Origin of the sequence: Halobacillus sp. A5 (assembly GCF_024189315.1) — a bacterium.
Classification (GTDB): Bacteria; Bacillota; Bacilli; order Bacillales; family Halobacillaceae; genus Halobacillus_A.
This window is the reverse complement of record NZ_JAIZEO010000002.1, coordinates 57,018-284,680: the sequence shown is the minus strand read 5'-3', so window position 1 is coordinate 284,680 and position 227,663 is coordinate 57,018. Positions and strand designations below refer to the sequence as shown.

Annotated in this window: 263 protein-coding genes, 2 tRNA genes, 2 pseudogenes and 2 riboswitches (2 of these 269 cut by a window edge); of the genes and pseudogenes, 61 read left to right on the top strand and 206 right to left on the bottom strand. The window is 42.6% G+C overall.

Annotation, left to right across the window (positions count from 1 at the left end):
• Both LF822_RS09590 and LF822_RS09585 read right to left on the bottom strand, forming a co-directional pair.
• Positions 1–487, bottom strand: the 5' portion of a protein-coding gene (locus LF822_RS09590; protein ID WP_253923812.1) for an aldo/keto reductase. It extends 356 nt beyond the left edge of the window; 487 of the gene's 843 nt are visible here — the first part of the coding sequence; its start codon is at positions 485–487; its stop codon lies off the left edge, out of view.
• A 19-nt stretch (positions 488–506) separates the two neighbouring features.
• The gene (locus LF822_RS09585) at positions 507–1,721 is read right to left on the bottom strand and encodes an MFS transporter (RefSeq protein WP_253923811.1); all 1,215 of its coding nucleotides are present in this window, start codon (positions 1,719–1,721) and stop codon (positions 507–509) included.
• A gap of 154 nt (positions 1,722–1,875) precedes the next feature.
• On the opposite strand from LF822_RS09585, the gene LF822_RS09580 reads away from it, so the two are divergent.
• The gene (locus LF822_RS09580; RefSeq protein WP_253923810.1) at positions 1,876–2,238 is read left to right on the top strand and encodes a winged helix-turn-helix transcriptional regulator; all 363 of its coding nucleotides are present in this window, start codon (positions 1,876–1,878) and stop codon (positions 2,236–2,238) included.
• 122 nt (positions 2,239–2,360) lie between these two features.
• Here the strand turns inward: LF822_RS09580 and LF822_RS09575 are convergent, their stop codons facing one another.
• The 6 genes from LF822_RS09575 to thrS form a co-directional block, all read right to left on the bottom strand.
• Positions 2,361–3,068: a LutC/YkgG family protein gene (locus LF822_RS09575; protein WP_253923809.1), complete on the bottom strand. Its 708-nt coding sequence runs from the start codon at positions 3,066–3,068 to the stop codon at positions 2,361–2,363.
• Positions 3,065–4,492 carry a LutB/LldF family L-lactate oxidation iron-sulfur protein gene (locus LF822_RS09570; RefSeq protein ID WP_253923808.1) on the bottom strand — a complete coding sequence of 476 codons (1,428 nt, stop codon included), beginning with the start codon at positions 4,490–4,492 and terminating at the stop codon, positions 3,065–3,067. The genes LF822_RS09575 and LF822_RS09570 overlap by 4 nt, the downstream gene beginning before the upstream one ends.
• Before the next feature lie 15 nt (positions 4,493–4,507).
• Positions 4,508–5,224 carry a (Fe-S)-binding protein gene (locus tag LF822_RS09565; RefSeq protein WP_253923807.1) on the bottom strand — a complete coding sequence of 239 codons (717 nt, stop codon included), beginning with the start codon at positions 5,222–5,224 and terminating at the stop codon, positions 4,508–4,510.
• A gap of 24 nt (positions 5,225–5,248) precedes the next feature.
• Entirely contained in the window at positions 5,249–5,956 is a 708-nt protein-coding gene (locus LF822_RS09560) for a FadR/GntR family transcriptional regulator (protein ID WP_371925870.1), read from the bottom strand.
• Positions 5,957–6,059: 103 nt separating this feature from the next.
• Positions 6,060–7,646 (bottom strand): L-lactate permease, encoded by a 1,587-nt coding sequence (locus LF822_RS09555; protein WP_253923806.1) that lies wholly within the window; start codon positions 7,644–7,646, stop codon positions 6,060–6,062.
• Between the two features lie 234 nt (positions 7,647–7,880).
• Positions 7,881–9,803 (bottom strand): threonine--tRNA ligase, encoded by a 1,923-nt coding sequence (gene thrS / locus LF822_RS09550; RefSeq protein WP_253923805.1) that lies wholly within the window; start codon positions 9,801–9,803, stop codon positions 7,881–7,883.
• Positions 9,804–10,476: 673 nt separating this feature from the next.
• On the opposite strand from thrS, the gene LF822_RS09545 reads away from it, so the two are divergent.
• Positions 10,477–10,668: a hypothetical protein gene (locus LF822_RS09545; protein WP_253923804.1), complete on the top strand. Its 192-nt coding sequence runs from the start codon at positions 10,477–10,479 to the stop codon at positions 10,666–10,668.
• Here LF822_RS09545 and LF822_RS09540 read toward each other — a convergent pair.
• The 5 genes from LF822_RS09540 to LF822_RS09520 all read right to left on the bottom strand — a co-directional run bounded on the left by LF822_RS09540 (position 10,658) and on the right by LF822_RS09520 (position 14,583).
• Positions 10,658–12,583, bottom strand: coding sequence for an endonuclease MutS2 (locus LF822_RS09540; RefSeq protein WP_253923803.1), 1,926 nt, complete (start codon positions 12,581–12,583; stop codon positions 10,658–10,660). The two genes, LF822_RS09545 and LF822_RS09540, sit on opposite strands and share 11 nt — an antisense overlap.
• A 362-nt stretch (positions 12,584–12,945) precedes the next feature.
• Positions 12,946–13,158: a hypothetical protein gene (locus LF822_RS09535; protein WP_253923802.1), complete on the bottom strand. Its 213-nt coding sequence runs from the start codon at positions 13,156–13,158 to the stop codon at positions 12,946–12,948.
• The gene (locus LF822_RS09530) at positions 13,155–13,850 is read right to left on the bottom strand and encodes an LPXTG cell wall anchor domain-containing protein (RefSeq protein ID WP_253923801.1); all 696 of its coding nucleotides are present in this window, start codon (positions 13,848–13,850) and stop codon (positions 13,155–13,157) included. The genes LF822_RS09535 and LF822_RS09530 overlap by 4 nt, the downstream gene beginning before the upstream one ends.
• A 21-nt stretch (positions 13,851–13,871) precedes the next feature.
• On the bottom strand, positions 13,872–14,294 hold the full coding sequence (locus tag LF822_RS09525) for a hypothetical protein (protein ID WP_253923800.1): 423 nt from the start codon (positions 14,292–14,294) through the stop codon (positions 13,872–13,874).
• Positions 14,295–14,364: 70 nt separating this feature from the next.
• Positions 14,365–14,583, bottom strand: a complete 219-nt coding sequence (locus LF822_RS09520) for a hypothetical protein (RefSeq protein ID WP_253923799.1) — start codon at positions 14,581–14,583, stop codon at positions 14,365–14,367.
• A 294-nt stretch (positions 14,584–14,877) separates the two neighbouring features.
• Here LF822_RS09520 and LF822_RS09515 point away from each other — a divergent pair, with 294 nt between their 5' ends.
• The 4 genes from LF822_RS09515 (at position 14,878) to LF822_RS09500 (ending at position 15,923) form a co-directional block, all read left to right on the top strand.
• A complete protein-coding gene (locus LF822_RS09515) occupies positions 14,878–15,171 on the top strand; it encodes a hypothetical protein (protein WP_253923798.1) in 294 nt (97 codons plus the stop codon).
• A gap of 91 nt (positions 15,172–15,262) precedes the next feature.
• A complete protein-coding gene (locus LF822_RS09510) occupies positions 15,263–15,427 on the top strand; it encodes a hypothetical protein (protein ID WP_253923797.1) in 165 nt (54 codons plus the stop codon).
• Positions 15,428–15,463: 36 nt separating this feature from the next.
• Complete coding sequence (locus LF822_RS09505) at positions 15,464–15,634, top strand: hypothetical protein (RefSeq protein ID WP_253923796.1); 171 nt, start codon at positions 15,464–15,466, stop codon at positions 15,632–15,634.
• 13 nt (positions 15,635–15,647) lie between these two features.
• Positions 15,648–15,923: a hypothetical protein gene (locus LF822_RS09500; RefSeq protein ID WP_253923795.1), complete on the top strand. Its 276-nt coding sequence runs from the start codon at positions 15,648–15,650 to the stop codon at positions 15,921–15,923.
• Between the two features lie 41 nt (positions 15,924–15,964).
• Here the strand turns inward: LF822_RS09500 and LF822_RS09495 are convergent, their stop codons facing one another.
• Together LF822_RS09495 and LF822_RS09490 are read right to left on the bottom strand one after the other, a co-directional pair.
• The gene (locus LF822_RS09495) at positions 15,965–18,349 is read right to left on the bottom strand and encodes an immune inhibitor A domain-containing protein (protein WP_371925869.1); all 2,385 of its coding nucleotides are present in this window, start codon (positions 18,347–18,349) and stop codon (positions 15,965–15,967) included.
• Between the two features lie 210 nt (positions 18,350–18,559).
• Positions 18,560–19,498 (bottom strand): LCP family glycopolymer transferase, encoded by a 939-nt coding sequence (locus tag LF822_RS09490; protein ID WP_253923794.1) that lies wholly within the window; start codon positions 19,496–19,498, stop codon positions 18,560–18,562.
• A gap of 254 nt (positions 19,499–19,752) precedes the next feature.
• Here LF822_RS09490 and LF822_RS09485 point away from each other — a divergent pair, with 254 nt between their 5' ends.
• Positions 19,753–20,400 (top strand): YdeI/OmpD-associated family protein, encoded by a 648-nt coding sequence (locus LF822_RS09485; RefSeq protein WP_253923793.1) that lies wholly within the window; start codon positions 19,753–19,755, stop codon positions 20,398–20,400.
• A 4-nt stretch (positions 20,401–20,404) separates the two neighbouring features.
• Here the strand turns inward: LF822_RS09485 and LF822_RS09480 are convergent, their stop codons facing one another.
• The 4 genes from LF822_RS09480 to LF822_RS09465 are packed head-to-tail and all read right to left on the bottom strand — an operon-like array spanning position 20,405 to position 21,796.
• Positions 20,405–20,602, bottom strand: a complete 198-nt coding sequence (locus LF822_RS09480; protein WP_253923792.1) for a hypothetical protein — start codon at positions 20,600–20,602, stop codon at positions 20,405–20,407.
• A gap of 30 nt (positions 20,603–20,632) precedes the next feature.
• Positions 20,633–20,998: a hypothetical protein gene (locus tag LF822_RS09475; RefSeq protein ID WP_253923791.1), complete on the bottom strand. Its 366-nt coding sequence runs from the start codon at positions 20,996–20,998 to the stop codon at positions 20,633–20,635.
• The gene (locus tag LF822_RS09470) at positions 20,995–21,597 is read right to left on the bottom strand and encodes a class I SAM-dependent methyltransferase (protein WP_253923790.1); all 603 of its coding nucleotides are present in this window, start codon (positions 21,595–21,597) and stop codon (positions 20,995–20,997) included. Before LF822_RS09470 ends, LF822_RS09475 begins: the two co-directional genes overlap by 4 nt.
• Before the next feature lie 22 nt (positions 21,598–21,619).
• Entirely contained in the window at positions 21,620–21,796 is a 177-nt protein-coding gene (locus LF822_RS09465) for a hypothetical protein (protein WP_253923789.1), read from the bottom strand.
• Between the two features lie 92 nt (positions 21,797–21,888).
• On the opposite strand from LF822_RS09465, the gene LF822_RS09460 reads away from it, so the two are divergent.
• Positions 21,889–22,218, top strand: a complete 330-nt coding sequence (locus LF822_RS09460) for an ArsR/SmtB family transcription factor (protein WP_253923788.1) — start codon at positions 21,889–21,891, stop codon at positions 22,216–22,218.
• A gap of 57 nt (positions 22,219–22,275) precedes the next feature.
• Positions 22,276–22,908, top strand: a complete 633-nt coding sequence (locus LF822_RS09455) for a LysE family translocator (RefSeq protein ID WP_253923787.1) — start codon at positions 22,276–22,278, stop codon at positions 22,906–22,908.
• 285 nt (positions 22,909–23,193) lie between these two features.
• On the opposite strand, the gene LF822_RS09450 is transcribed toward LF822_RS09455, so the two are convergent.
• The 3 genes from LF822_RS09450 to LF822_RS09440 form a co-directional block, all read right to left on the bottom strand.
• Entirely contained in the window at positions 23,194–24,093 is a 900-nt protein-coding gene (locus tag LF822_RS09450) for a DMT family transporter (protein ID WP_253923786.1), read from the bottom strand.
• 108 nt (positions 24,094–24,201) lie between these two features.
• Complete coding sequence (locus LF822_RS09445) at positions 24,202–24,744, bottom strand: GNAT family N-acetyltransferase (RefSeq protein ID WP_253923785.1); 543 nt, start codon at positions 24,742–24,744, stop codon at positions 24,202–24,204.
• Between the two features lie 12 nt (positions 24,745–24,756).
• Positions 24,757–25,470, bottom strand: coding sequence for a sulfite exporter TauE/SafE family protein (locus tag LF822_RS09440; RefSeq protein WP_253923784.1), 714 nt, complete (start codon positions 25,468–25,470; stop codon positions 24,757–24,759).
• A gap of 191 nt (positions 25,471–25,661) precedes the next feature.
• Here LF822_RS09440 and LF822_RS09435 point away from each other — a divergent pair, with 191 nt between their 5' ends.
• The gene (locus LF822_RS09435; RefSeq protein WP_371925867.1) at positions 25,662–26,585 is read left to right on the top strand and encodes a BMQ_0737 family morphogenetic spore coat protein; all 924 of its coding nucleotides are present in this window, start codon (positions 25,662–25,664) and stop codon (positions 26,583–26,585) included.
• Between the two features lie 42 nt (positions 26,586–26,627).
• Here LF822_RS09435 and LF822_RS09430 read toward each other — a convergent pair whose 3' ends face one another.
• The 8 genes from LF822_RS09430 to LF822_RS09395 form a co-directional block, all read right to left on the bottom strand.
• The gene (locus tag LF822_RS09430; protein WP_253923782.1) at positions 26,628–27,332 is read right to left on the bottom strand and encodes a BclA C-terminal domain-containing protein; all 705 of its coding nucleotides are present in this window, start codon (positions 27,330–27,332) and stop codon (positions 26,628–26,630) included.
• Between the two features lie 198 nt (positions 27,333–27,530).
• Positions 27,531–27,917, bottom strand: coding sequence for an S-Ena type endospore appendage (locus LF822_RS09425; protein ID WP_253923781.1), 387 nt, complete (start codon positions 27,915–27,917; stop codon positions 27,531–27,533).
• Between the two features lie 182 nt (positions 27,918–28,099).
• Positions 28,100–28,555: a BclA C-terminal domain-containing protein gene (locus LF822_RS09420; RefSeq protein WP_253923780.1), complete on the bottom strand. Its 456-nt coding sequence runs from the start codon at positions 28,553–28,555 to the stop codon at positions 28,100–28,102.
• A gap of 25 nt (positions 28,556–28,580) precedes the next feature.
• Positions 28,581–28,925 (bottom strand): DUF3992 domain-containing protein, encoded by a 345-nt coding sequence (locus tag LF822_RS09415; RefSeq protein ID WP_253923779.1) that lies wholly within the window; start codon positions 28,923–28,925, stop codon positions 28,581–28,583.
• A gap of 462 nt (positions 28,926–29,387) precedes the next feature.
• The gene (locus LF822_RS09410; protein WP_253923778.1) at positions 29,388–30,161 is read right to left on the bottom strand and encodes an ABC transporter substrate-binding protein; all 774 of its coding nucleotides are present in this window, start codon (positions 30,159–30,161) and stop codon (positions 29,388–29,390) included.
• A gap of 262 nt (positions 30,162–30,423) precedes the next feature.
• Entirely contained in the window at positions 30,424–30,894 is a 471-nt protein-coding gene (locus tag LF822_RS09405; protein ID WP_253923777.1) for a thioesterase family protein, read from the bottom strand.
• A 13-nt stretch (positions 30,895–30,907) separates the two neighbouring features.
• Positions 30,908–31,852: a 3-hydroxyacyl-CoA dehydrogenase NAD-binding domain-containing protein gene (locus tag LF822_RS09400; RefSeq protein ID WP_253923776.1), complete on the bottom strand. Its 945-nt coding sequence runs from the start codon at positions 31,850–31,852 to the stop codon at positions 30,908–30,910.
• A gap of 2 nt (positions 31,853–31,854) precedes the next feature.
• Positions 31,855–32,745: a beta-keto acid cleavage family enzyme gene (locus LF822_RS09395; RefSeq protein ID WP_253923775.1), complete on the bottom strand. Its 891-nt coding sequence runs from the start codon at positions 32,743–32,745 to the stop codon at positions 31,855–31,857.
• Between the two features lie 340 nt (positions 32,746–33,085).
• Here LF822_RS09395 and LF822_RS09390 point away from each other — a divergent pair, with 340 nt between their 5' ends.
• A complete protein-coding gene (locus LF822_RS09390) occupies positions 33,086–34,633 on the top strand; it encodes a BCCT family transporter (protein WP_253923774.1) in 1,548 nt (515 codons plus the stop codon).
• Positions 34,634–34,654: 21 nt separating this feature from the next.
• Positions 34,655–35,056, top strand: a complete 402-nt coding sequence (locus LF822_RS09385) for a carboxymuconolactone decarboxylase family protein (RefSeq protein WP_253923773.1) — start codon at positions 34,655–34,657, stop codon at positions 35,054–35,056.
• 346 nt (positions 35,057–35,402) lie between these two features.
• On the opposite strand, the gene LF822_RS09380 is transcribed toward LF822_RS09385, so the two are convergent.
• From LF822_RS09380 to LF822_RS09300, 18 genes are all read right to left on the bottom strand, one after another.
• Positions 35,403–35,948, bottom strand: a complete 546-nt coding sequence (locus tag LF822_RS09380; RefSeq protein ID WP_253923772.1) for a TetR/AcrR family transcriptional regulator — start codon at positions 35,946–35,948, stop codon at positions 35,403–35,405.
• Between the two features lie 94 nt (positions 35,949–36,042).
• The gene (locus LF822_RS09375) at positions 36,043–36,255 is read right to left on the bottom strand and encodes a hypothetical protein (protein ID WP_253923771.1); all 213 of its coding nucleotides are present in this window, start codon (positions 36,253–36,255) and stop codon (positions 36,043–36,045) included.
• A gap of 160 nt (positions 36,256–36,415) precedes the next feature.
• The gene (gene clpP / locus LF822_RS09370) at positions 36,416–37,000 is read right to left on the bottom strand and encodes an ATP-dependent Clp endopeptidase proteolytic subunit ClpP (RefSeq protein ID WP_253923770.1); all 585 of its coding nucleotides are present in this window, start codon (positions 36,998–37,000) and stop codon (positions 36,416–36,418) included.
• A 24-nt stretch (positions 37,001–37,024) separates the two neighbouring features.
• A complete protein-coding gene (locus LF822_RS09365) occupies positions 37,025–37,663 on the bottom strand; it encodes a sigma factor-like helix-turn-helix DNA-binding protein (RefSeq protein ID WP_253923769.1) in 639 nt (212 codons plus the stop codon).
• Positions 37,664–37,813: 150 nt separating this feature from the next.
• Positions 37,814–38,083 (bottom strand): DinB family protein, encoded by a 270-nt coding sequence (locus LF822_RS09360; protein WP_253923768.1) that lies wholly within the window; start codon positions 38,081–38,083, stop codon positions 37,814–37,816.
• Positions 38,071–38,658 carry a hypothetical protein gene (locus LF822_RS09355; protein ID WP_253923767.1) on the bottom strand — a complete coding sequence of 196 codons (588 nt, stop codon included), beginning with the start codon at positions 38,656–38,658 and terminating at the stop codon, positions 38,071–38,073. Before LF822_RS09355 ends, LF822_RS09360 begins: the two co-directional genes overlap by 13 nt.
• Before the next feature lie 12 nt (positions 38,659–38,670).
• Complete coding sequence (locus tag LF822_RS09350; protein WP_253923766.1) at positions 38,671–40,104, bottom strand: sodium:solute symporter family protein; 1,434 nt, start codon at positions 40,102–40,104, stop codon at positions 38,671–38,673.
• Complete coding sequence (locus LF822_RS09345) at positions 40,101–40,331, bottom strand: hypothetical protein (RefSeq protein WP_253924248.1); 231 nt, start codon at positions 40,329–40,331, stop codon at positions 40,101–40,103. Before LF822_RS09345 ends, LF822_RS09350 begins: the two co-directional genes overlap by 4 nt.
• Before the next feature lie 15 nt (positions 40,332–40,346).
• Positions 40,347–41,291 (bottom strand): ornithine cyclodeaminase family protein, encoded by a 945-nt coding sequence (locus tag LF822_RS09340; protein WP_253923765.1) that lies wholly within the window; start codon positions 41,289–41,291, stop codon positions 40,347–40,349.
• 99 nt (positions 41,292–41,390) lie between these two features.
• Positions 41,391–42,359, bottom strand: coding sequence for a glycerophosphodiester phosphodiesterase family protein (locus LF822_RS09335; RefSeq protein WP_253923764.1), 969 nt, complete (start codon positions 42,357–42,359; stop codon positions 41,391–41,393).
• A gap of 89 nt (positions 42,360–42,448) precedes the next feature.
• The gene (locus tag LF822_RS22795; RefSeq protein ID WP_256521810.1) at positions 42,449–42,580 is read right to left on the bottom strand and encodes a hypothetical protein; all 132 of its coding nucleotides are present in this window, start codon (positions 42,578–42,580) and stop codon (positions 42,449–42,451) included.
• A 31-nt stretch (positions 42,581–42,611) separates the two neighbouring features.
• Entirely contained in the window at positions 42,612–43,808 is a 1,197-nt protein-coding gene (locus tag LF822_RS09330; protein WP_253923763.1) for a hypothetical protein, read from the bottom strand.
• On the bottom strand, positions 43,805–44,272 hold the full coding sequence (locus LF822_RS09325) for an RNA polymerase sigma factor (RefSeq protein ID WP_253923762.1): 468 nt from the start codon (positions 44,270–44,272) through the stop codon (positions 43,805–43,807). The genes LF822_RS09330 and LF822_RS09325 overlap by 4 nt, the downstream gene beginning before the upstream one ends.
• A gap of 138 nt (positions 44,273–44,410) precedes the next feature.
• Positions 44,411–44,719, bottom strand: coding sequence for a hypothetical protein (locus tag LF822_RS09320; protein ID WP_253923761.1), 309 nt, complete (start codon positions 44,717–44,719; stop codon positions 44,411–44,413).
• Positions 44,720–44,922: 203 nt separating this feature from the next.
• Positions 44,923–45,381 (bottom strand): immunoglobulin-like domain-containing protein, encoded by a 459-nt coding sequence (locus LF822_RS09315; RefSeq protein WP_253923760.1) that lies wholly within the window; start codon positions 45,379–45,381, stop codon positions 44,923–44,925.
• Between the two features lie 117 nt (positions 45,382–45,498).
• Entirely contained in the window at positions 45,499–45,693 is a 195-nt protein-coding gene (locus LF822_RS09310; protein WP_253923759.1) for a PspC domain-containing protein, read from the bottom strand.
• A gap of 22 nt (positions 45,694–45,715) precedes the next feature.
• Positions 45,716–46,159 carry an RDD family protein gene (locus LF822_RS09305; protein ID WP_253923758.1) on the bottom strand — a complete coding sequence of 148 codons (444 nt, stop codon included), beginning with the start codon at positions 46,157–46,159 and terminating at the stop codon, positions 45,716–45,718.
• Between the two features lie 112 nt (positions 46,160–46,271).
• Positions 46,272–46,982, bottom strand: a complete 711-nt coding sequence (locus LF822_RS09300) for a GntR family transcriptional regulator (RefSeq protein ID WP_253923757.1) — start codon at positions 46,980–46,982, stop codon at positions 46,272–46,274.
• 172 nt (positions 46,983–47,154) lie between these two features.
• Between LF822_RS09300 and LF822_RS09295 the strand changes: the two genes are divergently transcribed.
• Both LF822_RS09295 and bglA read left to right on the top strand, forming a co-directional pair.
• Positions 47,155–49,068, top strand: coding sequence for a beta-glucoside-specific PTS transporter subunit IIABC (locus LF822_RS09295; protein WP_253923756.1), 1,914 nt, complete (start codon positions 47,155–47,157; stop codon positions 49,066–49,068).
• Positions 49,069–49,081: 13 nt separating this feature from the next.
• Positions 49,082–50,554: a 6-phospho-beta-glucosidase BglA gene (gene bglA, locus LF822_RS09290; RefSeq protein WP_253923755.1), complete on the top strand. Its 1,473-nt coding sequence runs from the start codon at positions 49,082–49,084 to the stop codon at positions 50,552–50,554.
• A gap of 44 nt (positions 50,555–50,598) precedes the next feature.
• On the opposite strand, the gene LF822_RS09285 is transcribed toward bglA, so the two are convergent.
• A complete protein-coding gene (locus LF822_RS09285; RefSeq protein WP_253923754.1) occupies positions 50,599–51,405 on the bottom strand; it encodes a cupin domain-containing protein in 807 nt (268 codons plus the stop codon).
• 129 nt (positions 51,406–51,534) lie between these two features.
• On the opposite strand from LF822_RS09285, the gene LF822_RS09280 reads away from it, so the two are divergent.
• A complete protein-coding gene (locus LF822_RS09280) occupies positions 51,535–52,104 on the top strand; it encodes a DNA-3-methyladenine glycosylase I (protein ID WP_253923753.1) in 570 nt (189 codons plus the stop codon).
• A gap of 262 nt (positions 52,105–52,366) precedes the next feature.
• Here LF822_RS09280 and LF822_RS09275 read toward each other — a convergent pair whose 3' ends face one another.
• Positions 52,367–54,076 (bottom strand): ABC transporter ATP-binding protein, encoded by a 1,710-nt coding sequence (locus LF822_RS09275; protein WP_253923752.1) that lies wholly within the window; start codon positions 54,074–54,076, stop codon positions 52,367–52,369.
• Positions 54,077–54,262: 186 nt separating this feature from the next.
• On the opposite strand from LF822_RS09275, the gene LF822_RS09270 reads away from it, so the two are divergent.
• Positions 54,263–55,534 (top strand): L-lactate MFS transporter, encoded by a 1,272-nt coding sequence (locus tag LF822_RS09270; protein WP_253923751.1) that lies wholly within the window; start codon positions 54,263–54,265, stop codon positions 55,532–55,534.
• Positions 55,535–55,682: 148 nt separating this feature from the next.
• Here the strand turns inward: LF822_RS09270 and LF822_RS09265 are convergent, their stop codons facing one another.
• Positions 55,683–56,096 carry an acyl-CoA thioesterase gene (locus LF822_RS09265; protein WP_253923750.1) on the bottom strand — a complete coding sequence of 138 codons (414 nt, stop codon included), beginning with the start codon at positions 56,094–56,096 and terminating at the stop codon, positions 55,683–55,685.
• A gap of 12 nt (positions 56,097–56,108) precedes the next feature.
• Positions 56,109–57,284, bottom strand: coding sequence for an iron-containing alcohol dehydrogenase (locus LF822_RS09260; protein ID WP_253923749.1), 1,176 nt, complete (start codon positions 57,282–57,284; stop codon positions 56,109–56,111).
• Positions 57,285–57,466: 182 nt separating this feature from the next.
• Between LF822_RS09260 and LF822_RS09255 the strand changes: the two genes are divergently transcribed.
• The 4 genes from LF822_RS09255 (at position 57,467) to LF822_RS09240 (ending at position 61,957) form a co-directional block, all read left to right on the top strand.
• Positions 57,467–58,156, top strand: a complete 690-nt coding sequence (locus LF822_RS09255; protein ID WP_253924247.1) for a response regulator transcription factor — start codon at positions 57,467–57,469, stop codon at positions 58,154–58,156.
• On the top strand, positions 58,153–59,160 hold the full coding sequence (locus tag LF822_RS09250; protein ID WP_253923748.1) for a sensor histidine kinase: 1,008 nt from the start codon (positions 58,153–58,155) through the stop codon (positions 59,158–59,160). The genes LF822_RS09255 and LF822_RS09250 overlap by 4 nt, the downstream gene beginning before the upstream one ends.
• A 102-nt stretch (positions 59,161–59,262) precedes the next feature.
• Positions 59,263–60,024 carry an ABC transporter ATP-binding protein gene (locus LF822_RS09245; protein ID WP_253923747.1) on the top strand — a complete coding sequence of 254 codons (762 nt, stop codon included), beginning with the start codon at positions 59,263–59,265 and terminating at the stop codon, positions 60,022–60,024.
• Entirely contained in the window at positions 60,014–61,957 is a 1,944-nt protein-coding gene (locus LF822_RS09240; RefSeq protein WP_253923746.1) for an FtsX-like permease family protein, read from the top strand. The genes LF822_RS09245 and LF822_RS09240 overlap by 11 nt, the downstream gene beginning before the upstream one ends.
• A gap of 39 nt (positions 61,958–61,996) precedes the next feature.
• Here LF822_RS09240 and LF822_RS09235 read toward each other — a convergent pair whose 3' ends face one another.
• The 15 genes from LF822_RS09235 to LF822_RS09165 form a co-directional block, all read right to left on the bottom strand.
• A complete protein-coding gene (locus LF822_RS09235; RefSeq protein ID WP_253923745.1) occupies positions 61,997–62,308 on the bottom strand; it encodes a hypothetical protein in 312 nt (103 codons plus the stop codon).
• A gap of 45 nt (positions 62,309–62,353) precedes the next feature.
• Positions 62,354–62,971 carry an NUDIX hydrolase gene (locus LF822_RS09230; RefSeq protein WP_253923744.1) on the bottom strand — a complete coding sequence of 206 codons (618 nt, stop codon included), beginning with the start codon at positions 62,969–62,971 and terminating at the stop codon, positions 62,354–62,356.
• 290 nt (positions 62,972–63,261) lie between these two features.
• Positions 63,262–63,990: a GDSL-type esterase/lipase family protein gene (locus LF822_RS09225; protein WP_253923743.1), complete on the bottom strand. Its 729-nt coding sequence runs from the start codon at positions 63,988–63,990 to the stop codon at positions 63,262–63,264.
• A gap of 94 nt (positions 63,991–64,084) precedes the next feature.
• Positions 64,085–64,687 (bottom strand): histidine phosphatase family protein, encoded by a 603-nt coding sequence (locus tag LF822_RS09220; RefSeq protein WP_253923742.1) that lies wholly within the window; start codon positions 64,685–64,687, stop codon positions 64,085–64,087.
• A 126-nt stretch (positions 64,688–64,813) separates the two neighbouring features.
• Complete coding sequence (locus LF822_RS09215) at positions 64,814–65,524, bottom strand: MerR family transcriptional regulator (protein ID WP_253923741.1); 711 nt, start codon at positions 65,522–65,524, stop codon at positions 64,814–64,816.
• 168 nt (positions 65,525–65,692) lie between these two features.
• Positions 65,693–65,893 (bottom strand): hypothetical protein, encoded by a 201-nt coding sequence (locus tag LF822_RS09210; protein WP_253923740.1) that lies wholly within the window; start codon positions 65,891–65,893, stop codon positions 65,693–65,695.
• Positions 65,894–66,017: 124 nt separating this feature from the next.
• Positions 66,018–66,200 (bottom strand): hypothetical protein, encoded by a 183-nt coding sequence (locus LF822_RS09205; protein ID WP_253923739.1) that lies wholly within the window; start codon positions 66,198–66,200, stop codon positions 66,018–66,020.
• Positions 66,201–66,213: 13 nt separating this feature from the next.
• Positions 66,214–66,393, bottom strand: a complete 180-nt coding sequence (locus tag LF822_RS09200) for a hypothetical protein (protein ID WP_253923738.1) — start codon at positions 66,391–66,393, stop codon at positions 66,214–66,216.
• Between the two features lie 26 nt (positions 66,394–66,419).
• The gene (locus LF822_RS09195) at positions 66,420–66,656 is read right to left on the bottom strand and encodes a hypothetical protein (protein WP_253923737.1); all 237 of its coding nucleotides are present in this window, start codon (positions 66,654–66,656) and stop codon (positions 66,420–66,422) included.
• A 12-nt stretch (positions 66,657–66,668) separates the two neighbouring features.
• Positions 66,669–66,893 carry a hypothetical protein gene (locus LF822_RS09190; protein WP_253923736.1) on the bottom strand — a complete coding sequence of 75 codons (225 nt, stop codon included), beginning with the start codon at positions 66,891–66,893 and terminating at the stop codon, positions 66,669–66,671.
• A gap of 13 nt (positions 66,894–66,906) precedes the next feature.
• A complete protein-coding gene (locus LF822_RS09185) occupies positions 66,907–67,152 on the bottom strand; it encodes a hypothetical protein (protein ID WP_253923735.1) in 246 nt (81 codons plus the stop codon).
• 56 nt (positions 67,153–67,208) lie between these two features.
• Entirely contained in the window at positions 67,209–67,910 is a 702-nt protein-coding gene (locus LF822_RS09180; protein WP_253923734.1) for a metal-dependent hydrolase, read from the bottom strand.
• A 289-nt stretch (positions 67,911–68,199) separates the two neighbouring features.
• Positions 68,200–68,403 (bottom strand): hypothetical protein, encoded by a 204-nt coding sequence (locus tag LF822_RS09175; RefSeq protein WP_253923733.1) that lies wholly within the window; start codon positions 68,401–68,403, stop codon positions 68,200–68,202.
• Complete coding sequence (locus LF822_RS09170; RefSeq protein WP_253923732.1) at positions 68,393–68,548, bottom strand: hypothetical protein; 156 nt, start codon at positions 68,546–68,548, stop codon at positions 68,393–68,395. The genes LF822_RS09175 and LF822_RS09170 overlap by 11 nt, the downstream gene beginning before the upstream one ends.
• A 128-nt stretch (positions 68,549–68,676) precedes the next feature.
• Complete coding sequence (locus LF822_RS09165) at positions 68,677–70,101, bottom strand: SLC13 family permease (protein WP_253923731.1); 1,425 nt, start codon at positions 70,099–70,101, stop codon at positions 68,677–68,679.
• Between the two features lie 398 nt (positions 70,102–70,499).
• On the opposite strand from LF822_RS09165, the gene LF822_RS09160 reads away from it, so the two are divergent.
• A complete protein-coding gene (locus LF822_RS09160; RefSeq protein ID WP_253923730.1) occupies positions 70,500–70,901 on the top strand; it encodes a hypothetical protein in 402 nt (133 codons plus the stop codon).
• An 854-nt stretch (positions 70,902–71,755) separates the two neighbouring features.
• Here LF822_RS09160 and LF822_RS09155 read toward each other — a convergent pair.
• The 3 genes from LF822_RS09155 to LF822_RS09145 form a co-directional block, all read right to left on the bottom strand.
• Entirely contained in the window at positions 71,756–71,995 is a 240-nt protein-coding gene (locus LF822_RS09155) for a DUF6429 family protein (RefSeq protein WP_253923729.1), read from the bottom strand.
• 159 nt (positions 71,996–72,154) lie between these two features.
• Positions 72,155–72,691, bottom strand: coding sequence for a DinB family protein (locus tag LF822_RS09150; protein ID WP_371925866.1), 537 nt, complete (start codon positions 72,689–72,691; stop codon positions 72,155–72,157).
• A gap of 116 nt (positions 72,692–72,807) precedes the next feature.
• Positions 72,808–73,527 carry an alpha/beta fold hydrolase gene (locus LF822_RS09145; RefSeq protein ID WP_253923728.1) on the bottom strand — a complete coding sequence of 240 codons (720 nt, stop codon included), beginning with the start codon at positions 73,525–73,527 and terminating at the stop codon, positions 72,808–72,810.
• 703 nt (positions 73,528–74,230) lie between these two features.
• On the opposite strand from LF822_RS09145, the gene LF822_RS09140 reads away from it, so the two are divergent.
• The gene (locus tag LF822_RS09140; protein ID WP_253923727.1) at positions 74,231–74,629 is read left to right on the top strand and encodes a hypothetical protein; all 399 of its coding nucleotides are present in this window, start codon (positions 74,231–74,233) and stop codon (positions 74,627–74,629) included.
• 176 nt (positions 74,630–74,805) lie between these two features.
• Here the strand turns inward: LF822_RS09140 and LF822_RS09135 are convergent, their stop codons facing one another.
• The 7 genes from LF822_RS09135 to LF822_RS09105 all read right to left on the bottom strand — a co-directional run bounded on the left by LF822_RS09135 (position 74,806) and on the right by LF822_RS09105 (position 81,385).
• Positions 74,806–76,050 carry an MFS transporter gene (locus LF822_RS09135; RefSeq protein ID WP_253923726.1) on the bottom strand — a complete coding sequence of 415 codons (1,245 nt, stop codon included), beginning with the start codon at positions 76,048–76,050 and terminating at the stop codon, positions 74,806–74,808.
• Between the two features lie 71 nt (positions 76,051–76,121).
• On the bottom strand, positions 76,122–76,730 hold the full coding sequence (locus LF822_RS09130) for a winged helix-turn-helix domain-containing protein (protein ID WP_253923725.1): 609 nt from the start codon (positions 76,728–76,730) through the stop codon (positions 76,122–76,124).
• Positions 76,731–76,905: 175 nt separating this feature from the next.
• Positions 76,906–77,151: a hypothetical protein gene (locus LF822_RS09125; protein WP_253923724.1), complete on the bottom strand. Its 246-nt coding sequence runs from the start codon at positions 77,149–77,151 to the stop codon at positions 76,906–76,908.
• A gap of 140 nt (positions 77,152–77,291) precedes the next feature.
• On the bottom strand, positions 77,292–79,079 hold the full coding sequence (gene thiC, locus LF822_RS09120) for a phosphomethylpyrimidine synthase ThiC (RefSeq protein WP_371925865.1): 1,788 nt from the start codon (positions 79,077–79,079) through the stop codon (positions 77,292–77,294).
• Between the two features lie 140 nt (positions 79,080–79,219).
• Positions 79,220–79,334: riboswitch (TPP riboswitch) on the bottom strand.
• 88 nt (positions 79,335–79,422) lie between these two features.
• Positions 79,423–79,863 (bottom strand): GNAT family N-acetyltransferase, encoded by a 441-nt coding sequence (locus tag LF822_RS09115; RefSeq protein WP_253923722.1) that lies wholly within the window; start codon positions 79,861–79,863, stop codon positions 79,423–79,425.
• 119 nt (positions 79,864–79,982) lie between these two features.
• The gene (locus tag LF822_RS09110) at positions 79,983–80,501 is read right to left on the bottom strand and encodes a DinB family protein (RefSeq protein WP_253923721.1); all 519 of its coding nucleotides are present in this window, start codon (positions 80,499–80,501) and stop codon (positions 79,983–79,985) included.
• Between the two features lie 353 nt (positions 80,502–80,854).
• Positions 80,855–81,385, bottom strand: a complete 531-nt coding sequence (locus LF822_RS09105; protein WP_253923720.1) for a putative immunity protein — start codon at positions 81,383–81,385, stop codon at positions 80,855–80,857.
• A gap of 492 nt (positions 81,386–81,877) precedes the next feature.
• On the opposite strand from LF822_RS09105, the gene LF822_RS09100 reads away from it, so the two are divergent.
• Entirely contained in the window at positions 81,878–82,105 is a 228-nt protein-coding gene (locus LF822_RS09100; RefSeq protein ID WP_253923719.1) for a hypothetical protein, read from the top strand.
• A 45-nt stretch (positions 82,106–82,150) separates the two neighbouring features.
• Here LF822_RS09100 and LF822_RS09095 read toward each other — a convergent pair whose 3' ends face one another.
• The 12 genes from LF822_RS09095 to fosM form a co-directional block, all read right to left on the bottom strand.
• Complete coding sequence (locus tag LF822_RS09095; protein WP_253923718.1) at positions 82,151–82,414, bottom strand: hypothetical protein; 264 nt, start codon at positions 82,412–82,414, stop codon at positions 82,151–82,153.
• Between the two features lie 35 nt (positions 82,415–82,449).
• Positions 82,450–82,701, bottom strand: a complete 252-nt coding sequence (locus LF822_RS09090) for a hypothetical protein (RefSeq protein WP_253923717.1) — start codon at positions 82,699–82,701, stop codon at positions 82,450–82,452.
• A gap of 46 nt (positions 82,702–82,747) precedes the next feature.
• Positions 82,748–83,020, bottom strand: a complete 273-nt coding sequence (locus tag LF822_RS09085; RefSeq protein WP_253923716.1) for a hypothetical protein — start codon at positions 83,018–83,020, stop codon at positions 82,748–82,750.
• Positions 83,021–83,643: 623 nt separating this feature from the next.
• A complete protein-coding gene (locus tag LF822_RS09080) occupies positions 83,644–84,099 on the bottom strand; it encodes a hypothetical protein (protein ID WP_253923715.1) in 456 nt (151 codons plus the stop codon).
• A 48-nt stretch (positions 84,100–84,147) separates the two neighbouring features.
• Positions 84,148–84,768, bottom strand: coding sequence for a hypothetical protein (locus tag LF822_RS09075; RefSeq protein ID WP_253923714.1), 621 nt, complete (start codon positions 84,766–84,768; stop codon positions 84,148–84,150).
• 448 nt (positions 84,769–85,216) lie between these two features.
• Positions 85,217–85,372, bottom strand: a complete 156-nt coding sequence (locus LF822_RS09065) for a hypothetical protein (RefSeq protein WP_253923713.1) — start codon at positions 85,370–85,372, stop codon at positions 85,217–85,219.
• Between the two features lie 378 nt (positions 85,373–85,750).
• Positions 85,751–86,095, bottom strand: coding sequence for an SHOCT domain-containing protein (locus LF822_RS09060; protein WP_253923712.1), 345 nt, complete (start codon positions 86,093–86,095; stop codon positions 85,751–85,753).
• Between the two features lie 178 nt (positions 86,096–86,273).
• On the bottom strand, positions 86,274–86,609 hold the full coding sequence (locus tag LF822_RS09055) for a hypothetical protein (protein ID WP_253923711.1): 336 nt from the start codon (positions 86,607–86,609) through the stop codon (positions 86,274–86,276).
• 37 nt (positions 86,610–86,646) lie between these two features.
• Positions 86,647–86,859 (bottom strand): PF20097 family protein, encoded by a 213-nt coding sequence (locus tag LF822_RS09050; protein WP_253923710.1) that lies wholly within the window; start codon positions 86,857–86,859, stop codon positions 86,647–86,649.
• A gap of 62 nt (positions 86,860–86,921) precedes the next feature.
• Positions 86,922–87,128 carry a hypothetical protein gene (locus LF822_RS09045; RefSeq protein ID WP_253923709.1) on the bottom strand — a complete coding sequence of 69 codons (207 nt, stop codon included), beginning with the start codon at positions 87,126–87,128 and terminating at the stop codon, positions 86,922–86,924.
• A gap of 46 nt (positions 87,129–87,174) precedes the next feature.
• The gene (locus LF822_RS09040) at positions 87,175–87,480 is read right to left on the bottom strand and encodes a hypothetical protein (RefSeq protein WP_253923708.1); all 306 of its coding nucleotides are present in this window, start codon (positions 87,478–87,480) and stop codon (positions 87,175–87,177) included.
• 33 nt (positions 87,481–87,513) lie between these two features.
• Entirely contained in the window at positions 87,514–87,936 is a 423-nt protein-coding gene (gene fosM / locus LF822_RS09035; RefSeq protein WP_253923707.1) for a FosM family fosfomycin resistance protein, read from the bottom strand.
• 203 nt (positions 87,937–88,139) lie between these two features.
• On the opposite strand from fosM, the gene LF822_RS09030 reads away from it, so the two are divergent.
• Positions 88,140–88,574, top strand: a complete 435-nt coding sequence (locus LF822_RS09030; RefSeq protein ID WP_253923706.1) for a hypothetical protein — start codon at positions 88,140–88,142, stop codon at positions 88,572–88,574.
• Positions 88,575–88,653: 79 nt separating this feature from the next.
• Here LF822_RS09030 and LF822_RS09025 read toward each other — a convergent pair whose 3' ends face one another.
• Positions 88,654–88,998 carry a VOC family protein gene (locus LF822_RS09025; protein ID WP_253923705.1) on the bottom strand — a complete coding sequence of 115 codons (345 nt, stop codon included), beginning with the start codon at positions 88,996–88,998 and terminating at the stop codon, positions 88,654–88,656.
• Between the two features lie 51 nt (positions 88,999–89,049).
• Positions 89,050–90,663 carry a putative polysaccharide biosynthesis protein gene (locus LF822_RS09020; protein WP_253923704.1) on the bottom strand — a complete coding sequence of 538 codons (1,614 nt, stop codon included), beginning with the start codon at positions 90,661–90,663 and terminating at the stop codon, positions 89,050–89,052.
• 227 nt (positions 90,664–90,890) lie between these two features.
• On the opposite strand from LF822_RS09020, the gene LF822_RS09015 reads away from it, so the two are divergent.
• The 3 genes from LF822_RS09015 to ymzB are packed head-to-tail and all read left to right on the top strand — an operon-like array spanning position 90,891 to position 92,319.
• A complete protein-coding gene (locus tag LF822_RS09015; protein ID WP_253923703.1) occupies positions 90,891–91,451 on the top strand; it encodes a bifunctional transcriptional activator/DNA repair enzyme AdaA in 561 nt (186 codons plus the stop codon).
• Positions 91,432–91,938: a methylated-DNA--[protein]-cysteine S-methyltransferase gene (locus tag LF822_RS09005; protein ID WP_305881978.1), complete on the top strand. Its 507-nt coding sequence runs from the start codon at positions 91,432–91,434 to the stop codon at positions 91,936–91,938. Before LF822_RS09015 ends, LF822_RS09005 begins: the two co-directional genes overlap by 20 nt.
• 27 nt (positions 91,939–91,965) lie before the next feature.
• Complete coding sequence (gene ymzB / locus LF822_RS09000; protein WP_253923702.1) at positions 91,966–92,319, top strand: protein YmzB; 354 nt, start codon at positions 91,966–91,968, stop codon at positions 92,317–92,319.
• A gap of 29 nt (positions 92,320–92,348) precedes the next feature.
• Here the strand turns inward: ymzB and LF822_RS08995 are convergent, their stop codons facing one another.
• From LF822_RS08995 to LF822_RS08965, 7 genes are all read right to left on the bottom strand, one after another.
• Positions 92,349–92,732, bottom strand: coding sequence for a metalloprotease family protein (locus LF822_RS08995; protein WP_253923701.1), 384 nt, complete (start codon positions 92,730–92,732; stop codon positions 92,349–92,351).
• Positions 92,733–92,734: 2 nt separating this feature from the next.
• Positions 92,735–94,360 carry a hypothetical protein gene (locus LF822_RS08990; RefSeq protein ID WP_253923700.1) on the bottom strand — a complete coding sequence of 542 codons (1,626 nt, stop codon included), beginning with the start codon at positions 94,358–94,360 and terminating at the stop codon, positions 92,735–92,737.
• The gene (locus LF822_RS08985) at positions 94,311–95,042 is read right to left on the bottom strand and encodes an ATP-binding cassette domain-containing protein (RefSeq protein ID WP_253923699.1); all 732 of its coding nucleotides are present in this window, start codon (positions 95,040–95,042) and stop codon (positions 94,311–94,313) included. The genes LF822_RS08990 and LF822_RS08985 overlap by 50 nt, the downstream gene beginning before the upstream one ends.
• A 61-nt stretch (positions 95,043–95,103) precedes the next feature.
• Complete coding sequence (locus tag LF822_RS08980; RefSeq protein WP_253923698.1) at positions 95,104–95,355, bottom strand: hypothetical protein; 252 nt, start codon at positions 95,353–95,355, stop codon at positions 95,104–95,106.
• Between the two features lie 792 nt (positions 95,356–96,147).
• Positions 96,148–96,654, bottom strand: coding sequence for a nucleoside deaminase (locus LF822_RS08975; protein WP_253924245.1), 507 nt, complete (start codon positions 96,652–96,654; stop codon positions 96,148–96,150).
• A gap of 160 nt (positions 96,655–96,814) precedes the next feature.
• A complete protein-coding gene (locus LF822_RS08970; protein ID WP_253923697.1) occupies positions 96,815–97,339 on the bottom strand; it encodes a bifunctional transcriptional activator/DNA repair enzyme AdaA in 525 nt (174 codons plus the stop codon).
• Positions 97,323–98,609, bottom strand: a complete 1,287-nt coding sequence (locus tag LF822_RS08965) for an APC family permease (protein WP_253923696.1) — start codon at positions 98,607–98,609, stop codon at positions 97,323–97,325. The genes LF822_RS08970 and LF822_RS08965 overlap by 17 nt, the downstream gene beginning before the upstream one ends.
• Positions 98,610–99,612: 1,003 nt before the next feature.
• On the opposite strand from LF822_RS08965, the gene LF822_RS08960 reads away from it, so the two are divergent.
• The gene (locus tag LF822_RS08960) at positions 99,613–100,308 is read left to right on the top strand and encodes a DUF4386 domain-containing protein (protein WP_371925896.1); all 696 of its coding nucleotides are present in this window, start codon (positions 99,613–99,615) and stop codon (positions 100,306–100,308) included.
• A 157-nt stretch (positions 100,309–100,465) separates the two neighbouring features.
• On the opposite strand, the gene LF822_RS08955 is transcribed toward LF822_RS08960, so the two are convergent.
• The gene (locus tag LF822_RS08955) at positions 100,466–100,624 is read right to left on the bottom strand and encodes an anti-repressor SinI family protein (protein ID WP_253923694.1); all 159 of its coding nucleotides are present in this window, start codon (positions 100,622–100,624) and stop codon (positions 100,466–100,468) included.
• Between the two features lie 232 nt (positions 100,625–100,856).
• Here LF822_RS08955 and LF822_RS08950 point away from each other — a divergent pair, with 232 nt between their 5' ends.
• Together LF822_RS08950 and LF822_RS08945 are read left to right on the top strand one after the other, a co-directional pair.
• A complete protein-coding gene (locus LF822_RS08950; protein ID WP_253923693.1) occupies positions 100,857–101,231 on the top strand; it encodes a hypothetical protein in 375 nt (124 codons plus the stop codon).
• A gap of 61 nt (positions 101,232–101,292) precedes the next feature.
• A complete protein-coding gene (locus LF822_RS08945; protein WP_256521801.1) occupies positions 101,293–101,628 on the top strand; it encodes a recombinase family protein in 336 nt (111 codons plus the stop codon).
• Between the two features lie 72 nt (positions 101,629–101,700).
• Here the strand turns inward: LF822_RS08945 and LF822_RS08940 are convergent, their stop codons facing one another.
• The 13 genes from LF822_RS08940 to LF822_RS08880 form a co-directional block, all read right to left on the bottom strand.
• Positions 101,701–101,871, bottom strand: coding sequence for a hypothetical protein (locus LF822_RS08940; protein ID WP_253923691.1), 171 nt, complete (start codon positions 101,869–101,871; stop codon positions 101,701–101,703).
• A gap of 123 nt (positions 101,872–101,994) precedes the next feature.
• Positions 101,995–102,813, bottom strand: a complete 819-nt coding sequence (locus LF822_RS08935; RefSeq protein ID WP_253923690.1) for a DUF368 domain-containing protein — start codon at positions 102,811–102,813, stop codon at positions 101,995–101,997.
• Between the two features lie 116 nt (positions 102,814–102,929).
• Complete coding sequence (locus LF822_RS08930; RefSeq protein ID WP_253923689.1) at positions 102,930–103,214, bottom strand: hypothetical protein; 285 nt, start codon at positions 103,212–103,214, stop codon at positions 102,930–102,932.
• Positions 103,215–103,629: 415 nt separating this feature from the next.
• Positions 103,630–104,256, bottom strand: coding sequence for a LysE family translocator (locus LF822_RS08925; protein ID WP_253923688.1), 627 nt, complete (start codon positions 104,254–104,256; stop codon positions 103,630–103,632).
• Between the two features lie 59 nt (positions 104,257–104,315).
• Positions 104,316–105,134 (bottom strand): MerR family transcriptional regulator, encoded by an 819-nt coding sequence (locus tag LF822_RS08920; RefSeq protein WP_253923687.1) that lies wholly within the window; start codon positions 105,132–105,134, stop codon positions 104,316–104,318.
• 179 nt (positions 105,135–105,313) lie between these two features.
• Positions 105,314–105,688 carry an HAD family hydrolase gene (locus tag LF822_RS08915; protein WP_371925895.1) on the bottom strand — a complete coding sequence of 125 codons (375 nt, stop codon included), beginning with the start codon at positions 105,686–105,688 and terminating at the stop codon, positions 105,314–105,316.
• A gap of 13 nt (positions 105,689–105,701) precedes the next feature.
• The gene (locus LF822_RS08910) at positions 105,702–106,058 is read right to left on the bottom strand and encodes a DUF3221 domain-containing protein (RefSeq protein WP_253923685.1); all 357 of its coding nucleotides are present in this window, start codon (positions 106,056–106,058) and stop codon (positions 105,702–105,704) included.
• 203 nt (positions 106,059–106,261) lie between these two features.
• Positions 106,262–106,720, bottom strand: coding sequence for a GNAT family N-acetyltransferase (locus LF822_RS08905; protein ID WP_253923684.1), 459 nt, complete (start codon positions 106,718–106,720; stop codon positions 106,262–106,264).
• Between the two features lie 80 nt (positions 106,721–106,800).
• The gene (locus LF822_RS08900; RefSeq protein ID WP_253923683.1) at positions 106,801–107,340 is read right to left on the bottom strand and encodes a GNAT family N-acetyltransferase; all 540 of its coding nucleotides are present in this window, start codon (positions 107,338–107,340) and stop codon (positions 106,801–106,803) included.
• 102 nt (positions 107,341–107,442) lie between these two features.
• Complete coding sequence (locus tag LF822_RS08895; RefSeq protein WP_253923682.1) at positions 107,443–107,631, bottom strand: hypothetical protein; 189 nt, start codon at positions 107,629–107,631, stop codon at positions 107,443–107,445.
• 136 nt (positions 107,632–107,767) lie between these two features.
• Positions 107,768–108,055 carry a DUF3986 family protein gene (locus LF822_RS08890; protein ID WP_253923681.1) on the bottom strand — a complete coding sequence of 96 codons (288 nt, stop codon included), beginning with the start codon at positions 108,053–108,055 and terminating at the stop codon, positions 107,768–107,770.
• 144 nt (positions 108,056–108,199) lie between these two features.
• Positions 108,200–108,505: a hypothetical protein gene (locus LF822_RS08885; protein ID WP_253923680.1), complete on the bottom strand. Its 306-nt coding sequence runs from the start codon at positions 108,503–108,505 to the stop codon at positions 108,200–108,202.
• Positions 108,506–108,766: 261 nt separating this feature from the next.
• The gene (locus LF822_RS08880; protein WP_253923679.1) at positions 108,767–108,997 is read right to left on the bottom strand and encodes a hypothetical protein; all 231 of its coding nucleotides are present in this window, start codon (positions 108,995–108,997) and stop codon (positions 108,767–108,769) included.
• Positions 108,998–110,015: 1,018 nt separating this feature from the next.
• On the opposite strand from LF822_RS08880, the gene LF822_RS08875 reads away from it, so the two are divergent.
• The 3 genes from LF822_RS08875 (at position 110,016) to LF822_RS08865 (ending at position 113,692) form a co-directional block, all read left to right on the top strand.
• The gene (locus LF822_RS08875; protein ID WP_253923678.1) at positions 110,016–111,074 is read left to right on the top strand and encodes a CdaR family transcriptional regulator; all 1,059 of its coding nucleotides are present in this window, start codon (positions 110,016–110,018) and stop codon (positions 111,072–111,074) included.
• Between the two features lie 126 nt (positions 111,075–111,200).
• Complete coding sequence (locus LF822_RS08870) at positions 111,201–112,319, top strand: glycerate kinase (protein ID WP_253923677.1); 1,119 nt, start codon at positions 111,201–111,203, stop codon at positions 112,317–112,319.
• 14 nt (positions 112,320–112,333) lie between these two features.
• Positions 112,334–113,692: a GntP family permease gene (locus LF822_RS08865; RefSeq protein ID WP_253923676.1), complete on the top strand. Its 1,359-nt coding sequence runs from the start codon at positions 112,334–112,336 to the stop codon at positions 113,690–113,692.
• A gap of 40 nt (positions 113,693–113,732) precedes the next feature.
• On the opposite strand, the gene LF822_RS08860 is transcribed toward LF822_RS08865, so the two are convergent.
• Positions 113,733–114,125 carry a DUF6438 domain-containing protein gene (locus LF822_RS08860; protein WP_253923675.1) on the bottom strand — a complete coding sequence of 131 codons (393 nt, stop codon included), beginning with the start codon at positions 114,123–114,125 and terminating at the stop codon, positions 113,733–113,735.
• 78 nt (positions 114,126–114,203) lie between these two features.
• Between LF822_RS08860 and LF822_RS08855 the strand changes: the two genes are divergently transcribed.
• Together LF822_RS08855 and LF822_RS08850 are read left to right on the top strand one after the other, a co-directional pair.
• Positions 114,204–115,292 (top strand): PDDEXK family nuclease, encoded by a 1,089-nt coding sequence (locus tag LF822_RS08855; protein ID WP_253923674.1) that lies wholly within the window; start codon positions 114,204–114,206, stop codon positions 115,290–115,292.
• A 40-nt stretch (positions 115,293–115,332) separates the two neighbouring features.
• Positions 115,333–115,438: riboswitch (SAM riboswitch) on the top strand.
• 95 nt (positions 115,439–115,533) lie between these two features.
• Positions 115,534–115,734, top strand: a complete 201-nt coding sequence (locus LF822_RS08850) for a hypothetical protein (RefSeq protein WP_253923673.1) — start codon at positions 115,534–115,536, stop codon at positions 115,732–115,734.
• 226 nt (positions 115,735–115,960) lie between these two features.
• Here LF822_RS08850 and dnaB (LF822_RS08845) read toward each other — a convergent pair whose 3' ends face one another.
• The 3 genes from dnaB (LF822_RS08845) to LF822_RS08835 are packed head-to-tail and all read right to left on the bottom strand — an operon-like array spanning position 115,961 to position 118,277.
• Entirely contained in the window at positions 115,961–117,304 is a 1,344-nt protein-coding gene (dnaB, locus tag LF822_RS08845; RefSeq protein WP_253923672.1) for a replicative DNA helicase, read from the bottom strand.
• Complete coding sequence (locus tag LF822_RS08840) at positions 117,214–117,540, bottom strand: hypothetical protein (RefSeq protein ID WP_253923671.1); 327 nt, start codon at positions 117,538–117,540, stop codon at positions 117,214–117,216. Before LF822_RS08840 ends, dnaB (LF822_RS08845) begins: the two co-directional genes overlap by 91 nt.
• Complete coding sequence (locus tag LF822_RS08835) at positions 117,537–118,277, bottom strand: DnaD domain-containing protein (protein ID WP_253923670.1); 741 nt, start codon at positions 118,275–118,277, stop codon at positions 117,537–117,539. The genes LF822_RS08840 and LF822_RS08835 overlap by 4 nt, the downstream gene beginning before the upstream one ends.
• Before the next feature lie 292 nt (positions 118,278–118,569).
• Between LF822_RS08835 and LF822_RS08830 the strand changes: the two genes are divergently transcribed.
• Positions 118,570–119,256 carry a DUF421 domain-containing protein gene (locus LF822_RS08830; RefSeq protein WP_253923669.1) on the top strand — a complete coding sequence of 229 codons (687 nt, stop codon included), beginning with the start codon at positions 118,570–118,572 and terminating at the stop codon, positions 119,254–119,256.
• A gap of 52 nt (positions 119,257–119,308) precedes the next feature.
• On the opposite strand, the gene LF822_RS08825 is transcribed toward LF822_RS08830, so the two are convergent.
• The gene (locus LF822_RS08825; protein ID WP_253923668.1) at positions 119,309–120,814 is read right to left on the bottom strand and encodes a malate:quinone oxidoreductase; all 1,506 of its coding nucleotides are present in this window, start codon (positions 120,812–120,814) and stop codon (positions 119,309–119,311) included.
• 1,390 nt (positions 120,815–122,204) lie between these two features.
• Here LF822_RS08825 and LF822_RS08820 point away from each other — a divergent pair.
• Entirely contained in the window at positions 122,205–122,417 is a 213-nt protein-coding gene (locus LF822_RS08820; protein WP_253923667.1) for a hypothetical protein, read from the top strand.
• A gap of 597 nt (positions 122,418–123,014) precedes the next feature.
• Here the strand turns inward: LF822_RS08820 and LF822_RS08815 are convergent.
• The 5 genes from LF822_RS08815 to LF822_RS08795 are packed head-to-tail and all read right to left on the bottom strand — an operon-like array spanning position 123,015 to position 126,932.
• Positions 123,015–123,737: an ATP-binding cassette domain-containing protein gene (locus LF822_RS08815; protein ID WP_253923666.1), complete on the bottom strand. Its 723-nt coding sequence runs from the start codon at positions 123,735–123,737 to the stop codon at positions 123,015–123,017.
• Positions 123,737–124,273: a hypothetical protein gene (locus LF822_RS08810; protein WP_253923665.1), complete on the bottom strand. Its 537-nt coding sequence runs from the start codon at positions 124,271–124,273 to the stop codon at positions 123,737–123,739. The genes LF822_RS08815 and LF822_RS08810 overlap by 1 nt, the downstream gene beginning before the upstream one ends.
• Positions 124,274–124,293: 20 nt before the next feature.
• Positions 124,294–124,830, bottom strand: a complete 537-nt coding sequence (locus LF822_RS08805; RefSeq protein ID WP_253923664.1) for a stage II sporulation protein M — start codon at positions 124,828–124,830, stop codon at positions 124,294–124,296.
• On the bottom strand, positions 124,814–126,559 hold the full coding sequence (locus LF822_RS08800) for a hypothetical protein (protein WP_253923663.1): 1,746 nt from the start codon (positions 126,557–126,559) through the stop codon (positions 124,814–124,816). The genes LF822_RS08805 and LF822_RS08800 overlap by 17 nt, the downstream gene beginning before the upstream one ends.
• A gap of 55 nt (positions 126,560–126,614) precedes the next feature.
• Positions 126,615–126,932, bottom strand: coding sequence for an uberolysin/carnocyclin family circular bacteriocin (locus LF822_RS08795; protein ID WP_253923662.1), 318 nt, complete (start codon positions 126,930–126,932; stop codon positions 126,615–126,617).
• Positions 126,933–127,285: 353 nt separating this feature from the next.
• Between LF822_RS08795 and LF822_RS08790 the strand changes: the two genes are divergently transcribed.
• Positions 127,286–128,227, top strand: a complete 942-nt coding sequence (locus LF822_RS08790; protein ID WP_253923661.1) for an ABC transporter ATP-binding protein — start codon at positions 127,286–127,288, stop codon at positions 128,225–128,227.
• Positions 128,205–129,140, top strand: coding sequence for an ABC transporter permease (locus tag LF822_RS08785; RefSeq protein WP_253923660.1), 936 nt, complete (start codon positions 128,205–128,207; stop codon positions 129,138–129,140). Before LF822_RS08790 ends, LF822_RS08785 begins: the two co-directional genes overlap by 23 nt.
• A 1,006-nt stretch (positions 129,141–130,146) precedes the next feature.
• Here the strand turns inward: LF822_RS08785 and LF822_RS08780 are convergent.
• The 3 genes from LF822_RS08780 to LF822_RS08770 all read right to left on the bottom strand — a co-directional run bounded on the left by LF822_RS08780 (position 130,147) and on the right by LF822_RS08770 (position 132,966).
• The gene (locus LF822_RS08780; protein ID WP_253923659.1) at positions 130,147–130,848 is read right to left on the bottom strand and encodes an ABC transporter permease; all 702 of its coding nucleotides are present in this window, start codon (positions 130,846–130,848) and stop codon (positions 130,147–130,149) included.
• The gene (locus LF822_RS08775; protein ID WP_253923658.1) at positions 130,848–131,696 is read right to left on the bottom strand and encodes an ABC transporter ATP-binding protein; all 849 of its coding nucleotides are present in this window, start codon (positions 131,694–131,696) and stop codon (positions 130,848–130,850) included. Before LF822_RS08775 ends, LF822_RS08780 begins: the two co-directional genes overlap by 1 nt.
• A gap of 208 nt (positions 131,697–131,904) precedes the next feature.
• Entirely contained in the window at positions 131,905–132,966 is a 1,062-nt protein-coding gene (locus LF822_RS08770) for a LytTR family transcriptional regulator DNA-binding domain-containing protein (protein ID WP_253923657.1), read from the bottom strand.
• Between the two features lie 373 nt (positions 132,967–133,339).
• Here LF822_RS08770 and LF822_RS23060 point away from each other — a divergent pair.
• The 5 genes and pseudogenes from LF822_RS23060 to LF822_RS23055 form a co-directional block, all read left to right on the top strand.
• Positions 133,340–133,657 (top strand): annotated as a pseudogene (locus LF822_RS23060) (glycoside hydrolase family 3 N-terminal domain-containing protein); the annotation flags it as partial.
• Between the two features lie 248 nt (positions 133,658–133,905).
• Positions 133,906–134,070, top strand: coding sequence for a hypothetical protein (locus LF822_RS08760; RefSeq protein WP_253923656.1), 165 nt, complete (start codon positions 133,906–133,908; stop codon positions 134,068–134,070).
• A 16-nt stretch (positions 134,071–134,086) separates the two neighbouring features.
• On the top strand, positions 134,087–134,404 hold the full coding sequence (locus tag LF822_RS08755) for a glycoside hydrolase family 3 protein (protein WP_371925894.1): 318 nt from the start codon (positions 134,087–134,089) through the stop codon (positions 134,402–134,404).
• A 236-nt stretch (positions 134,405–134,640) separates the two neighbouring features.
• Positions 134,641–135,846 carry a PDDEXK-like family protein gene (locus LF822_RS08750; protein ID WP_253923654.1) on the top strand — a complete coding sequence of 402 codons (1,206 nt, stop codon included), beginning with the start codon at positions 134,641–134,643 and terminating at the stop codon, positions 135,844–135,846.
• A gap of 84 nt (positions 135,847–135,930) precedes the next feature.
• A pseudogene (locus LF822_RS23055) lies at positions 135,931–136,351 on the top strand (phosphorothioated DNA-binding restriction endonuclease family protein).
• A 672-nt stretch (positions 136,352–137,023) separates the two neighbouring features.
• On the opposite strand, the gene LF822_RS08740 reads toward LF822_RS23055, so the two are convergent.
• Both LF822_RS08740 and LF822_RS23050 read right to left on the bottom strand, forming a co-directional pair.
• Positions 137,024–137,320 carry a hypothetical protein gene (locus LF822_RS08740; protein ID WP_253923652.1) on the bottom strand — a complete coding sequence of 99 codons (297 nt, stop codon included), beginning with the start codon at positions 137,318–137,320 and terminating at the stop codon, positions 137,024–137,026.
• Between the two features lie 30 nt (positions 137,321–137,350).
• Positions 137,351–138,175, bottom strand: a complete 825-nt coding sequence (locus tag LF822_RS23050) for an HNH endonuclease (protein WP_253923651.1) — start codon at positions 138,173–138,175, stop codon at positions 137,351–137,353.
• Positions 138,176–138,411: 236 nt separating this feature from the next.
• On the opposite strand from LF822_RS23050, the gene LF822_RS08730 reads away from it, so the two are divergent.
• Positions 138,412–139,635: a hypothetical protein gene (locus LF822_RS08730; RefSeq protein ID WP_253923650.1), complete on the top strand. Its 1,224-nt coding sequence runs from the start codon at positions 138,412–138,414 to the stop codon at positions 139,633–139,635.
• Positions 139,636–139,790: 155 nt separating this feature from the next.
• On the opposite strand, the gene LF822_RS08725 is transcribed toward LF822_RS08730, so the two are convergent.
• The 8 genes from LF822_RS08725 to LF822_RS08690 form a co-directional block, all read right to left on the bottom strand.
• On the bottom strand, positions 139,791–140,966 hold the full coding sequence (locus tag LF822_RS08725) for a DNA cytosine methyltransferase (protein WP_253923649.1): 1,176 nt from the start codon (positions 140,964–140,966) through the stop codon (positions 139,791–139,793).
• 106 nt (positions 140,967–141,072) lie between these two features.
• On the bottom strand, positions 141,073–142,725 hold the full coding sequence (locus LF822_RS08720) for a PDDEXK family nuclease (RefSeq protein WP_253923648.1): 1,653 nt from the start codon (positions 142,723–142,725) through the stop codon (positions 141,073–141,075).
• 57 nt (positions 142,726–142,782) lie between these two features.
• Positions 142,783–143,706, bottom strand: coding sequence for a PD-(D/E)XK motif protein (locus LF822_RS08715; RefSeq protein ID WP_253923647.1), 924 nt, complete (start codon positions 143,704–143,706; stop codon positions 142,783–142,785).
• On the bottom strand, positions 143,703–145,115 hold the full coding sequence (locus tag LF822_RS08710) for a DNA cytosine methyltransferase (RefSeq protein ID WP_253923646.1): 1,413 nt from the start codon (positions 145,113–145,115) through the stop codon (positions 143,703–143,705). Before LF822_RS08710 ends, LF822_RS08715 begins: the two co-directional genes overlap by 4 nt.
• On the bottom strand, positions 145,063–145,758 hold the full coding sequence (locus tag LF822_RS08705) for a DUF6339 family protein (RefSeq protein WP_253923645.1): 696 nt from the start codon (positions 145,756–145,758) through the stop codon (positions 145,063–145,065). The genes LF822_RS08710 and LF822_RS08705 overlap by 53 nt, the downstream gene beginning before the upstream one ends.
• A gap of 10 nt (positions 145,759–145,768) precedes the next feature.
• A complete protein-coding gene (locus LF822_RS08700) occupies positions 145,769–146,710 on the bottom strand; it encodes a hypothetical protein (RefSeq protein ID WP_253923644.1) in 942 nt (313 codons plus the stop codon).
• Complete coding sequence (locus LF822_RS08695; protein WP_253923643.1) at positions 146,711–148,726, bottom strand: hypothetical protein; 2,016 nt, start codon at positions 148,724–148,726, stop codon at positions 146,711–146,713.
• Between the two features lie 16 nt (positions 148,727–148,742).
• Entirely contained in the window at positions 148,743–151,541 is a 2,799-nt protein-coding gene (locus tag LF822_RS08690; RefSeq protein WP_253923642.1) for a Z1 domain-containing protein, read from the bottom strand.
• A 281-nt stretch (positions 151,542–151,822) separates the two neighbouring features.
• Here LF822_RS08690 and LF822_RS08685 point away from each other — a divergent pair, with 281 nt between their 5' ends.
• Entirely contained in the window at positions 151,823–152,239 is a 417-nt protein-coding gene (locus LF822_RS08685) for a very short patch repair endonuclease (protein ID WP_253923641.1), read from the top strand.
• Here LF822_RS08685 and LF822_RS08680 read toward each other — a convergent pair.
• The 3 genes from LF822_RS08680 to LF822_RS08670 are packed head-to-tail and all read right to left on the bottom strand — an operon-like array spanning position 152,231 to position 155,520.
• Positions 152,231–153,328 carry a DNA cytosine methyltransferase gene (locus tag LF822_RS08680; protein ID WP_253923640.1) on the bottom strand — a complete coding sequence of 366 codons (1,098 nt, stop codon included), beginning with the start codon at positions 153,326–153,328 and terminating at the stop codon, positions 152,231–152,233. The two genes, LF822_RS08685 and LF822_RS08680, sit on opposite strands and share 9 nt — an antisense overlap.
• A 48-nt stretch (positions 153,329–153,376) precedes the next feature.
• A complete protein-coding gene (locus LF822_RS08675; RefSeq protein ID WP_253923639.1) occupies positions 153,377–154,321 on the bottom strand; it encodes a toprim domain-containing protein in 945 nt (314 codons plus the stop codon).
• Between the two features lie 59 nt (positions 154,322–154,380).
• On the bottom strand, positions 154,381–155,520 hold the full coding sequence (locus LF822_RS08670; RefSeq protein WP_253923638.1) for an ImmA/IrrE family metallo-endopeptidase: 1,140 nt from the start codon (positions 155,518–155,520) through the stop codon (positions 154,381–154,383).
• 373 nt (positions 155,521–155,893) lie between these two features.
• Here LF822_RS08670 and LF822_RS08665 point away from each other — a divergent pair, with 373 nt between their 5' ends.
• Positions 155,894–157,966 carry a DUF262 and DUF1524 domain-containing protein gene (locus LF822_RS08665; RefSeq protein ID WP_253923637.1) on the top strand — a complete coding sequence of 691 codons (2,073 nt, stop codon included), beginning with the start codon at positions 155,894–155,896 and terminating at the stop codon, positions 157,964–157,966.
• A gap of 84 nt (positions 157,967–158,050) precedes the next feature.
• On the opposite strand, the gene LF822_RS08660 is transcribed toward LF822_RS08665, so the two are convergent.
• Positions 158,051–158,554 carry a PDDEXK-like family protein gene (locus LF822_RS08660; RefSeq protein ID WP_253923636.1) on the bottom strand — a complete coding sequence of 168 codons (504 nt, stop codon included), beginning with the start codon at positions 158,552–158,554 and terminating at the stop codon, positions 158,051–158,053.
• Positions 158,555–158,657: 103 nt separating this feature from the next.
• Positions 158,658–159,137, bottom strand: a complete 480-nt coding sequence (rlmH, locus tag LF822_RS08655; protein WP_253923635.1) for a 23S rRNA (pseudouridine(1915)-N(3))-methyltransferase RlmH — start codon at positions 159,135–159,137, stop codon at positions 158,658–158,660.
• A 198-nt stretch (positions 159,138–159,335) separates the two neighbouring features.
• On the opposite strand from rlmH, the gene LF822_RS08650 reads away from it, so the two are divergent.
• The 3 genes from LF822_RS08650 to LF822_RS08640 all read left to right on the top strand — a co-directional run bounded on the left by LF822_RS08650 (position 159,336) and on the right by LF822_RS08640 (position 161,694).
• Complete coding sequence (locus LF822_RS08650) at positions 159,336–160,460, top strand: hypothetical protein (protein WP_253923634.1); 1,125 nt, start codon at positions 159,336–159,338, stop codon at positions 160,458–160,460.
• A gap of 217 nt (positions 160,461–160,677) precedes the next feature.
• Positions 160,678–161,088, top strand: coding sequence for a hypothetical protein (locus tag LF822_RS08645; RefSeq protein WP_253923633.1), 411 nt, complete (start codon positions 160,678–160,680; stop codon positions 161,086–161,088).
• 213 nt (positions 161,089–161,301) lie between these two features.
• On the top strand, positions 161,302–161,694 hold the full coding sequence (locus LF822_RS08640; protein WP_253923632.1) for a hypothetical protein: 393 nt from the start codon (positions 161,302–161,304) through the stop codon (positions 161,692–161,694).
• A gap of 144 nt (positions 161,695–161,838) precedes the next feature.
• Here the strand turns inward: LF822_RS08640 and asnB are convergent, their stop codons facing one another.
• From asnB to LF822_RS08560, 16 genes are all read right to left on the bottom strand, one after another.
• Positions 161,839–163,752 (bottom strand): asparagine synthase (glutamine-hydrolyzing), encoded by a 1,914-nt coding sequence (asnB, locus tag LF822_RS08635; RefSeq protein WP_253923631.1) that lies wholly within the window; start codon positions 163,750–163,752, stop codon positions 161,839–161,841.
• Between the two features lie 77 nt (positions 163,753–163,829).
• Complete coding sequence (locus LF822_RS08630) at positions 163,830–164,564, bottom strand: hypothetical protein (RefSeq protein ID WP_253923630.1); 735 nt, start codon at positions 164,562–164,564, stop codon at positions 163,830–163,832.
• Positions 164,557–165,093 carry an RNA polymerase sigma factor gene (locus LF822_RS08625; protein ID WP_253923629.1) on the bottom strand — a complete coding sequence of 179 codons (537 nt, stop codon included), beginning with the start codon at positions 165,091–165,093 and terminating at the stop codon, positions 164,557–164,559. Before LF822_RS08625 ends, LF822_RS08630 begins: the two co-directional genes overlap by 8 nt.
• 260 nt (positions 165,094–165,353) lie before the next feature.
• Entirely contained in the window at positions 165,354–165,800 is a 447-nt protein-coding gene (locus tag LF822_RS08620) for a hypothetical protein (RefSeq protein WP_253923628.1), read from the bottom strand.
• 141 nt (positions 165,801–165,941) lie between these two features.
• The gene (gene ltaE / locus LF822_RS08615) at positions 165,942–166,970 is read right to left on the bottom strand and encodes a low-specificity L-threonine aldolase (protein ID WP_253923627.1); all 1,029 of its coding nucleotides are present in this window, start codon (positions 166,968–166,970) and stop codon (positions 165,942–165,944) included.
• A gap of 903 nt (positions 166,971–167,873) precedes the next feature.
• Complete coding sequence (locus LF822_RS08610) at positions 167,874–169,091, bottom strand: S1C family serine protease (protein ID WP_371925861.1); 1,218 nt, start codon at positions 169,089–169,091, stop codon at positions 167,874–167,876.
• Positions 169,092–169,164: 73 nt separating this feature from the next.
• Positions 169,165–169,959 carry an MBL fold metallo-hydrolase gene (locus LF822_RS08605; RefSeq protein ID WP_253923626.1) on the bottom strand — a complete coding sequence of 265 codons (795 nt, stop codon included), beginning with the start codon at positions 169,957–169,959 and terminating at the stop codon, positions 169,165–169,167.
• Positions 169,960–169,980: 21 nt separating this feature from the next.
• The gene (locus tag LF822_RS08600; RefSeq protein ID WP_253923625.1) at positions 169,981–170,871 is read right to left on the bottom strand and encodes a two-component system regulatory protein YycI; all 891 of its coding nucleotides are present in this window, start codon (positions 170,869–170,871) and stop codon (positions 169,981–169,983) included.
• On the bottom strand, positions 170,852–172,195 hold the full coding sequence (locus tag LF822_RS08595; protein ID WP_253923624.1) for a YycH family regulatory protein: 1,344 nt from the start codon (positions 172,193–172,195) through the stop codon (positions 170,852–170,854). Before LF822_RS08595 ends, LF822_RS08600 begins: the two co-directional genes overlap by 20 nt.
• Entirely contained in the window at positions 172,192–174,027 is a 1,836-nt protein-coding gene (gene walK, locus LF822_RS08590) for a cell wall metabolism sensor histidine kinase WalK (protein WP_253923623.1), read from the bottom strand. Before walK ends, LF822_RS08595 begins: the two co-directional genes overlap by 4 nt.
• 9 nt (positions 174,028–174,036) lie before the next feature.
• The gene (yycF, locus tag LF822_RS08585) at positions 174,037–174,741 is read right to left on the bottom strand and encodes a response regulator YycF (protein WP_253923622.1); all 705 of its coding nucleotides are present in this window, start codon (positions 174,739–174,741) and stop codon (positions 174,037–174,039) included.
• Positions 174,742–174,855: 114 nt separating this feature from the next.
• Positions 174,856–176,250: a peptidoglycan DD-metalloendopeptidase family protein gene (locus tag LF822_RS23045; RefSeq protein ID WP_253923621.1), complete on the bottom strand. Its 1,395-nt coding sequence runs from the start codon at positions 176,248–176,250 to the stop codon at positions 174,856–174,858.
• 312 nt (positions 176,251–176,562) lie between these two features.
• Positions 176,563–176,635: transfer RNA gene (locus LF822_RS08575), tRNA-Phe, on the bottom strand.
• 49 nt (positions 176,636–176,684) lie between these two features.
• Positions 176,685–176,761: transfer RNA gene (locus LF822_RS08570), tRNA-Asp, on the bottom strand.
• Between the two features lie 78 nt (positions 176,762–176,839).
• Positions 176,840–177,379: an LOG family protein gene (locus tag LF822_RS08565; RefSeq protein WP_253923620.1), complete on the bottom strand. Its 540-nt coding sequence runs from the start codon at positions 177,377–177,379 to the stop codon at positions 176,840–176,842.
• A 69-nt stretch (positions 177,380–177,448) separates the two neighbouring features.
• Positions 177,449–178,738, bottom strand: a complete 1,290-nt coding sequence (locus LF822_RS08560) for an adenylosuccinate synthase (RefSeq protein WP_253923619.1) — start codon at positions 178,736–178,738, stop codon at positions 177,449–177,451.
• Between the two features lie 233 nt (positions 178,739–178,971).
• Between LF822_RS08560 and LF822_RS08555 the strand changes: the two genes are divergently transcribed.
• Both LF822_RS08555 and LF822_RS08550 read left to right on the top strand, forming a co-directional pair.
• A complete protein-coding gene (locus LF822_RS08555; protein ID WP_253923618.1) occupies positions 178,972–179,739 on the top strand; it encodes a DeoR/GlpR family DNA-binding transcription regulator in 768 nt (255 codons plus the stop codon).
• Between the two features lies 1 nt (position 179,740).
• Positions 179,741–180,607 carry a Cof-type HAD-IIB family hydrolase gene (locus LF822_RS08550; RefSeq protein WP_253923617.1) on the top strand — a complete coding sequence of 289 codons (867 nt, stop codon included), beginning with the start codon at positions 179,741–179,743 and terminating at the stop codon, positions 180,605–180,607.
• Positions 180,608–180,867: 260 nt separating this feature from the next.
• On the opposite strand, the gene dnaB (LF822_RS08545) is transcribed toward LF822_RS08550, so the two are convergent.
• The 4 genes from dnaB (LF822_RS08545) to LF822_RS08530 are packed head-to-tail and all read right to left on the bottom strand — an operon-like array spanning position 180,868 to position 185,666.
• Positions 180,868–182,229 carry a replicative DNA helicase gene (dnaB, locus tag LF822_RS08545; RefSeq protein ID WP_253923616.1) on the bottom strand — a complete coding sequence of 454 codons (1,362 nt, stop codon included), beginning with the start codon at positions 182,227–182,229 and terminating at the stop codon, positions 180,868–180,870.
• A 40-nt stretch (positions 182,230–182,269) separates the two neighbouring features.
• On the bottom strand, positions 182,270–182,716 hold the full coding sequence (rplI, locus tag LF822_RS08540; RefSeq protein WP_253923615.1) for a 50S ribosomal protein L9: 447 nt from the start codon (positions 182,714–182,716) through the stop codon (positions 182,270–182,272).
• Complete coding sequence (locus tag LF822_RS08535; protein ID WP_253923614.1) at positions 182,713–184,686, bottom strand: DHH family phosphoesterase; 1,974 nt, start codon at positions 184,684–184,686, stop codon at positions 182,713–182,715. The genes rplI and LF822_RS08535 overlap by 4 nt, the downstream gene beginning before the upstream one ends.
• 35 nt (positions 184,687–184,721) lie before the next feature.
• Positions 184,722–185,666, bottom strand: coding sequence for a YybS family protein (locus tag LF822_RS08530; protein WP_253923613.1), 945 nt, complete (start codon positions 185,664–185,666; stop codon positions 184,722–184,724).
• A gap of 153 nt (positions 185,667–185,819) precedes the next feature.
• Here LF822_RS08530 and LF822_RS08525 point away from each other — a divergent pair, with 153 nt between their 5' ends.
• Complete coding sequence (locus LF822_RS08525; protein WP_253923612.1) at positions 185,820–186,635, top strand: histidinol-phosphatase; 816 nt, start codon at positions 185,820–185,822, stop codon at positions 186,633–186,635.
• A gap of 123 nt (positions 186,636–186,758) precedes the next feature.
• Here LF822_RS08525 and serA read toward each other — a convergent pair whose 3' ends face one another.
• Both serA and LF822_RS08515 read right to left on the bottom strand, forming a co-directional pair.
• A complete protein-coding gene (gene serA / locus LF822_RS08520) occupies positions 186,759–188,342 on the bottom strand; it encodes a phosphoglycerate dehydrogenase (protein ID WP_253923611.1) in 1,584 nt (527 codons plus the stop codon).
• Positions 188,343–189,506 (bottom strand): pyridoxal-phosphate-dependent aminotransferase family protein, encoded by a 1,164-nt coding sequence (locus LF822_RS08515; protein WP_253923610.1) that lies wholly within the window; start codon positions 189,504–189,506, stop codon positions 188,343–188,345. It lies immediately after the preceding gene.
• A gap of 260 nt (positions 189,507–189,766) precedes the next feature.
• On the opposite strand from LF822_RS08515, the gene LF822_RS08510 reads away from it, so the two are divergent.
• On the top strand, positions 189,767–191,419 hold the full coding sequence (locus tag LF822_RS08510) for a peptide ABC transporter substrate-binding protein (protein WP_253924243.1): 1,653 nt from the start codon (positions 189,767–189,769) through the stop codon (positions 191,417–191,419).
• Positions 191,420–191,464: 45 nt separating this feature from the next.
• On the opposite strand, the gene hmpA is transcribed toward LF822_RS08510, so the two are convergent.
• A complete protein-coding gene (gene hmpA / locus LF822_RS08505) occupies positions 191,465–192,679 on the bottom strand; it encodes an NO-inducible flavohemoprotein (protein WP_253923609.1) in 1,215 nt (404 codons plus the stop codon).
• Between the two features lie 196 nt (positions 192,680–192,875).
• Between hmpA and LF822_RS08500 the strand changes: the two genes are divergently transcribed.
• Positions 192,876–193,313, top strand: coding sequence for an Rrf2 family transcriptional regulator (locus LF822_RS08500; RefSeq protein WP_253923608.1), 438 nt, complete (start codon positions 192,876–192,878; stop codon positions 193,311–193,313).
• Positions 193,314–193,363: 50 nt separating this feature from the next.
• Here the strand turns inward: LF822_RS08500 and rpsR are convergent, their stop codons facing one another.
• The 7 genes from rpsR to LF822_RS08465 all read right to left on the bottom strand — a co-directional run bounded on the left by rpsR (position 193,364) and on the right by LF822_RS08465 (position 197,986).
• On the bottom strand, positions 193,364–193,591 hold the full coding sequence (rpsR, locus tag LF822_RS08495; protein ID WP_101841900.1) for a 30S ribosomal protein S18: 228 nt from the start codon (positions 193,589–193,591) through the stop codon (positions 193,364–193,366).
• Between the two features lie 24 nt (positions 193,592–193,615).
• Positions 193,616–194,101: a single-stranded DNA-binding protein gene (ssb, locus tag LF822_RS08490; RefSeq protein ID WP_253923607.1), complete on the bottom strand. Its 486-nt coding sequence runs from the start codon at positions 194,099–194,101 to the stop codon at positions 193,616–193,618.
• A gap of 12 nt (positions 194,102–194,113) precedes the next feature.
• On the bottom strand, positions 194,114–194,404 hold the full coding sequence (gene rpsF / locus LF822_RS08485; RefSeq protein ID WP_253923606.1) for a 30S ribosomal protein S6: 291 nt from the start codon (positions 194,402–194,404) through the stop codon (positions 194,114–194,116).
• Positions 194,405–194,543: 139 nt separating this feature from the next.
• Positions 194,544–195,641 carry a redox-regulated ATPase YchF gene (gene ychF, locus LF822_RS08480; protein ID WP_253923605.1) on the bottom strand — a complete coding sequence of 366 codons (1,098 nt, stop codon included), beginning with the start codon at positions 195,639–195,641 and terminating at the stop codon, positions 194,544–194,546.
• A gap of 182 nt (positions 195,642–195,823) precedes the next feature.
• Positions 195,824–196,021: a DUF951 domain-containing protein gene (locus LF822_RS08475; RefSeq protein WP_253923604.1), complete on the bottom strand. Its 198-nt coding sequence runs from the start codon at positions 196,019–196,021 to the stop codon at positions 195,824–195,826.
• Positions 196,022–196,025: 4 nt separating this feature from the next.
• Positions 196,026–196,943, bottom strand: coding sequence for a mechanosensitive ion channel family protein (locus tag LF822_RS08470; protein ID WP_256521789.1), 918 nt, complete (start codon positions 196,941–196,943; stop codon positions 196,026–196,028).
• Between the two features lie 26 nt (positions 196,944–196,969).
• Positions 196,970–197,986 carry a YkvI family membrane protein gene (locus tag LF822_RS08465; RefSeq protein WP_253923602.1) on the bottom strand — a complete coding sequence of 339 codons (1,017 nt, stop codon included), beginning with the start codon at positions 197,984–197,986 and terminating at the stop codon, positions 196,970–196,972.
• 92 nt (positions 197,987–198,078) lie between these two features.
• Here LF822_RS08465 and yyaC point away from each other — a divergent pair, with 92 nt between their 5' ends.
• Positions 198,079–198,693: a spore protease YyaC gene (gene yyaC, locus LF822_RS08460; protein WP_253923601.1), complete on the top strand. Its 615-nt coding sequence runs from the start codon at positions 198,079–198,081 to the stop codon at positions 198,691–198,693.
• A 15-nt stretch (positions 198,694–198,708) separates the two neighbouring features.
• On the opposite strand, the gene LF822_RS08455 is transcribed toward yyaC, so the two are convergent.
• From LF822_RS08455 to LF822_RS08400, 12 genes are all read right to left on the bottom strand, one after another.
• Positions 198,709–199,413, bottom strand: a complete 705-nt coding sequence (locus tag LF822_RS08455; protein ID WP_253923600.1) for a DUF554 domain-containing protein — start codon at positions 199,411–199,413, stop codon at positions 198,709–198,711.
• A gap of 98 nt (positions 199,414–199,511) precedes the next feature.
• Positions 199,512–200,354 carry a ParB/RepB/Spo0J family partition protein gene (locus tag LF822_RS08450; protein WP_253923599.1) on the bottom strand — a complete coding sequence of 281 codons (843 nt, stop codon included), beginning with the start codon at positions 200,352–200,354 and terminating at the stop codon, positions 199,512–199,514.
• Positions 200,335–201,108 carry a ParA family protein gene (locus LF822_RS08445; protein ID WP_253923598.1) on the bottom strand — a complete coding sequence of 258 codons (774 nt, stop codon included), beginning with the start codon at positions 201,106–201,108 and terminating at the stop codon, positions 200,335–200,337. Before LF822_RS08445 ends, LF822_RS08450 begins: the two co-directional genes overlap by 20 nt.
• A 93-nt stretch (positions 201,109–201,201) precedes the next feature.
• A complete protein-coding gene (gene noc, locus LF822_RS08440) occupies positions 201,202–202,068 on the bottom strand; it encodes a nucleoid occlusion protein (protein WP_253923597.1) in 867 nt (288 codons plus the stop codon).
• 281 nt (positions 202,069–202,349) lie between these two features.
• Complete coding sequence (locus LF822_RS08435) at positions 202,350–202,637, bottom strand: helix-turn-helix domain-containing protein (protein ID WP_253923596.1); 288 nt, start codon at positions 202,635–202,637, stop codon at positions 202,350–202,352.
• Between the two features lie 83 nt (positions 202,638–202,720).
• A complete protein-coding gene (locus tag LF822_RS08430) occupies positions 202,721–202,894 on the bottom strand; it encodes a hypothetical protein (protein WP_253923595.1) in 174 nt (57 codons plus the stop codon).
• A 16-nt stretch (positions 202,895–202,910) separates the two neighbouring features.
• Positions 202,911–203,324 (bottom strand): GyrI-like domain-containing protein, encoded by a 414-nt coding sequence (locus tag LF822_RS08425; RefSeq protein WP_253924242.1) that lies wholly within the window; start codon positions 203,322–203,324, stop codon positions 202,911–202,913.
• 124 nt (positions 203,325–203,448) lie between these two features.
• Positions 203,449–203,799: a VOC family protein gene (locus LF822_RS08420; protein WP_253923594.1), complete on the bottom strand. Its 351-nt coding sequence runs from the start codon at positions 203,797–203,799 to the stop codon at positions 203,449–203,451.
• A 44-nt stretch (positions 203,800–203,843) separates the two neighbouring features.
• Positions 203,844–204,260 carry a hypothetical protein gene (locus LF822_RS08415; protein WP_253923593.1) on the bottom strand — a complete coding sequence of 139 codons (417 nt, stop codon included), beginning with the start codon at positions 204,258–204,260 and terminating at the stop codon, positions 203,844–203,846.
• 17 nt (positions 204,261–204,277) lie between these two features.
• Positions 204,278–204,715, bottom strand: a complete 438-nt coding sequence (locus LF822_RS08410; protein ID WP_253923592.1) for a GNAT family N-acetyltransferase — start codon at positions 204,713–204,715, stop codon at positions 204,278–204,280.
• Positions 204,716–204,824: 109 nt separating this feature from the next.
• Positions 204,825–206,054 (bottom strand): MFS transporter, encoded by a 1,230-nt coding sequence (locus LF822_RS08405; RefSeq protein WP_253923591.1) that lies wholly within the window; start codon positions 206,052–206,054, stop codon positions 204,825–204,827.
• On the bottom strand, positions 206,047–207,087 hold the full coding sequence (locus LF822_RS08400) for an ArsR/SmtB family transcription factor (RefSeq protein ID WP_253923590.1): 1,041 nt from the start codon (positions 207,085–207,087) through the stop codon (positions 206,047–206,049). The genes LF822_RS08405 and LF822_RS08400 overlap by 8 nt, the downstream gene beginning before the upstream one ends.
• A gap of 142 nt (positions 207,088–207,229) precedes the next feature.
• On the opposite strand from LF822_RS08400, the gene LF822_RS08395 reads away from it, so the two are divergent.
• Positions 207,230–207,490: a transcriptional regulator SplA domain-containing protein gene (locus LF822_RS08395; RefSeq protein WP_253923589.1), complete on the top strand. Its 261-nt coding sequence runs from the start codon at positions 207,230–207,232 to the stop codon at positions 207,488–207,490.
• Entirely contained in the window at positions 207,484–208,512 is a 1,029-nt protein-coding gene (gene splB / locus LF822_RS08390; protein ID WP_253923588.1) for a spore photoproduct lyase, read from the top strand. The genes LF822_RS08395 and splB overlap by 7 nt, the downstream gene beginning before the upstream one ends.
• 27 nt (positions 208,513–208,539) lie before the next feature.
• Here the strand turns inward: splB and LF822_RS08385 are convergent, their stop codons facing one another.
• The 18 genes from LF822_RS08385 to gvpQ all read right to left on the bottom strand — a co-directional run bounded on the left by LF822_RS08385 (position 208,540) and on the right by gvpQ (position 218,188).
• Positions 208,540–208,899, bottom strand: a complete 360-nt coding sequence (locus LF822_RS08385) for a hypothetical protein (protein WP_253923587.1) — start codon at positions 208,897–208,899, stop codon at positions 208,540–208,542.
• Between the two features lie 315 nt (positions 208,900–209,214).
• Positions 209,215–209,757 carry a hypothetical protein gene (locus LF822_RS08380; RefSeq protein ID WP_253923586.1) on the bottom strand — a complete coding sequence of 181 codons (543 nt, stop codon included), beginning with the start codon at positions 209,755–209,757 and terminating at the stop codon, positions 209,215–209,217.
• Positions 209,758–209,802: 45 nt separating this feature from the next.
• Positions 209,803–210,075 carry a response regulator gene (locus LF822_RS08375; RefSeq protein WP_253923585.1) on the bottom strand — a complete coding sequence of 91 codons (273 nt, stop codon included), beginning with the start codon at positions 210,073–210,075 and terminating at the stop codon, positions 209,803–209,805.
• Entirely contained in the window at positions 210,072–210,542 is a 471-nt protein-coding gene (locus LF822_RS08370) for a DUF948 domain-containing protein (RefSeq protein WP_253923584.1), read from the bottom strand. The genes LF822_RS08375 and LF822_RS08370 overlap by 4 nt, the downstream gene beginning before the upstream one ends.
• 36 nt (positions 210,543–210,578) lie before the next feature.
• Complete coding sequence (locus tag LF822_RS08365; RefSeq protein WP_253923583.1) at positions 210,579–211,016, bottom strand: DUF948 domain-containing protein; 438 nt, start codon at positions 211,014–211,016, stop codon at positions 210,579–210,581.
• Positions 211,017–211,139: 123 nt separating this feature from the next.
• The gene (locus tag LF822_RS08360) at positions 211,140–212,054 is read right to left on the bottom strand and encodes a DMT family transporter (protein WP_253923582.1); all 915 of its coding nucleotides are present in this window, start codon (positions 212,052–212,054) and stop codon (positions 211,140–211,142) included.
• A gap of 139 nt (positions 212,055–212,193) precedes the next feature.
• Entirely contained in the window at positions 212,194–212,556 is a 363-nt protein-coding gene (gvpU, locus tag LF822_RS08355; RefSeq protein WP_253923581.1) for a gas vesicle accessory protein GvpU, read from the bottom strand.
• 20 nt (positions 212,557–212,576) lie between these two features.
• The gene (locus LF822_RS08350) at positions 212,577–213,308 is read right to left on the bottom strand and encodes a hypothetical protein (RefSeq protein WP_253923580.1); all 732 of its coding nucleotides are present in this window, start codon (positions 213,306–213,308) and stop codon (positions 212,577–212,579) included.
• Positions 213,309–213,332: 24 nt separating this feature from the next.
• Positions 213,333–213,656, bottom strand: a complete 324-nt coding sequence (locus LF822_RS08345) for a gas vesicle protein (RefSeq protein WP_253923579.1) — start codon at positions 213,654–213,656, stop codon at positions 213,333–213,335.
• 19 nt (positions 213,657–213,675) lie between these two features.
• The gene (locus LF822_RS08340; protein ID WP_253923578.1) at positions 213,676–213,975 is read right to left on the bottom strand and encodes a gas vesicle protein K; all 300 of its coding nucleotides are present in this window, start codon (positions 213,973–213,975) and stop codon (positions 213,676–213,678) included.
• Positions 213,956–214,213: a gas vesicle protein gene (locus LF822_RS08335; RefSeq protein ID WP_253923577.1), complete on the bottom strand. Its 258-nt coding sequence runs from the start codon at positions 214,211–214,213 to the stop codon at positions 213,956–213,958. The genes LF822_RS08340 and LF822_RS08335 overlap by 20 nt, the downstream gene beginning before the upstream one ends.
• Before the next feature lie 18 nt (positions 214,214–214,231).
• On the bottom strand, positions 214,232–215,035 hold the full coding sequence (locus LF822_RS08330) for a GvpL/GvpF family gas vesicle protein (RefSeq protein ID WP_253923576.1): 804 nt from the start codon (positions 215,033–215,035) through the stop codon (positions 214,232–214,234).
• A 25-nt stretch (positions 215,036–215,060) separates the two neighbouring features.
• Positions 215,061–215,315: a gas vesicle protein GvpG gene (locus LF822_RS08325; RefSeq protein WP_253923575.1), complete on the bottom strand. Its 255-nt coding sequence runs from the start codon at positions 215,313–215,315 to the stop codon at positions 215,061–215,063.
• Positions 215,312–216,070 (bottom strand): GvpL/GvpF family gas vesicle protein, encoded by a 759-nt coding sequence (locus LF822_RS08320; protein ID WP_253923574.1) that lies wholly within the window; start codon positions 216,068–216,070, stop codon positions 215,312–215,314. The genes LF822_RS08325 and LF822_RS08320 overlap by 4 nt, the downstream gene beginning before the upstream one ends.
• Before the next feature lie 12 nt (positions 216,071–216,082).
• Complete coding sequence (gene gvpN / locus LF822_RS08315) at positions 216,083–216,994, bottom strand: gas vesicle protein GvpN (RefSeq protein WP_253923573.1); 912 nt, start codon at positions 216,992–216,994, stop codon at positions 216,083–216,085.
• An 18-nt stretch (positions 216,995–217,012) separates the two neighbouring features.
• Positions 217,013–217,276, bottom strand: coding sequence for a gas vesicle protein GvpO (locus LF822_RS08310; RefSeq protein WP_256521785.1), 264 nt, complete (start codon positions 217,274–217,276; stop codon positions 217,013–217,015).
• Between the two features lie 63 nt (positions 217,277–217,339).
• Positions 217,340–217,633 carry a gas vesicle structural protein GvpA gene (gvpA, locus tag LF822_RS08305; RefSeq protein ID WP_253923572.1) on the bottom strand — a complete coding sequence of 98 codons (294 nt, stop codon included), beginning with the start codon at positions 217,631–217,633 and terminating at the stop codon, positions 217,340–217,342.
• Positions 217,634–217,651: 18 nt separating this feature from the next.
• A complete protein-coding gene (gvpQ, locus tag LF822_RS08300) occupies positions 217,652–218,188 on the bottom strand; it encodes a gas vesicle protein GvpQ (protein WP_253923571.1) in 537 nt (178 codons plus the stop codon).
• 308 nt (positions 218,189–218,496) lie between these two features.
• Between gvpQ and LF822_RS08295 the strand changes: the two genes are divergently transcribed.
• Positions 218,497–219,366, top strand: coding sequence for an SDR family oxidoreductase (locus tag LF822_RS08295; protein ID WP_253923570.1), 870 nt, complete (start codon positions 218,497–218,499; stop codon positions 219,364–219,366).
• A 194-nt stretch (positions 219,367–219,560) separates the two neighbouring features.
• Positions 219,561–220,388 (top strand): endonuclease VIII, encoded by an 828-nt coding sequence (gene nei, locus LF822_RS08290; RefSeq protein ID WP_253923569.1) that lies wholly within the window; start codon positions 219,561–219,563, stop codon positions 220,386–220,388.
• Here nei and LF822_RS08285 read toward each other — a convergent pair.
• Positions 220,370–220,867: a metallophosphoesterase family protein gene (locus LF822_RS08285; protein WP_253923568.1), complete on the bottom strand. Its 498-nt coding sequence runs from the start codon at positions 220,865–220,867 to the stop codon at positions 220,370–220,372. The genes nei and LF822_RS08285 overlap by 19 nt on opposite strands.
• Before the next feature lie 458 nt (positions 220,868–221,325).
• Between LF822_RS08285 and LF822_RS08280 the strand changes: the two genes are divergently transcribed.
• Positions 221,326–222,126: an alpha/beta fold hydrolase gene (locus LF822_RS08280; protein ID WP_253923567.1), complete on the top strand. Its 801-nt coding sequence runs from the start codon at positions 221,326–221,328 to the stop codon at positions 222,124–222,126.
• Between the two features lie 47 nt (positions 222,127–222,173).
• On the opposite strand, the gene rsmG is transcribed toward LF822_RS08280, so the two are convergent.
• The 5 genes from rsmG to spoIIIJ all read right to left on the bottom strand — a co-directional run.
• Complete coding sequence (gene rsmG / locus LF822_RS08275; RefSeq protein ID WP_253923566.1) at positions 222,174–222,890, bottom strand: 16S rRNA (guanine(527)-N(7))-methyltransferase RsmG; 717 nt, start codon at positions 222,888–222,890, stop codon at positions 222,174–222,176.
• A 15-nt stretch (positions 222,891–222,905) separates the two neighbouring features.
• The gene (mnmG, locus tag LF822_RS08270) at positions 222,906–224,795 is read right to left on the bottom strand and encodes a tRNA uridine-5-carboxymethylaminomethyl(34) synthesis enzyme MnmG (protein WP_253923565.1); all 1,890 of its coding nucleotides are present in this window, start codon (positions 224,793–224,795) and stop codon (positions 222,906–222,908) included.
• 25 nt (positions 224,796–224,820) lie between these two features.
• Complete coding sequence (mnmE, locus tag LF822_RS08265) at positions 224,821–226,197, bottom strand: tRNA uridine-5-carboxymethylaminomethyl(34) synthesis GTPase MnmE (RefSeq protein WP_253923564.1); 1,377 nt, start codon at positions 226,195–226,197, stop codon at positions 224,821–224,823.
• Between the two features lie 268 nt (positions 226,198–226,465).
• Positions 226,466–227,083 (bottom strand): RNA-binding cell elongation regulator Jag/EloR, encoded by a 618-nt coding sequence (gene jag, locus LF822_RS08260; protein ID WP_253923563.1) that lies wholly within the window; start codon positions 227,081–227,083, stop codon positions 226,466–226,468.
• On the bottom strand, positions 227,080–227,663 hold the 3' portion of the coding sequence (spoIIIJ, locus tag LF822_RS08255) for a YidC family membrane integrase SpoIIIJ (protein ID WP_253923562.1). 178 nt of this gene lie beyond the right edge of the window; the window shows 584 of its 762 coding nt (coding positions 179–762); its start codon lies beyond the right edge, outside the window; its stop codon occupies positions 227,080–227,082. The genes jag and spoIIIJ overlap by 4 nt, the downstream gene beginning before the upstream one ends.

The window sequence follows — 227,663 nt, the reverse complement described above, 5'->3', positions numbered from 1 at the left end:
GTTTAATTTCAGCGTTCTTCAACAGCTCCTCTAAATGAGAATTGTGAAAATTACTCACGCCGATGGCTTTGACTTTACCCTGCTTGTATAAGGTCTCAAGCGCCCGCCACGCATCTTTATACTTCCCTTCGACCGGCCAGTGGATTAAATAAAGATCTAAATACTCAAGACCAAGCTTCTCAAGACTCGTTTCTAAGGCCCGGATGGTGGAATCATAGCCCAGATCATCATTCCACACCTTCGAAGTAACGAAAAGATCGCTGCGGTCGATGCCTGTTTCATCAAGCCCTTCGGCAATGCCCTTGCCGACTCCAGCTTCATTGTCATAAATAGCAGCAGTATCGATGCTGCGGTAACCATGGCGCAGTGCAGATTTCACCGCTTCTACAAGCACCGGACCTTCCTCTACCTTAAATACTCCGAGACCAAGCCCCGGCATCTTTACTCCATTTGATAACGTCGTTGTATCCTGTAAATGTTTGTTCATTTCATTTCCTCCTTCAAAATTAGCAAGCTTTTTCTTCTATAAAAGGCTTTTGAGCCCGATCAATGTTCTCCATTCGTAAGCTCCACCCTGTGAGAATGACGGCAAATGTAACCATAACTCCGCCGATCCAGCCGGTGTGAATCAGTCCAATTGAATCCGTAATGGTTCCACCTACGTAAGAGCCAATGGCAATCCCTGCGTTAAAGGCAGCGATATTAATGGCTGACGCTACATCGACGGCACTCGGAACAAACCGCTCCGCCAGGGTGACAACATATACTTGCAGCCCGGGCACGTTCATAAATGCAAATAATCCCATGAGTACGATGGTTAGTAAACCCGCCACTTTAAATGGCGCTGTCAGCGAAACCGTAAACAGAACAACCGCCTGAATGATAAACATGAAAAACAAGGCGCGAACCGGATGATGATCCGCTAACCGCCCACCTGTCATGTTACCGATCGCAATAGCAATTCCATAGACGAGCAGGATCACTGTGACTGTGTTGGCCGTAAAGCCTGTGACCTCCTGCAATAATGGCGATAAATACGTAAATGCTACAAAAGTTCCTCCGTAGCCTAAGGCTGTAATTGTGAAAACGAGCAGCAATCTTCCATTCGTAATCAGCTTCACCTGATCACGCAAATGAGTGCGTGCTCCTTTTTTCAATCCGGATGGAATAAGCATACTGTTGGCAGCCAACGAAATAATTCCTATTCCAACAATGGTTAAGAAAGCCATTCTCCACCCGAATTGCTGGCCGAGAAAGGTGCCAAACGGAACTCCTGTAACTGTCGCTACTGTGAGTCCTGTAAACATAATTGAAATGGCGCTCGCCCGTTTATTTTCCGGCACTAAGCCTGCCGCAATCGTTGACCCTATCGACATAAACACCCCGTGGGAAAACGCTGAAATCACACGTGCAATCAGCAGCACCTCTACACTTGCAGCACTGGCCGCCAAACTATTTCCGATTATAAAAACAACCATAATCCATAATAATAAAGACTTTCTCGACATCGTTGAGGCAAGTGAAGTCAGAATCGGCGCACCGAAGGTAACTCCAAGCGCATAGAGTGATACCGTCAGTCCTGCTGTTTTTACTGATATATTCAAATCCTCCGAAATGAGAGGCAGGAGGCCGACACTGATAAATTCTGTCGTACCGATCGCAAACGCACTAACCGCTAACGCGAGAAGCCCTAAGAGACTTCGTTTCTTCTCCATCAACATCACCCTTCTTTCTTTAAAAAATATATATTTTCAAGCCGGCAAATGTTATTATGATCTATAGTTGAAATAAAAGGAAGTACGCACTTTAAAGTTCTATAGACACCTTAATGTATTATAGATACTTTTAAGTGCCTATAGTGTAGGAGGAAAAATAATGGATAAGAAGAAATACAATATCGGCGTGGAGGCGACGCTTGAAGTGATCGGCGGGAAGTGGAAGTGTGTTATTCTCTGCCACCTCACTTATGGAAAGAAACGCACGAGTGAGCTTAAACGTCTGATGCCGAACATTACCCAGAAAATGCTTACCCAGCAGCTGCGGGAGCTCGAGGAAGACGGCGTCATCCATCGAATCATTTATAATCAGGTGCCGCCGAAAGTAGAATATGAGCTGAGCGAGTATGGGTGGAGTCTGCAAAGTATTCTCGACTCTCTCTGTGCGTGGGGGGAAGGTCATATCGTGAAAGTTTACGGAGACAAGTCGGAAGTGTTAGAAGATAGTATTTTGAACGATTAAAAAGATCAGCCTTCGCGGAAGCAGCGGCGGCTGATCTTTTTTATGGGCGTTTATTTGGATTTGTGAGCGAATATCTTAGCTTATGGGCGATTATCCCTGTTTTATGGGCGAACACACACCATTTACATATCTTCGACGACGATATACGTCGCTTTGACCGGGCCGTGAACGCCGACAATCAAGTTCATTTCAATATCAGCACTGTTGCTCGGACCCGTGACGAAGCTGACGCAGGAAGAGACCGGGTTTCCCTTACTTTCCTCCGCGTGAATCAGCCGCCCTGCCTGTGTCATCCGCGGTACAATCGTTCTTTTCGGTACGATGGCGATGAACGTTTCCGGCAGCAGGCTGATCGACCGGCCGTTGAAGCGGTCGTTAAATAACGTCACGGTGCCTGATTCGGCGAGTGTTAAATCGCTGAAGACGATGCCGGCGCCGGCACGTTCGGCAAATTCCACATTATGGCGGCCTTCATGCTCATCCCATACGTGAACTTCATACCCTTCACCGGTTAAGCGATTGTAAAATTCGTCAAGACCGCTCACTTCATTACGCGGACCTGCGGCGGCAGCAATCGAACGAACATCATATCCTTCAAGTACGGTACGCAGCACTTCCGGCAGAGTTTCTACTGTCGCTTTTTCCAGATTCGTATGAATGACTTCGCACTGTTTATCCAGCACATCGACCAGTTCATCAGCGGTGGCTCCGGCAAGCACGCGGTCCTGAGGCTGAACTGAATATTCCGGAGGTTCAACCTCTGTACGGCGAGGTCGACCGAGCTGGTCAGCGATATTATTTAAAAAGCTTTCGCGATGATGAATGGTCATCCGTCATTCCTCCTCTTCTCCCGTTGTTTGTACCAGCTGCGGAAGCTCTGACGGGCAGGAGCAGGAAAGTCCCGCGAGTCTGTCCATCCTTTGAGCGGTCCCGGCCCGTTTGAGATGTAGTCATCCTCTGTCCATGGCTTTAAGGCAGTATGCGCCATTTTGGTACTCAGCTTGTAGGCCGCCGAAGTGGAGGCCCATTTGGCATACCCCTTCATCATGACGCCTTCTGCTTTTGACCCCATATTCTCGCGTTCCACAATGATTTCCCGGTGGCGGATCAAATGCTCGTGGAGCGGGATTTTTACTGGACAGGCTTCGGTGCAGGCGGCACACAGCGTTGAGGCGTAAGGCAGATCTTTATGATCCTCATAGCCGTCGAGCAATGGAGTAAGCACCGCTCCGATCGGCCCCGGGTAAATGGAGCCGTACGAGTGACCGCCGACGTGGCGGTAAACCGGACAGGCATTAATACAGGCCGCACAGCGAATACAGTGCAGTGCTGACTGAAACTCCGTGCCGAGAATTTTCGAACGTCCATTATCCACGATGACGAGGTGGAAATCTTCAGGTCCATCTACTTCGCTTTCCAGCCTTGTGCCTGTCAGCGCCGTAATATAGCTGGTCAATTTCTGGCCGACAGCCGCCCGGGTCAGCAGACTCACCACGACTTCAAGTTCTTCCCACGTCGGGACAATCCGCTCCATCCCCATGACGGAAATGTGCGTATCGGGAAGTGATGTAACCATACGGGCATTGCCTTCATTCGTGACGAGCGTGACAGCTCCAGATTCAGCCACGGCAAAATTACAGCCCGTAACACCAATATCAGCCGACAGAAAATCCTGACGCAGTTGTTCGCGCGCAAACGCGGCGAGCGCCTCGGGCTGATCCGACCCTGTATAGCCTTTCTTCTCCGCAAACGTTTCGCGGATTTGCTCTTTGTTTTTGTGCAGGGCGGGAGTGACAATATGAGAAGGCGGATCTTCATCCAGCTGAAGGATCCATTCTCCTAAATCAGATTCAACCACCTCACACCCGCTTTCTTCCAACGCTTCATTCAGTCCGATTTCTTCCGTCACCATTGATTTCGATTTAACGACTTTCTTTGCTTCTTTTTCCCGGGCAATTTTCTGAACGTATTGATTCGCTTCCTCGGCCGTTTTCGCAAAGTATACCGTGCCGCCGCGCTTTTCTACCTGTTCACTCAGCTGGTGCAAATAGTAATCCAGATTTTCCATCGTGTGACTTCGGATTTCTTCTCCACGTGTACGCCATTCCTCCCAGTCGCCAAGATCTTCTGCTGCTTTAAGACGTCCCGATCGGAACCGTCCCTGGGCTGAAGAAACAGCCTGTCGCATAAATGCATTGTCAATACCGGCTTGAATCCGTTCTGCATACGTCTTCTTTCCAATTTTTATGCTCATCTTTCCGCCCCTTTCTTATTGACTGTTCAGCACCTGTGCAATGTGCAGCACTTTAACATCTTCATCGTTCCGCCTTAAACGTCCGCCCATATTCATAAGACAGCCCATATCTCCGCCAATTAAGTATTCAGCTTTCGTTTCACTGATGTGTTCAGCTTTTTCATGGACCATCTGTTCAGAAACGGCTGCATTTTTTACGGCAAACGTTCCGCCAAACCCGCAGCAGTCTTCTTTTAAAGGAAGGTCGATGATTTCAAGTCCTTTGACATTCTCCAGTAAAATTCGCGGAGCATCTTTGACCCCGAGCAGGCGGGTCATATGACAGGAAGGGTGATACGTTGCTTTTCCTTGAAAAGTCGAGCCGACGTCTTTAACGTCAAGCACATCGACGAGAAACTGTGACAGCTCATATGTTTTATGAACGAGAGCTTCCGCGCGTTCCTTCCATTCAGGCTCATCGTGCAGTACCTTCGGATATTCCTTCAGCATGTGTACACACGATCCCGATGGGCCCACGACATACTCGCTATCTTCAAAAGCTCTAATCATCTGCTTCATCGCCTGCTTTGATTCCTTAACGTAACCGCTGTTATAAGCCGGCTGACCGCAGCACGTCTGCCCCTGCGGAAAATCAACTTCACAGCCAAACCGTTCCAGCAGCTGCACAGTATCCTTCCCGACATCCGGTGTCAGTGTGTCACACAAACAAGTTATGAACAAAGATACTCTCATCCCCGTCCCTCTCCCATTCTTAAGTTAGATTTTTAAATACTGTTTTAAGGATGCTTCGACATGGCTTAAGTGCTTATACATCGCGTCTTTCGCCTCCTGCTCATTACGCCCGGCTACCGCAGTGAAAATCTGTCGGTGCTCTTCTAACAGCCGTTCCGTCCCCTCTTTCGTATGAAGCAGCTTTCGCGTTTCCCGCATCGCCTGAACCATAATATCGGCCACACTTTTCATCAGGTGGATAAACATTTGATTATGCGTTCCCTGAACAAGTGCGACATGAAATTCAAGATCAGCCTCATCCCCGAGCTCGCCGTTTCCTTTCGCTTCTTCCATCGCAAGAAGGGCGTCCTCCATCGGCTGCAAGTCTTCGTCTGTGCAGTGAAGCGCAGCCAGACCTGCTGCCCCAACTTCAAGGACGTGACGTACTTCAAGCAAATCTTTCACATCCTCACGTCTCATCAAAAATGCCACCGAAACAGGAAGAGAAAACCTGGACGCATCAAACGCTTTGACGTAGGTTCCTTCCCCCTGGCGCATTTCGAGAATGCCCATCGCCCGTAAAGCACTCAACGCTTCCCGAATGGCCGAACGCCCGACGTTGAAGCTTTTCGCTAAATGTTCTACACTGTCGAGCTTGTCTCCTGACCTTAAGTCCCCCTGTTTTAATGATTCAAGCAGGGCATCAGCAACTTGCTCATAAATCTTTTTCGAACGAACGGGTTTGTATTCCACAGCTATGACCTCTCTTACACTTTAGTTAGGTCATCAGATGACCTGTTTTACTATATTGTAGGCTCTTAGACTGGAAAAAACAAGGAACGGCAGTATAGAAAAATTACATGAACAAGCTTATCACCCAGGCTGCGATTCCGGCTGCCGCTCCATAGAGAAGAGCCGGCCCCAGTGTCTTTCGAATAATATCACCTTCTTTTCCAGAAAGTCCGACCACTGCTCCTGCAGCTACTACGTTATGCACACAGATCATATTCCCCGCTGAAGCGCCGATCACCTGAAGAGAAAGAACCGTATTGGTGTCAAGACTTGTCGCTTGGGCGATATTATATTGGATCGGAGAAAACGTCAGCTGGGAAACCGTCGCACTTCCTGTAATGAAAGCCCCCAGCTCCCCGAGGAATGGGGCGACAAAAATCCACATCGGTCCAAAGCTTCCCGCCAGAGTCTGCGCGATATACTCTGGCATGCTCGCTAGATCCTGAGCATTGATGCCAGAATTTGTGAATACTTGAACAAGTGCAAGCGTGGCTACAAGCGCAAGTGCTGCATCTTTCATCGATTGAACAGACTCTTTTGAAGCTTTTACAAAATGCTGGAAGGAGGCCCGCTGAATAACAACCGCTAGAATTGCAGCCGCAACAAGTACTGTCCCCGGAGAATAAAGGACTTGCCACTCCGAAGTAATGTCTTCTACACCAAGGATATTCGTCCATGTTAGATCAACCCACGACATCGCTGCATCTTTAACTACTGGAATTATGCGTGTGACCAGCAGCAAGACGACAATAATTAAATAAGGTGACCACGCTGTTACTAATGACATGGAAGACGTCTCGCTCACTTCTTCCGCGTCCTCTGCAAGGGCGTCCTGCCAATTGCTTTTCGGCAGCAGGAACCCCTTGCTTGCTGTCACAGTTGAGACAACAAGAGCAGTCAATGAAGCTAAAATCGCTACAAATTCGTGTCCGAACAACGTCGCATACAGCCACGCGGAAGAAGTATATGAAATACCGACCAAAAAAGCCCAAGGAAACAATTCGAATGAATCTTTCCACCCTTTCCCTTTGCCAAAAAACAGTGTTAGAACAACGACTAATACAAATGGAACGAACGAACCAATGAATAAATCAAGAAACGCTACTTGAGCACCAATCTCTTTATAGAATGCAGTCCCGGCGTCAGGTAGATTGCTTAATCCCACTTGAATCGGTGTCCCTACCGCTCCATAAGATACCGCTGAACTATCCGCGATTAAAGCAAGAGCCGCAGCTGCCATCGGAGTAAAGCCAAGAGCCACCATTAACGGACCCGTAACCGCAGCAGGCGTGCCAAATCCTGATGCTCCTTCAATTAACGAACCGAACAAAAAGGCAACAATAATGACTTGAACACGCATGTCCGTAGAGATGCTGCGGAAACCCTGATTAATTCGGTCAACAGCACCTGTCCGCCGCAGCGTATTTAATAGAACAATCGCACCGAATAATATAAGCAGAATCGTCATCGTTTTGTGAGCGCCTTCAAGAACAGAAGCAGCAATCACACGCGCATCCACTCCCCATACGGTAAACGCTAAGGCAAGCACAATGAGCGCACTGAAGAACATTCCCTTCTTAGCCGACATTCGTAAAAGAACAAGAAAAATAAAAGGTGTAATAATTGCACTAAACGCTACCAGCAACAGCATACAGTACCCCTCCAGCACTTAATCTTCTTTTAGAAGTAAGGTCATCAGATGACCTGATATTATGTTTTTATTGTAAGCCTTTTCTCATGAAAAAGCAATCTAATTTTTCCCATAAAAAAGCGTGAGTGTCTGGGCGCTGGAGCTGGATATCGCTCTATAAAAATATCCACAGTTTGGAATTCTATAAGGACAATAAAAAACGGTCAGCTCCTAATGGAACTAACCGCGGGATGCTTAGAGTTTTAGACTTCTAGCAGTGATTTTCTGATCAGCTGCGTGTATGAATTCATCTAACCTGAGAGTCTCAGATTCTTTCTGACCGTATTTCCTTACATTCACTGTCTGCGAATCCATCTCTTGATCGCCAACTACAAGCACATAAGGAACTTTATTCATTTGGGCCTCCCGTATTTTATAGCCGAGCTTCTCTTCTCTAACATCGGCTTCTGCGCGGATCCCTTCCCTCTTCAGCTGATCTTTTACTTTTTCGACGTATCCAGAATGAGCTTCGTTTGATACACCGATCACCTTCACTTGAACAGGAGCGAGCCAGACGGGAAAAGCTCCGCCGAAATGCTCGATCAAAATACCGAGAAACCGGTCGATCGACCCAAATACTGCACGGTGAATAATGACAGGACGCACTTTTTCATTACGCTCGTTTACATAAGAAAGGTCAAATTTCTCCGGCATTTGAAAGTCCAGTTGAACTGTCGCACACTGGTGGCTTCGATTGAGGGCATCTTTTATATGAATATCAATTTTAGGACCATAAAAAGCACCGTCTCCTTCATTTATGCTATAGCTGTAATTCAAATTGCGAAGCACGTTTTTCAGTGACTGTTCAGCCTGATCCCAAAGTACGCTATCTCCCATATAATCTTCCGGACGAGTGGAAAGCTCAAAGCTGTATTGAAAACCGAACGTGCTGTAGACTTCATCAATCAATTGCAGAGCCGCCTTAACCTCCTGCTCCACCTGGGCTTCTGCCGCAAAAATATGAGCATCATCCTGACAGAATGTACGAACCCTGAGGAGTCCATTTAACGCACCGCTGAACTCGTGACGGTGCACCTGACCGAATTCTGCCATCCTGATCGGCAGGTCACGATAAGAATGAAGCTGATCTTTAAAGATCATCATGTGGCCCGGGCAGTTCATCGGTTTCAGCGCAAAGCTCTGATCGTCCACCTTTGAAAAATACATGTTCTCCTTATAATGATCCCAGTGACCCGACTGCTCCCACAGCCGCTGATTCATCATAATGGGAGTACGCACCTCCTGATAATCATACAGGTGCTGGACTTTTCTTAAATAGGCTTCGAGCTCATTGCGAAGCACCTGCCCGTTCGGCAAATAAAAGGGCATCCCCGGAGCTTCTTCAGAAAACATAAACAGATCAAGCTGACGGCCCAGCTTCCTATGATCTCTTTGCTTCGCTTCCTCGAGAAAATGAAAATACTCCTCCAATTCAGAGACCGAGCCAAACGCGGCACCATAAATGCGCTGCAGCATTTGATTATCACTGTTCCCTCTCCAGTAAGCACCGGACACGTGCGTTAATCGGAATGCTTTAATATACTTAGTCGACGGTACGTGAGGTCCCCGGCACAAGTCTACGAATTCCCCCTGTCGGTAAACCGATACCGCTTCATCCACGGGAATGCTCTCCAGCAGCTCAAGCTTCAACGGATCATCAGCAAAAAGAATTTCCGCTTCCCTGCGTGAAAGTTGCTCCCTGCGAATTTCAAGATTTTCCGCAATAATTTTTTTCATCACTTTTTCGATTCGGGGCAGCTCATCCACTGGCAGAGATTGTACGAAATCGATATCATAGTAAAATCCATTGTCCACCACCGGCCCGACACCTAAATGAACGTCGCCATATAAACGTCTGACAGCCTGAGCCAGTAAGTGCGCGGCTGAGTGCCTCATAACTTCCACACCTTCAGCCGAATCGAGGTCAAACAATTCGATCTCTGCGTCGTGGCTGATGCCGCGCTTCAAATCATACAGTTCCCCGTTCACTTTGCCGACCACGGATTTCTTTTTCAAACTCGAACTAATCGAGCCGGCGATTTCCTCAAGACTCACCCCCATCGGATAACCTTTTTGGCTTCCATCAGGGAACTTAACAAGCACTTTCTCTTCGTTCATGTGGAACACTCCTTTTGAAATCGGCTTAACTAAGCCTCAAAATAAAAAACACACACTATCCCTAAACAGGGACGAGTGTGTGTCCTACCCGTGGTTCCACCCAGATTCCCGCTCGCCCATACTTGAGACGAAGCGGCTTCGTTACTAACGATATCGTCGTTAAGACGGCACTGAATACTATTCCTTCACCAGTGCAGCTCCAAGGCGGTAAGCGATTCTCCTGCGTCAGGGTGATCTCAGCCCCCACCCCTCTCTGTTAACCGGTCAGAATCACTATTGTCCTTATCATAGCTATGTATTTTTTCATTAAAAAACGCACCCATCCCTTATAAAAAGGGACGAGTGCGTTGGTAACATAACCCGTGGTTCCACCCAAATGATACCGATCAACCGGTACCGCTTCATTGGCGCAATAACGCTGCGATGACGATGCTGGTTACTCACGATTCCCCAGCACAGCTCCGAGGTGGTAAGCTATCTACGGCTGGTTAGGGAGCTCTCACCTTATCTCCCCTCTCTTTTAACCGCTGCACATAACCCATGTCCTCTTCTTGGCTTTTCTATAATTGTAAATAATATACACAAGGTACGGGATAAAGTCAATAGGCATTTTCAGAATATTATGTTTTACTTTCCATTCATTTGTCTATTTATTAACAAAGGAAGTGAACATATGGAAATTCTCATTGCGTTCTTAATGATGATCGGCACTCTCTCCCTCTGGGGGATCGGGCTCATTTATCCAGACCTTAAGCGTTGGAAAGGGGAACACGTCTCCGAATGGAAAGGGTATGGCTACAGTCTGCTTGGCGTCGGAATCTTTCTGCTTATTTTCATCGCATGCTGGTTTTTAATTAAAGCTTAGGATCCTCTTCTTCAATCGTCAGTCCATCAACATGCCGGCGATCCAGCTGCTTCGTCACTTTACGGTATTCCTTGGATTTAAAAATAATATCAAAATCATAATCCGCCGGGTACAGTTCTTCCGCCGCAATATACAGCTCCAGCCGCTTATGATTGATCTTCAGCTTTTCTCCTTTCTGCTGTACGATATAGTCACCATTCTCATCCGGCCCTTTATAAACGATCGCTGTTTCTCCTGTCGATTTCACCTTCACGTTGTCGCCCATGTTAAAAAGGGTGGCAGAGGTCTGCTTAGGAGCGGCGTGTTTCTTTTTTACATAACGGTTCACGATGATTTGCTGTTTCATTTCATTGCTCTTCAAAAGGGACTCCTCTACTGAATAGCTTTCTTTTTCCTGATAGGTGACTTCATGTGCCCGCTCAATGATCGTAGGATGCAGCCCGAGCTTCAATGCGATTTGAAAAGCCTGGCTCTCTCCTGCTTCACCGATCACGAGGCGATACGTCGGCTGCAGCGTCTCTAAATCAAACGACATCGAGCCATTGATAAAATCATCACGTTTGTTCGCAAGCTCTTTCATTTCGGTAAAATGCGTCGTCACCATCAGCTTCGCTTTTTTCTCAACAAGCTGCTCTAAAATCGCCTGCGCCAGACCCATGCCTTCATTCGGCTCCGTTCCTGATCCGATCTCATCAATTAAAGCCAGTGTGTTCGGGCCCGCCTTCCGGAGAATGTCAATAATGTTGACAAGTCTTGAGCTGAATGTACTTAAGTTGGCTTCGATGCTCTGCCCGTCGCCAATATCGCAAAAGATGTCGTCATAAATCATTACGCTCGACTCCGCGCTTGCCGGAATCCACAATCCGGCCTGGGCCATCATCGTCAGCAGGCCGGTCGTTTTCAGTGTGACGGTTTTTCCTCCGGTATTCGGCCCTGTAATCATTAATGCCTGGTCCTCTTCCTGCATGGTAATCGTTAAAGGCACCGCTTCGTGACCGAGCTGCGGGTGACGGGCATCGACGAGCGATATGACGTTCTCTTCATTTAACTGAGGGGGATGAGCGCCGATCTCCCGGGCGTATTTCGCTTTAGCAAAAATCACATCGTACTGGTGCATAACGTCAATCGCGATTTGGATCGCCGGCTTATGCTCAAGGACAAGGCCGGTTAAATAGTACATAACCTGCTCGACTTCGTGCTGCTCGGACAGCTTCAGCTGCTCGATGGCCGCCTGTCGATCCGCAAGCTCCGCGGGCTCGACAAACAGCGTGGCCCCTGAAGACGACTGATCCATCACGGCCCCCTTCACCTTTTGGCGGTGCTCTCTTTTGACCGGAAGGGTGAGCCTTCCGTTTTTCTCAACAATCATCTGCTCCTGCAGGACGGAAGAACGTTTTTTCAAAAGCTCCTGCGCCCGGTTTCTCAGCTTTGTCTGCTCCTGCTGCAGATCTCTGCGAAGCTTCAGCAGCGCTTTTGAAGCATAGTCATCAACCTGACCATTTTTAATGCAGCGCCGCAGCTCTTCTTCAAGCTCTGTGAGGTCCGCCATGGAATCGACGTAAACGGAAATCGTCGGAGCCGCATATCCTTTATCATCCATAAACCTTTTCAGCTTACGGCAGTGATCGAGAAATTCGATCATCCGGCTCAGGGCCTCCACGCGGATGTACCTCCCTTTCTCTCCTTCCTCTAAAGACCGAGTGACGGAATCAAGCGAGTAAATCGGTACGCTTGAATTAATGGTAAGAATTGCAGCCGCTTCTTTAATCTCCTGAAACGACCGCTCGATCCGCCTTCGCTCCGTCATTGGTTCCAATTCTTGAATCGTTTGTTTCCCTATATTCGTTAACGCATAAGAGCTGATCTCTTTCACGATTTGATCAAACCCTAATTTGTGAATTGCTTGTTTATTCAATGGAAAATCTCCTTCATTTATGAATTTTTACATACAAAAAACCACAGCAGGCGGATACACTCCTCCCTGCTGTGGCTCATCAACCAACCATTCTGCAGTGTAAAGATACAAAAAAAGAACTACGACAGGCGCGTCACAGTTCTCCCTTTGATCTCCGGGTATGCCTGTTCTTAACTACCCCTGCTTTCGTTCAACACAAAGAGCACCCGGCAATCAGGTGTTTTTGGAACGAGCAAGGATTATACGATTACGTATTAGTTAAGAACATACACACTCATAAAACAATCTCCTTTTAGATACCATAACTGCAGAATGGTATGTCTTATTTATACGCCAGGGCAGCTTCTTTTGTCAATATTTTCTTATCTTTTACATTCAAACGAATAGTCATTAGTGAAATTATTATGGATTTCAAGAAGGACCTGTCCTCCATGGTCATAGCACTGCGAAGTAAATGAATTGATCTCCTTCGTGTTAAAATAATAGTTCGTCAACAATATAAAGCTGCCCGCAAGCAGCAAAGCTGTGATTACAATAGAAGCACTGATAAAGTATTTATTCGTTAATAAAGTCATCCTAACCCTCTTTTCTTCCGTTTCCTTCTATATAGAAAAATCCCCGCACCAATGAGCACGAGCACGGCGGCGCCAGTGATGATGATATTCCTCACGTTCGGCGCATCGGCTTCAACCATAATGTCATTACTGCCTGTCGGGTTAATCTCCCACGTCAGCTCGTTTCCATCTGCCTCATCAGCGTTGTGCTCCTTCGCCGCAATCGGCAGAGCAAGGGTAAATGTCAGATCCATCTGATTGGCGACCATCTGCTCAACCCCGCCCAGGTCAAATGAACCGCCAAGGTCGAATGACCCTTCAAAACGATACGTGTTCGTAAAGAAACCCTCTTCAACATTGAAATCTATGTCCTCCTCGGTGGAGGAAGCATCCATTTCTTCTTCAATATTTTCAGTATCCGGTATAAAATCCATTTCCTCAGCATCTTCGAATTCTTTCGTTGCTCGGAGTCCTATGTAGCCTTCTTCATCAAGCTCCTCTATTGTATAGCCTTGCGTTTCTAAATCCGCAGTTGTGTCATCCAGCATACCTTCATCTCCGCCAAACTGCGTGAACGTTTCTTCCTCCACCCCTAGAGTGATCGTATTGACACCGCTGCCGTCCTTATTAATTTTTACAGCGAAGTCACCCTTCACGCAGCCTGCGAGCAGCAGGGTGAGAGCTGTTAAGACGAGTATTATTCTTTTGTTCATCTATCCATCTCCTTTATTTAACTATGAAACTACATGCCTTCGTTCGTATTGAATAAGACCCGTCACCGCCAGTAACGCGAAGAACACAGGAATAAAGTAATATATAAGAACTTTCATCAGGTAAGGTAACCCCCTTTCACCTGTATCAAAAAAGAGCACCAGCCCTCCTGCGGTAATGAAGAAGACGAGTACCAACAGAAATAAAGATCCCCCCTTTCTTAAAAACAGAATGGAAGCCCCGGTTACTGTCATAGCCATTCCCGCAGCTAACACTGTGATCAGCGCTATGTTCCCCGCACTTCCACTTATCCAGCCTGTCATTAAACTTACCCACAAAGCAAAAGCCGTACCTGTTAAACCAAAATGAATCCACGCCAGCGTTTTCTGTTTCAACATAACGTAGATGAGCGGACTTAAGAGAAATACAAGGATGAGGATCTCCATCAGCTTCCTCCTTTTCTTGATTAAATGCCATACTATCATAATTTTTTCCAGTAGAGAAGATATGTAGTATTTAAAGGATAGGAAGGAAGAAGGCTAAAATAGTTAGAAAACTAATGACGGGTATGAGGACCTTCAGTATATCCAGCTTCTTTTCCAATTTTGCCAGCGTCGTTTCTGGCAACCGCCGCCCTTCTTCCATCTGCTTTTTTAGTATTTTTTTAAATTGATAAGCTTGCCCAATAATAATCAACAGCAATACAGCACTACTGACAAATAAGATCTGACTCATAAATCCATATTCATTTCCTTTCGGTTTCGTAAACTGCTTCGAGATTAATGGAGGAAAAATAATTAAGTTACATCCATATGTAACATATGATTTAAAAAATGTAACCTTATGCCCTTATCAAAAGGTATTTTATGGTAAAATCCGAAGTAAGAAAAAGTTAAGGGAGGATTTGCTAATGGGTTTCTGGGCTTCAATTATTGTAGGGGTTTTATCTATTATGGGATGGATAAGTATTTCGTATTTTCAATCTAAAGCTGAAGAATATGATCAGTCACACTAACAAAGGAGGGGAGAATGATCAACGTTTCCAAGTGGTTTAAAGAAGAAGATAATCGTAACGATACTGCCAATTTAATAATTGCGCCGATTACGGTCATTTCCGTCTACTTCATGTTAGATAGTCTGGACTATAGTTTCAGATGGAATATTTTACTTGCGATCTTTCTTTTAATAGGTATGGCCCTCTTATTCACTGGAGCAGGGAAACTCCTTAGGCGGATGCTGGGCGACCGAAATAAAGAGGTGAGTTCAGGTTATCTTTTTTTGATTTACTTCGTCTTCGTCCTTCTGCTTGTTTTCTTAGATTAATTGTTAGATTTAGTTTGGTTGAAACCATATCCTGATTGAAACGAATAGTTTTAACATGGGGGTTCTAACAATAATTCGGGAGTGAAACGTCATGAAAGAATGGTTGGAAAGTAAAAGAACAGTTATGCGGGCACGGAGGAAAGGAGACCTTTCGCCGGGAACATTCTTTGCGGACTTGCTCAGCTGGTTTCCTCAACTCCTTATCCTGCCGTTTCGGATCTTAATGTGGCTGTTCAAAGGTTTGCGAAACTGGTAGTGTTATAGTTAATTTAATATACGAAGGAGGTTTTCTATGATTTGGACAGTTAAAACGATGCTTTTAGGACTTTCTATTATGTTAGCAGCACTGCTGCTGCAGGGAGAAGGCGTACTAAATGGATTTCTGGTATTATTTATTGGGCTTATCGGTTTGATCATTACAGTCGTAGCGTTCTTTTCTGAGGGACGTACCAATAAGGCATGAAGGAGTTTTTTTGATGGAATGGAAGCTGCGAATTCCTATGATAATCTTCGTCTTTGGAATAATATCGGGCATTTATCAACTTTTTCCTTCCATTACGATATTTGAAAACAGCTATGTGTTACGAAGCGTGCAGTACATAGGCAGTCTTGCCATCGTGATTTTTCTATTGGAGTTAACGGGAATGCATGAGAAGAAAATTAGTGTGTTTTTCGGCATTACTCTTATTCTGAATGGATTCCTGTTTGATTTATTTACATCCCTTCCTTTGACATTATCTAGTTCCAAGTAAAGAAGCATGGAAGCTCCCCCGGCTCCCATGCTTCTTTCAATTTAATCCCTTTTTATCGAGACTTTCCCAACTGAGCGGTCCTTCGCTTCGCCAGTTACTTCTATTTTTAATCCGTGATCCGGAACATTCCGTCCGGCATCCGGCAGCGTTTTATTCGAGTAGTTCCTGCTGTCATCGAATTTTTTCACAAACTGCTTATTCTTATCTTCAATAGTACCTCCAAGGGAGTCACGGTAGTCAATGAACATTTTTTCATCATGCCGCAGACTGAATGCAGCGTCGTGGACCTGGAATCGTGTGGAAGCTGCCGTTCCGTCATCCCAGAAAATCCCCTTCTGATCCGCATCGACTACTCCTAAATAACCTTCCCCAGGGTGAAAACCTGTCCAGTTATCGCTGTAGGTGTTATCTGCATACCACATGACGAGTCCCGGGTCATAGGACATTAAGCTGGCTCCGCGGCGGATATTGCCGAGCCCTTCATCCACCCCCTGATGGTTCCGCCATTCCAGCAGATAATAATTCTCCGAGGTTTTAATGCCGGTATCTTTTGTAAACCCGTTCAGCGTCACTTTAGGGTCTCCTTCTGCATCATCAAAAAGCAGGTCCGTGTCTGCTCCTTCAGCCGTGACGAGAATGTCGTCCACGTACAATCCGGGCTGACTGACGGCTACATCCGTCCAGTAGTTAATCATCACTTCTATATTCTTCCCGGCATAGTCACTTAAATCAAACTCAGCGTCGACCCAGCCGCCAGATTTACCAGTGATGCCGTGACCCGGGTTTTGCTCATTTGGGTCTGTATCTGTCGTAATGTTTCCGGAAACTGCATTCCACTCATCTGATTCTGACTCTCTCACTTTTACAGATCCATAATCCCAATCCGTCTCGATGTCGTACCAGGCTTTAAATTTAAGTTCTCCTGCTGAAGCGTTCGTAAGGTCGACATTAAATTCAGCCGCGTGATCCAGTTCATCGCCGCTGCCGCTGAAATATTGGTACTTCCCGCTGTACGGCGTATTTATGACGGTTTTTTTATCCGGAAGATTAATACGCATCGCATCTAAATTGGTGCCCTTCGTATTGGCCTGATCAAGCAGAACCTCCATCCCTTTTTTATCAATGTCCTCGAGATCTACTTCATCATACTTCAGCCAGTTGCCGCCGTGAGCCGCCTGCAGGTATTCCTTCGACCAGGCGCTGAATCCGGTCGGCTCAGTTCCCGGTATGTCACCGGCCCAGCTGCCGCTCGACATGATCGACCAGTAGGCTACCGGCTCCCCTTCGCCTGAATACTGCGTGTCGTACTCGTCGGGAAGTCCGAGATCGTGGGCATACTCATGAGCGAAAACGCCGGCAGCTCCATCGGCTGGTTCGATTGTGTAATCATAAGCGGCCATACCACCACCCCAGTAATCTACCTCTGCTTCCGGTGATCCTGGAATTCCATATACACCGCCCAGGTTCCAGCGGTGCGACCATATCGCATCCCCCTCTAACTGCCCGCCGCCGGCCTCTTCTCCAACACCGGAATGAACGACCATGAGGTGATCAACCAGGCCGTCCGGTTCGCGGTAATCACCGTCCCCATCGAGGTCATAACGATCTTCCTGGTCAAATTGTGATAAATCCAGGTCAGGATCAGCTGCCGCTGCCGCTAATGCTTCTTTGACAAGGGAGCGTGGGTCTTTGTCACTTCCATCCGGGGCAGGGACGTTGGCTCCATAATGCGCAGCTGGATGTTCGGCTTCATACCAGCCGGCGACCTCCCCTTCCACGGTGTACGCTCCGTTTGTCTGCTCTTCATAGAACTGCTTCATCGATACGAGGTTCTCTCCGCCAGGACCCTCATATCCGTCATCTCCAAAAATCATGTCCTCATAGTGTTCTTTTACATATTCGTCATAATACATATCCGTATCCTCGGACTTAATTTGATCCGCTTGGAAGTCCGGGAATTCCACTAACAGCACGAGTACGTTATCTGTCCGGACATCGCCGTCATACTCTTCCTCCACTACGGAATCCATGTTTTTCTTTCCTTTTTTCGATTTATCTTTGGCTTTATTTTTATTATCATTTTTAAGCTTTTCCTTAACGTCTTCTTCAAGCTTCAGTTCTTCCTCATTTAATTCGCCGTCGTCCTCCATCTCTTTAAGAGCCTCTGATTTCTTTTTCAAAAATTCCTCCAGGCCCTGTTCAGCTTCTTCAGCCGAAGCATTCTCATCAATCTCTCCGTTCTTCTTCAGCATTTCGATAAGCCGCTCTTCGTTGGCCACAGCCAGGTCAAAAGGACCTTGTCCATGCACATGTTCTTTCACTTTTGCTGAGTCGGCAGCCGTTACACTTGAAGCTGGTACTGCTGTAAATAACCCTAAGCTCATTGCAGCAATCATCGCCATTGACAAAACCCTGTTCACCTTCAACCTTCCACTCTCCCGTTATGTATATTTTCACAACGTCTTAACTATATGTCACTTTCAGAAAATTGAGAATCATACCTTTGACTTATTGTTTCTTCCTTATATTACAAATAATTCCTGTGTTTTTAGGGAATCTATTTGATCTGACAAAATAGGCGGTGGAGAGCGATATAAAAAAGCCAGCCCCTTTGAAAAAGGACTGACTTGTATACGTTAAGATGTTTCTGCATAGTCTTGAATCATTTGATGCACCTTCTGTACTTCTCCATCAGGAACGAGCAAATACCAGGTGTCCCCGATATAGGTTCCATCCCCTTCTACTTGATACGTGTCGATGTTTTTCCGTGCTGCTCGATAATCGGTCGCCAGCGTCCTCATATCTGAAAATTGCATGTTCGTGCTGACGTTGTCCCCGAGCACCTGCAGAATATCATTGAACTTGTTGACGCCGCTGAAGCTTGCGCCCTCACTAATCACGCCTTCAATGACCTGGCGCTGTCTTTCATTACGGCCGGCGTCTCCCTGCGGATCATCCTTACGCATTCTTACGTAAGCCAACGCTTCACGTCCATCTAAGTGCTGCTCCCCTTCAGGAAACGAGTAGCTGCCATTATCGAAAGCAAACTCGTTATCAACCGTCACACCATCAACCGCATTGACCAGCTGCTGCAGGCCTTCCATATTCACGCGGGAGAAATAATCTATCTCTATATCGAGGAAATTCTCTACCGTATCGACCGCCATATCACTGCCGCCGAATGCATACGAGTGATTAATCTTATCAACGGTCCCATGCCCGATAATATCCGTACGTGTATCCCGTGGAACACTCACCATCTGCATCTTCTCATTATTCGGATCAAGCGTTAATACGATCATTGTATCCGAGCGGCCGCGGTCATTTTCCCGTTCATCGACCCCAAGCAGCAGAATATTAAGAGGCTCCTGATCCTCTACCTTCTTCTTCGTCACATCATTATCAATCGAATCTACTGTTTCATGCACATCTTCATCCACTGTACTCTTCACACTATTATAGGCTGTGTATAGTACAGATCCCCCCACGACAACAAATAAAGCCAATATGAAAAGCGAAACCTTCCACCAGCGGCCCTTCTTCCTCTTTATTCTTTTTCTTTCTCTTCTATTCATTTTTATTATGTACCTCCAAAAACTGTGTTTTCTCTAATTTCTAGTATAGCGTAAATTGACGAAATCTGTAAGACAATAGATGGAAATTTTTTTATGGGCGGATTAAGAGGGGTTATGGGAGGAAATTTGAATTTATGGGCACGATGGCTGGGTTTACGGGCGAAAAAGTGGATTTATGGGCGCTTTCTGATAATTTATGGGCGGAATACAAGATTCTGTTATAATTTTACTATCAAAATAAAGGAGCATCTTCCATGACGATTATCGATAAGTTAAAACTCAGCCGGTACACCCATATGGCCGTCCTTAACGATCCTGCCGATTATAACCTGTTTACAGACTATCCGCCCACGCTCTCAACTCAGCACGACGCCATTTTTATTTTTATTGAAACAGTCGAAGATATGAAGCGGCATGCAGACCATATCATTAACAACAACCTTCTGCTGGAAAATGGCTACCTATTTTTCGCTTATCCGAAAAAAGGCAACAAACGCTTCAGCACGTACGTTCACCGCGATGAAATCTTTCCTTCTTTAAAGGTTGGGGAAGACGGATACATGGAAGGAAGTGACGTGAAGTTCTCCCGCATGGTCAGCATGGATGAGGTGTTTACTGTGGTCGGATTAAAGCGGCAGAAGAAAAAGGCAGGTAAGTCGTCGGCTGCGAGCCAGTGTATAGCAGATTACGAGAATCAGGTGGAAGATGTGAAAGCACTTCTCGCTGAACATCCAAACGAGCTGGCTTTCTATGAAAAACTGACGCCCGGCTATCAGAAAGACTGGGCGCGTCAGATTTTCTCAGCTAAGCAGGAGAAGACGCGGGAGAAGCGCCGCCAGCAGATGGTAGAAGTGCTTGGCCAGGGATATAAAACACTGGATTTGTACCGGAGGAAGACGTAAAAATTCAAGCCCCCGGGACCTGATTTTCTCCAAAAAACAAAACGTGAAAAATGACCGGAAGGACGAGAACCGCTTCCCTGTAAACCTGGCCGCTTTCTATCTCTATCTCATATTGATCTCCCGGTGCTGCCCATTCTTTTGCATGAGTGGACCATTTCTTTTTATAAAAACGGCCAATCAGCTTGCCGTCACGGGCGGTCACCTGCAGGCAATCTCCCATTCTGTCCCCGGTCTACACGGCTTCCTCCTCTTCCTGCTTATTAAGCAACACCAGCTCAAACTGGAGGCGGGATCTATTTTTCAATGTATACAGCTTCTTTCGCTCCTTCGTGTAAATATGAAAAGAAGCCGCAGCTCCGTCTTCTTTTTCAAAATAAACGACCGGCAAGTCCTGCGGATCAACCAACTGGTAATAGTGGCTGTACCATGTACTGAACCGCAGCAGGTGCAGCAGACGGGATAAGAGTGTTCTTCTCCCTATACGGTTCCCTTTCACTTCACCTATTTGCTCGCCTTCTCTATTATAATAATACATTGTGTTGCCGAACCCGACTGCTTGTTTAATAGTAAGGCGGGAACTCGTCAGCAATTCTATCAAGGTTTCTCCGCCACCACTTGAATGACATGGCCAAGTCCTGTATGGCGGTCTCCCTCATGACGCACCGCCTCGCCATAATAGAAATGAAGCATTTTCCATTTCTTCAACCAGCCGAGCATATCAGCAGGATCATACAGCAAATCACAGGAAGGCGGGCCGCCGGTACCATATTCCAGCTGCTCTTCAGAATACACCTCAAGCATGATAACGCCGCCCGGCTTAACGGCATTCAGCATATTCTCAATTAAAAACGACTGCCCCTCCTTCGGCACGTGACCAAACACCATCACCGCCGCATCATGCTCAGCCTCTCCCGCACGCTCCTTCGTTAAATCGAGCTGCACCGGCGTCACTTCAACTCCATGTCTGGCAGCAAGCTCCACCATTTTATCCAGCCCGACCTGTGACTGATCGTAGGCTGTGACTTCATGTCCGCGTCCCGCCAAATAAACGGCATTCCGCCCTTCTCCTTCTGCGAAGCAAGCGACCCTAGCCCTTTCAGGCAGGACCTCCGCATGCTCACCAACAAACTGGTTAACCTTAGTGCCGTACACAAATCCATCTCCCGAAAAACGTTGGTCCCATTGACTTTCCGACATTTTTTCCAACTCCTTTATTTAGCTATTTACGATGTTGACGCCGGCCGCCGAACAACCGCAGCATCAGGCTGTATACAAGCGTGAAAAAGAAAGCCTGAATGAGGTTGACGCCCCAGCTGACGCTGTCGAACCGGATATAATCGATCAGGGCGCCTAATGCAAATACTAATAGAAATAGAATGATCAACTTCTTCCGCAATCCATCCCCTCCCGTTTCCTAACTGCTGTCTTTAGTGTAGCAGACATTTGAGAAAGTTGACTTTTATATTGTTCCCAATTATAATTCGAAACATGTCGAACTATAATAATATTAACTTACAAGAGTATAGTGATAGGTTTAAAGCTTTATCCAACCCTCACCGGTTAAACATTTTTCTTTACCTGGCCAAAAATTGTTACCCAGGCGAATTAAGTACAGAGAAAGAAATGCGGATGACAGTGGGAGAATTAGGGGAAGGATTAGGTATCGTGCCCTCGACGGTTTCTCATCATTTAAAAGAACTGCGAAATGCCGGGCTGATCAGAATGGAGCGTAAAGGTAAGAACATTGAATGCTGGGTGGAGCCGCGTTCAGTAGATGGTTTAATCGAATTTTTCATCGATGCAAAAGGAGGCGAATAATTTTTTGATTAATAGTTCGATTGTTTTCGAAATATAGAATTGAGAGGATGAGTAAGAATGCTGAAATTACTGCTGAGTGGATTTTTTATAGGATTTGCTTCTTCCCCGACCTGCCCGAGCAATGGAGAAGAAATTAAACATGGGACAAAGTATGGGTTCTTCTCTTCCTTAATGGTAGGATTAGGGGCTGTATTTGGCGATGCTGTGGTGCTTGCGGCCATTTTGCTATGGCTGATGCCGCTCATCAACGAGAATTCGCTTGTGATCACACTGCTCTGGCTGGTCGGCGGAGGCGTTCTCCTCTATGTAGCTATGGGGATTTTTAAAGAAATGAAAACTGTGGAAAGTGTAGGAACAGCAAGTAACGAGTCTGCCGCTTTACCAGGAAATCATTTCTTAAAAGCATTCTGGACGGGAGCAGTCATAACGACATTTAATCCTTTTACATTTCTATGGTGGGTTGGGTTATTGACGCCTATGATGGGGTCGGAAAATGATCTTCACCTTAGCTATCCTCTTGCTGTGATTGGAGGGGCTCTAGCCTGGTTTGTGCTGCTAGCTTGCTTACTTCATTTAGGGGAGAGATGGTTAACGAGAAAGCGCAGACAAGTCGTGTTATTCGTAAGCGGATCCTCCGTTTTATTTTACAGCGTGTATTTCTTTATTCAATTTGCCAGGGAGGTCATTTAAAAAAGGAGTTCCTTGTTTATCCGCAAGCTTTTTTTCTTGCCGCCAGGAGCGGATGCCCTTCCGCAGACGAGCGCCCGAGCTTCCTCGCGAAACAAAAAAAACCAGGTTCCCCTCATGCCATGCATGAGGGACAGGATCTTTATTTTTATCAGCGTTTTTTGCATTTTATCCGAGGTTTTCTATTTATATCGGCGCTTTTTTAAATATATCTGCGAAAATCAAGTTATATCCGCGATTCAATGTACTAGCTTTCTCAACACCCTGAGAAGTTCAGCAGACTGATGGTTAAGCCGTTTTTCTCAGAGGAACGCCCTGTTTTTTGCCAAGGCCGTTCACTACCACTACGCCTAATATCGCGACTCCTCCGCCAATGAGTGAAAGCGTACTCGGCCATTCCTGCAGCCAGACCCAGGCCACGAAGATGGCTACGACAGGTTCTAAGTACATCATGCTGGAAACCGTGCTCGCGTTCCCGATCGAGAGTGCTGTTGCCCAAGTGACGTAAGCGACTCCTGCTGGGAATATGCCTACGTAAAGCGCGGATAAATTAGCCTCTACAGTTGCGCCTGCGACAGATTCCCATACGCCCGGGGCGAATAAAAGAAAAGGAAGCGTGCCCGCCCATGTAAAGTAGGCTGTAAGCTCAAGCGGCCGGTAGCGGACCAATAAAGGCTTTTGAAAAACAAAGAAAATGGATGTCGCTACAGCTGCCATCAGGACGAGCAGGGCTCCTTCTGAAATTGTGAAGGTACTGCCTGAGGAGCCGAGCGTAATAAGCAGAATGCCGCTGAATCCGACGCCGAGACCGGCCCAGCCGAAGAAGCCCAGACGTTCTTTTAAAAACAGGACGGCAATGAGAGCTGTAAAGATGGGCGCAGAGCCGATCAGCATGCCAGCCGTTCCTGCTGAAACCGTGATTTCTCCAAAGGTGACTCCTATATGATAGACGGTGATACCCATCCAGCCGAGCAGGCAGATTGTAAGCAGATCCTTCCTGCGGGGGAGCTGAAAGCGAATTCCCGGCCACAGGGCCAGTAAAAGAAAGACAGCAGAAGCGATTAAATACCGTACAAGAACGAGGTGGCCTGCTGTATAACCGCCGTGAAGACTGGCGCGTATCCCGGCAAACGTCGATCCCCAGATGATAATGGTGGTTAAGGCTAACATCATAGCTTTTGCGTTCATGTGATCTCCCCCTTGCCGCTTTCATACATTAGTGTATAAAAGCAACCTTTTACCTTCCATCTTAGAGGGTGTGTACTAGAAAAACAAGGGAAATTCAGGAATTTTTCGTTAAGAATCTTCAGGGTTGATGAGAGCAAGCACTTGATGGTCCTCCCACCTTCCATTAATCTTCACATTTTGTCTGGCAATTCCTTCTTTATGAAAGCCAGCTTTTTCAAGAACACGTATGGACCCCTCATTATGAGGCATGACGCCCGCTTCAATCCGGTGCAGCTTCAGGAATTCGAATGCATACGCAACGAGCAGCTGAGCCGCTTCCGTCGTAAACCCCTGTCCATTGTGCGCCTTATCTAAAAAGTAGCCGATAAAGGCACTTTGCAAAGCACCCCGCATCACTTGAAAAAGACTGATCGTTCCGATAAGCCTGTCTTTCTCCACAGTAAAGATGCCAAAGTTATACTGCTGATCTTCCAAAGCGGCTTTAGCATATTGCCTGATCTTTTCTACCTGAGCATCCATGGTATAATAGTGGTCGCGCCGCTCCATTGAGAATTGCTCAAAGAACGTACGGTTTGTCCTCTGCAAGCGCAAAAGAGCAGAAGCATCCTCCACCTCAAAAGGTCTTAAATAAATCCTATTCCCTTCTATCATTAATAAACCTCCTTAAAGATTCTCAACGAGCAAATAAAGACCTGTAAATAACAAAATCACATAAGTAAATAGACGAAACAGACCGGGGCTGATCCAGCGAAATAACAGCTGCCCGGCATACATCCCGGCAAATACGAGCGGCAGCGCAAATGCGCTCCACAGCCAAATGGTCGCACTCGTCCCCGCGAACGTCACTTGAATGAGCAGGCTCACTAAATAAATGAACAAATAGAAAGCAAGCGTCGTCGCACGCAGCGTCTCTTTCTTCGTCTCCGTTCCTGAAAAATAAAGCAGAAGCGGCGGGCCCGGCATCCCGATGCTCGTCGTTAACATACCGGAGATCCCGCCCGCTCCCAGGTCCCGTTTCTTCGTCCGGGTCAGGCGGAGTTTAAAAATCAACAAAACCGTCAGGAGTAGAATGATGACACTGACCCCAAGCTTCAGCTTCACGATATCAATCCATAGAAACACAGCCATGCCGATTGGCAGACCTGCTGCACTGCTGATCGTAAAGCGTTGAACGATGCCGAAATCGATATCTTTATAAATTTTACGGATTAAAGCAAGGGATATAAACAGCGATAGAATTAAATTGATCTGGATCGCTTCTCTTGGTTCAAAAAGCAGCAATAAAAAAGGCGTGGCCAAAATTGAGAAGCCAAACCCTGTACTCGTCTGCAGAACGGAAGCAACGATGATGATTGCGGTAAATAATACGATATCCAATGAACTCCAACCTTTTCTTAATTAATTCCATCCCATCTTAATCATACCTTATATATGCCTTAAGCATTCTTTTTCTCTCCTATACATTCGAATTAATAATGAATACCCATTAATTTTCCAATTCACAACCTTAGGCTGATGTACATAGTATTTATAAAAGATAAACGGACTGTAAAGAGAGGCGTATAATAGTGACAAATGAAATAGAAGAAAAATCCCATTGCATTAATATCCCTGTAGTATATGACTGGGTCAATCAAAGTGAAAAGATAGAATTATGCAAGGATATATGCTTTCCAATTCCTTCAAAAAAGAAAATAGAGGATTGTCTCTGTATAAATTTTAAATCAAACTGTGCCAATAATGGACCCTCCGTTATTTGGAAGAGTATCGGCATGAAACCTTCTGCTGCTACATTTTCAATCACTCACTCAGGAACTTGTGAATTATTAGATATATATGTGAATGAAGAAAGAATGACTTCTGTTTTACCGGGACATACGTTTAATGCCACTGTAGCAGCTCTTCATACGATCGCTGTCCAATGCAGTCAAAACTGCTCAGGAGGGGAATGCTTCGGAAAACTAAATATCAAAGTGCATTTCTTATTAAAATGTGGAGAAGACGGCTCCTTAGATAATAAATCTTTTATTTGTTTTCTTTCAGACAAAGACGGAAACCAACAGGACGTCCATGATACAAATGTCTTGTCATATAAGGAATTATGTAAAAAGTCAGGTAGAGATACGATCCCATTCCATCTTCCAGAAGGTGGAAATTTAACATTGTATAAATCAGACCTGGAAGTTAAAGGCTACCTTACTCTAAAGGTTTTCGAGGATGATGGAACGCTATGTACAAAGGTTACTTTTCCTTTCTCATGCTTAACTCCCATTTACCTTTATGCTCCTGATGGTACGAATTTAAAGGTCCAACTATCTGATTTTTCCTGTGAGTCTTTTGTTTCTATTTCCCGTAAAAACTGCAGTCACTGCTTGACAATTAACATTTGCATTCATTTATGCTTAAGTATCCAATCTATAGCCTACAGCAAAGTGACTGTTACAGGTGCTGCTTGTAAACCACGACTAGAAAGTAGATTCAACTGCAAATAAAGAAATAAACAGACTCTAAAAATAGAATCTGTTTATCATAGTTTAAGCTGTATCATCATCAATTCTAATGATTGCTAATCCAGCTCCTTGACCTGATTGAAGAGTAGCCGCTCCTAACAATCCAAATAATTCTAATGTCACTGTATCTCCAGCATCTAGATTTATTATAACTTCAGCTCCAAGGCTGCTTACGGTTAAGACGGGACTTCTCTCAGATGCTTCTAGAGGCGTTCCATTTATTAATAGTCGAGCACCTATTAGCAAGCCAGCAGTAAAATTCACATTATAAGAAATATAGTAACGGCCAACTAAAGGCACGGTAAACACGGTATCAGTACCATCAACCGTGATATTCACTAAATTTTGAGCATCTGGTAATGGTACAGGAGTACCTCCAAGAACTACAGCAATTAGCGTTTCAGAAGTATTCGCCGCAAAGGCAGAAGTTTCTGTAACCACTGGACCTGCTGGACCTTCTGGACCTGCTGGACCCTCCGGACCTGCTGGACCCTCCGGACCTGTTGGACCCTCTGGACCTGTTGGACCCTCTGGACCTGCTGGACCCTCTGGACCTGCTGGACCCTCTGGACCTGCTGGACCCTCTGGACCTGCTGGACCCTCTGGACCTGTTGGACCCTCTGGACCTGCTGGACCCTCTGGACCTGCTGGGCCTGCTGGACCTGCTGGACCTCTTGGCCCCCTTATGCAATCGCCACAATCATCATTATTAAACCTTATACCTGACAATTTATATCACCTCTTTTAATAATTTCTTTCTATATGATCTTTGTTTGTAAAGTCTAAAAATGTAAGGGACACGGACGGTAGTTTATAACTTGATATCGCTAATAGGGCATGGATCATTTAACTAACCTATTGAATAAGCACCGCAAATGCAAGATATTTATATACTACAACCTGCCACTATTCAGTCCCCTATTCCAATCAGTCAGTTTCACAATTTACTTGATAACGAGGACTTACACAGAACTGGCCGGATGCAATATCGCCGACTTCCCCAGATAATACACTAACTTCGATACTAGTGAAGGTTGTGGCAGTGAATCCTACACTACTCCCTTCATATACGACTATTGGAGTGCCTACTTGTATACCGCCGTTATAAAATCTAAAAGTCACAAATTCAGGCTGCCCTTCATCATAAGATAAATATCCAGAAGCAACTACATTCACTCCGGAAACCATATAAACATCTTGGTCATTTCCTTGAGGGACACTCCATGCACTGCAAACTCTATCTCTGACAAATTCGCATGAAATTGAATCGTTAATCCCGCCTGAACATAGGTTGTTACAACAACCTTTTCCCATTTAAATACACCACCCTACCTTAAAAAAATCTTTTGTATAATACTATTTCTATTAATTTTTCAATTTTTTGTAACGGCTTAAAACCTATTAGACTTATATTTTTTGAAATGAAAAAAGTATGAAAATTATATGAAGCTTGCCCGTGGTTCCTATATAATGCATTTTTCTAAAGCTCTTAGCTATTAAGATAACCGAATCAAAGTTAACGCGGCTCCGGTAGCCCCTCCTCCTACCAGGATTATGGTGGCTACCAATCCAAATAATTGTAATGAGATAGTGTCACCTGCATTAAAGTAGGCTATAAGATCGTTATTATAACTTGAGGCAGACACAGCGGGAGATAGAACGGAACCCGGAAGCGGCGCACCATTTCTAACTAACCTTGTATTACCTAACAATCCTAACGTAGTATTCACTTGATAGGTAACATAATAACGACCTTCTTCCGGTATCGTAAATGTAGTATTCGAACCATTGACAGAAAATCCGTCTAAGCTTTGATTATTAGGCAGGGGAATATTAGAGCCTCCCAATAAGACTAAAACAGTACTTCCTACTGTATTAGAGGCATACATAGAATTAGTGGTAGCACATTCAGGTTCAGAAGAGTGGTTACAAAAATGAATTCTTGCACACATTCATATACCTACTTTCTCTCATCCTTTAAAACTTGTAATTCAATGAAAATGAAATTTTAACACTAGAAGAACCTGTTCCTTCCCCCACTACACCTATAGAATTAATATCATTTAAAGTTATCGACCTGCACTCTCCTGGAGCTAATACAAACCCCGCCACCGCAGTATCATCCACATAAAGCTCTACGGTAGGGGAAGTATCGGTTGTTCCATTGTTTTCCATCATTATTGTTCCATTAATAACAAAGTCCGTGGCATCTTCCCATATAGTCACAGGTGTTTCACCTGTATCCTCCAAATTTATCGTGCAGCACACCGAATCATTTACAGCATTCAGTGAATTAGAGCTGCAAAAGCCTAATTGGGCCAAATTTCACCCCTCCTTCCCTACTATCATCTTATGAAAACCGAAGGATAAGGTTTGGTTGTTTGTTACTATATCCCCAATTAAATCTTCCTGCATAGAACTTAAGAAAGAGTATTTATTGCAAAAAAGAGGTGAGTTAGGTGAGGGAGAGTCTTCTTCGGTCGGTCAAATTCCAGGAGACTCCTGCGGAAAAACGGGCGATCCGAGACCCCGCAGTGGGGTTTTCACGAGGAGGCTCGGGCGTTCGTCCGCGGAAAGCGAGTGGTATTTGTCCGCACGGGTGCACAAAAAAGCTTGTAGTAAAACACAGGGTTTCTCTACAAGCTGAAAGCTCAGTATTAAAAATACTGAGCTTAGTAAATTTCCTTTATATAATTTCCAAATAAAAATCTACACTTTATTCCCTTGCTTTCTCCCAATCGGCAATCGCGTCTTCCTCAACGTCATATCATCACTTAAATACTGCTAGATATTTGAACCTAAATCATCGCCCCAGCCAATCGCCTCTTCATTTGTTGCATATTCATAGATTTCTCTCGAGACAGGATCTGAGATTTCGAAAGCTTCAAAACCTTCGTATGCCGGGATGAAATTAAAGTCATTGATAACGGCGTCTTTTCCTTCCTCAGATGTATACATCCAATCGATAAAGTCTTTGGAAGCTTGAACGACCTCGTCATCATTGTTGTCATTGACACCCCAGTAGTTCGGAATCCCGACAGGCATCTTTCCTTCCTGCCCCTCTACCGGAATCGGAAGAATGCCCATATTGTTCTCCGCGAACTCAGGATCCATTTGTTCAACAGACGGGTAAATCCAGTTGCCCTGCTGAATGATTGCTGCTTCTCCCAGTGAGAAGTACTCTTCAACCTGCTGAGAATAATCCAGGCTCAGCGATGGCTGAATGGAATAATCATTCTGCAAATCGACCATACGCTTCAGCTCTTCTCCTCTTTCAAAGCTGACCGTGTCTGCGTTGAAGGCGTCTAACACGTTCTGATCAAATTCTGAAGCGATGAAGGCATTAGACAGATGGTTACCCGGCACCCACTGTTCTTTCGCAGGAAACGTGAAGACTTCTTCGATCCCGAGGTCACTCTTCTGGGAATCCAGCTCTTCGACGGCACTCTCTAATTCTTCATAGGTTGTAATTTCTTCAGCGTTAATTCCTGCTTCCTTGAATACTTCTTTATTGTAGATAAGGCCATACTCTTCTTGATTAAAAGGCAGCCCTTGCACCTTATAGCTTCACGCGCATGCTGCAGCATCCTAAGCTGACTACCATTAGCCGATCGACGCCGTCGGTAAAAACCTGTGCTCGTCCATCATAGATCAGATTGAAGAAGAAGGAGCGGAGACCCCGCGGAACACCGTGCTGGATGTGAAGCTTGTGGAAGGTGAAACGACGTAAAAGAAGGCATACAAAAAGCTCAAAGTCCTTATGACAGGCTCCTTTAAGTAAGGGGAAGCATATCAAGGACTCTGAGCTTTTTTTCTATCATTATTTTCTTCGAATCCCGATCACCCGTCCGGCTTGTTTCGGCTGCTCCTGTTCTGCGTGCTCCTCATAAACACCCTGAATGGCTGCCGCTGCGGATTCCGGAAAAGGGGCGCCGCGTCCTTCGTTCTGATCAATGCCCATCAGCATTTCTTCGAGGGTTGCGGCAAGCTCACCTTGTTCGTTCTGCATGGACAAAAACAAATGAATGCGCTTCGCGTCATAATCAAGAACCTGCGCTGTAATCTCAAATGCCGCGCCTTCTTTCAATTCCTGCAGGTAACACGTATGCGTTTCTAAAGTGAAAACCGTGTAATCCCACTCACTGCGTGCATTTTCATCAAGCCCGATGTAGTCGATAAAGGCATCGGTTGCCTGACTGAAGGCCCGGTTGTATTCAGCGTCGTTCATATGACCGTTGTAATCGACCCACTCTTTCGGGACAGAGTGTTGAAATGAAAAGGATCTCTGCATCATCGTTCCTCCTTTATACTTCTGTTTTTTTCTGCTCTTGCGGCCAATATTCCTGAACTAAATCGTACAGGCGGATTAAAAATTCGTTACGGTTTTGATCAAGCTCTGACATCGTCAGGCCGTTGGACTGCTGCTCACATCCTGATACCACTTTATCATAAAGCTCGTCTGTAAGCTCAGGGGCTTCAAGCTTCGTCCATGGCTTTTTCAATGCGGGGCCGAACTGCTTCAGCATATGGCGCATGCCGCCTTCCCCGCCTGCTAAATGGAAGGTTAAGAAAGGACCGTACTGGGCATAGCGAAGCCCTGCTCCGTGCGTAAAGGCTTTGTCAACTTCTTCCGTTGTCGCAATTCCTTCATTGACGATGTGAAGGGACTCTCTCCAGATGGCTTCAATCAGACGATCAGCTATGTGCCCTTCAATTTCATTGCGGACGAGCAGTGCACTCATCTGCAGACCTTCATAATAGGAATGAGCTTTTTCAACGTTCTCAGCGGTTGTCTGTCTGCCTGGCACGATTTCCACCAGCGGCAGGATATAAACCGGATGGAATGGGTGAGCGACGACAAAGCGCTCTGGATGCTGCAGGTTCGCCTGCAGTTCTGACGGCATAATGCCTGACGTGCTTGATCCAATCAGTGCATCCGGCTTCGCATTCTGATCAATGCTCTGCAGCACCGTCTGCTTCAATTCTTCAATTTCCGGTACATTTTCCTGAATGAAATCTGCGTCTTTCACGGCATCAGCCAGCTCACCTTCAAATGTTAACCGTTCTTTGGAAGCTCCCTCTGCAAGTCCGAGCGCTTCGACGTAAGGCCAGGCGTGATCGACGGCTTGGCGCATACGTTCTTCGGCTCCCTGCGCAGGATCTGTTGCCACGACATCATGGCCCTGCGCAAGCATACGGACAATCCATCCGTTCCCGATAACTCCTGTTCCAACTACTGCCATTTTCATAATTATTTGCCTCCCCGCGGGTTTCGTAGATTGAGATATTCGCGTGCTTCTTGTGGGGTCATCGGTTCTAAATCCAGACCACGAAGCATCGTTACAGCTTTATCAACGAGCTGTTCGTTAGTCGCAGGCACACCTTTTGACAGGTAAATATTGTCTTCAAGACCGACACGGATGTTTCCACCGAGAAGGGCGGTTTGAGACGCAATCGGCATTTGCATACGGCCGATGCCAAAAGCTGACCAGTGGGCGTTTTCCGGGAGACGGTTCTTCATATATAAAAGCGTCTCCGCGTCAGCGGCCGCTCCCCACGGGATTCCGAGACAGAACTGAAACATCGGATCTCCGTCAATCAAGCCTTCCTTCACTAATTGATTGGCAAAGCGGAGGTGGCCGGTATCAAAGCACTCAAGCTCAGGCTTTACACCGCTCTCCTGAATCATTTTCGCCTGATCGCGAAGCCAGTCTGTCGGACTCATATAGATCATATCGCCGAAGTTTGTGCTTCCGCAGTCGAGCGTACACATCTCAGGCAGAAGCTCTCCGACCGGCTCATGACGCTCTGCCGGCGTTTGAATATCTGTTCCGTCTCCGCCCGCGGCCGGAGTATTTAAGCTCGGGATAAAATCCCCGCCTCCTCCAGAAGTAATGTTAATAATGACATCCGTTTCGGATTCACGGATGCGGTCTACAATTTCACGGTAGTGCTCGAGATCATGGCTGATCCCGCCTGTTTTAGGATCACGTGCATGGACATGGGCTACTGTAGCCCCGGCTTTCGCCGATTCAATCGCTGAATCCGCAATTTCCTTCGGTGTCACAGGTACATTTGGGTTCTTTTCTATCGTGTCTCCTGCCCCTGTAACGGCAGAAGTAAGCAATACTTTATTTTTCATTCAAAAGATCCTCCTTTGAATTTATAATTATTTTTTAACGGTACAAAGTATACCAACCAGACTGTTCATTTTCAACCCCCTTTTAAATGATTGTGCTGTAAGTCACATCCAAAAGCTGCTCTTCCCCTTCTCTGAAAGGTTTAAAGACCTAACCCCTATTAGAAACTACATGATTAGCGTCAAAATCCGTGATAAAAGTCTTGTAAATCTGTATATCTTCTATATATTCATATATCCTCTAATTTGCTGACCAATCTGAACTTTGAAAGAAAACCGTCTGGATTGTACATTTTAAAACGTAAAGAAAAAACAATATATATGAAAAAAGGAGGATTCAATCATGAGGAATCAACTCATGGATTGGAAAACGTTCTGGGGAGCGCTATCGCTGTTAATCTGCGTCTCACTGCCCCTGATCATTTTCCCTGAACGAGGAAAAGAGGTTGTACTGGCAGCCAATGATATAGTGACACAAAAGTTAGGATTCTTGTTTTTATCTATAGGTTTAATCATGCTGCTGTTTCTGCTGTTTGTCGGCGTAAGCCGCTACGGCGATATTAAACTGGGAGATAAGGAGACGAAGCCCGAATTTAAAACGTGGTCGTGGGCAGCCATGCTGTTTACAAGCGGAATCGGGACCGGAATTCTTTACTGGGGCGTTATTGAATGGGCCTACTATTATGAAGGACCCCCATTCGGACACGAACCCGGTTCCAAGGAAGCCATTCAATGGGCATCCACCTACGGATTCTTCCATTGGGGACCGATTGCCTGGGCAATGTTCGCCATTCCAGCCCTTCCCATCGGCTACATGTTTTTCGTGAAAAAGACGGACGTATTTAAAATCAGTGAAGCCTGCCGTCCGGTCCTCGGAAAATATACCGACGGACCGATTGGCAGAATCGTAGACGTACTGTTTATGTTTGGATTATTAGGAGGCGGCGGTACAGGTCTGGCGCTGTCAGCTCCGATCATTTCTGCGGGTCTGAACCACCTGGTCGGCATGCCGGACACCATCGTGACGAAATCAATAATTTTACTTTTCTGTACGATGATCTTCGGATTCAGCGCGTATTCTGGACTGCAAAAAGGAATTCGCCTGCTCAGTGATATTAACCTGTGGCTTGCATTCGTCCTGCTAATCTTTATTTTTGCTGTCGGACCGACCACCTTCATCATGGAATCGACAGGAACAGCTCTCGGCCGGATGATGGATAACTTCTTCACGATGAGCCTGTGGGCCGAACCATTTAATGACCTCGGACCATTCGAGCGTTCCGGATTTCCAGAAGGATGGACCGTGTTCTACTGGGCCTGGTGGATTGTTTACGCCCCATTTGTCGGCTTATTTATCGCCCGTATTTCGAAAGGACGCACAATCCGGCAGATCGTGTTCGGAACGATTCTATTTGGAAGCTTAGGAACGATCCTGTTCTTCGGTATTCTAGGAAACTATTCCATGCACCTGGAACTTACCGGCCAGTTCCCTGTCGTGGAAACGATGAACCAGCAGGGGGATGCAGCAGCCATTATCGGTACGTTGACACAACTGCCGTTCTCCACGTTTGCCATTATCGTATTCGTACTGCTTGCGGTTATTTTCCTATCCACGACGTATGATTCTGGTTCCTATGTGATTGCCTCCGTTGTACAAAAACGCGTGGAAGAAGAGCCGCTTCGCTGGAACCGTTTATTCTGGGCACTCACCCTGTCCGTGCTGCCGATGATCTTTATGTATCTCGGCGGACTGACCACCCTGCAGACGATCAGTATTGTCGGAGGTTTTCCACTGCTCCTCATCCTCCCAATGCTTGGCTGGTCATTTATTAAGCTTGTCAATCAGGATAGAGAAGCAGAGGAAGCAAAAGAAGACCGAAATGTATCCTGACAACAAAGGAGAGACACCAAGATGAACCGTTATGACAAAGGATTGAAAACATTACAGGAATACACCGATCCAGATAAAGGCACGAACCATTTTGAATTGATGAAAGGGCTGGAGGATCTTGCGCCAGATATCGGCAAATACATTATCGAATTTGCCTACGGCGATATTTACAGCCGGAAGGGATTAAGCAGCAAAGACCGCACGCTGACTGTGCTTTCCAGCCTGATCACACAGGGATCCGGCAGTCTTCCCCAGCTGGAGCTGCACATTAACACAGCGTTAAATGCAGGCTGGGCAGAAGAGGAGATCGTCGAAGCGATGGTCCAGCTGATTCCATACGTCGGCTTTCCGACTGTGATCAATGCGGTAAAGCAGGCACAGAAGGTGTTCGCTGAGCGGGCGAAACAGCCGGCCCACGTATAAAAGTAAAGTCACCCGGTCCTGTTAAGGATCGGGTGACTTTTTTCTGCTTTATCATTGTATGATCAAGTGGAAAGGGTTTTAGGAAACAACTCGCTTTCCAGCCCTCCGGGGTCACACCTGATTCGTCTCTCCCTTAGGAGTCTCGCTGTTTCCTAAAACCCTTTTTCCATAATAGAGCACTAAATCAAGCGGAGTCTAAGACTTCCTTCAAAAAGTCTCCATCCTTCAATGGTTCCGTGAGCCACTTTTGATTAAAAGGAACGGAAAAAGTGACGACTCCAGCGGGATGAACAGATAGGAGAGGCCCCGGAGATCACAGATCGAGGTGCCTTTCCTCTTTTTTTGGCTATGAGTTGTTCTGATACGTCTGTTCCGTTAAGCGCTCCAGCACTTTTTTACGAAGGCTTGGATTGAGCGGACCCAGACCAAAAATTTCCGACAGCCATAATCCATCGACCGCCAGGCGGAGAATCGTCGCATCGACTTGATCCATTCCGTCGTGCTCAATGTGATTCTGCCAGTCGGCATATGTATCCTGTAAAGGCTTCAACAGCTTGGGATTCATTCCCTGAGCCGCCAGCATGCCCGCACTGATCGTTTCATTTTCCACACTTTTCGCATGCATGACATTAATGAACGACCGCGCCCATTTGCCGGTATCCTCAGCCTCTTTCCCTACAAGCTCTTCCACATTCTGACGATAGATTTCATTCATATGCTGCACGAGACCTTCTACTAACGCCTCTTTCGTTGAAAAGTGATACAGGAGACCGCCCTTACTGACTTCGGCACGTTTAGCCGTGGCATCTAATGTCAGTGCATCACTGCCCTGTTCTTTTACAATTAAAGCGGCAGCTTCTAAAATTTTATGCCGTTTCGATTCTCTTGGCATGGCCCTTCCCTCATTTACAAAGTCAATTTTTCTTCATGTTATCAGTCGCAGGGGTTTTTTTCAATTTAAGCTGCCGTCTTTTTAACGAGGGACGTTACCCTGTAATGGAACTCCAGAGGTGAAGAAAGAGAAGGGGAAGGCCGACTGCCGTAACCAGCCCTGCAGTTGACGATACGAGGATGTATTTATGAAGCTTAACTTGAGTAATTTCTCCTTTTTCATAAGCCGCTTTAAATAATTTAATGAATTGAAATACAGTGACCATGACGATAACAGCTAAGAACCCACTGGTAATCATGATTTCCATCCTAATCCGCCCCTTTATATGTAAAAAATTTACTTAATCCAATTATAGCACAAAAATAAAGGAGTAAACGCTCTGGAACGAATAAGCAGAACGGTTTGCTGGAATTTTATCTTCTCCTTCATAAACAGAAAAAGGAGCAGACCGCCTGCTCCTTTTCTGCTTACTGTTTATTCTTGATGATATCGTCCACTATGCCGTAATCCTTCGCTTCCGCCGCACTCATAAAGTAATCACGGTCGGTGTCTTCGGCGACTTTCTTAATCGGCTGGCCCGTTTTCTCTGAAATGATTTCATTGATGTGCTGCCGCAGCTTGATAATCCGCTTCGCCGAAATCTCAAGATCCGTCGCCTGCCCTCTGGCGCCTCCGAGGGGCTGGTGGATCATGATTTCGCTGTTTGGCAAAGCGTAGCGTTTCCCTTTAGCTCCTGATAAAAGAATCATCGCACCAAACGATGCGGCCATGCCGGTACAGATCGTCTGCACGTCAGGCTTAATATACTGCATCGTATCCAGAATTGAGAACCCGGCTGACGTGGAACCGCCCGGACTGTTAATGTACAGGGAAATGTCTTTTTCCGAATCATCGGCGGCAAGAAACAACAGCTGCGCAACAATACTATTGGCCATATGATCATTAATTTCCTCACTCACCATGACAATCCGGTCTTTCAATAATCGTGAGTAAATATCATAGGAGCGTTCGCCCTTGCTCGTTTGTTCCACCACATAAGGTATACTGTTCATTTTTCTTCCTCCCCTATCTATTCGTCAGGCTGCTAATGAGAGGACCGGAGTTGAACCTGGAGCTGATGGGACAAGGGCTGGAATCGATTGGATGAGAATGGAAGGATCCTGGTCGGTTAAAGAGGTAATCAGAATCTGGCAGACTTTTTCATGATATTCACGTGTCCATAAGGCTTCAGGCGTCTGGACATGAGCCAGCATTTTTAACCGGGTACGCGCCCGGTTCAGTAAACCCTTCACCGCTGTTTCGGACATGTCTAAATAGGCAGCAATCTCGGAATTTTTATACTGAAACGCTTCTTTAAGAACGAAGGAAATAAGTTGTTTCGGCGTAAGACGAGTGATCAATTGCTCAATTGCGTCCCCGCCGATTTCTTGATGGCCTTCTGCTTCCTGCTCTATTGAGGTACGTAACCCAATAGATTCCTTTTCCTTTTTACGCACTTGATCGATCCATAAATGGTAAGCGATCTTCTTAAGCAGCGCAGGACGCATGCCGTTTTTTATCCCATACTTGTTTACCGCTTTCAGAATGGCTTCCTGGGCAATATCCTCTCCATCCCAGCGATCCTTCGTAAGAAAAAGGCAATAACGACTCAGCTTTTCCCACGTCTCATCAAAAGTATCCTTCTCTGTCTCATTACGATTCCAGCTTCTTTCCACCATCATCCCTCCTTTAATCCTCTCACTTCTATAACGTCGGCCTGAGTTAAAAAGATACGGGTCAGGAAAATTTTTATACGGATGAACAGGAAATGTAAGAAAAAGCACCACAAATGTCAGAAAAACCAGGCAGAATGTCAGAATTTATTTTTATGGCAGCACGAGATCGGTATCGACGGGTTCGTACCCTAAGCGGCGGGCTATCGAGACGATCTGGCCTTTATGGTGGAATTCATGAGTGATCGTGTGAGTCATCAGCCAGAGCACGGAAAGCTCAATCTCGTTCTCCTGCCAGGATACTGTCCCTTTTATTTTAGTCTCGGGGGCTTCTTCATATTCATCGAGAAACTGTGCGGCGAATTTTAATATTAGTAAAAAAACACCCTGCCCTACAGACAGAGTGCCATTTACAACAGCCATTTCCCGCTTCTCCACAGCTTACTCAAATACTCCTCGGACTCCCCGGTATTCGCGTTAATGATGAACCTTTCCTTAAGAATTCGAGAATCCACCTCGACCTTCCACAGAGGCAGGTAGGCAAGAAAGAGCTCTTCTAACTGGTATCGCGGCTTCTTTAATACGTAACTGCGATTAATTTGGTTCTGCTGGATATCAGGGATGTAGGTGTCTTTAGCTTGCTGCTTCGTAATCTGAGCCATGGCTGCTTCACCGTGTTCTAATGTAATCTCATTCATGACCGGAATGCTTGAAAAAAGTCCGCGATAGCCGGAAACCGCGTCGATGAACACCATGTTGGGCTTTTTACGCGGGGGAAAGGGTTTTCGGTCAGCAATGACAAGCAGTTTAGCGGTCCACATCGGGTGGTAGAGCCGTTTGGCGTATGTGATATGTCTTTTAATATAAGCAGTGTCAATGTTTCGGTTCACTTTCCCTTGAACGCCGAGAGATTTGTAGATGATGTGAGGCAAGTCTTCTTCGTTTATCCCTCCGCCTGTTCCAATCAGACGGAGGTTTTTATTTTTCAATGTTTCCATAGAGCTCATCCTTTAATCAATATGCGTGTGATAACGGTCCACTTCTCGCTGCATCGCGTCCGAAGGCGGTGATGTCATTAAGCTGACGACAATCATAAGGGCCGCAGAGACAGGGGCAGCAACGATCGGTTCAGCCACGAGGGCGAACGGCAGAGCGGCCATGATAATAAAAGCGATCGAGCCGCCGATCATGCCGGCTAAGGCTCCTGCCATGTTCGCCCGTTTCCACCAGATGCCGAGCACGATGGGAAAGCCGAAAGCCGACAGCATGGCGCCGCTGACCCAGCCGACCATAATGGCGATCAGCTGGGGCGGGTCAATGGCAAAATAAATGCCGACGAGACTGGCTAGAATCATGACGACAAAACCAATTCGGGTGACCGATTTTTCTGAAGCGTTTTTATTAATATAGCCTTTATATAGGTCGTGTGCGACACCGGCGGATACCGCGAGCAGCATGGCATCGGCAGAGGACATGATGGCTGCCAGAAGGCCGGCAAGCATTACGCCTGCAAGGATCGGCGGCATGTAATGTTCAATAACGGAAATAAAAATCATGTCCTGATTATCAAGAGTATCGATAATGTCCAGACTCGCTCCAGCCGAGGCAATGATCGCCCCGAAGATAAAGACGGACAAATAAAGAATACATGCGCCAAGTGCGGAACGGCGGGCAGTCCTGGCATCACGGGAAGCGAAATTACGCATAACCGCGGAGGGCGATACGACGCCAAACCAAAGGAAAGCAAGAAACAGCCCAAAATAGGACCTCCATGGCTGCGTAACTTCACCGAATGCAGGGTCGACCGCAAGTGCATCCTGTATGAGCGTACCGACGCCTTCGTGATCAGCTAAAATAATAACCGATAGAATAAGCATACCGATGACCATCACCGCCCCCTGAATAAGGTCGGTATATGTAATCGCCCACATGCCGCCCAATGCAGCGTACAGAGTAAAGCCAATACCCAGGAAAATTACTGCAGTTGTGTATTCGATCCCCAGCACATAAGATCCGATTAACCCTGACGCCGTCAGCTGCGGCACCATGTAGAACGTCATGCTGAGGACAACGATGACAGCAGCGACAATCTGCACAGGCTTCCCAAAGCGGATCTTGAAAAATTCCGGCATCGTTTTTACCCCGGAACGGCGGATCTGACCCGCGATCAGAAAGAGCGCAAAGGACGGAATCGCGACAGCACCGAAACCATAGGCAAACAAAAACGGGATCCCGAGCGCCACACCTGACCCAACCGCGCCCATCAGGGAACTGGAGCTGGCTACGGCGGCAAACAGGGCGAAGGAACCTACAAAACTGTTAATGTTGCGCCCTGCTGTCCAGTAATCACCCTCTGAAGAGTGGGCTCTACGGGCAAAGTAGATGCCGATGAGAGTCATCCCAATTAAGTAAATCGCTAATATGGAGGTTTCCATGCCTTTCATCGTTTATCACTCTCCCCGTCCGGTTGTTTTTCAATTTTTTCAATCCATATCACATAGAGGAAGGTTAACAGCAGCCACACGAAGAAGCAGAAGAACATCAGCCATCCGGCTAACGAGATGCCCATCCAGTACACCTCTGTCGGCCACCAGATCCAGACGATCGCTGAAATAACGACGAGAGCGATGACCATAATAATGCCGGGATCCTTCCACTTTGATTTTGTCATTTGCTTCACAGCTCTTCATCCTCTCTTAGCGGATTTTTCATATAAAGCTTTCGTTACGACTAAATCAAAAATCGCCGCTCCAACTGACTTAAAGATAATAGACTGCTCTTCTGGCTGAGGAGGGCGGTGCTGGCGTTCGATAATTTCTTTGAGAGACAGCGTTTGTTCAGGATCCACGCCGAGCTCGCGGGCGCGGATCATATCGCCCGATTCACGAAAAGCACTCGGGGCGTCGACATACACTTGATCAACCTGCTGCAGCACGCTGTCAGGGATTTCCTGCATCGCCGGGCGGAACGAGCCGACACCGACAATTTGCTTTCCTTTATAGCTTACAGGGTCAAGCTCAGGGAGCACAGGTTTTTCTGAAATCGTTGTCGTAACGATAATATCTGATTGACGTACGACATTCTCAAGCGAAGCTTTTTCAATATGTAAGCCTGGAAATGCGTGACGCGCTTTTTTAATAAAGGCCTCAAGCTTGTCCTGACTGCGGTTATACACATGAACCGTTTGGATCGACCGGACGGCACAGGCCGACTGGAGGTGGCTCCACCCCTGCGTCCCCGTCCCGATAATGCCGAGGGAGGAAGCCTTTTGTTTAGCTAAGTATTTCATTCCGAGCCCGCCAAGCGCTCCTGTGCGAAGTGCGGTAATCGGTACAGCATCACACATAAGCAGCGGCTCCATCGTCTTTCGGCTGTACAGCACCATCAGGCCGTGGATCGTCGGTTTGCCAAGCGAAGTGTTTTCCGGGGCAACGCCGACGAGCTTCGTTGCGTAGTAATCGCCGTAGTAGGAAGGCATCAACAAACTCGTATTGGCGCCATCCTCGATATGCATGCGGTCCGGCATGATCATATCGCCCTGGCTGTCGTCTAAATAGAATTGTTCAATAGAACGGATCGTCTCTTCCATCGTGAGAAAATCGTTTACTTCATCTGCAGATAGAACATTCATTTAAGCTCTCCTTTGTAAATATTAAAGCTATACTAACACAATTTTCTGATTTGTAAAAATTGTTAAAATAAAGACAGTACGTCACTTTTACGTCCTGTCTCATTCTTTAAGTATAGGAGCCACTTTATTGATTCGGTTCGTCCATATTGCACCCTTATAATTGTCAGGGATTCTCTCTATATCTTCTTCATCGTCAAACCCTTCGGACCATCCCCCGTCTCCTGCAACGAGGACGACTCTTGTATCCACACTCTTCATGCGGTGTTGAAACTTCTCCGGCCATCCCCATATCCAGAAGGCGTATTTTTCCGGCAAGTGAATTTGTGATCCTTCACACTCCGCCGGCACATAACCTGTCCAGCCGTCGGCAAGGTAAGGAATCATACAAGCCTTTAACGTCTCCATGGACATGACTCTCATCTCCGGGAGCTGTTCTCCTAACGCCTGCACCGGCTGATCACCGCCGTACACCGCAAGAGACTCCTGCTGATTGGACGGCAGCTCATCAAGATAATCCGCCAGCTGCCTGCCTTCTGCAGCATCATCACTTTTGATATGAATTAAGAACTCTTCATCGGGAAAATGAGTGAGAACTTCATCCAGGGATGGCATCAACCCTTCTCCTTTTCCGCGAAAAGGATACGATTCTCCCCCGTCCGCAGTATAGCCATAGCCGATGTCCAGCTGCTTCAGCTCTTCCATACTGTGCTCCCTCGTGACGCCCGTTCCATCTGTACGGCAGTCGAGCTCCCAATCATGAAAAACAGCAAACTGACCGTCGGTGGTCGGCTGAATATCGATTTCTACTAGATCCGCCCCTGCATCAAAGGATGCTTCCATGGACGGGATGGTATTCTCTAAATAAGGATGCTCAGGTTGATAGATTCTTTCTGCTGTACACGTATCACTTTCAATCCCTTCCATCGGAAAGGTCTGCGCCATTCCTCTATGGGCCAGCAGCTCCGGTTCCTCTTCCCTGCTTTCCATAAATAAAGAACTGTTATTAAAAAATATAAACCCTGCCAGTCCTGCCAATACAATGGCCGTTATTTTCACAAAACGCTTCACGCCCGCCTGACCTCCGCCCCTAAATCATCAACCTATTCTACCACACATAAAAGAGACCGATGGACGGCCATCGATCCTCTTTCATGACATTAATACAATTTTCGATAAGCGGCTTTACGACTCAGCAGCTCTTCCTGGGGAGTTTGATGATAAGGGGTTACATCCTTAACTCTTCTCTCCCTGGAAATACTAATCGTAAAGATGAAAAAGTGAATCGTCATTCTGCTCCTTCCTTTCTATAAGAAGCTAATCCTACAGCATCAATTCACCTAAATTGTCCAGCCTGGAATCTTCCGTCTTTGTCTGAGGCCCTCGTACCATCCCTGTATTTAAGCGGAGAACCTGCTGCAGGCTGCCTTTTAACGACGGGGCTTCTACGACGACCACCCCGAGCAGGTCGAGCGTTTTTATTTTGGAGAAAAGCACTTCGATCTCCACGTCGCTGTCGAATGTCAGCACGCCGTCTACGATGAGTGCGGCCGGTTGAGGCAGAGCAGCAAGCTGGTCATTCGTCCAGTGCTCTTCTCCTTCGATATAAATAAATCGTTCCTCATAAGAGAGTACTTCTGTATCCAGTGACGGCGTAATTTCGTATACAAGGTCTTCCAATTCCTCCGGACACACGATGAGTGACGTGGACTGGATGGACGCAATATCGAACGCTTCACGCGTGACATCCGCTTCAATGATAAACGGCTTCTTCGTGTATAGTTTTTTACCTTTGAAACGTTTAATCGAGCGGCTGTTCACGCGTACCGCCTTCGTCAGCTGCAGGCAGCCTTCAGGAATAATTTCAACTTTGCCTGTGGTCAGCGAATCAGTTTTCTGATAAAAATAAGATTCCTGCGGCTCATAAAGGGAAGCGACACCGTTGACCTCAAGCTTATGAACCTTTTGCTGGAATAAATCCATGTCCAGATCTTCACTCAGCTGCAGCTTTCCATTCACCGTTAAGCGCAGGGTAGTATGGATCGAATGTAAATAAGCATTGGTGAGCTCGAACTTCCCATTTTCAAAGCGCAGCTCTTCCTGTCCATACGACTCAATATCGGACGCTCCGTGCGGCAGCATATGAAAAAGCGACCCGCTTACGTGCGCTGGGCAGTAAATGTTGCCACTTACCTTCACTTGAAGCAGGCTGTTCTTTACGTCGTCTGCCTCCGCATTCTGCGCAATAATTAAATTGCCGTTTACATATAACTGCAGAGGCTCTGTTAAGGATTGAAAGTAAGCCTGATCCACATTTAAATTACTGTTTACGACCTGATACCCCTCCGGCAGTTCAACACACTGGCCAATGTTGCCGGCGTTTAATCTCGGCACCAGGTGAGCCTTCTCTTTCGGATACAAAATCATCCCGATGTTTTCGATCCGTTCAATGTCCTTTATACTCTCCTCCGTAGCATTCATTAAATTCAGCAATCCCACATTCCCAATACGTTGACTCATCGTTCATCCTCCTCTAGAAATTTCCGTAATTGTTTGACAGCCAATTGAAGCTTATACCGCACGGTAGGAGCCGGGAGATGGATACGCTCTCCAATTTCCTTACTCGATAACTCCAGCCAATACCGTTTAAACACAATATCGCTTAAATCCGGAGACAGGCGCGAAAGCAGCTCCGTCATTTCCAGCCTTCCTGCGGCGAGCTCCTGAACCGGAAAGTCCGTCCCGTCCTCCCACTCTGTTAAGCGGCGGTCTTTTCTCCGTTCATCTATGAGCTTATTTTTCATAACACGGTAGAACCACGCCTTCTGCTTATGCCTCGGCAGGAAGAGCAGCTGCTCTTCCTTTAATGATTTAACCCAGGCGTCCTGAACAAGATCCTTTCCTTCCTGCTCATGGCGGGCGATCGAGAAAGCAAACCGGAACAGGTCGTTTTTCAGCTCCTCATAAAGATCACTTACTTCCATACGACCACTCACTTTGTCTGTTTATTGGCTCCTTCACTTAGATAACGAATGAGGCAGAGGAAGTGATGGAGGTTTTGAAAGTTTTTCTGCTTTACGAAAAAAAGACACCATTCTTCAGCAAAATGGTGTCCTCCCCTGTTATTCATGTGAAGCTTGAATGACGAGCGTCTGAAGCTGTTCCCCGTCTGCGAAAACCTCCAGCTCCCAGTCACCTTCACTCGGAAACGTCATGTTGGAAGGAGTATGAGCATCCGCTTTGTTGTTAGGACCCTCCAATTCACTGTCAACGAGGGTCTTCTCGTCTCCGTTGCCGAGGTTTTTGCCGGTTACTTTAAACGATTTCCCTTCCATATCTTCTCCCCATACATGCCACATGTATTTGTTAGTCTCCACGAGAAGCTCCGCACTGCCGGAAATAAAACCAACCTTATCCTTCTCTCCCACCATCTTATATTCACCAGATCTGAACGTTTCGCTGAGTTCATGCTCTTCTTCCGCTGAGGATGTGTCATCGTCCGCACTGCAGCCTATAACGCCTCCACTTACTAGACAAGGTAATAGAAACCATCGGAATGTTGGAATGAGAAGCGCTCCTCTCTTGTCCTTTTTGTTACTTCCAATTATTGCAAAGGTTTAGAGAAAACACAACGCTATTCCGAGACTTCAAAAAAAGCCGCCAGGACGACGTTTTCTGAGTGAACGGAAAATGATTTTGTAATCCTGTACGTGCCGTCCGTTAAGGAGCCTTCTATGTATTCCAATGGGAGCTCCTGCTCTTCACTTGATGAGGCTGAAAGACTGAGGCTTTCACTGGTAAAGCTGAGATCTTCGTACGGTACTTTACGCCACGAGTCACCGTCCCGCTTTTCCAAATAAAGCGCTGCTCCGTACCCAGCCGCCGCCTCTCCCTTGTTCTCAAATTGAACGGTGATGGCTTCGCCCGGAGAATACAGCTCCTTGTCCGTCGTCATAAGGATTTCAGCGTGACCTTCAGAGTAGCTGCTCTTTAGATCGCCGTATTTAGATGTCTCACCTAAAGCAGCGTTCGTCTCTCCCAAGCAGCCCGAGAGAAGCAGAATACTTGTGAATAATAGAATGCTGAATTTCATACTGCTGTTCCTCCTTCATCATCCTCGAAAGGGTTAGGGAGTAACCATCTACTCGTTAGGGCGTTATCTCCATCCCCCCTCCACCGCGGGAGGCTGGCCACGAAGAGAGAAAAGTCTTTACTCGAGCTCTTTGTCAGTCGGCATGACAATAGCGGCAACGATGTAAATCAGCCAGACCATGCCGCCAGTAAAGAAACCGGAAACGACTGTAAGCACGCGGAGCAGAGTGACATCAATGCTGTATAATTCACTGAGCCCGCCCAGCACTCCGGCGAACTGTGTATCCTTCGTAGACCTATATAATTTCTTCATTATACTGCCTCCCTGTTTTTATTTACTTGGCGGCTGCCTCGTTTTCTTTTTGTTCCGGCGGGGCGTGGGTGACATACGTTTTGGCTATGAAATCGTGAATTGCCCGTTTATCGTCTCTCACCCCGATCATAAAGAGCGAGGCAATCGCACCGAATCCAAGGGTGATGACATAGACGATTGTGGAGACGACCTCTCTTAACAGCATGGTTCCAAAGCCTACTTTTCTTCCATCCATACGCACAATCCGGTTTCCTGCTATTTTTCTCCCAATCGTGTACCCGTACCAAACCACTGGGACAATAATTAAGTAAGCATACCCCAGAAAATCCAGGAAGGTGTAACCATCGGTGAAAAAGCTGCCATAAATTAATAGTGTAATAAGTCCAATGACGACCGTGATGATGATGCCGTCTATAAGTCTGGCACCCACTCTGTTCCAAAAGCCTGCAGGTCGGTATACTTCCATTTATAAAACCTCACTTTCCTATTTTCCATACTTACTTTACGGATGACGTATTGATTCGTTTCACGAAAATGAAAAAGCCTGATTTCCAAAGGATAAAATCAAGCTTCCTTATTTATAATAAATGACTATTCGCCTGAAGAAAGAACTGGGATTGTTCAAAGTTGTACGTAACCTTGGAAAAGTCGAACGGCTGCCCGTTCGTTAAATGAAAAACACTTTCCATAAACAGTTTAGGGTCTCCCTTTTTCAATCCTAAATAGTCTGCTTCTTCATCATTGAGTTTATCGACGTGCAGATAAATGTCAGAGAAGCCTACCTTCAATCCGAGACCTTCTTTAATGTAATGAAAAATCGACTCCGAGGCGATCTCTTTGTTCAAATAAGTGATAAACGCTTTATTATAATAGGATTCTTCTAAACAGAGCGTCTTTCCGTTCACACAGCGGATGCGTTTTACATAATAGACGTCGCTGCTGAGTTCGATGTTGAGGTTATGAGCCGCTTCTTTGGTAGGCTTACATACGGTTAACTCGATAACCTCTGAAGTGACATTAAATTCCTCCAGATCCTTCTTAAAGCCCTGATTGGACAGCAGACTGATATACCCTTTTCTACTTTGTCGTCTGACAAAAATACCGCTGCCCCTTACCTGGTACACGACCCCTTTTCTCTCAAGGAGATCCAATGATTTTGTAATCGTGCTTTTACTCACCTCAAACTGGGCCATCAGGTGCTCAAGCACGGGCAGTTTATCCCTCTGCTGAAGGGCATGCTCTTCAATGTATTTTTCGATGTCGATTGCGATTTGCTGATACTTTAGCATAAACATTCCTCTTTACCTTTATTGTCCTGACATTACAAGAATTATAGCATATCCAGCCCATTGGCTCATTCGTCATTTTTAGGTATTTCTAATTATTTTGTTTGGGCATTGATAAATTGTATCGGTACAATTATAATGTAAACGTATAATAAAATAAAGGGAGGGTTTTATTTTGGCAGAAAAAGTGAGAGATTACCCTAAACTTGCAAGAGATATATTAGAAGCAGTTGGAGGAGAAGAGAATATAATTAAGGTTTCCCGGTGCGCGACGCGGCTGCGGCTGGTTCTGAAGCGGTCGAAGCCGCAGGCCAAGGAAGTAGTATCGTCTTTACCAGGAGTTATTACGGTTGTGGAAAACAACGGACAGTTCCAGGTCGTCATTGGCCAGCACGTTGGTGAGGTTTATGAGGCGTTCGCAAATCTAGTAAACGAGGATACATCGGATGATGATCAAAGTGAAAATAAAGGGACCGTCGTCAACCGTGTAATTGCGACGATGTCAGCTGTTTTCGCTCCATTTATTTACATTTTAGCTGCTGCTGGTATTTTGCAAGGTTCGTTAATCTTAATTAATTTGTTTTTTGCCGGATTTGAGGAAACAGGAACCTATGAAGTGTTGAGCTTTATTTCATGGGCGCCTTTTACTTTCTTACCGATTTTTATTGCCATGACCGCAGCGAAACATTTTAAGGTAAACGCGTATATCGCGGTGGCCTGCAGTGCCGCTTTAGTTAGTCCGACGTGGACTGATATGGCTGATCAGATTGCGTCAGGAGAAGCGATTTCCTTCCTAGGCATTGCATTATCAGAAACGGTGTACACTTCATCTGTACTGCCGCCGCTTTTCTTAGTGTGGCTCTTATCCTATCTTGAGAAGTTTCTAAATAAAAATATGAACGAAGTCGTCCGTCCGTTATTCGTACCGTTAATCTGTATGATCGTTATGGTTCCGTTAACGATTCTGCTGATTGGTCCGCTTTCCACTTTAGGAGCCAACGGCATTGCGAACGGCTACAATTTCTTAGCGGAAAATGCTCCGGCCCTCGCTGGAGCGATCATTGGCTCACTCTGGCAGGTGCTCGTCATTTTCGGCGTTCACTGGGGCGTTACACCGATGGTGCTCGCTAACTTTGATCAGTACGGCCGCGATTCCTTCCAGGCGTACCAGACGATTGCTGTTATTGCCCAGGTAGGTGCCGTGCTTGGTGTCGTTCTGAAGGCAAAAAGCCAGGAAACGAAAAAAGTTGGTGTATCCGCCGGCGTAACCGGGATATTTGGGATTACCGAACCTGCGATCTACGGAGTTAACCTGAGATTTAAGAAGCCGTTTATCTTTGGGTGTATTTCAGGAGCCGTTGGTGCGATTACGGCAAGCTTTTTTAACCCGTACTATTTTGCCTATGCCGGGCTGCCGGGTCCATTAACTATTGTGAATGGCATAGACAGCGCCTACCCGATGTCACTATGGGGCATTGTTATCGGCTCCCTGATCGCCATTGTCCTTCCAGTCGTACTCATTCAAATTTTTGGATTTGGAGAAGATACGGCCAAACAGGCTGGCAGCGAAGCATTAGTGGAGGAACAAGGTCAGGCTGGCGATACTGCTGCAGCTGCAAGTGATGCAAAAGTGAATGAAGAAATCGTGGACGCTCCGTTCAGCGGGAACGTCATTCAGCTTTCCGAGGTGCCTGATGAAGTATTCAGTTCAGGAGCGATGGGCAAAGGAGTCGCGATTCATCCGACAGACAACAAGCTGTATGCACCATTTGACGGCACCGTTGTGATGATTGCTCCAACGAAGCATGCGATTGGGCTGCGCTCTGAGAGTGGAGTCGAGCTGCTCGTGCATATTGGAATTGATACGGTTAAATTAGACGGCAGTCCGTTCACCTTACACGCCGAAGACGGAGCTGCATTTAAAAAAGGAGAAATCCTTGTTGAATTTGATGAAGAAGCAATTCAAAGCCACGGACTGGAAACGATCACCCCGGTTATCGTGACCAATGCCGGCGCGTATGAAGAAATCATTATTGAAGACCTGAAGCAAAGCACATTCAACCAAAAATTGATGACAGTCGTAAAATAAGGAGGAATTGAACATGAAACACATGCCAAAAAATTTTCTATGGGGCGGCGCGTTAGCCGCTCACCAATTCGAAGGTGGATGGAACGAAGGCGGCAAAGGACCGAGCGTCGTTGACGTCATGACTGCAGGAGCTCACGGCGTGCCGAGAAAAATCACCGCAAACATTGAGGAGAATGAATTTTACCCGAACCATGAAGCGATCGATTTCTACAATCATTACAAGGAGGACATCGCATTATTTGCTGAAATGGGATTGAAATGCCTGCGTACCTCGATTGGGTGGACCCGTATTTTTCCAAAAGGAGATGAAGCAGAGCCGAACGAGGAAGGGCTGCAGTTCTATGATGATGTGATTGACGAATTACTAAAGCACGACATCGAGCCTGTCATTACCCTCTCCCACTTTGAAATGCCGCTCCACTTAGCGAGAGAATACGGCGGATTCCGCAGCCGCAAAGTGGTCGACTATTTCGCTAAATTCGCAGAAGTCTGCTTTAACCGCTATAAAGACAAAGTGAAGTACTGGATGACGTTTAACGAAATCAACAACAAAATGGACGTCAACAACCCGATTTTTCTATGGACGAACTCCGGGGTTACAGTAAAAGAAGGAGAAAATGCCAAAGAAATTATGTACCAGGCCGGCCACCACGAATTACTTGCCAGTGCCTTAGCGGTTGCGAAAGGAAAAGAAATCAACCCGGACTTTCAGATTGGAGCGATGGTGTCACACGTACCGATCTACCCTTACTCCTCCAACCCTGAAGACATCATGCTGGCTGAAGAAATGATGAGACAGCGTTACTCCTTCCCAGACGTTCACGTACGCGGGTATTACCCGAGCTATGCGTTAAAAGAGTTTGAGCGCGAAGGCTACCATATTCCATTTGAGGACGGCGATGAAGAAATATTACGTAACGGAACTGTCGATTACCTCGGGTTCAGCTATTACATGTCCACAACGGTAAAAAGTGACGTAGAACAAGATAACAGTGGAGATATCGTCAACGGCGGGCTGCCAAACGGTGTAGAAAACCCATATATCAAATCAAGCGACTGGGGCTGGGCGATTGATCCGACCGGCCTGCGCTATACGCTCAACCGCTTTTACGACCGTTACCAGATTCCAATGTTTATCGTTGAGAACGGTTTTGGCGCCGTAGATACGGTAGAAGAAAACGGTGCGATTCACGACGAAGCGCGAATTGAGTATTTAAAGTCACACATTGAAGCCCTCGAAAAAGCCGTCACCTATGATGGTGTCGACTTAATGGGCTACACACCGTGGGGGATTATCGACATCGTATCCTTCACAACCGGTGAAATGAAAAAACGCTACGGTATGATTCACGTCGACCGTGACAATGAAGGAAACGGCACGATGAAGCGGTCTAAGAAGGATTCATTTGAATGGTATAAGCAGGTAATTCAAACGAATGGCGGAGACTTATCCATTCCAGACAGATTAAATGAATACTCACGCTAATGACGAAAACCCGGCTAATGAGAGATTCTTAGCCGGGTTTTCTTTTATTCTGCTTCCATCGCATCCTCCTGCGTTTCGTGAACCGTGCCAAATGGATGCTCTGGCGGCGCGTAAATGGTGTAGAGCTTTAAAGGAATCTCTCCAGTATTGGTTAAATTGTGCCACGTTCCTGCAGGCACCATGATGGCGTCATCATCTTCTACTTCTTTTTCAAAATCGAGCTGGTCTTCCCCTGGCCCCATTTGCACGAGTCCTTCCCCTTCCTCAATTCGGAGAAATTGATCGACCTCAGGATGCACTTCTAATCCAATATCTCCGCCGACTTCAATACTCATCAGTGTCACCTGCAGATGCTCTCCCGTCCACAAGGCCGTTCGGAACGTCTCGTTCTGCCTTGCCGCCTCATCAATATTAACGACGTAAGGCTCGCCACCGTAGTCCTTTAATTCCAGGTTGTCATTCGCTAAACAGTTGAACCGTTCAGCGAAGGCCGCATCCTCATGACACGTTCTCCAGAACAACCCTCCGAGCGGAGAATGCCGGGTAAGCTCCAGGCCCTGACGGAAATGTTCATACGCTTCAACTTCTCTTTCATAAGCCTTATTCAGACCATCAACATACGAATCAAAATCCACTTCCTCCACCGTATAGTCGGGATAGGTGCCGGTCATTCTCGTATACAGATCACTCCATTGATGGAGGCGGGCTTTTTTTCTCTGAGCAGCATCAAGAATCATCGTTTTCTGGCTGTGAGCCGGAGCCGATGCGGCCAGTCGTTCGTAAAAATCGACCGCCTCGGCCTCCGCTTTGAGGCCGGTGAGAATCGTATCTACAAGCGAGTAATCATACATGTCGCTCATTCCTTTATCAATTGATAAAATTATCCTATGCAATCTGGGCGGGAAGGTACATAGAATTGAAGCGGCAGACAACAGCATGTATGATAGAAAAAACAATCCAAGAAAAGAGGTACGCTTATAATGACGACTAATTCGATCTGTCCGTGGGCCCAGTCGGATCCCGAGATGACCCACTACCATAACACCGAATGGGGGCGCCCGGGCTACGACGACAGCCATTTATTTGAAATGCTTAATTTAGAAGGAGCACAGGCAGGCTTATCGTGGAGAACGATTTTACATAAGCGGGAAGGCTACCGCAGAGCTTTTCACCAGTTTGATATTGACCGATGCGCCGTCCTGACGGAAGCTGAGCTTGAAGCCATCCGGGAAGCCGGTGAAGTCGTACGCCATCCGCAAAAAATAAAAGCCGTGCGGACCAATGCTTTGGCAGCGCAAAAGATTCAGGAAGAATTCGGCAGCCTGTCGAACTACATTTGGCAGTTCACCGATCACAATCGGATCATCAATCACCGCATGGACTCCTCAGACATACCGGCTAAGGACGAGCTTTCCACCAAGATAAGCAAAGACTTAAAGAAACGCGGCTTTACGTTTGTCGGACCTGTTACAATTTACTCTTTTCTGCAGGCCGTCGGAATCATCGATGACCATTTAACGACGTGTCCGTATCACACGGACAACAAGTAAACTCGCCGCTTCAGATGGTCGTTATTTTTCCAGAACAAGGGGCTGTGCCGCCCCTTTTCACCTCTTCCCCCATTATCGAAAGCTCCTCCCTTTAAAAACAACTTCCCCCTCAACAAAAAGAGCAGAGAACCCTCTCCGCTCCTTACAAAATTAATCAAACATACAATTAAACGTCAGGTCATCTGCATTGAGAACCCGCTCTCCTCTCAGCATCCCTCACAAAAAAAACCGCTCAGCATATCAACTGAGCGGTTTAGACAAACTAATTAAATTGAGCAGCATGCAGACGGCTGTAAATCCCTTCCGACTGCAGCAGTTCCTCGTGATTCCCCTGCTCCGCAATTCCCTCTTTCGTCACGACCATAATCCGGTCAGCGTTTTTAATCGTGGCGAGACGGTGGGCAATGACAAGCGTCGTGCGTCCTTCCGTCAGCTCCTCGAGTGACTTTTGAATCGCGATTTCGGTTTCGGTATCTAATGCCGAGGTCGCTTCATCCAAAATTAAGACCGGCGGGTTTTTTAAGAACATACGGGCTATCGATAACCGCTGCTTCTGTCCTCCAGAAAGCTTCACGCCCCGCTCTCCAATAACCGTATCGAGACCCTGCGGCTGACTGGCGATGAATTCATCAAGACGAGCTCTAAAGGCTGCCTGCATAATTTCTTCGTCAGCTGCGTTTAAATTGCCGTAAGCAATGTTTTCACGGATCGTTCCTGAAAAAAGAAAGACGTCCTGCTGCACGATCCCGATCTGGCTGCGCAGCGAATCGAGGGTAATGTCCCGGATGTCGGTGCCGTCAATCGTAATTGCCCCGCCCTGCACTTCATAAAAGCGCGGCAGCAGACTGCACAGCGTCGTTTTTCCTGCTCCTGAAGGGCCGACGAACGCAACGGTTTCCCCGGACTCAATCGCCAGGTTAATTTCATTTAAGACCGGGGCAAGCCCTTCATAACCGAACGTGACATCATGATATTCAATCGTGCCCCTCAGCTGTTGATCTACTGCGCCTTCGCGGTCTTGAATGTCAGGAGCGGTATCCATAATTTCCGTGTAGCGCTTAAAGCCGGCAATTCCTTTTGGATAGCTTTCAATGACGGCGTTAATTTTTTGTATCGGTCCGATCAGAACATTCGCAAGCAGAATAAAGGCCACGAATTCACCGTACGTCAGCTCGCCGGCAATAACGAAATACGTGCCGAACAAGAGCGTAAACAACGTCACCATCCGCATAAGCACATAGTTTGCGGTAACGTTCTGCGCCATAATCTTATACGACTCCAGCTTCGTCGTACGATAGTGCTCATTGTTCTCCTGGAATTTCCCCTGCTCATGCTTCTCATTGGCAAAGGCCTGTACCACACGGATGCCGCCGATGCTGTCCTCTACGCGCGAATTGATCTCCGCGACGTTATGGAACATACGCCGGAACGTGACGGTCATTTTTTTATTAAAATAGATCGCGAATACGATAAGCAGCGGAATAACGATAAAGGACAGCACCGCGAGCTTCCAGTTAATCGTCAGCATTAACACGAACGAGCCTGTGAGCGTCATTAACGCGACGAACATATCCTCAGGCCCGTGGTGCGCGACCTCACCGATCTCCTCTAAATCCTTCGTTAAACGTGAGATGCTGTGGCCGGTTTTGCTGTTGTCGTAATAGCCGAACGACAGCTTCTGCATATGAGTGAACAGCTTCTGACGCATATCGGTTTCGATATTAATCCCAAGCTTGTGCCCCCAGTACGTCACCACATAATGAAGCCCTGTATTAAACAGGTAAACGAGCAGCAGCCCGACACAGGCTAGAATAATAATCGTCCAATTCTCCCTCGGCAGCAGCTCATCAATGACATGGTTGACAGCAAGCGGAAAGGCCAGTTCTAAGATCCCCACCAGCACCGCACAGCTGAAATCTAAAATAAATAACCACTTGTATGGTTTATAGTAAGAAAAAAATCGTGCTACCACGCATGAAACCCCTCTTCATAATTACAATTGAAATTCATTTTCAATTATACGTCCACGCTCAGAATTTCACCACTATTTCATTAGTTTACAGAGAGTTTAAATAATTCTAAAAAGTTTGATTTTACCAGTGTTACCATGTATCCTTTCTGTATGCGCTTACACTATAGGAAACAGAGGAGGATATTCATGAACGCAGTAAAGAACAGATGGTTGATTGCTTTATCAGCCATTGCCATTCACCTATCCATTGGGGGCGCTTATGCATACAGCGTCTACACCACTCCCGTCAGTGAACAGATGGGATGGACCCCAACCGAAGTAACGATCGCCTTTACCATTATGATGGCGCTGGCCGGTTCCTCAGCGGCCTTATTTGGAAAATTCGTTGAAAAAAGCGGACCAAGCAAGTCAGCCATGGTCTCAGCCGTGTTGTTCGGACTCGGCCAGGCAGGCGCCGGACTGGCCATTGTCGTTGATTCCCTCGTCCTTTTCCTGTTAACGTACGGACTCGCAAGCGGGCTGGGGCTTGGAATCGGCTATATATCACCGGTCTCCACCCTTGTAAAATGGTTCCCTGACCGACGGGGCTTAGCAACCGGACTAGCCGTTCTCGGCTTCGGAACAGGCTCCCTCATCACCGCTCCATTAGCCGCAAACCTCATGGAGGCAGTCGGCATTGCCAACACCTTTTTTATACTCGGAACGACTTATTTCATATTTATTATGTTAGGCGCATCTTACATCGCACCGCCCCCGGAAGGTTGGATGCCTTCAGGAATGAAGAAGGATATGGCCTCTGGAAAAAAAGTATTCAAAAAAGATTTACAGGAACTTACGTCTAAAGAGGCGGTAAAAACCCGCCGCTTCTGGCTGCTCTGGATTATGATGCTCATTAACACGACCGCCGGAATTATGATGATTTCCGTTGCCTCACCTATGGCGCAGGAAGTCGTTGGGCTCTCAGCCGCAGCAGCCGCAACGATGGTCGGGATCATGGGGATCTTTAACGGAGGCGGACGAATCGGCTGGGCTGCCGCTTCTGACTATATCGGCCGTCCGAACGTGTTCTTGATCTTTTTCATTATTCAAACCGTCGCCTTCTTCACCCTGCCAATTACGACGAACGCGATCATCTTTCAGTTGCTGATCCTGCTTGTTGTCAGCTGTTACGGCGGAGGATTCTCGAACCTGCCTGCCTTTATCGGAGACCTGTTCGGAACGAAGCAGCTCGGTTCCATTCACGGCTACCTGTTAACGACGTGGTCGTTAGGAGGCGTCTTCGGTCCGATGCTCGTCTCGCAAATCCGCGACCGCACCGATGGGTATACCGCCGTGTTTTACGTATTTCTCGGGCTGATTACCCTCTCCCTGATTGTCTCGATCCTCATGAAGCTTGATATTAAGCGGATTGAAAAAGCTTATGAACGCAAAGAAGAGACAGATGCCGTAAATTATTAACCTAGAAAAAACTCCGGCTGGATGGAGCGGCCGGAGTTTTTTCATGGAATGCAAATCGCGGGTTTTTGCTGATATATTCTTTTTTTCGCGGATAATTCACAAAAATCGCTGATAAAACTAAAAATCCGTTGATAACCTTCTTCTAGGATTAAGGCGTATCGCCCTGCGATACGTCTCTAAGATGCTCTTCTAAATCGCTTCGTATATCGTCTGGAATCCGTTCAGCTGCCTGCTTTTCCACGTTGAAATTCACATACGTCGTGTACCCTGCCGCACACAGCGTATCGCTTTGCCAAATTTCTTCATACAGGGTGAGGCTCGTGTTGCCGAGCTTCTCAACCCACGTTAGAATCTCCACATCCCGGCCGAAATAAATTTGGCTTTTAAAATCAATATTCATATTTATAATGATCATTTTCCAGTTGGAGAAATTGTCGTCCGGCGTAAACAGCTTAAAGATGGGGTTACGCCCCGCCTCAAGCCATACAGGAACGACCGTATTGTTAATGTGCCCAACGCCATCAGTTTCTGAGACGCGCGGTTCGATCGTTGTTTGATACATAGAACCATTCCTTTATTGAATGCTGGTCAGGCTGCCCTGCCAGGCGTTGTTGTAAATATGCTGGATCGCCTTCTCATCAAGCCTCATAGGACTCCGGTTAAGCAACCGCGTCTGCTTAGCACCGTTTCGGGTTAACGCCTCGTTATCCCCCACCTGAATATTGTAGTTCACCGTTCTCGTCGGAAGGCCGACATCCTCCACTAAATGATAAAGAGCCTGCACAACATCCCGCGCAATCGTGCGCTGATCTTTTCCTTCAGCAGGCAGCTTCATCGCTGCTGCCACATCCGCGAGTTTATCAAGACATGAAGGCCAGATGTAATCATATACATAAGGCAGCAGCACCGCATTCGCTTCACCGTGCGGGATTTTAAATAATCCGCCAAGCGGATAAGCGAGAGCATGCACCCCAGTCACCCCGGCATTGTAAAAACTCATGCCTGCGATCATGCTGCCGAGCGCCATTTGTTCACGTGCCTGCTTATCCTTTCCGTTCCAGACTGCTTTGCGCAGGTTCGCGCTGATCTTCGCAATTGCTTCTAAAGCAAGAGAATCCGTCAACGGAGTCGCTTCAATGGAAGTATAAGCCTCAATCGCATGGGTTAATGCATCAACTCCGCTGGCAGCCGTAACCTTTTCAGGGAGCGAATATGTCAAAACGGGATCCACGATGGCATAATCAGCCAGCAGATACTCATGCGTCATAACATCCTTCGTGTCCTGTAAAGAAAAGACCGCAATGTCCGTCACTTCCGCTCCCGTCCCCGCCGTCGTCGGGATTAATAGCTTCGGCACACCTTTCGTTTTAAGCTGCCGTGTCCCGGTTAAATTCAAATAATCCTCCACATGACCCGGGTTCTCATCCAGCACGGCCACAGCCTTGGCAAGGTCCATCGCACTTCCCCCGCCGATACCGATAACAAAGTCGGGGTTCTTTTCCCTCGCTTTCTCAACCATCTCGTTCACTGAATCGACCGGCAGTTCAGGCACTACGTCCGCCAACACCTCAAGCTCAATGTTTTCCTTATGTAAAAGGTCTAAAACCGGATCGATCACACCGAGCTCCTTGAGCGTCGGATCCGTAATCAGCAGAACGGTCTGAACGTTGAGACTTTGAATGATACCGGGCAGCTTACTGAGCGAACCTTCTCCGTAATAAACGTGCTTGGGTGAAACGAAAGCATTCATATTGGCAGCCTCCTAGTAGATTGATAGCGCTTGCTCTTGATTGTAAGAGCACGGGGCGCGGACGTCAAATATTTTCCAGTCCCAATAGGCTGCGCAGGCCTATCCAAATAACCGCAGCTAAATCAACCCCACATCCAGACTTAAAATTTGCTATAATTTCCATAGAAAGCGTGGTGAGTTCGTTGTTTAAAGTATTACTAATTGAAGATGACACTTCTCTTTTTCATGAAATCCGTGACCGTCTGGCACAGTGGGAGTATGACGTATACGGAGTTACAGACTTCCAGCGCGTGATGGAGACGTTCACGAGGGCGCAGCCGGATCTCGTCATTATTGACATTCAGCTGCCGAAGTTCGATGGATTTCACTGGTGCCGGATGATCCGCGAGCACTCGAATGTACCGATCATTTTCCTGTCTTCACGGGACCATCCGACGGACATGGTTATGTCGATGAACCTCGGGGCAGACGATTTCATTCAAAAGCCGTTTCACTTTGACGTGTTAATTGCGAAAATCCAGGCCATTCTGCGCCGCGTCTATAACTATAGTGCCGAAGCACCGGAGCTTCGAACGTGGCTTGGAGCGACGATCGATTTTGAACGCAGCCGGGTGACGAACGATCATGGCACGATTGAGCTGACGAAGAATGAGCTGTTCATTCTGCGCCTGCTGCTTGACCGGAAAAATCAGATCGTCAGCCGCGAGGATTTAATCCACCGGCTCTGGGATGATCAACGGTTCGTCAGCGATAATACGTTGACGGTCAACGTCAACCGCCTGCGGAAAAAACTGGCCGACCTTAAGATGGGAGACGCGATTGAAACGAAGGTAGGCCAGGGCTACACAGCCATTGATCAGGTGAGCGGATGATTGGCACATTTTTAAAAGAACGGCGCAGCTGGATCCTCCTGTTTCTCCTGCTGCAGCTGCTTGTCCTCTTCATCGCTTACCTGGATGCGTCGATGCCCATTACGTCGATTTTATATTACGTTTTCCTGTCATCCGTCATCTTTCTCGTATTTCTCGCGTTCCGCTTCCATCGGGAGACGAAGTTTTTCAAGGAGCTTAAGGAACGCAGCCATGACCTCGACGTAACGAGTGTACCTGATCCGGAGCGGCCGTTTGAAACCATAGTTGAACAAAATATTATCGAGCCGATTCAGCAGCTGAAGCAGGAAGCCGCTACCCACACAGGTCGGCTCGAGCAGGAAAAAGACGAGCTCCTGGCCTGGATCCATGAAGTCAAAACCCCGCTTACTGCCATGCATTTAATTATTGACCGCATGGAGGATCAGAAGCTGAAAGCACAGCTGACCCATGAGTGGCTGAGAGTTCACCTGCTGCTGGACCAGCAGCTGCACGAGAAACGGATCCCTTTTATTGAGAATGATTTATATGTAGAAAAGGTAGAGCTTGAACCGCTGCTCTTCCATGAAATCAACACATTACGCACGTGGTGTATGGAAAAAGGCGTCGGTTTTGACGTGGATCTGGACGTCCCGACTGTTCTTAGTGATGCTAAATGGCTCAGTTTTATTCTGCGCCAACTGCTTACAAATGCAGTGAAATACAGCAGCAAGGGCTCAGAAATTACGATCGCAGGCTGCCGGCAAAATGAACAGACGACGCTGAGCGTAACAGACAGCGGGCGCGGCATCGACACCCGCGATCAGCCGCGCATCTTCGATAAAGGGTTCACGTCTACAAGCCAGCATCAGGACAATGCCGCAACAGGCATGGGATTATACTTAGCGAAGAAAGCCGCGTCCCCCTTGAAGATCAGTCTGGACGTCCAGTCGAAGCCGGGACACGGCTCAACCTTCACCCTCACCTTCCCAAAAACCAACGACTTCAACAAGATTCAAGGCGTGTGACAAAAGTGTCACTCGCTTTTCTTTTTTGTTCGATGCATGAAAGGACTTCCGCGGCAGGAGCTTATACAATGGAATTATCATTGAAACAACGGGGGTAGGAGAATGAATATTTTAGAAGCTAAAAAAATTCATAAAAGCTATGGAAATAAATTTATGAAGCAGGAAGTGTTGAAGGGAATAGATATTTCGATTGAAAAAGGTGAATTCGTCACGATTATGGGGGCGTCCGGATCGGGTAAAACAACGCTGCTCAATGTGCTGTCCACCATTGACCGCGTCAGTCACGGAACCATCAGGATTGAAGAGAAGGAATTGACAGGACAGAAGGAGAAGCAGCTGGCAGAATTCAGGAAGCATCATCTTGGGTTTATTTTTCAGGAGTATAATCTGCTCGATACGCTGACCGTCAAGGAAAACATCCTTCTGCCGCTCTCCATAACGAAGGCGTCGAAAAAGGAAGCGAACGTGAAGTTTCACGCTGTAGCGGTCGAGCTTGGCATTGAGGATATCGCCGAAAAATATCCTCACGAAATATCGGGCGGACAGAAGCAGCGGACGTCAGCTGCCCGCGCATTCATCCACGAGCCAGGCATTATCTTTGCTGACGAGCCCACGGGCGCGCTTGATTCAAAATCAGCTTCCGATCTGCTTGGGAAATTAAGTGACTTAAATGAGAAGCGTGAAGCCACTATTGTGATGGTATCCCATGACCCTGTCGCAGCCAGCTACAGCAGCCGCGTCGTGTTTATTAAAGACGGACACATTTACACACAGCTCAATAAAGGCGGACAGTCACGCCAGGCCTTCCTCAAAGACATCATGAAGACACAGGGTGTGTTAGGCGGGGTGCAGTATGACCATTAATCAACTGATCTTCCGTAATATGAAGAAGAACCTCACCAATTATTACTTATACGTGTTCGCGCTCGTATTCAGTGTCGCCCTCTATTTTTCATTCGTGACGCTCCAGTACGACCCCTCCATGAATGAAGCCACCGGCACAATTCGAGGAGCTGCAGCATTGCGCGCTGCGTCAATACTGCTGGTCTCGATCGTCGCTGTCTTTTTAATTTACGCCAATAACCTGTTCATTAAGCGCCGCAGCAAAGAAATCGGCCTTCTTCAGTTAATTGGGATGACAAAGCAGCGGATCTTTCACATTCTAAGTGCTGAGAACTTGATTCTATACTTTGGTTCTCTTGTGATTGGAATAGCTTTAGGGTTTTCTATTTCAAAGCTCATGACGATGATTGTTTTCAAAGTAACAGGAGTTGAAGGTGTAGCTTCCCTGAACTTCTCTTCGGAAGCACTCGTTCAGACTCTGCTCGTTTTTGTCGGAGTGTATGGGTTGATTATGCTGCTGAATTATATATTTATTAAACGGCAGACCATTCTTTCATTGTTTCACGTGAAACAAAAGACAGAAAGCCGTGTGAGAAAGATATCGATTATTGAAATTGTAATGGGGATACTCGGGCTCGGTTTGATTGGCACAGGCTATTACGTTTCTTCCAAGCTTTTCGATGGAGACTTTATATCAATTAACAGTTTATTTGCGGCGATGATCTTCATTCTTGCTTCTGTGATCATCGGAACGTACTTTTTCTATAAAGGTTCAGTACGGTTTGTTTCAAACATGATTAGAAAAAATAAAGCCGGCTACTTAAATGTTAATGAAGTGCTGTCGCTCTCTTCTATTATGTTCCGTATGAAATCAAACGCGCTGCTGCTTACCATTATTACGACCGTTTCGGCCCTGGCGATTGGACTCTTGTCCTTAAGTTACATTTCCTACTACTCTGCTGAAAAAACGGCCGAGGGGGAAGCACCCGATGATTTCACCTTCGTCAGCACCGAGGATGCAGTTGAATTTGGAGATGCCCTTTCCGAGCAAGGGATCGGGTATAGTGATCAAACAACCGATCTAGTAAGAGCAGAGGTTTATATTGAGGACATCGTAGGGGCTGACATGGGGAATTTAAATTTTGACGGAAGCTGGACGTCAATGGCCATCGTCAGTGATGAGAGTGTGGAAGACATAGATGTCAGCGAAAATGAAACGAAGTTCGCCGGCTATAATGATGCCATGAACAAGTTAATGAACCTGGCTGATTCCGGAGAGATAAAAATTCGCGGCAGCGATGAGGAAATTGAACAGGAATATACGGGTATTTCAAAAATTGATGTACTGCCCACCTTTTTCACTTACGGCCTACCAACAGCGGTCGTTGACGACAGTGTCTTTGAACGGATAGAAAGCCAGGCTGATCCGGATCTGCAGATTCAATCCAGTAAATTTATCGGATTAACCCTTGAAGAAGGGGCATCTAAAGAGGAAGCTGATGAAATTTTCCAAAGTATGGAGGTGAGTGAGAAAGCCGGCAACACTTCGCAGTATGCTTCAACTCAGTTTCAGAAACAGAACATGGGTCTGATTATGTTTATCGTTGGATTTCTTGGATTAACGTTCCTGATCACATCAGGCTGTATCCTTTACTTTAAACAGATGGATGAAGGAGATGAAGAACAGCCGAGCTATACGATTTTGCGCAAACTCGGTTATACGCGTAAGGATTTAGTCAGAGGAATTCAAAGCAAGCAAGTATTTAACTTTGGCATACCGCTCATCATCGGCCTCATTCACAGCTATTTTGCCGTTCAATCCGGATGGTTCCTGTTCGGCACGGAAGTATGGACGCCGATGCTGATCGTAATGGGCGTTTACACTGCACTGTATTCAATCTTTGGACTCTTGTCTGTGTTGTATTATAAAAAAGTGATTAGAGAAGCGCTGTAATCATCAAAGTCCAGAGCCATCCATATGCTCTGGACTTTTTTAATGCAGCAGCTGCCACAGCCAGTTCTCTTCTTCCACTTCAAAAAAATGAGAAAACACTCCGACCGCCCGGATGGTTTCCTCCTCTCCTTCTGGATAATACACCGTTTGCCGCGCAGATGAGATGATAAGAGAATCTCTAAACGCAGCAAAGTGCTCAAGTGTGCTGTCGTGCTCATCCGTACATCGATCGTCTAAGCAATTCATCTCTTTTTCATCTAACAGCCATTCCTTGAAATCTTCAGAGTCCGGATTGGTAACAGAAGCGGCAACAATTACAACAAATAAAACACCAATTAACTTAAGCTTCAATTCAAGTTTTCCTCCACTTTAACTCAATGTTTCACGTGAAACATTTTATTCGAGTGATTCAATAAAAGCATACAACACGCGTGCTGTCAGCCCCCAAATCACCTTATCTTCATATTGATAAAAATATTCTTCCATCTTACGAGTCTGCCATTCATAGTCACGCCCATTGGCGATCAACTCAAAAGGAAACCCATCATCAGGAATCACGTCAAAATTCACATAATGGACCTCCGGCTTGTTTTCCTGGAAGAAAGACAGCGGCACGGTAAACACTTCTTCCACTTCAGCCGGGTTCGGTACAATTCTTTCCTCTGGGCAATTAAGAAAGCCTACATAGGTGTGAACGATCATGCCAAACGGGGACACCATATAATCAAACGGATACACCTCTTCAATCTCATGCCCCGTTATGCCAAGCTCCTCTTTAGCTTCCCGGACAGCCGCATCAAGCACCTGACGATCCTCACGGTCCACTTTCCCGCCAGGAAAGCAGATTTCTCCCGGCTGCCTTCTCATCTGAAGAGACCGCACTTCAAACACTAAATGCAGCTCTCCCTCTTTTTCAATCAGCGGAAGAAGAACGGAATAATTTGTAATTTGCTTCTGACCAATTACGGAAGGCTTATGATTTTTCATTTTGTGTTCAATGGCTTCTCTCTTCATATGTCACCCTTCTCTTTCCCACTAGTCATTTCTTCTATTATACGTGGATATGAAGTGTGTTTACAGAATATAGCTTATGGCTAAGCACAAAAGCGTAAGCGCCCTGGCAGACACGAAAAGCATAAGCAAAACGGCCGGTGGAAGGTGGTCTTCCCTTCCGCAGGACGGATTGCTTATGTTGCGAGTGGCTGGACGCTGAAACTGGATGTCAATTATTCACAGGTTGGAATTTTATAAATTCTTGATAGACAATAAGAAAAAGCGAACCATCAAGCGGTCCGCTTTGCTTGTTAGTTTTTGCTTTTGTCGAGTTTCTTCCAGAACTCTCTGGCTATGGCTTCATACCCTTCTTCGCTTAAATGAATATTCGAAGGATTAGGTAGAAAGCTTTCATATTTTCGTTCAATTACATCTTCTGTGGGTACGTACGTGTGGCCGTATGCAGCTGTGGCAGATTGGATCACCTGATTTAATGAATCAAGGAGTACGTCAAGCTGAGGCTGAAGCTCTTCCGGCTGATAAGGAAATGGGTTGTAGTAGCCCATCATGTAAACATCCGTATCTGGGTTAAGCTCATCGATCTTCGTAAATACATGATTGATATTTTGATTAAGCTGGGCTAAAACGGAGGCAACTTCGCGCTCTGAAGGATATTCCTGCTTCTCTAAATCCAGCAGCGGCAACAGATCGTTCGCTCCTATGTTGATCGTTATAAACTCGGACTCTTCAATATTACTCTGCGCAAGGTCATTATTAAGAACACCCGTCAGATGAGTAGAGTCAGCCCCAGGAGCGGCAAAATTATCATAATCCACGGTATACTGAGATTGCTTCAGCCGCTTCACGAAGTAATCGGGATACCCTTCCCCAATCTGGTTATACGGCGTAACACCAGCAGCTAAAGAATCTCCGAGTGCGACATAATCTACTTCCTTTTTTACGGGGCATTTGGCGTAAGCTGTTAACGGCAGCGATACAAATAACATAAAAACAAGCACGAAAATACGAACCTTTTTCATTAGTTATTCATCTCCGTCCATTCGTTATAACGATCACTTTTATCATACCAAAGGCTTTTAATAAATAGCAATCTTTATTACTAGATTAAGAGGTTTACCGGCTTCCACTTCCTAAGTTCATCCAATCCTCTAACGCTGGCCGTGCCACCAGCTCGTATCCCCTTCCTTCACCAAAAGGCTTGACGATTACGGTCCCCATATTCGGAATTTCTCCAAGACCTGCTCCTTCAGGGAAACTATGAGCCACAATGATGGTATTCACCCCTTCAGGAGGCGGAGTCTCCAGTCTTCGTGTTAACTCATTTAAAATGGTTTGCTTCTCAGAGCTGGATATAGCTGTGCCTAACGAGTAAATGGAAAGCCAAAAAGGATCCACTTGAACATTTTCTTCACCAAATGCGAGAACGGCCGTTTCTCTATTTCTGCAAAATGGACTGGTAAGAGCAGGAGCTGCCAGTGGAATCTGAAGGCTTCGGAGGGTACTACCGTAAGCTGCGGCCTGCCTTCTTCCTCTATCCGATAGATTCCGCTGCGTGGAACAATCGGCAAAGTTAACGTAGGCCAGGTCTTCCCCGACTGAAGCTTCTGCGTGCCTGGCATATAAAACATATCCGCCTTCTTTAAGCCGGGATAGAAGGGATGGACGATACCATTGAACTAAATGAGGGGAACCTGAGGGTATAGAATGATGACGCAACGCGTTCTCCTCCTTCGGGAACGTTTTGCGAATAGTGTATGACCGTGTGAGGACAGTGTGTCTTAAAACAAAAAAATCCCTCAGAGTGAACAGTAGACTGAAGGATTAAATCACGATTGATAGATTTTATTTACGAAACATCGCAAACAGCTTCCCAAAGCCGCCTTGAGGCTTTTCCTGTACAGACTCTTCAAGACGCTGATTAAATTCATTCTGCGCCTGCCATACTTTGTTCTGCTCCTCGCGCAGCAATTGCAGCTCCTGCCGCAGCGCTTCGTTGCTTTCCTTTTCCTTCTCAAGCAAATCCTCATAGTTCGCCTGCTGCTGGGCTGACAGCTTTTCAATTCTCGTGTTGGTTTTCTGTGAAAAATTCCCAACACCGGAGCTGATGACATGGTGATCCTGCTGAAGGCGGGAAACAGTCGTTTTCAGCTCAGTCATATCGGTTGTCAGCTGCACATTCATTTCACGAGAGGCCGCTAATTCATCGGCAATCACTTTTAAGAAGCTGCGCAGCTGTTCTGGATCCTGAATGGAATTCTCGTATGTATCGGGAAGCGATATATCGGTTTCTTCCTGGGAATCAAGCCGATCCTTCTGCTGCTCTGCAAGAAACTTCGCCGTCACATCTATTGGATTTTCCGTATCGCGTATCGCCCGAAGCGCTTCGATATCGGTTCGTACAAAAATACGACGATCCCCATCCTTGAAAAACTCATAACCATTCCGTTCCAGCACCTGACCATATTTCCGTACCGTAGGCGTAGCGATTCCTACTTCTTCTGCTGCTTCTTTTGTCGTATAAGCTCGTTCATTCGGTTGAATATCGTGTCGCACGCTGTCGAACCTCCTTTACTTTAAATATGAAGGTTTTTCGACGATTTTGCAAGCTAATATATCGGATTGCGATACGATATGTAAATCTGAGTCTTATGTCCCTTCTTCTAAGCTTGCAGCTCATGATTATATCGGGCGATTTTCATGGGCACGACAGCACATATCGCTCTACTGCAGAAGCGATACATTTATGAAATACACCCCCGTAATCAGCAGAAGCGCCCCTATATAAGCCACCCAGGAGTAAAGGATAATTTTAAAGAACACCGATTTCTCTCTCCAGGCTTGAACTTCTTCTTTAAAGGTATTTTTTATCAACTTCTCATCACGTGGTTTACCTTTTACATAATAGTCTTCCTTCGCATTCAATAATGCTTTGCCTTCCTTCGTAAAAAAACTGCCATATCCCTGAGAGAACTAAAATAACAACTCCCCCTATTAATACGCCCAGTAGACAGCTATGCAGAAATGCCGGTGACAAGCTCCCCCTCCTCTACTCAAACCTCGTTATTTGAATGAGCCTGAAGAGACTGATTCCCCCGATGAGGAGACCAAGAATCGCATAGACCCATTGAAAGTCATTAAGTATGTATGCAATAGTGATAACTGCAGCAATTACAGCTATGATAATTTGAAACACCATTTCAAACTTTCTCACTCCTGCATGTTCATTCATAGTGAACCTCCTCTTATTTTTCACAGGATACGGTCCAGTTCATGGCAAGAACGTCAATGTTATCTTCCGTAACCGTCCCATCGTTCTTCCCACAGTCACTTTTCGCTTCAGCATAACCTTGATAGCTGATCACAGAACCTGTAATCCCAACCGTTAACAAAACTCCCGCTGCCCATCCTGCCCCTCTTTTCAAACGGCTTCACCCCCTGCCTATTCCGCTTATAATATGGTGCCGCAGCCTCTCTCAGTCAATTCTTTCCGTTTATGTATGCAGCACTGAAGCCCCTTCGTCGCAATTAAGCCTGTCAGCATTAATGTCATTAGCGATAAATGTAAAGTGGACCCCTGATACTGAACAGGTTGTATAAATTGAAGTACCGAACCTAACAGGACGAGCACAGCCAGCATTATCGTTAAAGCCAATACTATGTTTTTTACAATCACAATTGTTTTCACGACTGAACCCTCCTATGACAAAATTGGAACAGAGATAAGAAAAACACCCACCGTAGCCTGAAAAACGTACTTCACTTTAACTTTTTCCTCATACATGTCACTAACTCCATTTAGAAGGAACGACCCTCCCACAATGGGAAATAAATAGTCGCCGTTCATCATTCCAGAAAAATATAAAAATATCGCTGCAAACATCCCTGCCAAATACACGTTCTGAACGATCCTCAATGCTTTCATCATCTTCCCCCTGTTAATTGATGCTGCCAACTACCAAAATTCCCAGTATGAAAAAAATACCAAAAGGGATTATACTTCTTCGTTTCTGCCCTTCCAAATAAGTCTCCACCCCTTTAAGGAAGATAAAAAGAAACATTCCAAGCATGATCAGCTTCGTTGAAAAGTTTACCGAAGTATTACTCGTAACAATTATGTAGAGCAGCATAACAAACAATAGAAAAAGAGTACTCTTCTGAGTGAATTTCAGCCGTTTATTCACTTCCTTAACCTCCCATCTGTCTATTACCCTTACTATTTAATACGAAAGACCAAGCGTTACGTTTCGACGTCCCTCTCGCTTTCAATATGTACATCTCTTCCTAAGACCGGCGAATGTCCATTAATCCAGGTCTCATCGGTCCGCAGTTGAAAATCCCAGCCACCCCATGCACCTGAACGCGGGTAGGTGATCAGTAATTCAATATCATTTTCGCTGTATTCAGTATGGAGCAATTGTTCTAATTGTACCTTTGAAACCGATAAAATTCCGAGATATATACATATGATCATAACGCCTGACAGCACAATGGCCCGCCTGCATGTAATAAAGAAAACAACAGCCGTGGCCAGTAAAGTCAGAAGCATCACGACATCAAGCCTGGATATAATGTGAAAATCATACTCACTTTTCTCAAATGGATAAAAAGGAGCCACCCCATTACCAATCAAATCGATGAAAATATGCCCAATGATTACAGCTGCTGCAAAGGCGCCCCAAGCCTGTAGGAAGGGCACCTTTCTCATAAGTATGCGAAATCCCAGAGCAACACTCAGCCCCATCAATGGCGCGCTCATCAGAGAATGGCCGTAGAGGTCGCCAAACAGCTTGGTGACGTCGGGAAAAACCCCGGCAATACCCCCAAATAAAAAAACGATCACGAGCTCACGCCTTGATCCGCATTTTCCATACAACAATAGACTAACCACAGCAGCCCCTATAAGGAAATGAAGCATACCATGTATTCCATCCCCCAACATAAAAAAATCTCCTAACCTTATTTAATTCATTACAATCCATACAAGAAACAACACGACTGCTATACCAGCCCACAAAATGAATGGCTTATTCATTGAGTGCTCACTCCATTCACTTTAATTATTTAAAGCGGGTTTACATTAAAGCGTAAGTGTACTAGAATATGGGATGACCTTAATATTTCTCACATATTTAACCAATTCAGTGAGAGATTGTAGAAAATGATCTAACCTCCAGGCCCTCACCACTGCGTGAGGGCCCTTCCTTTTTTATAAAAGTACTTAAGCCACGTTATTTATTCCTGTCTTCTTCGGCCTTCCACTTAATCGCATACCTTAAGGCTATTAATTGTAAAATTAACCCTGCCACCCACCCGATCAAGGTAGAGTATTCCAAATAGGGGTGCAGCACAAATCCCCCGGTTATAAAAGCAGTTCCAAGCATCACAAACACAATTGCCAACCGCTGATTATAACTTCTAAAGTCAGCTGTCATCTGCTATCCCTCCATAAGAGCCACTCGCACGAATGAGAAATTCATCAGAGGTTCCACCGTTATGATACACCGATTTTTCCGCTTCCTGGCTTTGACACCCCGCCAGTGTCAGCAATAATACTCCGTACCCCCATACTTTCTTCATTTAAATACTCCTTTTTATGTAAAAAAATCGTGTAAAAACTATTATTTCAAACTTCCAAAATTTTCACAACAGTTGATCAGGTATTTTTCCATAGAAAAAAGCCCTCCTTATCAGGAGAGCTTTTCCCATTAATTCAATACAACTGGCTGCCAGAGATATACGAACAGCACAATCACAATAATTGATAGAATATTCATCCAGAATCCGGCTTTCACCATATCATCAATCGTTAAATAATCCGAGCTGAATACCGCAGCGTTCGGCGGCGTGGAGATCGGCAGCATAAATGCACAGGATGCGGACAATGCCACAACCCCCATGATCGCGTAAGGCTCCGCTCCAATACCGATCGCAAGACCAATACTGATTGGAATCAGCATGTTGGAGACTGCAGTGTTGGACATAATTTCAGTCATAAACAGTACGATGGCAGCCAGCGTAATTAAGATCAGCAGGAATGGAAGCACTTCAAGTCCCTGCAGCTGTTCCCCAATCCATTCAGTGAGATTGGAAGAATCAAACGCCGCTGCAAGTGAGAGGCCGCCCCCAAATAAGAGCAATAGACCCCATGGGAGCTCTCTCATATCCTTCCAGACCATCAAGCCGCCTTTCGCCTGCCTCGCCGGAAAAAGGAACATAGAAACCGCACCAATCATAGAGATTGAAGTATCAGATAGCCTGTAGTCTTCAGGAATAAAGCCACTCGTCATCCAGAGCGCACCCACCACACTGAAAACCGTGAGCACCGCTTTCTCCTCGTAGGACATCGGCCCGAGGTCCCGCAGCTGATTCTTAGCAAAATCTGAAGAAATGTCTTTTTGACTCTTCACTTTAAATTGGATCTTTGTAAGGTAAAAATAAAGCCCTACAAGCAAAATAAGCGTCAAAGGAAATCCGAATAAGAACCAGTCAAAGAATGTGACCGTACGATCGAGACTGCTGTCCGCCACGGCCACAAACGCCGCGTTAGGTACAGACCCGATAATCGTCGCCAGACCGCCGATGGAAGCCGCATAGGCTACAGAAAGCAGCAGCCCCTTAGCAAAACGGTTCAAGGACGCCTCATCAAAAAAGTTCTTCTCCTTTACCTCGGTAATTAATGCCAACGCGATCGGAAGCATCATGAGCGCGGTCGCTGCATTGGAAATCCACATCGATAAGCCGGCTGTAGCAATGATAACCCCTAGAATAATCCTGTGGCTGCTCGTGCCGACAAATGAAATGATCGTCATCGCAATCCGTTTATGTAAGTCCCACTTTTGAATCGCCAGGGCAATTGTAAAACCACCCATATACATGAATACAATCGGATCCCCGTACGCCATCGAGGCCGTATCCTGATCCGCTCCACCCGTAATCGGAAGCAGAAAGATCGGCATCAGGGACGTCGCCGGAATCGGCATCGCCTCTGTGACCCACCACACCGCTACCCACGCCGTGACAGCCAGTACAGCACGCGGTTCGTCTCCAAGCCCTGTAATAGCCGGGATAAAGAATAGAATAGCAAACAACAAAGGACCGAGAATCAGCCCGATTTTTTGTCTAAACTCCATATGCAGTTCCTCCTTAGATGTCTTTGAAACCGATTTCACTAATTGATAGAAAAATACAACAATTTCAACTTTAGCACTTCAAAAAGAAAAAGTAAATATTGAAATCCACCTAATTGAGATGACTGATCCACATGATATTCCTGCTGACTTATCCCCTGTTATCACCGCGCCTACACTAAACATTAGTTTACTTCAGAGATGCAAAGAAGAAAATCCATAAGCAAAACGTACTGTATTTTATAATGAAATTCTATTTTGCTGCTATTCAATTAACGGGCAGAATAGTTGAAGATTGAGATTCGAGATATTGGGCGTTTGAAACTAAATTGGTTTGGTATCGTATGAGTAATAAGAGAATTTACAAGGTTAAAAATGGAAGAGAAAAGTTGGGATAATAAGTGAGTGACTATACTGTATTAATACCACTATTTCTTGTTGTAATTGCAATGCTAAATCGTTCAGAAGTATTTTCTAAGAAAGTTAAATATATCGGTTATGGATACTTTCTTATAGTTTCGTTGGTTTTTCTCTTACTAAGAGAGACAATTTACGCTCTTTATCATAAGGGTTCTCCTATCCCAGATATTTATTGGGAGAAGAATTCGAACTTGGCTGATATAGGATTGTTTTTATATTTAGTGCCGACTGCAATTATATTTCTAACCCTAAGTTTATCTTGGAATAAAAGAGAGAAAGATCTTAAAGGAAAAATTCTGATGTTTCTGTTCATAATAGTTGGGGTGGCAATTCTTTTCGGATATGCTTTTTTCTTTAGTATGAGCTTGGGTTATAGACCTTAAACTAATTTTATTTAAGTTACGGGGTAGTAATTGACATTACATAATCGGTGTGACTTAGGAGTGAGGTAATAGATTTTGCATTGAACTTTCATTTTTGATTATTTTTAACCTTGCTACAGCGGTAACACTTGATATACGATATGAGTTCTTCTATTTTAAGAATTATGTAGATAGCTTTATTTTTTTGTCTTACCTTCAAGTTTTAACTTACTTCCATTAACACTAATACATGGCGAGTCAGACGACAAACAAATGATTGCGAGATTTTAAAAAATAATTCTTTTCTCTACATTAACAAAGAAAATAGCTGGTTTCTCAAACGATATATCGAAATCAATATTCAATTTAATTTTATTATTTTTTCAAGTTTAAATGAAAAGAAAACGGAATTATACGGATTTTAATGTATTTTCTTGATTACTTATGCATGTTACTATACCTTTGAACTGGAGTGATTTTCATGAATAATAAAGCGTATTTAACATTATTATTACCATTCGTCTTAGCATTTATATTAACAGTTCTATATGTAGAACCTCCTGCATTATATTATATGGCTCCTTTTGTTGTAGTATTGTTTTGGATAGGCTATTTTACATGGAATAAAAAAATTTACCATTAATTTAGCAATATTAATGACTAATACAGCTGCTACAACTATTGAAAAAGTACCGCTTATAAGAGAGAAAATATAGTCAGAATCATCAAGACCATTAATAGTTAATAACACAGAAGAAAGCAAAACGACTGCAGGATCGATAATCCCATAACCTAACGGGCATTACTGCCAGTTTTATGACTTTTATCTTTTTTGGCATTCTCTAACATGTTAACGCCTCCCGTGTTACCGTCTACTACTCAACCTTAATATGATATTTTTCCATCAGCTCCCGCGCCTGCTTTTCTCCATCTTCCGTTAAAACAACCGACTTCGCCCGATTGCTCCCTACAATGCAGCGGGCCTCTTTTAATTCATCCAACGATTCAAAAGGATACCCCTTCCAGCTTCTCAAGACTTCAAAAGGTCCTTCATCATCTTTAAAAGATGTTAAATACAACAGCAATAATGTTAGTTCGTCTATCTGATCCTTCATAGAAAAAACCCCTTTCTCTTTTCATGATAAAAGAAATGTTGGGTAGAGGATACTATGGATAGTAGAGCAAAATCAATGAAATTTATGAAACTGCGAGCCGCTTCCCTTTTACCGATATGATGAATCTCACCCTCTTCATGGACTACAACCATACAGCCTTCAAGAGCCTTCACCTTTTTTCTGATGATTGCGAATCAGACGAATTTGACCCCGATGATTCAATTCATCTTCAAATACATGAAACCAGCAGAAGTAGTAATTGGCTTGATCGACAGGATTCAAGGGAGATATTTCATCCAGCCAACGATCCTCTTTATGCTTAAATAATTCGAGGGTCCGCTTTCGTGTTTCCAACAGCTTCTCTTTATAAAAATGAAGCTCCCGTCCTTTAATCACCTTATGAGTCTTCTCACCAAGCTCAACCCCTACCCCAAGCTTCTGCCATTCGTCCTGGGAGGGCTCTCTATTCTCAAAGGTGAAAATTTGATAGATTTCCTCAACACTGGCGATGTGATATAAAAGACAGCCTATGGAATTGCCCTTTCCATTAATCCGATAATCAAGCTCTTCTACAGACAGCCCTTCCGCTGCCTCGAGAGTAGTCCTGCGTGTATACTCCATCATGGATAACAATCTGCCTATGGAAGGAGAATATCCTGTCTTTCCGCTAATCATATACCTCTGCTCTTCACTCACCTTTACCACCATCCTTTTTATTCTTTTAAAAACGATCTCTTTGTTTCTCTTGAAACCTACTTGGAAGCATGCTGGTCTTTACTTTTAGTTTACTGGCCCAAATTACAAGTTTTATTTTATTGCTCCTTTATCACGTTAAGAAATTCCATCAATACCTCAGTGTACACGTCCGGTTTTTGTTCATGAACTAAATGGGAGGCAAAGGGAATCACGCATACATGTACGTTATCATGCAGTCTTTGGTATTTGGACGCAGACTCTACTTCAGCCTTATTTCCTTCCCCGACCATAAAAAGAATAGGCGCCTTAATACCTTCTAAGTCGCCTGTGTGTTCAAAAGGGTACCAATCCTCATCTCTCCCCTTATAAATGAATTGCTTCCAATCAGAGTCATGCATTTGATTAAGAACCTTGATTATTTCAGTATCATGAAGAAGGTTTTCCTGAGCTCTTATATCTTCCCCATGAAGCTCCTTCCAATTGTCCTGTCGATCAGCAGTGATACCAGACAACGTTAAACTTATCAGGAAATATGGATATTTTTTGGCGAAAATCAATCCCACTAATCCCCCTAATGAGCTGCCGACTAAATGAAATTTCTCTATTTCCAATTCCTCCATTGTTTCTTTTAAATCATCGGCAGCATCTTCAAAAAAATTATTTAAGTTATTACTGAGCGACTTGCCATGGCCTCTTAGATCAAGCGTAATGACCTTCATAAGATTTTTAATAGTTTCTCTTTGTTTCACAAAATCAGTGTTTCCAGTTTGCAAACCCGAATGCAAGAAAACGATAGGTTCCCCTTCACCAGCTGCTTCATTATATAGAATCATCATTTCCCCTCCTTACGCCTCTCTTCTCAAGATTATTTATTAATTCCAATTATTTCAAAACGCTTTCAAATAAACAAGCTCTTCCCATAAAAAAGACGCAACCCTTTTCTGGATTGCGTTCGGCATAATGCTGGATTTATTTTCTTTTCTTATTTTTTAGAGACAGTATTCCGATTAAAACACAAGGAAATGGTATAAGAATACTCCACCATACATCAGACTCTAAAAAGAAACGGAAAAACAAGAAACCTAAGATTCCTATAATTATATAAAGGTACGCTGTTTTCATACTAAATGATTCATATTTAGGTTGTGTCATATGACCTCCATCTAATAAGTATAGTCCCACTAGTCAATTACTTACATTTGGCTGATCCCCGCAATAGCCGCCCACAATAAATAAATCACAAGAGACATGATCATTGTAACGACTCCTCATAAAGTAAATTATATAGTATATAGAGACCACGGCCCCAGCCGAAGGGATCCCGAGCCAAACCACATCTTGAGCTATGACGCTTTTTGAACCTATATATCCAAGGATATTAGTAATAAACATAACAAACCATAAGATTTGTAGAAAAAATACAAATTTTATTAAAAAGCTAGATTTAACAGCTATAACCATCCCTCCTATGTCCAAGTATTATGAAAAAGGTGTATAATCGCTGCAGGAGATTTTCTGAGAAAGGGTGAAGTGACCAGGATGAATGAACAAACAAAGCAGACTCTAGCTATTGCAGATTCGTGGGTGAACTTTTCTAATAAAGCGGATATGGACGGCTTATCGGAAGTCACCTCAAATCAATTAGAATTAGTAGGACCTAAAGGAAAAGGAGTCATTAACCATCAGGAGCTTTATGACTGGATGCAGCGCGCGAAATTACAATTAAAGACCGAGTGCCGCTATGCCAGAGATCATTATGTAGTATTAGCACAGCACGGCACGTGGTTCAATGATGATGATACGATTAAAGGAGAAGCCGTGGTTTATACGGTTTTGAAAGTAGAGAACGGAAAAGTCTGTTTCCTCGCTCGATATGATGATTTAGAGAGTGCATTGAGGACAAGCGGTTTGAGTGAAGGAGATAAAATTGAGGGATAAACTTTTCCCTCTTTACTTTAAGTTATTAGATTTAATGATTTCTTCTTTCAGCAGTCTTTCAATATGGCAAATTGTAAAGCTAAGATAAATTAATAATGCAAATGAAATAATAAGTACAAGTGCCAATTTCTTCTCCTTAAATATTCGTGAGAACACCTATTTAACTATAAAGGGTTTTAGTCTGCGGATTTTAAGATTGGAAATGATAAATATAATAAAATCACACTAAGAATTAAAGGGATCGAACTCAATGCCATTAAAGTTTGGATTTTTATTCCCATTCCTAGAAATACAGACGTTACAGCATAGGATAGCGGAATTAATCCTAACGATCCTGTACGGATTAAACTCATGACCCTGCCGACTTTTTGGGAAGACGCATGGAACTGGACCATTGATATTAGCGGAATGTTAACAGCGGGGTTAAGCATCCCAATGACAATGATAATACTTACGGCAGCTCCTATTGAAGTCACCTGGCTGAACATGAGGAGGCCAATTCCTTGAAGGGCTATGAAATATAACGCATAGGACCCTCTTTTCCTTTGAATGTTCACCAGGCCAATGATGACTGAACCCAGTATCATGCCAAATGTGAAACCACCCTGAACAAAGCTGAAGTCTAAGGGACTCCCATTCAGTACACCTTCCACGAATATCGGAAGTCCCATCATTAAAGGACCAGATATAAAAAAGTTTACAATAACTGAAATGATCAGCAAAGCCCTTAACAATGAAGATTGCCAGGTATAAATAAACCCTTCCTTTAGTTGCTCCTTAAAAAATAAATGTGTCCTTTGTTTTGGCTTTTCGCTAATTTGCTTTATAAATAGCACTCCTATGCCAGAGAAACATAAACACATACCAATAAGAATTAAAACGAAACTATAACTTAAGAAATTGATCAATATTCCCGTAAGAAGGGGCCCTGTAAAGAGGGCAATTTGAATGGCAGCTTGAAGAAAGGAATTGGCTCGGGTCAATTGTTCCACTTTTACTACTTTAGGCAGTAGAGCATCTCTAGCAGGTTCAAAGAGCCCGCCACAAATTCCAAATAAAGCAGCATTAGCAGCAAGTACTCCGATTGGCACCTCTGAAAAATACATAAAGAATCCGGCCAGCAGTATAATGACACAGGCTAATGATAAATCAGAAAATGCCATTACCTTTGTTTGCTTGCTTCGATCGGCCACTACTCCACCAACGACCATGGAAATCATCCGCATGCCTGTTAAACAAACCAATACAATGCCCAGAGATGCTTCTTTTCCTAGGTCTTCCACCACATACCATGATTGAATAAACATAAACATCGACAAACTCAGACTTGAGGCTACCGTCGTCAACCATAACAAAATAAATGATTTAGACCTTGATAAAGGTGCGACTTCTTTTTCGCCAATCTTTTTTGCGCTCTCCATATCCATCCCCCTCATTAATTAAATTTACTCGGTAAGATTAATTTAACTAACAATCAAAAAAAAGAACCCAACTATGATTCTCCTTTTTTCTTTTCGAAATAACTTTCCTCTATTTGCAACCCAAGAATATGAAAGTAATAAAGCTTAGCCTCTGGAGATGGATCTGGGCGTTGCATTTCTGCCAGTTCTTCCATTAAATTTGAAAACTTTTGCTGCCAAGCCATGAAATCTTCCTCTTTAGCATGAATCTCATAAGCACTTGACCTATACTTCCACTCGTCCGGATCCTTTGAGCCAGACTGATCCTGTAAAGACTCTTCCGGAGCGGCAAGAATTCTTCGCTTTGACTGCTCTAGCATGCTCACCATCATTTGTCTTACCGTTTCTGTCATATCTGAATAAGGAATGAGTGATTGATCAGGTACGAAACCGCCGGCTACGGCTTGATAAAACTTTTGGACAATCCCGTTCTTTTCTTCTTTATGTACAATCTCGATGAGGTCGTTTTTCTCTAACTCCTTCAAATGATAATGAATACGTGCACGTGAAAGGTTAAATACCTCAGAAAGCTGCTGGCCTGTTTTTGGCTTTTCCATTAATCGTAACAACAATTCGGAGCGGAATGGGTCTCCTAAAGCTTTTAACTGTTCATATGTAGTCAATAATTTAATATCCTTCATCGGTACACTCCATTTACTCGGTAAAATTATTTTAACAATAGTATGTAACACGTACAGCATATTGTCAAACTGCTTTTTTAAAAGCTGGCCGGCCTCCGTGACCTCTGCACTGGTAATAGATACGCAGCATGGACTGGCTTATTAACTATTATCATAAATAATAATGGGCGAGAGCTTAAATTTTTGAATTCACAAAATAACCCAGTGCCATTAATATAACAAAGCTAAAAAGCATAAATGTGTTTATAATAACTAACCAGTAATTTTTAATGAGCAAAGCAAAAATTATTCCGGCAGGAGCTACTACAAACGTCAGTATCCACAACGGACTTGCTATCTGGAATACTGTGTTCGGTATCCAAACTACTACAGATAAAACAAAACAAGCTAAAGATAGTGATTTTAAATTTTTTTCTCTCAATTATTCCCCTCCTCATTATTAGCTGCAGGGTGGGTTGCAAAATGGGAACTACAATTCTTCTAATAATCGAATACCCACAAAAAAGCTGATCGGCTCCAACCACCAATCAGCTCCATAGCTCTTACCATCTCTTATTCTATTTATTGATAAAGATTTCCTCCAGACTTCTTAAATTCCTCCGCTTTCTTTTGCATTCCCTTTTCGATATCCTCCCTCGTAAACAATTCATTTTCTTTCGAGTAATTCCGGATATCCTGAGAGATTCTCATACTGCAGAATTTCGGTCCGCACATCGAGCAAAAATGAGCGGTTTTTGCTCCTTCTGCAGGGAGGGTTTCATCGTGATATTCGATCGCACGCTCTGGATCCAACGATAAGTTAAACTGATCTCTCCAGCGGAATTCGAATCGCGCTTTGGATAAGGCGTCATCGCGTTTCTGTGCGCCGGGATGTCCTTTGGCCAAATCGGCTGCGTGGGCTGCAATTTTATACGTGATGACTCCTTCGCGCACGTCATCTCTATTCGGCAGCCCTAAATGTTCTTTTGGCGTCACATAACAAAGCATCGCGGTTCCGTACCAGCCAATCATGGCTGCTCCAATCGCAGATGTAATATGATCGTAACCAGGCGCTACATCAGTGGTTAATGGTCCGAGCGTATAAAACGGTGCTTCGTCACAAACTTCCAGCTGCTTGTCCATGTTTTCTTTAATCAGGTGCATCGGGACGTGGCCCGGTCCTTCGACCATTACCTGCACATCATGCTCCCAGGCTATTTTAGTCAGCTCACCAAGCGTGTCTAATTCTGCAAACTGAGCTTCGTCATTGGCATCCGCTATGCAGCCAGGCCGTAACCCGTCACCTAGGGAGAAGCAAATATCATAGGCTTTCATAATTTCACAGATCTCTTCAAAGTGGGTATACAAGAAGCTTTCCTCGTGGTGATACAGGCACCACTGGGCCATAATCGACCCACCCCGGGATACAATTCCAGTTAAACGGTCGGCTGTCAACGGCACATATCGCAAAAGAACCCCGGCATGAATCGTAAAGTAATCAACACCCTGCTCGGCTTGTTCGATCAGCGTATCGCGGTACACTTCCCACGTCAGATCCTCCGCTACCCCGTTTACTTTCTCGAGTGCCTGATAAATCGGGACGGTGCCGACCGGAACGGACGAGTTTCGAATAATCCACTCCCGCGTCGTGTGAATGTCTTTTCCCGTTGATAAATCCATAATGTTATCCGCGCCCCACCTTGTCGCCCAGGTCATTTTTTCTACTTCCTGTTCAATGGAGGAGGTAACGGCAGAGTTCCCAATATTGGCGTTTATTTTAACGTGAAAATTCCGCCCGATAATCATAGGCTCCGTCTCCGGGTGATTGACATTAGAAGGGATAATCGCACGTCCCTGCGCCACTTCATCCCGCACAAATTCCGGATCCATATTTTCTCTTATCGCAATAAATTCCATCTCAGGCGTGACGATACCCTGTTTCGCATAATGAAGCTGTGTGACATTTTTCCCTTTCCTGGCTCGAATAGGTTTACGATTCAACTCAGGAAACACCTTATTATTAGCCCGCGGATCATCGATGCTCTTATACCCATTATCCTCAGGCTTGATTTCACGTCTTTCATATTCTTCAACATCACCACGCTCGCTGATCCAACCGCTGCGCAGAGAAGGCAGACCTTTCGTAATATCAATGGTGCACTTCGGGTCTGTATAAGGTCCGCTCGTATCATACACACGAAGCGGAGGATTTTCCTCATCGCCAAATGTACCTGTCGTCGGACTTAAATTAATTTCCCGCATAGGAACCTGAATGTCAGGCCTTGACCCCGGCACATAAACCTTCTGACTCCCGGCAAAACTGGACATAATCGACATGTTTTCTTTGTTCAATGAAGATGGTGACAACATCAATCTCTCCTTTTTTGTTTTGATAAAAGGACAAGACTGGCACGCCAAAACACATAGCTGAAGCAAAGCAAATAAAAAAGCCGGGTTCCATTCATTACAAATGGACCCGGCAACTATGTATACAGAAGTTGTATTACTCGTTTGGTACGACCGAACTTCCCTACGCTGGCATGATCCAGATCAGGTCCAAAGAGTCAAGAAACTTCAAAGCGTTTCCCTCTCAGCCCAGCTCATTGGGCTCCCCTAGTTACTACTATTCAATTTGACTTCAGTATACATGAACGATCAAGAACAGCCAACACCTTTTCGTATCTGATTGTATATTAGTAAATATTCCCCATGTTCATTCTACTGTTAATTCATAATGGTAAAATTGAGAATCCCGAACGTATCCATTTTTCTCATAAAGTCTTTGCGCAGACAGATTATCCGGCGCTGTACTCAGGCTAATACTATTCGCCCCCGTCTCAATTGCGTGTTCCTTCGCTTTATGTAAAAGCCGCTCCCCTATTCCTTGACCCCTCGCCTCTACATCCACATATAAATCATTTAATATCCATGCTTTCTTCATAGAGATAGAGGAGAATGTGGGATAGAGCTGCGCAAATCCTACATACTTATCATTGTTTTTCATCACAAATATCACAGAATCTTTATTTTCCAGACGCTTTTTTATGTAAGCTGCTGCACCTGCATCTGATACTTGTTCATAAAACTCTCGGTATAAATTGAATAAAACAGCTGCTCCGTCTAAATCTTCGATTGAAGCTTGATAGATTTCCATTAGATTTCCTCCAATTTTATATAACTACTTCAACACAAATGGCCATTAACATTGCTATTTAAGATTTTATTCCAGACTCGAGAGACCTATAAAAAATGATCTAGCTTAGTAGATTATTCTTAATTCTGAGCAAGAATCCGTTTAATAGCTCTAATTTGCCCTCGATGATTAATCTCATCTTCAAATACATGAAACCAGAGGTAATAGTTATTATAAGGGACTCCTTTTTCCCAGTACTTTTCTTCAAACAACCATTCATCCGTACGCTCTTTAAGTTGGATCAGAGTCTGCTTTCTTACTTTAGCTAACTCATTTAAATAGTATTCAATATTATTTTTCTTTATTTGATACCTCGCCTGCTCTCCAAGTTCCAGCGCTGCCTGCCATTTCTGCAGCTCAACCCCATTAATATCACGGCCCTCAAATGAAATTACTTGATGAACAAATTCAATCGAGGCAATATGTATTAATAGAGATCCAATAGTATTCGACCCTTCATCCACTAAATAATCCAAATCCTCTTGAGTTAGACGATTAATCTCTTCTAAGGTAACAGCTCTCGTATGCTCTAACATGGATACAAGTTCTCCAATCTTTTCAGAGAACTTCTCAGATTTTTTTATCCTATAATCAATCAAATCAATACCCCCATTTCCCATGTCTACACGCCTGACTTTCCTTCTCATATTCTTCTACTGGTCCTTCCTTTTAATTAATTTAACCATATTTATTAAAAGTGTAGCAGCCACAACAATTGAAAAGGCACCACTTATAAAAGAGAAAATATAGTCAGAATCATTTAAACCATTTATGGTTAGTAATGCAGAAGAAATAAAACGATGGCAGGAGCCATAATCCCATAACCTAACGGGACTTTTTCACGATTAATAGTAACTTTTTGTTTGTTTTCTGACAACACAATACCTCCTCGCGTTAAAGTCTCCAACAAGAAGTGTGACGAGGGGTCACCTTACCTCTCTATTATGGCTGCTCATAAAAAACTTGCCCACTCACGTTCATGTTTATCGGTATTTTCCTGCCAGTAGAGAAGACGATTATAGTAGTAATTGAGCTTTTCGCTTACAGGTGCTGAAAAGTTTTCTATGCCGTGCTTATTAACGATGGCCGTCAATTCATAGATAGGCAGCCCTAAAGCGTGTGTTTCTACATGTACAGTAGCTCCAGCGTGACCAATGGCTTGACATAAACCGCCGTATTCCCTGTCATCAATTTCTTTAGCTACGGCATGCGAAGCTAAAATCGCCTTCTGTGCCATAGGCATTTTGATTAAGCCCCTTGACCATTCCTCGCAAAGCTCCAGGCAAGCTCTTGGCCTGCGTTCCTCAGGGTACTTTGCTTCAAATTGTTCTAAAGGCTGCTTTGCACAATCCAGAGCCCACATGACAAGCGTTCTATGACTCTGTAATTGAATTAGATGATTCAATTCTTGTAAACATTGACTGTCACGAGAGAATAATAATTTATTCTTTTTCTTCCATTTAGCTTCTACGTCTGCAAACATTAAATTTCCCACCCTCGGTTTCAGTATGGTCTTTCTAATTAATAAAAAAATAGTGAGGCATTTTTTGTTTTCTAAAAAATGAAGGGGTTATACATAACCTTTTTATGGATGTTACAATTGCTGTAAAAATTATCTCAATGTAAAAAATTAATTTAGCGAATGTTAGTAACTAAAATTAATTACTTTACTGAAGGAGTGCACTTAATCTAATGATAAGTAAAAAAGCTCAACAAGTAATAAGAACGATACTCCTACTAATCTCTCTATTCTTTTTACTTGTCCAAGAAAATGTTGCCTTCTTTATTGGCGTGGTAATTGTATATATAATATTAGAGGTGTTTTTTCAATTTAATAATAAGAAAGCTGGCAATCGACAAAAGCAAATTAAAGAAGGATGAAGCGTATGACATGTTTGCTTTATACAGCGAAAGACTAAAGTATCCTCTAGTATTTAATAGAAAACTTAATATGGGTGTTAAAAGGAGAGATATTATGAGTAGGATCAAAAGTAAGCAAGACCTTACTATGATTACTTTATTGATACTGCTTTGTGTGCTTACTCTTAGTAGGGCACCTGAGCTCTATTTAAAAATTGTTATAGCCGCCATAATGATCTTTGGAATAATAAAAGGCACCATGGAAATAAAGAAAAAGAATCATTTAATGGGCGGAGTCATGTATGTAACAACCTTAATTTTACTCTTTGTAGTCTTTTTATAAATAAGAATCACTAGGACTGGAAAGAAGTTCAAAATGGTTATCTTCCTATACCTCTTCTTTCGGCTGAATCGAATACTTCGTAAAATAAGCACCTAAAAGCAGCAGAGTCATAGTCAGAATCCAGCTGATGATCCCCATCAAGTTAAACCAGATGGCAAACAGCTGCATAACGGCGATCAAGTAGAAGCAGATCGGTGTCAGCGCACTTTTGATTCCCTTATAACCAAGCTTCTTTCTTTTCTTAACAGTGAAAGCGATTGAAATAACTAGGAAGACTGCCAGGATAATTGATAGTATGGCTTCAAGCATGTTACCTCCTCCTAATACTTTTCCTTCATAAACGACTACAAGTAGATAGTAATTGCAAGAATCATTAATAGGATGACGGCCGGGATTTTAAATAAGGCCGACTCCTTCTTCGTAACACCTATCTTTTTTTCGGTGAAATCTATATACGTATTGATTAATAGATAACCAAACAATGCTAGAAAGCGCCCTGTGTTATTGTCGTATGTCATAAAAGCTAAACCCACAAGTACCAGACCTGTATAGCCCAACACCATAAAAAAATACAGACTCTTCTTTTCTTCAGTCATGCTTGTCCTCCGTTCTTTTTGTAAAAAATCAATGTTGTTTGTGTGTTCAACCCATAATTAAGGATAAATAATTAATAAAAGCGTGCCATCCGAAGCAAGCCAGGCTCAGGGAAAACACAGCCAAAGATAAATACGGAGAATAGCCGCTCTTTTTTCCCGATCTGATGAAAAAAATGCCGGACAGCAGTAAGCAGCCGATCCACCCGAAAGCCAGGCCCACGTTCCATGCGAAAGAGAACCTCATAGGATAGCCGGTTAAAACAACCGCCAGGTATAGTAGATTTAGAATTAATAGTAAAATCAATAAGATCCTTTTCATGATTGCTGCCCCTCCCTTGCTAAATATACGATTTCATCAGGAAATCGTTTCAATATAAGGAAACCTCACCTTGTGCTTGTCAGCATGTAAGGTTGAATGCTGGAGGGGAAAACATAAGTTCAACTGGCTCTCATGACCGAAACCTAAAAGAGGCAAACCTTTTACAGATCTGCCTCCTGTCTCCTGTTATTGATTAAATTTTTACTACAATCATGGTTTATAAACTTTATAAATTCAACAAACAAGCTGAGTCACTGGGTTTATGTACATTTCTGCTTCTTCCTTATAAACAGAGTAGCCTACAGAGCTATATAACTCTCAGTTCTTTTCGCACACATACGGACTTTTCATCGAAACCTAATTCTTCAGTAGAAAGGAATTATTCAGCGTTTCTCTTATTATTTTCTAAAAGCATACAAACAAAATAGCCTGAAAACAAGAGCAAAGTTACATATTTTGATAGTTCAAAATAATTATTGTTATCTACCCCCCAGAAAAAGCACAACACAATGAAAATTACATGAGCGAAACCTGTATAGAGGAATAAATTCTTTAATCTATGTATCATATAATTGCAAGGTCTCCTAACATTTAGAATTACATGGAGAAGATCTGATTCTGACTTATAAAATCTTAATCCTGGCGACCTCTCCTATATTAAGACCAACCCAGGTTCCGATAAATGGAAAAACGTCGATAGGAAAGTCCATTCTTGCAGATTCAAAATCCAAAACAAATAAAAGAACTGTAAAAACAACGCTTATAACGCTTATAACTCCAGCTTCTATCATTGTTTTTCGTTTCCACCGCTTCTCTCCCTTATAATCTTTTTCAAAATCCTCGACAAGGCGGCTTGTCTTTGTGCCGATCGTCTTTCCAGTCTTAAGCTTGTACAGCATATACGCTGTTATGATCCAGAAAAGCACGCAGCATAAACCAAGAAGGACGGGAGCTGCCCCTCCCTTCTCCACATAATAAATAAACAGAACGAATGACAGCAGCATTGAGATATTATATTGCACCAAACGCTTCTTTTTTAAGCGCTTAACTTCTTGAATATCCCATTCTGTTTCCTCCATCATATCCTCCCTTTCTATAGATCCGATTCTTATTCTTTTATTTCAGAATCACTGTGAATAACCAGCCCTATCTTCTTCACCACTATTCAATTCATGTTCTGTTAATCTTAATAAACCAGTCGACACCGCTTTAATAATCAAGATGTACAAAACAACCAGCGCACTATTTCCTATATATGATATAAACCACCAATTGCTATAAGGCTCTTCTGCTAACTGCCTCGTTAAATAAGAATTCATACCATTTGTAGCTAACATGAGAATATAATATATAGGTATATATAAAGCCAGTCTCGATCCGGTTGCATGTATAGATGAATTCTTTTTAAAATAGTCTGCCATCGTGGAATAAACGTTCCATAACCCATATAAATTGTAAAATGGGATCAAAACACGAGCCATGGCCCCACCTGGTGTAATAGGGTAAAATTCATCCAACTCTTGTAAATCCTTATGTACTTTATATAGCCAGAAGAGATACAGGATAGTATAGATAACCACGTTTAATCCTACTACAACAGAAACGATACTGTCGTAAGACAACAAGGCTTCCCCCGCCCCAACCAATCTTACAATGATTATATTTATCAATAGCAGCAGGGTTAATCCGATATCTGCCCAAAGAAATTTTTTTAAGATATTCCCTAACCGTTTAGACCTTAATTTCATCTAAACCCTCCTATAGAAACGATCCCATATTAACGAATTTCCATAATTGTCATGCTATTTAACCAGAATATGACACCAGTACACTTTTTCATACGATTGCACAAGTAATTGCGTTTCATAACTATCTGAAATTTAGTGTGTTGAATGACGTGATTAAAGAGCTTATCCCTCAATTTACGAAAAAACAGCTGCGCTTTTTGAATCAATAGCAAAGAACCATGCCTTACATAACGCGAATAAATGAACAGCACTAGCTTCATTAATACACGTTCGAAGAAATGGTTACACGAATAGAAAGCCATACAGAAAAACTAAAAATCCATTCTTACATTGGTGAGAATGGATTTTTTATAATGGGGCAATTCAGGCAGAAATACAAGTTGACTTCCAATAGTTCCTCCACTGAATGCCGCGATAGCCATTCCACCCAATCTCCACTCAAATTCCCCTAATCTTTCTCTAATATAACAAGTGAAGATACCATTGGTACCAACCCGACTGGACTCTGAGATACAACCTTCCATCCTTCTTGAAGTAATTGATTTAACTCACTTAAGTTATTCTTTTTATCGGATTGATAATAAACTGTGATTGCCTTTTGCATAATACCACCTCCCACTCTACCCCGATTATCACAACGCAACATATAAATCCTCTTCATACAAAAATGAATATTTTAATACATCTAAAAGCTCTCTAAATATTACAAATTCTAAGATAACACCATTTCAATAAAGTACTATATCTCATTTACGAAACAGTGCTTGTATAGTTTCACATATTTATTTTATCTCGAAATAAATTCTTTCAAACTAATGCCTTAATTTTAAATAGCTCCCCTTTACATGAAAACATTACCTGAAATATGTATTTTTATCTTATATTTGAACCTTAGACATCAAAAAAGCTTGCACAGAATTATAAAAAACAAGGATTTATGAGCATATTTCCTTTCTAAAACACTTCAAGTCCATTACTAACATTAATTTATTAATTTTTTTTTCTTTTTTTGATACTCTTCTTCACTTAATAACCCTTCTTCTCTTAATCTATGGAGTCTTCTAACCTCTGTTTCAAAATCTTCAAAATTGCTGCTATTGTGATTCTCCTCATTACGAGCTTCCAATTCGTATGGAGCTGCACCTTTACTAGAGAAAATATTAATGAGAAAGAAAATAGTTAAACCTACAGCAATTAACATCCAAATTACTCCAAAAGATCCAACTTCGGATACTACTTGTCCGCCGACTATTAAAAATAATATACCGACTATTGCTCCGATGATCGCAAAAACTTTATTAGGCTTAATACTGTATCGGGGTGCCAAAATTATAACCTCCACATTTTAAAATTATTAGCGTCTCTCTACAATAACCAATTTTTAAGGGGTTTGAGAAGAACTCCAAAGGTTGTCCATATCACCCTTTATGGGTATCTCTACATATATTGGTTTCCTTTTCATATCATCCCTCCCTCAAGAGACTATTGAACAGATTATATAACTACTACTCAATATATATATAAACTAACTGATATAATGCTATACTAAGTCCTAAAATAGTCGCTTTTATTTTAGATGGATGGTTTGTTTTACTGAGCAACAAGTAAAAGAAAACAACTATAAATCCCAAAGGAATCCATAACTCAAAGACATCCTCTTCCGTAATTCGAGAATAAATGGGAGCAATGTATGCGCTAAGTAGAAAATAAAAGAAAACCTTAAAACGTCCAGTTTCTAACTGCTTACTCCACCTTACTAAAAAGATAGTAATTATTATTGCGATAATCGTAACGTGTAAAGAGGGTAGAACAATTGCAGCGTCGCCAATTCTAAATTCCATTCAATTGCTCTCCTTTATAATTTTTTATATCGTTGTTTTACTTGTATTTAAAAATAACTATATTACACTCTTCACATCTTAATGCTGGAGTTTTTTTGACTTTAAACAATGGATCACTTATTAACACTTCATTTCCAAAATCAGAAAGTATTGAATCGGCCGATTCTGACCAGCAAATTCTGCGTGGAGAAAAAATATATCCCTGCTTTACTTCATTACTGCATTCAGGACACCTTACAGCCTCGTTCATTTTTAGTTACACCACCTTCGGCAAAACTGATAATCCATCCTCTATCAAACAGGAAGAGCTTCTTAATTTAATATCCAACTGCCTAATAATTGAAAAACCCCAATAACCACTGCAATGGCAGGACCCACAATTAATATACCTATCAATAAAGATCTTATAATGTCATAAACTGTGGGATACGACTCTTTCTCCTTACTATTAACATTCTGAATCGATTGATTTATGTTTCTTAATTCTTCTAATATTTGCTTCTCTGTATCCTTTTCCATATACCACACCACCTGTAAAATATTGCTTGTGAAAACACCCAAAATGCTATTCTCTAGTCACTCTACTTTTGTCTTTATCGGCCCAGCTATATAATATTTGAGTTCCATCTTTCTTATTAACGGCAACATTATACATGTAAGGATAGGTTCCTGCTTTTGATTTAAGAACTACAATCTCTTCTATTTCCTCTCCTGGTGTATCGATCTCAGGCATGGCCGCTGCCAGAATTTCCTCTCTTTCATCTGCTTCCTCTTTAGAGATCGTATGAAGGTTAAGATAAATCGCATATCCTGAGACCACTACAAGTAATAGACTCAATACTGTAATAATAATTTTACTTTTCTTTGGCATTTCTCATACTCCTTGTATTGATGGATAACCGCTTCAGTCGAAAAATTCCATATGAGTTTTCTCTTGTTTGTAATACTTTAATCTGTTTTGTAAGGTGCCTGTATGAAATTCAAATTTATGACCATCCGGGTCTGTAAAATAAATAGATTTCTTATCTCTTTCATCCCTTGGGCGGCCTGGCAGGATGTTGACGTTCAATGTTTGAAGTTTCTCACACATGTCATCAAAATCTTCTTCTTCAATGGTAAAAGCGATGTGGGTGTAGGATTGGTTTATTTCATGACGCGGGATATCTTTCTCTACATTAAGAGCAAGCCACATTCCATTTAAATCAAAGTAGGCCGTCGATCTTCCCTTAACTAACAACTCAGCATCAAATACTTTTTCGTAAAACTCAATGGATGTATCTAAATCAGAGACTGAAAACAAAAAATGATTTAGTCCTTTTATCGACACCTTTATCACCTCTTAAAATACTACACTCCCTCTTCATAAGGGCAGACAGCTTTTTTTGACGGATCACACGGACGATGCCTGTTCGCAAATACCTGGAACCACATTCCATATCCACTTCTCCTTACTTTATCTACGGTTTTCGTCGGGAAACCGTTTCAGTTTGAGCCGTTTTTTCTATGATAAAATGGGCGGTTTTATCTGTTATGATGTTCACGGTATTATCGGGATGTAATTTCTTTAACGAACAAAAAGTAGAACGTAAGATCCACACCTATTACCAGGCTTTGATAGACGAAGAGTTCAACAAAGCGTTTGAACAGGTGTATCTTTTTGATTATGATCCTGATGAAAAGAATAACTTTAATGACGGGACGGCATTATCCAACGAGGAAGCTGAAGGGTTTTATATAAAGAAGATCGATCGTTTAAAGGAACAAGATTACATACTGAAAGACTATGAGATTAGTGAAGCGCACTATGAAGACGGCCATTCCTTCTGGCACGAGGTCCATTTAGTCGTCGAACAAGAGGGGGAGCAGTATGAGTGGTCTGAGACTATAGAGGTGTATGAAGGAAAGTTGTTAATCGGGAACAGTGAGGATCCGCTAGTGAATTACCGGGACGGGAAGATGGGTTAAATATAGAAAGCAGAAGGAAAGAATTAGAATTCACTCTTCGCATGCTTTCCTTCTGAGGGTTTACAAGACCTTTCTTCCTCTATTCAAAATAACAAACCTGCAGCTGATTCCCATCAGGATCATAGAAGTTAAAATAATGGTTCACTCCGTCGTTATGTAAGTCGCTGACCCGAACACTCTGCATCTGCAGCTTCTCATACAGCTGGGTGATCTGCCTGGAAAAGAAAATCGGATAGGTCTGGTTCGCTTCAGGACGGACCTGCCCTTCTTCAATCGTCAGTGGTGTTCCTCCCTCTCCCACCTGCAGTACGCGGTAGCCTTCTCCTTTAAATACGACCTTAAAATCTAATACCTCTTCATAAAAGTGCTCGGATTTTTCAACGTCACTTACGATCATGCACACGGTATCAATTCGTTCAATCATTAGCATTTCTCCCTTTATTATTCAGACCTGGATTCCAGTGTTTTTATTTTTCTATTTATTCACAACTTGCTGTAGAAGTTTAGTTTTATAAGCTGTCAATAAGTATAGACCCCCGCTAACAGTCACATATATGACAAGAGCCAACGCGGAGTCAAATTGCCCGTTCTCATAATTAACAAATGGTTCTAAAACATTTCGAATAATGATTATAGAAAAACCCATTAAGAGTGTAAGTATAATAATAAAAAGGGATCGTTTGAGGATGGGTTTTAGCGAAAAATGGATAGATGTTTTTATTTTCCATATATTTAATAAGGATGCTGCTCCCACACCTAACATTGTCCCTATAATTGCTCCTTTTGCCCCGAATGTATAAATGAAAGGGATGTTTAATACAGCTTTTAAAATTAAGCCAACGGACAAACTCACAATAGTGAATTGCTGTCTGTTTATTCCCTGCAATATTGCCGCAGTGATAGTGAAAAGTGAAAAAAGTAAAGATACTGGAGCATACCAAGCTAACAATGGACCTGCAATTTCAATATTATTTATACCAAAAAAAGCGCCATAGGCTTCATTATGCAAAATAGATAAACCTACAAATGCTGGAACAACTACTACAAGTATGATTTGGAATGACTGATTTATTTGATTTATTACTTCAGCTTTATTATTATCTACGAATGCTTTAGTTAGAGAAGGTATTATTGCCATAGACAGCCCAATAGCAACCGTGACGGGGATAATAACTAATTTATGTCCATTTAAGTTTATTACACCCAATGCTATCTGGGAGATATCTCCCTGTCCTATATTAACCATTGCTCTGTCGAACGTCATTTGATCAATTATTTGATATAAAGGGTTGGCAATTCCTACAAGCACAAATGCGCTGGAATAGTAAAATAGCTCACGAAATAGACTAATAGAATGGAATTCATTAGGCTTAACTGAAGATTGTTCCTGATTTATTTTTAATTTGGAAGCTGAAATTCGCTTTTTCCAATAACCGCCTAGTACTAAACAGGAAGCTATTGCACCTATAAAAGCCGAAAAAGTGGCTGACCCGACTGCTAAAGTTAAGGATTCATTTAATACATTTATAATGAAGTAGACACTAACAAGCAGGAATATTATCCTTACTAATTGTTCAATTACTTGTGATACAGCTGTTGGAACCATAGAGCCGTGCCCTTGAAAAAAACCTCGAACCAGGCTCATACTAGGGATGATTAAAAGGGCAAAACTCACCATTTGTATAACAAACGAAACATCACTTTGGGTAATGGATTGATCTTGAGAGCTATCGCGGTTATTACTTATAGCAATAGTCGAAAATAAATCTGACCCTGCAAACATGATTAAGAAAGTTATGATTCCAGTAACACTCATCAGCACCATACTTAATTTGAACATCTTAAAGCTGACATCATATTGACCTAATGAGTTGTATTTAGATAAAAATTTAGACATTCCAAGCGGGATTCCAACCGTAGAAATACTTAGTAAAATACTATAAGGTACATACGCATATGTAAATAAAGCAGCCCCTTCTTCTCCAACCATGTAATTAAAAGGAATTACATACAATATCCCCAGGATTTTTGATAGTAAAGATGCCGCTGTAATTAGTACTGTTCCACGTACAATAGAAGTTGATTTCATAATTTCATCCTAACTAAGTATATAAATCCCGAGTTGTAAAAAATCGATCAGAGAGGTCAGGAGAAAAATGCCTCCAGTGCTCATTCTAATTTGAAGCAAGTCATACAAAACGGCTCCACCTTAATTTACCATATTTTTCTCAATTAGAAAGCAAGGAAGTAAATGATTCTTCCTTCATTTCGTGGTATAAAAAGAACAGAGAGGTCATCACGGAAAGGGGGGAAGCTATGGATGCTGCAGTCAAATGGGAAGCGGTGACAGCGTGTAATAAGGAATACGACGGCCTGTTTTTCTATGCGGTGAAAACGACGGGCATTTTCTGCCGGCCGTCCTGCCCGTCGAAGCCGCCGAAGCGAAGTAATGTGCTTTTTTTCACCAATCCGGTTGATGCAGAAGCAGACGGCTTCCGTCCGTGCAAAAGGTGCCGTCCGGATCAACAGGAAGATTACCAGCTAAGCGCCGGACTGGTGGAGGAGACGAAGCAGTTTTTACAGGAAAACTATCACAAACAGCTGTCCATTCATGAGATCGCCTCTCATGTGAGCGTCAGTCCGTTTCATTTCGGACGGGTGTTTAAGGCTCACACGTCAGAGACGCCGCACGCGTTTGTTGAGAGGCTGCGGATTGAACAGGCGATACACCTCATTCGCCACACAGACCTTACGAATACCGAAATCTGCTATGAGGCTGGCTTTCAAAACCCGGCCAGCTTTTATAAAGCCTTTAAGCGCCATACGAGCCAGACGCCGAAGCAGTTCAGGAAGGAGCATGCGGATGTATTACGATGAGTACGTGTCACCGGTTGGCCGCTTGCGAATAGTGGCAGATGAGGATGGTAGTCTGGTAGGCATCTCGTTAACCGATGAGCTTTGGGAGAAGTTTCTGAACCGATACGGAGAAGTACAGCCTGATGCGGCGCTGATTCAGCCGATTAAAGAACAGCTAGAGGAATATTTTCGCGGAGAACGCGATGCCTTCAGCTTACCGTTTACTCCAGAAGGAACCGACTTTCAGAAAAAAGTTTGGCAGGAAGTTCACGCCATCCCTTACGGTGAAACGAAGTCCTATTCAGACATTGCTGAAAGCCTCGGCAGCCCGAAAGCCGTGCGAGCCGTCGGGAATGCGAACCGGCTCAATCCGATTCCGATTGTCGTGCCTTGTCACCGAGTGATCGGAAAGAACAAATTGATGACAGGGTATGCTGGGGGTTTGCCGATGAAAGAAGAGCTGTTGAAACTTGAAGGAACTCTTTTGAATAATTCCTCCCCCTCTTAGGCCATTCTATAGGCAGGAGGGATCCGTATGAATGAAAGAGCATTAACTATTGAAGAGTTTAACCAGCTGCTGCAGCAGTGGAGCGGAGAGACCATCAAGGTGACGAAAGAGGAGCTTGAGGATGAAGATACGCTCATTATGCAGCTCCACGACATTTCTTATGAGACGAACACGAGAAGAATCGATGACTACGAGCCGATGCACGCACTGCATTTAAATGGCACAGGCACCACGCAGTCGGAGGAGCAGAACCTTCAGCCGCTGCCTTCCTCGATGTATGAGATTCCGCTTGAGGATTCGTCGCAGTATCAGTTTGAAGGGGAGCGTTTTTCGCTGGTGACGGAGCGGGGACGTTATACAATTGAGCGCGTAAGATCTTAAAGAGTGTACCTCCCCGGTGCACTCTTTTTTCAGGCCTTCTTTCGTTCGGCCAGTTTCATGATACTATATAAAACCGCCGAACCATCCGAAGTAAAAGGAAGCAGGTTCACTAAATTGATCAAACAAAAGAAGGCAAACGCGTTAAAATAAAGACCACTATCCAGGGAAAAGACGACGCAACCAAGCATCGGAAGGACGAGATTAGGAGCAGCTGAAATGACTAGGATATCAACATAGTTATGATCGTTCACATAAGCTGCCTTCCCGCCCCAGAAATTGATCGTGAACGATTGGACCTCTTTTTTATAAATTTTAATAAACAACAGGTGAATCAGCTCGTGAAGCAGCAGCACGGCAAACAAAAGAAGGTAGAGCGTAAATAACACCTGCATCATCATCACGAAATTGTCCATCGTTACTTATCAAATACTCGTCGATGGCTGATTCGTTTAGCCACGAGGTAGACGAGGCACACGATCAGGAGCCAGGACACAAAAGTGACTAGTACCTGCGGCGTTAAGGAGAAGTTCGTAAATAATTCTTGCTCGTTCATCGTCATGTCGATGCTCAGCCCCAGCGTAGACATGTATTCACCGGATTCGTCGATCGAAAACAAGGTCACAAGATAATCGATTAAAAAAAGAACGAGGTAGACGACGGTCCCGATAAAGATAAATTTAGTTAGTTTCATCGTAAAAACTCCTTGCAATAAGTAATATTTTATGGAGGTTAATACAGTGAAAATCACCAGGAAAATAAGCAGATGATTCGAAATTAAATATAAAGACAGAGCCAGCACGACACACAGGATGGATGCGGAAAATTCGTTCACGGAGCTCTTATTTTTCGGAAAAATAATGCCCATCATGAGCGCGGATTCAAAGATAATGAACGCATAATAAGTGGTCTTTACATAGTCTCCTGACAAAACCATCGCAGCGATGATGACGGGAAGGTTGATCATGACATTCATGAGCGCCGTCACCAGTGTTTCCTTAATTGCACTAAGACCGTAAAACGGGTTCATCTTCCGGTAGGACATCGTCGTACTGTAATACCTGATCGCTGAAAAAGAGATCACGGGATAAAGGTAAACGAGCGTGGTCATCGCCGTATACAAATTCCTTGTATCGATCCACGCCAGCAAAAAGAAGAGAAGAACGATGCCGCTCAGCCGCAGGGTTAACTTGTTTCGAATCATCCCTAAAAATAAGAGGGACAAGTGGTTCATCTTGACCGGAATTCTCGTCATCGAATAAAAGTCACTGGAGGAATAGACATCTTCCTTGCCGCTGGTCTGGAGTTTGGAAATGAACAGAGCCGCTAACAGCGTACCTGCCGCCAGCAGGACGATGAAACCCAGCACCACCAGAATCGTCAGTTCAAAGCTCAGCGACCTCACCGTTTGATCGATTTGAAAACGAAAAACAAAGAGATAAAAGAAAAGAAAAACCACTAACAGAATATGATTGAGGTTGAAAACAGTCAGCTTCATTTTCACACTGAGGGCGTGAAACAGGAAATAATATATAGAAATGCTGAAGAAAAACAACAGCTGACAGTAAACGAGAACGAGCAGATTAAGACCCAGCGAAAAATAAAACAAATTGAGAAGAGGGATGATAATCGCAAAGATAATTAAAAAAGAAACATAGCCTAACAGCAATTTAAACAATATGCTCCCAAGCCAGATACTCCCTTTTTCAAACGGAAGGATCTTCAGCTGATACTGCATACGGTTCGTTAAAGAAAACGAAATGGTCACAATTAAATAAATAAATCCCGAGATAATGATGATGACGTTCGTTAAACTGGAAAACAGCATATTCTGAAGAGAAGCGTTGGTCTGCTCTTCGGTAATGAAGATTTGGTTCAGCTGCGACACGTTCAATAGATAGTAAGCCACATAAATTACAAAAAGTAAGGCAAACAGTATATACCGATTTCTTTTCTTGTTGAAAATATGGTTCGACAGGATATTATTAAAAACTTCATTCAAGAGAATCTTTGTGATCGTGTAGGAATCTGTCAATTTCATCATAATATTTTTTTAATTCTCCATTATTGATTACGATTTCCTCGATTTGATAAATATCTTCGACCCTCTCCATTCTTCCGGCACTTAGTAAATACACTCGGGCAAGAGGGTTGCGTTTAATGTAATCCATATTATGTGACACGAGAATAAATTTACGGCTTTCCGCGAATTTATTGATCAAATATTCCGTGAGCAGGTAGCTTTCATAATCGAGCCCATTAAATACTTCGTCAGCTAAAATGTATTGAACACCCAATGCTAACGACACCGCAATCTGCAGTTTCTTTTTCATTCCGTACGAATAGTCACTTATTTTTTTATGTAAGGCGGATTCTAAATTATATAGGCGGATCACGAAGTTAAATCGTTCCACATCTTTATCTGTGTACCTGGAGAAGACAAAGTCCGCATATTCCTTCCCGGATAAATATTCCGGCAGATAAAAGTCTGAAGGAATGTAATACATTTTCGTTTTCGCTTCTTTTTCTTTTCTATCGATGGAATCTACGGTGATGGACCCGCTCTCAAACGGGGTGATGTCACATATGCAGTTTAAGAGCGTCGTTTTCCCCGACCCGTTGATCCCGACGATAATATCAATTCCCACGGGGTCAAATTCGATGTTCAGCTCATGTAACACCGTATTGTCGTTGTATGCCTTCTGAAGCTCGGAAATAGTAATCATAGATTCAATCCTAATCTAAAATAGTCGAATTGCATTTTGAAGAATAGCTCGTTAGTTTATTTTAATTTGGTTTACACCCTATGCCGATATCCCACACTCTTGGCCAATTCCATCTGACCTGGCCGGAGAAGCTGTACCCTTTGCTTGTACAGTAATACGCGTAACCAATCCCCCCGATTACCGCGATTAACACCACGACCCAAATGATCCATTTGTTTTCGACGACCTTCTGATGTTTTTCTTCAAGCTGATTTTTTAAAGCGTAAAACCACCCAAGTAACGTAAGCTGAATATTATTAAGAACTGCTTCCATTTTATCCTCCTCTTTGAGCTATTCTTCAAAATGTCAAATAATTCTAGTTAAACGATATCATATTTTTCTGAAAATTAACACAAATTATCCCATATTTGCGGAATAACAGTATTTTATGACTAATTTACAAATAATAAAGGGGGAAGGATGCCCCGCCATCTCTTGATTACACCCCACGAACTGCCTATGGATTTTTCTGGATGTCATTCTTTCTGACCGGGCCTTTCTGCAGTTTGCCAGAGAGGAAGAGACGCCAAAAACGGCTGACAGACTTACGTAAATCCATCATGACCAGGCGCCGATTTTGGTAATTCTGTTCATGTTAAAATTAAATTATAGGTATACAAAGGGTGGGGAAAAATTGAGTAAATACGTAAGCGGAATAACAGCGGTAACATTTTTTTCAATACTATTATTTCTTGGTGATCTGATATCTACAAGTAGTTTCATTCTCATCTTGATGGTAACTGGAATTCTAATTTTCATCATTGGATTTAAAGAGCTCTATCAAACACTCAAAAAATAAAGAGCACTTTTAACCCAAGCTAAAATGCTAGTAAAATTACAAATACAGCATCTGGTCACGAGTCCCGCCACCTACTCTTTCTTTTCTTTTGGCTCTGGTAAAGTTTAGTGTTGATATTACATATAAAAGAGGACTTCAAATTTTATGGAAGTCCTCTTTATATATATTTGCTTATTAAACTAAAGCCCCATTTTCATGAAGATTTGGAATCGAGATATCTTTTATTCTTCTTTTACTTTAGCACTTTTTAGTTGAAGAAGAATTGACTACTTTACAGCACTCCTTAAATTAACAATGTTGTTTCGATTGTTGGACCATTTAGTCATAAGTTCCATTTGCCTGTTTTTCAAATCAGCATATGGTTCTTCAATTAGTTCAACTTCATTAAACCTTTCAGCAAATACATTTGTTCCTTTTATTTTTCTGTAACCTCCAAACCCTAAATCGTCATTTAGTAACCAGACTACTTTTTTTATATTTGCAAATAAAATTCCACCTGTACACATTGGACAAGGCTCTAAAGAAGTGTATATTGCGAACTTTTGACGACTTACTTTTGCATTTAGAATAGCTTGACCAGCATTTCGTATTGCATCAATTTCAGCGTGAGCTGTGGCATCTTGATGTGTATGTACTTGATTTCGTCCTTTGGCGATTAAATTATAATTATCATCTACTATTACTGCACCTATTGGATATGTGTCTTCCTTCAAGGTTATTTCAGCTTCTTCTAATGCCAATTCTAAAAAGTATCTATCCTTATCGACATTCATAAATTCCCTTCTCTCCAGATTAAATTTTTTCTTCAATTAACCTGCTCCATTTGTTAAAAACTAAATACATACATGGTTATGTACTAAGAGCGATCCCTCTATTGAGCAATCGCCCCATAAACCTGAAGACTCGATATCAAGATAATATGCTTATTAATTTTCACTGAACTTTGGCTCTATGTTCTTTGGGAGAACAGTTCACCCTCTTCCGAAAATTTTTATAAAAGCTTGAAAGAGACCCATAGCCAACTTGATATGCCTTCTCCATTCTGATTTTTTCTAAATACATATGTGGAGTACAGCCGATCTTTGATTTGAATATTCGATTTAAATGAAAAGGGCTTACTCCTACACGTTGAGCCAAATCCTTAAGGTGAATCGTTTGAGTGTAATCCATATTAATAATAGTCACTGCTTGTTCAACAATATCTGCTTGAGGATCATATTTTTCTGATAAAAGGTCTGGTCTACACCTTTTACAAGGTCTGAAACCATTACCGAAAGCTTCTTCAATGACTATAAAGAAGACCGTATTATCGAATTTTGGGTTTCTAGATTTACAGGAAGGTCGACAGAAAATGCCGGTCGTTTTTACAGCGTAAAGAAACCGGGTGTCGTAGGTAGCATCACACGTCACTATTGCCTTCCACATAGTTAATGGGGAGAGTTCATTTTTTATCTCCACGTAGAGAACACCTTCTTTCGTTAATCAAGATATTCTTTCGAATAATCATATAGAGGGAATATAATCCGATAACTAATAAAGGTACTACAATGTATATTCTAAAAAATGGAAGAACAAATGAACAAAGAATTAGCGCTACTATAGAACAAAACCAAGACAGAGATCTTTTCTCAAGCAATTTTATGCCTGCAGCCATTGAAAAAATAAATACGAGAATTCCCAAAGAAGTAGGGATGAACAATATATCGTTGAAGCTCATAGAGAAAGATAAGGTAGTGAAAACACCTGTAATGGCAAACAAAATGACAAAAACAATCATCCGACGAGGTATCCCTGATGGATGGTGTATTTCAGATAACTGTTTGGGGAAAGCCCCGTTTCTTCCCAGTGAATATCCAAGCTGAGCCAGACTAGCTACAAAAGCATTGGACGTCCCTATGCAAATAATAAAAGCTAAAATAGCCGTTAATACTTGCGCGCCTATACCTAATTCATTTCCAATAATAACTCCAATAGGGGATAAATCACTTTCCTCATCGCCATACGTTGCTGTACCGATCGTAACAAAACTTAAGGCTAGAAATAAAACCCCAATAATCACTGCGCTAATAAGGGTACTTCTAACAATGTCTTTATGAGGACGCTTAAATTTAGTAGCAAGATTACATATAGCTTCCCAACCAAAAAATGCCCAATAGATTACAGTTATTGCTGTACCTATAGAAGGCCACCCTTTCGAAACAAATGGAGAAAAATGAAGAAGCTGCACTTTCGGTAATGATAGGAGGACCGTGATGACTAATAAACTTAATAAACAAGAACTGATAATTAAGGCAACTTTCCCACTGACTTCAATACCTAAGTAATTCGTAATTCCAGCAATCAATAAGATAGAAACGGCTACAAGGACACTTTGGAGATGCGACAATTCAAAAGCACTACTTACATAAAAAGCTCCTGTTAAGGCAACAATTGACTGACCAAATGCAGCCGTTACAAAATAGAACCACCCAGTAATATTCCCTAGATGATCACCAAACGACTTTCTAACAAAGGTGGCTGCGCCACCTGCATCTGGAAATTCCCGAGCTAAACAAGCAAATGAATAGGCCAGGGGAAAGCTCATAATAATAACAATCAACCAAGATAATAGTGAGGCTGGTCCGGCTATCGAGGCGGTGACTCCTGATAAAAAAAGCACGCCTGATCCGAGAATCGCTGCAACATATAATGCGATGGCTTGAAATAACCCAATCGTTTTCTTTTCCATAAGACCACCAACTTTTACTAAGATCATATCAAGTTAGTAATCTTAATTTCATTTCTAATATTGCTTTTTAATTCTGATAAGATAAATTAGTCAGAAAAGACGGCTTATTGAATAATCGCTCCCAATCGTATTATAAGGTCAACCAGTTTATCTGGTTGACCTATTTTTTATAGGTTATTCTTTAAGTAGCCGGGTAGGACGTTCGCTCCCGTGGGACTCTGATCCCGTCCAGTATACTGTCCACCCCCTACTTGTAGAAACATGTTTGAGGCTGGTTGGGACCTGGATCCCGTATAACAAGCGAAGCTATGACACTACAAGATAGGTTAGGGGCTGCCGGCGTATCTAACAAAAATTCAATAATTGCTCCCGTTTGTTGAAGACTCGAATTTAAGATAATCTAATAATTTTTTATGCTGCTTTACCCCACCATGCTAAAAGTTATATTACTTTTATATAAAGTAAAAATGGACCTTAAGGAAGAAAAAGTACAATATAGAATACGATGCCAAGACTTGGAACCTAATTCAGCCGTAAATCAACAAATAAGGGGCTCCTAGTTATTGAGCCCCTTTTCCTTATCCAGTTAAACATCCGTTTCATGAAGACTCGATACAAATTCAAGTAAACCTTTACACTAACGAAACCATTAGCAACTAAAATTTTCAACCACACTCTTAAATTCTTTAATGATGCATGGAATCAGATAAAATCAGCAATGAGGTTATTGTCTTCTGCTACATTCCCACAGTTTAAAATTTTAAAAGTTCCCTTTTTGGGGAATTTTACGTTTTGAGATATATTATAAGAGCATATAACTAACTTAGGAGGAGCCCATGGAAGGAATAATTTTTATTTTCTGCTTTTTGCATCGACTAACTGAGATTTTCCACAGCCAGATCCTTCGGGTTCTTGAGGGATTTTTGCGTCAATAATGTCCAAAAGAACTCTTGATAAAACAAAGTTCCTAAGGCTTATGTTGTTTTGCGAAAAGGAGTGATTAATCATAAAACCAAACAGAAGAACTGCTATCTTTCTTGGGCTACTGTTAATATCCAGTTTTGTATTTGGGATACTGAGTTCTGTTCCAATGTTACAGAAACCAGATTTCCTTGAAAAATTGTCAGAAATCGAAATGCAAGTTTTAATAGCAACATTTTTTCAAGCTGCAATGGCCGTAGTATATGTATTTATAACTGTATTATTCTATCCAATTATAAAAATATACAACAGAAGCCTGGCGGTGGGGTATTTCGGTTTCAGGATTATTGGAGCTGGGTTTCTTTTTGCCAGTATAGGCTCTCTCCTTCTTTTATTATGGTTGAGTCAGAGTTTTGTATGTGCTAACCCAGCTAACTCATCGTACTTTGAAATAGTAGCTGAATTGCTTAGACAAGGCAGAGATTTTCTGAATCATATAGGAATGATTTTACCATGGAGTATTGGCGGATTGATACTTTATTTATGCTTATATAAAACTAGACTGATTCCAAGTTGGTTATCGATATGGGGTATTATTGGTTCTGCATTTACTCTCATAGCTACGTTAATATTGATGTTGAATATCATAACAATAATGAATCCAGTCTACTTTATCTTAAATGCACCAATAGCTTTTTGCGAACTATTTTTTGCTATATTTCTGATATTCAGAGGATTCAATCCTATCGATATAAAAACGAAAGATAGAATAATATAAAGTATTAGTGAGGTAAACGACGCTACAGTAATCAAGTCATCGAGGAATTAATCAATCAAAAAACTGCCCTAATAAGGGGGCAAATCCTTTGTTACATATTTGCTCCCCGTTTGCAGAATACTCAGTACCGAGTTACCTCAAGTATAACCGTATAGTCTTATGAAAAAAAGGTTTTTCCATCACGGGGTACCTCTATATTACCTTCTATATAATCTTGTACCTCAGTAACAGAAAGCCCTAATAATTTCGCTTCTTTAATAAGTTCAATCCACTCTGGGTCCAATGAAGAAATTTGCATTTCAAAAATCGTTCGCATAGCCTCTCCCTTTTCTAAGAAAATTTAATCTTATAATAGCATAGGGCTCCAATATATTTTGTTGTTTTTTGTAAAGCTTTTAAAAAATTATATAATTTGAAGACCATTTTTAAGACAGCTAATGTTGTTTAATGGCGGTCCCCTCCCTAATAAAAACTAAGAACACGATTATCTGACTATTGAGTTTTCTATTGAAGTACTGTTACATAGGTAAGGAAGGGAGATAAACCAAATGTTCAGAAAATTTATGTCTATCTTGATTCTATCCGTAGTTTTTTTTGTTGTATCGTTAAGCTTTGCTTCTGCAGCAGAAGCAAAAACTTTCGGACCTTACCGATTCACGACTGATGATGGTCGATGGGATGGTAAATTAGAAGCGCATAGTGGGCAAACTGTCTATGTCAATATCGACAACTGGAGTTATTCAAGAGTTTCTGCTCGTTTGTGTAGTTCACAAAGTGGCAATTGTACGTCCTTTAAAACACCAACCTGGCCTTATGGTTCCGTTACTTTTACGAATATGACTTCAGGTACGTATTACGGGGATGTTATCAGTCTCGACGAGCCATATGCTACAGGAGAAATCACCTTTAGAGTACTACACTAAAGGTTTATTATGTTCAAGGTCTTACCTATATTCCCCTTACTCCAAATAGTGTTGCTGAAATTTGAATTTTAATCTCGTATTTATGAAAGAACAGATTGACGTTTCTACCCCTGCGGGAAAAATCATGTTTACCATCTTAGGTGCTATAGCAGAGTTTGAACGAGATATTATTAACGAAAGAGCTCACGAAGGAAGAGAACGAGCGAAGAAACAAGGAAAACATATGGGGCCCCCTGGGAAGAGTGAAAAGGACATACAACGGGCTCTGAAGCTTTATAATGGACGAATAGAAAAGGAACTCACGGTTCAAGACATTGTGATACAAACGGGAGTCCCGAAATCAACGATATATCAGAAGATGCGAAACACTAATGAACAAGAAAAACTAAACAAATAATGGAAGGAATCAATTGGACTGTACAAAATGTACAATCCAATTATGAACTATATGGTTTTTTATGTTATATCACTACTTGTGAAGTTCCTTTTCTAACTCTTCTGTTAGAATTCTAAGACCTTCAGGGCTTAACCAAATATTACTACCGAATAAACGATTATCATCTAAAATTTCTCCTGTCACGGCACAAGCTTTAGTCGCCTTATATTTTATATATATCAAAAAGTTAAATGCAAAATCCATTACCTCTCTCCTTAGTCACACCGATTATGTAAGGTCAATTACTTCTTAAGCAATAGCTCCCCGTTTCTATAAAACTCGAAGCTGAGATAGTTTGAATTAAAATGGAGGTTGTGTTTCATTGCCTTAATGTTCAGTAGCCTTAGTTTTTTGGCTATTCAAAATCGTAACAACCAAAATTCCAATAATGATGAATGCCAATGAAGTGAAACCTACCTTTCCCTCTATGCGGTAAATAATGGCAAACACAGAACCACTTAACAAGCCAACTATCGCTAAGTAAGTCCCAAGGGGGTAGCGAGTCAATAGAAATTGTATAAATCTACTCATTACTAGCACACCCAATATAACTCCAAAACCAACCGCAAAAACCACAGGAAGATTCATTGTCTTCAAAGATTGGACCGCCACTTCATATGTACCCAATATGGTTAAAATGAGAGCTCCGCTCATTCCACGCAAAACAAGAGCCGAACTAGCCAAAAAGCCAGCACCTATTAAAAAGGTATAGGTAGCTATAGAGAGTTGCTCTACGTCTAAAATCTTTACATCAACTAGAAATTGACTAAATATAACTATTAAACAGAAAAAAACTAAAATCGCCCAATGTTCAAATTTTAACTTCGAATTAGTGTGACCTATTGTCTCTTTCCATAAAACAGGAAGAAAACCGAGTACAACTCCGGCAAAAAACATTAAGGTTGGTGCCTGGAAATAATGGAGAAAATAATCAACAACGTATATAGACACCCCAAAACCACATAACATACCAATACCAAAAACAATTAAGAATGGAAGAGCCTCTTTTCTGCGAGGTGTTGTCAATAGACTTAAGGAGTATAACAAACGATTGTATATTCCTAAAATAATCGCAACCGTACTCCCGCTAACACCTGGAACAGATTCAGTAACTCCAACTGCCATCCCTCTCAACAATACATACATTAACCCTCCTCCTCCTTTACTAATCATAGAATTTAATGAAGCTACCGTCCCCCGTTAGTTACACATAAAGACTTACACAATAATTGCATTTATATAAATGATGTGACAATAAGTAACTATTTCTTACCTTTTAGTTCTAAAAGTATAGGTGCTATATTTAGTAAGATAGAAACAATTGTCAAAAACCATAATGCCCTTTCCATACTGGGTACTACATCTCCTAAAGCTGACCAATCTTCTGCTTTTACCCACTCAGATACAAGACTGTATTCTGCACAAAGTGTTAAGGTAGTAAATGATAATCCTAGCGCCATAGCAAGCTTATAATCCTTTCCTGCTCTATACATATAAAGATTTATAAAAGTTATTATTATTGCAATAACCCCAAATATCACCCACATAATTGTACCTCCATATATTTTTATTTATTTAGTGTAATAATACTAATGTGCATAATCTCAATTTTTTTCATTGCTTTTTTATTAGACATTAAAACGTCAAATCTTATTTTATAATAACTGCTCTTCTTTTTGTGATTTCTTATTGAACAAACCTGCTCCGTCAGTTTAATTAACTCAATTTGCTATGCTTATGTAATAAAGCTTCCTAATAACATACGAAATCGATTCAATTTAGTTTCATACAGTCTATTATCTCGAAAGTGAGCCTTATACAATCCTGCCCATTAGCAAAAAGCGATTGCTCATATTGAACAATCGCCCCAAATTCATTAAGACTTGACTTCAAGATATCTCATATATTCTTTATCTAACTTATCCGTGTCCTTAAGTTTATTATTTCACATACTTTGATATGTTACATTGTAGTTGTTAGAAGTTTTAAACCCAGTCCTACAAAAATAATTGTAGCTGTTACGTTCATATACTCATTGAAACGAGGTTTTTTTAAAAATTGTTCCCTGAAAGCACCTGAAAAATAACCAAATAAGCTAAATATTATTGCAGTCAAGATAATAAAAATCAACCCTAAGAAAACCATTTGCAGTGGTACATTTAACGTTTTATAATCTACAAATTGAGGAAGGAACGTTAGAAAGAAGATTGCCACTTTTGGATTTAAGATATTCATTAGTACCCCCTTAAGGAACAGACCATTAGAGCCATCATTACCTTCATTGTCCAGACGAACAATTACTTTTCTACGTTTGAAAGACTTAAATGCAAGATAAAATAAATACAATGCTCCTCCTATTTTGAAAATAGTAAATACAACTACTGAGGTTTTAATAATTAACGACAAACCTAGTGCTGCGGCTAAAGTGTGAACGATATTACCCGTACTTAACCCCATTGCGGTGATGACACCAGCTCGTTTGCCATTAGCCATTCCTTGAGTTACCGTAAATACCAAATCTGGTCCAGGGATGACAACTAAAATGATTGCTGTACCCATAAAAAGTAAAAGTGTTGATAAATCAAACATGAGATGACCCCCTTCAAAAATACCTTTTTTTAAAGATAAACCCTCCTGTAAGGGGAGGGTCAATACTTTACTGGTATTTGTATTTCGGTCAGGTAGTCTTCCTTTCTTTTTGAAACGTACTGGTTAATGATTGTCCTTTCAATGGCATCGCCAATCATTTGAAGACCATTTTCTTGGATGAAGTTTAGTAGTATCATGTAATATTGTAGTGAATCATTATGACTCCCCTTATAATAAATGCAGGCATATGTTCCTTCCCGTAGATTTGTCACTAAAGGACTTGTAATATCTTCTTCCTCGGCTAAAATAAATATGGAATTATATTCATCGAACTTAGATTCCTTTATACTATTCAAACTTACAGTAAGCCCAACTCCTCCTATAAAAACGGAAGCTTTCATATTAGACATATTTTCTAATTGTCTTAGGGAAACCTCCAGCTCTGGTTCTGAACTTATTTTTCCCATTAATCTTACTATTTTTCTTTCTTTAAAATGCTCTACCGATGCAACTCCTAATTCCGCTATTCTTCGAGCATGTTTTATGTCGTTAATTCGGTTTTGAAATTTACGGTTAACACGTTCTAATTCTTTGATTTTATTTTCTGATAATTCTTTTTGTTTTTCTAATAAATCTAAAAAGCTTTCAATGTCCCTTTGTACTAAGTGCTCCCCGATCTCCTTTAAAGAAAAACCTAATCCCTTTAAATAATGAATAGTGTTTAACTGTTCAAATTGTTCGGTTGAATAGTATCTATATCCGTTATTTTTATCAATTTGAATAGGCTTCAATAAACCAATTTCATCATAATATCTTAAAGTCTTGATAGTCGTATTATGAAGCTTTGCCATTTCTCCGATCGAAAATTGATTCTTCATTTTTTTCTTCCTTTACCCATAGTCAGATTTTAATTATTTATATTAATACAGCTATAATTTCTGCCCCTGATCTTACTCAACTACCTCCCTTAGTTCAATACTTTCATCCGCAATTTTGAAAAGGGAACCAGGTATTGAAGATTTGTCCCCAATACTTGAAAACTCAATGTCAAGATAATTTAACAAGAAACAGAATTTAACTGTTTTATTATTTTTGGTATTTCATCTAATTCATCCATAACATAGGCCGCTTCTACTTCATTCCATTGATGATCCCTTTTCCAAATACCTATCATTCCAACATCCTGTGCTGCCTTCACATCTTTCTCTGGATGATCCCCTATAAACACACACTCTTTCGGATACACCTTAAGCCTTTCCGATGCTCTTTTAAAAATGATTGGATCAGGCTTTTTAACTCCTTCCCAATCTGATATAAGAATAGAATCTATGTAGCTGTCAATATCCAAAGCCTTCACGTTATCCATTTGAAACTGACCTTTCCCATTAGTTATCATCCCAATAAGAAAGTTATCTTGTTTCAATTTCTCCAGCGTTGCTAAGAGTTTAGGGAACGGTACGCAGTTTTCTTTGAAGTAAGTTAAATAATCCTCTAACTATCTTACCTAATTCGGACTGGGCGGGATAAGATTCATTTGCTCCTCCCTTAAAGAAACCACTAATATTAAAATCGATATGAAATATGTGAGCGTCATACTGCTTACCATCTACATCAGAAAGTTCATTCAAACTCATATTAATAGCTTGTTCCTTTGTAATTCCATTAACTACTAATATCTCCTTATCTTCAACCTTAACTAAATAACCTTCGATTGTTGGATCACCTGTATAATCTTGATCTTCACTATTACAGCCTGCTATAAAAAAAAGAGAAAGGACAGAAAGGACTAATATTCTTTTCATAATTCACCCTCTATTTTCAATTCCCTTAATCAACTCCACTACTCGGTTAGTACAAGAAACGATAGCCACTGTGCAACTATAGCTCCCCATTACTGGAAGGCTCAGCATCGAGATAATATTGATCACTATTTCTACAGATGCTCATTCAGAAGAGCAAATTTATGAAAGTCTTCCCCCGGTTCCAAGTTAAATAGCTTTACGACTTATAAAGTTTTTTCCATTTTAATATTTTTTTCTATATACCCTAACTTTCCATATAAGTCTCGTGCTATGTTGTTGTGAGCAAAGACGTGGAGACCTATACTTTTCAATCCTAAATCATTGGCTAAAACTTCAATTTCTTGCATAGCTTTTTTTCCATAACCTTTACCCTGGTTTCCTTTCCAAATATTAATACTATAAATAAACCCTTTTTCATTTGATATTTGAGAGAGCCAAATCATGCCAACTTCTTTACTTCCATCGCGAATTGTAAATAAGTGGTTGTTTTCCGTATCTTGTCCTTCTGGGAGCAACCTTTCATATTCTTCTGCTGCCTTGCTAATTGCCTCTTCCGGCTTCCAATTACCAGACTTGATATGTTCCTCTGCAAAATGTTTAATTGCAAAACTTAAATATTCTTGGAATTCCTCTGAATTCATATGATCTAATTTTACATTCATTTTTCTCTCTCCCCTTCTAACTCTTAACTGCATAGTTAATGAAAAAGCGATGGCTCAAAATATATTGGAATTAATATTAGCTACTTTGCTTTTTTCATATGTTCCCATTCATTATCTAAGACACTCATTTCCCATAAACTCCAATATGCGTTCCCTATTTTTCTTGAATCCCTTAGTAAACCCTCTTTTTTAAACCCTGCTTTTACATAACATCCAATTGCAGAAGAGTTGAAATCAAACACACCAAGACTTACTCTATGTAAACCTAGTTCGTCAAATGCTATTTTAAGTATTTCTGTCATCATTTGTTGGCCAATACCTTTTCCTCTTACATTTTTATCGCCAACTAATACTTTCCCTACTCTTGCTGACTCATTTGTTCGGTCAATCTTACCCAGCGAAATATGTCCAATTATGTTATCTGTTTCTTTTTCAACCACACTGTAAATTAAAACCTTAGAGTTCTTTTCATTCGCACCCTTAAGATAACTCTCAAGTTGTGCTGCATCTAACGGGAATCTGAAATTTGGACCTCCCCACTGTAGTAAAAACTCAGGGGTTTCAATCCAATTAATAAGCTGTTGAAAATCTACACGTTCAAAAAACTTTAACTTAATCATTAGAATCACCTCTTAAATATAAGATCTTTCAGTTTTGCCCCAGTTTCTATAAGATTTGATATTGAGATAAAAATTTAGTCTTAATAGCTTATATAGTTCAGGTTACTTTTTTTCTCCTTGGGAAAGCTTGTCTATTTTTTTTTCCATTCGACTTAATTGTTTATTTCTCTTTCTAGCCTTCACAACGAATGTAAACACCCCTACGATTACAGCAACCAAAATAAGCAAGAAAACCAATTGAACAATTACATCACCCACATTTAAACCATCGATTGTTGATAATAAGAACATAATTAACCCTCCCATATTTAATTTTCAAACTTTAGACTAAACCGACCAACTTATTAAAGCAACGCTCTCCGATACGTGAAGACTTGATTTTGAGATAATTCTTTTCTTAAGGTATGTAGTTTGAATAACTAACTCGCTATTGAGAAGCTCTTATTACTTTATTTGTTATAAGCCAGTCTTCAAATTTCTGAAACGCTTCTTCATCAGAAAGATTTTGACCGCAGATAGAGAATATAAGCAGCCCATAATTTTTTACATGAATCCCTAATTCCTTCTCTAATACGCTCTTAAAAAATTCTCCTGGTTCATAGTCTTCTATAAAGACGTCCCAGATGTCTTCCCTTTTCCTTTTATAAGCCACTACTTCAAGATCGTGTCCTTCTTCATAGTAGCCTATATGATAATGCTGGTGGAGTACGTACATCTTACTTGCCCCCTCCCCTCGTAATTACTAAAAAATAAAGTCGACATTTTACAATAATGCTCCCTTTACCTGAAGACTTGGTTTCGAGATACCTCAGTTAAATTTAACTGACGCCCCCCTGTTAGTGTAGTAACAACTCTCATATTAACCCCACCACATAGCTAACACAAATAAAGACCAACAAGAAGTAAGCAACCCAATTCCGCCAAATACAGAAAAAAATAACCCCATTTTAGCCTTTTCAATTCTTCGTTTCTTATATTGAAGATATGTCAAAACAAAAGAACTTAAATATAAGATTACACTTATTATCGTTAAGACAGATAAATAGTATATCGGAGGTATTTTAGCGAAATTATCATTCAAAAAGTAAGCCATTCCTTGACCAAGTATTCCAAATATAGTTGCTAAAATTAAACTTGCGAATATGATAGCATTAGTTTTACTCACCAATATCACCCCATATTGATATTTTGATAATAAATTAAACAATTAAAGTTACATGACTTTCTTCCACTAACTTGCTCCGTTAGCGATAGCCGCTATGCAGCTATCGCTCCCATTTTCAGAAGACTTGAAACCAAGGTACTTCAGGCTTTTTAAACCCATAATTAAGCAAAAAATAAAGGAGTGGCCCTACGAACAAGATCTTGTCCGTAGGGCCCCTCCCATTTTAGCTCATAGTGAAGATTGTCCCAACCTCTTTAATAATTAATTTTTGGGGGTTTGCATTAACCCCCACACAATAAATCCAATCCCAGCAATTAAGGAAATTATTGTTAGTACCATTAAATTGCCTGGAACATGTGATAGTTCTTCAGCAAACTCCTTGGAACCCCATGTTGTTGCTCCAATACCTCCTATTGCTGCACAAATATAACGTGTTGCATAAAGTATGGTAGCAATTAACAAAAAGGAAACACCTACTCTTGTTTTGTTCATAATTTTTGCTTCTCCTTTAGTAAAGGTCCATTTATAAACTTACTACTCGATATTGACGCTCTACCCACTTTTTCGGATACACATATTGGGTATCATATACTTTGCCTCGTGAATCGTATTTTTCCTCTTGTTTAACTTTATATTTTTTGTACACATGTCTGTATTCCAACCTATATTCTCCACTCTTGTAAGAATGTGTGGAATAACTGACTGCTTTTGTCGTGCCGTATGTAATGTCAAAACCCACCAGCGAAGTCACTGCACTCTTTGTTGCCTGTAGTGAGCCAGAGTAAGTATTAGAAACAGAATTTGTGTGTGAAGCTGATAAGACACCACCACTCTTAGTTGAAGCTCCAGCATACATCCAATTTCCATAAGAAAGACCTTCATACGTCTCACTTACAGGATACCATTGTTTCGATCTTACAGCAGTAGAAAATTCAGCCCCTTCCTCCGATTCGATAAAATGCTTAGAGTTAAAAAAGTAACTAAAAAACCTATAGAAAACAAAAATTTCTTCATATTTCTCCTCCTCTAATTATTTGTTGGCAAAATTATGAACTAATGAAATTTAAACATATATTTCCATATAAACCAACGAAATTTCTTGATTTGTTTCTTTTGACTCAAGGCCTGCTAAGTTTTCACAAAGATAAAGTCCTAAATCAATGGATAACACCCCTTGCAGTGATGACATCACCTTCATCAACAATTCTATCATCGACCACTGTAGGGTGAGTTGTAGAGTTGTAGAGTTGTAGTTTTTTTAGGAAAATATCTCGAAATCAAGTCTTCAGCAATTATGCCTGTTACCTTAAGACTCAGTTTCAAAATAAATATCCCCTTAGGGCAACAAGATTAACAGAGCCTTTCTTTTAAATAATGCCTCCACGCTATCCACCACTCCTTCTGTTATCCCTTCCGCCACAGCACCCTCTCCCCTAAAGGTCATCTGATCCGCGTTCTTCCTCATCCCAACTACGTTTCTGTTAAGATAGAACTAAAAAGGAGCTTCCCCATGGACCTTACGGAAAAATTAGGACAGGAAATTATCCGCCGCTTATCCAAATACATAGATGTTCCGATCAACCTGATGAATCCGCACGGACGAATTGTGGCAAGCACCGATCCCTCGCGTCTTCACCAGCTTCACGGCGGAGCGAAAGCGGTGATCGAATCACAGCAGCCAAATATTATAACGAACGGAAATGCAGATGATTTTTCCAACGTAAAGCCCGGGGTGAACCTGCCGATCTTCCATCACGGGGAGCTTGCGGGAGTGGTCGGATTGACCGGCAAACCGGACGATGTGATGCAGGCGGCCAGAATGACGCAGGGCTCGGTGGAAATCACGCTCGATCAGATGCGCCTGCAAAAAGAAGCCTTTTTTCAAGAGCGGCAGTGGAACCAATGGCTGCAGAAGCTGCTGCACCCGGCAGGAATCGATGCCCAGGAGCTGGAGCGCGAAGCTGTCTACAGTCTCCAGGTGGAGATTCACAAACAGTGGCAGGTGGTTGTCTATCGCACAACTCAACCGTATGAACTGGCGGACAGGATCCGTGCGTCCAGCGAGCATCACAACCCCCTGTTTGTGCTTCCGTACGAGGGGGATTCTGTCGTAGCTGCATTTCCTGATCACCAGCAGCCGCTGCCAATCCACAGGGAAGCCGGCGTGATGATTGGTGTTGGAGAGCCCGGCTATTCACTCGCTGGCCTGCGTCAGTCCTATCATCAGGCGAGCGAAGCGATTGCTCTGGCCGGCGTCGATGGTGAAGTGGTGTACAGCTCTTCGTTAAAAATCGAACGATTGATCAACCAGATTGACCGTTCGGTTTACGAGGAAATCACCGGGGAGTACCTCCGGCTGCTCAACGAGCTGGACGATTCTTATATCGAGACGCTGCACTGCTTCTTTAACAACAACTTGAAAATGAACGTCACCGCCAATGACTTGCACATTCACAGGAACACCCTGATTTACCGGCTCGATCAGCTTAGCAGAAAAACAGGACTCGACCCCCGCCGGCTTAAGGATGCAATGATTTTAAAGACTATATTGTTAAAAGAATCGCTGTAAGCGGGACTGTCATTAATTTGTGCATTTGCACAAGTAAACGGTTTCATTTTTGTTTCTTTCATCAATTGTTTTACGGCTTTATTTTCTATTAAATGAGAGTAAGAGAAATTGTTGGAGGGATGAAGGATGAACGTTGTATTTGCACCCGATTCATTTAAAGGAAGTCTGTCTTCGATCGAGGTTTCTACGACGATGGCGAAGGCTTTTCAATCGGCGGACCCTGAAGTCACGCCTGTGATTAAACCGATGGCCGACGGCGGAGAAGGAACGCTTGAGGCGCTGACGCAGGCCGCCGTGCACGAAAAGGTCTCACTCAGCTGCACCGGGCCGCTGGGAGAGCCTTCAGAGAGCTGGTACATCAGCCTCAGCGACAACCGCGCCGTCATTGAGGGAGCAAATATTGCCGGGCTTCCTCTCGTCCCCGAGGAGAAACAAAACCCTGACCTGACCACGACATACGGCATCGGCGAAGCGATACGACACGCGCTAGACCGGGGCGGACGCGACTTCATCATCGCGATTGGCGGCAGCTCCACCAATGACGGCGGACTCGGCATGCTACAGGCGCTCGGTATGAAGGCGTTAACGGCTGGTGGGAAGGAAGCGGGCATGTTCGGGAAGGATCTTTTTACCGTTAAAAAGGTCGATTTCTCCGGCCTCGACGAACGCCTTCAGGAAGCCACGATCCGTATCGCCTGCGATGTCGATAATCCGCTGACGGGACCGCGCGGGGCAAGCTGCGTGTACGGTCCGCAAAAAGGTGCCACAAAGCAGCAGGTCTCTAACTACGATCAGGCGCTTGAAGCCTACGGTCAATTGGTTGAAAAAGAATTGAATAAGGAATTAGCTGACGTTCCGGGAGCCGGAGCGGCCGGCGGTTTAGGATTCGCTTTTCTCGCCATGGGCGCGCAGCTGCAGTCAGGAGCCAGACTCGTCGCTGAGGCCGTAGATTTAGAGGATGCGATTCAACAGGCCGACCTTGTGGTTACAGGCGAAGGCCAGAGCGATGAACAGACCGTCTACGGCAAAGCCCCTGGCTACGTAGCGGAACTCGCCCGCAAGCACGGAAAACCTGCCCTGCTGATATCCGGCAGTCTCGGGGAGGATCTAGACCAGCTGAACGAGCTGTTTACCAGTTGCTTCTCGATCGTCCAGCGGCCGGCTTCGCTGCATGAATGCATCGAGAAGGCCGAGCATAATCTTTATCAAACAGCGCGGCAGATTGCCCGTCTGATCATCAAATAAAGGAGGCACTATCCATGAGTGGAATTGGACTTATTTTAGTTATTATTGCCGGCGTATTATTCGTTATTTTTGCCACCGCGAAGTTTAACCTGCACCCGTTTCTTTCCCTGCTGATCGCGGCCTTTGCGATCGGAATCCTGAGCGGGATGCCGTTAGAAGACGTTGCAACGACCGTCAATGACGGCTTTGGCGGCTTAATGGGCAGCATCGGGCTCGTCATCGTATTCGGGACGATCATCGGCGTCATTTTAGAGAAATCCGGCGCTGCCCTGAGAATGGCGGAAGTCGTCCTCAGGATTGTCGGAGAAAAACGCCCGCAGCTGGCGATGAGCGCGATCGGCAGTATCGTCAGTATCCCCGTTTTCTGTGATTCCGGCTATGTTATTTTATCATCCTTAAAGAAAGCGCTTGCGAATAAGACGAAGGTGACCGTAGCCTCAATGGCGATCGCGTTATCCACCGGCCTGTTCGCGACGCACACGCTCGTGCCGCCGACGCCGGGGCCGATATCCGCCGCAGGTAACATCGGGGCGGAGAACTACTTAGGCACCATCATCCTGTTCGGATTAATTGTCGCTGTGCCAACGATTATTACAGGGTACATCTGGGCGATGAAAGCCGGCCCGAAGATCCACGTAGAAGAGAGAGACGACGACTCTGCTTACTCGTATGAGGAAGTTGTCCAATCGTTTGGCAAAATGCCGTCCGCATTTAAATCGTTTGCGCCGATTCTCGTACCGATCGTGCTGATCAGCTTTAACTCCATCATCACGTTTGCCGAATGGTCCGGCGGCGTATTCAGCTTCTTCCTATTCCTCGGCTCGCCGGTGACGGCCCTGCTCGTCGGGGTGCTGTGCGCCTTCGCCCTGCTTCCGAAGTTCGATAAGGAAACGATGAACGACTGGATCGGCATCAGCTTAAAAGAAGCCGCTCCGATTCTGCTCATCACCGGAGCCGGCGGCGCCTTTGGTTCCGTGATCAGCTCGACAAACATTGCTGACATCATTGAAGGCATCGCCCAAAATGATGCCGCCGCAGGAGCCCTGTTTATCTTTATCCCGTTTATCATCGCCGCTGCATTAAAAAGCGCGCAAGGGTCATCCACTGCCGCGATCGTGATCACATCAACACTCGTGGCCCCGCTCCTGCCGCAGGTCGGCATTGAAGGCGCCGTGCCGCTCGCACTCGTCGTCATGTCCGTCGGCGCCGGCGCGATGGTCGTCTCCCACGTCAACGACAGCTACTTCTGGGTCGTTAAGGAGTTCAGCGGCATGTCGATTACCCAGGCCTATAAAGCCCAGACGATGGGCACGCTCCTGCAGGGAATCGTGGCGATGTCGGTTACGGCCGTGCTCTGGTATATTTTCGTATAAGAAAAAGTCCAGCTCTCATGCCGAGAGCTGGACTTTCCTTTTAAATATAGGCATGCGTCCCGACGATACGGTCAATCTCCTCTTCAAACTCCTCAAGCGTCATCAAACGCTCCTCTTCATTCAACGAATCCCCTAAATAATGATCAACTTCCTTCACCGCGCCATCCTCATACGTAATCGAGGTGATACAGCTCGGCAAATCCGTAGCTGGAAAGCCATTGGCCTCATATTCATAGTTAAAAAAATCAAACCCGTCCATCAAAGCCAGCAGCCTCTTCATTTGATCATCATCCAGCTTCCACTCGCACTCCCCAATTTGGGCGACAAAGAATTCACCATGCCATTTCACCATGCCGTCGCTCCTGACTTCTACATGATACACAGGACAGTCACCAAAACAGCCGGTACGTGTAAGGGTTAGTTGGTGGAACATGAAGATCCTCCTCAGGAATTTTAATAGTGTTTGATTATAGTATAATAGGATTTGAGTCTATTAGAAAGGAACGGTTGCATGTATCAGTTAAATGCGGAAACGAATCAATTAGAAAAAATAGAAGAGACAACATTTTTTGAGAACGATCTTAAAGAGCGCGATCATATTCAAGAATGGATTCGTAAAAGTCCGGAAGTGTTAGGAGAGGATCTATTAATCATAGGCTGCGAATACGATAAATTTGAGATCAATGAACGGATTGACCTTCTTGCTCTAGATAAAGAAGGCAACGTAACAGTAATTGAGTTAAAGAGAGACATTACTGGGAGTCAGGTAGACTTTCAAGCGTTAAAATATGCTTCTTATTCTGCGAGGTTAAGTCCTTCTGATTTGATTGAGATTTATTCAGACTACATAACATCTGTAGGAATTGAAGTAAAGGCAGAGGAGAAGTTAGTTGAATTTCTCGAATTAGAAGATGAACAACAGCTTCACACGTATTTAAATACTAGCCAGCGAATTATAATAGTTGGAAAGGAAATTGATAAAAGAATTCTATCCGTGTGCACGTGGCTTCATGAAAACGGCATTGATGTGAAGTGTATCAGCATTAAACCTTATAAATTAAGTAGTGAACAGATTATTATCGATACCAATCAAATCCTTCCTCCGTTTAAGTTAGAAGATTATTATATAAGTAAAAAAGAAGTAAAGAAAGACCGACAGCGAACAACCGACGAAGACGTCGTAGAGTTTTTACAGGCTGTTTCAGACTTCATCAATTCAAAAACTGATTACGTAGCCAGTTACGGTGGGAAACGCGATTACTTTAAAGGGCATAAATTTCTTGATTATCCATGGGCATTCGTTTTCGCTTATAAGAAAAAGGAGAATAAAGCCTCTATGTTCGTTGAATCAACTGATGAAGAAACCGTGCAAATGATCCAACAGATCGGGGAAGGTTATAAATCTGGACTAGCCGAACAGTTCAATGCCAAAGTCGATTTTCGTCCAGGCGTTAGAAATAAGAGTTTACTCAGACTAGCAGTTGAAATTGAGTATACAGACGACCAACCTCTCGCCGAACGTATTGATAAATTTACAAATACGTTTGTAAAATATAAAAACTTTCTAGAACATACTGTAAAAAAAGATTATCAGGTTTGACATACAAAAGCATTCCAAATAAAATAAAAGGACAATATACAATTTATAAAGAGTGGACGAGAGAACTGGCTCAGTGACTCCACGGCAACCTGCTTCATGCAAGGTGCCCCAACCAGCCCTAGCGAAACGCTTTGGACTAATGAATGCAATAGTCGGGCAATCCCCGCTTTCATTCATTGAAAGCGGGGATTTTTTTGTCTCTCCCTCTTTACATGTATATTGAACGAAAGGAGAGAGAGTAATGAACGCAAACGGAACGGCAAGAGGCTACATAGCCAAGCAGGGAACGACGGAGCGGCTTACCCGTCATTTTATAAAGACGATTGAAAGAGTACTGGAAGAGTATGAGGAAGACTACGAGTTCAGCGTTGAGCAGGATCGGTTTATCATCGAAGGGAGCGGAACTTCCTATGAGGTGACTCTTCCCGAACGGCGCATTTAAGAATTAAAACAGAAAGGGCCTTATGCGCTGGATCGTTATTTCTGGAGGCAGTTAGAAGCCCAGGGGTTTCCCGTGAAGAAAGATGATCACTATATGCAAGTCGTGAATCCATAAATTAATAGAATCCTCGGCGAATTTAACAAAAAGCGTGAAATCAGATGGCGGTATCTGGATTCACGCTTTTTCCGTTAGTAAACCAACATTATACACTGTGAAAACTATGAAACTACATTTCCACAAACTGCCCGAATTCCTTCCTGAACTTCATCCTCACATTCCCGACAGGGCCGTTTCGCTGTTTGCTCAGAATCAGCTCCACCTCTCCCTCATCCTTATGCCAGTCGTAATAATCATCGCGATACAGAAAGCCAATCACATCCGCATCCTGCTCGATATTCCCGGATTCACGCAGGTCCGACATGAGCGGTCGTCTGTCTTTCCGCTGCTCGACACCGCGGGAGAGCTGAGACAACAGGATGATCGGCACATTATGTTCAACCGCCAGCAGCTTCAGCTCCCGGGTCATCGCACCGATTTCAAGGTCACGGCGTTCGTAACGTCCTGCAGTGCTCATGAGCTGCAAATAATCGATAATAATCATGTGGTCCCCGTTTTCATCCTTCTGCACAACCTCCCTCACTTTAGAACGGATGTCGCCGATGGTTCGTTCGGTTTGATGAATTTCAAGCGGCCAGCGGGCGATTTCCCCAATCGCGTCCATCACCTGACGGCAGTCCGCATCGGAAAATTTAAACGAGCGCCATTTCTGACCATCCACCGTGGCTTCAGCAGAGATAAAGCGCTGAAGGAGTGGTTTGGTTCCCATTTCAAGGCTGAACAATTGGACACTCCCTCCCTTCTTACAATGGTGAGCCGCCAGGTTTAAGGCAAAAGCCGTTTTGCCCATCGACGGCCTTCCGGCGAGGATGATCAAATCGCCGCGCTGGGTGCCTCCGGTCATGTGATCGAGCTCGGCATACCCTGTGGCAAACCCAGTCATTCCATCTTCAGGCGGGAAAGCAACATCACGAGCGATTTCGACAAGAGACTCATACTTCGTCGGCTCCTCGGTTACCACTCCCATACTGCTGAAGGTTTCCACATGCTGGACTAACGCATCAAATGCCTGATCACTGGGACTTTTCGCATAGTGGATGGCTGCTTCCTTCGTTTTGCGGTGGCGGTACGCATCGAGAACGAGGCGCTGGTGGTGTTTGAGGGTAGAGGTTGTGGGAATGGAGCCGGCCAGGTCACTTAAATAGCTGACCCCTCCGACGGCTTTTACTTGATCCTTTAATTCGGTAGTAACGGTCACCAGGTTAATCGGCTCATCTGCCTCATGAATCTTCTTCATCGCGGTAAGAATGAGGGCGTGCCTCTTCTCCGCAAAGTGCTCAGGCAGGAGCGTGACATCCTTCATAAGCGACCCCTCAAGCAAAATGGTGCCGATCACCGACTGTTCAGCTTCCAGATTCTTAATCATTTGGACACCTTCCTTATCAATTCTTCTAATTTCTCCTGAACAAGCCGCTTCGTTTCGTCGCTGACCTCTTCTGCCTCCTGATCCCATTTCTTCATTTTCTCTAAATAGGGGTTCTCCACCGGCGGGTACACCGCAATATCAGCGAGCGTCGGCGGAAACGGATACTGTCCTGCATACTCAGACAGCTTCTTCTTCACCGGTTCATACTCCATTTTCTCAAGCTGCGGAATTAGAACCGCGGCCTTCGTCTTCGTCACCTCAAACCGGCCCGGATACAACTCACGGATCGTCTGCAGCACTTCAACGGCTTGATCATAATTCATACATTACGCTCCCTTCGCAGCTCTTCAAAAATATCGTCAAACTCTTCCTTCGACTGCCCCTGGTCCGCCTTCTGTCTCACTCTCGACCGGCTCTCCACCTTCTCCGAACGCGCCTCCTGCAGCGATTTCACCCCAAGCGACTGCCAGCGGTTTAAGATTGCTTCAGAGTACTGGAAAAAACGCTTATTGTGCTGCAATGCCCGCTGCAGTGCTTCGATCACAAGTTCATCCGACAGCTCCTCACACCAATGCGTAATCCGCTCCGCAATGAAAGGACTCAAAATGCCGATATTGCACTGGTAGAATTCATGAGGGTTGGAAGGGCTCGCGCCTTCTTCATCTGTCTCTTTTCTTTTCATTTCATTTCTTTTAAATAATGGGACCGCTGGTTCGTCCATGGAATGGTCCGTCGGTACGTCCGCATGGGGGGCCGCTTCCTCGTTCACATGAGGTTCAATCACTCTTGAAATCATCTCGTAAACCGGCGCCTGATTCCGGCCAAGAGACGTATACATGATGTATCCCTTCTCCTTCAATTCCTTGCGGGCACGTTTAAAAGACGTCTCCGGCAAATTCGACTTCCCTAGAACGACCGAAGCCGGGAGCGTAAATTCTTTCTTCCAGCCCGTCTTGTTGTTAAGCTGCATCAACGTAAACCAAAGGGTGATGGCAGATGGCGACAGTGAATCCATATCCACTTGATCATTAAACGCGTTTAACTCTTTTAAATAATTCATTTTCTTTTTGCCTCCTTTTATTCAGGGCACAAAAAACCCCTGCACTTCTATAATCGAAATGAGTGCAGGGGGTGGTGTCGTTCATTTGAAAAGTTTTTTAAATTTTTTTTAGCAACCTTCCCAAAGGCCTTATGCGCTGGATCGTTATTTCTGGATGATCACTATATGCAAGTCGTGAATCCATAACTGTATCTCCTCCTCCTTATCTAAATAAGTTTCTGCAGAAAGAGTATGCAGGAAGGACATCCTGGAAAAGATAATAGAGTACTAGATTTACGGGGAGGAACAGGCAATGGATATGCTGGAATTAACGATTAAGCTCGTCATAGGCTTCCTTCTGCTCTTTTTCCTGATTCGTGTATTAGGCAAGAAACTGATCGATCAAATCACGCCCTTTCACTTCATTTCAGCTATCGTATTAAGTGAGTTATTAGGGAATGCCGTGTACGATGACGCTGTGCCTGTCATCTATATTGTTTATACGATTGTGATCTGGGGAAGCCTGCTGTTTATCTTTGAATACTTCGCCCAAAAGTCATTATTATTCAGACACTTTTTTGAAGGGCAGCCGACGATGGTGATTCGAAACGGGCAAATTGACTTTGAACAGTTAAAGAAGGCGCGTATGAACATTAATCAGCTGCAGAGCTTACTGCGCCAAAGCGAAATTTTCTCCGTTCGAGAAGTGGCCTTTGCTTTTATAGAATCGAATGGAGCCATCAGCATCTTAAAGAAATCGCAATATCAAAAAACAACCTTAGAAGACTTCAACATGCCCCCTCAACCTGTGTATCTTCCCGTCACATTGATTAAAGACGGAGAGGTGATTGAAGAAAATCTAGCAGAGATCAATCAGGACAGGGCGTGGCTGAACGGTCAATTGAAAGCCAATGGAATGAGAAAGGTGGAGAATGTGCTGTTAGCCGAGTGGTTAGAGAACGACGGGTTGCTGGTGATTTCTCATAAGGTCCAAAGTTAAATAAAAAAGGAAGCCTCGCCTGCCGTATAAGCAGATGAGACTTCCTTATCAATTATATCGATTCTGCAAGCTTCTCAGTTTCCAGCTTCAGCGTCCGATCCGTCGTTTTATGCACTTCACGGATCAGCTCCGGATTTTCCGATAAGGATTCACCATAAGAAGGAATCATTTCCTTTATCTTCGGCTCCCACTCTTTGATATGGTGCGGGAAGCAGCGTTCTAGTACTTCAAGCATGACGGAAACGGCCGTAGAGGCCCCTGGAGACGCCCCGAGTAGGGCGGCAATCGAGCCGTCAGAGGAACTTACCACTTCGGTTCCAAATTGAAGGGTTCCTTTGCCGGCTTTCGTGTCTTTAATGACCTGCACACGCTGGCCGGCTGTGACTAAATCCCAATCCTCGCTTTTCGCATTCGGGATAAATTCACGCAGCTCTTCCATACGCTGCTCTTTCGACTGGATCACTTGTTCAATCAAGTATTTGGTCAACGATACGTTTTTCACACCGGCCGCTACCATCGTCACGAGATTATCCTTTTTCACCGACGTTAACAAATCGGACAGCGATCCCGTTTTTAAGAACTTAGGTGAGAATCCGGCGAATGGACCGAATAACAGCGACGTCTTATTGTCGATTAAGCGGGTATCTAAGTGCGGCACAGACATAGGGGGAGCCCCTACCTTTGCTTTTCCGTAGACCTTCGCATAGTGCTGCTCAGCCACTTCTGAATTGTTGCAGACCATGAACTGGCCGCTGACCGGGAAGCCGCCGATTTTCTTCGACTCAGGAATGCCCGTCTTCTGAAGCAGGTGCAGACTTCCGCCCCCGCCTCCGATAAAGACGAAGTTCGCCGTGTGGTATTCGATCTTCTCATTCTCGTAATCGTGAATCTTCACTTCCCACAAGCCGTCGCTTGTACGCGTGATATCCTCCACGCTGCGCTTGTAGTTAACCTCAAGACCGTTACTGCGCTCTAAGTGGTCAAACAGCTTACGCGTCAGATCTCCGAAGTTCACGTCCGTACCCGAATCAATTTTAGTCGCAGCGATCGGTTCGCTCACGGTTCGGTTCTCCATCATAAGCGGAATCCATTCTTTAAGCTTTTCCGTATCGTCAGTGAATTCCATGCCCTCAAACAGCGGGTTGTTGGACATCGTTTCGAAACGCTTTCGTAAAAACGACACATTTTTCTCTCCCTGGACAAAACTCATATGAGGCAGCGACAGGATGAACTCCTGCGGATTGCGGATCATATGACTGTTCACAAGGTACGACCAGAACTGTTTAGAGACCTGGAACTGTTCATTCACTTTAATCGCTTTCGTAATATCGATCGAGCCGTCCGGATGCTCCTGAGTGTAGTTCAGCTCACACAGTGCGGCGTGCCCTGTGCCTGCATTATTCCATACGTTTGAGCTTTCCTCTCCTGCACTTCCCAGCCGTTCGAACACCTTCACATTCCAGTCCGGTACTAATTCCTTCAGCAGTGACCCCAATGTAGCACTCATAATTCCTGCACCAATTAAAATCACATCTGTATTTGCTTCTCTGTTGCTCATGATAACCATCCTTATATCCAAAAATTTGGTGAAAAGATGCAGACGTTCACTTAAGTACACCTTTTCTGTGAGTAATCCCTATGATAGCGTTTTATAGATTTAAAAATCACTCTTCTCTGATAATTAAATTATAAACTATTTCCAGTTAGGTTAAAAGTGAGAGTCTGAACACCAAATCAGCGGATCATATTTTTAATTCCTGACAGCTGGTGGCTATTTCTCTTAGGCGGCAAGTAGGGCCCTTGTACTTTTCTTTAAAGTTATAAATTATTAAGAAATTCAAGGTTTTGATTTCCAGTTAAAGTCGATAAAGTACGGCAGTTTGTGTAAGGTCTTGAGCCAAAACTAGAGGTAAGGGATCCTAGGAGTTAACAATGAATTCAATCGTAGAGGAGTAACCCTACCTATGTCCACTTGTATCAAGAAAGCCTTGACATTCAATTAGATCAAATGGTTCGTGACTTTGTAAAAACAGGAAACAATCATAAAAGTAGAGCGAGAAATGTTCTTTGACATCAAGCATCCTAATCACAAAAACAGTTACAAGAACCAATCAAATACCGAAAATGCGGATTGAGAATCTCAGACTTTCCGTTATCGTGACAATGCCGGAACCGCCCCCCTCTATCCAGCACCGAGAACAGTGGTTTGGAGAAACTATCTCACGGTGTGCCAAAAAGGTATGATCACGCGGGAACTCGGATCGTGGTTGGTCTGCCAGAACTGGGGAAGTCAAGAAAACCATGTTTCCAAAAGTCGACGTCCAGCTCTGTGTCAAAGACTTTCAGGCTATAATGCTAATTCTGAGGGCAAGAGCAAGATACGGAACCTGATCTTATTCCAAGAAGGTATAAATTAAAAAGGAATTCTAGAATACCGGTGAGACATACAAGACCTTGTTGACACTACCTAGAACCCGCGTTTAAAATGCAGAATAAACGTATTGATTCTTAGTTCTGCACTAAGTGGTTCAATCATCCGCCATTTATAGCTCAAAGATTGCATCAGCTAATATGCAAAATGCCGGCAATTACCATTTGAAGGGGGTTTCATAATTGCGGGAATTGAAAACGAGCAAAAGTTGTAAAATTTCTCTTCTCAAATCCAGTAGTGTTAACCTACTTAAGAGCGCCTATAACTTTAATTGAAATAATAAATTGATTATTTTGAGTTTAGAATGTAATTAATATGGAAAAACAGAAAACTCCCCCCTTCCTAGATGGGCAGATCGCTATCCCTAATAAATTTCGAGCACAAATATTATAAATACCTATTAAAAGATGGTGGCTAGTCGAAATTAATTTATACAAAATATCAATGAAAAGGAATATAAACGAATTGAGACGAAAACTATAAAATTATATATACTTAATTATGAGAGGTGACTAAATTGAAAACAAAGTTAATCTACAAGCTAGATAATGGAAAAGAAATTGAGACTCATAAGGTAGAGTCCGAAGATTATTTGTTCATACCACAACGAGGCGATGTACTTATGTATGAGGGATGGGGGTATCAAATAGGTGTTAGAGAGTTTTCTTATATGAATGATGCAATAGAAATCACCATATTAGGTTATAGGGAGCGGAAGAAAAGAAAATAACTTTTTTGAAGTTTACTCTTATATCTTAACGCTAAAGTTGCAAATTGCCATTATTAAATTTTCTATTAACAAAGCTGCCGTATTACTTGGCAGCTTTGTTTTATTAAAAACTTAGGCAATAAAAATTAGCCCCCTTAATCAGACTACTCACGCCCCGTTTATTACTCAATGAGTTCTATCCTTGGTAAATAATTTTAATCCAAATGTGGCCATAAAACATGCATTTATTATAATTGACACCTGACCAATTAAGCTATTCTGTAAACCTAAACTATATACTAATATTATTAATATCAAGTTGAAAATCACGATAGATAAGCTCATTTTGTTTAGTTTACTAATAATTAACCCTCCTTCAATAGAATGAAATCTCTAATGAATTTATTTATTCATAAATCTTATAAATATAATAGCATACATACAAATATTATCCTTCGTGTGCCTGAAGGGATTCAATTTTACAGAATTTTTCATAATTGATGGATGATGGATGATTGTAGTTTTGTAATTTAATTTTAAATCCTTGTCTTTTCTTTTGATTCTCCTCTCTCGAGGTAATGTACTAAGACTCCACAATATAACTACAACGATTCTTTATCAATCTTTATTTTTATTTATTAGAGGAAAGTTTGAATTACCTTCGTAAGAAACTATGCCACCTTCATATATTTTACCGTCTTTTAAATTTAATATTCTATTACTCAACCTTTGCTTCAAAGATTCTGAGTGTGAGACAAAGAGCAACGCAGCTTTTTCTTTATTTATATAATCTTTTAAAAGTGCGTGTGCTTGTTCAAACGATTCTTTATCCCACGAAGAAAAAGGTTCATCCATTAAAATAACACTAGGGTTTCTAGCTAGGTTAGCTATAAAAAAAAGCTTTTCTTTCATACCTAAGGAAAACTGTTCAATAGGCTTATCTAAATGTTCTTCCATGTATAAAACTTTCGAAAGTTCATTACACCTATTAACATATTCATTACCATCTTCTAACATCCATAAGTTTCTAATTAATTTTAAATTCTGATACGCCGTGAGAGAATCATATAATAACGGTTTATCAGGCAAGTAAGCAACTTTTTGTTTATAATCTTTCACAGTCATAAGCTTACTATCTTCAAAGGAAATTTTTCCATTGTAAGCTATTACTTTTGCCAATGTCTTTAGGAGAGTGGACTTTCCAGCACCATTTCGTCCAACAATGCAAGTTATTTCTTTACTATATATATTAAAAGAAATATCATTAAGGATATCGTTTTTTGAATCTTCATATGCAAATGTAAGTCCTCTTACTTTTAATAGTGTATTTTTATTGGCCATTAAATTATTGTTCCTCCAATAAATAATAATAGATTTATTACTAACAAAATAATACTTGTTGAAAAACTTACTTTCCTGCTAAAACCAATATAATTAACCAACCCAGTATAGAGAAATATAGATGCTACAAGAGAAAAAACTATTGTTAATATATATACAAACCAGATTATATTCATATCGCTTAAAATCAACATAGCATTTAAACTATTATTGAAGAAGATGATATTGTTAAAAGTTAATATTACGGCAAAGAATTCAGAAACTTTGACTTTATCTATAAAGAAACCTAATATTATTAAAAAAAACATTGATACACAAAAACTTATAATAATAAAAAATGGAGTAGTTATTAAGAAAAACAAAAGGTAAGAAGGAAAGAAACCAAAATCCATATTCACTTGCAAAATGTTATATATTATTAAAGTAATAAAAACTAAAGCAATTGAGAATAACGCAATGTTTTTAAAGAATATATTGACTAACCCTCTTTTTTCATTTCCATTTATGTAAAAACTTGAAACCAGATTGACAAACAACTATATCCCTCTTTTCTATTTTATACAAAACTAATATAATCTTCTATTAAACTTGCTACAAATAAAAGAACTGTACCAAAAATAAAAAAGGCAACTCCTATTTTAATGTATAAAGAGATAATATGGTGTGACACTTTATTCCTTAAGAACATAAGTAAAATATGACCTGAAAAAGTACCACAAATTGCAAATAGGATTAAGGCAGGTAATTCAATTATCAAGTGTGGTAACAAACCGTGAAAAAAACTGAACATTGAATTGTTTAGCTCCAAAACCTTTATTAATTCTCCTATTACTAAGCCATTTATAAAAATTATCAGAAAACTTATCACCCCAAAAGTTAATAATCCTCCTATAACTAACGTCACTGATAAAGTGAAGTTGTTAACAAATATACTCCGAAAATCAACTTCTGTTGGATTTAAAGCAATATTTTCTACATTTATAAATAAATAACCTAATATTATTCCAACTATAAACACTAAGATATAAATAAAAAATAATAACTTAACTGGAATCACATTTTTATACGATTTGTCTTTATGTATCTTTTTCATTTATATACCTAAAACCTTTATTCAATATTTTTCTTGCAATAATCATAAAAATAAAAATTGACAATAAAATATACATAATAAAATATACATGTATATTATTTAATAATTGATAGAGTGGTATAAATATATTAATAAAACTGACAATTAACATAGGCACAAGTATAACCATTCTTGGAATCCCTTGCATTTTAGTCTGCAATTTACTTTCAGCTTTTGTGTTTCCTGCTTCTTGTACGTGATCTACATTAAATTTACTTATATAAGGTGCCATGTATAGCTGAATCATTGGGGCTGTTAAACTTATTACTATAATTAAAACTGTTATTATTGGTATGTAAGAAATATTGGTAATATATATTAAAATAGAGCAAGTGAATAGGTATGTTAATACACTTGGTATAAATAACATTACTAATAATAGTGAGTATTTGGCAGCAAAAAGATGACTTACCCCACGAGGTGAGCTCTTTATCAAAACAATATTTTTTTGCTCTGAGCTAAAAGAAAAAACTTGAGGGTATTCAATATATAAAAGGTAACAGTGGATAAATATAACCATGCTTATGCAAGTAATTAAAACTGAAAACAGCATGCTCATATCTTCCATTACCGTAGCTAGCGCTGCGACGATTCCAAAATAAAAGAAGCTTTCCGATGGATAGATAATAGCCGAAAATACATGGGGGGATATTAACCACCTGTGATGTTCCAAAGTTATTAAATCTTTATTTAGAAGAGTAATGCTTTTATTACTAGAAAGTAGTTTTGTTAGTTTATAAATAACATTAATAAATATAGAAAATATATCTCCATACTTGCTTTTACTAAGTAATGAATTGTTGTAATCAAAGTTAGGTGGAAATAAAAAGACTATCAACATTGAAATCAATATTATAATCGTAAGTAACCAGAAAGCATTCGAGGAATAATCAATTATTGAATTTTCAATAGTACTCTCAATATTATATACGTTTATCTTCCCCATAATTGAATCAAATTTAATGGAAAGCTGATAAGATATATCATTTAAATAGGATTCCTCAACATAAAGATTAAGTTGATTAATATCAGGTCTTATGGTTATTACAAAAAACGAAATTACTCTTGTTAAAAAATACCCAACCAAAAACATAAGAGCAGACGTAACTAAATATAAAACAAAACGAAAGATTCCTATCCTTTTTTTTATCTTATATATTTGATATTCCCCATACAGCCTATTCCCTAAAATATAGAATAAAAAGCATAAAACAATATTAAAGACGATTAATACAAAAGTATTACTAAAACTCAACCCTAATCCTATCGAGAACAGTATAAAAATAGTTAGGAACAAAGAAAGATTTTTAACAAAAAATATTATTATTTCCTCTAATACTAAAGCTAAATAAATGAATCTATTAGTAAGGGGAGACAAGTTAAATAATTCATTCTGTATTGGAAAGTGTGTTCTTCTGTACGATAAAGATCCTGTGATTATTGAAATAAAGATAGTTAATAGTATTACTAATAATATAATACTATGTACAAAGTTTAAAATAGTATCTTGATGACCTGAAACAAAAAAGTATGCAAAAGGTAAACTAATCGCTATTGACAACAAATTTTGAATTATGATCAAGTGTATTGGTTTAAAAGAATATGGTATATATTTTTCTATAATTGAATAATCCTTCTGTAACCTTGATTTTATAGTGATATTTATTATACGGATGGCATACACTAACATAATTTTATACTCCTTAATTTATAAACCAGAAGGCATCTAGCCTTCTGGTCCTATGTTACCAAGCTATAAACGCCCTTCTTCCTCTTTCCTGTAACTCATCTTTTAAGTATTTCATTAATGCAGCCCTTCCAGCATTAGCGACTATGCCAAGACCACCAGTAAGGAACCCACCCAAGATACCAATAATAGTAACTGCGGTTGCTCCACCCGAAATGGAGTCAGCGACTAACCCCCCAACAGCTGATGGCACACCAAACTCCTTAGCCAAATCTGCAATTGGTGCAGTTTGGAGAATGAACGCGTATCCTACCATTAGCACTAACCCAAAACTCAGTAAAATAATAGGTTTTGAAATGTTAATAGATTTATGCATTACTTCACCTCCTTAATAGATTATATGGATTATAGTAACAAAAAAAATTCAGAAAAAAAAGGTTCTTAAAGAAAAATATTACATTTTTGAGTTGTATTAGAACTAAATTGATTAATACAGCTATAGTATTTTAAAAGGTGATTTATGGATTAAAGGGCCTTAATTCTAATTTTATCAGTCAATTCAGACAATATTGGTTTTAATAAATTTAGTATTTTTAAACTAATTAGGTTTTGATTTTTATTATATTGTATTATGCTAATTATTGTAAGAAAAACCAAACTTATTACACTCCAAGATAAGTTACATAAACAAGATTTTCTCAAAATAACTATTCGGTGGTGATTACTAGTATGAAAGAAGTGCTTAGAATTAAAAACGTTAATAAAGTAATTAAAGGCACTCGCATTTTGAAAGATATAAATTTTTCAGTACATTCTGGTGAAATTGTTGGATTTGTAGGACCTAATGGCGCTGGGAAAACATCTACTATAAAATTGATAGTTGGACTTTCGAAGATTGAAGAAGGAGAAATATTTATTTGTGGTTATAACGTGCAAGAAAAATACTCTGAGGCCATTAAGTATGTTGGTGCAATTAGTGAAATGCCACAATTCTATAATTTTATGAGTGCAAGAAAAAACTTAATTCACTACGCGAAAATGAATGGAAAAGTGGATAAAAAATATATTGAAGAAATATTGGAGGTAGTTGATTTATTAAAAGTAATGGACAAGAAAGTTAAAACATTTTCTTTAGGTATGAAACAAAGGTTAGGAATTGCTCAAGCACTTATACATAAGCCTTCATTATTAATTTTAGATGAACCGACAAATGGCCTTGATCCTCAAGGGATCATAGAATTAAGACAAAACCTAATGTTTTTCGCTAAAAATGAAGGAATTGCTATTTTAATATCGAGTCATATTATGTCTGAATTAGAAATTATATGCAGTAAAGTAATAATGATTTCTAATGGGGAAATACTTGAGATTCAAGACTTGCAAAATAATAATAATACTAAAAAAAATAGATACGTTATTACGGTAGATAGTAATCAATTGGCCATTACAAATGAACTCGTAAAACTTTATGATAACAATGCTGTAGTAGATGAAAAGAGTAGTAATCTAATTGTTAATCTACAAATAGAAAAGGTCCCCGATTTTATTAGAACATTAAGCAAGGAAGTTAATATCTACCAATTCAAGAACGCTAATGTAACTTTGGAGGAAAAGTATTTAGCATCTGTGAAAGGGAGGGGAGATCGAAATGATTCGGCTAATACAAAATGAGCTTATGAAACTAACACACAAAGTAAACACTTGGGTGATGATAGCAATTTTGCTTATAAGTGTACTAAGTCTAGGTGTATTTAAAATATATACTCAAAACGAATCGGACAAACAAGCAGATGCATGGAAAGAGGAATTGCGAGCCGAGATTATGACCAATGAAGAGTTTATTGCTAACAATGGTGAGGATTCGATAGCAAGATCAATAATTGAAGAAAATAATTATCGATTAAATAATAATTTACCTCCGCAAGAATCGTTGCCAGATAGTGTATGGACCTTTTTAAGTGATAGTCAAACGCTTATCCAACTAGTTGGTCTTTTTGTAATAGTCACAGCAGCTACAATAGTTTCAACTGAATTTAAAAATGGCACAATTTCACATTTATTAATAAGACCTCCATCGAGAATTGCTATACTATTATCAAAATATGCAACAATTATTATTTATTCAATATTTTTAATGTTTTTTCTATTCGCACTGACTTTTATAATAGGGGTTACAGTATTTGGATTTGACGGAAATTTTGTGCACTTAATCTATAAAAATGGAGAATTACATGAACAATCAATAGTTAATAATATCTTAGTTGTTTACACCGCAAACTGGATAGACATTGTGGTTATCTCCTCTTTAGCTTTTGGACTATCATCTATATTTAATAATGACTCTCTCCCTATAGCTTTAAGCTTATTTTTGTATATCTTGGGTTCTGCAATAACAAGTGTTGTAGCTGCGTTCTTTGATTGGCCAAAATATCTCTTTCTTACAAATAGTTTAGAACAATATTTTACTACTCAGGGACCGCCTATCGACAATATGACAATAGAGTTCTCAATAATTATATTGCTACTTTATTGGATCCTATTTATGACATTTAGTATCATTATCTTTAACAGAAAAGAAGTTTAACGAATAGACAATATTTGAATGATTAGAAGACTTTCTTACATCGCTATGAAGCTCGCTGGTAAACCTAACCTATTAAGACAAAGAGGAGTAAAATAATGAATGTACTTTAGTAGGAAAAAAGTGTTTATTCTTTACACTTTGTTTAAAAGAAACTTTTATGATGCATCATTTAAAGACTGCCCCATTATTGAATCTTTTTTAAGCGGTGAAGTAAACAAACCAGTCTCGCTATTGTAGTGCTTTAAATGCCGCTGATCACGGGTTTTATCCGATGTAAAAAGGATTGAACACTGTTCATATAGGTGATTGATTAAGTAAAAAAACACTTAATCAATCATTTGGAGTTTTATCAACAACGACGACTAAATAAGCATCTGTTAGACGATACTGATTTTACCTACACAAAAAACCTAAAAAGATGGGTTCTAAGGAAAAGTAGTGTTCATAGTATCTAGATAAATTTCAAACCTCTAGAACACAAGCCTAGATCTTTCCTCATGCAACTTTAACCCCCATTTGGGAGTGTTTTTTATAGCGGGCGAAAGACAATCAAATCGGATTGAAGTTAGAAGACCTTGCACCTGAAATACCGTTTCAACACTTCCAGAAAGCATTATTTAATATTGTGATTCAGAAACTTGCACATAAGAGGCATCATTGCTTGGAAAAGATAAGATGAGATAGGGAAGAAAAGTGATCTTCCCTTATGAATGGACCTTATAATTCTTATTGCTCGGTTCTCAGGCTTAACTTTCAGAGGAAGAGTCCCCTTCTTCGCCTTCGTCTCATAATTCCATTCTCCTTCGAGAAACGTAACTGTGAACACTCTTTTCCTATCCTTTGAGTTAGTCCTCCTTATAAAATTTGAAGTTCTTCTGGATTTTTTGTTAGTAATTGGTCGTAAATGGTTATTTATCTTATCTTCATAGGCAACCAACATAGATGGTCTTCCGTATTCTTATAAAAACTTTATAATACGATAAACAAATGAGCAGGGAACACGCTATCAATCGAAACGACGCTTTTTATAAATATAAACCGTGACCAACACACTGGCAACTGCCCATATCGATAAGACGAGGAAGGGTTCACCGACCGACTGGCCGTTTTTCAAATGGAGAAGCAGCTGGCCTAATTGCTGATCCGGCAGATAACCCATCGCATTAATAAGCCACTCGGATTCAATGATCGTTTGAAATATGTCGCCCATGCCGAAAATAAACAACACAGGGATGCCGATGACGGACGTTTCCATTACCGTACGAGAAACCAGTCCGAGAATCGTCCCGATACTGATAAAAATCGTGAGACTAATGAACATCGCTGCCGCAGTGAACAGCATCTGATCAGGCATAGTAATATTCCCGAGCAGGATGACTGCCACAATCATAATGATGCTTGCAACGGCGGAAAGTACACTTTTTCCAATGAAAATTTCCGCTGTATTAAGCGGGGACAGGAGCAGCCCTCTTAACGTGTTCTTCTCTTTTTCTTCGGCAATCACAGCTGCCTGGATAAATGCCCCCACGATGACCATCGTAAGCGTAATCGGCATAAAGACGGCCGCCGACTCGACCTCTTCTCCCTGACTTCTTAATATGAAAGCAAAGAACAGCGGGACGACAGCCGTAGACAGCATATACGCATTTTTCAGAAGATCCCGGTAATCCTTCATAACCACCGCTTGAATTCGTTTGACGGATATCATTAGAACAGCTCCTTTCCTGTAACACGAGCAAAAATATCACCTAAGGTCGGCTCATTGGAATGCACTGAGGCGAGCTGTTGACTGGCGATCGCTGCCCCAATGCGTTCCGCACCTTCATTATCGTTGCCGACGAGCTGCTCTCTTCCATCCTTCAGCAAAAGCGTGATCGAAGAATCCGAGTGACTCACCCGCAGCTCCCGCGGGGGGCCCTGCAGCTGGATGTGTCCTTTATTTAAAAACGCCACCCGATCACAGATCCTTTCCGCTTCATACATATCATGAGTCGTTAAGAAAATCGTGGTGCCTTCTTCGTTTAACGTACGTAAAATGCTGTGAATCCGCTCGGTACTGACAGGGTCCAAGGCAGATGTCGGTTCATCAAGAAATAACAACTCCGGCTTATGCAGAATCGTCCGCGCCAGGGTCACCCGCTGCCTCATTCCCTTGGACAGCTTGCTGACCACCTTCGATTCTTCTCCTGTCAATCCCACTTCATGCAGCACCTCGTCGATGCGCTTATAGGATACATCGTACAATTTACAATATAACCTTAAGTTAGCATCCACCGTTAACCGTTCATATAATCCAGTATTATCCGTTAATACACCAATCCGCTTCATCTGCTTTGGATCCTTTAACTCTTCAACCGAAGCCCCAAACACGTGAACACTTCCGGACTGGTACCCCTCCTGAGCCGTCAGCAGCTTAAGCGTTGTCGTTTTCCCAGACCCGCTCGGCCCTAAGAATCCAAACGTTTCCCCAGTCTGGATCGAGAACGACAAATCATCCAATGCCTTTTTCCCCTCATATTCCTTACGAACGTTCGCAACGTCAATAATGTTACTCATATTCATTTCCCCTTTTCTGCTTTCGCAACTGGATGACTTAAGCTTAAAACGATCTCGTCACCACAGCATTAAAAGAAGTGTGAAAGGAGTAGTTTCACAGGTTGAATGGAGCTATGAAACTATGAATAGAACACGGCAAATGGTCAATGGAGTATAAGAAGCTGTCAGTAAAACGACTTGTCCCGACAATTTCCCGGGAAATATTCACTTACATGCGCAATACCTGTTTTAAATCCTGGAGCTTTCCTTTCGATAATGGTATATTGCTCTTATGATGATCATCAAGAATCAAGCTGTAGCTGTTTCTCGTCCACGTCATCACCTCGCGCACCTTCTGCAGGTTCACGATATAGGAACGATGGCAGCGGAAAAACCCAAACGGCTCCAGCCGCTCCGTTAAATCCTGTAAGGTTATCGTACACGGAAACACCCCGCCCTTGACGTGCAACTGCACCGTGCCATCCACACTTTCCACATAATCAATCTCCGTCGGATCAAAAAGGATCATCTTCTCCTTCACCTTCGCTGGAATACGTTCGACTTGAACGTGCGCACTAGCTTCAGTCTCCGGCAAGCCCTCCGCTTCCTGAACATCATGCTTATCCCGAGCCAATGCCTCGTCCGGCTCCTGCACATCCATTGTCTTTAACCCTTCTTCATTCAAACGATACACATCATTCGTTAAAATCACCGCACTCTCCATATTGCTCGTGATCACTAAAGCCGCTCCGCCCTCTGCCGTATGCTCATTGATCAATTCCCGCAGAATCACCTTGCTTTCTAAATCAATGTTCTGATCCGGCTCTTCTAAAATGACCAGCTCTGGCTTGTGAACGAGAGCCTTCACAAAGGATAAACGCTTCCGCTCCGAATAATTAAGGTGCTTGATACGCTGAGACTTCCTGCTTGATAGATTTACTTTATGTAATAACTCATTAATATCGCCTTTTCTACCGTAAAGCTGCTGGAAAAACCGTAAGTATTCATAAGGAGTTAAACGCTCATATACCCCCTCCTCATGACTAACCCATCCAATACGATGACTATATCGCTTCCATTCAGAAGGATGGGACTGATCGAAGTAAGACATCCTTCCCGATCCTGCTTCTTCTCCGGTTAACACATTAAATAATACCCGGCCCACTATGTGATCGCATTGGATAGCGGCTACTTCGCTTTGGTTTAATTGGAAGTGAAAGGGACGGAACCATACTTTATCGCCTTCGACTTTTCCAGTGTTTTCTATTTTTAGAACAGGATTCTGGGACATGGCAGATTACTCCTTTCTGGAGTTACATAATTGAAATTCGTCATATACCTTTCATCGCTATTATATACAGGGGAGTTAAAAATTTCATTAAACACTGGAAATTACGATAACTTCTTTAACCTTATATATAATGGTGTGTAGTTTCTTACAAGTTATAAATTTTCACTCTCCGTTATAATTATTCCAATAGCTTTGGCTCCAACTACCTGTTACACCATGGTTTTTCTATCTCTGACGATTGGCAGCTTTCTGAAAGTTAGATGTAAACGTTAATCCAGAAAACCCTGTCATCGGCGTGCGTTCTTATTCAGAAAATCTGGATTGGGTTGAGGAATTAGGCTCTGCTCAAGTAACCTGATTTCAAAGCGAAAATGTATCAGCTACAGCCAACCACTTCCCTGGGCACGGTGATACAAACGTAGACTCTCATTACGGTCTGCCCATTATTAACCATGATTTAGAATCACTTCATGAAGTGGATTTAAAACCGTTCAAATCCGCTATCGAGGCAGGAATCGATTCCATAATGCCCGCCCATATTTACGTGCCGACCCTGGATGATTCAGGAATTCCAGCCACTCTATCCAGGCCTTTTCTGACAGATTTATTTAGGGAGAAATGGGTTTTTGAGGGAGTGATCATCACGGACAGCTTAGGAATGTCAGGAGCGAATGTCGTTCCGCCGGAATAAGCGCCGGTAGAAGCCTTCAAGGCAGGAGACGATATCCTGCTCAACCCGCCTAATGTACCTCTAGCCTACAACGTTTTATTTAAAGCTGTAGAAGAAGGAGAAATCTCAGAGAAAAGAGTCGATGAATCCGTATTCCGGATCTTAGAAATGAAATTAAATTTAAACGAGGTCTGTTTGATGATCCAAGTGTTTCAGAGGAAGCCCTTCAAAACATCGGACTGGAAGAAAACTTAGACTTAGCAGATCAAATGACAGAAGATAGTATTACACTTGTAAAAAATGAAGACGTATTACCTTTGGAAGCTGACGACGAAATGTTTGTCACTGGTCCCTCTATCGGAAGCCCGGATTTACTAGCAGATCTGCTCAACAATGAAGGGGTAGAAACCCAGGCAATGGCACAACAGGTATAACCCCCCTTCCAGTGAAATCGAACAGGCTGTTGAGCAAGTTGAAGGAGCAGACAAAGTGATCGTTACTGCCTATACATCTAATACAAATGAAGCCCAGCAGCAGCTTGTTGAAGAGCTGCAAAGCACAGGCAAGGAAGTCATCGTTACTTCTATGAGAAATCCATATAATATTATGGCTTTCCCTGATATTGAAGCGAACGTTCTGACCTACGGATTCGAAGAAATTTCAGTAGAGGCATTAGCCAAAGTATTGACCGGGGAAGTTAACCCTGCAGGAAAACTGCCGGTGACCATTCCAGAGTTATATGATTATGGTCACGGTCTATCCTACTAATTTTAAAAAATGAACCCTCTCAAGTAATTTGTGAGAGGGTTCATTTTTATTTAGAGAGTTTAATACCCATAAACCCTACTACAACCCTTCATTTTAAAGAAAAAATAAAGCTCTCAGCCACCCGTGATATTCACCTCTCAGCACATAATACATTTTCTTTCAGAGGTTTTAATCTTGTATAATAGTAAGCGATAAAATTTTCAAAAAGCACAGCATACATCTAAGGGGAGTTTGTAATGAAAGACTCAGATATTAAAATTTCACAACGCGAGGCGTTGGAGCATTTTCTCATGGACATAGAAATCTTAGATGAGATAGACTCTAAACTTGCACACTTTAATGTCTTCGAGACGCTAGGAATGATACATACGGAGATTCGCCACAGTAATGTCCTCAGTTGGTTACTATCACCAACTGAAAATCATGGGTTAGGAGACTACGTACTTAAAAAGGTGATTCAGTCTATCGTTTATCAAAACTATATCGATAGTGCGAATTTTGCATATTCACCCCTAGAAATATCCTTGCTTGATTACCATGATTTTGTGATACGGAGAGAGTGGAGAGACATAGATGTTGTTGCTGTATCTGAAGCAAACCAACTTGTAGTCACTATCGAAAATAAGGTGTGGAGTAAAGAATCAAAGCATCAGCTCCATAAATATCGTCATATTATTCAGGAGGAGTTTCCTAATTATCAACATCTCTTTATCTTTTTGACACCTTATGGGGACTCTGCTAGCGATGAAGAAAACTGGTTCAGTTTTGACTACAATCAATTCATAAAAATAATAGAAAAAGGAATAAACCTAAAAGGAGACACTATAAGTAATCGTGTTAAGCTTTTCATAGATCAATATATAACAATGGTGAGGAGGTATATTGTGGGGGACGAAGAGTTAGAAAGGATTTGCCGAGAAATTTATTATAAACATAAAAAAGCATTAGATCTTATATTTGAGCACAAACCGGATACATACTCTGATATCGCTAACGACTTGAAGGAACTAGTTACTCAAGAACCTGGATTGATCTTAGATACTTCTCCAAAAACATACATTCGTTTTACTACCAATGAATTAGATGATTTGATAGAAAAGAAAGGAGGAGGGTGGACATCTTCCAAACGCATCCTACTATTCGAATTTCAAAACAAAAACAATAAATTAGCTCTTAAATTAATAATAGGTCCTGGAGACCAAGTTTTAAGAAGAAAAATCTATGACATTGCTATAAACAACAAAAGTGATTTCAGAGGGAAAATAGGAAAATTAATGAACCAGTATACAACAATATATACACAAGAATTTCTCCCAAAGAACTTTGAGGACAATTATGATTATGAAGATATCTTGAAAAGAATAAAAACAAAATTCGATGCTTTTCTAAGAAGTGATGTCCATAATATTCAACAAACCATTATCGATAATTGGAACTCTTGAATGCCCCATTTAAACCTAGTTATTCGAAAGTCCCACTTCCGTGCATTGGATTAAAAAATCTCTTACGGAGAAAGGAGTTATACTTTGGATAGAGCTCAATTCATGAAAAAAGTAAAGCAAATTAACATTTGGAGAAAATATGATCAGCGAGCTCCCCACAAGCCATTATTAATCTTATATGCACTGGGTAAATTGCATACTTTCAAACAAGCTACTCTCCCCTTTTCTGAAGTAGAAGTTGATTTAAAAGCACTTTTGAACGAATTCGGTTGTAACCGTCAAGTAGAAACAAACCTTAACGGTTACCAATGAAGATTTGATCTTAGTTTCTCCCTATGCAACTGGCACAGGGAATTTTGATGAACTTGTTACTTCCTTTCACGATCAAAAAGCAAGGAATCCAGTGTTATCTTTGCACCAACCTAGTCAGGATTTTACGGAATGGCATATTAGAGAGGTTTATAAAGGGGAGAGAGTAAAAAACTATGCAAGAAATAGTGAGTAACCATGAGGGTATGGATCTAAAAAATTAAAGTAAGGGAAGATTAACCATATGTATGTTTTGAAGTATACGTCAGTTGATGAAGACGGGGAAAGATGTATGTATATAGAAGACACAAAGAACAACACAACGCTTATTTTGTATCCACAAGAAATAATATATGCTAAAGCTCCTGGCTTAAAAAAATATCTCTTACTGAACTTAAAAAAAATTAATGAGGGTTTCTACGATATACAGAATAAAGCTACAAACTAGGTCGAAAGAGAAAAGACTAAAGTTAGAATGATGAACTTTAGTCTTTTCTTTCAAAATAATATATTTTTTTGGATTGCAAATGGACTTCTGAATACAAAATAAGAGAAGAGAATAATTACCTACTCTCAGTAATAATTACAACATGCCGCCCATGGATTCACCTAGTTAAATAGAGTTAAATAAATACCGAAACACTTTCCGATTTAAGGCAATCTCAAGGGCAAGAACAAATTCTGGATTATTATAACGTAACCATAAATGCATCAAAGTATGTCATCAAGTATGTCAATTACACTAAGTTTAACTTTTTTAAAACGCTAAGACGGTTAATAACAGTCTTATGTTACCCAAATGTTACTCTTATCAATTCTAAAGTTATCAATTGATAACATTAAAATGGACGAGCTTTTTTATTTCCATTCAATTTCTGGAAGCATTTTCTCCGTCTAAATAATATAAAAAGCTTGAAGTTTCTTTTAGTTTTTTTACACGTTTCTTTTGATACGGACCATAACCTACAAGTTCATTCAAATCTTCTTTTAGTAGCTCCATAACATTATTCGGTATGTACCCCTTTTTTTGAATGAGATCTGCACCAGTATATTCTAATTCGAATTCTGGTGATGAACCGTAAGTTGCTGATCTCCCCCTAATGATAATGGTGTAAGGAGTCTTCTCGCTAACACCTTCAATATAAACTATGCATCTCAAAGCCATATACTTACGCACTCCTTTTTCACATTTAGCTTACCCTTTGAACATTTCATAATTTTCTAAATCCCAAAAGCGGCTGGAAATATTATTATACTTATTACTTCTAGCACCTTTGGATTTATTACAGCTTTCACAAGTCAATTGAAAATTAGTAGGGTCATTAGTTCCTCCATTTTCTAACGGAATGATATGATCGTAATTTTCTTTATTATCCAAGTTTAATACTTTTGTCAAATCGGTACCGCATATCTGACATCTACCTTTGTCCCTGTGAAACACGCCTTGCTTAAGCCATTGTGGAATATAACTACACCTACTTATTACCCCGTCCTTTTTAAAAATATCAGGGTACTCATCCATAGTCATATCAATTATTGAACTAGATATTTGTTTGTTAAATTCATTCAAAAAAACTTTGTTTGAGTATAATATCGAAAATATATCATCAACAACAATCGGCATCAGTTTATATTCATACAATTTAAACATTCGCCAAGCATAATCTTCTGCTTCCTCTAAATCTTCTGAATTTATATCTTCATCTGTTTTATCAAATAAGTTAAATGTACCTAATGATGAATAATCAACATTATAAAAGTCTAATATCTCTGCTAAATCATTTATTACACTCATAGGGAAATGCTTGTCTAAAATGTATTCAATATCAAAATAATATACATTCTCTATAAAATTATGGAGTAAGGTTTTACGGTGGGGAGAAGAACATTTCTCTAAGATGTTTTCTGCTTCAAGCCAATCCATAACTCCCATTTGATTTATTCCATTTATCTCATTAATCATATGAGATGCCATGATAATTGATACGTTTCCGTGTGTAATTCGGAAAATTCCTTTCACTCTAGTCACTTCCTTTAGCTTTCCTAATCAACTATTAATCGGTATAAACTTAATTAATTCTGGCATAAATTGTTCTCTTAACCTAACAGATCGTAGAACTTAGACCTTATATGACTCAAGCTATTATCTATTAAATCTTATTGATGGAATTTTATGTTAAAATTGTTATGCTATCTTATATTTTGACCGAAATTAATATTGAATTCAATACATTTTTTAAGCTAAGGAGGAAGTTTATGAGCATCCAATTCTCTCAAGAATATTTGAAAGAAGACCTTAGGAATCTTTTACTATTCTTTAAGGAATATAATATAGAAGGTGATTTTGACCGTTATTCTGATGACGATCAAAGTCGTGACAATGAAGATTTACTGGTTGATGAAGATACAGAGCTAACTCCTTGGTTACCTCATTCTTTTTATGAAGTATCTCATACAATTAGTGAACTATACGATATGGTATATGAAGCTAGAAGATCTAGAAAGATTGATGAATATAAGTTTATTGGAAAAAGGGTAGCTTTGTTTCACATAGATAGCCAAATACAAGAGATAATCCATGGCTTAAGTTTGGAAATACCAACCCATACAGAGATTATTGATAACCAACAGTACACATTAGATATAGTAGAGGGATTATCGAGTTACGGATTCAAATTGATAATTGATAATAATTACAACAAATATGTTCCACCCGTTGAAGATTCCGACACGTTTATAGAAATTAGATCAGAAGATAACATAGACGAGCAGGTACTTGAAAGCTTAGTTGAAGCATATTTGTTCGAAGTAAAATCATCATTAAATGTTAGTATTCATCTATCGCCAAGAGTGTTTTATGAAGCAGCGGAGGATCATACAGAATATGAAACAGTACCGTCAAGGCTAAGACCCTTGTTGCGAGGAAAAGGAATACACCCATTATTAAAATTATATAATTCGACTCTATCCACAACAAATGAGGAAATTTTAGTTTTGACATATACGAAAGTCATAGAATATGTTTCGCAAACTGTTATCCAACAAGATCTTATTAAGTCAGTTAATAAAAAGCTATTCAGCCCACGGACTCTTAATCCAGATGCGAATTATATACTTGAACTAAGTAAGATTTTCGAAGGTAATAGAAATAATCAAAAAGATTATTATTCTATTAAGTTAACCATTGAAACATGTTGCGACTTAATTGAAATAACTTCTATAGCTCCCCATTTTTTAAAATACACAAGGAAACTAACAGCAGGTAGCAAATCTGCTGAAATGGAAAAAGCTTATGAAGAAGTCGCTAATGCCATTAGTAACACACGAAACATGTTTGCTCACGCAAAAACAAATTATGAGAAAAAAGGTAAAGAGTGCCCTGCAGATCAATTAAATGATTTTACTAAATGCTTAGATATTCTTGCACAACAAATCATCCGATGGTTTTCAAAAGAAGATGAAGATAACCGGGTAACTTAAAAATCAAGCATGTTATCAAAGAACATAGCAGATGAACAAAACTGTCTCTTAATTATCCTTCTTTTTTTAACATAAAAGCTATAAAAAGCTCACCCTAGTTCGATAAGTCACCGTACATAGGATAAGCTTATTAGAAATAATAAGAATTAATGGTATTATTTTGAAGTTAAACCTTCTAATTGTTTATCAAAGGTAAGTTGCTTACCTTCAGCTTTTTCTTTACGTTTTTTTATGTTTTCTTCGAGTACTTCCTTAATTACACCCTTCCACTTGGGCTCAACGTATTCGTAAGGGATTTTTGCAAAAGACTTAAGAATAGCTTCTACTATAACTTTTGCAGCTTCAGGAGGTACTGCCATCCCAATTTGTTTTCGAACTGATTCTTTTTTTCCAATAAATTCAAAATCATCAGGGAATGTCTGTAACCTGGCTCTCTCACGATTAGTTAACGCACGATCATATTTATAGTGATACATGTGGGTTCCGCCCCCGCCAGAACCTGTTACAGTATAAGCAGGTAAATCTGGGTGAAGTCGTTTATATATATTACTCATTCGCGCACCTTTTACATTTAATCGCAAATGCTCAGGTATATCTTCACTCCAAGCATTATCACCAGGTTTTATATAGGATAGCATTTCAACCACTTTCTTTTGATGACGTGTAAATTCATGGTTGAAGGTGTCTTCTAGTATCGGAGGATTTTCTATAGCTTCCTTAGTTGTTTTAAATGTGTGAGGTGCTTTGTGCGTTGGTTTTGGTATTTTGAAATTAACGTCAAGATCATTTCGTATCCCCACAATAATAATTCTGTGACGCGCTTGCGGAACCCCATACTCTTGAAACTTATATAAATGAGGGGTTAATGTATACCCGTATTCCCCAGCACTCTCTAAGTCAGTAAGGATTTTTAAAAATGCTTCACCTTCATTAGCACTTTCGAGACCTCCTACATTCTCAGCCATAAACCATTTTGGATTATGGCTGTTTAAAACACGAACTCCATAAGAATACAGAGGACCATATTCACCTCTCATACCTTTAGTTTCGCCTACTATACTAAAATCATTACAAGGAAAACCAAACGCAAAGGCATCAATAGAACCAAGAGATTCTAAATCTAACTCTCGGACGTTTCCTTCAATTACAGAATCAGGGTTATCGGGACAAAGATTATGCCTAAAAGTCGAACAAGTATCTCCGTCAATATCATTTGCCCACTTATGTTGTACTGAAAATAACTCACCATTTTTATCATAAATTTGTGGAATGCTTGCGCCAAGAGATAAACCTCCAGGACCACAAAACAATTCTCCTTTTTGAAAAATCATAAGAAAACCCCTCTTACTTCAATGTCTAGTTTACATTATATAATAAAAGAAGTTTCTTGCATATTCGACAATATTATAAAAAGAACTTTAAGGTGATCACTTTACTTTACATATTTGCTAAATGCCTGGTATCCAATAATAAGTTTGACTGGAAAATTTCTATTAATTTGGCGTGAGAGATAGGTTTTTTTTGATGCAAACGTAATAATCTCATTAGGTCATATACCGTTATACAACAGCCGGCTATTCCTGTTTGTTCATATATATTTCTTAATTGGCGATTTATATTCTTGCTAAAGCCACCTGAGATGTACATATAGAAACTAAAAGCTTCATCACTCTCTTTATACTTAGGTATATAAGTATTAATCATTTTTAGCTCGTGCTCATGTCCTATAGAAAATTTTCTATATGCCTTATTATCTATAATTCCTGTAAAACCATCTTGAGACTCGATCCATATATCTGGGTTTCTGCCTAGATTACCAATATGCCGAACGTTGAACCCCAACTTCTTAAAGACTTCTAGAGTAGCAAGCTCAAACTCTTCTGCCAGTTCTCTGCCACTAAATGCCATATCAATAAATTTCGTTTCAAATATTCCAAAAGTATCTACATTAAATTTATTTAGTGTAGAACTAATTATTTGCTTAGGTATTCCTGTCTTCAATCCTAAGTGCTGAATTAAATCAGCCGTTACCTTATCAATAGGTTCCTCTCTTGCTAATGCTAGAAACTCATTTTTTATTATACGCTCAATAACTTTATTTTCACTAACAGACTCTTCCCTGAACGTCCTATTATCTCTATTCATTCCTGGGGGAAGGCCAAAGCTACGCTGGAAATTTTCCTGCCAGAATTCCCTCCTAGTGTCGAGCTTTCTCAAATCAGAGCCGTCATTTATTATTTGTTTGACAACTTCAATCATGTCCTGAGGAATAAAGATAGGAGAAGAAGATGTTAAACGAACAATTAATTGTGTGTATTCTAGGAAATTAATCAAAACGTTAGCGTTACTTTCTAGAGCATCAATAGTTTTCTCCTTTGTTCTATGGCCAGTTGTTGAACTCGGGAAAGCTTTTTCAAAATCGGGAGGCAAAATATCATATCCATATTTCCTAAATTCTAAGATTCTTTTCACAATATATTCATAACACTCCTCTGATTCATTTTCTGCTTCTACGGACACAATTACCCCAATTTCTCTTTTATTTAAATAAGGGTTAGCATTGATTTTTCGAGTTGTCTTTTGCCCTTCTTTTTTAATTGCTATTGCTGAGGTTCCAAAAAAATTTCTATTAGAAGGTTCACTTAATCTTTCATCTGTGAGCAAACGGAGTAAAAAACGAAATGGGCGGATCTTAAAACGTTCATGAATTCTTACTCTAGGTCTTTTGGAATATGGAGAAGGGTATTGGAATTTCATAAGTTGGTTTGTCATAAGCGGGACAGGAGGTGAACCATTTATTAACTCTTCTCCTACTAGGGTTAACCTAGTTTGTTTACTTTCTGTGTCAATAAATATCAGCCCCAAAGCATAAAGCCAAGATTCATAAGTCCTTGCTCCTCCTCCTCTACGATCTCGTCTAGGTCCTGGTCTTTTTAGACCCTTTTCTTCAAGGATAGCTTCAAAATCCAATTGTCTATTTATGTCGCTTGACCAGACATCTCCTAAGTTTTGAAGAGCAAATGCAGAGAGAATATCTACAACAGGGTATAATTTCCTCTTATTCCTTGGAACATGCCAATTATTAATCATATTAAGCCATCACCTAACATTATATTTTTAAAACTTCAGGTTGATAATTAACCTTTATTAGCTAAGGTCTAATTCCAAGTGGGAATATGAAAGACCAGATAAATTTAGCTTATATGTAAACTGAACTATGTGTTGCGTCAATGCTGTATTTTTAAAAGAATTCATATCAAAATAAGGAAATTTCTCATCAACTTGATACTCCCTAAGTTCTAGTAATTTAAATTCAATTTTACGAGAAACTGATTTCTCTTTAATACCTGAACGTGTAACAAGTTTGTTTAATTCACTATAGTCCATTCCTAAATCGACAAGTTTTCCTATTATTTTTTCAATACTTACACCTTGATTAGATTCCTCTAGTTTAATAAAAATTAGTGCCAGATCCTTATCAGAACTTAATTGATATTGACCAGATATTGTAACAACATCATTATACTTAATCGTAGATGTTTTCACTTCATAATCCTTTACAGGTGTTTGAATATCCACAGAACCTCCCAATGGTCCTTGCCAGCTCTCTTCTGAAATTTCTGTATTAAGTCTTAAATAATAGAGAAATAAAAGTTCACCTAATACTCCATGGATTGTCTGATCTACACTTTTATTACCTATCATGCTTTTCCATTGTTTCCACCATTTTAATGGGTCTTTAAGTAATTCTTCTCTCTTCTCACCGTTATCACCTATTTCTAAAAAAATGGCACATATACCTGCAAATTCATAACGTAAATTTTCATCTGTACTTGAAAACAATAAAAGGTGTTTTTCATCCCCTTCTATACTATAGAAACCGGTATATAAAGAAGCATTTGCAAATGATTCATTTATTTCTTTATCATTATCAATTTCAATACATACTCCATACTCATACTTAGTTCTTAAAACCCATGAATTATGTTTTTCACTAAATCCTGAAAGAAGGGAAGCATTGTTTGGGGATACATTCGCAAATTTCTTACGTACTTGATCAGCTAATTTCATATATTCCCCTCCGATTCCATGCAATGTTTGAGATTTTTAACTACACAGCGAGCGACTACTTTAGCTAATAAGGGAGGAACTGCATTTCCAATTTGTTTGTAAGCTTGTCCCATTGAAGTATTAAAAACAAAAGAGTCAGGAAAAGATTGGAGACGAGCAGCTTCACGCACGCTAATTCCTCGAGGTTCAAAAGGGTGTATATGACTGTATGTATCCGTACCAAGATGTGCCATCAAAGTATGAGAAGGCTTTTCGGGATCCAATCTTTTCCACTTACTATGGAACTTTGTATTATCGTAAGGAGGAACGTATGCCTTTTTTAACTTATTATATTGATCAAAATGATTAACTTTATCTACGTTTGATGAAGAACAGGCATCCATAAACATATCAGTAGAAATCTTATAGGCTTCTCTGTAGTCATCCCCTGGTATCATTTTTTCAAATATACGAAAGTCCCGCGGAGTATTACGGAAGCTATTTCCACTAACACAATTGTTAATCGCACCCTTACCTCCTCTCATTAATAACTGAAAGTTATTTACTGGAGGGGTCTGGTAGGGTAATAATGTATTTAGTTTAAGAGGGACATACTTTGCTCTTGAATCAGGAAACAAACCTGGCAGATCCGAAAGGGCGTCTCTTGTAGTGACCCATTCTGGCAAGCTATTGTCTGGTTCTAGAGGAATTTTGAAATTTCGAGCATATTTAAAGCGCTTGTCCTTAGTATAAGGTGATTCTTTTTGATTTTTATTCGGATCTATATGAGTTGGCTTTGGTAAATAATTTATCTCTCCATAAACTTTTTTAATTGCAAGAACAAATATTCTTTCTCTAGTTTGAGGTACACCAAAGTCTGCTCCATTTAAAACAGTCCATACAGCATTGTATCCTTTATCTTCCAATATCTCACATACTTTTTGGGGAATGTTTTCCCCATTAAAATTCACAGATTCTGGAACGTTTTCCATAACTATTGCTTCAGATCCCAAATCTATGCTTAACCGAATAAATTCCTTATATAAGTAAGCTCTTTTATCATTTTTTCCAAACTTATGTTTTCCAAGAGATCGGAGCTTAGCTTTTCCTATCCTAGAATATGCCTGACATGGGGGGCCACCTACCGTAATAACTGAACAATTATTATTTTTTAAATCGGAAGAATTAACATTAATTATATCTTCACACAGGTACTCTTTTTTTTGACCCTTCTTCCAATGCAAATTAAAAGAGGCAGTGGTACATGCAAATCGATCGACATCTACACCTGCAAGAATTTCTAATCCTTCAAGCGTAAAACCATAGGATAATCCCCCGCATCCTGCAAATAAATCTACTATATATGGTTTTTGAAATTTATCTTGTTGTTTCATAGGTTTCATGGAAGTAGTCCAGTAGTCTCTTAACATAAGATCTTGTTCCTCCTGGAGTGAGTGATGGCTCTAAAGATTTGACTCTAGCTGTATTTAGTCTCAAAACTTTTCTAAAGAGATCTTTTTTTGAACCACCTGTATCTAATTCACTAAATTGCTTCATAATCTCCCTGGTTAAGTCAACTCTATATCCGTGAAAACCTGAGCGTTCAACAAGCTGACCAATTCCATCAGTACTAAAATCTTTAAGAATTAAATAAGTATCTTCTTTGGTTTCATTCCATGAAAGGTACACAAACCACCATAATGTCTTAAGCCATATTCTTCTACTTTGTTTATAGAACCTTTCTTCTTTCAATCCCCATCGCTTATAAACAATATCTGGAATGACCTTCATAGAAAAATAAAGCCAGACTTTGTCATCTGAAGCATCCCGTGGAGTGAAATTATATTGCTCTTTTAATAAAGTAAATAACTCTAAACCAAATTTTAAGTCAATAAAATACTCTCTTTTGTCAACTTGGTTTTCATCAATAAAATTATTTATTTCTATATATTTTTTCGATAAACTTTCACGCAAACCACTATACTCCCCGCCGCATGAATGTTTAGGAGGTTCTCCTTCCTTAAATAGAAAAAATATCTTTTCGGCTTCTGAAGTGGTTATTTTTTTCCACATGTTATTTACCTCACTTAAATCTAGAGTCAAAGTCTTCACGAATGGATTTTGCAAGACTTTCAGGCGAACCGATGTCCCAATTTAATGTATTTATAAAGTAAAAAACAGCTTCACCTATACTTCCTGGTTCAGTATTTCTGTTTATTAATATTGATGGCCAGTCCCCTGACTCTTTTACTCTCTCTATTATTATTTGTAACCCACTTGCTATTATCTCAGTAAACAATGGAGAAGAATTAATGCCATTTTCAAGCAAAAGTTTTTTTGAAAATTTGTGCCCCATGTTTAATACTATAGCAACATTTTCCTCAGCAAATTGATCATACAAAGGTTCAGTAAAGTTACATTCTACCCACCATAGTGGCTGCGAAGAATCATTAACTTCTACTATTGGGAACATAGAAGCATCCCCATCAAGCATAATATTCGTACTTTCTAATGTTCCAAGTGTGATACCATCTCTCGCTGAACGATTTGAATAATCTGTAGTAGTTACTTTTGCAACGTATATAAAAGTTTCAAACGTAACATTTCCCCGTACTATTCCCTCTTCAATTTCAAAGTCTGCAACAAAGCTTAATGGCCCTTTATCTCTCACGGAGAACTCTGTTAATGGTATAACCCTCCTCTGAGATGACTCACGAGAGAACCACCTAATTGCTACTCCCAACATTTCCTCTTCAGATGCTATTCCATTTTCTCCAAAGAGAAACTCAGGATTCAATAAGATCATTTCTTTATTTAAAGAAATGTTATTTACAGCAGGATCCCATTGTATTCTTGGATCCACTATTTGTTGTGTACCAACTTGCCCCTCAACTGGTTCGGTTTTCATATGGATTTCTTCTCCATCCTCATTTTTATAGAAAGCTGTGAATGGCTGGGAAGTGAATCCTATTTTATTGAAGAGTTTTTCATCTATTATTCTGTGAAAAAATATGCTTGTATTCATTTACTTAATCCCCTTGAAAGATTCAGAGATATAATTTATGGAAACCTGTAAAGAGGTATCGTAGCTACTCAATGTAAGACTACCTTTTATCTTTCCTGAATTACCATTTAAATGAAGAAGTATTTTATTTTTCACTTCGAACCGCTTAGTATAAGAAAAATCTAATTTTAATAATTCAAGACCTTCACAATCTTTTATATTTACATCATTAATTTCAACGGGAAACTTAGTACCTATTACATTCTCTCTTTCCCATTGGTCTCCAGCAATTTTCTTATTACCCTCCGCCTCTATCTCAGGCTCAAGTAAGAAATGATTAGTGCGATTACTAATATTAATTTCAAAGCCAACTTGCATCTCACCAGTCGCAGTTCGATAAACGTTAATAATATTGAAACTGTCTTTTGGAAATGTCTTTTCCATTCCCTTTTTCGTTTTTTTATGATTTTCTGGGACTACCCCTGGTTGACTTCCAAATCCAGCTGGCGGCAATAGATGGGTTGCGAGTGCTTTACTTAAAGCTCCACTTTTATTTCTTGAGGTGGTTTGTTCGTTTTCTCTGTAAGCTTCTGATATGCTACTGGCTACCTTTTTTTGAATTCTATCAGTAATAGTAAATTTTTTATTGTTAATTGTAAGATCAGACCAAGAAGTATGATCTGCTTTCTCACTTTTACGCAAGTATTCCTCTAAAGTTATATTTTCAGCTGATTTCATAATATTATCTGAATCTGGCACAAAAATTCCTATTATATATTTGTCGTTTTCAGTTTTTTGTATCCCTCTAACCCACTTACCAACTGTTTCATAATTTATTACTAGACCTGGTTTCCTAGTAAAAGTAATTATAGGGTGATTATTGTCACTGTACTCGTCATTATATTCCAAGAATTGAAAAGGGGACTTTTTGTTGTAAGGTACAGTCATTCTTAGTTGGTCTTTATCAACTTTTGTAAATACTACATGCCCTGCTACATTATTAGATAGATCTCTATATAAAATAATATCTTTTTTCAATATATCTTTTTGGTAAATATATCTTGATGGTAGAGACACGTGTGACGTCGCTTGAATATATAATTCTCTAATAATAGAAAAAAGAGGCTCCATGTGTTCTCCGCGTATTAACTCCCCATTTACAGAAGGATTAAGTGGTTTGCCATATGGAAAACTCCAATTATCAATTCTAGGAGAATACCACCTTTGGATTGCAATCTGTAAATAATACTCAATACTACTATGCCACCATAGATTTTGATTATTTTCCTCTTGCGGGATGAGGTCTTTAGGATTGATAAAAGGAATAATTACAGTGGTACCTGTTTCATCCTCTGCATATGGGCTGACATCAAAATCTCTTAATATATTTTTTATTTCTGCCTCATTTGTAAGTGGCATTGTAGAATTACTAGTATGCTTAACTCCCCACCATGCTATCCCTCTTTTAGGTGAATTAATATTAACCGGCAGTAATGTATCCTCTTTAGATTCATCTTCTACCAAACAAGCTGCTAATCGAGATTCATACTGTCCGTTTTCCTTTTTTACTCTAGAATAGTAGACTACAAGTCCTGCTCCTATTCTATAGTAAACAGTTTTTCCTAGTCCCCAGGATCCTCCTGCATCTTTTTTGCTCTGAGGCATACTTATCTCATATACTAATTTCAATAAGTTACCGTACTCGTCATTTTTGATGTAATCATGGTGAATTGGTCCAGTTAACCCCGTAGTGTTCCAGTCTCGTACGATAAGACTACTTTGTTCTATGCCTGAAAACTTTTCTTCTAATGAATTTTCTATACCTGAAAAGTGTTGAGAAACGCACTTCTTATTAAATTTGTTTACTAATATATCAAATTTAATAGGGCAGCCCGAGGAATCAGCTGCATCTAAACTATTTTGGATAGATTCTCTTACAAGTAAATCCAGAACAGGCGTCTCCGTGTTTTGTATTAAGCGGAGAAGTGAGCTCCCTCTTTCAGACATTCTACTCATTTCAGCAATTTCTATATCCATACTTATACACCTACAATTACTCCTCAATTTCTTCATTCTCTATCTTTACTCTCAGACCTTTCGCAACAGGTTTACCGTTCGTACTACCTGGAATATTTATACAAACTCCGATTATATCTTCTGCGAAATTTAAATTAATTCTCTCTGAATCCGTTTTACTTTGCTTGTGAGCGACTGAGTCTCTTTTTATTCTATAAATAATAAGTTGAGGTGTCTTGCTCATATCATATTTTTTTCTGTATCTTTTTATAGTACTTTTTTTAATACTTTCCATTGATTTAAATTCTGGTATAAACTTTTTATCTCTTATATCTGCCAAAACATCGGAAGGCGCCCTTAATACTCCTATATTGACTGTATTTGAAGGGTAATCCATAGCAGTAGATTTAACTGAACGCTCTACCTTACCAATATTAAATCCCCCTATATTCCACTTAGCAGGATTATTTGAAAAGCCTTTTTCCACTTCACCAGCCCCACCGATAATTACATTCCAATTTTGAAGGCCGGTTTCTTCACTTACTTTCTCAAACCATTGAGTGAAAGCCTCTATTTGGTTAAAAGTCCTTGATTTTTTACTAAAACCCATTTTCATTAAAAAGTGTTCTTTAATATTTTGAAATTCTATATTTCTATATACTAAAGAGCTTTTAACAATAATTGATCGTTCTGGGCGACTACAATATGAGTTTAAGAATCCTTCCGTAACATTAATATTATGTTTTAAAACAGACAGTTTGTTTTCAAAATGAATAGTCTGTATAGAGGAACCTGTAAAATCCATTTCAACTTCTTCAGCATTTTGCATTTTATTTTTAGCTGTAACTCTTAACCACGATACTTTAGGAGTGTTTTTCACTCGAGGTCCATATTCACTAGGGCTTTTACTATCAATCTCAAACTCTTCCAATTCTTCTCTAAGTTCTTCTTCTAAGTTTGTTAGAAAAATAAATTTTTCATATGTTTTTTTGGTCATCCATATTCGCGGCAAAAGCTCATAGCCTTTCCTATAACCAAACCATCTTCCCATTTGCATTAAAGAATCTCCAGCATTAGAAGCACGCAAAAAATAAGTACTCACTAAACCTTCAATGGTTAAACCTCTTGATAAAGTACTTCCCCCTACAATAATAAATGCAGGTGCTTTATCGAGCTCTTTAAGCTTCCTTTTTTCAGGGTAAGCTAACCTAACGTGCATATTCTCGTCGTTGACACCATTAAACGAACAGTTATCGATACACAAATGGATATTTTCACGATATTTTAGTTCACCTTCTCTATCCATTTTTATATGTGAGATATCTTTAATTAATTCTCCAATTAAAGATTCTAATTCAATGAAATGAGGATAATCATTAATCTTGTCGTTAGGAATAGGATAGTTCTTAATTACAGCTCTAAATTTATCTATGTTGAATCGTTTTACTTCTTTCTCGAATAACTCTTTACAAAAAGAGAGTATTTTATTGTTCGGAGTTTTTGTAATCCAATCCTCTACCGCATTTGCCACATTTTTATGGTGATATTGTTTTTGACTTGTATGGATTAACATGCTTACGGGCATTTTAATGTTATAGTATCGTATAGTCGCAGTAGAAATTAAAAACCAAGCAATGCTTTCCTTCAAACTTTCTGGTAAAGCGTACGTCTTTCCTTCTTGTACAGATTGAATTCTTAAATGATCAGGACTAGAGATATCCCGTATTATATCCATACCTTCGAATTCATTAGTACCTTCCACTCCAAATATTTGTTTAGGTCCAAAGAATTCATCGGACACTGGCAATTTAGCAATGAAATCTTTTGGATATAGTGATTCTCTAGAAGATTCATTTAGAAAGTTAGAATAGGGAGTAGCTGTGTAAGAAATAAAGTTCATGGCTTTCGGTCTGGCTCCTATAGCTTCTACTGATTCAACCAGATTAACAATCAACTCATTAATTTTTGCACGTTCCTCTTCAATTTCCTTGGTGTTTATGCTTGCTTGATCAGCCTCATCGTCTATAACTAGTATTTTCATATTCTTAAATTGTTTTGTATCCGCCTTCAACCATGATATGAGGTTTTCCAACCTAGTTCTGTTCTTCAGACATATATTTAGGTATCTCCGTGAGCTCCCCTCATAAAGGTGAAGATCTTGTAACCGATCTCCTACCGGAGATTTTGTAGATAAATTAGAAAGTATTTCCCAATTGTTATTTCCAGCGTGATGCAAATCATTAAATAGGCGTCTCTCTGTTTGCTTTCTAAGGTTTTCAATCATACCCGAAAGTACAATAAAAGTATTCCATCCCCAATCAGAGGCCATTGCCATAAGAGCTGCCATGCTAGCAGTTTTCCCTGACTGCACTTGTCCAATAACTAATCCCTTAATAGGTCCTGTTGTAGTTGTATCAGCATTTAATTTTTTTAATATTCCTAGCGTGCTTGCTTCAATATTATCTACGGATTCTTTTCTCATTCCATTTCTAAGCAAGTGTTTTCTGTATAACATCCAAGACGATCTTTCATCATCAGGAACTTTTAGTTTATTATCTTCTTTTTGAGATAATATAGTAGAAGATCTATTTATCTTTTCTATCTGCTTAGATTGTTCTTCCTCTAATTTGATATCCTTAACAATATCAATCCAAATTTGTTCTGTAACTGAGTCGTTTATAATCATAAACTTTTTAAGGTTCCTAAGGTTTTCATCAAGGCTATTATCTAAGGGCCCACCATTAAAAGCTACTTCCCAGCTTTTATTCTCTCTCTCTAAAATATTTTTTACGGTTCTCCGTACATCATCAAAAGCAGGTAGATGAATATCTATCATATTTCCCCTCCATAAAAAATCAGACTTTTCTATATGTATTTTATCACAACTTTCGAACTATTATCAGATGATTTTTTTACAAAAGATTAATATGAGTAATGATAAAAAACCTAGTACTTACTCTTGTTTTCTTAATTTAGAAGGGAGGATATTGTCTAGATTTTAATGCCTAGTCTAATATTTTGGGTTTACTTCATTACATATATGGTTAAAGAATTTTAAGAAGTAATATACGTCTTTTCAGTTGAGCTTAGTTAATTAAAGTATTGGAGATGTAAATAATGGCGGATAATTTAACTAAATCTCAAAGAGTTAAAAATATGAAAGCTATAAGGTCAAGATCTAAATTAGAAGACCGAATTACAAAAGCCCTCTGGAGAAGAGGGCTTCGTTTTAGAAAAAACCAAAGGGACCTAATTGGAAAACCAGATATATCATTAAAACAATACAAAATAGCTATTTTTATTGATTCTTGCTTCTTCCATGGATGCCCTTTACATGGTAATATGCCAAAGACAAACCAAGATTATTGGAAGAAAAAGCTTAATCGCAATAAAATGCGTGATAAAGAAGTCACTAATTATTATATTGAGAATGAATGGAATATTATGAGGTTATGGGAACATGAGTTTAAAACTAATTTTGATGCCGCTATAGACAAAATCGAACATTTTATTAATGAAGCCAAATTAGAGTGAATTTAATTGCTTTTGTATTTGGATTTGGCTCCATCTAGGACCTCTTGAATCTTCTCGATAAGGAATTCCCGCAAACGTTTTTAAAATTGCTTCAATAATAACTTTTGCTGCTTGTGGAGGGACAGCCATACCAATTTGCTGGCGTACTTGCTCTTTATTTCCTGAAAATACAAAATTATCAGGGAAAGATTGAAGGCGTGCCCTTTCCCTATTAGTAAGGGCCCTTGGCTGCTCCCAGTGGTAAATGTGTGTCCCCCCTCCTCCACTGCCGGTAATAGTATAGGAGGGTTTTTCTGGATGAAGTCTCCTATAAATTTGGCTCATTCGAGCCCCTTTCACCCGTAATCTCATCTTTTCAGGTATTTTTTCTGACCAAGCATTTTCCCCAGGCGGAATATGGTTAAGCATGTCTATTACACGTTGCTTGTGTCGTGTGAATTGATGGTTTGGGGCATTTTCCAAGATAGGAGGATTTAATAAGGCCTCACGAGCTGTTTTAAATTTATCGATATAAGTAGGTGCTGGTATCTTAAATTTTAAGTTCTCATCTTTTTTAATCCCCACAATAATTATACGGTGTCTTGCTTGTGGCACCCCATACTCTTCGAATTTATACAGATGCGGGAATATATCATACCCTGAATTAATTAATTCCCTCATAATTAGCCTGAAGGTTTTGCCTTCATTAACACTTTTTAAACCTCCTACGTTTTCAGCAATAAACCATCGAGGTTGGTGTGTTCTAAGTACCTCTATTCCATAAGTAAATAAATGCCCATATTCTCCATCAATTCCTAATGACTTCCCTACAATAGAAAAGTCGTTACAAGGAAAGCCAAATGCAAAGGCATCAATACCCTCTAACTTACTTATATCTACTTTTTGAACTGGTTTGTATATAACTGATGCCGGCTTATTTGGAGAAATATTATTTATAAATGTTTTACATGCTTCCTCATTAAAATCGTTCGCCCATGTATGTTCAACACTATGCTCAATACCATTCCCATCAACTATTTTTGAAATTTTCGCCCCTAGACTTAACCCCCCAGGACCACTAAATAACTCACCTTTTTTAAAGACTGTCATATTCAAACCTCCAGTTATAATTTTTATAAATGACTTTTTTCAAATAAATCAACGGTGATGAACATTTACTAATCTACTTTTCCTAATCTTAGACTGATTCTGTATCTGAAATTCTCTTATCAAAACTTCATTCCAGTCTTTCCGTATAGGTAAATCACAACTAGATATTTTTTTGGTAAATAATCTATGATGTTTAGTAATAAACTCTCTACCAGCCTTATCATTATCCGTACAAAATGTTATTTGATTAACCTTATGACCTTCCTTCCCCATCCGTTTGATCTCGCCTATCATAGTCTGACGCTTCAGGCCTGACATAGACACCAAGCGAGTATCTTGCAACTTTTCTTTCTTTATACTCCAATAAGACAACGCATCAATCGGACTTTCAAAAAGGTAAATGGAATTCGGCTGACCAATATCTACAGAAAATCCTGCGGATCCATGGCTGTTCCTATCAATTCCTTTAAACTTTCGCCCATCTTTCATAGGAGAAGTACCTTGTCGATCTGCTCCTACGATCTCTCCTTGCTGCTTCCACTTAAACACCACATTCCCGAGCTTGTCCTGTGCGATTAAGTTTTTATTATCAAGCCAATTTACAATCTTAGGATGAATCTTCCGTTCCTTCGTAAGATAATCTTTAGCTTTTGTCCTATCATTCACTTCATAATTAGAAGGATATTGATAAGGCTCCTTAGGCTTTTGCTCTTGGTAATTGTCTTTTACTTTATAACCTTGCGCATTCAGATCGAGAACAGCTTCCGGAAAGCTCATCCCATAAAACATTTTGGCAAAGTTAATAACTCCAGCTCCTTTTTCGTCTCTGGAATTCCAGGCATACATTTGATCTTTAATTACTAGGCTGTCATGCACTTGGTGACGGTAGTATCTCCCCTCTTTCTTCAATGGTTCTCCTTTACGCTCAAGATAGTCTATGAGATCCACATTACGAGCAACCTCCACTTGGTCCGCGCTTACATGTTTGGCCATGCAGCACTTCCTCCTCTCTAAAATTAGATATAAATAAAGACAGGGAGATAACTCCCTGTCTAGCGTTCAATCTCTATTTTTTCTTTTTGCTTTTCCTTTTGCTGAGAAGCTTCTTTATTCCCTCCACTTTTCATTTCTGAAGTGGTGCTTTCTTTTTCTTTCTCTTCATTGAATTCTCGGTCCAGCTTGTTTTCGATTTGAGATAGTCGCTGCTCACCACGATCCGTTAATGGTAGTTCTTTTAATTCTTGAAGAGATTCTTTCTTAAGCTGATATACCTCTTCTTTACTGTGAGCCTCCTGAAAGGAACGCATTTGATTTAAACGTTCTTGCCGGTCTTTGTTTTCTTCTTTATCTAATTCTTTTCCGACTGTAGGTTCAATAAAGTTCATGAGCTCCTTTTTATAAGCGTCTTTGAAGTCTTGATGAGAATATTCCTCTTCGGCCTTTTCTTCCTTACCAAAAGGCCCGCTATCCTTTTCAGCCTTGCTCACTTGGCTTCTGTACATATCCTGAAGCTTTTCTGAAGGTAATTTCTCCACTTCTTGTTTCTCTTCCACTTCATGTTTTTGTTCTTTAATACTCATTGTTTTCTCCCCTTCCTTTTCTTGGTCCAATGATTCTTCAATGGTCGTTATGAATTCTTTAGCTGTTGACTGAACTTCTTGTAATAGGCTCTCATGGTCTTTAAATTCATGGTCCTTGGTCCAGTGATGCAGATAATCTAACGAGTAGTCACTGGTATCAATATTGAAATAAGAAGCAACGGTATAAGCTGTCATTTCCGCCTGAAATTCTTTCTCTGGTTTGGTGTAGTCATTCATGTTGTCTTTTGTATGAAGCTTGGCATGAGTTAATTCATGCAACAGAGTCTTTGTATCCTGGCGCTCAGAGTTACGCGGATTAAGAGCCACCTCACCTCTCCCGGTGTAACTTACGCCTTTAGCTGCTCCTAACTCTTCATAGGGTTCTACAATTTGAACATTGTCTATAGCTTCCATTCCTTGGCGAAGCTGACTGTAGTTTTCAACCTCCCCATCGATCCATTTGTTAGGAAAGATTTGAGGCAGATCTTTTTGGGTTGCTGTTGTCTGCGAAACATCGAACACACTTCCGGTTGAATAAACAAGACGGCCATCTCGTTTATCGAGTTGACCGCCTTTGACTTGTTGCTTTTCTTTTTTCGTTGCATATTTCAAAGGTTTCCATTCGCCCTATTCATCTTGAAACCGCTGTCCTAAACGATTAGGCACGAGAACCTTTAGACTTTTCTCTCCTTTGTTCACGGAAAACCCTTTGTCTTTCCAGAAGGCGTAGGAACCTACAGCTTAAGATTCCATAAACTGTCAATCAACTAGTGCTGTATTACAGTGATAATACCGATGGAACTTGCCCAGAAAGTCTAGAAACTCTTTCATTTGTTCAGAAGGAATGAAAGTGGTTCGTAATATTTACTTCCATTCCCACTGTCAGTCGATAGACTCACTTCAAGTTCCTACATAGGTATTCAGCACAAAAGTAAATTAAATATTCTGATATAATTGAGGTATTAATCCGAATGGGGTGAGTAAAATGAAAGCAACAGAAACTAATCTTCTACAATTTCTTAAAGGGCCAAAACAATTTGTTATTCCTATTTATCAACGTACATATAGCTGGACTAAGAAACAGTGTGCACAACTCTGGGAAGATATTGAAAGAGCTGCAGAAGACGAGAATTTATCTGGCCACTTCATGGGTTCCGTCGTTTATGTTGAAAAGGGACTTTACCATGTTACTTCTGTTCCTAAACTATTAGTAATAGATGGACAACAGCGTTTAACAACACTTAGCTTAATTCTTAGTGCTTTTTCTGAAATAATCGAAGAAAATGAAAAAGAAGCGACTTTAATAACAGCTAAAAAAACAAGAAATTACTATCTATTAAATCAAGATGAAGAAGACGAGGAACATTATAAGCTCCTTCTGACCCAAAAAGATAGAGATACTTATATAGATTTATTGGAAAAAAGAGAGTTAGATCAACAATACTCAAATAGAGTAGTAGAGAATCATGATTTCTTTAAAGAAACCATGAAACGAAGTGAGTTGACTTTAGATGAAATTTACAAAGGCATTAGTAAATTAATTATGGTAGATATCTCATTAGATCGGGACAAGGATAACCCCCAATTGATTTTTGAGAGCCTTAACTCCACAGGGCTTGACCTCTCACAAGCTGATTTAATTAGAAACTATTTCCTAATGGGCTTGGAAGAAAAAGATCAACAACGATTGTATAAAAATTATTGGTATAAGCTTGAGAAAAGGTTTGGGCATTTAGAAGATACCCGTTATTTTGATCGCTTTATCCGTGATTATTTAACGCTTAAAACCGGAAACATTCCAAAAATAGGGTTTGTGTACGAAGCATTTAAAAGTTATGTTCAGCAAAATCCGCATAAATCAATTGATGAGGTTATCCAAGATGTATTTAAATATGGGAATTATTATATAAATCTTACACTTAGAGAAGATGACCAATTGCTAGAGGAATGTTTCAAGGATATACGCACCCTAAAAGTTGATGTTTCTTATCCATTTCTTCTTAAAGTGTACGATGACTATGCGACGAAGATTATTGACAAGGAAGAATTTCTAGAGATACTTACTATCATCAGCAGTTATGTGTTCCGTCGAGCTATAATCGGGATCCCTACAAACTCTCTGAACAAAACATTTGCTTCATTGATTAAAGAAGTGGATGAATCAAACTATACCAAAAGTTTAAAGGCTTCACTATTAGTTAAAACAAGCTATCGCCGTTTTCCTTCTAATGAAGAATTTAAACGTGAATTAGTTATTAAAGATGTCTATAACTTCAGGAACCGTAATACATTACTGCGGAAGCTCGAAAATCTTGATAGGAAAGAACCTATCAGTGTAGAGAACTATACAATTGAACATATTATGCCACAGAATAAAAATGTATCAGCCGAATGGCAGAATGAACTTGGGTCTGAATGGAAACAAACCCATGAAGTATTCCTACACACTCTTGGTAATTTAACACTGACTGGGTACAATTCAGAATTAAGCGATCGATCATTCCAAGAAAAATCAAACCTTAAAGGCGGTTTCAAAGACAGTCCATTATGGTTGAATTCTAGTGTAGCCATGAAAGAAAAGTGGGATGAATCTGCTATTAAGGAAAGAGCATTAAAAATATGGCCTTTCCCTGACTTGAGTGAAGAAGAATTATCTAAATATAGATTACAAAAGTCGAGCGATGATGAACAAGGGTACAACTTAAATTATCACCGGGATGCCTTCAGTTCGGAAACTTTTGAGATCTATAAAGAGTTGAAGATGAGAATATTGAACCTCGATAGTGGAATAACAGAGAAATTTAAGAAACATTATATTACTTATAAAATAGAAGGACGCAATTTTGTAGACATTGAGCCTCTAAAAGCACACTTAAAAATTTGGTTAAACGTAAAAGCAAATAGTTTATATGACTCGCGCCACTTAACAAAAGATGTATCCAACGTTGGTCATCGCGGAAATGGGGATCTAGAGCTAAAGATTACCCCTAATTTAAACCTGGAACAAGTTATGGATTTGATCAGACAATCTTATGAGCATAATGTTGAATATGCTTAATCTTTATAAACTCAAAAAAGGTTCTCTAAGCAGGGAACCTTTTTCTTTTATTTTATCCAACCTTTTATAAACTAAATAAGTTTTTCATACCACCATTTCAAATAAATTTTTAATACGTTCTTTACTAAACTTCCATTCAATAGGTATAGCGTCTTCCTGGCCTTTAGCCTCTCCAGCTTTCCATATATGTTTCTCTCTTACTATAGTATTTCCCAACCCACCTCTGACCTTCTTCATATAATCACCAATTTCTTGAGGAGTAGCTAGATAAACTCTTGGCATCTCATCATTTTCAATTTCCACATTTTTAAATTGCACTAAACTGACGATGGTTTTTCCAGTATGTCGCCTTATCCACTCGTCTGCTGCTTCAGAGTAGCTTCTATTCTTTTTAAAGCTTTGAGTTAAACCCCATCCACCATCCTGACTTCCTTTAACTGAAACTTTTAACATTCTTTCACCTGAGACCACGACTAAGTCATATTCTGGTTGGTTTGCTCCATATTGAACAGAAACATCAAAACCTGCCCATGCAAAAAGTGTTGCAGTGAAGGATTCAGCTGCAACACTTACTTGATGTGTATTCATTAATATCTCCCTCCTAAATTCAATCAAACAAGTGTAAAAAGTATTAATATCCCATGTACTACCACCAATTTATAATTTTAAAAAGTAACAATACAAACCTCATTTACTTATGATACGGCTCCCCCCTCATAATCTTAAACGCCCGATACACCTGCTCCACCAACATCAACCGCATCAACTGATGAGGGAACGTCATATTCGAAAAAGACAACCCATAATCACTCCGCTTCAGCACCTCATCACTCAATCCTAATGACCCCCCAATCACAAATGCCACCTTACTCTTCCCATACGTCCCCAGGTCGTCGAGCTGCTTGGCGAGTTTTTCAGAAGTCAGCTGCTTGCCTTCGATCTCGAGTGTAATCACATATGTATCCTGCTGGATTTTAGAAAGAATCCGCTCCCCTTCCTTCTGCTTCACTTCAAGCATTTGCGCTTCACTAAGGTTCTCTGGTGCTTTTTCATCGGGGACTTCGATGATCTCGACTTTCGCGTATGGGGTAAGGCGTTTGATGTATTCGTCGATGCCTTGTTTGAGGTATTTTTCTTTTAGTTTTCCGACGGTTACGATGGTTATTTTCATGGGTTTCGTCCTCCAGGTTCGTGTTCTTGTTTCTATTTTATCATGGATGGGAGGGCTTACTGTCTATGGTTTTTTAGTGTCTTGTGAAGGTTTTCTTTCAATTTAGTTACATGGGTTTTTTATTTAGCAAATTGTGTTAAACTTCTCCATATTCTACTTAATTTTTATAACTGCATGAGAAAAAGGATGTGTGATGTGATGAGGAAATTGCTCTTGCTGCTTGCAGCTGGATTACTTATGTTTGTGCTGGGGGCTTGTTCGGATTCGACGACGACGGAGGAGGATAAGGAGAACGATACGCCTTCTGAGGAGAATAAGCAGGATGAGTCCGGTGATGATGAGAATAATGATGAGAGTAATGAGGAGGAAGAGCAGAAGGAGCCTGAACAGCCGTATAAGCCTTTAGAGCCTTCTGAGGATGCGGTGTCTCTGGATGAGAGTCTGTCTGAAGAGGAGCAGGAGGAAATGCCTGAAGCGCAGGCGCAGGGGGGCGATCCTGAGCGTTCGATTCCTGTGGGCGAAACGCTGGCTCCGGGGGTTGAGGATCCGTCTGAAGGACCGTTGAAGGATCATCGTCTTGTGGCGTTATACGGGACGCCGGAGTCTGAGAATATGGGGATTCTTGGTACAATGGAGCCTGAGGAGTATATGGAGAAGCTGAAGGAGCAGACGCAGGCGTATTCGGATGCGGATCCGGATCGTCCGGCGGTGCCGACGATTGAGCTGATTACGACGATGGCCCAAAGTGAGCCGGGGCCTGAAGGTAATTATGTGCGTAAGACGTCGGATAAGAACATTGAAGAGTATGTGGAGCTGGCGGAGGAGCATGATGCGCTGATTATGCTGGATGTGCAGCTTGGCACGGACTCTGTCATGAATCAGGTGAAGTCGATTGAGAAATGGCTGAAGCACCCTAACGTTCACCTGGCGATTGATACGGAATTCCATGTGGAAGAAGGGGAAACGCCTGGCGAGGATCTCGGTCAGGTTGACGGTGCGGAAGTGCAGGAGGCCGTTGAGTATTTATCTGAGCTGACGGAGGAGAATAATCTTCCGGATAAATTCGTCTTCGTTCACCAGTTTACGGATGCGGCGCTGACGAATAAAGAGGCGATCGAGCCGACGGACAATGTGGAAGTCGCGCTCAACTATGACGGCTGGGGTGAATCTGAAGCGAAGCATTCACTGTACCGTAAGTTTGTGCGTGATGAACCGAATCAGTATGGCGGGTTTAAGATTTTCTATGATAAAGATGAGCCTGTGATGGAGCCTGAGGATGTGCTGAAGCTCGATCCGAATCCGTCGATTATTAATTATCAGTAAATGAATGGCCTGTTCCCGCTGATTGTTGTGGGGACAGGCTTTTTTGGTCTCGGCATCCAGCCGATGAGGCTGATGGGCTTTTGGGACGTCTGTAACCAGTGTAAAATTGGATTCCGGCTTAAGCGGAATCTTTTTTTTCTGCGAATAGAGGTTTTACCATAGGGGGATGATGGGGTAAAGAAGGAGAAAAACGTTGTTGTTTGTGGAGGGGATTTAGATGCTGGATGCAAGAACGGTCAGTGTGACCATTGAACGAGATGCGAAGGATGTGTACCGGTTCATGCGTGAGCCGATGAATCTGGCGGCCTGGGCGAAATCATTCTGCCAGTCGGCGGCTTATAAAGATGGCGGGTGGTATGTCGAGACAGGAGAGGGTACGGCGCGCATCCGCTTCGAGGAGGATAATCCGTACGGCGTGCTCGATTATTATTTGAAGCTTGCGACGGGTGAGGAGATGCATCACCCGCTCCGGGTCATGCCGAACGGTGAGCGGTGTGAAGTCGTGGCGACGCTGTTCCGGCGGACGGATGTGTCGGAGGAGGATTTCCTGCTGGACAGTTCGCTGCTGCTTAATGATTTGGGGCGGCTTAAGGAAACGGTGGAAGTGCTGTTGAAAAACCAGCTGTAGGGCTGGTTTTTTTGCTTGGGGCTGGCGGGTGACTTTTTGGTTTTTTTTGTCATCATCTATAATGACGGGTCGAATTATATGGATGGTTTTTAGGGGGAGTTTTTCCTGCCGGGTGATTTGAATTTTTCTTCATCATGCTGAGAAATTTTTATTAAATTCGAGGATAATTCGAGGGAAAAACAGGGTATGTAGTTGGTGAAGGAGTTGCTGCCGATGTTTGAAGCGAAAACGATAAGTGTAACGATCAACAGGCCGATGGAGGAGGTATACCGCTTTGTGCATCAGCCGATGAACTTGCCTGCGTGGGCGAAGTCTTTCTGTTTATCCGTGGCCAAGAAAGATGAGGAGTGGCTCGTGGAGACGGAGGATGGGCCGGCGAAGATTCGGTTTGTTGATGATAATTCATATGGGGTGCTTGATCATTATGTTGCGATGGGGGAAGGGGCGGAGATCCTGAATCCGATGCGTGTGATTCATAATGGTCCGGGCTGTGAGGTGCTGTTTACATTGTTTAGGCTGCCGGAGATGTCGGAGGATCATTTTATGCTGGATGCGGCGATGGTCTCGAATGATCTGCAGATGTTGAAGGAAACGATGGAATTATAAAAAAGGTCCGCTCTCTCCTGCTTGCTTGAAGCTGGAGGGGAGCGGACCTTTGTTTAGTATCAGCGGTTTTTGGCATTTATCCGCGCATTTTTAAATATATCAGCGATCGCACGACGTTCGCCAGTGCTGAAGCCACGGCGTCGATTACACGAGCTGCATTTGCTCGAGGACTTTACTTTCGGTTTCGTCCTCTTTGCGGAGCTCATCAAAGGAGTAGACGCCTTCGATGTAGATCTGGTGCCACAGCATGAACATGAGGACAGTCCAGATTTTCCTGGAGTAGTCGCCTTTGTGCTGGACGTGCGCTTCCAGCAGGTCGCGGACGATATCTTTATGGATAAGATGGTCGGTGGCGCTTGCTTCAATCAGCTCCTTCGCCCAGTCGTAGAGCTCATCACGCAGCCAGTGGCGCATCGGCACTGGGAAGCCGAGCTTCTTGCGGTCGAGCACGTGATCCGGGACGATGCCGCGGGCGGCTTTTCGCAGGATGGATTTGGTTGTTCCATCGGCGATGGTGCGGTCCACAGCGAGCTCGCGGGCGACGTTGAAGACTTCTTTGTCTAAAAATGGGACGCGCAGCTCAAGTGAGTTGGCCATCGTCATTTTATCCGCCTTCAACAGGATGTCGCCGCGCAGCCACGTATGAATGTCGACGTACTGCATCTGGTGGGTCGCATGATATTCGTTGGCTTCCTGGTACAGACGCTTCGTCACGGACTGGTATGGATATTCCTTCGCATACTTCGTGAGCAGGCGTTCTTTCTCCGCTTCTTCGAACATTTTCGCGTTGCCGATGTAGCGGTCTTTAAGCGGCGTTGTGCCGCGTTCTAACAGGCTCTTGCCCCGTACGCCCTCAGGAAGGACGCGCGCCACCTTATTTAAAGCTTTCTTCAACAGTCCTGGCATGGATTGGAAAGCTATTAAGGATTCGGGTTCGCGGTAAATGTTATAGCCGCCGAACAGTTCATCGGCTCCTTCTCCTGATAAAACGACCGTGACGTCTTTCCGTGCCTCGCGGGCTACGAAATAAAGCGGCACGCAGGATGGGTCGGCGAGCGGGTCATCCATGTGCCACATGATTTTCGGCAGCTTCTCGACGTATTCCTCAGCTGTTATCAAGTAGGAGTGGTTCTCGACGTTTAATGCGCGTGCCGTTTCTTTAGCGACGTCGACTTCAGAGTAGCCTTCACGGGCAAAGCCGACAGAGAATGTTTTTATATTCGGATTATATTGTTTGGCGATCGATACGACCAATGACGAGTCAATGCCGCCGGATAAAAACGAGCCGACCGGTACATCACTGCGCATGTGCACGCCGACGGAATCGAACAGCACGTCCTGGATCTGCTTGATCTGCCGCTTCTCTTCTGTGATTAGAGGCTGGAATGTCGCATGGAAATAGCGCTCCATTTCAAGCGGCTGACCTGATTTTTTCACAAAGTAGTGTCCGGGCTCTACCTTATGTACGCCGTCGGTCATCGTCATTGGCTCGGGTACGAATTGATAGCTCAAATAGTGCTGCAGCGCAAGAGTCGAGACGTCATCCGCCTCGCCGGCCAGGCTCTTCTTCTCGGAAGCGAAGCGGAGCATGCCGTCGGAATCGCTGTAGTAGAGCGGCTTAATGCCGAATGGGTCGCGCGCGCCGTACAGGTCCTTCTCTTGTTTATCCCAGATTAAGATGCTGAACATGCCGCGCAGCTCGTTAAAGGCTTCGACCTTTTTGTCCTGGAACAAGACGGCGATCACTTCGGTATCCGATTCGGTTTCAAACGTATAGCCCTTCTCGATTAATTGCTCGCGGAGCTCCACGTAGTTGTAGATCTCTCCGTTAAAAACCATCCAGTAGCGTTCGTCTTCAAAATGGAACGGCTGGTGGCCGCTTTCAATATCAATAATGCTGAGGCGGCGGAAGCCAAGCGAGATGTGGTCATCATGATAATACCCTTCCTCATCCGGTCCGCGGTGCTTAATCAGCTCGTTGCTTGCTTCAAACGCATGTACATAATCTTCATTAACAGACTGCCCTTTATTGTGTAAAATACCTATAAATCCACACATAGAATAGATCTCCCCTTTAAAAGGTTTATTTCCTGAAAACCTGCGGGATTCCTTTTTCTTTTTATATCGGAATCCCTTTATTCATTAACAACTTCGAAGCTCTCCAGCATGGTGTCAAATCGGACGCCATGACCCTCTTCAGCTTCTAGAAAATATTTTTGTTTAATTACAAACAAGGCATTATTGTCATCTTCCGTCACGTAATACTTCTCCATGACGGAGTTCCACTGCTGTTCACCTTCTTCCGCCTCACTCGCTATAACGATTGAGCCTTCAAATGGTTTCACAATTTCAGTATTTTTTATAATTCGATAGTCCCGGTCTTCTAAGGACTGCCTGATCGTTTCGAGCTCCTGATCAGACGATGATCCTGTAATGGGCTCGATTTCCATTGAGACTTCGGGGTATTCCGGCCCAAGCTCCACAGCGGGCACAACCTTGTCGCTCTGCCCGCCCTCTTCCAGGCGGTAGCGCGATTCATCCACATAAATCACATAATCGAGGTCCGGATTGGCATTGAGCTTGGCATCATTGACTTCGCGCTGACCTTCAAGCTCGAATTCGACTGTTTTTTCCTCTTCAAACAGATCCCATACGCTTTGAATGACGGCCTGCCCTCTATTCGTGCTGAAGGACATGGCGATAAGCAGGATGGCGGCCGCGATCGTGGCGGCTTTCATCCAGAGAGGGCGCTTCTTCGGCTTCGTAAATAATTCCTTCTCAATATTGACCCACGCTGCATCCTTCAGCTCTTCCGCCGAATCGGTCTGCTTCTTTAGAAACTCTTCCATTGTGCCTTTTTCCTTATTCATGTTCGATCGCTCCCAAAACCTGTTTAAGCTTCTGTCTTCCTTTGTAAAGCCTGGACTTGATCGTATTCTGATTTTCGTCGAGAATCGAAGCGATTTCTTTTTCCGAAAATCCGTGCAAATACTTCAGGACCACTACGGTTTTATGATGATGGTCGAGCTGGTCGAGCGCTTCTCCTAAGTCCTCGTAATCCCCTTCAATCGACGATGCCGGATGCAGAAATTCGGAGGCCTCAACGTCCATGTAAATGTTCCTGGAGTCGGCGCGTTTCTTGAGAAGGCGGTGGGTTTCATTGATCAGAATCCGGTAGAACCACGGCTTAAACGGCTTCGCTTCCTCAAAGGAATCGATGCTGCGGTAGACGCGGATGAATGTTTCCTGTACGATGTCGGACGCGTCTGCTTCGCTTTTAGTCATCGCGAACGCGGTACGGAGCGCATAGCCTGAATACAAATCATACAGCTTCTTAAAAGCCTTCTGATTTCCTTTTTTTACTTTCTTAATCAGCTTGCGTTCCATGTCCGTGTCCATCATCTCTCCACCTTTTTTTGCACCTCTCTACTCTATATACCTGTGAACATGGGAAAAAGTTTTCAATGGATCGAATTTTTTTTAAAAATTTGCAGGAGGAGTATAATTTATCCATCCGCTGCCAAAAAATAGCCGATACAAGATACGCTTGCATCGGCCGTTTCTTTTATTATATTCTCATGTCATTTATTGTCAATGTGCTATCTTTCCTGATATGGGTATATGTCCCAGGTACCAGGCATCTTCTTAAGCATGCCGACCTACTCACTTTCACTGTATTCGGCTAATTGCTGTTCAATAAATTCTGCGTCTTTTGAACCGACGCCGCTCATAATGGTTTGGAAGATAACGTCCCGCTGCTGGATACTCATGTCTGTAATCTCCTGGTTATTGACAAACGTCATTAACGTGCGGGCGGTTTTCTGATAGAAATCGTAATCCGCTGTACTGCCTGGGTATAAAGACACAGAGGAAGAAAGATCCGAAGTCAGCCGATTTAATGAAAAGGCCAGGGCTTCAATCTCTGACTCTGAGGCGTCCTCATCTCCGATACGGACGGCGAGCTCCGTCATAACTCCCCGTATCGCTGTCAGGTCTGTAGATTTGGCTTCCATTAACTCATCCTGATGCGACTGATATTGATAATAATTGATTCCTACGCTGACCAGCAGCAAAAGTGCTGCGATGATGAACCATCGTTTCTTCATAAGGGACCCCCTCACAGTCAAAGTTCTTTCCTCTTATTATATCTAAAATTCCCCTAATCATGGGGAGAACTCACTAATTTCATAAAAAAAGTGTATCATGGCATTTGCTGCGTATTATTAGAAATGGCTGCGTTTTCGTTATCATACACTCCAGCTGATCGCATTCACACGATCCACGGCAGTCTTAATGTGCTCCCGGCTCACGTCAAAATGAGTGACGAAGCGCACGGTATGCCGGCCAAAAGGAACGGCAAGTACGCCTTCTTTCTTCAGCTCGGCTAAAAAGTGTTCTGCTTGTAGGCCGAGATCGGCAACATTGACGAGCACGATATTGGTATCGACGGGACCTTCCACTCTCAGCCCGTCAATTTGGTTGATCGAATCCGCTAAATACCGGGCATTCTCATGATCGTCTGCGAGTCTGCCGGTCATTTGTGTGAGTGCAACGTAGCCCGGCTCTGCGATTACGCCGGCCTGACGCAGTCCGCCTCCGAGGCGCTTGCGCCACTTTCGTGCGCGCTGAATAAATTCCGCTGATCCGGTAATGATCGAACCAACAGGTGCTCCGAGCCCTTTTGATAAACAAAATTGTACCGTATCGGCCTGCGATGCGTAGTGCTCGACCGATATGCCGGAGGCTGCCACAGCGTTGAACAGGCGGGCACCATCTAAATGCACCGGAATTCCGTATTCCCGTGCCACCTCATAGACCGCCTGCATATTGCCAAGCGATACGACCGCTCCTCCCGCTTTATTGTGTGTATTCTCCACACAAATCATGCCTGTCTTGGGAAAATGAATATCATCGGGGCGTACAGCCGCCCGCACATCCTCCGGGTCCATCGCTCCCCGTACGCCTTCAATCGTACGAGGCTGCACGCCGGCTAGCGCACTCATCGCAGCTCCTTCATATAGAAAAAGGTGAGTACTCGCTTCCACCAGGACTTCATCCCCAGGCTGGCAATGGGTTAAAGCAGCAATTTGATTCCCCTGCGTACCGCTCGTGACAAACAAGGCCGCTTCCTTCCCTAGCATCCGTGCTGCAGTTTCTTCTAATTTTAAGACGCTCGTATCTTCGCCGTATACGTCATCCCCGACCTCCACATCAAAGGCGGCCTGCCGCATCTCAGGGGTAGGGCGTGTTACGGTATCGCTTCGTAAATCGATCATATGTATTCCTCCTCATTAGCTTCATTGTACGAAACGCGAGGGGAGTGGACAACTTTTTTCCACTGTGGATAACTCACTCTCGGTAGTCGTTAGTAATGATTTGTGAAAAAAGTGGAACAATGTCGAGAAATGTTTGATAAAGTCAGGTGTATCGTGGATATCTTTGTGCACATGTGGGTAACTCGACTAACGAATTAAGTTACCCACAATTATCCACAGACTTATACACAGAAGTCGGTACTTTTGAGCTATGCACAAGTTATCCAAGAGTATAAACATGTTATCCACAAAATAATCCACATATGCACAAATCGATGAATGTATATGGTGTTTCGTATGTATGTTCGCCACCATATATGTACCTTATCCAGAAAGCTGTGCACATGGTGTGGATAAGGAAAATGGCTTTGGGATAACTTGATTTTATATGCAAAAGGAAAGTAAAAGCAGACCCGTTTTCGCTCGAACGTGTAACCATTCCTTGCATGGACAAGAGGAAAGGGTTTTAGGAAACGCCTCCCTTTCCAAGGCCCCACACGACGTGGGGTCGTTCGATGTTGGCACACGACGTGCCGTACTTAATCGAACTTCCTATTTTGAGGCCTCTTCAGACTTATCAGCCGTTCCGGGGTGGTTCTACCCTATTTTCCTATTCCTTTTTCTTCAGTTTCTAAAGAATGACGAGATACCACGTCATTATCTATCCACGCTTTTTTAACTTGTTAAGTAACCGTGGTTTCATGCCATTGCTTTCTTGCCGCATGGATTAGAAGGGGTCTCGTTCCTTAAGACAGAAAAAAGACTCTCCGTCACCAGGATGCTTCAGGTGAAGGAGAGTCGATTAACTAAACCCATTGGCGTCACAGAGATCCTTTTCCAAAGACTCCATTAATCCAATCTTCTTTATTCTTGAGTATCCAGGGTAAGCGTCGTCTGATTAGGTTCTCCGTCACGGTAATACGTAACCTCTAATTCTTCGCCTGGATCTTTTTCTTCATATAAATACTTGCGAAGGTCGATGATATTTTCTACAGGTTCTCCGTCAAGCTCGGTAATGACATCTAATTCTTCAAGTCCGGCTTTAGCGGCTGGTGACATTTGCGACACGCTCCGTACGTACAGGCCGCCTTCTACGTCTTCAGGCAGATTCAGCGTGTTCTCCCATTCGGATGTCGGCACTTCATTCAGTCCGTAGGCTTCCACTCCGATAAAGGCGCGGCTGACCTGGCCGTCTTCTTCTAATTCTTCGACTAAAGGAAGTGCGGCGTCAATCGGGATGGCAAAACCGATCCCCTCTACAGACGATTGGGCCACTTTCATCGAGTTAATGCCGATCAGCTGGCCTTCGATATTAATTAACGCGCCTCCGCTGTTTCCAGGGTTGATCGCGGCATCGGTCTGGATAACCTCCGCCTGCCAGTCTTCCTGCCCGTCGTTGTTAAAGTCTTGCGGTATGGCGCGCTGTTTGCCGCTGATGATCCCTTTGGTAACCGACCCGGCAAACTGCAGTCCTAATGGGTTGCCGATTGCAATCGCTGGTTCGCCGACCTTCAGGTTATCCGACGAACCGATTTCAGCCACCTGGGTAACATCTTCATCTGACATTTTTAAAACGGCTAAGTCTGAGAATACATCGCCGCCGATCAACTCAGCTGGAACGCGGGTCTCGTCGGAAAGGACGACCTCAATTTCGCTGGCGCCGTCGATGACGTGGTTGTTGGTGACTACATAGGCGTCTCCGTCTTCCTGCTTATAAATCACGCCTGAGCCGACTCCTGCTTCCTCTGAACCGTCCTGTTCATCCCAGAAATTCGACTGCGACTGCAGGTTGACCACACCGACCACAGAAGGAGTAACTTCCTCAACGACCTCGGTGATCTGTGTATTGACGTCTACTTCCACCTTTTCGCTGCTTATGCCCGTGCCTTCATTATCTATGGATTCGTTTTCATCATTTGGCGTCGTTATGCTATAAGGGAGTAAATTGGTTTGAACCAGCGCAGGTAACGCCAGCAGGACAAGAACCGCGCCGAGTATGATTCCGACCAGTGTAGGCATCATAAACCGGCGGCTCTTCTTCTGCTGCTGTGTGGCTGGTGAATGATCGTCGTAGTAACCCACGGCTATCACCTTTCCTTTCTTTCCACATCTTATTTACCTTATTGTTGCCTTAACCCTGTTTTTTAAAACCTGTTTATACTTTATACAGCGGGGTCGCCTGGGCGGGATCGGTATCGTGCAGTTCAATGCGCGATCCGATCTCAAACCCGCGTTCTTTAAGCACGTCTTCCACGGACATCCGGGCGAGATCCTTCATATTATTATCCTGGCTGAGGTGGGCTAAATAGACGCGCTTTGTCTCGTCATCCATAATGTCACAGAGGGCAAGCGCGCAGTCTTCATTCGATACGTGGCCTGAATCGCCCAATATACGTCGTTTAACGTTCCATGGATAGCGTCCCATGCGGAGCATACTTACGTCATGATTCGATTCAAAAACGAGCGCGTCCGAGCCTTGCACTGTTTTTTTAATTCGTTCTGATACGTAGCCAAGATCGGTAACGAGCGAGATTTTCCTGCCGTCTTTATGAAAGGTGTAGAACATTGGATCCGCAGCGTCATGCGATACGGCAAACGATTCAACATCAATTCCGCCAAAATCCTTCGTTTCTTCCATATTAAAATGAAACTTCTGATCCAGCGACAGCTTGCCGAGCTGGCCTTCCATTGCCTGCCACGTTTTTTCATTGGCATAGATCGGCAGGTTGTATCGCCTGGCCATTATGCCGAGGCCTTTAATGTGATCACTGTGTTCATGGGTGACGAGAATGCGTGAAAGCTCGTGAGGATCCACGTTGATCTGCTCAAACAAGCCTTCAATTTTTTTCCCGCTTAGACCGGCATCGACTAATATTTTTTCCTCTCCTGATTCTATATAAAAGGCATTGCCTGTACTGCCTGAGGCGAGCACACTAAATTGTAACGTCATTGTATGACACTCCATGTCGTTCTATTCATCAGAGTTCTCTTCTTCTTCTTCCTCATTGTTTATCACGTCTTGTCGATTCGAGGATATCGTCTCCTGAAAGTACTCTAATGTATCGCTGATAAACTCATCTTCTTCTAAATCGAGGACCTGACCTTCTCCCGTTACGGCATTAAGAAACAAATCCTCTTCGCCGTTAATGGTCACTTTCCAAATCGGAGCGAACACCTGCGTAGGTTCAAATCCGGCGGCAGAGTGATAGCCGACCGTCATATTGGTCACTTCATCACCGGAAGAAATTTCCCGGTCTTCATACAGGATATCAATGACATCGTCAGGATCCAAGAGTTCCCGTTCATCATCATTCTCATTTTCTTCTTCCTGCAATTGAGAAAGCTGATACCCCGTCATCTGCCCGTCTTCTATATCGACCATAAGCACCCCGGCCGAGTTATAGTAAACGGTTCGTGAATTTGTCGTTTGAAAAAAGAGCACCTTATCTTCCTCTTCGTTCAGCCCCCAGTAGGAATACTGATCACTGAAGGGGACATGTTCACTGACCGTCTCCGTAATAGACTCTTCGTTGTTCCCAAGCTCCACAGGCTCATCCAACGTAGAGACGAGCAGCTGGCTTCCATAGACTTCTGCCTGCTGATCTTCTAAACGTTCGATCTGATCAAGCTGGCTTTCAGAAAAGTCGCTGTGTGAGGCAATTAAGAAATTAACCTCGGGTGCTTCTTCCGGTATATCATCATCAATGGTAATGTTATCCTCCGCCGGGCTTTCTTCAAACATCGGCTCCTCAATCGTACCAATCGATGCTTCTTCCTGTTTAGTCAGAAACTGCTGAAGAAGGAACAAATCAAGCACGAGAAAACTAAAGATAAATAACATTTTAATTTGGCCCCATTGCATGAGTTTGTCCTCCTTTGTTTACTGAGGAGACATCCGTTATCTCTTTCCAGCTCCCGTTTTCTAATACGAACCAGGCGGGTACAAGGGTATAAACCTCGTAGGCATCCTGTGGCTCTAACGTGTAACCCACTTGAATATCTTCAATTAAATTCAAATTGTACTGTCTAGACTCTTCTAAATAGGAAGCCACCGTTTCTCCTGACGGAAGCTCCTCTGTATTTCCGGTTAACGGATATGACGCGTTAAAATCACGGAGCGGACGCATGTATCGCTCGATTTCCTCTCCTTCGTACTCAACCTCCATCAAATGCACATTGTCTGAACTGTCGAGAAGAGGAAGATCATTAAAGTACATATGAAATTGTACGAGCGACTGGGATGGATTTAATGTAGACAATAGGAAATCATCGGTCCATCCTTCATGGGTGTTGACAAAGTCCAGGCTGTTCTCTAAAAGTTCCTGTGAGCTTAACGCCGACTGAACATCCGAGCCGCTGTTGGACGTAAGCTTTGTGAATTCCATCCGGTTTCCATCCCCGAGTACTTCAAGCCGGTTGCTGTAGTCTGTTAAACGCTGCTCTGAAGTCGAGGACGACTGTTCCCGCACGACAGGAGAATCTCCAAACAGCTCGTTTCTTAAAGGCAGCAGTCCGATTTCTTTAGAGTCGACTTGATGCTCAGTGATTTCCATGCTCTCTCTCGGAATAAAAATGCGTTTTTCTTCATCTTCTCCGAACATGATCTGTTCCTGAAGGTCTTCCTCATCATCCATACTGCTCCGCAGCTCATTCGTATCACTGCTTCCCATCCGAGCGCGAAATGAAGTGGAGCTGCCCTCATCCGAGGTAAATAATAATTCGGACCCGTCATCCTCTTCATTAAACTCAACAAAAATCCGATTAAACTGCCCGACAGGAGGATCTACATCCGAGTTATCAAATGAAAAAATATCGGGAATGGATTGAGCCGGGAGCTCCGTAGGAAAAACAAGCTCAATCATTTCTCCATCATCAGGTGGTTCCTGATTTTCCGTGCTGCTGAAATCCGACAGCGTCCATTTTTTCATACTATTAAACGTTAAGGTCACATCTTCCTGATCTTCAAAGGAATAGTGGGCATCATCCCGGTGGAGAACGAATTCACGGGGACGGACGATCGAAGCGATATCACTCTCTCCGCCGCCAATGGTTGTTTCTTCAATCAAACCATCTCCCTCATCCACACTGTCATATTCCGGCTGATAGTTCCATAAAGCGACAGTAAGCAGCAAACTAAATCCGATTAAAATAACAAGTATAATAGATTTTAACGTTTCTACCTTCATTTGCGCTTCCTCCGCTTCTGGTTAATGAGCGGAAGAGTAAAGAATACGGTTGTTCCTTTTCCTTCTTGACTGTTCGCCCATATTTGACCGTGGTGGGATTCAATTATTTCCCGGGCAATAGCGAGACCGAGCCCCGTACCTCCCATTTCCCGGGAGCGGGCTTTATCGACCCGGTAGAAGCGATCAAATATCTTATCCACCGTATCCGAAGGCATCCCCATGCCCTGGTCACTGACACTGACAAGCAGCTGTTTCTTCAGCGTTTCCGCTTTGAAAGTAATGGTGCCGCCCTCCGGGGAATATTTAATCGCATTGGAAATAATATTGTCGAGAACTTGAGTGATTTTATCCTGGTCAATCCAGACGTATAGATTTTGAGCGGATAACTCCCGGTTAAATGTATTTTTTTCGTCACGATTCATCTCAAATCGATCAATCACGTGGCTGAAGTATTCAATGAATTCGACTTTTTCTTTAAACAGACCAGTATCTTTACGGTCCATTTTCGAAAGCTGGAGCAAGTCGTTTACGAGCCGGATCATCCGATCGGTCTCATTCTGGGTGACATCGAGGAATCGCGGCGCAATCTCCTTATCCTCCCAGGCTCCGTCGGTTAAAGCCTCCAAATAGCTGCGCATCGTCGTAAGCGGGGTGCGCAGTTCATGAGACACGTTGGAGACGAATTCACGGCGTTCCTGCTCTACTTTTTCCTGCTCGGTTACATCACTGATAACCGTAATAAACCCGTCCATTTCATCATTTTCGTCCTGAACGACGGAAAAGTTGGCTTTAAGCAGAAGCGGCTGATCATCCCCGCTTAAATCGACAATAATCGAACCAATCGATTCGACATCACCGATCTCACTGACTTGATCGGTAAGGTCCAGAATGTCGATAAGCGACTGACCCTGCACTTCTTCAAAGCTCTGACCGATCAGCTTAGAGGCCGGAGCGTTCATTAGTGTAATCGCCCCTAAGCGGTCTGTCGCTATAACACCGTCGGACATGTTCGACAGCACCGAGCTGAGCTTACGCCGCTCCCCTTCCGTCGTCGCCTGGGACTGTTTAAGCTTATCGTTTAGGTCGTTAAACGTGACACCCAGCTGACCGATCTCGTCATTTCCGTGCACACTGACCTTTTGCGAAAAGTCGCCTGTGGCCATAATCTGAGCTTGTCTTCTCATCTCAGATAAAGGCTTAGTAATGGTCCGCGCCACCAAGATACCAAGCAGAGCCGTTACCGTAATGGCCAAAATGGTTCCCCGCGCAAAAATATTGTTAATCTGCTGGAGCTGGCTGGTCACCCCGCTCACATCAGCTTCATAGTAAATAGCAGCGAGGACTTCCTCCTGATCGCTGCTCTCAACCGGCCTCGCTCCTACCCGCAGGCGGTTCTCCGTGTTTGGATCGAGCTTCCATTCCCAGTCGGAATTTTTGTAGAGGAGCGCGCTTGTCACCATGGAATGATTCGTCTTCTTCCCGACATCCTCCCGGGTCAGACCACTGTTATATGTAGCAATAACACGCCGATTTGAGTAATCGATGACTTGTACCTTCTGAATATCCCCCTGGCCGAAATCATCGATTAACTCTTGAATATCATCCTCTAATGAAGTGTCAGAGTCGCTGCGATCCGTTTCATAGGAATTCTGCACACTGTAGGCTAAAGAGCGCAGTCTGCCATCGATCGACTCGTTAAAATTCTCCTCTAACCGTTGTTCTAATTCTCCTAAAAAGTAAGACCCGATCACCTGGATACCGAGCAGCAGGAGGAGAATATAAACGATTGTCAGCTTCAGCCGGACAGACTGAAAAAAACCTACCTTCTTCATACACAAACACTACTCCTGCTCTGGATTTCTTAAATAGTACCCGACCCCGCGGCGCGTTACGATCCACGCAGGGTTACTTGGATTCTCCTCAATTTTCTCGCGGAGACGGCGAACCGTTACGTCAACGGTACGAACATCACCGTAATAATCATAGCCCCATACTGTTTCAAGCAAATGCTCGCGTGTCATAACTTGTCCGATGTGGCGGGCTAAGTAATGAAGCAGCTCAAATTCGCGGTGGGTTAATTCAATATAAGACCCGTCGCGCGTTACCGTGTAGGCATCAGGATGGATCGCTAAGCGGCCGATTGTAATATCCTTCGTCTGCTGAGACTTATCCTCCGGCTCCTGCTGCTGTCTGCGCAGATTCGCCTTCACACGAGCGATCAATTCACGGTTGCTGAAAGGCTTCGTGACGTAGTCATCCGCCCCCATTTCAAGACCGAGTACCTTATCGATTTCTGCATCCTTCGCCGTTAACATAATAATCGGCATCGCATGATTCTTACGTACTTCACGGCACACTTCGTTCCCATCTTTGTGGGGAAGCATAATGTCCAGCAGGATTAATTCCGGCTTCTCTTCGTCTGCTTTACGAATCGCTTCATCGCCATCGTAGGCGCAGACGACTTCGTATCCTTCTTTTTCTAAATTAAACTTCAATATATCTGCAATTGGCTTCTCATCATCTACAACTAAAATTTTCTGTGCCATTTTCAGTCACTTCCTTTTTTTCAACTTCTATTCTTTCCCTCATTTTAACTTATTTCCGAAGAAATGTCTTATTTAATAAAAAAGCCGCTACGATTCTCATCATAGCGACTATCATTAAATGTGGTCCAGCGGATTTTCCAGTGAACCATTCTTGTGAATTTCAAAGTGGAGGTGGACGCCGGTTGAACGGCCTGTAGACCCCATGTCACCAAGAGAGGAGCCTTTTTCTACGGTATCTCCAACCTCTACATCAATGGATTCCAGGTGGGCATATGTCGTTTCATACCCATTATTGTGATCTACAACCACTTTATTGCCATAAGCGCCGCTGTTTCCGGCTTCGACTACTTCTCCATTGTCAGCCGCTTTGATTGTACGATCTTTAACGCCTGCAATGTCAATGCCTTTATGGAAGGAACCCCATCGTTCCCCCTGCTTGCTCGTAATCGATCCGTCTACTGCCGGCCACTCAAAATCCCCCGTGCCTTTAGAAGGGATCTCCTTTGTGCCTTTTAATACGATTTCTTTCTTGGGTTCAGATCGTTCTGTCTCTTCTACCGTTCCTTCGTCCGTCGTGCGATCATTTCTCTTGTCTTTGTAATAATGCACTTCTTTCTCGCCGTCTTTACCTTCTTCTTTTGTCTCTTTTTCACCCTTGAGCAGTTCGTCTGTTTCGACTACTTCTGTTTCATGAGGGATGGTCTCTTTTTTTATTCCCTCTTCTTTCACTAGAACATCCGTTAATGGTTCAGTTTCCGTAACTTGAATTTCCTGATCGACCTGCAGTGACTCGTCTTTGTCTATATCTTGATTAAGCTCAAGCAGTTCGTCTTCGGAAATGTCATATCGGGAGGCGATATCCCCCAATACTTCACCGTCTTCTACGGTATGAACCTTTTCGTTAAGTGTTCCTTCTTCCAGGGATGCTACAGCTTCATCCATTTCGTCCATGTCATCCGCATCAATGACTCTCTCTTTTTGTGATACTTCTTCTGACAACTCAACATCGATAATGGTAGAATCCTTGATTTCCGGTTCTTCATCCTGTTCACGTTCTTCTACTTCCTTTAAATCCCCTGCATCAACGTATTGTTCCTTATAGCTGCGCACCGCTTCGTCAGCCTCTTTTTCACTTGGAAGAAATGCCACGGTTTCGTCCTCTACAGTCAATTCAACTGCAGCAGCGCCTACTTCTATGGATTCTTCAAGCTTCTGCACCGTATCCTCCGTTTGATCCTCAGGAGAAAAAACTTTTTCCGGTACGTATGATACGTCTTCTAAAAGCTCCACATCGTAACCCTCATGCTCTCCTTGAGCTTGCTTTAAGTTTTGATCGACTATCTCTTCTGCTTTTTCTTTCTGAGTTACTGTACCCATATGTTTATCCCCTACATACACGTGGTATACAGTCTTTAGGCTGTCTTCAGCATAAACCGTTCCAAAACTTAAACTAACTGCAAGTAAAGCAATGGCGGAAGCCTTCTTCCAAAGCCCCGTCGTCTCTTTCACGTTCATTTCCTCCTATGGCAACTTCTCTCTATCTTTCTGTAAATTTGTAGTTTTCTCGTATTTTTTGACACTGTACCAATTTATCATAGTAAGAAAGCCTGTTGAATAGATAATAGAGGATGTAATCTATTTATAATATAGTTTCCAAATATCTCATGTTCAAAGTAAAAAAATGATCAAAAAGTGTAATTATACACCCTTAATTGGAATATTTTTCATTCATTGTTGCAGTACATTTACATAAATCCGGGTCTATTGTATGAACAAAAAAAGCGCCAGCGAACCTTAGGTTCGCGGGCGCTTCTTTAAGAGTGGCTCGGGACGGAATCGAACCGCCGACACACGGATTTTCAGTCCGTTGCTCTACCGACTGAGCTACCGAGCCATATAGTATAAGTGCAAATCTTTTAAAACGTGTGATCATGAAAGATAAGTGGCGGTCCGGACGGGACTCGAACCCGCGACCTCCTGCGTGACAGGCAGGCATTCTAACCAACTGAACTACCGGACCGTGTATGGTGTTTCTTCTTGACTGCAACGAAGAATATCATACCATACCTTTTTTCAATTACGCAATAGATTTTTTGATTTACTTGTTCTCCAGCAATGAAAGCAGGTCCTGCGCATCAGCCGATTCGAGCAGAATCGTGCGGTTTTCAGGTGAGACGAAACCCGCTTCAATTGCATGATCCATTAAATGAAGCAGCGGTGTGTAGTAGCCCTGGATATTAAACAACCCGACAGGCTTCTCATGCAGTCCGATCTGAGCCCACGTAATCGTCTCAAATAATTCCTCTAATGTGCCGAACCCGCCGGGCAGGGCGATAAACCCATCGGCCAGCTGGCTCATCTTCTCTTTACGCTGGTGCATCGTATCGACTTCAATAAACGTGGTAACGCCCTCGTGGACGATTTCCTTCTCAAATAAAGGCGTCGGCATAACACCGGTCACCCTGCCTCCGTGCTCCAGGATGGCATCGGCCATGATGCCCATCAGTCCGCTTTTGGCACCGCCGTAAACGAGTTCAATGTTCTTCTCTGCAAAGGCTTTTCCTAATCTTTTCGTCTGCTCGGCAAAGGCCGGGTCGTGGCCTGCGCTTGAGCCGGCAAACACGCTGATTCGTTTCATATCCGTTCCTCCTGTTCATAAAAAACACGCCTCCCTCTAGTATAAGGAAGACGTGGCTGTCTATGAAAGTTATTCGCTGTACACGCTGCGGACTACATTTGTTTGTGAGCGGTCCGGTCCTACGGAAAAGATGGAAAGCGGGATGCCTGTCAGCTGCGACACACGCTCCAAATAGTTTCTTGCATTGACTGGAAGCTCGTGCAGAGAGCGGACACCTGTAATGTCTTCATCCCAGCCAGGAAGCTCTTCATACACAGGTTCACATTCAGCCAGAACCTTTAAGCTCGCTGGAAATTCTTCCATGATTTCGCCGCGGTATTTATAAGCGGTACAAATTTTTAATGTCGGAATTCCTGTTAATACGTCAATCGAGTTCAGAGAAAGATCAGTAATACCGCTGACGCGGCGGGCATGACGGACGACGACACTGTCGAACCAGCCGACACGGCGCGGGCGTCCTGTGGTTGTGCCGTATTCATTACCTACTTCACGGATCTGTTCACCCGTCTCATTTTCTAATTCTGTTGGGAAAGGTCCGTCCCCGACACGTGTCGTATAGGCTTTAGAAACACCGACAACATGCTTAATTTTTGAAGGGCCGACACCGGAACCGATCGTTACTCCGCCCGCAATCGGGTTGGATGACGTAACAAACGGGTAAGTTCCCTGATCGATATCGAGCATAACGCCCTGTGCGCCTTCAAATAGTACGCGGCGGCCATCATCAAGGTTTTCGTTGAGGACAACAGATGTGTCGCATACATATTTCGCGATTTCCTGCCCATAATCATAATATTCGTTTAAAATTTCATCGACTGTAAATGGTGTTGTTTCATACACTTTTTCAAAGAAACGGTTCTTATCGGCCAGGTTCTGTTCCAGCTTCTCGCGGAACTCATCTTTATCCAGCAGATCGGCGATACGAATTCCGGTACGAGCCGCTTTGTCCATGTATGCCGGACCGATGCCTTTTTTCGTCGTGCCGATTTTGTTGGCGCCTTTCTGTTCTTCCTGTAATTCATCGAGCTTCAAGTGGTAAGGAAGAATGACGTGGGCGCGGTTGCTGATGCGCAGGTTATCCGTCGATACCCCTTTGTCATGTAAGTATTGAAGTTCTTCTAATAAGGCTTTCGGGTCAATTACCATACCATTGCCAAGCACACATTCCTTATCGTCAAAAAAGATCCCCGATGGAATCAAGTGCAGCTTATACGTAATCCCGTCAAATTTAATAGTATGGCCTGCGTTGTTTCCGCCTTGGTAACGTGCCACAACTTCGGCATTCTGTGATAGAAAATCTGTTATTTTACCTTTTCCTTCGTCTCCCCACTGGGTTCCGACGACTACTACTGAAGACATAAGGCACCTCCGCCTATAAAATTTACTTTTTCATTAATTCCAACGTCAGTTTATCAATTTTACTGCTATCCGTCAACGCAAAACACGAACATTTTATTTTAATAATCTTGTAATGTTCGATTTATCTCAAATTCATAATTACTTATAAATACTTATATTGACTTAAAATACTTGATTTTTTTATCATAATTACTTAAAATAACTTATATAATAATGATAGGACGGTGGATGCTTTGTATCAAGAGGAACGGCTGATCGAAATCTTAAACTACTTGAAACAGACGAAGCGGATTTCAGTGGAAAAAATTTGTGAGCTTTTTCATGTTTCACGGGATACAGCCAGGAGAGATCTCGTGAAGCTGGAGGAGCAGCAGGCGATCGTGAGAACGAGAGGCGGGGCGATCCTGCCTACGAGTCACAATGAAGTCAAAGACTACTCAAACCGCCTGCAGACCGTCTCTGAAGAGAAGCTGGCCATCGGCCGTAAAGCAGCTTCTCTTCTGCGGAATGGTGATAAAGTGATTCTCGACGCTTCCACCACCGTGCAGTCGTGTGCTGCGCAGATCAGTGATCTCGATGTGACAGTAATTACAAATTCCATTAATTTAGCCGACCTCTTATCGACAAACAAACAAGCAGACATCCACTTACTCGGCGGCCAGCTGAACAAGGAGCACCGCTTTTTATACGGAACGTCAGTGATTGACCGTCTGTCGAAGTATTACGTCGATCATGCATTTATCGGCGTTGTCGGCATCTCGGAGTACGGTTTGACCATTGCGCATGAGGAAGACGGGATGGTCAAACGCAAGATGACCGAGCAGGCGCAGCAGGTGACCGTGCTCGCTGACCATACGAAGATCGGTGTGACGGACTTCTATCAATACGCCGATCTGTCTGACGTCGATCTCCTCATTACCGACCGGACGCCGGGCGAGGAATTTCAGCAGCTGTTAGAAGACAATCAAGTCGAATTATTGGTAACCGAGGAGGAGTCTTAACATGAAGATGATAGCCATTGATCTTGACGGCACCCTTTTAAATAATGAAAGTGAAATAAGCAATGAAAATTTAGAAGCCATTAAACGAGCCCAGCAGGAAGGTGTGGAGGTGGTAGTCGCCACAGGGCGCGCCGAGTTTGACGTGCGGGAAGTTTTTTCAAAAACGGGGCTGTCGACGTGGGTCATCGGAGCCAACGGGGCCACAATTCACACGCCGGAGGGGGAGTTATTTGATTCTGTCCCTATCGAGCCCAATGATGCCGAAGAAATCTTAAGCTGGCTTGAAGCAGAAGACTATTATTACGAAGTGTTCAGCGATGAAGCGATTCTAACCCCGGAAAAAGGACGCGACCTGCTGTATATTGAGCTGGACCGCATCCGTACAGCGAATCCCGATGCGAACATCGCAGAGCTCGAGCACGCCCTTTCCAAACAGTTCGGGCAGACCGGATTTAAGAAGGTTCCCTCGTACCGGCAAATCCTAGCGTCCGGGGCACCGCTTTATAACGTGCTTGCCTTTTCCTTTGAAAAAGAAAAACGCGACGCCGGCTGGCGCCGGTTTGAGGGCTGGGACGATGTCACCCTCGTCAGCTCCGGTCTCCACAACTTTGAGCTCGAGCATAAATACGCTTCAAAAGGCATCGCGTTAGAAAAGCTCGCCACGCACTTCGGTTACTCCCTGCGCGATACAGCAGCGATCGGCGACAGCCCAAACGACCTTTCCATGCTGAACGCCGCCGGGCACCGGGCCGCCATGGCCAACGCCCGAGAGTCTGTGCTTGAGGTGTGTGACTTTGTAACAAAATCAAATGACGAGCACGGGGTGGCGCACGCCATCTCTCATTGGTTAAACAGCGTTCATTCATAATCCGGCGTAACTCCTTTTTACGAAGAGAGGCGTAACGGAGAGTGATGAATATAAAAAAGAAGCCGTTCATCGCAGTAAATTGTGATGAACGGCTTTTTATTTGTGCTATTACGGTGTGAGTGCAATGTTGTATTGATTTTATGGTGGGAGTGCAACATTGTATGCTATTGCGGTATGAGTGCTAAGGGGTACCAGGTACCCGTAGATGCTAATACTATATATTCTGCTGGTACATCGTTGGCGCTCTGCTATTCCCTCATCTATGCCGGCGGCACATCGGCGTCGGTGTAGCGGTGGTCGAGGTCGACGAATTTGTTGTATTCCTTCACAAAGGCGAGCTCAACGTTGCCGACGGGGCCGTTACGCTGTTTAGATATGATGATTTCAATGATATTCTGATTTTCCGATTCCTGGTCATAGTAGTCATCACGATACAAGAATCCGACAATATCGGCATCCTGCTCAATCGAACCGGATTCACGCAGGTCAGACATCATCGGACGCTTATCCTGTCTGGATTCTACGCCACGTGACAGCTGCGATAAAGCAATCAATGGAACATTTAATTCACGGGCTAACCCTTTTAACGACCGGGAAATTTCCGACACTTCCTGCTGACGGTTTTCCTTCGAATTCGCGCTTCCCTGAATGAGCTGCAAGTAGTCAATTAAAATCATTCCAAGGCCGTGTTCCTGCTTAAGACGGCGGCATTTGGAACGGATTTCGTTCACACGGATCCCCGGTGTGTCGTCAATATATATACCGGCATTGGAAAGGCTTCCCATCGCCATCGTCAGCTTGTTCCAGTCCTCTGATTCCATCTGGCCGGTACGGAGGCGCTGAGCGTCAATGTTCCCTTCCGCACAGAGCATACGCGATACAAGCTGATCCGCGCCCATCTCCAGGCTGAAGATCGCGACGTTTTCATCTGAATTAACGGCTACATTCTGCGCAATATTTAAGGCGAAAGCGGTCTTACCCATCGAAGGACGGGCAGCGATAATAATTAAATCATTGCGCTGAAAGCCTGATGTTATATGGTCAAGATCACGATATCCGGTTGGAATACCAGTCGTATTGCCATCATTGTTATGGAGCGTTTCGATGTTATCGTACACATCGATCAGCACGTCTTTAATATTTTTAAACGCACCCGAATCCTTCCGCTGAGAAACCTCGAGGATTTCTTTTTCAGCAGCATTCAGGACGTCTTCAATGTTTTCCTCTTCGGCAAATCCGCTCGTCACAATGTTTGTCGCGGTGCGGATTAATCCGCGCAGCGTGGATTTTTCACTCACAATTCTTGTGTAGTACGATATGTTGGCTGCTGTTGGGACCGAGTTGGCGATATCACTTAAATAGGATACGCCGCCGACTTCCTCAAGCACTTTGTTGTTCGACAGTGCTGTAGTCACCGTCACGAGATCGATCGGCTCCCCGCGGTCCGACAGCGTCAGCATCACTTCAAAGATCCGCTGGTGGCTGGCACGGTAAAAATCTTCTGGAACTAAAAATTCCGCAGCCGTGGACATCGCTTCAGGCTCTAAAAAGACCGCACCAAGAACCGCCTGCTCAGCCTCAATGTTGTGCGGCGGTGTACGGTCATTCCATAATTCACTCACAAGCTGTTTCCTCCTCTACCTGCGAAACGAAAACGAACATTTATTTCTCTGCCACGTGGACACGAATCGTTCCTGTCACTTCATTATGAAGCTTAACGGGTACGTTCGTATAACCGAGGTTACGAATCGGATCGTCCAGTTCAATTTTACGTTTATCGATTTTAATATTATGGGATTTCTTTAGTTCTTCTGCGATCTGCTTGCTAGTAATCGAGCCGAACAGGCGGCCGTTATCACCGGATTTCGCGACGAGCTTCACTTCCAATTCTGCAAGCTTATCTTTCAGCTTCTCCGCGTCCTTCTTCACTTCTTCCGCTTCCTGTTCCTTCTTCGCATCCTTCGCCTGCTGGGCTTTCATATTGCCGCCCGTTGCTTCCACAGCCAGGTTGTTTTTTAAAAGATAGTTGCGTGCGTAACCGTCAGAGACGTTTTTAATTTCTCCTTTTTTCCCTTTACCTTTTACGTCTGATGTGAAAATGACCTTCATTCTTCGTCTCCTCCTTCATAATACTCATCAATAATATCCTGCAATAAAGCTCTCGCATCTTCAATCGTTGTATCTTCAAGCTGGGTGGCGGCGTTCGTTAAATGCCCGCCCCCATTCATGCGTTCCATAATCACCTGTACGTTCACATCACCAAGCGAGCGGGCGCTGATCCCGATGCGTCCGTCTTTTCGCTCGGAAATCACGAACGAACAAACGATGCCTGTCATGGTCAGCAGCGTGTCGGCTGCTTGAGCGATAATCACCGGACCGTACATTTCGCCCTTCTCGCCTGCGGAAATAGCAATGCCCTCACGATAAAGGTCTGCCTTCTCAATCAACCGGCTCCGCTTGACGTATACATCCAGGTCTTCTTTCATAAACTTCTGCACGAGCACCGTGTCTGCGCCCTTTGATCGGAGATAGGAAGCGGCGTCAAACGTCCGCGATCCCGTCCGCAGCGTGAAGGCCTTCGTATCGACAATGATGCCTGATAGTAAGGCCGTCGCTTCCAGCATTGACAGCTTCAGCTTCTTCGGCTGATATTCAAGCAGTTCCGTGACAAGCTCCGCAGTTGAAGAAGCGTATGGCTCCATATATACGAGTGTTGGATCGGCAATGAACTCTTCGGCACGCCGGTGGTGGTCAATGACGACTACGTGCTCCGTTTTGGTTAACAGCTTTTCCTCCATAACGAGAGAAGGCTTATGCGTATCGACGACGACGAGGAGGGTATCGTTCGTGACAAGCTCCATCGCGTCTTCCGGTGTAATAAAATTCGACCAAAGTTCATCGTCTTTCTCGATTTCTTCGATCATTCGCTGCACACCGGTATCAATCTCATCCGGATCGAGTACAATATTGCCTTCCTTCTGGTTCGCCTGGGCGATTTTTAATATCCCGATCGACGCGCCGACCGCATCCATATCAGGCGATTTATGCCCCATAATCAGCACGCGTTCACTGTTCTGCACAAGCTCCTTCATGGCATGGGAGATCACACGGGCACGGACCCTCGTACGTTTTTCCATCGGGTTCGTTTTCCCGCCGTAGAAGCGGACTTTACCGGTATCATCCTTAATCGCTACCTGATCGCCGCCCCGTCCTAACGCTAAATCAAGGCTCGACTGGGCGAGCTCGCCTAATTCAGGCAGACTGACAGGTCCGACGCCGATACCGTAACTAAGGGTGAGCGGCACATTTTGATCAGTTATTAATTCCCGTACTTCATCAAGAATTTCAAACTTATTCCGCTCCAGTGCCTGCAGAATCTCCTGATTCATCACAGCGATAAAGCGTTCCTGAGAGGTACGCTTTAAATAAATACCGTAATCGCCGGCCCACTTGTTTAAAATTGACGTCACCTGCGAATTAATCTGACTCTTCGCCGTATCCTCCATGCCCTGCGTAATTTCTTCATAGTTATCCAGGAAAATGATCGCCAGTACGGTCTGCTCATTTTTGTACAAGTTATGAATCTTCGTCTGATTCGTCCGGTCAAAGAAATACAGCAGGCGCTCATCGCGTTTCACCATCGTCTGCAGCTTGTATTCATCAATCTCAAGCCACACTTCCCCGTGAGCCTCTTTAATATAAGAGACGAGGTCATCCGACAAATCGTTGAGCGATTCACCAACAATCGTATCCTCTTTCGTGAACTTGTTCATATAAGGGTTCGCCCACTCGATCTTATAGTCTTCGCTGTAAAGAACGATTCCGATAGGCATTTCTAACAGCGCCTCTTCCCCCACCTTTTTTACACGATAGGAAAGAGTCGATATATATTCTTCTGTTTCATTAATCATGTTCTGTTCCGTTCGAACACTGTAAAAGATCGAACCGGCCAATAAAAGCGTCATCATCAAGCCGAGCGTCCACTGATAATACCAGATGAAGCCCAGCAGAATCAGCGAGATCGTATAAATGATCCACAAATGGCCACTCATGGTCGGTTTTTTAATGAAATTCGGCATGTCATTCAACTCCTGCCATCAAATACGAGCGTTCTCTACTTCTTCGTCTGCAAACGATCTCGAAGCGAAAATCCTAAATCAATTATACCTAAGATTCGCACAAGATACAGCAGAATTGTCGGGAAAAGTATCGAGCCAACAATTGCCAATATCGGAAGCGCCTTAGACTTATCCTTCACATGCGTGTAATAAAAAATAAATGCAAAGCCCTGCAGCACCAAAAACGCGCCTGCAAGTGTAAATACATTGATGGCCGCTAAATACCAAATGTTATTGCTTTCAGCGAACACGAACGTAAAGATAAGAGCAAAAAAGTAGTACCATAATACGGATATAGGAAGATTAAAGTGACGGAAATGAGGAAAATGAAACTTTTTACCTTCCACGCGGTTAATCACCTTATAGCTGAGCCATTGGGCGATAAAGGCATATACAATCCCCACCATCGCCAGAACACTCGGCAGATAATCGGGCAGGGAGGCCATCTGCTCCTGCAGCGCTGTCAGCTCTTCCTCAGGTCCTGCGCCTCCTCCAAAGGCATTCATCATGCTCTGAGCCGTGTCAAAAGCATCATCAAAAGTAAGGCGGATTTCCTCACTCCAGTTAATTCCTAATAAAACCTGGGAAATTACAAATACAGACACTAGACTAAAGATAAAACCAATTGAACCCATGGCGAGCGTCTCATACGAGTTCCTTTTATTAAACATTGCTCCTCCGATAAATAAACCACCTATACCAGATATTAAGGTAAATAGGGAAAGAACGGGGGCAAATAATAATGGTATAATCACGGCGACTGCAAGCATGAGCAGACCTGACTTCCAACCATGACGGTAACTGTAAAAAACATACGGGACTGGAAGAATAACTAGGAATAAAGGTCCTAAAAATGGTGGCGTAAATAGAATTATCAGCAATAATAGCAGATAAGTACCAGTCATTAAAGCCCCTTCGGTAATTTTTCTCGTATCATTCATAAGTGCATACACCTCAATATTCTATGCTAACCTCCCTATTCTAACATAGAAAACCTCTTTTCTTCCTCTCCCGCCACTTGAAAGAATGACCTTTTGTTTCTAATCTGCTAGTTTGATATGATAGGTGAAACACATAGAACCTAGGAGGCAATCATGCGCACAGATTATCACGTTCACATGGCAGAAACAGGCGACCTATCCGTCGACTACTTACGAACCTATATCGAAAAAGCGAAGCAGGAAGGTATCGAAGAGCTCGGAATTTCAGAGCACGCGTACTTTTTCCAGGAAACAAGAGACATCTTATCCAATGAGTGGGTCGAAAACCGCCGCACCCTTGATTTCAAAACTTACCAGCACATGTTTGATGAAGCCAATGAAGCCGGTCTTCCTATTAAAATGGGAATTGAGATGGACTACATGCCAGGCAGAGAAAAAGAAATGAAAGCCTTCATCGACGCGCATCCGTTCGATTACGTCATCGGATCGGTGCACTGGATTGACGAATGGGGCATTGACCTCGCTATTTTCCGAGAAGAATATGAAAAACGAGACCTCAAAGAAGTCTACCGACAGTATTTTGATAGAGTAGTCACCCTCGCTGAATCGGGGCTGTTTGATTTCGTCGGGCACATCGATGTGATTAAAGTATTCGGCTACCGTCCGGATGACCGGGAATTTTTACTGGAACAGTACGAGCGTGCCGCTGACGCCCTTGCGAAAACCGGCACATGCATCGAGATCAGCACCGCCGGATTGCGCAAGCCTGTTGGTGAAATGTATCCCGATCCTGAATTTCTCCGCATCTGTAAGGAAAAAGGCATCGGCATCGTTCTCTGCTCCGACGCCCACAAGCCCGATCACATCGGCTATGCCTATGAAGACGCGATTGAATTCGCGCGCTCAGTTGGATATGACGAAGTGCACGTGTTTACGCAGCGCGAAGCCCGTGTTGAAAAAATTGACTGACGGCGCGGGAGTTTATAAGCGCCTTTCTTGATTTATGGGCGAAAACCCGCGGAATGGCATCCGCGGGTTTTCTTTTATCCAATAAAACAGGCAGACCCACAGCGGGCCTGCCTGTTACTTATTCTATAAGGTTAAGCATTGCACCTGCTGGATATCAGAAACTCCTCCGAGCAGATACTGACAGTCGTCTTCTACGGCTTTATCGACGGTGAGCACCATCACCGCTTCTCCACCTTGGTTCGTACGTCCCACCTGCATTGTTGCTATGTTGACATGATGCTCTGCAAGCAGGCTTCCGACACGGCCGATCGCGCCCGGCTGGTCGGTGTGGTGAATAAGGATTAAGTGGCCATCTGGTACCACGTCGATAGAGTATTCATCAAGCTTGACGATGCGGGCACCGAGACCGTTCAACAGCGTACCTGCAATACTGCGCTTTTCTTTATCGGTTTCGACTTCGATGGTGACAAGATTCGTAAATCCTTTGGTCGACGTCGATTTTTGTTCGTTAATAACGATTCCTTTATCAGACGCTGTCTTATAAGCGTTAACGTCGTTGACACGCTCGCCGATGTAACGTTTTAAGATTCCTTTGACCGAGATTCGTGTCAGCGGCGTCGTATCGACATCAAGCAGATCGCCGGAATAGTAGACGTTGACGCGCTCTAACGCTCCATCGGTTACGTTTGAAATAAAGCTTCCCAACTTCTCGACAAGTGTAAAGTAAGGGGAGAGCTGTTCCATCACTTCAGAAGAGACAGAAGGCATGTTTACCGGATGCTTCACGGCGCCTCCGCGAAGCACGTCCATCACATCAATACTCACATCGGTCGCGACGTTTTCCTGAGCTTCAATCGTGCTTGCTCCCAGGTGAGGCGTTGCAATGACTTCTTCCAGAGAAAGGAGCGGGTGGTCAATTGCAGGCTCTTCTTCAAATACATCAAGAGCGGCGCCGGCAATTTTTCCTTTTTCAATCGCTTCATACAACGCGTCTTCCTCAACAATACCACCTCGGGCACAGTTTAGAATGCGGGCGCCCGGCTTCATCAGCTGAATCGTTTCTTTATTAATCAAATGCTTTGTTTTTTCAATTAACGGCGTATGCACAGTTAGAAAATCAGCCTGCTGGAGGACCTCTTCCAACGTTCCGTACTGAACACCGGCTTTATCCGCTTTTTCTTCTGTCAAAAAAGGATCGAAAGCAATCACGTTCATACGGTGGCCTTTGGCTCGCTGGGCGACCTCGTTGCCGATACGTCCAAATCCGACAATTCCGAGCGTCTTATTCTTCAATTCAACACCGACAAACTTCTTACGCTCCCAGCGGTTCTGCTTCAGCTGGTGGTAGGCCTGGGGAATGTTACGGGCCAGCGACATCAGCATCGCCATTGTATGCTCGGCTGTTGAAATCGTATTTCCGTCAGGAGCGTTGACGACCACGACACCATGATCCGTCGCTGCGTCTAAGTCGATGTTGTCGACACCCACACCGGCACGGCCGATCACTTTAAGCTGCGGTGCATGTTCAATTAATTCACGGGTCACCTGCGTTTGACTACGGACAATTAAAGCATCGCTCGTGCTGATTTCTTTTAATAATTCTTCATAAGATAAAGATGATTCCATTATGGCTTCAACATCTGCTGCTTCAAGTAAAGGCTTTATTCCTTCTTCACTCAGCGGATCACTAATAAGTACGCGGTACATTTAATCCAACTCCCTTGTCGCTTGTAAGTAGGCTTCTTGTGCTGCAGCTGTTCCAGCACCCTGTTCAAAATCATGACCGAGACGTTTTAATACAATTTCAATAATACTAATATACTGAAGCACATTGGCCGGGCGTGAATAGCCCATGTGGCCGACACGGAAAATTTCACCTTTCATATGCTGCTGGCCGCCTGCCGTCATTAATCCGAACTCCTGGTTGGCAATTTTTCTAAATTGCTCAGCTTCGAACGTTTGGGGACGCACGGACGTAACGGTGGAGGAAGCATCCTCTTCTGAAACGAGAAGCGGAACATTCAGCGCACGGAAGGCTGCACGCGTCATTTCCTTCATCACGCGATGACGTTCATGCACATTCTCAAGTCCTTCATCCTCCATTAAACGTAAGGCTTCCTGCAGACCAAACAGTAAAGATAAGGCCGGTGTAAAAGGCGTCTGACCGTTATCCACGCTCTTCTTGTAGCTGCGTAGATCTAAGTAAAAGCGAGGACGCGGGTTATCATGGATCACCTTCCACGCTTGATCACTGACAGCAACGAAGGCCAGACCAGCAGGAAGCATCATTGCTTTTTGCGATCCAGATACTAAGAGATCGATCCCAGATCCATCCATATCTACTGAAGCTCCCCCAATGGAAGACACTCCATCTACAATTACTAAAGCTTCACTTAAGGCATGTACACGCTCAGCTGCTTCTTCAATCGGGTGCATGACCCCTGTAGAAGTTTCACAATGCGTAAGGAAAACTGCCTTCACTTCTGGATGAGCCTGAATCTGTTCTTCAATGGCAGCAACATCTACAGCTCTGCCCCATTCCACATCGATACGGTGAACTGTAAGCTCATAAGTATGACAGATCTTCGCAAAGCGGTCACCAAAAGCTCCGGCTACCACGACAACAACTTCATCTCCTGGAGAAGTCGTATTGACGACGGCCGCTTCTAAAGCAGATGTACCACTGCTTGAAAGTACAAGAACATCACCTGTTGTGCCAAAAACAGGCTTCAGCCTCGGTGCGATATCTTCAACTAACTGTTTACACTTCTGTCCTCTATGGCCGATCATCGGCTGAACCATAGCCCTCTCTACACTCGGCGGTATAGGCGTCGGGCCGGGTATTTGCAGTATCTCCCACTCACGATTCATGGTGAATAATCCCTCCTGTACATCCTACGCGTACAAACTATTATCTACGGTAGAAAATTTTTAATATTCCTTTATCCTATCAAATGGACAGGCAATGTCAATGTAATCGGAACAATCTGATTAAAACGTTTTTTTCTTTTTTTTCTCTAAAGGAATTAATGAAAGAATTTGGAATTATCTATATACTTAAAAAGTGCTATTTTTTTGAAAATTTTAAATTGGGGGAGATTTATTTGAGAAAACACAAAAGCCTTTGGCTGATGTTTGCCCTGGTACTGGCTCTTTTTCTCGCAGCGTGCAGCGGCGGCGATGACACCGGTTCGGGTGATTCAGGCGAAGGAGAAGGCGAAGGTTCAGAAGGCGGAAGCAGTGCCGAACAGGAAATCACGGTTACCGCTAAGAGTGAGATTTCCAGCATGGATCCTTCCTTAATTACAGATACGGTTGGATTTCAGTGGGCTGGCGAAACACTTGAAGGCCTTTATCGTTTGGATGAAGAAGGAAATCTATCCGAGGGGATTGCTACAGACAGTTCTGTAAGTGACGATGGACTGACCTGGACATTTGATTTACGCGATGACGCCGAATGGTCTAACGGCGATCCTGTAACAGCGGATGATTTTGTCTATGCCTGGCAGCGTGCTGTTGATCCGGATACGGGATCTGAATACGGCCCTTACTTTTTAGGCGGAGTTATTGAAAACGCTCAGGAAATTGCTGATGGCGATGCAGAATTGGACGAGCTTGGCGCTACAGCAGTAGATGAACATACATTAGAAGTACAATTAGAACAACCTGTACCATACTTTGAATCCATGACGGTGTTCGTTACTTTCATGCCGTTAAATCAGGACTTCGTTGAAGAACAAGGCGAAGACTTCGGTACGGAAGCCGAATACACACTTTCTAACGGGCCATTTGAAATGACTTCATGGGAGCACGAAGAAGGATGGACCGTTGAGAAAAATGATACTTACTGGGATGCAGATACAGTACAGTTAGACGCTGTAAATGCTCAAGTTGTTAAAGAAATATCAACTGGTGTTAACTTATACGAGTCCGGTGACCTTGACCAGACCGAACTTAATGCTGAATTTGTTGATGAATACCGCACAACTGAAGATTTCAACGTAGCTGAGAAGCCTTACCTGTATTTCTTTAAGTTTAACCAGGAGGCCAACGAAGCGTTAGCTAACGTAGATGCGCGTAAAGCCATTTCTTATGCCATCGACCGCCAGGCTCTCGTAGATACGATCCTAAACGATGGATCTGTAGCGGCAGAAGGCTATGTTCCTTCTAACTTTGTAAACATGCCGGACAGCGACGAAGATTTCCGTGATGCGCAGGGTCCACTCGTTGGATTCGATGAAGAGAAAGCGAAAGAGCATTGGGATGCCGCGCTTGAAGAACTTGGAACTGAGGAAGTAGAAATCGAACTGCTCGGAGATGATACCGGAACTGTAAGTAACGTACTCGCGTATTACAAAGAACAGCTTGAAACCGTACTCGACGGTCTGACGATCAACGTCGTAGAAGTTCCATTTAACGAGCGTGTTGAGCGTGACCAGAACTCTGAATTTGAAATTGAAGCCGCTACGTGGGGACCGGACTATGTCGATCCGAATACGTATTTGAACATGTACCTCACAGACGGTCAAAACAATAACATGAACTATTCCAGCGAGGAGTATGACTCCTTAATTGACCAGGCCAACGGCGAATATGCACAGGATCCGGACCAGCGCTTTGAAACCTTCCTGGAAGCTGAAAGACTGCTTCTTGAAGAAGATGCTGCTGTCGCTCCAATGTATCAGGATTCTAAAGCACAGCTGTTCCGCCCGTCAATCAAAGGCGTATTTACAACCTCAACTGGGCCTGAGCTTGAATTTAAATGGGCACATGTGGAAGAATAATTAACAAAAAAAACAAGCAGCGGCTGAATAAGCGCTGCTTGTTTTTTATTGTAAGCTTAATTCTGGACCAAAGAACTCATAATGCACGTGCTCCTCAGGTACGCCCCACTCGTTTAACGCTGAGTATACAGCTTTCATAAAACCTTCAGGACCACAGAAATAAAACTCCGCATCACACGGCACCACAGACTTCAGCCATTCTAAATCAATGTGCCCCTTTTTATCAAATTCCTCATCAGATGGACGCGGATCGCTGTAAACGACCTTCGATTGGACAGCAGCAGCCGTTTTTTCGAATTGAGCCACATCGTTTTTGAAGGCGTGCACTTCACCGTTTTGAGAAGCATGGACGAAATAAACATCACGGTCTTCTCCGCAGTCAACCAGCTGGTTCAGCATACTCATCATTGGTGTTAACCCGACTCCGCCGCTGATCAGTACAGCAGGTTTCCTACTCTCCTCGTGAAGGTAGAATTCGCCCGCTGGGGCTGTAATCGGCAGGATGTCTCCTTCCTTAAGCTGATGATGCAGAAACGTGGAAACCATCCCATCCGGCTGTTCTCTATTTCCTTCTTCCCTTTTTACGCTGATCCGGTAATATCCTTTTCCCGGGGCGTCAGATAAGCTGTACTGTCTTAATTGAGTATACGCTTCCCCTGGAATAGTTACTTGAACGGTAATGTATTGACCGGGATGGAAAGAAGGAATCCCCCCGCCGTCTGACGGCTCTAAATAAAACGACGTAATGACATCGCTTTCTTTTACTTTTCTGCTCACTTTAAAATCGCGGTACCCCGTCCATCCACCTTGCTGCTCTTTTGTTTGACGATATTTCTCCTGCTCGACTTTAATAAAGACGTCGGCAATGGCCCCATAAGCCTCACCCCAGGCTTCCATAATATCATCTGTTGCTGCGTCTCCAAGAACTTCTTTAATCGCTAATAATAAGTATTCCCCTACAATTGGGTAGTGCTCGGGCTTCACGTTTAAGCTCCGATGTTTCTCTGCAATTTGATCAACTGCAGGAAGAATGGCTTCTAAATGATCAATGTGCTGAGCCGCTGCATACACAGCGTTAGCCAGCGCTCTAGGCTGCCTGCCCGCCTTTTGATTCGTCATATTAAACATATTTTTCAGCTCCGGATGATTCTCAAACATCCGCTTGTAAAAGTGTGTCGTAATTGCTTCTCCATACTCGGCTAACACGGGCACCGTTGATTTCACAGTTCGAATTGTCTTTTCACTAAGTTCAACAGCCATTGAAAAAACCCCTTTAAAAGATGTATTAACTTTACATCTTTATTATATAAATTTCTGAATAATTAAAGCAATATTTAAAATACATCTTTTGTGACAGAGTGGTGAAATCTCAACCTCAAAACAATTACAAAGACACTGTAATCTCGCTGTGATAAAATAAATATAAATGACCTATTAAAAAATGAGGGACAACCCAATGAGATTAAAAAAATATACAGATTACGCGTTACGTGTCTTACTATATACAGCATCCAAGCCAAAAGACGAGCTTGCCAGCAAGGGAGAAATCTCTAAGGTTTTTCATATTTCAGAGAACCATTTAGGAAAAATCATTCATCAGCTGAATAAACTGGGGATGCTAGAGACCATCAGGGGGCGCAGCGGGGGAATAAAGCTGGCAAAAGATCCAAAAGATATCAACATCGGCTATGTCGTCCGCGCGATGGAAGATGATTTCCACCTGCTCGAATGCTTTGACCGGGAGACCAACTATTGTGTCATTACCCCGGCCTGCAAATTAAAGCACATTTTAAACGACGCGCTGTATGCCTTTTTAAATGTACTTGAGCAGTATACGCTTGAAGACCTGCTCTCCAATAAAGATGAGCTCCGGGAATTAATGGATATTAAATAAAAAAAATCCGTGAAGTCTGCAATAGACTTCACGGATTTTTAGTTCTGCTGTTATTCAGCAGAGTACGGCAATAGAGCCATTTGACGAGAGCGTTTGATCGCTTTAGTCAATTTACGTTGGTACTTAGCAGAAGTTCCAGTTACGCGACGAGGAAGAATCTTCCCACGATCGGAAATGAAACGTCTCAGCAAGTCAGTATCTTTGTAATCGATGTGTGTAATTCCGTTAGCTGTGAAGAAACACACCTTTTTACGTTTACCGCGTCCACGACGTGCCATATGGCTTTCCCTCCTTACATTTAATTAAAATGGTAAATCATCATCTGAAATATCAATAGGTTCACCTTTGTCTGCGAAAGGATCCTCATTATTATTATTATTGTTATTATTGTTGTTGTTATAGTTACCAGGCTGTTGATTCTGATTTGGCTGGAATCCTTGCTGGCCGCCTCCACCTTGTGAAGAACCGCCTTTTGATTCAAGGAACTGTACGCTGTCAGCAACAACTTCCGTTACAAACACACGCTTTCCTTCCTGATTGTCAAAGCTGCGGGACTGCAAGCGTCCATCTACTCCGACAAGACTGCCTTTGTTCATAAAGTTAGCGAGGTTTTCAGCTGCTCGTCTCCAAACGACACAGTTGATAAAATCGGCATCCCGATCCCCTTGATTGTTAGAGAAAGGGCGATTCACAGCAATAGTGAAGTTGGCAACAGCTACTCCGTTTGGCGTATAGCGTAAATCCGGATCCCTCGTTAATCTGCCGACCAAAACGACACGATTTAACATCAGAACCACTCCTTATTGATCATCTTCACGTACAGCGATATGACGGATTACATCATCAGAGAACTTAGCTTGACGGTCGAATTCGTTGATAGCATCACGATCGCCTTTGAAGTTAACTGTTACATAAATGCCATCACGATAGTCGTTAATTTCATAAGCAAGACGACGCTTACCTACTTCTTTAACTTCTTCGAGCTCCGCACCATTATCAGTAAGAATCCCGCTAAAACGCTCAACTACGCTGGATTTAGCTTCCTCCTCGATATCTGGGCGGATGATGTACATAATTTCATAGTTTCTCATCCGTGTTCACCTCCTTATGGACTTAACGGCTCCCCCTCTTTTTGGAAGGAGCAAGGAGTAATTCAACTTTAATTACTCACAATGTTGTATTATATCAAAAGTCTATTATAAAAACAATAGTTAACGGAGAGATCCTCGCTTATACGTTAAAACGGAAATGAATAACGTCGCCATCTTTCACTAAATACTCTTTACCTTCCAGACGAACCCGGCCCCGATCCTTCGCTTTGGCCATGGTACCTGCGTCTGTCAAATCCTCGTAAGATACCGTTTCGGCACGGATAAACCCGCGTTCGAAATCAGTATGGATAATGCCGGCACACTGAGGAGCTGTCATGCCTTCTTTAAATGTCCAGGCTCTAACCTCCTGCTCCCCAGCCGTAAAGTACGTGGCCAGTCCAAGAAGGTTGTACGTTGCCTTTATCAACTGATCGAGTCCTGATTCAGCAATACCGAGATCTTCGAGGAATTCATTCTTCTCTTCACCTTCAAGCTCGGCAATTTCAGCTTCAATCTTTGCACAAACGACAATAACCTCAGCATTTTCATTCGCAGCAAATTCACGAATCTGCTTCACCCGTTCATTGTCCTCTTCGCCAATTTCATCCTCACTTACGTTAGCAGCGTAAAGAATCGGCTTCGACGTAAGCAGGTGCAGGCCTTTAACAATCTTCTGCTGATCATCAGAAAATTCAACTGCGCGGGCAGGCGTTTCATTTTCCAGTGCTTCTTTTACCTTTTCAAGTACAGCATATTCCGCAACGGCATCCTTTTCTTTTTGACGGGCCATTTTAGCCACGCGGTCGATCCGCTTCGAGACGGTTTCAAGGTCAGCTAATATTAACTCAAGATTAATGGTTTCAATATCAGAAATAGGGTCCACCTGACCTGAGACGTGAGTGATATTCTCATCTTCAAACGCCCGGACAACATGGCAGATCGCATCCACCTGACGGATATGGGATAGGAATTGGTTTCCCAGCCCTTCTCCTTTACTTGCACCTTTAACAATTCCTGCGATATCAGTAAATTCAAAAGCGGTCGGGACCGTTTTCTTAGGGTTGACCAGTTCTGTAAGCTTCTGTAAACGAGCATCCGGAACTTCCACAATCCCTACGTTGGGATCGATCGTGGCAAACGGGTAGTTTGCCGATAAAGCTCCGGCCTGCGTAATTGCATTAAATAAAGTAGATTTACCGACGTTAGGCAAACCCACGATTCCAGCTGTTAGTGCCATATCAAACTTCCACTCCTTAAGGATTTCCATACATGTATGTTGGTCATACCAATTATAGATACTACGCAGAAAAATAACAACCTGTAGAAAAACGAAAAAAACAAGCCCTGAGCGAGCCTGTTTCTCTTTTTTTATCTATTTAAATATTAAAAATCAAAGATCCATTCATAATGGAAAAGTAATTATTGTTCTTTTTTTTCAATGACCTTCTTAAGCTTGGATTCAAATTTCTTACGTGGAATCATTACACTGTGCCCGCATCCTTCACACTTTATGCGGATATCGGCACCCATGCGGATAATCTTCCAGCGGTTCTCCCCGCACGGGTGGGCTTTTTTCATTTGAACAATGTCATGCAGATCATAGGTTTTCTCGACCATTTGCTTATCCTCCTGTTTTGGATGGCTCGTGAGCCGTCTCTTCTTCATGACGCGAATACATGACGAGACGAGGAAAAGGAATCTCGATCCCTTCCATATCCAGCCGGTTTTTCACTTCTTTGCGGATCGCCCGCGACATAGAAAAATGCTCCATCGGTTCCACTTCGGCCATGATGCGGATCACCACTTCAGAAGCGGCCAGATTCTGCACTCCGAGCAATTCAGGAACCGTAATCATCTCAGGATACCGGTCCGGAAGCTCCTCCAGCAGCTCCGCAATCACCCGCTCCGCCTTCTCAATATTTTCTTCATAGGCAATGCTGACATCAACTATAGCAAAACTATTGTGAATCGAGTAGTTAGTCACCTGGGTGACATTTCCATTCGGCAGGATATGCACTTCGCCCGTGAACCCCTTAATTTTACATGTGCGAATTCCCACTTCCTCAACAATCCCCTCAACTCCCGAAGCAAAAATATAATCGCCTACAGAGAATTGATCTTCAAAAATAATAAAAAAGCCGCTGATGATATCACGCACGAGATTCTGTGCCCCAAAACCAATCGCTAAACCGGCAATCCCGGCACCGGCCAGCAGCGCTCCGATATCAAGAGTAAACGTTTCTAAAATCATAATAAAAGCAGTGAAATAAACGATATACGTTAACGCATTAATAATCAGTTTTTTCAGCGTCGCTTCTCTTCGTTCCGTAATAGAGAAAGGACCCTGTCTGCGCCTGGCGAAAAACTGAGAGATCACCCTGTTTCCTACCTTTATAATAACGTAGGAAATAATGATGATTAATAGAATTTTCACAGTGCCTCTTCCCAGCGCGTACCACAAATCTGCTCCCGTAAAAAAATCTACCGCTGCATCCCAGTCTTTTAAAGCATTTTCCACAGCTGTTCCCCTGCCTCTCATTATATGAGAACTATTTTAACAGGTTTTCAGCTTATTTTAAATCGATGGATAAGAGGATATAGGAGCAGGGACAGTAAAACGTACAAATTGAGCAGGCCATATAGAGGATAAAGATATCCAATCAGAGTAGAAAAGCCGAATGAAGTAAAGGGGAGCATGACAGCTACTATCGCGAAAGCAACAATCCAGAGCGGCTGCTCCCAGTAGTCGCGAAACCTCGTCACCAGACCGAGAGTCCCTGAAGCGGCCGTCGTAAAAATAGCAATCCACATCATAACGGACATAAACACCATCATGGAATAAGGATAGTGCTGCAGTATCGCGAACAAAGGAATCTCATAAACGAGAATCTCATCGGCAATTTGAATTAAACTGTTGTTGTATAGAAAGGAAATCCCTCCAAGAATAAGCCCGCTCCCGACACTCGCAATCCACACTTCTTTTTTACTCTTCATTTGGTTGCCGATCGCCCCGAGCACCGCAATTAACGGAAGCACATTAAGAGCGGTAAAAGGAAAAGCCGCTAACCAGTTATCCATTTCTTTAACATGTCCAAATAATGAAAGGTTCTGATCGGCAGCAAACATGAGAAGGACAAAAAGCAGCCCCCCAATTAATACAGGCAGCACAAGACTATTGACTGTCACGATCCCTTTAATGCCCCATACGAACAATAGAATGAGCGGAATGGCTATGGCCAATACGCCGATCCGGTAAGAAAGGTTAAAAGCCTCAAGCGTCGCACCGCTTCCTGCCAGCATAATAACGGTTGTGGTAAATAAGTACACAATGATCATCCAGTCATACACCCCTGTCAGGTGCCGTCCGACAACCCTGCGCAGAACAGGCAGGTAATGTCCGGTCTGCTGTTCAAAGCTAATGCTCATAATCGAGCCACAACAAATCATAAACATGAGAGTAAAGAGAAGAATGGCCAGACTGCTGTCTTGTCCAAAAAACTGCCAAAGCTCACGGCCTGAAGCGTAGCCTGCACCTATCATTGTACCGATAATTAAGAACATCCACTTCAACCCTGACATCATGTAAAAACCGCTCCCCGCTCTATGTATTTGCTACGTATAGAAAATTCAACTGCTTTATATACTGTTACTAATATGTGTGTGGAGGAGAAGCTATGAATAGGAAGGACAAGTTTTCAAAAAGCGAATACCGTTTTCAATCCGATGATCCACTCATGTGCGAACAGCTGAGTGACCGTCTGCTTGAAGCACTGCCCGTAAACAGAAACATTATTATCGTATGTATAGGGACAGATCGCTCCACAGGCGATGCTTTAGGTCCTTTAGTCGGTTCAATGCTTCGTGATCAGTCAATGCAGAGTTTTCACGTGTACGGCACGTTAGAAGAGCCGGTACATGCGTTAAATTTAAACGAAACGATGCAGTCCATTCACCGTCTTCATTCAAAGCCGGTCATCCTGGCTGTTGATGCCTGCCTTGGAAAGAAGGCTTCGATCGGATCCATTGTATTTGGAAAAGGATCGCTTACACCAGGGGCGGCGCTCAATAAAGACCTCCCCGCCGTAGGAGATTACCATATCAGCGGTTTAGTGAACGTCGGCGGGTTTATGGAATACGTCGTCCTGCAGAATACGAGACTTCATTTAGTAATGAACATGTCAGCCAAAATAGCGGCGTCCCTGCGCTTAACGGAAGCGAAGCGGATGAATGAACGTTTAAGAAACCACCCCTATCAAAACTTTCTCGCCGCAACAAAAAAACAGCAGTGAGCGGAGCCCCTGCTGTTAAAACAACTGTGCGATGTATACGACAACCCCAACCATTAATAAGGACGGGAGTAGATTAGCTACCCGGATCTTTGTCAGCTTTAACAAGTTTAAACCGAGCGCTACGATTAACAAACCACCGGTTGCTGTCATTTCCACAATGAAAAGGTCCAGCATCTCCTGTGGAATCCAACGGTTAATCTGCGTAGCCAACAGAGCAATTGATCCTTGATAAAGAACGACTGGGATGACAGAAAAAATGACACCAATGCCAAGAGTCGACGTTAAAACTAAAGCAACGAATCCGTCAATGACCGCCTTTGTAATCAGTATTTCGTGGTCGTTCCGCAATCCTCCATCTAATGCTCCAATAACTGACATAGCCCCAATCCCAAATATAAGGGAAGCCGTAATAAAGCCCTGAGCCATCGTTGACGTCTGATTCGGTTTAATAAATTTCCGCTCGATCCAGCGGCCTATGTACTCAAGTCTTTCTTCTAAATGAAGAGCTTCACCGATAATCGCTCCACTTAATAAACTCAAGAGAACGATGACGATATTGTCTGTTTCAAAACCCATCTGCAGACCAATCAGCAAAACGGCTAAACCCACTCCGCTCATAACGGTTTCCTTGAAACGTTCCGGAATTTTCGTGAAAAATAATCCAAGCAGTGTCCCAACAATAATACATATTCCGTTAACGATGGTTCCTAATAATGCCATAGTTCTCTCTCCAATAGTTAATTTGTTTCACGTGAAACATTATGTAAAATAATTAAAAGACCTGCGAAATATCTGCCAGGCCTTTTACAAAAGTCGAATCATTTATGATCCAGCCAATTTAAAATACGCTCAAGATCATCATTATCAAAAAATTCGATTTCAATCTTTCCTTTTTTCTTGCCTTTATGAATGGTGACGTCCGTCCCCAGACGCTCTCTTAAGGTGTCTTCTCTTTCTTTAATGAAAATATCCTTTTCCGGACGGCGCGTTTTTTTCTTCGCTTTACGTTCATTTAATTCGGCAATCAGCTTCTCCGTCTGCCTTACATTTAAGCGTTCCGATTCGATACGTTCAATAACGGCTGCTGATTTGCTTTGATCTTTTAACCCTAATAAAGCTCGTCCATGCCCCATGGACAATACACCTTCATTAATCTTTTCGATAATTTCCGGCGCCAAACCTAGTAATCTAACAGAATTAGCAATATGAGACCGGCTTTTTCCCAGCCGCTTCGCCAGTACATCCTGCGTAACCTCCAGCGTAGAAATTAAACTTTGATAGGCCTTGGCCTCTTCGATCGGGGTTAAATTCTCACGTTGAAGGTTTTCAAGTAGCGCCACCTCCATCATCTGCTCATCTGTCATGTCCTTTACGATGACCGGTACTTTTTCTAAATCAGCAGCTTTAGCCGCCCGATAACGGCGTTCTCCCGCTACAATCTCGTAGCCCTTAATACTTTTACGGACGATTAAAGGCTGCAAGATCCCATGCTCCTGAATGGATTGAGACAGCTCCTCAATCGCTTCTTCGGAAAATTGTTTCCGGGGCTGGTACGGATTAGGTCTGCAATCCTTCACCTTCACTTCTAGAAACTGTTCGTCTTCTTTCGCATTAAAATCAGTAAAAAGAGCATTAATACCTTTACCTAACCCTCTCGCCATTTGCCACCACTTCCTTCGCTAGATCTAGATAAACCTCAGCACCACGCGACTTTGGATCATACAAAATAATAGGTTTGCCATGACTTGGAGCTTCGCTTAAGCGGACATTACGAGGGATAATAGATTGATAGACCCGGTCCTGGAAATATTTTTTCACTTCATCAATTACCTGTATCCCAAGGTTTGTACGCGCATCAAGCATGGTCAGCAGCACACCTTCGATCATCAGGTCTTTGTTTAAATGCTTTTGAACAAGCCTGACGGTATTAAGAAGCTGGCTCAATCCTTCTAAAGCGTAATACTCACACTGAACGGGAATTAATACGGAATCCGAAGCCGTTAATGAATTAATCGTTAACAGTCCGAGAGATGGGGGACAATCAATAATAATGTAGTCGTATTCTTCTTTTATTTCATCAATTGCCTTCTTTAACCTGACTTCTCTGGAAATGGTAGGTACCAGCTCGATTTCGGCGCCGGCGAGTTGAATCGTGGCAGGGATGGCATCTAATTGCTGTACCATTGTTGTTGTGCGAACTTCTTCGGCACTTACGCTGTCGACCAATACATCATAGATACATTGATCGATACTGCCTTTCTCAACACCTACCCCGCTTGTGGCATTTCCTTGAGGATCTATATCAACGAGAAGAACTCTATGATTTAAGTAAGCCAGGCATGCACTTAAATTCACAGCAGTTGTCGTTTTTCCTACGCCGCCCTTCTGATTGGCTACAGAAATCACTTTACCCATGCTGGCACCTGCCTTTTTCCTTTAGTACTAAAACATGATTTTTGTTAAAAACACCCATCTCATTGCTGTTTAAGATGGGTGAGGTTGTTCAATCTATGATTTTTTCTTCGGTATTTTAATCGTAAACTGATAATAGTCTTCATGATCCTCTTCATTGGTCTCCAGATCCACGCCTGTATCCGTAACCATATCGAGGGATTGACGAATTGTATTCATCGCAATTCTCATATCTTTGTTTACGCCTTTTAACCTTGGCTTTCTCTTTTTTGGAGTAGAATCATTAATTTTATTAATGCGGTCTTCCGTCTGTTTTACATTCAGCTGCTTCTCTATAATTTCCTGAAGCAATTTTTCCTGCTTTTCTGCATCTCTCACGGCAATTAACGCTCTTGCATGACGTTCCGTAATATCTTTATTCATAACAGCATACTGAACAGATTCAGGGAGTTTTAATAATCGCAGCTTGTTGGCTACAGTAGATTGACTTTTTCCAAGACGCTGCGCCAGAGCTTCCTGCGTTAATTCATGAATTTCCAGCAGTCTAGCATAAGCCGTTGCTTCCTCAATGACTGTCAACTCTTCACGCTGAAGGTTCTCAATTAGAGCAACAGAAGCCGTTTCCGCATCATTCATATCACGGATGATGGCCGGAATGGTCTCCCATTCAAGCGTCTGTACGGCCCGCCACCTGCGTTCTCCGGCGATCAGCTCAAATTGATCCTCATTCAGTCGACGTACAACAATCGGTTGAATCATCCCATGTGTATGTAACGTCTGGGCAAGTTCGCTGATTTTTTCCTCATTAAAAATAGCTCTCGGCTGATATCGGTTCGGCTGAACACGATCGACAGGAACTTGAACAACTTCGTCAGGACTATATTCTTCTTCGTGTTGATTATCGTGATTCTCAGGGTCCGACTTATCCCCCAGTCCGAACAGACGGCTAAAAGGATGTAACACGATTAGACACCACCTTTTTCGATCAAGCACACGATTCACCAATGTTTCACGTGAAACATTGTATATAACAGAAAAAAGCGCTGCAGGCCTGCCGAACTGCTGCGCGTGCGTATGCCTTTTTCACTCTTAATCTATTTTATCACATCTTGGCTGTTAAAAGCATGAAGTAACTCTAATATTTCAAAGATCACTTTTTCTCTATATTCCAGATGGACAAAATTAAATTCTATTCCTTATTGTAAGAGTAAAACTTCAATAATTCGACTCCTTTTATCCAAAAATTAATTTCCTATTTTTTTCACCCATGCTTTAAGCTGCTCTTTTGGATAATAAATATTTTGATTAATCGTAATATGAGGTATTTCTGGATGGTCCTGAATAAGCTGTCTTCCGTCTTCTTTAGACACGCCTAAAAAGACATGAATATCTTTTTCTTTTACTAATTGATGATCGAGATCGTCATCAAATTTGCTTAAAAAATCCGGGGCAGAAGGATTTTTGAAGTTCTTTAATCCTTCTCCAATAAAATATCCAGCCGCTGCAATTCCTAATGCTAATAAAATGTCCATAACCTCTGATTCACTCCACTTCCTGTTTATAAGTGCCTCTTCGTTTTATACGTTTTAAACAGGAAATAGTTTCACAGTAACAATCACAAGCGATCCACATATTCTTTAGCTTCTACTAAAGTCAATCCATATTCCTTCCGCGCCCTCTTTATGGCCTGTACATCTTTTCCTTCGCGTATAAGCTGTTTTAATTCTTCATCAATAGAAGGAACCGGAAGATTGATTTGCTCAGCTGCCTGTCGCAGCGTCGATTCCATACGCTTTACTCTTTTTTCAAGAGAGTGCACACGGACTACAAAGTAAAAGAGAACGGACAGGAAGATAGCAACAATAAAAATATCCACAGTACTCCCCCTTTCTCTCAATTGTTCGATTGCTTCTCTGTATTTCTTCTTTATTTCCCCATTTTGTATATTTTTCGACGTGCCACCTGCTTAGCACAGGAGGCAGACCCTCAGTCTTCATCCACTGATGCAGGTCATGATAAGCCGGACGAATTGTTGTATTCACTCCCTTTACCTCGATCGAAGCATACATCTGCGCAGGAATCGTTAATGTCGTCATACCTTTTGGAATATTTTCATATTCATCGACAGTAAAACCGATCCAGTACCCTTCTTCATCCATTGACTCCGCTTGAATTATAAACGTCCCTGCCTGAGTAACCGGATCAGTTAAATAATTAATTTTCTGCTTCCTTTTATCAAGCTTTAAAGAGGCTTTAGGTATTTCTTCTATGTATGCTGAGCATCCTCACAGAACACTCTTTTATTTCATCGACATTCTTCAACACTGTCTTATTCGACATCTCTCAGCACTCCGATACCATGAGTGAATTTCCGTCTGGATCTTTAAACGTAAACCATTGATTATGTTGAATGTCCGTAGTGAGATGAACCTGCTTTGTTTTCATAAACTGATAGGCCGTTTTAATATCCCTCGTATTAAAATGAAAAGCCGGCACCTTATAGACCGCATGTTCCGAAAAAATTTTACTATCTAATACAATCCCCGTTCCATCCATCGGCAGAACGTAAAGATGATCGAATAAAATTTCACCCTCAGCCTTGACTCCTAATATGTCACAGTACCAATCGCGCGCCTTCTTAATATCCCTTACTGGAATAAAAGTTGTCCCAATTTGGTTTAATATTGGATGCAATGCTTCCGCCTCCTATAGGATAGAACGATGTTTCACGTGAAACATCAGCTTTTCTTTTGAATACGAAGATAGAATAAAATGGCTGCAGCCGCTACGCCAACGCCGATTAGCAGCACTGAGATATAAAAGTATGAAGACTTCGGTGCTTTGTGTTCATAAACTGCTTTAACATACTGACTGTCTTCCTGGACAGCTATTTCATTCTTTGGATCTGTCCCTGGAACAGCGTAATATTTCGTTCCAATATCGTATACATTAGAAGCATTGCCACGGTAATTTCCTTCTTCGTCAGGCTTTGACTTAACTTCTCCAATAACGTCATCAACGTCGGTGACGGGTTCTTCTGTCACTTGATACACGCCCCCATCCCAAACAACGAAAGGGTAAGCCCAGCTAAGTGCTGAGGCTGCCCCTCCGTGAATAAAAAAAGAAAGACACACACACATCAGTACTTTCTTCACGAGCTTCAACTCGATCCTTATAAAGACTTATTCATTACAGTTCGATTTTCTGTAAAACCTAAATTTTCATAAAGTTTTCTCGCTTCATTCCCAGCATAAACAACCAGCCTGATGGACGTCATGCCTTGTAATTTTAATTCGGTCATTGCGTTTTCCATCATCGCTTTTGCAAATCCTCGTTCTCGATAATCAGGCAGTACAAACAAGTCATAAATAAAGCCGATATGCTCCCCGGTAAAGCTGTCTCTTTGATGCCCGTAAAGAACCCATCCTATCACCTGGTTACTTTCTTTAGCTACCTGGATCTGGCCATCTTCGCTTAACACGTCTTGTACCATTTTGGCTGCCTGATCTTGATCAATTTTATAATAGCCTCTCGATCCCTCTTCAAGAGATTCACCTAAATACGGAAGGATCTCATTAATCTCTTCTCTTGTAGCATGCGTAATATTCATATATTTTTCTCCTTAAAAAGAATCTTCTACTCCCTTCTTTCCATTAAAACAAGCAGAATCCTTCTTTTGAAGATCTTTTTTCTAAATCACACAATTCTGCCACAACTTCTCAGGCCGTTTTTAACGAAGGATGCAGATAAATCAACGATGCCACAGTGGTAATGACGCCGCCTGTGAGTATAGCCGTGCCCGTACTCGTCCATTCGGAGAGGAATCCTGCCAGTAAAGCAGCTGCGGGCATAGAAATCCAGCTGATTAAACGACTTGTTGCTTGAACTCTGCCGAGCAGCCTCGAAGGTGTCAGTTTCTGCCGGATTGTAATGATGCATGGAGTCTGAATGGAGGCCGCAAAGGTACCGATCGCGTTCATAACAGCTAGACCAGTAAATGAAGCGGTGAAGCTGAAGCCTGCAATAGACAGGCCGCCTGCTGCAGAAGCCGTAAACAAGATCTGCTGATAGTTCCATTTTCTTTTTAATACCGGGGTCAGCAGAGCGCCGCTTATTGCTGCCGCTCCGCCAATAGAAAGAAGCAAGCCAATGGATGCAGCCGATAGTCCAATGGCCGCCTTTAGATGAAAGACCATCACCGTCAAGAATAAAGTCGTGCCAAAAATCGATAACATCATGGCTGCATTCGTATACAATATCGGCTTCCTGTCAAAAACATATTGGAAGCCTTCTTTGATATCTTCCCACACCTTCTTTTGCCGGTCAGAAGCATCCATGCGGGGAAAAGATAAACTTTTCACCGTACACCATGCGGCGATAAAGCTTATACTGTTGATGATTAAAGCATAGCCAGGATGAAACAAACTGACGACAACTCCTCCAAGTCCGGGTCCCAGAAAGACAGCCGTCTGAAAAAAGCCGGTATTTAAGGCATTGGCTTTTTCCAGATCCTGCTCCCGGACTAAATAAGGAATAGCTGCAAATTGGGATGTGTTATAAAGCTGGGTTAAAAATCCCATAAAAAAAGCAGCTCCATACAACTGCCATACCATCAATTCACCGTTTATAAAAAGAACTCCTGTGCACCCGACGATAAAGGCTCTGCCCGCATCACAAGCCAGCAGGAGACGTTTGCGTGACAGACGATCGGCTAAGACTCCAAGCCATGGCTGAAGAAGAACAGGCAGCCTTTCTAAAAAAGCCACCACCCCCATCGCGAGTGGAGAATTTGTTAAGGAGAGCACGATCAGAGGTATAGCAAGTAAGTAAATTTGATCACCAAAAAAAGAGATTACATTTCCGCTTATGAAACGAAAAGCGGGATAATTTCGTCTCCATTCAGGCTGGGAACCTCGTGCCTCATCGAACTCCAATCGATTATTATTCATTCTTTTTTCCTAAGAACTGTGCCAGATCTATAGGCATCGCATCGAGCTTATACTTATTCAAACGGTACATGGATTGACTAGAATCAACAATCCTCGCTGCCTTCAGCATCTTCAAGTGATGATGGAGAGTCGATTTCCTCATTTGAAGGAGAGAGGTCAGCTCCTGTAAGGATCTCTCACTTTCAAATAAATACTTCACCAGCTTTAAACGGACCTCATCCCCTAAAGCTTTATACTGCTGAACTAAATTTTGTTCAGGAATATAAGCATCATCCCGATATAAACTAGCGTTTGAAACAGGGTAATAGAACACCTTCGTCCCTTTTAAGTCTGCTTCGACATTCCACGGACGGTACGTATAATGAGGAACTAGCAGCACTTGATATACACTCGGCTCCGGGCGATAGTTAATGCCCCCGGTCGCCCATTCAACAAAAGCCTCTGCTTCGAGCTTTTCTTTCATTTTTTCTTTAGCCTCATAATCGCGCTTTAATAACTCGATCAATTCTTTTTCTTCAGGCTGAATAACGGTTGCGTACCAGACTTTCATAACCTGTTGTAAATGAGTTCTCAGCGTGCCTGCATCTACTTCCGCAATAAATGCAATATAAGCCGGAAAGAAAGAATGATCCTTCACTCTGTGCACTAATGCTTCAACGGCATCTTTTGAACCCTTTGACGCTTCTGTCCGCAGCTTCTCGAGCGCTTCTCCGACATAAGGTAAACACACATATTTTAGACGTTGATCATCAAGGCTGGTAATAAATGAGGTAAATGCTTGGAGAGAGGAGAAGGAATCTTGATGTAAAAGCTGAAGTAGTGCCTTCCACGTATTGTTTTTTTCCACAAATGCCAGTTCATTCGTTAAATCCTCGTTAAAATGGTCAATTCCCCACGTCTTTTTCTCAAGAGTATCGAGCAGCGGCTTATTCGTAACAGCCGCAATACCGAGGGCGCATTCGAATAATACCGAATGCTTAAGCTGCACATGATACGTTTCTCTTTTCTTAAAGCTGGACTGAATCACTTCCATGGGTTCCACCTCTTTTTTGATTGTTATCTACTATTCTATATTTATCGAACATATAATTCAATAAATATTGAACAAAAAACCAATATACATATATTTTTCCCCGGGTGGAACAATGAAAGCACAATAAGAAAGGTGTGAAATCATGGAAGCAGGTCATCAAAGTTATCAAGCTGGAGATATTGTCTATGTTATCTACCGAAATCCCCATACGTATAACGTAGCGAACGTCCAGGAAGCCGCAGTCGTTAAGCATCCTGAACAGCCCGGCCAGCTCGCCTTATTTTTATATGAAACGTATTTCCCGTTGGATGAAGATATTGCAGTGTACTCCTCGATGGCCGAAGCAGAAATGGCTTATGAAGAAAGCTTCGGATCTACCCACGAGGAGGGACTTGAGTGGTAAAGCCTTTTGTTCCTCAGTTAGTTTATATAGAGCCGAGAGCTCTGGAGTATCCCCTCGGACGCAAATTAAAAGAGAAATTCGAAAAGATGGATATTGAAATAAGAGAGACGACTTCACATAACCAGGTGAGAAATCTGCCGGGGGAGAATGATTTCCAGAAATACCGTGTGGCCAAATCGACACTTGTCGTCGGTATTCGAAAAACGCTGAAGTTCGACACGTCTAAGCCATCAGCTGAATATGCCATTCCGTTTGCTACCGGATGTATGGGACACTGTCATTACTGCTATCTACAGACGACGATGGGCAGCAAGCCTTACATCCGTACTTATGTAAATGTAAATGAAATATTTGACGCTGCCGAACAGTATATGAAAGAACGTGCGCCTGAGGAGACCAGATTTGAAGCCTCTTGTACATCGGATATAGTGGGAGTCGACCACCTTACTCATACATTAAAAGAAGCGATTGAATACTTTGGGGAGTCCGAGCATGGGTGGCTGCGTTTTGTGACAAAGTTTGCCCATGTGGATCATCTGCTTGACGCAAAGCATAACGGACGGACGCGATTCCGCTTTAGTTTAAATGCAGATTACGTCATCAAATTTTTGGAGCCGGGGACTTCGAGACTTGATGAGCGCATCGAAGCAGCTGCCAAAGTGGCCGAGGCCGGATATCCGTTAGGGTTTATCATTGCTCCCATTTATTTGTACGAGGATTGGAAACAGGGATACCGGGAATTATTTGAAAAGCTTGAAGCCAAATTGCCGGACTATGCCACGAAAGATTTAACATTTGAGTTGATTCAGCACCGCTTTACCCAGCCGGCTAAACGCGTTATTCAAAAGAATTATCCGATGACCAAACTGGAAATGAATGAAGAGAAAAGACAGTACAAATGGGGACGCTACGGCATAGGCAAGTACGTCTATAAAAAAGACAAGCAGGAGGATATGAAGGAAACGCTGGGCGGCTACATTGAACAGCACTTTCCTGAAGCCACCCTGGAATATTTCACGTAAAAAGAAAGCAGCCAGGTTATCCCTGTGCTACTTTCTTTTTTTAGCTAAACATCCGACAGCAGCACCTGTAAGTAATGCTGCCAGAAAAACAATTTTGTTCGTATCATAGGTGGGTATAAAAGCTGTGTACTCCTCAGTGACCTCATATACGCCCATCGGCTTTACTTTAATATATCCTCCTCCGCCTTCTCCGTGCGTTACGGGCTCGTTCTCGCTGCCCTCGGAAGATCCTCCCCCTCCGCCTATGTAATAGCTGGCTTCAGCCACAGGAATAACTTTTCTTGAGCCTGCTTCAATTGGAGTACCATAAACAAGCTCGACTTCTTTTTCCCGGGAAAATTTGTCGAAAATCGAACGAACGGGCGTACCTAACTTTTCAATATCCATAATGTCTAACTCCTTTTTTCGTTTCTACATACTTTCGACTTTACTGCGTGAAATTCCTTTATTAGATATTCGTGCAGTGAAAGATCGACAATCAGCACCTGTTCTCAAGCTCTCTCATCTCCCCGCAATTATCCATAACGCAGCCCCTGGCATTTATTTACGAGGCTGCGCTCAACTTTTTTCATCATATGGTATCTCCGTTTGCCCTGCCAATGAGATTGAATGAATGCAGGCAGATAAATAAATAAGACTGTCGAGAAAATTCTCGACAGTCTGGGAATTCCCCACTGGTCAACAGCGGGGGAGGGTCTGCTATTAATTTACCGGGCTTTTCGTTACGGTGTGGTCCGTATCATCTTCATCGTCCTGGTCGTTATTAACGGCTGACAGGTTTTCATTGCTCGTTGTAGCCGCTGCTTCGTCCTCGGAAGACTCGGTCAGCTCATCCTTAGCTTCTTTAACTTTATCTCCCACATCTTTTAGCTCCTCACCTGCATCCTTGGCGGTGGAAACGATGTCTTGAGATTCGTCCTTTACATCCTGAAACTTCTCGGTTAGTTCTTTCCCCTGATTATCAAGGATTTCCTGAATTTTATTTAGAGCTTCTTTTGTAATGTTTGCTGTTGCTTGGATGCGGTTTAACAGATCATTTTTCGCTCCGGATGGATCAGCCTTAACCTCTGCTACGTATTGGCTGACTGAGTCCTTCGTTGATGTTGAAGTCTGTTTAATACGGTTACGTGCTGAAGGGCTTTTCACTAGAACCAGCGCGCCCCCTGCTAAGGCTCCAATCGTAATGGCTAAAGACAGCTTTCCTTTTTGAGATTGCGTTTGCTGAGACTGTTGTTCATTTGGCATGGTCTTTTCCCCTTTCGATTCTTATCCATTAAAAGAACCTTGTTATTATTTTTTCATAATGGCATCTTTTCTGGCTTCAGACTTTAATCCCTGCTTTTTAATAAGGATCTTTTCGTATTTCTGTTTGCCGGTTTGATTAAGCCCGGCCGTTTTTGTTGTATATTTATCCTTCACATAATCCTTTGTGGTTTTACGGATGGAAGGATCGTCTGGTGCTAGTTTAGAACGTAACAATGCGCCGCCCAGTAAACCTGCACAGAGAGCTAAACCTGTGCATAATTTACCGGATTGTTTCCGTTCTTCAATGCTATGGCTCATGATTCAGCAGAAGACGCTTTGGACGGTTTCCCGGCCGCTGCTGCTTCCTTCAGCGCTTTTCGTCTTTGAGTGAGATAGTATCCTAAAGCTACGGCGCCATATAATCCGCTGACGTCTTTCTCTTTTACTTTCGTTTCCCCTGATGAAGTATTCTTCTTCATCGAGGCGGTTACATTAACTAAAGATGAAGTCAGTTTACGGGAGGAATCACCGATATCACCGACGATGTAAAACAGCGGGCTTAATGCTTTAATCTTTTCATTTACATCTGCCAGCGTATCGTTACTCGTATGAAGAACATCGCTGGTCTGGGTCATGACCTGATCCAGCTGGTCAGGAAGCTTTTCAACCGTTTTATCTACTCCATTTAACACATTAGCCAGATTGTTAAGAGCTTTAATTAGAAAAATCGACACAATGGCAAATACAATGCCGATAATGAAAACGCCAATGCCTAAAAAATCCATGCTGATACCCTCATTTCGTTAAAATTTTACTTCGGTTTATTCGTTATCCGTTCTAGATTGGAAGGTTTGTTTTCTTAATTTCCATTTCGTATATAAATTAATGCACGTGTCTCCCCATTTCATCACTTTTGCCATATCTTCTGAATGCTTCTGTGAAGATTTAGAGACGCTCGCTGAAAGCTGGTTCATCGTTTCGCCCATATGCCCCACGGACGTACCGACATGGTTAAGCGATGTGAACAGGCTGTCGAGTGATTCACTCTTATGCTGAACGTCTTCGGCTAACACATTCGTCTTTTGCAGTAAGTATTCAGATTCTTTCGTAATTCCGTCAATTTTACCTTCTACGCTTTCTAATGTACCAGCTACACTCTTCATTGTAGTGGAGGCCGCTTTAAGTACTTTTACTACAAATATAGCGATAAGTGCAAAAGAGACGGCAATAATAAATAGACTGATTGCTGTTAAGGACATTTCCATCATTCCTCCTTGTTATGTAAAAGATACCCTAATATGTAGCTGCAAAACGTAAAATTGCAACCAAATTTTATCCAATTTTTGCAGAAGGATATGAAAATACTTCAAATCACATCTGCTTTACGCCTGAGAAGAAATCTTGGCGAGGTGTTCTTTGTTTAATTTTCCCCCTTGAGTGGTTAATAAAACTCCTGCCATTACAATTCCTGCACCGATGATATGCATATGCGTAATCTGTTCACCGAGCCAAAGTCCTGCCCCGGCCATCGTGATGACCGGAAGAAAGTTCAAGAAAATCGATGCTTTCGATGCACTAAGCATCTCAACCGCCCGATTATAAAAAATCAGCGCGATAAACGATGGAAACACTCCTAAATAAAGCAGCCCGAGAACATACGGCCACTGCATTAAATCCGGCACGCCCAGGAACAGCCATTCGATAAACATAGCAGGCATTACCAGGAGCATCCCGATACCTGTTATGACAAGAACCGCACCATATGGTGGAAAGCGGAACATATGCAGCTTTACGAAAATAGAATAGAGCGCCCAGGACAGTATGGCTCCCACCATGATAAAATCGCCCACGTTCCACTGGAGACTGCCGAGCTGTAACAACCGGCCATCGACAATCACCCACACCGCTCCAAACAGGGATAACAAAATGCCAAGAGTCTGTGCTTTATTGATCTTCTCTTTCACCATGTAGATGCTTAATATTACAGTGACCGCTGGGATAGCGGACTCTAATATGGCGACATTAGACGAAGATGTAAACTGAAGAGAACCATAAATACTCATATTAAATAAAGCGATGCCTGATAAAGACAATACAAAGACCGGTTTTTTGTTTTTCAAAAAAGCGGACTTATGGGTGAGCACGCTTCGATAACCAATGGGCAGCAGTACAAGGAATGCGATTAATAATCGAAAGAAAGTAATCGTTAACGGAGGGAGATCATTCATCGCCTTTCCGATAAGTATATTTCCTGCATACATGAACACGACAAGCACCATTAGGACATATGGGTACACGTTGATTCCTCCTTCCTTTGATTACTACCTTACGAACCCACATGCCTCTTTAATACAAATCTCATATCTATTAAATTACCACTCTTCTTAAACAAAAAAAAGAGAAGCGGATCTCACCCGCTTCTTTATACTGCTACTCCTAAGAGGAAATTCTCCCCAGAAAGAACCCGTCGACTTCGTCAATCTTGCCTCTCCATTGGAACTCTCCGTCCGAAGGGGTGGGTTCTGAATCGCCATTGAACACCTGGGCGTTCTTCAAATGAATAAAAGAAACGTCTCCATTTGATTCTTCTTTAGCCGATTCACTTGCTTCAGCAAGCTTTTCACTAATGGCTTGGGAAACATCATTTCCTTCTTCAAACTTATGAGAAATTCCATCCAGGTATTCTTCAGCCGAAATCGTGGTTCCTGATACAAGTGCCCCTTTGATATTTAACGTAATATCTAAAGAAAAATCGTGGTTGTTCGCTGCTTTCACAAACGTTACTAGTACGTCATCCATACTCTTACCTCCCCTTATTTCTATTGAGTGGTGTCATCATTATTCGTTATGGAAGTCTTTTTTCTGGTAGAATTTTTGCTGGATGAACCACTGGATTTGCTCTTATTCTCGGCAGAAGGCTTGTCCTCAGAGGACTCTTCTTTTTTCTTAGTTTTTTTAGCAGCAGGCTTCGCCGTATTTTTTGGTGTTCTTGCGGATGATTTTTTGACGGGTTTTTTGTTTTCCGTTTCTTCTTGCTGCTCTTCTTCATCTTCATCCTCTATATTATCTTCCTGCTTCTTCTGCGGCTCTTCTTTTTCTTCGGTCTTCTCTTCTTTTTCAGGTGCTTCTGTGGTGGCTGCAGCTTCTTCATTGGCTGCTTCTGCTTCTACTTCCTCGTTCTGCTCTTCTTCCTGTTGGCCTTCATATTGGTCTTCATCCTCTTCGGCTTTCTGCTTATTCGACTTTCTAAGTTTACTAGCTGCACTTTTTGTCTTTTCCTTCGTACTGGCTGCTGCGTCTTTTGTCTTTTCTTTTGTGCTTCTTGCTTTTTCTTTTGTGGTGTCTCTCGCTTTTTTAACACCTTCACTTACTTTACTTCCTGCCTGCTTGCTCTTTTCTCTTAAGCCGGCTTTTTCTTCCGTGCTTTCCTGGTCTGTGTCTTGATTGTCCGCTTGATCTTTCCTGCGGGGACGCATGATGAGTCCTGCTGCGGTTCCTAATAAACCGCCGATCACTGCTCTCGTGAACGTATCATTATTCTTTTTGCCCAATTTCATCCACTCCTCTTGTCTTTTTTATACAAAGCGATTAGATTGACCAGCATTTGCATTCTTCTCAAGCTGTTCAATTCGCTTCTGTAATTCTTTATTTTCATCCTCAAGCTGCTTCGTGTTCTGTTCGGCAGCTTTTGAGTTTAAATATGGATCGGTTTCCCACCAGTCCATTCCAATTTCCTTCGCTTTATCGACTGAAGCTACTATTAATCTGATCTTAATCGTTAATAGCTCCACGTCTGCCAGCCCGACTCTTATATCCCCTGCGATTACGACACCTTTATCGAGGACAGTCTCTAGCACATCTACAATACTGCTTGACTGTGTAGGATGTTCAATAGTCATTTGTTGTCATTCCCCTTCCTCATAATAGGTTTCCAAGTGGTCCGAGATCGATGTTTAAGTCTTCATCCTCTAAATCAAAAATTTCTTTTAAATCTTCCATTTTTACTTCTAAATTCATAAGGGCCACGCCTAAATTCTCAATTTCTTCTTCTGTTAGTGTGCCGCCGTCCACTCTTCTGATCGCATGACGTTCTACGAGCTGTCTCAGGAGTTCAATTACGGTTAGCACTAATTGAGCCAGGCCTTGTTCGGCTCCCTCAGGATCTAAATTAATTCGCCCGCTTTGGGGCGGCTGGTGCTTAAGATCGCTCTGTGGCATTTGTCAGTTCCTCCTTCTCCTGGTCAAATCTATCAGACGACAGTGACTCAGCATCCATATTTGACTGTACGAGGGTTTCAACAGCAGAGATGAGCACACGTAAGTCGAGGTATACTAAATCAATGCCGGCAATAGAAATAATGATATCTCCTTTAATCGCCACCCCTTTATCTAATACAGTATCTAAAATATCGATTAATCCGACTTCTTTGTTTTCATAGGCTTCTCGATGTGTCATCTGCTTTCACCTCATTTCTTACGTTAATTTAGCAAAATGGTATGCCGGCCATGGTCCTGTCGCTTCTAGGATCCAGCCCGAACTCTTATGCTTTTCATTTTCATTTGTAATTATCTCTAAGAAATCTTCCACCCGCTCAAGCGGAACAAGATACGCGCTGTTCCAGCACATTTCTTCATCTTTTCCTGTCACATCACGATTCCAGTTCTTCTTGACCGTATCTTCAACGCTGTATGCCGTTAATTGCTCGTGAAGCGCTGAGCCAAATGCATCCTGTTCTCTTTCAACTTCCTGCTGAACATATTGGTCAAGCTTCCTCGACTCTAAATATTGACGCCCTTTGGACATTTGCGCTATTTCGTCTTTCTTTTCCTTTATATTTAAATTGTGATCAGCAACATTTTTTGATAATTGATCCCGATCACAATATACTTTCAAGTTCCACTCTTCCTTGCCATCTAATCGTTCAATTAGAGCTTTCATTTGATCCTGATGGTTGTGAACCATGTCATCAAGATTTGCTTCTGATTGGTAAATGGTGCAGAATTTCATCGGAATGAGAGCTGTGCGCTCTCTAATATTCATCAGTATCTCGTGATGATGAAACGCCTTCTCCTGCACCCAGTCCATTTGATTTGTTTTTTCCTGTAAAACTTCTTCGCCGTATTCTTCTTCTTCTACATGACAAAAGACAGCTGAAATGTCTCCATAGTTTTTCATTTGCAATTCGTGTTCATTGTCAATTCCTTTATGTGAGGAAAAAGGGTTGTCCCCATCTTCCGGTGTAGGAATGACTCCATATAAATAAACGTATAGACTCATCGGTACCTTCTCCCCTGCCTGAAAATCATGAACGTTTCGTCAATTCATCCCACTGTTCCATCTCCAGCCTTTTTGCTGTTTCATATCGTTGGAGCAGCTCTTCTTCCTGTTCTTTATACACTTCCTCTGACACTTCATCCAGCTCATACATCATTTGCAGGTGAATCAATTTCTGCTGGATGTGCTCAAGATCGTAATACTCTTTATCCACTTCTTCCTTAACGTGCTCGCCGACTTTTATCAATAGATCAATCGGGGAAGTGAATAATTTATGAATCATGTCGTTTCCTCCACTTTCAGTTTGATATTAATAAAGTTATAAGCAGGCCATGGACCTGTATACTTAAATTCAACTTTATCCTGCCATTTGTCGTGAAGCTGATTGACTTTTTGATCAAACTGTTCTTCTTTATCCCGGTCAATCAGATAAGAACCATTCAGCAGCATCTTTTCTCCGATAGGATCGTTCGATTTTGCAGAAGACGCAAGCTTTAGCAGTGGCTCATGGATGTCTTCTTCAATTTCTTTCTGCAGTGATTTAAAGAATCGCTGCGCCATTTCTCCTAACTGCATACGGTCAAAATAGCCCGCATCCTTCGACTTCTGAGCGACCTGCTGTTTCTGATCCATCACTTTAGAATCTTGAGAGATCTGTTTTTCCAGCCATTCTTTCCTGCCAACTACTTTAAGACCAACCTCAATCTTATTCTTAATTTCCGGGAACAGCTTGCTTAATTGAGGATATAAATTTTCCGTTAGAACTTGAACATCTTCCTTAGAATGAAAAACATTTCCGAAGCTGATGGGCACTACAGTATCTTCGCTTTCCATTACCTGGGAAATAACCTGCTGGTGAAGCATCAGGTTTTCCTTGTTCGGATGGTAGATTTTCATAGGAACTTCCGCTGCTACCATAGCCGCGTCTTTATAATGCACTGTGAATACTTCTCTTGTATCTCCTTCGAATTCGATTGCATCGAAGGTTTTTTCCTCATTCGTTTGAATTCCGCAGAATATATAAATACCTTGCTCCATCTTTTATCCCCCTTAAATCTTGCTGCATTCCTCTAAGATTCTCTCCTGGAGTTCTTCCCCGTCATAACCGCACGCCTGCAGCGGGAATAACGTGATATCCAGACAAATGTCCTGAAACTCCTCGTTATTACCGTCCACCTTCACGCTGTAGCGCTGCACGACTTGAGCGATCATAATGGAAGCTCTCAGGCTTAAACTAAATACCTTATCCTCATCCTCACACAAGTCTCTGACTCGATTAACAAAGCTGACAATCGCTTCAGCTTTTCGTTCACTGATCGATGTCTTGTTCATAACAACAGCAATTTCAGCCTGTTCATCCATCGTTTCAAGGGATAAGGTCACCATCCGGTCTAAAAGGGCATCCTGCGATTGATAAACCCCTGCATATTCGACTGGATTACTCGTAAAAATTACAGAGAAATCCGGGTGAACATTAATATAGGATTCGGTCCGCTTAGTTCCGTATAAAGGAAGTATGCCTTCTTCTAATATGGATAGAAAAAGATTGTTCGTCTCGGGCCGGGAACGTGTAAACTCGTCATATACGACGGTATACCCTTCTTTTACCGCTTCATAAAGGCGGCCGTTCACCCATTCCTCGCTCACATTTTCCTCAATCTTATGAACCGTGCGAACAAAATTATCGTTCAGCTTCTTTCTTCGATAGCCCGTATAAGCTCCAATGAGATCTTCATTTGACAGATCCTTATTTCCATTGATCAGCAGGACAGGACGACGGCGCTGCTTAGCAATATGAAGAGCGAGCGTTGTTTTTCCTACTCCGGATGGTCCTGTGAAATGTATGGGATATCCTGTTGCCAAATAACGCAAAGACCGTTTAATCAGGCTTTTGAAATAGGGCTCGTTGTAGACTTCCTGCGGTGTTGAGGACGTAGCTTTATTCTCTTTAAGAGTCGTCATCCTCTGCCCTCCTTTCCTCTATTGCTGCTGCTCTTCTAGATCACTGCGGAAACGCAGACTTAACCTTGAGAACTCGGTTACTTCTTTATCAGCATCTACGATCACTTCATAAAGACCAACCATTTCGTCATGTGCATATTTACGCATATACTCTTTTTCTTCGATCACTTCTACAAGCACTCTAAAGCCTTCCTCTTCTTCGAGTTTCTTTACTGATATAATTTTATGAGGAGGGGCTACATTTTCCCTAAAAAACTGTGTGACATTATCCATAATCTTCATACCTTCGATCCTCACCTTCCAATAAAACGATAAGGACTAGAGGAGCTCTAGCCCATTATCGGTTTAAATATTAAATTGAGCGCGTTCATTCTGCTGGGACTGCGACTGAGAATATTCCTGATCTCCCAGGCGGCCGCCAAGACCTTCTTCTTCTACCTCATCACGCAGTAAGCCTACAGCTTCTGCGTAACGAAGCCAAGTGTCGACACTAGCTACTACGACTCTTGCTTCTACTGTGATCAGTTCGATACCTACTACGGAAATACGTGCGTAAGCGTCAATTACAATCCCTTTATCCAGAATACGGTCAATTACCTCTGCCAAGCTTGAACTATCGGTTGATTTTTGAATAGCCATGATGAATGATGCTCCTTCCTAGTTATTAAAATAAGTTTTTATATGGTTGACCCCTTTAACATCCTGAGGGCCTTTAACTTGATCGTAGCTTTTTAGATTAGATGCGCCTTTTAAATCATTGGCGCCTTTAAGCTGAGAGCGGTTCTTTTTCTTGTTGTCGTTAATCTTCTCCTGCAGTTCTTCGCCTGATTCCTTAAAACTCGACAACCCTTCTTTTAATTCTAAAAGGTTGTCCTGCATTTTTCCCTTCGCTTCCTGGGCCTTCTCGTGAACTTTTTCTGCATTTTCTTCTTTTTTCTCTTGAAGGTTTTCACTTGCTTTGCTTGCCTGTGATTGCAGCTGCTTCTTAAACTGGTCGCGGACTTGATCGCCCATTTCATCTTTTGCTTCATCTTTTGCGTGTTCTTTGGCTTCGATTGGATCATCGGATTTTTTTATTACTCTAGAAACGCGGGGCCATTGGTTTTTAACGACTCTTGCTGTCTTCTTGACACCCCCTTCAACTTTACTCAGCATTCCTTGTGATTCGTTGTTCTCGTTTCCATTCCGGCTCAATTCCACCATCCTTTTAAAGTCTGATTTGCAACCTTCCTAGACTACCTTCCCATATGTAAAATTTTAAAAACATTGATTTTGAGGTTTTTTTCAAAAATTCCCATATTATTCATAGATTATTACAAACCGCGCACGCACTTTTAATGCTTTACATAAAGCCCCCTATTAGTTTTGAAGAATTATATTACAAACATTACTAAATTATTTTATTTTAAAATAATTTTTTCTATCTTAAATGTTAGTTTGAAAATTAGAGCATGTGGAATAAAAGGGTAAAGAACAGCAAAAGAATCAAGGAGGAATAGTAAATGGACCGCATGGATCGACAAACCGGAGGACAGCCGGGACAGGAGCAGAAAAGACAGCCAGGCTTTGAGGATAAAATGGACCCGCTGCCCTTGCAGGCAGACGATGATTATAAGAGTGGCAGTAAGCTGACAGGAAAAATCGCTTTGATCACGGGCGGTGACAGCGGTATTGGCCGTTCCGTAGCGATTGGATACGCGAAAGAAGGCGCCGATGTTGCCATTTCTTATCTTGATGAGCATGAAGATGCAGCTTATACAAAAGAAAAAGTGGAAGAAGAAGGAAGACGTGCGATTTTAATCCCTGGTGACGTTGGGGAGGAATCCGTCTGCCGGGATGCTGTAGAACAGACAGTCAATAAACTTGGCGGGCTCGATATTCTAGTTAATAACGCAGCAGAACAGCATCCGACTGAGGATATAATGAATATCTCAACTGAGCAGCTGGAGAGCACGTTTAAGACAAACATCTATTCTATGTTTCATATGACGAAAGCCGCCCTTCCCCATCTACAAGCTGGAAGTGCGATCATTAATACAGCCTCTGTGAACCCGTACAAAGGGAATGCGCAATTAGTCGATTATACAGCAACCAAAGGAGCTGTCGTAGCCTTCACGAGATCGATGGCCGAACAGTTAGTAGAGAAAGGCATCCGTGTAAACGGTGTGGCGCCTGGACCGATCTGGACACCGCTCATTCCGTCTACATTTGATGAAGAAAAGGTAGAAAAATTCGGGACTAATACACCGATGGGACGTCCAGGACAGCCTGTCGAACACGTGGGCAGCTATGTTCTCTTAGCTTCTGACGACTCTACCTATATTACAGGACAATTTATTCATATTAACGGCGGCATGATAATGACAAGCTAATGTTCTAAAAACCCGGGGTATCCCGGGTTTTTTCAGGTTGTCAAGAAAGTCTCCACAGCCTTTTTTATATCTAACTCATGCCATGCATGAGGAGGCGGACCTTTATTTTTATCAGCGAAAACCAAGTTATATCCGCGATTCAACGTGCCATCCAAGCCAATATTCTGAACTATTAATTGAAGGAGTACATAGACATGCCTGAAGGACCTGAGATTCGAAAAGCAGCTGATCAAGTGGAAAAAGCGTTAAAAGGCAGAGAAGTTCTTGATCTTCATTTTGCTTTTCCTCATTTGGAGGAGTACGAAAGTATTTTAAAAGGACAAGAAGTCATACACGTAGATACAAAGGGGAAAGCGATGCTGATTCGCTTCTCGAACGACTATACAATTTATTCCCATAATCAGCTGTACGGAAAATGGTACGTCCGCAATGCCTATAACTATCCAAAAACTAACCGGCAGCTGCGGTTAGCCATACACATTGAGAAAAAATCAGCTTTGCTTTACAGTGCCTCAAATATTGAAGTTCTTCGTAATTATGAGGTGGAAGCTCACCCTTTTATTGCAAAGGCGGGTCCTGATATATTAAGTGAACATGTCACGGCCCACGATTTGCTTCTCCGCTTTACAAGTGATCGCTTCCGCCGCAGACGGTGGACGGCGCTTTTATTGGATCAGGGGTTTATCGCTGGGATCGGCAACTATTTACGCAGTGAGATTTTATTTGCAGCGGGTATTCATCCCGGCCACAGACCCATGGACTGTACCTCCTCCCAGCTTGAGAAAGCGGCCAGAGCAAGTATTGACTTGATGTGGCGTTCTTATCAGCATAAAGGGATTACAAATGATCTGAGCCTGGCTGAACGGTTAAAAGCTCAAGGCGCAAAGCGATATCAGTACAGACACTGGGTATTCAACAGAGAAGGACAGGCATGTCGAATCTGCGGCACAGAAGTCGTCAAAATAATAGCTGCTTCAAGACGCTGTTACTACTGTCCCTATTGTCAACGTAAAGAAGAATAAAAAACATGCTCAGCATGAATTTGATTCTGAATCGTCAGTTTTCCGTAAGAGTAATAGGGCACACGGCGTTTATCCGTTGCAGATCCGGGATTAAAGAGCATCGTTTTTTTCATAAATCGAAGCAGCGGGAGATGGGAATGACCAAAAATAATAACATCAGGCTCATCCTCTGCAAATTCTTCATATACCCGCTTCTCCGTTGTTTTCTTTTCCCCATGACCATGTACCACGCCAATGGTAAACCCTTTAATATGTAAAAGTTCTCTTCGCGGAACCACCTCTTTGATTTCATCATGATCTATATTTCCATAAACACCTGCAAGCTCTCCAAATTCCCGGAATTGTTCATATACGTCAATGGTCTGCCAGTCTCCAGCATGGATGACTAAGTCCGCCTTTTTCATTTCTTTTTTCAGCTTCCCGGGGATCTCTCTGTTCCCTTTAGGCAGATGGGTATCGGCAACTACAACAATCTCCAATTTGTTTTCCTCCTTCTCTATTAAGCTTTACTCTATAGTTTAGTGATGTAGAGGAGAGCTGTCGATATATTGAATTCAAAACTAAGTACATTCAATCGGGGAGCTACAGGGAGGCTCGATTCCGAGATGGTTTTGCGGAGAGAGAAGTGTCGGGAACGACTCGCTTTATCATGGTTGATTCCCGAAATAAACGGAATCCTGCTTTTGAAATAAATTATGAAGTGGAGAAGGAAACGTCGAAACTCCTGCAGGACCGTAGAGGTTTTAAGTAGGAGCAGGCTTGCCCCCTGCCTCTTCTAAATATGGAATACTAGTCTATATACTATTCAACTATCAAAGGCTAAACAGGAATTGTTTAAGCACTTAAATAACAACACTTTCATATCACAAAGACAAAAGTTTAAAATGAGCAAATCAGGGAAGGAGAAATGGAAGAAATTATAAAAGGAGAAGATTAAATGCCCCTCTATATAGAAGTAGATCATCACGTTGAATTATTCGTTCAGGATATCGGTGAAGGTCAGCCGATCGTTTTTATTCACGGCTGGCCGGTCAATCACCAAATGTTTGAGTATCAAATGAACGAACTTCCGAAAAAAAGCTACCGCTTTATCGGAATTGACTTAAGAGGCTTCGGGCAGTCGGATAAGCCGGCGTTTGGGTATGATTACGATACGCTGGCACATGATGTTAAAGTCATCGTTGAATATTTACAGCTGGAAAACTTTTATTTAGCCGGGTTCTCTATGGGAGGACCGATTTCGATTAGGTACGCCACGAAATACGCAAATGAGCAATTAGCCAAGCTGATTTTAATCGGGGCTGCAGCTCCAAGCTTTACAATGCAGGAAGGATATGAATTTGGCATGCCGAAAGAAGAAGTGACCGGTCTAATTAATGCTGTTAAGCAGGATCGCCCCGCTGCATTAACCGATTTCGGAAGCAACTTTTACGAGTCTACTATTTCCCAGGCGCTGCAGGATTGGTTTCTCGGGTTAGGTTTACAAGCCTCTGCCCACGGTACCATTGCCTGTGCTGAATCGCTAAGGGATGAAGACTTAAGAGGAGAGCTTGATCAAATAAAGGTTTCTACCACAATTATGCATGGGAAAAAGGATGAAATCTGTGACTATCAGTTTGCTCTTGAACTGAAAAAACGTATTTCCGACAGTCATTTAATCTCGTTTGAGGAAAGCGGACACGGTCTCGTATACGACGAACGAGATAAATTTAATGAAGAATTGTTAAGGCTTCTCTAAATAGTAAAACCCCCACCTTTATTTGATCAAAGATGGGGGTTTTTCCTTTATTCAATGGGTGCTTTATTTGGAGTCCCTGCTTTACGCGGGTATTTCTTTGGTGTTTTGCGTCGTTTTTCAATTAATGCAATATTACGCTCGCTGCCTTCCTCCGGCAGTTCAAATGTATGAACATCGAGCACTTCACCGCCGACAATTTCGATGGCGGCCTTGGCCACTTGCATTTCCTCTTGAAGGTTAGGTCCCTTCATTGCCATAAACACGCCGCCTTTTTCTGTCAGCGGCAGGCAAAGCTCGCTTAAGACCGGCATGCGGGCTACAGCTCGTCCCATTACTAGATTGTAACCTTCACGGAACTTTGGATTTTTACCGAAATTCTCCGCGCGATCGTGATAAAAAGCGACATCCTTCAACCCTAATTCATGGGCTAAGTGGTTCAAAAAGGTGATCCGCTTCTTCAATGAATCGACAATAGTCACTTTCAAATGAGGGAAAGCGATTTTTAAAGGAATACTTGGAAAGCCCGCACCCGCTCCTACATCACAAATGCGGAGCGGCTTGCTGAAATCGTAGTAGAAAGCCGCTGTCAATGAATCATAAAAATGCTTTAAATAGACGCCTTCGAGATCAGTAATCGCCGTGAGATTCATCTTCTCATTCCATTCGACCAGAATCTCAAAGTACTGCTCAAACTGCTTCTCCTGCTGGTCATCCAGCTCAATACCTTTTTCTTTTAAAGCGGTGAGAAAGGTCTGTTTATCCATACCGTCATCCTTCCCTTATTCGCCGGAAACGCGGGCAATATTTCCTTGCTCAATATAAACGAGAAGGATGGAAACGTCTGCTGGATTAACACCGGACACACGGGAAGCCTGCCCTACAGAAAGAGGACGTACTTCTTTTAAGCGGTCGCGGGCTTCTGTTGCCAGCCCGTGTACTTCATCGTAATCAAGATCTTCAGGAATTGTTTTAGTTTCCATTTTGCGCATGCGCTCGATTTGTTCCAGAGCTTTTTTAATATAGCCGGTATACTTTATTTGGATCTCTACTTGCTCGGCTGCCTCATCACTCAATGGAATGTCGCTTGGCGTTAGTTTAGCTATTACGTCGTATTTCATTTCAGGCCGGCGCAGCAGGTCTGTGGCGCGGGCTGCTTCTTTAAGCGTACTGCCGCCTGACTCTTCAATCGCTGCCTGTACATCATCTGTCGGTTTTAAAATCACTTGCTCCAGGCGGTTCTTCTCTTCTTCAATTACGCGTTTCTTCTCGAGGAAACGTTCGTAACGCTCATCTGAGATCGTCCCGATGCGGTGCCCGATTTCAGTAAGGCGGAGATCCGCATTATCATGACGGAGCATTAAACGGAATTCAGCACGGGATGTCAGCAGACGATAAGGCTCGTCAGTTCCTTTAGTGACAAGGTCGTCAATCATAACCCCGATATACCCTTGCGAACGATCCAGAATTAATGTTTCAAGGTCGAGTGCTTTGGCTGCAGCGTTGATACCAGCCATCAGACCCTGACCTGCTGCTTCTTCATAGCCTGACGTCCCGTTAATTTGGCCAGCTGTAAACAGACCGCTGATCTTTTTCGTTTCAAGCGTCGGCCACAGCTTTGTCGGCACAACAGAATCATACTCAATGGCATAACCGGCACGCATGATTTCAGCTTTTTCAAGCCCTGGTACGGTCTCCATCATTTCCTTCTGAATGTACTCAGGCAATGAAGTAGAAAGACCCTGGACATACACCTCTTCTGTGTCACGTCCCTCAGGCTCAAGGAAAATCTGGTGTCTCGGCTTATCGTTGAAGCGGACAATTTTGTCTTCAATAGACGGACAGTAACGCGGGCCTGTTCCTTTAATCATTCCGGAATACATCGCGGATAGTCCAAGGTTATCATTAATAATTTTGTGTGTGTCTTCGTTCGTATACGTCAGCCAGCAAGGGATCTGATCGGTAATAAATTCTGTCGTTTCGTAGGAAAAGAAGCGCGGTTCCTGTTCTCCCGGCTGAATTTCCGTTTTGGAATAATCGATCGTACGGCTGTTCACACGCATTGGCGTTCCGGTCTTAAAGCGGACCATCTCAATGCCGAGTTCTTCAAGCTGCTCGGACAGAGACACAGACGTACGTTGATTGTTTGGTCCGCTTTCGTACGACAAATCCCCGATAATTACACGTCCGCGCATAAACGTACCTGTTGTTACAATAACGGTTGGCGCGTAATACGCTGCTTTCGTTTCAGTGACGACTCCTTTAATCTGATCATCTTCTACGAGCAGCTTCTCTACCATGCCTTGACGAAGCGTCAAGTTCTCCTGGCTTTCCAGTACACGCTTCATTTCTTTAATATATAAAGGCTTATCGGCCTGCGCACGAAGCGCACGTACAGCCGGCCCTTTTCTTGTATTTAACAGACGCATTTGAATATGCGTTTTATCTATTACTTTACCCATAGCGCCGCCCAGTGCATCAATTTCACGGACAACAACACCTTTTGCCGGACCGCCGATGGACGGATTACACGGCATAAACGCAACCAAATCTAAATTCAGTGTCAGCATGAGCGTTTTCGCACCGCGTTTTGCGGCGGCAAGCCCGGCTTCCACTCCAGCATGACCGGCACCAATAACAATTACATCATAATGCCCTGCATTGTAAGTCATTTTGGTCGTCTCTCCTTTAATTAATTTATTTCCCTAAGCAAAACTGTGAAAACAGTTGATCAATTAAACTTTCGTGGACGGCATCGCCGATAATTTCACCCAGCAGCTCCCACGTTCTTGTCACATCTATTTGTACCACATCAATCGGTACTCCCATATCCATCCCGTGCTGCGCGTCTTCTAAAGCCTGCCTGGCCTGCTTGAGCAGCTGCACGTGGCGGACATTTGAGACATACGTCATGTCTCCGGCATCCAAATCGCCTTCGAAGAACGTGTTCGCGATGGCGTTTTCGAGCTGATCGATGCCTTCCTCACGAATGAGTGCTGTTGAAATCACGGGATGATCTCCTGCTGACCTTTTTACTTCTTCAAGGTCGAGCTTTGGATCAAGGTCCATTTTATTTACAATTACAATAATGTTCAGGTCGTTTACGGCTTCAAAGAGCTTCTTATCTTCTTCCGTGAACTCATCTCCATAGTTTAACACGAGAAGGATGAGATCGGCTTCCTTCAACACCTGTCTTGAGCGTTCGACACCGATCCTTTCGACAATATCTTCTGTTTCGCGGATTCCAGCTGTATCGATTAATCGCAGAGGAACGCCGCGCACGTTGACATATTCTTCAATGACGTCGCGGGTCGTGCCTGGAATTTCGGTTACAATTGCTTTATTTTCGTGAACAAGTGCATTCATAAGGGAGGATTTGCCGACATTGGGGCGCCCGATAATGGCTGTTCCAAGTCCTTCACGCAAAATCTTACCCTGGCGCGCCGTTTCTAACAGCTGTTCAACCTCTTGTAGCACTTCTTTCGTTTTTTCGCGCATCATATCGTTCGACATTTCTTCAACATCATCGTATTCAGGATAGTCGATATTTACTTCGACATGAGCCAGCGTCTCAAGCAGCTTTTGTCGAAGGTCCCCAATGAGATTGGATAATCTTCCGTCCATCTGCTTAAGAGCGACACTCATGGCCCGATCCGTTTTCGCGCGGATTAAATCCATGACGGCTTCCGCCTGCGAAAGGTCAATTCGGCCGTTCATAAAGGCGCGTTTCGTAAATTCTCCAGGCTCAGCTAAGCGGGCACCATTCGCTAAGGCGATTTCTAATACGCGATTAACAGATACCAGTCCGCCGTGGCAGTTGATTTCGACAACATCCTCACGGGTAAATGTCTTCGGCGCTCTCATCACCGACACCATAACTTCCTCAGCGACTTCCTTTGTCTCTGGATCAATTAACTTGCCATAGTGCATCGTATGGGACTCGACTTGATTTAAATTTTTACCTTGAAACAGAGAGTCCGCAATTGTTACAGCCTCAGGACCGCTCAATCGAACGATTGCGATCGCACCCTCTCCCATAGGTGTTGATATCGCCGTAATCGTATCCATTTCCACACGCGGTCACCTCCTTCTAATAAAGTCATATATAAGTTATCCACACGGGGATTGTTTAGAAAATAATTAAACTCACTAACATAATAGATTATCACATTTAGGGGTAATTTGGGAAGACTTAACACAAATTATCCACATGTGAATAACTTTCTATACCAGGAAGAGTATCCTGCGTGCCCGGGCACCGAGTTTCTTTACTCGTGAACCTGGCAGCACATGCTTTTTTCCATAAAAAAATACTTCTGCCTGCCAGACAGAAGTATTTCTATTAAACGGGACGGATCACAATATGTCGTTTCGGATCATTTCCAGCTGAATCCGTTTCTACTTTTTGGTGGTCCTGCAAAGCCGCATGAATAATCTTTCGTTCATAGGACGGCATAGGCTCAAGCTTCACGGGCTCTCTCATACGCACGGCTTTCTCAGCCAATCGGTGAGCTAGATTCTCCAATGTTTCTTTACGTCGTTCTCGATAATTTTCGGCATCGAGAATAATCGTATAATATTGCTCTTTATCTCGATTTACGGCTAATTGAGCCAAATACTGCAGTGAATTCAGGGTTTGTCCACGTTTACCTATTAACATAGCGATTTTCTCACCTGTCATTTCGATAAAAATGTCCCGCCCGCTTGCCTCTGTTTTCACTTCGACCGGGGCCCCCATTTGTTCTGCTACTTCTAAGATGAATGACTCGGCGTCCTGCACAGGATCCTTCTGAATCACAACTTTCACAATCGCCGGTTTTGTTCCAAACACTCCAAAAAATCCTTTTTTACCTTCATCAATGACTTCAACATTTACCTGGTCCTTTGATGTCTGTAACTGATTTAGTGCTGATTGGACCGCTTCTTCAACTGTAGTTCCAGTAGCAGTCAGCTGCTTCACTTGGCTGCGCCTCCCGTCTTATCTTTCATCATTGGCTTACGGATAAATACAGTTTGTAAGATCATAACGATGTTACCGACGATCCAGTATAAAGCTAAGGCAGATGGGAAAAAGAATGCAAAGGTACCGATCATAAGCGGCATAATGTAAAGCATCATCTGCATCTGCGGATTTTGAGCCGCCGCTCCTCCAGCCATCATTAATTTCTGCTGCAAGAAGGTTGTCAATGCTGTCAGAATCGCTAAAAACGGATCGGGTGTTCCTAACTGCAGCCATAGGAAGTCGTGCGTCTGAATTGTTTCGGTACGCATAATGGCGTGATAAAAACCGATCAATACCGGCATCTGCACGATAATAGGCAGACAGCCAGCCAGCGGGTTGACTCCATTCTTTTGGAAAAGCTGCATCGTTTCCTGCTGCAGCTGCTGTTGTGTTTTTTGATCTTTCGAGCTGTGCTTCTGTCGCAGCTCCTGAAGCTGAGGCTGAATTTCCTGCATGGCCTTTGAGCTCTTCAGCTGCTTAACGTTAAGTGGAAGCAGAAGTAATCGAATAATAATCGTTACGATAATGATCGCCAGAC

Excerpts from the sequence above, each read along its gene's own strand:
- LF822_RS09585 (WP_253923811.1), bottom strand. The coding sequence starts at position 1,721 with ATGTTGATGGAGAAGAAACGAAGTCTCTTAGGGCTTCTCGCGTTAGCG.
- LF822_RS09580 (WP_253923810.1), top strand. The coding sequence starts at position 1,876 with ATGGATAAGAAGAAATACAATATCGGCGTGGAGGCGACGCTTGAAGTG.
- LF822_RS09575 (WP_253923809.1), bottom strand. The coding sequence starts at position 3,068 with ATGACCATTCATCATCGCGAAAGCTTTTTAAATAATATCGCTGACCAG.
- LF822_RS09570 (WP_253923808.1), bottom strand. The coding sequence starts at position 4,492 with ATGAGCATAAAAATTGGAAAGAAGACGTATGCAGAACGGATTCAAGCC.
- LF822_RS09565 (WP_253923807.1), bottom strand. The coding sequence starts at position 5,224 with ATGAGAGTATCTTTGTTCATAACTTGTTTGTGTGACACACTGACACCG.
- LF822_RS09555 (WP_253923806.1), bottom strand. The coding sequence starts at position 7,646 with ATGCTGTTGCTGGTAGCGTTTAGTGCAATTATTACACCTTTTATTTTT.
- thrS (WP_253923805.1), bottom strand. The coding sequence starts at position 9,803 with ATGAACGAAGAGAAAGTGCTTGTTAAGTTCCCTGATGGAAGCCAAAAA.
- LF822_RS09545 (WP_253923804.1), top strand. The coding sequence starts at position 10,477 with ATGGAAATTCTCATTGCGTTCTTAATGATGATCGGCACTCTCTCCCTC.
- LF822_RS09535 (WP_253923802.1), bottom strand. The coding sequence starts at position 13,158 with ATGACTTTATTAACGAATAAATACTTTATCAGTGCTTCTATTGTAATC.
- LF822_RS09530 (WP_253923801.1), bottom strand. The coding sequence starts at position 13,850 with ATGAACAAAAGAATAATACTCGTCTTAACAGCTCTCACCCTGCTGCTC.
- LF822_RS09525 (WP_253923800.1), bottom strand. The coding sequence starts at position 14,294 with ATGGAGATCCTCATCCTTGTATTTCTCTTAAGTCCGCTCATCTACGTT.
- LF822_RS09520 (WP_253923799.1), bottom strand. The coding sequence starts at position 14,583 with ATGAGTCAGATCTTATTTGTCAGTAGTGCTGTATTGCTGTTGATTATT.
- LF822_RS09515 (WP_253923798.1), top strand. The coding sequence starts at position 14,878 with ATGATCAACGTTTCCAAGTGGTTTAAAGAAGAAGATAATCGTAACGAT.
- LF822_RS09510 (WP_253923797.1), top strand. The coding sequence starts at position 15,263 with ATGAAAGAATGGTTGGAAAGTAAAAGAACAGTTATGCGGGCACGGAGG.
- LF822_RS09505 (WP_253923796.1), top strand. The coding sequence starts at position 15,464 with ATGATTTGGACAGTTAAAACGATGCTTTTAGGACTTTCTATTATGTTA.
- LF822_RS09500 (WP_253923795.1), top strand. The coding sequence starts at position 15,648 with ATGGAATGGAAGCTGCGAATTCCTATGATAATCTTCGTCTTTGGAATA.
- LF822_RS09490 (WP_253923794.1), bottom strand. The coding sequence starts at position 19,498 with ATGAATAGAAGAGAAAGAAAAAGAATAAAGAGGAAGAAGGGCCGCTGG.
- LF822_RS09485 (WP_253923793.1), top strand. The coding sequence starts at position 19,753 with ATGACGATTATCGATAAGTTAAAACTCAGCCGGTACACCCATATGGCC.
- LF822_RS09470 (WP_253923790.1), bottom strand. The coding sequence starts at position 21,597 with ATGTCGGAAAGTCAATGGGACCAACGTTTTTCGGGAGATGGATTTGTG.
- LF822_RS09460 (WP_253923788.1), top strand. The coding sequence starts at position 21,889 with ATGTCGAACTATAATAATATTAACTTACAAGAGTATAGTGATAGGTTT.
- LF822_RS09455 (WP_253923787.1), top strand. The coding sequence starts at position 22,276 with ATGCTGAAATTACTGCTGAGTGGATTTTTTATAGGATTTGCTTCTTCC.
- LF822_RS09450 (WP_253923786.1), bottom strand. The coding sequence starts at position 24,093 with ATGAACGCAAAAGCTATGATGTTAGCCTTAACCACCATTATCATCTGG.
- LF822_RS09445 (WP_253923785.1), bottom strand. The coding sequence starts at position 24,744 with ATGATAGAAGGGAATAGGATTTATTTAAGACCTTTTGAGGTGGAGGAT.
- LF822_RS09425 (WP_253923781.1), bottom strand. The coding sequence starts at position 27,917 with ATGGGAAAAGGTTGTTGTAACAACCTATGTTCAGGCGGGATTAACGAT.
- LF822_RS09420 (WP_253923780.1), bottom strand. The coding sequence starts at position 28,555 with ATGTGTGCAAGAATTCATTTTTGTAACCACTCTTCTGAACCTGAATGT.
- LF822_RS09405 (WP_253923777.1), bottom strand. The coding sequence starts at position 30,894 with ATGCAGAGATCCTTTTCATTTCAACACTCTGTCCCGAAAGAGTGGGTC.
- LF822_RS09400 (WP_253923776.1), bottom strand. The coding sequence starts at position 31,852 with ATGAAAATGGCAGTAGTTGGAACAGGAGTTATCGGGAACGGATGGATT.
- LF822_RS09395 (WP_253923775.1), bottom strand. The coding sequence starts at position 32,745 with ATGAAAAATAAAGTATTGCTTACTTCTGCCGTTACAGGGGCAGGAGAC.
- LF822_RS09390 (WP_253923774.1), top strand. The coding sequence starts at position 33,086 with ATGAGGAATCAACTCATGGATTGGAAAACGTTCTGGGGAGCGCTATCG.
- LF822_RS09385 (WP_253923773.1), top strand. The coding sequence starts at position 34,655 with ATGAACCGTTATGACAAAGGATTGAAAACATTACAGGAATACACCGAT.
- LF822_RS09380 (WP_253923772.1), bottom strand. The coding sequence starts at position 35,948 with ATGCCAAGAGAATCGAAACGGCATAAAATTTTAGAAGCTGCCGCTTTA.
- LF822_RS09375 (WP_253923771.1), bottom strand. The coding sequence starts at position 36,255 with ATGGAAATCATGATTACCAGTGGGTTCTTAGCTGTTATCGTCATGGTC.
- clpP (WP_253923770.1), bottom strand. The coding sequence starts at position 37,000 with ATGAACAGTATACCTTATGTGGTGGAACAAACGAGCAAGGGCGAACGC.
- LF822_RS09360 (WP_253923768.1), bottom strand. The coding sequence starts at position 38,083 with ATGGCTGTTGTAAATGGCACTCTGTCTGTAGGGCAGGGTGTTTTTTTA.
- LF822_RS09355 (WP_253923767.1), bottom strand. The coding sequence starts at position 38,658 with ATGGAAACATTGAAAAATAAAAACCTCCGTCTGATTGGAACAGGCGGA.
- LF822_RS09350 (WP_253923766.1), bottom strand. The coding sequence starts at position 40,104 with ATGAAAGGCATGGAAACCTCCATATTAGCGATTTACTTAATTGGGATG.
- LF822_RS09345 (WP_253924248.1), bottom strand. The coding sequence starts at position 40,331 with ATGACAAAATCAAAGTGGAAGGATCCCGGCATTATTATGGTCATCGCT.
- LF822_RS09340 (WP_253923765.1), bottom strand. The coding sequence starts at position 41,291 with ATGAATGTTCTATCTGCAGATGAAGTAAACGATTTTCTCACGATGGAA.
- LF822_RS22795 (WP_256521810.1), bottom strand. The coding sequence starts at position 42,580 with ATGACGATTCACTTTTTCATCTTTACGATTAGTATTTCCAGGGAGAGA.
- LF822_RS09330 (WP_253923763.1), bottom strand. The coding sequence starts at position 43,808 with ATGAGTCAACGTATTGGGAATGTGGGATTGCTGAATTTAATGAATGCT.
- LF822_RS09325 (WP_253923762.1), bottom strand. The coding sequence starts at position 44,272 with ATGGAAGTAAGTGATCTTTATGAGGAGCTGAAAAACGACCTGTTCCGG.
- LF822_RS09320 (WP_253923761.1), bottom strand. The coding sequence starts at position 44,719 with ATGGTGGGAGAGAAGGATAAGGTTGGTTTTATTTCCGGCAGTGCGGAG.
- LF822_RS09315 (WP_253923760.1), bottom strand. The coding sequence starts at position 45,381 with ATGAAATTCAGCATTCTATTATTCACAAGTATTCTGCTTCTCTCGGGC.
- LF822_RS09310 (WP_253923759.1), bottom strand. The coding sequence starts at position 45,693 with ATGAAGAAATTATATAGGTCTACGAAGGATACACAGTTCGCCGGAGTG.
- LF822_RS09305 (WP_253923758.1), bottom strand. The coding sequence starts at position 46,159 with ATGGAAGTATACCGACCTGCAGGCTTTTGGAACAGAGTGGGTGCCAGA.
- LF822_RS09300 (WP_253923757.1), bottom strand. The coding sequence starts at position 46,982 with ATGCTAAAGTATCAGCAAATCGCAATCGACATCGAAAAATACATTGAA.
- bglA (WP_253923755.1), top strand. The coding sequence starts at position 49,082 with ATGAAACACATGCCAAAAAATTTTCTATGGGGCGGCGCGTTAGCCGCT.
- LF822_RS09285 (WP_253923754.1), bottom strand. The coding sequence starts at position 51,405 with ATGTATGATTACTCGCTTGTAGATACGATTCTCACCGGCCTCAAAGCG.
- LF822_RS09280 (WP_253923753.1), top strand. The coding sequence starts at position 51,535 with ATGACGACTAATTCGATCTGTCCGTGGGCCCAGTCGGATCCCGAGATG.
- LF822_RS09270 (WP_253923751.1), top strand. The coding sequence starts at position 54,263 with ATGAACGCAGTAAAGAACAGATGGTTGATTGCTTTATCAGCCATTGCC.
- LF822_RS09265 (WP_253923750.1), bottom strand. The coding sequence starts at position 56,096 with ATGTATCAAACAACGATCGAACCGCGCGTCTCAGAAACTGATGGCGTT.
- LF822_RS09260 (WP_253923749.1), bottom strand. The coding sequence starts at position 57,284 with ATGAATGCTTTCGTTTCACCCAAGCACGTTTATTACGGAGAAGGTTCG.
- LF822_RS09250 (WP_253923748.1), top strand. The coding sequence starts at position 58,153 with ATGATTGGCACATTTTTAAAAGAACGGCGCAGCTGGATCCTCCTGTTT.
- LF822_RS09245 (WP_253923747.1), top strand. The coding sequence starts at position 59,263 with ATGAATATTTTAGAAGCTAAAAAAATTCATAAAAGCTATGGAAATAAA.
- LF822_RS09240 (WP_253923746.1), top strand. The coding sequence starts at position 60,014 with ATGACCATTAATCAACTGATCTTCCGTAATATGAAGAAGAACCTCACC.
- LF822_RS09230 (WP_253923744.1), bottom strand. The coding sequence starts at position 62,971 with ATGAAGAGAGAAGCCATTGAACACAAAATGAAAAATCATAAGCCTTCC.
- LF822_RS09225 (WP_253923743.1), bottom strand. The coding sequence starts at position 63,990 with ATGAAAAAGGTTCGTATTTTCGTGCTTGTTTTTATGTTATTTGTATCG.
- LF822_RS09205 (WP_253923739.1), bottom strand. The coding sequence starts at position 66,200 with ATGAATGAACATGCAGGAGTGAGAAAGTTTGAAATGGTGTTTCAAATT.
- LF822_RS09190 (WP_253923736.1), bottom strand. The coding sequence starts at position 66,893 with ATGAAAGCATTGAGGATCGTTCAGAACGTGTATTTGGCAGGGATGTTT.
- LF822_RS09180 (WP_253923734.1), bottom strand. The coding sequence starts at position 67,910 with ATGTTGGGGGATGGAATACATGGTATGCTTCATTTCCTTATAGGGGCT.
- LF822_RS09175 (WP_253923733.1), bottom strand. The coding sequence starts at position 68,403 with ATGACAGCTGACTTTAGAAGTTATAATCAGCGGTTGGCAATTGTGTTT.
- LF822_RS09170 (WP_253923732.1), bottom strand. The coding sequence starts at position 68,548 with ATGAAGAAAGTATGGGGGTACGGAGTATTATTGCTGACACTGGCGGGG.
- LF822_RS09165 (WP_253923731.1), bottom strand. The coding sequence starts at position 70,101 with ATGGAGTTTAGACAAAAAATCGGGCTGATTCTCGGTCCTTTGTTGTTT.
- LF822_RS09155 (WP_253923729.1), bottom strand. The coding sequence starts at position 71,995 with ATGAAGGATCAGATAGACGAACTAACATTATTGCTGTTGTATTTAACA.
- LF822_RS09145 (WP_253923728.1), bottom strand. The coding sequence starts at position 73,527 with ATGATGATTCTATATAATGAAGCAGCTGGTGAAGGGGAACCTATCGTT.
- LF822_RS09140 (WP_253923727.1), top strand. The coding sequence starts at position 74,231 with ATGAATGAACAAACAAAGCAGACTCTAGCTATTGCAGATTCGTGGGTG.
- LF822_RS09135 (WP_253923726.1), bottom strand. The coding sequence starts at position 76,050 with ATGGAGAGCGCAAAAAAGATTGGCGAAAAAGAAGTCGCACCTTTATCA.
- LF822_RS09130 (WP_253923725.1), bottom strand. The coding sequence starts at position 76,730 with ATGAAGGATATTAAATTATTGACTACATATGAACAGTTAAAAGCTTTA.
- thiC (WP_371925865.1), bottom strand. The coding sequence starts at position 79,079 with ATGTTGTCACCATCTTCATTGAACAAAGAAAACATGTCGATTATGTCC.
- LF822_RS09115 (WP_253923722.1), bottom strand. The coding sequence starts at position 79,863 with ATGGAAATCTATCAAGCTTCAATCGAAGATTTAGACGGAGCAGCTGTT.
- LF822_RS09105 (WP_253923720.1), bottom strand. The coding sequence starts at position 81,385 with ATGTTTGCAGACGTAGAAGCTAAATGGAAGAAAAAGAATAAATTATTA.
- LF822_RS09100 (WP_253923719.1), top strand. The coding sequence starts at position 81,878 with ATGAGTAGGATCAAAAGTAAGCAAGACCTTACTATGATTACTTTATTG.
- LF822_RS09095 (WP_253923718.1), bottom strand. The coding sequence starts at position 82,414 with ATGCTTGAAGCCATACTATCAATTATCCTGGCAGTCTTCCTAGTTATT.
- LF822_RS09090 (WP_253923717.1), bottom strand. The coding sequence starts at position 82,701 with ATGACTGAAGAAAAGAAGAGTCTGTATTTTTTTATGGTGTTGGGCTAT.
- LF822_RS09085 (WP_253923716.1), bottom strand. The coding sequence starts at position 83,020 with ATGAAAAGGATCTTATTGATTTTACTATTAATTCTAAATCTACTATAC.
- LF822_RS09080 (WP_253923715.1), bottom strand. The coding sequence starts at position 84,099 with ATGGAGGAAACAGAATGGGATATTCAAGAAGTTAAGCGCTTAAAAAAG.
- LF822_RS09075 (WP_253923714.1), bottom strand. The coding sequence starts at position 84,768 with ATGAAATTAAGGTCTAAACGGTTAGGGAATATCTTAAAAAAATTTCTT.
- LF822_RS09065 (WP_253923713.1), bottom strand. The coding sequence starts at position 85,372 with ATGCAAAAGGCAATCACAGTTTATTATCAATCCGATAAAAAGAATAAC.
- LF822_RS09055 (WP_253923711.1), bottom strand. The coding sequence starts at position 86,609 with ATGGAATTTAGAATTGGCGACGCTGCAATTGTTCTACCCTCTTTACAC.
- LF822_RS09050 (WP_253923710.1), bottom strand. The coding sequence starts at position 86,859 with ATGAACGAGGCTGTAAGGTGTCCTGAATGCAGTAATGAAGTAAAGCAG.
- LF822_RS09045 (WP_253923709.1), bottom strand. The coding sequence starts at position 87,128 with ATGGAAAAGGATACAGAGAAGCAAATATTAGAAGAATTAAGAAACATA.
- LF822_RS09040 (WP_253923708.1), bottom strand. The coding sequence starts at position 87,480 with ATGCCAAAGAAAAGTAAAATTATTATTACAGTATTGAGTCTATTACTT.
- LF822_RS09030 (WP_253923706.1), top strand. The coding sequence starts at position 88,140 with ATGATGTTCACGGTATTATCGGGATGTAATTTCTTTAACGAACAAAAA.
- LF822_RS09025 (WP_253923705.1), bottom strand. The coding sequence starts at position 88,998 with ATGATTGAACGAATTGATACCGTGTGCATGATCGTAAGTGACGTTGAA.
- LF822_RS09020 (WP_253923704.1), bottom strand. The coding sequence starts at position 90,663 with ATGAAATCAACTTCTATTGTACGTGGAACAGTACTAATTACAGCGGCA.
- LF822_RS09015 (WP_253923703.1), top strand. The coding sequence starts at position 90,891 with ATGGATGCTGCAGTCAAATGGGAAGCGGTGACAGCGTGTAATAAGGAA.
- LF822_RS09005 (WP_305881978.1), top strand. The coding sequence starts at position 91,432 with ATGCGGATGTATTACGATGAGTACGTGTCACCGGTTGGCCGCTTGCGA.
- ymzB (WP_253923702.1), top strand. The coding sequence starts at position 91,966 with ATGAATGAAAGAGCATTAACTATTGAAGAGTTTAACCAGCTGCTGCAG.
- LF822_RS08995 (WP_253923701.1), bottom strand. The coding sequence starts at position 92,732 with ATGGACAATTTCGTGATGATGATGCAGGTGTTATTTACGCTCTACCTT.
- LF822_RS08990 (WP_253923700.1), bottom strand. The coding sequence starts at position 94,360 with ATGATGAAATTGACAGATTCCTACACGATCACAAAGATTCTCTTGAAT.
- LF822_RS08985 (WP_253923699.1), bottom strand. The coding sequence starts at position 95,042 with ATGATTACTATTTCCGAGCTTCAGAAGGCATACAACGACAATACGGTG.
- LF822_RS08980 (WP_253923698.1), bottom strand. The coding sequence starts at position 95,355 with ATGGAAGCAGTTCTTAATAATATTCAGCTTACGTTACTTGGGTGGTTT.
- LF822_RS08975 (WP_253924245.1), bottom strand. The coding sequence starts at position 96,654 with ATGAATGTCGATAAGGATAGATACTTTTTAGAATTGGCATTAGAAGAA.
- LF822_RS08965 (WP_253923696.1), bottom strand. The coding sequence starts at position 98,609 with ATGGAAAAGAAAACGATTGGGTTATTTCAAGCCATCGCATTATATGTT.
- LF822_RS08955 (WP_253923694.1), bottom strand. The coding sequence starts at position 100,624 with ATGCGAACGATTTTTGAAATGCAAATTTCTTCATTGGACCCAGAGTGG.
- LF822_RS08950 (WP_253923693.1), top strand. The coding sequence starts at position 100,857 with ATGTTCAGAAAATTTATGTCTATCTTGATTCTATCCGTAGTTTTTTTT.
- LF822_RS08940 (WP_253923691.1), bottom strand. The coding sequence starts at position 101,871 with ATGGATTTTGCATTTAACTTTTTGATATATATAAAATATAAGGCGACT.
- LF822_RS08935 (WP_253923690.1), bottom strand. The coding sequence starts at position 102,813 with ATGTATGTATTGTTGAGAGGGATGGCAGTTGGAGTTACTGAATCTGTT.
- LF822_RS08930 (WP_253923689.1), bottom strand. The coding sequence starts at position 103,214 with ATGTGGGTGATATTTGGGGTTATTGCAATAATAATAACTTTTATAAAT.
- LF822_RS08925 (WP_253923688.1), bottom strand. The coding sequence starts at position 104,256 with ATGTTTGATTTATCAACACTTTTACTTTTTATGGGTACAGCAATCATT.
- LF822_RS08920 (WP_253923687.1), bottom strand. The coding sequence starts at position 105,134 with ATGAAGAATCAATTTTCGATCGGAGAAATGGCAAAGCTTCATAATACG.
- LF822_RS08910 (WP_253923685.1), bottom strand. The coding sequence starts at position 106,058 with ATGAAAAGAATATTAGTCCTTTCTGTCCTTTCTCTTTTTTTTATAGCA.
- LF822_RS08905 (WP_253923684.1), bottom strand. The coding sequence starts at position 106,720 with ATGAATGTAAAATTAGATCATATGAATTCAGAGGAATTCCAAGAATAT.
- LF822_RS08900 (WP_253923683.1), bottom strand. The coding sequence starts at position 107,340 with ATGATTAAGTTAAAGTTTTTTGAACGTGTAGATTTTCAACAGCTTATT.
- LF822_RS08895 (WP_253923682.1), bottom strand. The coding sequence starts at position 107,631 with ATGTTCTTATTATCAACAATCGATGGTTTAAATGTGGGTGATGTAATT.
- LF822_RS08890 (WP_253923681.1), bottom strand. The coding sequence starts at position 108,055 with ATGTACGTACTCCACCAGCATTATCATATAGGCTACTATGAAGAAGGA.
- LF822_RS08880 (WP_253923679.1), bottom strand. The coding sequence starts at position 108,997 with ATGAACAAAACAAGAGTAGGTGTTTCCTTTTTGTTAATTGCTACCATA.
- LF822_RS08875 (WP_253923678.1), top strand. The coding sequence starts at position 110,016 with ATGGACCTTACGGAAAAATTAGGACAGGAAATTATCCGCCGCTTATCC.
- LF822_RS08870 (WP_253923677.1), top strand. The coding sequence starts at position 111,201 with ATGAACGTTGTATTTGCACCCGATTCATTTAAAGGAAGTCTGTCTTCG.
- LF822_RS08865 (WP_253923676.1), top strand. The coding sequence starts at position 112,334 with ATGAGTGGAATTGGACTTATTTTAGTTATTATTGCCGGCGTATTATTC.
- LF822_RS08860 (WP_253923675.1), bottom strand. The coding sequence starts at position 114,125 with ATGTTCCACCAACTAACCCTTACACGTACCGGCTGTTTTGGTGACTGT.
- LF822_RS08855 (WP_253923674.1), top strand. The coding sequence starts at position 114,204 with ATGTATCAGTTAAATGCGGAAACGAATCAATTAGAAAAAATAGAAGAG.
- LF822_RS08850 (WP_253923673.1), top strand. The coding sequence starts at position 115,534 with ATGAACGCAAACGGAACGGCAAGAGGCTACATAGCCAAGCAGGGAACG.
- dnaB (WP_253923672.1), bottom strand. The coding sequence starts at position 117,304 with ATGGGATCAGGAGGCAGAAGAGGTCAGCGACGAAACGAAGCGGCTTGT.
- LF822_RS08840 (WP_253923671.1), bottom strand. The coding sequence starts at position 117,540 with ATGAATTATGATCAAGCCGTTGAAGTGCTGCAGACGATCCGTGAGTTG.
- LF822_RS08835 (WP_253923670.1), bottom strand. The coding sequence starts at position 118,277 with ATGAATTATTTAAAAGAGTTAAACGCGTTTAATGATCAAGTGGATATG.
- LF822_RS08830 (WP_253923669.1), top strand. The coding sequence starts at position 118,570 with ATGGATATGCTGGAATTAACGATTAAGCTCGTCATAGGCTTCCTTCTG.
- LF822_RS08825 (WP_253923668.1), bottom strand. The coding sequence starts at position 120,814 with ATGAGCAACAGAGAAGCAAATACAGATGTGATTTTAATTGGTGCAGGA.
- LF822_RS08815 (WP_253923666.1), bottom strand. The coding sequence starts at position 123,737 with ATGGCCAATAAAAATACACTATTAAAAGTAAGAGGACTTACATTTGCA.
- LF822_RS08805 (WP_253923664.1), bottom strand. The coding sequence starts at position 124,830 with ATGAAAAAGATACATAAAGACAAATCGTATAAAAATGTGATTCCAGTT.
- LF822_RS08800 (WP_253923663.1), bottom strand. The coding sequence starts at position 126,559 with ATGTTAGTGTATGCCATCCGTATAATAAATATCACTATAAAATCAAGG.
- LF822_RS08795 (WP_253923662.1), bottom strand. The coding sequence starts at position 126,932 with ATGCATAAATCTATTAACATTTCAAAACCTATTATTTTACTGAGTTTT.
- LF822_RS08790 (WP_253923661.1), top strand. The coding sequence starts at position 127,286 with ATGAAAGAAGTGCTTAGAATTAAAAACGTTAATAAAGTAATTAAAGGC.
- LF822_RS08785 (WP_253923660.1), top strand. The coding sequence starts at position 128,205 with ATGATTCGGCTAATACAAAATGAGCTTATGAAACTAACACACAAAGTA.
- LF822_RS08780 (WP_253923659.1), bottom strand. The coding sequence starts at position 130,848 with ATGATATCCGTCAAACGAATTCAAGCGGTGGTTATGAAGGATTACCGG.
- LF822_RS08775 (WP_253923658.1), bottom strand. The coding sequence starts at position 131,696 with ATGAGTAACATTATTGACGTTGCGAACGTTCGTAAGGAATATGAGGGG.
- LF822_RS08770 (WP_253923657.1), bottom strand. The coding sequence starts at position 132,966 with ATGTCCCAGAATCCTGTTCTAAAAATAGAAAACACTGGAAAAGTCGAA.
- LF822_RS08760 (WP_253923656.1), top strand. The coding sequence starts at position 133,906 with ATGACAGAAGATAGTATTACACTTGTAAAAAATGAAGACGTATTACCT.
- LF822_RS08750 (WP_253923654.1), top strand. The coding sequence starts at position 134,641 with ATGAAAGACTCAGATATTAAAATTTCACAACGCGAGGCGTTGGAGCAT.
- LF822_RS08740 (WP_253923652.1), bottom strand. The coding sequence starts at position 137,320 with ATGGCTTTGAGATGCATAGTTTATATTGAAGGTGTTAGCGAGAAGACT.
- LF822_RS08730 (WP_253923650.1), top strand. The coding sequence starts at position 138,412 with ATGAGCATCCAATTCTCTCAAGAATATTTGAAAGAAGACCTTAGGAAT.
- LF822_RS08725 (WP_253923649.1), bottom strand. The coding sequence starts at position 140,966 with ATGATTTTTCAAAAAGGAGAATTGTTTTGTGGTCCTGGAGGTTTATCT.
- LF822_RS08720 (WP_253923648.1), bottom strand. The coding sequence starts at position 142,725 with ATGATTAATAATTGGCATGTTCCAAGGAATAAGAGGAAATTATACCCT.
- LF822_RS08715 (WP_253923647.1), bottom strand. The coding sequence starts at position 143,706 with ATGAAATTAGCTGATCAAGTACGTAAGAAATTTGCGAATGTATCCCCA.
- LF822_RS08710 (WP_253923646.1), bottom strand. The coding sequence starts at position 145,115 with ATGTTAAGAGACTACTGGACTACTTCCATGAAACCTATGAAACAACAA.
- LF822_RS08705 (WP_253923645.1), bottom strand. The coding sequence starts at position 145,758 with ATGTGGAAAAAAATAACCACTTCAGAAGCCGAAAAGATATTTTTTCTA.
- LF822_RS08700 (WP_253923644.1), bottom strand. The coding sequence starts at position 146,710 with ATGAATACAAGCATATTTTTTCACAGAATAATAGATGAAAAACTCTTC.
- LF822_RS08695 (WP_253923643.1), bottom strand. The coding sequence starts at position 148,726 with ATGGATATAGAAATTGCTGAAATGAGTAGAATGTCTGAAAGAGGGAGC.
- LF822_RS08690 (WP_253923642.1), bottom strand. The coding sequence starts at position 151,541 with ATGATAGATATTCATCTACCTGCTTTTGATGATGTACGGAGAACCGTA.
- LF822_RS08685 (WP_253923641.1), top strand. The coding sequence starts at position 151,823 with ATGGCGGATAATTTAACTAAATCTCAAAGAGTTAAAAATATGAAAGCT.
- LF822_RS08680 (WP_253923640.1), bottom strand. The coding sequence starts at position 153,328 with ATGACAGTCTTTAAAAAAGGTGAGTTATTTAGTGGTCCTGGGGGGTTA.
- LF822_RS08675 (WP_253923639.1), bottom strand. The coding sequence starts at position 154,321 with ATGGCCAAACATGTAAGCGCGGACCAAGTGGAGGTTGCTCGTAATGTG.
- LF822_RS08665 (WP_253923637.1), top strand. The coding sequence starts at position 155,894 with ATGAAAGCAACAGAAACTAATCTTCTACAATTTCTTAAAGGGCCAAAA.
- LF822_RS08660 (WP_253923636.1), bottom strand. The coding sequence starts at position 158,554 with ATGAATACACATCAAGTAAGTGTTGCAGCTGAATCCTTCACTGCAACA.
- rlmH (WP_253923635.1), bottom strand. The coding sequence starts at position 159,137 with ATGAAAATAACCATCGTAACCGTCGGAAAACTAAAAGAAAAATACCTC.
- LF822_RS08650 (WP_253923634.1), top strand. The coding sequence starts at position 159,336 with ATGAGGAAATTGCTCTTGCTGCTTGCAGCTGGATTACTTATGTTTGTG.
- LF822_RS08645 (WP_253923633.1), top strand. The coding sequence starts at position 160,678 with ATGCTGGATGCAAGAACGGTCAGTGTGACCATTGAACGAGATGCGAAG.
- LF822_RS08640 (WP_253923632.1), top strand. The coding sequence starts at position 161,302 with ATGTTTGAAGCGAAAACGATAAGTGTAACGATCAACAGGCCGATGGAG.
- asnB (WP_253923631.1), bottom strand. The coding sequence starts at position 163,752 with ATGTGTGGATTTATAGGTATTTTACACAATAAAGGGCAGTCTGTTAAT.
- LF822_RS08630 (WP_253923630.1), bottom strand. The coding sequence starts at position 164,564 with ATGAATAAGGAAAAAGGCACAATGGAAGAGTTTCTAAAGAAGCAGACC.
- LF822_RS08625 (WP_253923629.1), bottom strand. The coding sequence starts at position 165,093 with ATGGACACGGACATGGAACGCAAGCTGATTAAGAAAGTAAAAAAAGGA.
- LF822_RS08620 (WP_253923628.1), bottom strand. The coding sequence starts at position 165,800 with ATGAAGAAACGATGGTTCATCATCGCAGCACTTTTGCTGCTGGTCAGC.
- ltaE (WP_253923627.1), bottom strand. The coding sequence starts at position 166,970 with ATGATCGATTTACGAAGCGATACCGTAACACGCCCTACCCCTGAGATG.
- LF822_RS08605 (WP_253923626.1), bottom strand. The coding sequence starts at position 169,959 with ATGACGTTACAATTTAGTGTGCTCGCCTCAGGCAGTACAGGCAATGCC.
- LF822_RS08600 (WP_253923625.1), bottom strand. The coding sequence starts at position 170,871 with ATGCAATGGGGCCAAATTAAAATGTTATTTATCTTTAGTTTTCTCGTG.
- LF822_RS08595 (WP_253923624.1), bottom strand. The coding sequence starts at position 172,195 with ATGAAGGTAGAAACGTTAAAATCTATTATACTTGTTATTTTAATCGGA.
- walK (WP_253923623.1), bottom strand. The coding sequence starts at position 174,027 with ATGAAGAAGGTAGGTTTTTTTCAGTCTGTCCGGCTGAAGCTGACAATC.
- yycF (WP_253923622.1), bottom strand. The coding sequence starts at position 174,741 with ATGGCACAGAAAATTTTAGTTGTAGATGATGAGAAGCCAATTGCAGAT.
- LF822_RS08565 (WP_253923620.1), bottom strand. The coding sequence starts at position 177,379 with ATGAAACGAATCAGCGTGTTTGCCGGCTCAAGCGCAGGCCACGACCCG.
- LF822_RS08560 (WP_253923619.1), bottom strand. The coding sequence starts at position 178,738 with ATGTCTTCAGTAGTAGTCGTCGGAACCCAGTGGGGAGACGAAGGAAAA.
- LF822_RS08550 (WP_253923617.1), top strand. The coding sequence starts at position 179,741 with ATGAAGATGATAGCCATTGATCTTGACGGCACCCTTTTAAATAATGAA.
- rplI (WP_253923615.1), bottom strand. The coding sequence starts at position 182,716 with ATGAAGGTCATTTTCACATCAGACGTAAAAGGTAAAGGGAAAAAAGGA.
- LF822_RS08535 (WP_253923614.1), bottom strand. The coding sequence starts at position 184,686 with ATGCCGAATTTCATTAAAAAACCGACCATGAGTGGCCATTTGTGGATC.
- LF822_RS08530 (WP_253923613.1), bottom strand. The coding sequence starts at position 185,666 with ATGAATGATACGAGAAAAATTACCGAAGGGGCTTTAATGACTGGTACT.
- LF822_RS08525 (WP_253923612.1), top strand. The coding sequence starts at position 185,820 with ATGCGCACAGATTATCACGTTCACATGGCAGAAACAGGCGACCTATCC.
- serA (WP_253923611.1), bottom strand. The coding sequence starts at position 188,342 with ATGTACCGCGTACTTATTAGTGATCCGCTGAGTGAAGAAGGAATAAAG.
- LF822_RS08515 (WP_253923610.1), bottom strand. The coding sequence starts at position 189,506 with ATGAATCGTGAGTGGGAGATACTGCAAATACCCGGCCCGACGCCTATA.
- LF822_RS08510 (WP_253924243.1), top strand. The coding sequence starts at position 189,767 with ATGTTTGCCCTGGTACTGGCTCTTTTTCTCGCAGCGTGCAGCGGCGGC.
- hmpA (WP_253923609.1), bottom strand. The coding sequence starts at position 192,679 with ATGGCTGTTGAACTTAGTGAAAAGACAATTCGAACTGTGAAATCAACG.
- LF822_RS08500 (WP_253923608.1), top strand. The coding sequence starts at position 192,876 with ATGAGATTAAAAAAATATACAGATTACGCGTTACGTGTCTTACTATAT.
- rpsR (WP_101841900.1), bottom strand. The coding sequence starts at position 193,591 with ATGGCACGTCGTGGACGCGGTAAACGTAAAAAGGTGTGTTTCTTCACA.
- ssb (WP_253923607.1), bottom strand. The coding sequence starts at position 194,101 with ATGTTAAATCGTGTCGTTTTGGTCGGCAGATTAACGAGGGATCCGGAT.
- rpsF (WP_253923606.1), bottom strand. The coding sequence starts at position 194,404 with ATGAGAAACTATGAAATTATGTACATCATCCGCCCAGATATCGAGGAG.
- ychF (WP_253923605.1), bottom strand. The coding sequence starts at position 195,641 with ATGGCACTAACAGCTGGAATCGTGGGTTTGCCTAACGTCGGTAAATCT.
- LF822_RS08475 (WP_253923604.1), bottom strand. The coding sequence starts at position 196,021 with ATGGTCGAGAAAACCTATGATCTGCATGACATTGTTCAAATGAAAAAA.
- LF822_RS08470 (WP_256521789.1), bottom strand. The coding sequence starts at position 196,943 with ATGAGAGGCAGGGGAACAGCTGTGGAAAATGCTTTAAAAGACTGGGAT.
- LF822_RS08465 (WP_253923602.1), bottom strand. The coding sequence starts at position 197,986 with ATGATGTCAGGGTTGAAGTGGATGTTCTTAATTATCGGTACAATGATA.
- yyaC (WP_253923601.1), top strand. The coding sequence starts at position 198,079 with ATGAATAGGAAGGACAAGTTTTCAAAAAGCGAATACCGTTTTCAATCC.
- LF822_RS08455 (WP_253923600.1), bottom strand. The coding sequence starts at position 199,413 with ATGGCATTATTAGGAACCATCGTTAACGGAATATGTATTATTGTTGGG.
- LF822_RS08450 (WP_253923599.1), bottom strand. The coding sequence starts at position 200,354 with ATGGCGAGAGGGTTAGGTAAAGGTATTAATGCTCTTTTTACTGATTTT.
- LF822_RS08445 (WP_253923598.1), bottom strand. The coding sequence starts at position 201,108 with ATGGGTAAAGTGATTTCTGTAGCCAATCAGAAGGGCGGCGTAGGAAAA.
- LF822_RS08435 (WP_253923596.1), bottom strand. The coding sequence starts at position 202,637 with ATGGACATTTTATTAGCATTAGGAATTGCAGCGGCTGGATATTTTATT.
- LF822_RS08430 (WP_253923595.1), bottom strand. The coding sequence starts at position 202,894 with ATGGAATCGACGCTGCGACAGGCAGCTGAGCAAATCAATCTTCCGGTT.
- LF822_RS08410 (WP_253923592.1), bottom strand. The coding sequence starts at position 204,715 with ATGAATATTACGCATGCTACAAGAGAAGAGATTAATGAGATCCTTCCG.
- LF822_RS08405 (WP_253923591.1), bottom strand. The coding sequence starts at position 206,054 with ATGAATAATAATCGATTGGAGTTCGATGAGGCACGAGGTTCCCAGCCT.
- LF822_RS08400 (WP_253923590.1), bottom strand. The coding sequence starts at position 207,087 with ATGGAAGTGATTCAGTCCAGCTTTAAGAAAAGAGAAACGTATCATGTG.
- LF822_RS08395 (WP_253923589.1), top strand. The coding sequence starts at position 207,230 with ATGGAAGCAGGTCATCAAAGTTATCAAGCTGGAGATATTGTCTATGTT.
- LF822_RS08385 (WP_253923587.1), bottom strand. The coding sequence starts at position 208,899 with ATGGATATTGAAAAGTTAGGTACGCCCGTTCGTTCGATTTTCGACAAA.
- LF822_RS08380 (WP_253923586.1), bottom strand. The coding sequence starts at position 209,757 with ATGCCAAATGAACAACAGTCTCAGCAAACGCAATCTCAAAAAGGAAAG.
- LF822_RS08375 (WP_253923585.1), bottom strand. The coding sequence starts at position 210,075 with ATGAGCCATAGCATTGAAGAACGGAAACAATCCGGTAAATTATGCACA.
- LF822_RS08370 (WP_253923584.1), bottom strand. The coding sequence starts at position 210,542 with ATGGATTTTTTAGGCATTGGCGTTTTCATTATCGGCATTGTATTTGCC.
- LF822_RS08365 (WP_253923583.1), bottom strand. The coding sequence starts at position 211,016 with ATGTCCTTAACAGCAATCAGTCTATTTATTATTGCCGTCTCTTTTGCA.
- gvpU (WP_253923581.1), bottom strand. The coding sequence starts at position 212,556 with ATGGATGACGTACTAGTAACGTTTGTGAAAGCAGCGAACAACCACGAT.
- LF822_RS08345 (WP_253923579.1), bottom strand. The coding sequence starts at position 213,656 with ATGACTATTGAACATCCTACACAGTCAAGCAGTATTGTAGATGTGCTA.
- LF822_RS08340 (WP_253923578.1), bottom strand. The coding sequence starts at position 213,975 with ATGCCACAGAGCGATCTTAAGCACCAGCCGCCCCAAAGCGGGCGAATT.
- LF822_RS08335 (WP_253923577.1), bottom strand. The coding sequence starts at position 214,213 with ATGACACATCGAGAAGCCTATGAAAACAAAGAAGTCGGATTAATCGAT.
- LF822_RS08330 (WP_253923576.1), bottom strand. The coding sequence starts at position 215,035 with ATGAGTCTATACGTTTATTTATATGGAGTCATTCCTACACCGGAAGAT.
- LF822_RS08325 (WP_253923575.1), bottom strand. The coding sequence starts at position 215,315 with ATGATTCATAAATTATTCACTTCCCCGATTGATCTATTGATAAAAGTC.
- LF822_RS08320 (WP_253923574.1), bottom strand. The coding sequence starts at position 216,070 with ATGGAGCAAGGTATTTATATATTCTGCGGAATTCAAACGAATGAGGAA.
- gvpN (WP_253923573.1), bottom strand. The coding sequence starts at position 216,994 with ATGACGACTCTTAAAGAGAATAAAGCTACGTCCTCAACACCGCAGGAA.
- LF822_RS08310 (WP_256521785.1), bottom strand. The coding sequence starts at position 217,276 with ATGAAGATTATGGATAATGTCACACAGTTTTTTAGGGAAAATGTAGCC.
- gvpA (WP_253923572.1), bottom strand. The coding sequence starts at position 217,633 with ATGGCTATTCAAAAATCAACCGATAGTTCAAGCTTGGCAGAGGTAATT.
- LF822_RS08295 (WP_253923570.1), top strand. The coding sequence starts at position 218,497 with ATGGACCGCATGGATCGACAAACCGGAGGACAGCCGGGACAGGAGCAG.
- nei (WP_253923569.1), top strand. The coding sequence starts at position 219,561 with ATGCCTGAAGGACCTGAGATTCGAAAAGCAGCTGATCAAGTGGAAAAA.
- LF822_RS08280 (WP_253923567.1), top strand. The coding sequence starts at position 221,326 with ATGCCCCTCTATATAGAAGTAGATCATCACGTTGAATTATTCGTTCAG.
- rsmG (WP_253923566.1), bottom strand. The coding sequence starts at position 222,890 with ATGGATAAACAGACCTTTCTCACCGCTTTAAAAGAAAAAGGTATTGAG.
- mnmG (WP_253923565.1), bottom strand. The coding sequence starts at position 224,795 with ATGACTTACAATGCAGGGCATTATGATGTAATTGTTATTGGTGCCGGT.